Source organism: Methylocystis rosea, from assembly GCF_003855495.1.
GTDB lineage: Bacteria > Pseudomonadota > Alphaproteobacteria > Rhizobiales > Beijerinckiaceae > Methylocystis > Methylocystis rosea_A.
The window spans coordinates 1346487-1572629 of record NZ_CP034086.1 but is presented as its reverse complement, the minus strand read 5'-3'; the positions used below and the strand labels follow the sequence as shown (position 1 = coordinate 1572629).

Here is a 226143-nt window from a genome sequence, read left to right as displayed (position 1 = left end):
GGCAAACCGGAAGTCACGCGACAAGGACGAGCGAGAACGCTGATAGGCGGCTCGCACGCGTTCGCGCGGTTCTGTTCGGCTTTGTCGCGTTTGTCATGGCGCTTCAGGGTCTTGCCCTGACCTCGCCCGGGGGGCGAAGCGATTCACAAGAGGAAGTTGTCGCAGCGGTCGCCGTAGATTGCGCGCAAGGTGACACGCGCTCGCCAGCGAGCGACGGGCGACCGCACCAGTGCTCTCTGGCTGGGCTCTGTTGCTTGGCGAGTTGTGACGGACACGCGTCGTTTGGTCTCCCGGGAGCGGCATTTAGCCTGGCGCCCTGGCGCCGATTGGCGGCTGACGCTGTTAAGCCGCGCGCTCCCGCACGGAGCCGACTCGCGCTTGCCGGTTGGGCGAGCGCCTGGTCCTCGCGCGCCCCGCCGCGGCAGGCCTGATTCGCGACTCGCGTCCTAAGCTCAACCTGCTTTTTCTTCTCGTCTGCTCGAGCGCCGTGACCGTCGCTCTGGAGTTTCTCAATGAACTCGTCCGTTCTCCTGCGCGGCGTTTCCGCCGGCGCGCTGTTGCTCGCCTTCGCCTCTGAATGCGCCCGCGCTCAGCAAGCCTTGCCTACGATCAGCATCGGAGGGCGGCAGCGCCCGCCATCGGTTCACGTGTCGGGACCGCCAACGGGAGAGCCCGCCACATCCGATTCCGGTCCGTCCAATTTTCCGAGCGAGCCGAAGACGCCCGCTGAAGGCTATGTCGTAAACGACGCCATTACCGCCACCAAGACCGACATCCCAATCAGGGAAACGCCTGTGTCGGTGAACGTGGTCCCCAAGCAAGTGATGATCGACCAAAACAATACAACGGTCCAGGAAGCGCTAGAGAACGTGCCGGGCGTGCGGTCCAACAACAACGAGGTCGAAGGATACAACTTCAAGATTCGCGGCTTTCAGAGCCTCAACATCTATCGCAACAATCTGTCGTTCGGCAATGTCAACCCCGGTATCCTCGACACCGCCAATCTGGAGCGCATTGAGGTGCTTAAGGGGCCAGCGTCGGTACTTTTCGGACGGGCCGAGCCCGGCGGATTGATCAATCTGGTGACCAAGCAGCCGCTCGATCGCGCCCGCTACGTTGTCGATCAACAGTTCGGATCGTTCAGCTGGTATCGCACGCAGTGGGATTTCACCTCTCCAGTCGCTGAAGTTCCAGGGCTCGCCTACCGTCTTTCAGGCGCCTATCAGAACAATGGCTCATTTCGCGGATATTCAGGGGGCGGAGAGCGCGTGATCGTCGCGCCGGTGGTGAGCTACCGCCCGAGCGCCTGGACCGAACTCACTCTCGAAGGACAATATTCAGGTCAGAAGGCGCAAAGCGACGTCGGGATCCCGACAATCGGGCCGAGACCCGCGCCAGTCCCGTTGAGCCGCTCGTTCCAGGAGGCTAATGATCCGCGCGACCGCTTCGAGAACTATCTAATCAGTTATAAATTCCGTCAGAATCTCAATGAGGATTGGAAGGTCACCAACCGCTTTCTTTACGCCGCCGCCCCCATTTTCGATAAGCCCAATATCACGCCGCTCTGCGTCACGCCAATGTGTATCGACACGGATGGGCGAACGCTGCAACGCATCGGGCAATACCAGTTCGCGTCCGCTCGTACCTTCTCGACCAATATCGACCTAGAAGGAAAGTTTGAGGCGCTTGGCGGCAAACACACATTTCTGATGGGGCTCGATTATCTGAACACCTATTACGACTACTACTTCGCCAATGGCGCCGCCCTGTATCCGATAGACATTTTTTCCCCGATCTATGGAACGGTCCCGTCCTTTGCCTATTTCGATTCACAAATCGGATCTGGATTCAAATTTCATTCGTCTGTGCTCGCCAGACAAAAAGGGCTTTATGTCCAGGATTATGTCACATGGTTTGACCGTCTGCATGTGCTTGTCGGCGTCCGCTACGATGTAGCGGACCAAACGATAGGAACGTCTTCGAGCTTTGAGAACGGCGGCGGCGTTTACGATGCGAGCAAGGACTTGGCGATCGCCAGTCGACTGCGATCGCCGACGGCCATCGACAGGGGTTGGAGTCCGCGCGCTGGCGTCGTCTACGACATCCTTCCCCAGGTCAGCGTTTATGGCAGCTACTCAAGATCCTTCGGTCAGAACAACGGCTTTACCGCCGACAGACAGCCTTTGGGGCCGCAGCGTGGCCTGCAATGGGAAGTCGGTCTGAAGGCCGAGCCTCTGCCGGGTCTGAGCGCCACGCTCGCCATCTTCCAAATCACCAAATCCGGTGTCCCGACACGAGATCTCGCGTCATTGGCCTCGATGGCGCAGAAGCTTGCCGGATTGCAGCGCAGCCGCGGCATCGAGTTTGACGTAATCGGCCGCATTACCGATCGCATGACGATCGTGGGCAACTACGCATTGATCGACGCGAAGGTTATCGCCGACAATCCGGTGAATCGGTTGAACCCTTTTGGCTTTTACGATTCCACGATCTTCGGCGAAGGGGGCGGCCTTCTCGGCAACCATCTCGATAATGTGCCGCGCCATTCGGGCAAAATCTTTCTGACCTACGCTTTTGGCGACAACGGCCTCGGGTTGCGCGTCGGCGGCGGCGTAACGGCCTCGACGCGGGCGTGGGGCGATATCCAAAACACATTTGTGCTGCCGGGATGGGCGCGTCTCGACGCCTTCGCGAGCTACGCGACGCTGGTCGAAGGCTATAAGGTGACCGCTCAGCTCAATCTCAAGAACATCAATAACGCGCAGTATTTCACCGGTGTGGACGATTTCTTCAACTACAATGTTCCACCGCTGAATGCCATTCCCGCTAATCCCTTCACCGCGACTGGGCAGATCAGAGTGGAGTTCTAGCGATGCCGCGCGCGCTGTTCGTATGGCTGCATCGCTGGGCGGGACTGGCGATGGCGGGCTTCCTGATCGTGGTCGGCCTAACGGGAAGCCTGCTCGCGTTCTGGGGCGAGTTGAACCACTGGCTGACGCCGGAACTTTATCCCGCTCAACGCGCTGGGATAGAACTCGACGCGGCGACGCTGGCGCGCCGCGCTGAATCCATCGTCCCGCAGGCGCGCGCAGCAACTGTCTACATGGGCCATCCAGGCTCGGTCTCGATCGGCATGGAGGCGCGCGACGGCGCGTCGCCGCTCGATTTCGAATTTCTGCACCTCGATCCGGTCGACGGCCATGAACTCGGGCGCGTCACGTGGCATGGATTGCCGACACGCAAGAACGACATCCTGCCGTTCGTCTATGGCCTTCACATGTATCTCGCGATGAGCGGCATCGGCGACTGGATTCTCGGCGCGGTGGCGCTTGTCTGGACGCTCGACTGTTTCGTCGGCTTCTACCTGACGTTGCCGGCGGGCGGCGAGCGCTCGCGCAAAGGATTCTTCGCACGCTGGAAGCCGTCTTGGCTCATCAAGCTCAAGAGCTCTGTCTATCGCGCCAACTTCGATCTGCATCGCGCGAGCGGCCTGTGGCTCTGGGCGCTGCTCCTCGTCTACGCCTGGTCGAGCGTGTTTTTCACACTGCCGAATTTCTATACGCGCGCGACGCAAATCGTCCTCGATTACGAGGCGCCCGTCTGGGCGCAGGACGGAACGCCGCAAAATGATGCGCGCGCGCCGATGGAATGGGAAGCTGCGCAAGCGACCGGCGAGCGGCTGATGGCGGAGCAGGGGCGCCGACACGACTTTACGATCGAACACCCGCTGGCGCTCTACAATCTGCGCGACAAGGGCCTTTACGAATATCGCGTGCGTTCTTCGCGCGACATCGGCGACAAGGCGGGTTCGACCTCGATCCTGTTCGATTCACGCTCGGGCGAACTGAAGACACTCAGTCTGCCGACAGGGCATCGCAGCGGAACGACGCTGACCACCTGGCTCGTCGAACTGCATATGGCCAATCTCTTCGGCCTTCCCTATCGCATCTTCGTTTGCCTCCTTGGCCTCGTGATCGTGATGCTTTCCGCCACGGGCGTTTACATCTGGTGGAAGAAGCGTTCGGCGCGCCTCGCGCATGTGCGGCGCAGGATTGCGCGGCCGGCGCCGGCGGAGTGACGGCCTGCGGTTTTGATGCGGATGTGTTGTTTATTGCGATGGAGCGACAATTGGATTTCGATTGCGCCAAGAGGGGAAGTCTTGTCCAGAATCTGCGCCGCGCGCTGCCGCTGTCGGCCCACCCACGGGCGGCGCTCATCGGCTTTCTGCGCGAACGCGGCGTCGTCACGCGCGGAAAGCCGCGGCTCGTCGTCCTCGATATTTTCGACGCCGGAGCGGCGGGCGGCCTGATGTGCCGCTTCGCCATCACTGAGGATGGCGACGTTGCAAGCTTCATCGCGCCGCTGGCGCAAGTCGCGCTCCAGCGCAAACATCCCGCCGCCCGTTTGCGCGTCGGGCGGCAGCGACAGCCGCCGCCTGTCGCCCCATGAGGGCGACGCTCGTCGCTTTGCTTTTCCTATGCGTCGGCGCCGCGCAAGCGCGCGCCGAGGAAGTGCTGGAGGACGCGCGCAAGGAGAACGTGCAAAGCGCGGGCAAGAGGCGCGTCAAGGAGGAGACCGGCGCTAAAGAGCAACACCAAGAGCCGGGCAAGGAACGGTCCAACGAGCAAAATGGGGCGCGCAGCCAGGTCGAACCACGCGGCGCCGACGCGCCCAACGCCCAGACGCTGGGGCGCGACCAGAGCGGCGTCTATGTCAACGCGCCGGCGACCAATAGCGCCTATTCGCCAAGCTTCGTCATGCGCGGCTTTCCGAGCGGACTGACGCTGTTCGACGGCGCCTCGCATGGATTCACCGCCCAGGACGTCGATCTCTCCACCGTCGATCACGTCGAATTCTACAAAGGCCCAAGCGCCATGCTGTTCGGCAAGGCGTTAGGGGGCTACGGCGGCGCCGCCAATTACATCCGCAAGGCGCCGACGCAAGAGACCTTCGCCCATGCCGTCGCCACCAAGGCGAGTTTCGACGTCACAAGGTTCACCGCCGACGTCAATACGCCGCTCAATGACGAGAAGAGTCTGTTGTTTCGCTTCACCGGCTCGGCGCAGACGCTAGGCAGTTTCGTCAATTTCACGCGCACCCGCAGCTTCGATATTGCGCCGATGATCGCCTTTGCCGCCGATAACGGCGACCGCATCAGCCTGCGCGCCGAGCACAATGGCGCAAGGCTCGTCTGGCGCGACGGCTTGCCTGCCGATCCGGTGTTTCTGCATGTCCCCAAGGAGTTCTACGCCGGACTTCCGGCGAATGAACATGAAACCCCGTTCTTCGACGATCTCACTTTGCGCTATGAGCACGCCTTCAACGCCGACTGGAAGGTCGCCGCGGTCGTCGACTATTTCCTCTACGCCAGCCGCTGGGGCTGGTTCACCGGCTGGGGCTATGACGGCTTTCAGTCGGTCGTCTTCGGCAATCCGGTGCGCGCCCGCACCGCCAACCGCAGCTTCGATGCGCAATTGCGCCTCAACGGGCGTTTCGACACCGGCTTCCTCGCCCACAGCGTCTTTCTCGGCCTCGAACATTGGGACTTCTATTTCGGCTACAACAATGACATCGCCCGCTATCAGGCGGCGCCGCTCAACATTTTCGTGCCCATCTATTCGCCGGGCGTCAGTTACGCGGGAGCCTTCTGGTCGAACGGCGTCGCCCGGGCGATCAGCCGTTCGGTCTATGGCCAGGACCTGATCGATCTCAACGAGAACTGGCGCATTCTGATCGGCGGGCGCTACGATCTTCTCGCCCAGCGCGAACGCGTCTTCGATCCCTTCGGCGCGCTGACCGGAGAGCCGACATCGAGTCTGAGCAAAGGGACCAGGGGCTATTTTTCCCCACGCGCCGGCATTCTCTATCGGCCCAATGAGGAGACGCAGTTCTTCGCCGCTTACGGCAAGTCGCTGATCCCGAACACCGGCGTGCGCATTCAAAGCGGCGAAGCGCCGCCGCCGCAGCAGGACACCCAGTTTGAGCTGGGCTTGCGGCGCGAGTTTCTGGATCGCAAGATGAGTTTCGAAGTCGGGCTCTTCGACATCACCCGCGACAATGTCGCGATCCCCAATCCAGCCAATCCGAGCGGTTTCTATTCGGTCGTCACCGGCCAGCAACACAGCCATGGCGTTGAGGTCAATCTCGGCGGCGAAATCCTGCCGAACCTCAAAATCAACGCCGTCGCCACCTTCCTGCATGCGCTCGTCTCGAAGGACGATAATGTCCCGTCGCAGCAGGGCAGCGATCTCCTCGGCGCGCCAAGGCGCGTCTATAGTTTTTCCGCCAGTTACGCCTTCGACACGGGCGAGCTGAAAGGGCTCGAATTCGGCGCAAGCTACTATTACGCGAGCCGCCTCGAGGCGACGCTGCCCAACACCTACGGCTTCACCCTGGCGCCCCAGCAGATGCTCGGCGCCTCGCTCGCTTACAGCTTCAGCGACAATCTCAAAATCGAACTCAACGCGGCAAATCTCACCAACCGCCCGAACTGGACCTCAAACGGCGCTCTCTTCCATGGCGAGCCAACGACCATCGCCGCCACCCTCATCTGTAAATATTGAGGTAGGGACGGGCCGCATCCGTGGAGCGCGACATGCCCGCCAAAAGCGGATCGATCGCGCCTCGACGCGGATCGGGCGGCGGCGGAAATCGAATAGGCCGGGCCGATGCTCACCCCGCCCGCGCTCGCCACATTCGCCCGACAGGCGCGAAAGCGGATGCGTGACGCCAAAGGCGGCTACCGTCGTCCGAATTGGCGCGCCCAAGGGGCTTGCGCATCCGCGTCGCGGATCCGTCGCCGCGGAACGCTTGATTCCCCGGGGAACCAATGGCCGATCCCAGCGGTTAGGCGCAGGGGCCTGCCGGGTGAGATTTTCCATGTTCTTTCATAGCCTCTATGACCTCGAGCGCATCGCCGTGATCGGCGTCCTCGCTTATATTACGTTGATCGTCATGCTCAGATTCACGGGCAAGCGCACGCTTTCAAAAATGAATGCATTCGATCTGATCGTTACTGTCGCGCTCGGTTCAACCTTGTCGGCCGCCATCCTCAACAATCAGGTGTCGCTTGTCGAATGCGCGCTCGCTCTGGCGCTGCTGTGCGCGCTTCAATATGTCGTGACCTTCACTTCGGTGCGCTCGAAGATATTCGCCAAATTGGTGAAATCGGAGCCGGCGCTGCTTTATTTTGAAGGGCGCTTTCTTCCGGAGGCGTTACGGCGCGAGCGCGTCACCGAGAAGGAGGCGTTTGCGGCGATGCGTAGCCAGGGCGTCGCCGACTTTGATCGCGTGAAAGCGGTCGTGCTCGAAACCGACGGCAGTCTCAGCGTCGTGCAGGATAAGGGCGGGGGTCTCGATACGCTACGGGACGTGCGCGGAGTTGCCGAGAGCAAATAGCGTTTCCCTTATAGCGTTCCGCTTGCGGTCCGGGCGCCCTAGGCGATACAGCCAACGCGAAATGACCGACATCACAATGCTGATGAGGACGGCAGCGCGCGAATGTTGTATCGCGCGCCTTCCGCTGTGCGCCGCGAGACGCTCGTAATTCAAAGGGAGGCGCCATGTCCGAGTGGCTCGACAATCTCATTCCCATCAAGGCGCCGGAACTGACGCACGAACAGCTCGCGGGCTGGCGGCCGACGCGCGCCGCAGCCGAGGGGCTCGGCTGTCGCCTTCTCGCCGACCAGCGCATAGAGGCGGCCGGCGGCGTCACCCTGTCGGCCGATGTTTATACCCCGAGCGCGCCGGGCCGCTATCCGGCGATCGTCCAGTTCGCCGCCTATACGCGCGAGCTGCACACCGCCGGCGCGCCAACCGGCAGCAATGAGATCGGTTCGCCGCCCGTCTTCACTTCCCGCGGCTATGTCCAGGTCGTGGTGGAGCGGCGGGGCATGGGCCGCTCAGGCGGGATGCAAAATGTCTTCCTGTCTCCTGAGGACGTCGACGACCATGAACAGGCGATCGCCTGGGCCGCCGCCCAGCCCTGGTGCGACGGGCGTGTGGCGCTGTTCGGCACGTCGTACTACGGCATGACGCAGCCACTCGTCGCCATACGCCGTCCGCCGGCGCTGAAGGCCTTTTTTTGCAACGAGATCTGCACGGATTATTTCCGGCATCTCGTGCAGTTTGGCGGCGTCTTCAACCTCTATTTCTGCAATCTCTGGATGGGCGCCAACTTCACGCCAGCAATGTATGGCCTGCGCGTGCCGCCGATCGTCCGGGCGCTCCTCAGCCATGTCTTCAACTCGCCGCTCAAGCGCTTGTGGCGACCTTTGCTGATGAAGCGGATGGACGCCATCTACCGCGCCTTCATGTCCAAAACGCCGGTCAAGCCGGTGCGCGAATGGTACGCGAACTGGATGCTCGACGGAAAATCGCGAGAGACTTGCCTGCTCCAGTCCGGCCCTTCGGGAGACCTCGGCAAGATCGAGATCCCTTTCGTCGTCGTGCAGAATCTCGGCTATTTCAACCTACACCAGTTCGGGACCTATGATCTGTTCCAGAACGCCGCGACGCCGGTGGACCGCAAATGGATGATCCTCGCGCCGCCGCGCTACGAGCTTCCGGTCTATGCCTGGCAATTGGAAGCGCTCGCCTTTTTCGATCATATTCTCTACGGCGTGGACAATGGCTACGCCAGCCAACCGGCCGTCCGCTACTGGCTTGACGGCGAGGAGCGGTACGTCGGCGCCGCCGATTTTCCGGCGCCGGGAACGGCGCAGCGGCGCTTCTATCTCGCCTCGGGCGGCGCGGACGACGCGCGACATAGATTGGCGGAGACGCCGGGGGAGGGCGAAAACCGCTGGGCCGCCGTTCCGCTGGGCCTGCCGGTGCTCGGCGGGTTCGATGAAGTGGCGAATCAGACGCTCACATTCGAAATGATCGCAGCGCGGCCGATGACGCTCGCCGGCCCCGTATCGCTCAATCTCGTCTTCAGCTCCAATGAGATCGATTCCCATCTCGTGGCGCGGCTCAGCCGCCTCGCCAAGGACGGCGCCTACAGCCTTCTCTCGCTTGGAGCCATGAGTCCGGCGCGGCGGCGGCGTGATCCGGCGCGCGATACGGCCTGTGAGATCGTGCATGACACATCCGTGCGCGAGCACTTAGAGCCGGGTAAGCCGGTGACGCTCTCCTTCAGCCTTACGCCTGGACCGAGCCGGCTTCAGCCCGGCGACCGGTTGCGACTCGACGTGGCGAGCCGCCTCGATCTACTACGGAGCGACGTCAGCCACGGCTATGTGCATTTCGACATGCCGGGGCCGCCCTATTTCGCGCGCAATACATTGCATTACGGGCCGGATACTTATCTTACCGTGTCCGAGGCGCCGGCGGCGTGAGAGCCTATTACAACGCGAATCTATGAATTCGGCTTCCTGGACAGCAGCCATAGCGCCGAGATGAAAAATCCCTTCGTAAGCGGGAGCAGGAGCAACACGAGCGCGATCGTTAGCGGCACAACGATCAACATCTCGACGGCGTAGGAGAAACGGCTGCTGCTCTCCAATATGAAGAGAAGCGGCACGACTGTAATCGTCACGGCGCCGACGGTCAGCCATGCTGGGCCATCATCCGCATCGAGGCCCGCAAAACTTTCCCGGCAATGCGCGCAAGACTCGCGCGGCTTCAGGTAGCTCGCGAACAGCTTGCCCTTGCCGCAGTTTGGGCATTTTCGCGTCAGTCCGCGAAACAAGGATCTGCCCGGCGATGGATCGCTGTTCATTGACGCCAAACCGATTGAGAGCGATCGCCGCGCCGCTGCGCGCTGATCGCATTGCAAGTCCATCTCAAGCGTGGATCTCGCTTCTGATTTAAGGGGATAGGTTTTTATGGCGCCTCAGGCAACCGGGAATGGGAGCGGTGGTTTAGGGACGGCGCAAGACAAGGGACGCGGTCGGCGCTAGTCTCTTTCCCGTATTTGTGCGGGGCCGGTCATTCTTGAACGACATTTCACGCACGGCTGAACGGGAGGAGCGCGGCCGCGATCTTTCATCGCGCGTCTTTCCGCTGCGGGTGCGAGGATTGGCCGAGGCCTTGCGCACGGCGCTGGAGCAGGAGCGGGCGCTACGCCGTCCGTTTCTCTGGCTGGTCGTCGCGTCAGGCGGCGGCGTCGTGCTCTATTTCTCGGCCGAGCGTGAACCTTCGCTGGCGCTTTGCCTTTGCGCGCTCGCCGCCTTTGCAATCTTGGCCGCGCTTACGCGCCGGCACGCCCGCGCCCATGCGCTTTTCCTGACGCTCGCTTTCATCGCCCTTGGCTTTGCGTCGGGCGCCTGGCGGACGGCGCGCGTCGCGGCGCCGATCGTTCCACGCGTCGGCATCGGTGAGCTGACCGGCTTCGTCGAGGAGGTGGATCTACGCCGGGCCGGCGCGCGCTTTATCCTGCGCGTCGCGAGCGCCGAAGGCTTTCCAGACGACATCGTTCCCTCCCGCGTGCGTCTGACGACGCGCGGCGAGCCGAATTTTTCGGCCGGCGACTTCATCGCCTTCAAGGCGCGGCTGATGCCGCCGGCGCGGGCGGCGCTCCCCGGGGGCTATGATTTCGCGCGGGACGCATTTTTTGCGCGCATCGGCGCGGTCGGCAACGCGCTTGGACGAATCGAGACGATGTCACCGCCCGAACCGGCGCCATTTTCGCTGCGTTTCTTCGCGCACGTCGACCATATGCGCAACGCCCTGGCGATGCGCGTCTATCGAATCATCGAAGGCGACGCCGGCGCGATCGCCGCCGCGATGGTGACGGGCAAGCGCGACCTGCTGTCGGAAGACGCCAAGAGCCTCATCCGCCGGGCCGGAATTTTTCACATCATCACCATTTCCGGCGTTCAGATGACGCTCGTCGCCGGCATCTTCTTCGTCGGCTTTCGGCGCCTGTTGGCGACGTCGCAAACGCTCGCTCTGAATTATCCGATCAAGAAATGGGCGGCGGCGCTCGCCATGCTCGGCGCCATTCTCTACGACATCGGCACGGGCTCGCGCGTCGGCACCGAGCGCGCGCTAGTGATGACTCTCATCATGCTTGCGGCGGTTCTCTTCGATCGGCCGTCGCTGTCGATGCGCAATCTGGCGCTTGCCGCGCTCTTCATCATCGCTTTCGAGCCGGAGGCGTTGCTCGGCGCAAGCTTTCAGCTCTCCTTCGCGGCGGTGGCGGCCTTGATCGCGGTGTACGAATGGCGCGGCGAATATCTCGCGAAGCGCCGCATCGACGATCGCGCGCCGCAAGGGCGATGGGGCGCGCTCCGTGAAAGCGTCGCCGAGCGCCTGCTGCACGGACCGGGCGCGGCGATCTTCGCAACGCTATGTGCGACCTCGGCGACCGCTTCCTTCATGGCGAATGATTTTCATGAGCTCAGCCCCTATGTGCTGATAGGCAATCCGCTGACGTTGGCGATCATCGAATTCTTCGCCGTTCCCTGCGCGCTCGTCGGCGCCGCGCTTTACCCCCTGGGCCTCGACGGCTTCATCTGGCGCTATCTCAAGCTCGGCATCGACCTCGTGACCTATCTCGCCGGGCTGATCGCCAGCGCGCCCGGCGCGAGCCTGCCGGTCAAAGCCTTTGCGCCCTGGGCGATCCTGTTCCTTTCGCTTGCGGTCCTGTCGCTCGTGCTATGGCGCACTTGGGCGTGGCGCGCGCTCGCCATTCCTCTCGCCTTGATCGGACTGATGGGCGCGAGGAGCGGCGCGCCGTTTGATCTGGCCGTGCCGGCGACCGGAGAATCGGCGGCGCTGCGCCTGCCGTCCGGACAGCTCGCCGTCCTGGGGCAAAAACCGAGCGCTTTCGCCGCGGAACAATGGTTGCGCGCGGACGGCGACGCGCGCCAGTCCGCGGATGCGAGGAGCGGCGTCGCCTGCGACGACACGGGTTGCGTGGCGAAGGCCGTCAACGGCCGCTTTGTCGCGCTCGTCGCCGGGCGCGGCGGCTTCTTCGAAGACTGCGCGCGCGCCGCCGTCATCGTGACGCCGCTCTACGCGCCGTTAGGCTGTGCGGCGGAAATCGTGATCGATCGCCGCAGACTGTCCGAAACAGGGGCAGTGGCTTTGAGGTTCAAGGCGGAGGGCGTCGAATGGACGACGGCGCGCGCGATCGACGAGGATCGGCCCTGGTCGCCGGCGCCCCGCAATCGCCGCGCATCCGGATTTACCGCGCCGCTGAGCGATGAAGAGCGCAGCGCGGAAGATGCGCGCGCAATGGAGCCGCTTGAGTAGGGCGGAGCAATTCACGCGTCATTGCGAGGAGCGTAGCGACGAAGCAATCCAGGGGGAGGCCTCAAAGCGCTGGATTGCTTCGCTTCGCTCGCAATGACGGCGTTGCCAGAAACTAATATTTCCGCAGAAGGCTCACGAGCCTGCCCTGAATGCGCACGCGATCGGGGCCGAAGATCCGCGTCTCATAGGCGGGATTGGCGGCCTCCAACGCGATCGAGGCGCCGCGCTTGCGCAGGCGTTTCAGCGTCGCTTCCTCATCGTCGATCAGCGCCACGACGATGTCGCCGGTGTCGGCGCTGTCCTGCTTGCGGATCACGACCGTATCGCCGTCGAGAATTCCGGCTTCGATCATCGAATCGCCGCGCACTTCGAGCGCGAAGTGCTCGCCGCTCGAGAGCAGGTCGGGCGGCAGGCTGATGGTGTGGCTACGATTCTGGATGGCGGAGATCGGCGTGCCGGCGGCGATGCGCCCCATGACCGGAATGGCGACCTGACGTTCGCTTTCGTCCTCAAAACGTTCGCTGAGCGGCCGGACGCGCCCGAGATTCCCCTCGATGACGGACGGCGAGAACTTGCCGTTGCGCCCGCCCGCGGTGCGCGGCGTGGCCGATTCAGGTAGACGCAGAACTTCGAGCGCGCGGGCGCGATTGGGCAGGCGGCGGATGAATCCGCGTTCCTCAAGTGCGAGAATCAGCCGATGAATCCCCGACTTTGACCGCAGGTCGAGTGCGTCCTTCATCTCGTCGAAGGACGGCGGCACGCCCGACTCCTTCAGACGTTCATGAATGAAGCGCAATAGATCGTTTTGTTTTTTGGTCAGCATCGCCGCACCGCCCCGCAAGCCGAATCGTTGATTTTGGCTGAGCCGCAGCTTCTGGCTCGATAACCTAAACAAATCATGAACAGAACGATATCGGTTCTTACTGCGTTCCGCAAGCCATATGTTCACGCTTTGGTTAAACCATCATCGTGACGATCTATGTTCGCTTCGCGTGCGCCGTGTTAGACGGGCCGACCCAAATCGAGGAATTCGCCGCGCTCATGTCACAGGTCGTCACCCGCTTCGCTCCGTCGCCCACCGGCTTTCTGCACATCGGCGGGGCGCGCACGGCGCTGTTCAACTGGCTTTACGCTAAGAAGCACGGCGGCCGGATGATGCTGCGTATCGAAGACACCGACCGCGAGCGCTCCACGCAAGCGGCGATCGGCGCCATCATCGATGGCCTGCAGTGGCTCGGCCTCGAATGGGACGGCGACATCGTCTACCAGTCCGCGCGCGCCACGCGCCATGCCGAGGTCGCCGAAGAGCTGCTGGCGCAGGGACACGCCTATCGCTGCTACGCCACGGCGCAGGAGCTCGAGGAGATGCGCGAGAAGGCCAAGGCGGAAAAGCGCCCTTGGCGCTACGACGGCCGCTGGCGCGATCGCGATCCCTCGGAGGCGCCCGCCGGCGCGCCCTATGTCGTGCGCATCAAGGCGCCCCAGGACGGCGAGACGATCGTCGACGACGCCGTGCAGGGACGCGTCGTCTTCCAGAACAAGGATCTTGACGATTTCATTCTGCTGCGATCGGACGGCGCGCCGACCTACATGCTCGCGGTCGTCGTCGACGATCACGACATGGGCGTCACGCAGATCATTCGCGGCGACGATCATCTCACCAATGCTGGGCGACAGACGCATATCTATCAGGCGATGGGTTGGACGATTCCGGCCTTCGCGCATATTCCGCTGATTCACGGACCGGACGGCGCCAAGCTTTCGAAGCGCCATGGCGCGCTCGGCGTCGACGCCTACCGCGCGATGGGCTATTTGCCGGCGGCGCTGCGCAACTATCTCGTTCGATTGGGGTGGTCGCAGGGCGACAAGGAGTTCTTCACGACGCCGGAGATGGTCGAGTCGTTCGATCTTTCGCAGGTGCACCGTTCGCCGGCGCGTTTCGATTTCGCCAAGCTTGAAAATATGAACGGCCATTATCTGCGCGATAGCGATGATGACGAGCTGTTGGACTTGCTCATCGCGACGCTTCCCTATCTCGAAGGCGGCGGCGCGGTCGCGCAGGCGCTCGACGAGGGGACGCGCGCGCAGTTGCGCGCCGCCTTGCCGGGCCTGAAGGCGCGTGCGAAGACTTTGAACGAACTTCTCGACGGCGCGGGCTTTCTCTTCGCGCAGCGTCCGCTGTCGCTCGACGCAAAGGCGGCGCAGCTGCTTTCGGCGGAAGCGCGCGCGCGGCTTGCGCAGCTTGTCGAGAAACTTGCAGGGCTTCCAAACTGGACGGCCGCAACGACGGAAGCGGTCGTGCGCGATCTCGCGACAGCACTTGGCGTCAAACTCGGCGATCTCGCACAGCCTTTGCGCGCCGCGCTCACCGGCCGCGCGACGTCGCCCGGCATTTTCGACGTTCTGGAAATTTTGGGGCGCGAGGAAAGTCTTGCGCGAATTTCCGATCAGGCTGTCGTCGGGTAACCCGTCGCGTCGCTGCGGCCTTGGCGCGCGTAAAAATCGCTGACGCGATTTTCGGCGCCGCGCCGTTTTCCGCGCCACTGCGAAACACATAGCCCTTATTCGCGAGGCATACGCGAAACGGGTGGCGCACGCTTGACAGCCCTTGCGGTTGATATAGCTTTTTGCACCGCACAACAAACCGAATGCAACGCATCGGCGTGCGCGTGAAAGCGACGACATCGCGAATGTGACGCAATTCATGCATAGCGTTCGCGCGCGTCGCGCCGCGATCCGGCTCGTTGCGAGCGCGGGGCGGTTGAGAGGGGAGTGGGTATGCCGGAGAAGAATGCTATCTTCACAGTCGGCGACGGATCGGTCGATTTGCCGATCAAGGATGGCACGCTGGGGCCGTCCGTTGCGGACATCCGCAATCTCTACGCCGAAACCGGCATGTTCACCTTCGATCCGGGATTCACCGCGACCGCGTCATGCGAATCGAAGATCACCTTTATCGACGGCGAAGCCGGCGTTCTGCTCTATCGCGGCTATCCGATTGAACAGCTCGCCGAACACGGCGACTTTCTCGAAACCTGCTACCTGCTGCTTTATGGAGAATTGCCGTCCGCCGCCGAGAAGGCGAATTTCGACTATCGGATCACGCGCCACACAATGGTGCATGAGCAGATGGCGCGATTCTTCCAGGGGTTCCGCCGCGACGCGCATCCGATGGCGGTGATGGTCGCCTCCGTGGGCGCGCTCTCGGCCTTCTATCACGACTCAACGAACATCGCCGATCCCACCCAGCGCATGGTGGCGTCGACGCGCATGATCGCGAAGATCCCGACGCTCGCGGCGATGGCCTATAAATATTCGGTCGGCCAGCCGTTCGTTTATCCAAAGAACGACCTCGACTACACGTCGAACTTTCTGCGCATGTGCTTCGCGGTTCCCTGCGAGGAATATAAAGTCAATCCGGTGCTGTCGCGCGCGCTCGACCGGATTTTCATCCTGCACGCCGATCACGAACAGAACGCGTCGACCTCGACCGTTCGACTGTCCGGCTCGTCTGGGGCGAATCCTTTCGCCTGCATTGCGGCGGGCATCGCCTCGCTGTGGGGACCGGCGCATGGCGGCGCCAATGAAGCGGTGCTGAAAATGCTCGCGGAAATCGGCACGCCGGACCGCATTCCGCAGTTCATCGCGCGCGCCAAGGACAAGAACGATCCGTTCCGCCTCATGGGCTTTGGCCATCGCGTCTATAAGAATTACGATCCGCGCGCCAAGATTATGCAGCGCACGACGCGCGAAGTGTTGAACGAACTCGGCGTCAAGGACGATCTGCTCGACGTCGCGCTGGAGCTCGAGCGCATCGCGCTGCACGACGATTATTTCATCGAGAAACAACTCTATCCCAACATCGACTTCTATTCCGGCATCACGCTCAAGGCGATGAATTTCCCGACGGCGATGTTCACCGTGTTGTTCGCGGTCGCGCGCACCGTCGGCTGGATCGCCCAGTGGAAGGAGATGATCGAGGATCAGGGTTCGCGCATCGGCCGTCCGCGTCAGCTCTATACGGGCGAGAAGCAGCGCGACTACGTGCCGATGTCGAAGCGGTGATGATGTGCGCCGCGCCGCGGTAGGAGCTCGTCTCCACTCCCATCCGGCGCGGAATCGTTCTGGCCAGCCTTCACCTTGGTTTGCAGCGCGACATGTTCTCACCAGCGTCTCTTGTGGGGACGCGACGTGATGCTATAGGTCGGCGGACCCGGAGCGCCCTTGTCGCAATTATCCGATCTGCTGTTCGAAACACGCATCGCCACCGAGAGCGTCGCCGACTTTCTCGCTGGCGGCCGCCTGCGGCTTGGCGTCACCGGCCTGTCGCGCTCCGGCAAGACCGTCTTCATCACCGCGCTCGTGCACCATTTGACGCGGGCGATAGCGGCGCGGCCGGAAAGGGGCGGCGAGAGCAAGACTCAGCTCCCGGTGTTTCGCGCGCTCGCCGAAGGCCGCATTACGTCGGCGCATCTCGATCCGCAGCCAGATTACAGCGTCCCGCGCTTCGCTTACGAGGAGCATCTCGCGGCGCTAACCGGGCTAGACCGGCATTGGCCGCAATCGACGCGGCGGATTTCTGAACTGCGGGTGACGCTGGAATATCGCTCGAAGGGCTGGTCGCTGCGCAAAGGCTTCGGCCAGGGCCCGACGCGACTCGACATCGACATCGTCGATTATCCCGGCGAATGGCTGCTCGATTTGCCGCTCCTTGGCAAATCCTACGCGCAATGGTCTCACGAGACGCTCGAGGCCGCGAGCGCCTCCGCGCGGGCGATGATCGCAAGCGAGTGGCGGGGCCTGACCGCGAATACGGACGTCAAGGCGCGCTACGACGAAGAAACCGCCCAGAAGCTGGCGCAGACCTTCACCCAATATCTGCGTCTGGCGCGCTCCGAGCGTTTCGCGCTCTCAAGCCTGCCGCCGGGCCGGTTTCTGATGCCGGGCGATCTCGAAGGGTCGCCGGCGCTGACCTTCGCGCCGCTTCCCGTGTCGGAGGGCGAAGAGTTGCCCTATCGCAGCCTCGGGCGCGAAATGGAGCGACGATACGAGGCCTACAAGTCGCAGGTCGTGCGGCCGTTCTTTCGGGATCATTTCGCCCGGCTCGATCGGCAGATCGTGCTCGTCGACACGCTTGCGGCGCTCAACTCCGGTCCAGAGGCGGTGCGCGATCTGGAGACGGCGCTGACCGGCGTCCTGACGGCTTTTCGCACCGGCCGCGCCAATCTGTTCTCCACGATCTTTCGCCCGAAGATCGACCGCATTCTCTTCGCGGCCACAAAGGCCGACCATCTGCATCACACGAGCCATGACCGGCTCGAAGCGATCCTGCGTCACCTGACCGCCCGCGCCATAGAGCGCGCGGAGGGCGTGGGCGCCTCGATCGACGTGATCGCGCTCGCCGCCGTGCGCGCCACCCGTGAAGCGATGGTGCGGCATGAGGGCGATAAGCTCTCGGCCATTGTCGGCACGCCTGTTGCTGGGGAGCGCATTGGCCACGAGACTTTCGACGGCGTGGCGGAAGGCGCCATTTTCCCCGGCGAGTTGCCGGCGGATCCGCGCGACGTGTTTAAAGGCGAGGCGCTGGCCGTTTCCGATGAAGAGGCTGACTTCCGCTTTCTCAAATTCAGGCCGCCGGCCGCGGCGCTGGGCGCCGACCAGAAGCCGCTGCCATTGCCGCACATCAGGCTCGATCGCGCGATGGAGTTTCTTTTCGGCGACCGATTGAAGTAACGCCGCTGTCGGCGGCGAAGTCCGCGCTACCTATCGAAGGCAAAGCCGTTAGACATCTGAATTGAGGGAGCTTCATATGGAAGGTCATGTCTATAAGGTCGTCGAACTCGTAGGGTCCTCGCCGGACAGCGTCGAGGACGCCGTGGCCGCGGCGCTCAAGCGCGCCGGCGAAACCTTGCGTAACTTGCGATGGTTCGAAGTCGCGCAGATTCGCGGCAACATCAATAAGGGCGCGGTCAGCGACTATCAGGTGGTGCTGAAAGTCGGCTTCACGCTCGACCGCGAAGACGAGAGCATGGGATAGCGGAAGCCGCTGAGGCTTCCGCTACGCGGTCTCTAGGACGAAAATCGTCCGGCGGCTTCTGGACTAGGCGCTTGCGCGGAGTTCGACCAGAAGCGCGTGCTTGCACTGAGCATTTGCTGCGCGTCGGAGAACAGGCGGCGCGTGTCCTCCGTCGTCATCTCGATATGTTTGCTCGTCCAATGCTGAAGAACCGACGCGGTCTCCGTGAACGAGCGCGATGCTGTGAGCTTTGAGGCAAGTTCCGCCGTCAACGCCGCTTCCTGCTGCATGCGCTCCATCAAGACGCGGTTGGCGTCCTGCAGACAGTCCCAGATCTCGGTTCGCGCTTCGCTGAAATCTTCCAGCCGCTGCCGTCCTTCCGCAGCAACTTCGGCCGCCGCTTCGGCGGGCTGCGCATTTTCGCTGCGCCGCTCTTCCTGATGGGTCATGTCGCGTCTCTCCCTCGTCTGAAACGCCAGCTCCCCGGGGCCAGTATATAAGACCACTTGAGGGAATGTCTGTGACGATCGCTCCTCCGCGCATTGCCGAAGCTTGACAATGTGGAGCGACCCAGGCGGCTCGACAAAGCCCCGCCGTTCGGTTATGGACCGGGACTCAACTAGAACAGCGTTCCGAAACGCTCGTCGGCCCCAAGGCTAAGACGAAACGGCAGGAGTTTTCGTTATGAACATTATCGAGCAGCTCGAGGCGGAACATGCCGCCAAGCTTATCGAGGGCAAGAAAATCCCCGAGTTTCGGCCGGGAGATACAGTGATCGTCAACGTCAAGGTGAAAGAAGGCGAGCGCGCGCGCATTCAGGCCTATGAAGGCGTCGTCATCTCCCGCCAGGGCGGCGGGCTGAACGAGAGCTTCACCGTCCGCAAGATTTCCTATGGCGAGGGCGTCGAGCGCGTCTTCCCGATCCATGGGCCGCTGATTGACTCGATCAAGCTCGTGCGCCGCGGCAAGGTGCGCCGCGCCAAGCTCTATTATCTGCGCGATCGCCGCGGCAAATCCGCCCGCATCGCCGAGCGCATCGACACCAAGCCGAAGGCGGCCGCAGGCAAATAACGACAGTTTTCGGAGAATGCCGCCGTCCGCAGCCGCCCGGTTTCGGGCGGCTTTTTTTTCAGGTCTCCAGCGGCGCGTTGAGGATCCAACGGTGGCCGAACGGGTCGCGCAAAGAGGCGTAGCGCGTCCCCCAGAAAGAATTGGTCGGGGCCGTCTCGACCTTGCCGCCAAGCTTGGTGGCGCGCGCGCAGATGTCGTCGACGTCCTGCGCCTTGTCGTATTCGAGGCTGATCGAAACGGTCACATGCTCGCCGGGCAGCGGCACGCGCGTCTGGCCAAATTCGGGAAAGATGTCGGCGAGCATCACCGAGCCGCCGTTGATTAGCAGTTCGCAGTGGGCGATGCGCAGCCCGTCTACCGACGGCATGAGGGCCCGCTGCTGGGCGCCGAAGGCGCCGGTGTAAAATGCGATGGCTGCGGCGGCGGGGCTGACGGTCAGATAGGGCGCGACCCTCGGACGTGGCTGTTTCATCAAATTTCCTCCGCCGGGGCGCGCAGCGGATCGCCCCAGTCTTTTTTCCTGATCTTTTCGTAGCGCGCCTTGTCGCGCTTGGGAATGAATGTCTCTTCGAATGCTTTATCGGCGCAGAGCGTTAGGGAAATTCCCACCTTGCTGACGCGCGGCGGGGCGATCACCCGCGCCCATGGCGGCGTTCCGGCCGACCGCCCTGCGGCGAGATAAGCGAACTTCTCGTCCTCGAAGGGCGCGTCGGCGCCTTTGACCAATTTGTGCGCGCGCCGCCGTGGCAGCCTGACCGAGAAATGACACCAGTCGTTCGCCGGCAAAGGGCAGGGCGCCTGGTGCGGACAGGGCGCGAGAATAGTCGCCCCGAGCGCGATCAGTCGGCTGCGGACGATCATGAGCCGGGCATGGTCGCGAGGCGTGCCCGGCTCGACGATGACAAGCGCGCCGCTTGTGCGCGACCAAAGCCGATCGACGACGGCGGCGAGGTCGGCTTCCGCGATTTCAGTAAGCGCGTAGCCGACGACGACGAGGTCGAACGAGGCGGCGTCCTCGCCCGCCCCTGGCGTGGCCATATCGGCGTGCGTCGCCTCGATCGTCGCGCGAAGTCCGCTCTCCTGCGCCAGCGCCGCCGCGAGGTTCAGGAACAGCGCGCTACGGTCAAGGAGCGTGATCTCGGCGATGCTCGGCCACACGGTAGCGGCGGCGCAGGAGGCCGCGCCAAGGCCGCACCCGACGTCGAGCATCCGCTTCGGGGCGAATTCGGGGCTCTGCTCGTCCAGCCGTCCGAGCGCCGTCACGATTGCGGCGTAGGTCGCGGGCATGCGCGTCGCCGCATAGGCCAGGGCGTCCGTCTCGTCACGAATGGTTTCGCTGGTCGGCCTATGGGCTCGATAGCGCTCCGACAGCTGTCGGGCCCTGTCGCGCAGCGCCCTATGCGAGAGGCCCTCAAGCCGCGCCTCGATGGCCGCCGAAAGCGGCGCAGGAAGCTCTGGGGAGGGCAGGCTCATCGCGTATCGGCTCGGGCAGGGCCGCGTATTGAACTCTCTTCCATGCAGCTTGCGTTACGGGTAGAAGAGCCTCAATTCAAGGGAGACGAGTTAAGAGGCGGCCAATTGCAGTCGGCCTCATGCCGAGGAAGAGCGGAGATCTGTCTCCAAGCACGACCTCCAAGCACGAGGGCGCCGCCCGTGATGTCCTTGTCCTTCGAGACGCGGCCTGTGGCCGCTCCTCAGGATGAGGAAATCAGTCAGCGAGCCGGATCGCGAGAAGCCAGCAAGAGGAAGAGATAAATGTCCAAAGCCGCGCCCCGCACCGTTTACGACAAGATCTGGGACGACCATGTCGTCGACCACAAGGATGATGGCGCGTCTTTGCTCTATATCGATCGCCACCTCGTGCATGAGGTGACGAGTCCGCAGGCGTTCGAAGGCTTGCGCATGACGGGCCGGTCGGTGCGCGCCCCGCAACGGACGCTCGCCGTCGTCGATCATAATGTGCCGACGACCGATCGCTCTTTGCCGATTGAAGACGCCGAGAGCAGGGCGCAGGTGGAACAGCTTGCGCTCAACGCGCGCGAGTTCGGCGTCGAATATTACGACGAGCACGACCTACGCCAGGGCGTCGTGCATATCGTCGGCCCGGAGCAAGGCTTCACGCTCCCCGGCATGACGATCGTCTGCGGCGACAGTCATACCTCGACTCACGGGGCCTTTGGCGCGCTCGCGCATGGCATCGGCACGTCGGAAGTCGAGCATGTGCTCGCAACGCAAACGCTGATCCAGAATAAGGCGGCCAATATGCTGGTGCAGGTCGACGGCAAGCTCGCCGACGGCGCCACCGCGAAAGACATCATCCTCGCGATCATCGGCAAGATCGGCACGGCTGGCGGCACCGGACACGTCATCGAATATGCTGGCGAGGCGATCCGCGATCTCTCGATGGAAGGCCGTATGACGGTCTGCAACATGTCCATCGAAGGCGGCGCCCGCGCTGGGCTCATTGCGCCGGACGAGAAGACTTTCGCCTATCTGAAGGATCGCCCAAAAGGTCCAAAGGGCGAAGCGTTCGACATGGCCCGCAAATATTGGGAGACGCTGTACACGGACGAAGGCGCGCATTTCGATAAGATCGTCAGGCTCGACGCCAGCAATCTGCCGCCGATTGTGACCTGGGGCACCTCGCCTGAAGACGTCGCGACGATCGACGGATTCGTGCCTACCCCCGACAGCGCGAAGACGCCGCAAAAGCGCGCCGCCATCGAACGTGCGCTCGACTATATGGGTCTGAGGGGCGGCGAACGCATCACCGACATCGAGATCGACCGTGTGTTCATCGGCTCTTGCACCAACGGCCGTATCGAAGATTTGCGTGCGGCGGCGAAGATGGTGGAGGGAAAGAGCGTCGCCGAACGCATCAACGCGATGGTTGTGCCGGGATCGGGTCTCGTAAAGGCGCAGGCGGAAGCGGAGGGTCTCGACAAGATCTTTACCGCCGCCGGCTTCGAATGGCGGGAGCCGGGCTGCTCCATGTGTTTGGCGATGAATCCCGACCGTTTAGCGCCGGGCGAGCGCTGCGCCTCGACGTCCAATCGCAATTTCGAGGGGCGACAGGGCTTCAAGGGCCGAACCCACCTCGTCTCTCCGGCGATGGCGGCCGCAGCCGCGGTCGCTGGACGCCTGGTTGACGTGCGCAACTGGCGATAACTACGAAGGCGCCGGCAACTTGGCTGCTGGCGCCTTGGTTCCAACTGCGCAACAACGTCATTCGTTGTCGGTGTCGTCCGGAATGTTATTGTCCAAGTTCGGGTCGCTCAAGTTCGGATCGCTACGCCATTCGTCGTCGCTCCAGGGACGCGTGTCGCGCCACATGCGATCGCCGCCGCCACGACCCCAATAGTCGCCCCGCTGGTCTCGCGCGTCCTGATCACGGTCTTCGGCTATCTGCATAAGACCATGGTCGGCCTGGGTGAGGCGCACAGGAGATAACGCGCAAGCTAAAACTTCGGACTGCGTTAGTCCAAAAGCGCCAATTGCAAACGCCGCGATCAACAGCCTGTTCATGAGTTCTCCTCCTCATATGTCTTGCCTGAACATTGCAGGGCGCTGAATGTTCCTGTATCGCCGCGCGGGCCCGCGGTGGCGCCGCGGCTGACGATGATGGGACAGCGAGGAACGGCTGGCGCAACAGTTGGATGCTTGCGCAATAAAAAGAGCGCCCGGGATTGCGGGCGCCCTAATTCATGGGGTTCTACCTCGCGACGCTATCGCTTAGTCCCGGTCGCGCCCGCGATGATCGTTGTCCCAGTCGCGCTTGGGCCCGCCGCGCCATTTATCGTTGCGCCAAGAACGGTTTTCACGGCCCCAAAAGCCGCGACGATTGTTATCCCAGCCGCGATGATAACCGCGGTTCTCCTTCCAATTTCCGTCACGATCGCGCGCGTTCTGCACGAGGCCGTCATCGGTCTGGATCACGCCCGTCGCATTAGAAGCGGCGGGCGCCGACACGGCGGATTGCGCAAACCCGAAAGCGCCAAGCGCAAGCGCCGCTATCAACAGCTTATTCATGAGTGAGCTCCTATGATGGTGATCCTGCCTAACACCGCGTGGCGCCGATTGTTCCTAGCGGTCGCGGCATACGCCTGCGATGATCTGACGATGACTGAACAGGATTGGACTCGGTTAAGAGCGCCGACGCTTGGCGACATGGAAGCGCTGGCGGATGCGGCATACGCTGCTCTGCCGACAAGCTTCACGCGCCTGTGCGAAGGTCTCGTCATCCGCGTCGAGGATTTTCCTGACGAGGAAACACTCGACGACATGCAGTGCGAAAGCGAATTCGATCTTCTGGGCCTGTTTCGCGGGCGCGGCCTCACGCAGGGGGCGCATCTCTCAGAGACGGGCGAACAGCCGAATATGATCTGGCTCTATCGACGACCGATGCTCGACTATTGGGCCGATAGCGAAGACACGCTTGGAGCGATCGTCACCCATGTGCTCGTGCATGAGATCGGCCATCATTTCGGATTGACCGACGCCGATATGGAGGAGATTGAACGGCGCGCCGAATAAGATTCAGGGCGCGCGTTCCGCGAGCAGCGTTCCGATGATGGCGCCAAGCGCCATGTCGTCTTCCTGTCCAAAGCCATGATGGCGAATGCGCCCGTCGCGGCCGATCAGGATCGCGGTCGGCGTTCCGCGCATTTCATAGCGCGCCATGGTGACGGGAATCGGCCCGCTCTCTGCCGCTTGGTCGACGCCGATCGGAAATGTCAGCCGATATTCATGGATGAAGGCTTCGAGCGACACGGGCGTCATCGCCGCGTGATGTTCGAACACCGTGTGCAGGCCGATGACGGCGAGGCCGGAGTCGCGGAACAGCACATGCGCGCGCTGCGCTTGCGGCGTGCCATGCGCCACGCAACCGGGACACAGTATTTGAAAGGCGTGCAGCATGACCACGCGCCCGCGGAGCGCCGCGAGTGTGATCGGCGTCGGCGTATTGAACCAGCGCGACACGGCAAGTTCCGGCGCCTGCATTCATGCCTCCTTTGCGCGCTCGCTTTTCAAATAGAGCGCTTCTCGCGAAGTGATATGACAATCACGTCCGCCGATCGTCATCCAGGTCTCTTCCGATTTCGCTTTGGCGTTCGAAAGCTTCTTTTTCGAACGGAATATTGCGGTAGGCGGCGTCGTGATTGCGTAAGCGCCAAAGGTTCGAAAGATAGTCGCGGAAATAGATCAGATAGAAACGCGCGATTCCGTGCCGATCGATCTGCTCTTGGTGAATCAGTTCATGCCGAAAGAGCGTCTGTGAAACCTCAGACTCGTCGCCCTTAAAGAGGATCGTGCGTCCAACCACCATCCCACGATAATTGCGCACGAAGGGGAGTCTGAAAACCCAATGACGATAGCGCACGCGGAGCGGCCGACGCGGCCAGCGTTTTTCGGATGAAATTTCGCGCGATCGCATGAGCGCGCTCTCCTCAATTCGGGCATCAATCTCGGCTGGCGAGTTGATGTCAGTCTCGTCCTTTCGGGTCAAGCGTTCGGCCTTATTCGCCGAGTCGCCCGCCCGCGCGATCGTCCGACACCTGAATACGCAACCCTACAAGCGCGCGGCATGATCGCTCAGGACACGGCGGCAGGGTCGCCGTCCGCGCTTTAGCTCGCACGCCGTGGATATTCCGTTTGCGCATTGCCGCGATTGCCGAGGCGCATAGATATTTGCTTTCAAGGCCCCCGCCATGGGGTTCTCGACAGAGAGATCAGAGCGTTCCTCAATGAGTCCCACAAGCGTCCTTAGGGTCGCGCTCAGCAGCGTCGCGTTGGCGTTCTCCTGCTGCGTCCTTCCTGCAGTCAGCCAAGAAAGGATCGTCAATGTTTTGGGCTGGGGCGACTACGTCGATCCTCGTGTGCTGACAGATTTCACCAGGACGACCGGCATCGAGGTGACATACGAAAGCTACAGTTCGGACGAGAGCTTAGAAACAGCGCTTCAGCCTGGGAGCCGCGCTTTTGACGTCGTGATCGTTTCGAGCAGTGTGTTGCGAAAGCAGATCGCCAGGGGCCTCTATCAGAAGCTCGACAAGAGCAAGATTCCAAACGCCGTCAATCTTTGGCCAGAGATTATGGAGCGCCTTGCCACCTATGACCCCGGGAACGAACACGCCGTCAATTATGCCTGGTTTGCGATGGGGATCGCCTACGACGTAGTCAAGGCCAGGGAACTCATGGGCAAGGCCTCGCCGTCGGCGGATTTCTCGTTTGACTCATGGGGCTTACTTTTCCAGCAGAAAAATTTGAAGAAATTGTCGTCCTGCGGGGTCGGAATCTTGGACAGTCCTGAGGATTTATCGTCAGCTGCGCTGCAATATCTGTGGTCGAACTGGCGACTTTCGCCGGGTTTGGATCGACGCACGGACGGCATGCGCGCCGCCGAGCTTTTGACCGCCGTAAGGCGCGACAGTAAACGCCTCGACTCTCGCGACTATGTCAACGCGCTGGTCAACGGCGACGTCTGCGTCGCGGTCGGCTTTTCCCTGGATAGTCTGCGCGCCCGCTACACAGCCGGCATGGTGGAGGAATTCGTCGAGATCGAGTTTTTCATCCCCCAGGAGGGCGCGCCTATTCGGCTAGACAATCTCGTCATACCGAAGGACGCTCCTCATGTCGAAGAAGCATACAAATTCATCGACTTTCTTCTGCAGCCCGAAATCGCAGCCCGCAATACGAATTTCATTGGCGTCGCCAACGGCGTCCTCGCCTCGAAATCCTTGGTCGATGGGAGCATCTCAAGGAACAAGTCGATATACCCGGACGCCGCCATGATGAAGCGTCTGGTCGCTCCTCCACTCGACGACGGCGCGCCAACGACCGGACAGACGATCAGTCGCGAAGGAACGCCGATCGGAAGAGCTACGTGGTGGGGACTAGGCCGGCGTGTCCCCAAGCCGGCCAAGTCGTCTAACTTCTAAAAGCCAACTGCGGGGCGTGGTTGCCTATTGGCCTCCACTGATAGGTTTTTCAGCGCGCTCGGCGGTTGCCGGAACCGATGTCGTGAGACACATCGTTGGACGAAGCTTTTCGATCGTTACGATGGCCTTCTGCGAGGCCTGCATTTTCTCGTTGAGATCGAAAATCTGTTGTCTTGTGGCGGCGACATCCTTCAAGTCAGCCTCAAGCGTGTCGTTCATCGACTTCAATATGTCCGCCGAGTGGGGCATGTCGCCCAGATTCACCTGTTTCAGGTTCTGTTCGACTTTCATGGCGCAGCTGATGCGCCGGTCGTATTCGATCCTCAAGTCCTTAAATCTCGCGGCGAAAGTGCCCGCCTTTGTCAAATCAGCCGAAAGCGCGTCGGGCCTGATGCGACAGATCGCATCGACATTGCCGACCGCGAGATATTTGGCCTCAACGATGTGTCCGTACTCGTTGTTGAGCTTTTTGGCTTCATCCAAGAGCGTATTAAGGCTGCAAACGAATTGCTCGCGCCCGCGATAGCAGCTGTCCAATCTGATCGCGCCCTTGGCGCCTGGCAACGTTAAGCTTGCCGTTCCATTCGAGTCGCAGGCGGCCAGCGCCGCCGCCAGAGCCCCGCTGTTGCTTGCGGAGTTCAATTCTTCCGGAGCTTCATCCTGAAGTCGATCTTCCGAACGGCGGCCGCCGTGATGGCGATATTCGCGCCGAGCGATCTGTTGCGGCTCATAGGCCGGTTCCAAAGCCCAAGCGGCGCTTGGCCCGCGTCCGACGGACGAGGGGCCGATCAGCACAAGGAGCGCGGTTCCTGCGACGAGCTGCGCCGCCCCTAGAGTTTTTCTGTTCAGAATGGCCATCATCGGGCCCTCTCGGATTTTCCATGCCCGACGAACGCAGGCTCAATACTGCAAACATCGTCTTGCTCCAGCAAATGGCAACACTTCGCGCTTGCGCGAACAAATTGATGCGCCGTCAAAGGATGTGCTTGCTGTCCGACCACCGCATCCAAAACAGTTGCCGCCGCCAACTCCCGATGGACGAAAGCGCGAGGGGCTCGCTGAAATTAGCCCGCGCGGCTCGATCGCTTGGGAAGAGCGCGAAGCCACGACGCCGGGCAGGCGTTCGCCTTCGAAAATTGAAGTTTTGAAAGCGGCTCTGCTGTCCGCCGGGCGCCAGGCCTGCGCATCAGGACCGAGTCCTACGGATGCGCAGGGCAGAGCCTAGGGCGGGGACGCCATTCGCGTCACGCCGCGCCTAACCGCCGAGGCGGATTTCCTGCATCGAACAGGCGGAGCTGAGAACCCCGCCGCCCGATTCAAAAGTGATGGTGATGATGATGGTGAAGATTATGATGATGGTGGTGATGATGATGGACGACAGCAGCCGATCTCGCCATCGCGGGAGCCGGTGAAGGGGCGACAGGCATAGCCGTAGTCTTTCCGGTCACGTTGTTGAGCACATTCGTAACTGCCAGTCCCGCCTCGGCTCCCACGCGATTCACTCCAGAGGCAAGCTCTGAAATAGGATTTTGGGCTCTCGCTGCTTGAGCAGTGAAAGCAAAGCCGACCATCAGGCCAAATACCAACCCCGCGTTCTTAAAGCACGCCATGCGAACCTCCCTGTTTCTCTCTGCAAAAGGGTCCTCATCAATAGTTGGCGGCCGCGGCCGAGCCAATGCCTTTGCGCCGGCGACGACCGAGTTTTTTTAGGGTCCGGCGTCATTCGCCGACCGCCGGCGAGCGGATTCAGGAAGCGGAAGCACGGCGACGCATGAGAGAGGTGAGAATCCCTACCTTCTCACGCTAGCTCACGCTTCCGCCGAACGTGATGGCACAAGCTGACAGGGGACCGAAATGACCCGCCGGACGCCCTCGCCCTCGCCATGAATTTTTCCGCTGGCGGGGACAGGCGCCTCCGCGGAAGGAGCCTTGTTTCCGTCATCACTCGACCAGGCCTCGATCAGGTTCTCTCCGTCGTAAAGTTCGACCCGGTGATTGTCAGTGGAATTTTTATAGCGCGCCACAACGCCGCCGAAATTGCTGAGCGCCCGGCTGGCGTCGCGATCTCGTAGCGTTCCGAGTTGCTTCTCGCCCTTCCAGATGACGATGTTGAAACGTGGTTCGCTCAATCGATTGGCATTCATTTTTGCAGCCCCGATTTCGAATCGCCTGTGTTCATGCTTGCATAATTCGCGCAGCTTAAATTCACTCGATCGTGTTCAAAAACCCCTCCGAAGGCAGAGGCAAGCTCTTTTTTGCGGAACTCAGGTGCTAAATAATTTTAGTGAAACCAATGTCTTGGCAAAACTCGGCCTAAACGAGTGACATGATTTCGGTAGCGACTGCTTGCGGGATCAGCAGAAATTTCCGGGTTGGCGTCATCGACGGTTTCGGTCACTTGTGCGCTATCTGCCGGGAAGATCGGAACGTATGTCAGAGACGAGGGCCGCCGGAATGACGGCGCCGGCTTGCAGCACATAGCGGGAGGCGGGGCTCTGGAGCCGATCGGAGTTCACCGTTCGACGGTCGGCCGCAGCATTTTACGCACGGCGTTCGCAGTTTCGTTCCGAGATGGCTCCCCGAGTAGGACTCGAACCTACGACCTAGCGATTAACAGTCGCGTGCTCTACCAGCTGAGCTATCGGGGAATGCGGTCCCGCGTATACAAGGCGGGCGGCGATTTGCCAAGCCCGCCGAGGCCAACGCGTCGTGCATAAGTGTCGGCGTCGTTCGGGCGGCTTTGGGTCGCCGCGACGGATGTGCTCAAACCGGGCTGAGCGCGTCCGCCGGCGCAAAGGCCGCGAGCGCCGCCGCGACGTCGTCGGGCGAGGGCAGCCCCGCCTCATTGCCGAGATGCTGAATTTTATGCGCCGACGCCGCGCGGGCGAATTCAAAGTGTTCTCGCCAGGGGGCGTCCGGCCGCTCGAGATAGGAGGCGCAATAGGCGCCGTGAAAGACGTCGCCGGCGCCGGACGTGTCGACGATGAGTTCGTGCGGCACGGCGAGCGAGGCCATCTGCGAAATCTCGCCGTCCTCGTCATACCACAACATGCCCTTTTCGCCGGTCGTCACCCCGCCGATCCGGCAGCCCTTGGATTTCAGCCAGCCAAGCATGTCGAGCTCCGACAAGGACATTTGCTCGCAGAGTTTTTCGGCCACCACCGCGACGTCGACGTAACCGGTCAGCTCCTCGATGCAGGGTCGCAGCGCGCCGCCGTCAAGCGAGACGAGAGCGCCGCGCGCCCGAGCCCCCTTCGCGTAATGGAGCGCGGCGTCGGCCATATGCCCATCGATATGGAGAAGTCGCGTCTCCGAAATGTCGAGGCGCGGAACGCCCTGCAGATAAGTGTCGTCGCGCGCGCGCAAAATCGCCCGCTTGCCGTCATTGGGCCAGACGAACGACAGCGACGAGCGCGCCACCCGTCGCGGATGGACATCGATCCCGTAAGTATGGGCCATGTCCATGAACATGTGGCCGAGCCAGTCGGGCGCGAGCGTGGTCAAGAGATCGACGGGATGGCCGAGCTTGGCGCAGGCGAAGCCGGCCGTAACGGCGTTGCCGCCGAAACTCACCGCATAGTCGCGCGCTAACGCCTTCTGGTCGCCCGAGGGCATGCGCTCGGCGCGCATGGTGACGTCGATATAGGCGTGGCCAATGAAGAGAGCGTCCAAGGCTGAAACTCCCAAGGTGGCGCCGAGCGGTCGCCGCAAAATGATCCCGCAGCAGCGTGACGCACGCTTGCAACGGGTCTGTGGCGTCAGACTGAAAAGCTGGTGCCGCAGCCGCAGGAGGAGACGGCGTTGGGATTAACGACACGGAAGGACTGTCCCATCAGATCGTCGACAAAGTCGATGCTGGCGCCAGCGAGAAAGCCAATGGACGCGGGGTCGATCGCGACCCGGGCGCCGGCGTGCTCAAGGAGCGCGTCCTCCGCGCCCGGGGCGGAGTCCACCGCGAAATGATACTGGAAGCCGGAGCAGCCGCCGCCCTCGACTGAAACGCGAAACACCGCGCCGGGCGATTCATTGGCGAGAATCGCGTGTATGCGCCGCGCCGCTTGATCGGTGAGCGCGATATCGCTTGCCGCCGTCGTCATCCGTTTCTCCGTCACTTGCCTGCGCGGGCCGTCGCGAGTTACTGCGGGCGGACGCCCGATCGAAAGAAACTCGCCCGAAATTTTAATTTCGGCATATCCCATTCTACGGCGGCCCGGCCGTTTGCGGGATATGCTCTCTGCTGCAAGATAGGTCCAAACCTGAGGCGTTTCAATGAAAGGCGCGCATATGGCGGTTCGTGGCCCTCTTGCGGCATACGCCAGCGACGCCGCGCGCTCGCGCGGCCGGCTCTATGCAGAGGCGCCATCGCCCACGCGGAGCGAATTTCAGCGCGATCGCGACCGAATCATCCACTGCACCGCCTTTCGCCGGCTCGCGCACAAGACGCAGGTCTTCGTGCCGCTCGACGGCGATCATTTTCGCACCCGCCTCACCCATACGATCGAGGTCGGGCAGATCGCGCGCGCGCTCGCCCGGGCCCTGCGCTGCGACGAGGATCTGGCGGAGGCCGTGGCGCTCGCCCATGACCTCGGCCATACGCCGTTCGGCCACGCGGGCGAGGGCGCGCTCGAGGCCTGCATGGCGCCCTTTGGCGGGTTTGATCACAACGCTCAGGCGCTGCGCGTCGTGACGCTGCTCGAGCGCCGTTACGCGCGCTACGACGGTCTCGATCTGACCTGGGAGACGCTGGAAGGCATCGTCAAGCACAATGGGCCGCTCTTGAAGCGCGATGCAGATCCCGATCTGCTTCTCCCTCATCCTGAGGAGCGGGCGAAGCCCGCGTCTCGAAGGACGAGGGAAAGTAGCCATTCAGGCGCTCCTCAGGATGAGGAGGCGATTGCCGGCGCGGCAAAAGATCGTCCACTGTCGCGCTATATCGCGGCCTTCGACGCCATCTTTCCGCTCGATCTCGCGACCTTCGCCAGCGTCGAGGCGCAGGCCGCGGCTCAGGCCGACGATATCGCCTATATCGGCCATGACATCGACGACGGCCTGCGCGCCGAACTGTTTTCGCTCGATGACATCGCCCGCACGCCCTTCATTGCAGGGGTGCTCGCGCATGTCCGCGACGAACATCCCGGCCTCGAGCGGCCGCGCGTCATTCATGAGCTGGTGCGCCGCGTCATCACCGCCTTCGTCGAGGACGCGATCGGCGAATCGCTGCGGCGTCTGGCGCGCGTTTCGCCGGCGAGCGCCGATGAAGCGCGGCGGGCGGGCGAAGCCGTCGTCCGTCTCTCGCCGCCGATGGCCGAAGCCGAGCGCGACATCAAAGCCTTCCTCTTCGCCAACATGTATCGGCACGAGAAGGTCTTGGGCGTCTGGGAGCGCGCGCGCGATGCGATTTCTCGGCTCTTTCCGGCTTTTTTTGAGAACCCGGAGCTGATGCCGGCCGAATGGGCGGCGCAGGCGCTGGAGGACGCCGACCGTGCTGTGGTGGTGGCCGATTATATCGCCGGCATGACCGACCGCTACGCGCTGAACGAAGTGAAGCGGGTGTTTGGCGGTGAAGCCGCTGGTCGATCGTAAGACCTGCCGCAGGACGGCATGTCGTCTGTCGAGCCTGCGGAAGGGGTGATTTCCCTGGCCCAAGCTGTTAAACGGGCGGCCGACCTTGCCCACGGACCTCCATGAACATTTTCGACGACTTTCACGCCCGCATCGCCGCCATTCTCGATCGCATCGCCGCCGACGGCCGTTTGCCGAAGCTCGATCACGCGCGCTTCGTCGTCGAGCCGCCCAAGGACGCGACGCTGGGCGATCTCGCGTCGAACGCCGCCATGGTCTTCGCCAAGGAGGCGAAGCCGCATTTCGCCTCGCCGCGCGAATTGGCGGTCGAAATCGGCTACGCCCTTGCGCAATCGCAGGACGTCGCCGCGACCGAGGTCGCCGGGCCGGGTTTCATCAATATCCGCTTGAAGCCCGAGATGTTCACTCAGGTTCTTCGCGCCGTGTTGCGCGATCCGCAGAATTTCGGTCGCGTCGCCAAGAGCCGGTCAAGCGCTCTGCAGGGCAAGGTGAATGTCGAATATGTCTCGGCCAACCCGACGGGGCCGATGCATGTCGGCCACGGCCGGGGCGCCGTCTTCGGCGACGCGCTCGCAAATCTCCTAGCCTTTTCGGGCTGCGCGGTGACGCGCGAATATTACATCAATGACGCCGGCGCCCAGGTCGACGTCCTGGCGCGCTCCGTTTTTCTGCGCTACCGCGAGGCCCTGGGCGAGGCGATCACGATCCCCGAGGGGCTCTACCCGGGCGACTATCTGAAACCCGTCGGCGAGGCGCTCGCCAAAGCGCATGGCGACTCGCTCGCCGGCGCGGCGGAGAGCGAGTGGCTGCCAGTCCTTCGCGCCGCCGCCATCGACGCGATGATGGAGTTGATCCGCGGCGATCTCGCCGCCTTGAACATCACGCATGAGACGTTCTTCTCCGAACGGTCCTTGCATGCGAAAAAGGACGGCGTCTCGGCGATCGACGCCGCCATCGACTGGCTTCGAGCCAAAGGCCTCGTCTATGAAGGCCGCTTGCCCCCGCCGAAAGGGCAATTGCCCGACGACTGGGAGGATCGCGAGCAGACGCTGTTCAGATCGATGCTCTTTGGCGACGATGTCGACCGCGCCTTGAAGAAATCCGACGGCTCTCCGACCTATTTCGCGGCCGATATCGCCTATCACAAGGACAAGATCGATCGCGGATTCGACACGCTTGTCGACGTCTGGGGCGCCGATCACGGCGGCTATGTCAAACGCATGTCGGCGGCCGTCGCCGCGCTCTCCGACAAGCGGGTTACGCTCGACGTCAAGCTTTGCCAGCTCGTCAAGCTGATGCGCGCCGGCGAACCGGTCAAAATGTCGAAGCGGGCCGGGGACTTCGTCACTTTGCGGGAGGTCGTCGACGAGGTCGGCGTCGACGCCGTGCGATTCATGATGCTCTATCGCAAGAATGACGCGCCGCTCGACTTCGACCTCGCCAAGGTCATCGAGCAATCGAAGGACAATCCGGTCTTTTACGTCCAATACGCCCATGCGCGGGGAAAGTCGGCGCTGCGCCAGGCGCTCGCCGCTTTTCCCGATATTGACGTCTCGGCCGAAAGCCTAGCCGAGGCGGATCTGGCGCTTTTGGCGGACGAGGGCGAACTTGCTTTGGCCAAGATGATCGCTCAGTATCCGCGGGTGATTGAGGCGGCGGCGGCGGCGCATGAGCCCCACCGGGTGGCCTTTTATCTGCACGAACTGTCGAGCGTGTTCCATTCGCATTGGAATCGCGGCAAAGATCAGCCGCAATTACGGTTTGTTAAGTCTGAAGAGAGAGAGTTAACCATCGCTCGGGTTGCGTTGGTTAGCTCTTTAACGATCGTCCTGGGGTCAGGCTTGAGGCTGCTCGGCGTGAGCGCCCCCGACGAGATGCGCTAATCGACGCCTTGAGCGACAACGGCCAGGCGTAGGACGCGCTTATCAATTTGCTTCGCGCCCCCCAGGAATCAACGAGCGAGGTGCATCATGCGCGAGACATCCGTTAGAGGCCCGGCGATCGATCTCGGCGAATTCGAGCGGCGGCTGCGCGGGCCCGAACGCGCCCCGCAAGTCGAAGATCCGCTCAGCGAACTCGCGCGGTTGGTCCAGGGACAGGACCATGCCGCCGCTGATCCTTACAGCCAAATTCTGGCAGAGGCGCGCGACGCTCGCGTTCAAGCCGCCGAACTGCGCGGTTCCTATGACGCCGCGCCGCCAGTGGCCGCTGAGCCGCCCTATTATCCAGAGCCGTCGATGGAGCAGGCTCTGGAGCCCGCCTATCCGGTGGATCCCGACTATCGCGATTTGCCGCCGGGCTATAGCGCCCAGCAGGCCGGATACGACCCCGCCCATTACGGCGCAGAGGCCGGCTGGAGCGATGATTCGCAATATCTCGATTATGGCCAGAGCGATGAGGACTATGAGGACCCCCACGGCGGGTGGCGCTCCTGGTTCCGGCCCTGGCACGCCGTCGTCGCGATATCGCTCGTCGCCGTTCTGAGCATCGGCTTCGCTTTCTGGCATCGGAGCGGCTCCAACGCCTCACGCGAAATTGCGACCATCGTCGCTCCGGAAGGACCGGTGAAGGTCAAGCCAAGCGCCGAGGCCGAAACGACGACGCCAGACGCCAGCGCCGCTGTCGTTCTGGACCGCAGGGAGCAGGCGCCGGTTCAGAAAGTCGTCACCAATCAGGAACAGGCGGTGGATCCTTCGGTCACGCCGAGCGCGGCGCTGCTCGGCGACGGACCTGTCAATCTGCCGCATGAGCCTCCGGCTCCCGCCACAGCCGCGCCAAAGAAGGTCAAAACCGTCACCGTGCGGCCTGACGGCAGCCGGGTGGAAGATGGCGCTCTGCCGCCCGCCGTCGCCATGGCGAGCCGGCCCGCGGAGACGGCTGCGCATACAGCCGTGGCCGGCGCCATCGGCGCCGCGACTGCGACGCCGCCGGCGCAGGCGAAACCAACGGCGACGCCCCCGCGAATCGCCAAGCCGAAAGTGGCCGCGGTGGAAGAGTCTTCGCCGGATGCGGATTCCGGTCAGTCCGCGCCTCCGAGCAAAGGCGGCTTCGCCGTGCAGTTCGGCGCAGCCGACAGCGAGGCCGACGCCCGCGAATTGCTGAAGACCGTCGTGAGCAAATATCGCTCACAGCTTGGCGGCCTGAAGCCGACTTTCAAAATGGCGACCGTGAATGACAAGACCGTCTATCGCGTGCGCGTCGGGGCGGTGAGCAAGGAGTCCGCGAACGCGATCTGCAGCAAAGTGAAGGCGTCCGGCGGCTCCTGCTTCGTCGCGGGCAACTGACGGGACGACATGCGCGCCTTTATCTGTGGATTAAAGGGCTTCACGCTCGAGGCCGACGAGCGCGCGTTCCTGCGCGACGCCGCGCCCTGGGGCGTGATCCTCTTTCGTCGCAATGTGGATGCGCCCGAGCAGATCGCGCGGCTGACCGCCGACATTCGGGACGCGCTCGGCCGCCATGCGCCTGTTCTTGTCGATCAGGAAGGCGGCCGCGTGCAGCGTCTGGGCCCGCCCCACTGGCGCGCCTATCCGGCCGCTGCGCGCTATGAGCTGGCGGCCGCCAACGCCGCGCAGGCCGAGCGATTGGCTTGGCTTGGCGCCCGGGTCATCGCCCATGATCTGCGGTCAGTCGGCGTCGACGTCGACTGCCTGCCGGTGCTCGATGCGCCGGCGGCGGATTCCCACAGCATCATCGGCGATCGCGCCTATAGCCGCGATCCCGCGCGCGTCGCGGCTATCGGCCGCGCCGCCGCCGAAGGGTTGATGGCGGGCGGCGTCGCGCCGGTGATGAAGCACATTCCCGGCCATGGGCGCGCCCGCGCCGACAGCCATTTGGAGCTGCCGGTGGTCAACGCGCGCCGCGAGGACCTGGAGCTTACTGATTTTGCGCCGTTCAAGGCGAATGCCGATCTGCCGATGGCGATGAGCGCCCATGTCGTCTACACGGCGATCGATCCGACCGCGCCCGGCACGCTGTCGAAGGCGGTGATCGGCGACATCGTTCGCGGCTATATTGGCTTTGACGGTCTCCTCATGACCGACGACCTTTCGATGAAGGCGCTTTCGGGGAGCTTTCGCCAGCGCGCCGAGAACGCGATCGGCGCCGGATGCGACATCGTGCTCCACTGCAACGGCGACCTTGCGGAAGCTTGGCCGGTAGCCGAAGGCGCGCCGCCGCTTGAGGGCGCGGCGCTCGCGCGCGCCGAAAAGGCGCTGGAATGCGTGCGGCGGCCTATCGAACCCTTCGATGTCGCGGAGGCGACGCGCGAGTTCGACGCGGCGATGCGAGCCGTGGCGTGAACTCTTGCGTGCAGGCGCATCCGAGCCTAACTGTGAAATTATGAAAAATATCACAGTTTCACTAGACGACGAACTGTATCGCCGGGCGCGGATCAGAGCGGCGCAGGACGATACTTCGGTGTCGGCCGTGGTTCGCCGTTTCCTGACTGAATTTGCTTCGGAAGGCACGGAGTTTGAACGGCTGAAGCGCCAGGAGCAGGATCTCCGCGCGCAAATCCAGGAATTTCGCGCTGCGGATCGGCTCTCGCGCGAGAGCGTTCATGAGAGGCCGATCGGGCATCCAAAGAGGTGACCGGCTTTCTGGACACCAATATTCTGCTTTACTCGATCAGTCGCGATCCGTCTGAGGCGGAAAAACGCGAGCGGTCCATCGCGTTGCTGGATCAGGATGACTGGAGCCTGTCGACGCAGGTTTTGCAGGAGTTCTATGTGCAGGCGACGCGAGCCTCGCGGCCGGACGCCTTACCGCACGACATCGCCGCTGGTCTCGTGCGCGCATGGCAGAGGTTTCAGGTTCAGGACATCACGCTGGCGATCGTCAACGCCGCGCTGGACATTAAATCGCGCTATGGATTTTCTTATTGGGACGCCGCAATCGTCGCCGCTGCGCAAGCGCAGGGGTGCTCGCGGCTTTATTCCGAAGATCTCTCGCACGGGCAGGTCATAGACAATCTGCAGATTATCGACCCCTTTCGATAGCAGTTCTCTCCTGTGGACCGGCGCTCCCAAAGCGCCGGCTGCGCTTGCGATAGCGGGCCATCGGGGCCAATCTCGGGCCGAAGTCATCGGCGACGCCGATTCGCAAACGGAAACAGGCGCAAAGCCAGAATGGCGCAGGAACTGAGCTTCGAGCTGGACGAGCCCCGCGGCGACGCCGAAGAGGCCTTTCTCGTCGACGTTGACGGGTTCGAAGGGCCGCTCGATTTGCTGCTCGAGCTTGCGCGCCGGCAGAAGGTCGACCTCGCCCGCATTTCCATTCTCGCGCTCGCCGAGCAATATCTCGCCTTCATCGAGGCGGCGCGGCGCGTGCGCCTCGAACTCGCCGCCGACTATCTGGTGATGGCGGCCTGGCTCGCCTTCCTGAAGTCGCGGCTGCTGCTGCCGGAGCCGCCAAAGGGCGACGAACCCTCCGCCTCCGATCTCGCCGCCGCGCTGGCTGATCGCCTGCGCAGGCTGGAGCTCATTCGGCGCGCCGCCGACAGGCTCACCGAGCGCGCGCGGCTCGGGCGCGATATGTTTTTGCGCGGCGGCCCGGAAGGCGTCGAGACGATCTCGCACCCCAAATTTCAGGCGAGCCTTTACGATCTTCTCTCGGCTTACGCCCGGCAGCGCCAGAAAACCGCGACCTCGCGGGTGGTGATGCGGCAGCGCGCGGTCTGGTCTCTGGCCGAGGCGCGCGAAGCCCTTGAGCGGCTCATGGGCGTCGCGACGGAATGGACCGTGCTCGACGATTTTTTGCTGCATTACTGTGTCGACATGCAGACGGCGCGCACTGTGCGCGCCTCGGCGTTTACCGCCTCGCTTGAAATGGTGCGCGAGGGGCGATTCGACATCCGTCAGGACCGGCACTTCGCCCCGCTTTGGGTGCGGCGCCGGGCGCCGGAGCAAGCGGAAGAGACTGCGGGCGCGTCTTAGCCCCGAACTTCAGGAGGACGCGTGGTGGCGCAGGCTGCGGAGAAGATCGAACTTTTTGACGTGAACAGCGACGACGAGCTTGCGCGTCACGAAGCCCGGCTGCGCGAAGCGGAGCGCATCATCGAGGCGCTGCTCTTCGCCTCCGCCGAACCGCTTGATGAAGCCGAAATGGCGCGCCGTATCGAGGAGGGCGTCGATCTCGAGCGCGTCCTTGAGCGGCTGCGCGCCCATTACACGGGCCGCGGCGTCAACCTCACCCGCGTCGGCAAGAAGTGGTTTTTCCGCACCGCCGCCGACCTCAACTGGATTCTCGCCCGCGAGCAGGTCGAGGAGAAGAAGCTCTCCCGCGCGGCGCTGGAGACGCTCGCGATCATCGCCTATCACCAGCCGACGACCCGCGCCGAGATCGAAGAGATTCGCGGCGTCGCCATTTCCAAGGGCACGCTCGACGTGCTGCTCGACACCGGCTGGATCAGGCTGCGCGGCCGCCGCAAGGCGCCGGGCAGGCCGATCACCTATGGCACGACCGACGCCTTCCTGATGCATTTCGGGCTTGAGCAGATCGGCGATCTGCCGGGGCTCGACGAACTCAAGGGCGCTGGCCTGTTCGACGGCCGGCTGCCGAAGGGCTTCGGCGTGCCGCAACCTTCGGACGACGCCGCGTTGCGCGAGGATGAAGAGCCGCTTGAAGACGACGCGCCGGAACTGCTCGAAATGGAGTTCCCGGACGAGCCCGAGGCGCTAGAGCCGCCCGAACTCGGCGACGATGAAGAGCATTGACGGCGCCGCCGAGCAGCGCAGTTAAGCGACAGCAAGTTTCCACGTCCCCTTAAGGCCGTCGCGGCGTGCGTCTGTGCGCCGCGTCCTTGTTTTTATGGCGAGGGGCGCATAGTTTCCCGGCAAACGCCGGTCGTCCCGGTTTTCTCGTTAGGAAGGATGCGCGCCATGGGCGGTCTGTCGATCTGGCACTGGATCATTGTCGGCGCGGTCGTCTTCATTCTCTTCGGCGGCAAGTTCAAGATTTCCGACGTGATGGGCGACATGGCCAAGGGCATCAAGGCCTTCAAGAAGGGCATGTCGGAAGACGATGTCGCGGCCGATGACGCAAAAAAGCCGCTCGAAGGCCAGGCCAGCGAGCGCCGCGCGCTGGAGAGCGACAAGGCGGACAGCAAGAAGGTCTAGCGTCGACACCCTCCCTTGAGGGGGAGGGTCGCGCTGAAAGCGCGCGGGGTGGGTAAGAGAACCCCTGGAACCTCGCCATCGTCACCCCATCCCGAAGCGCTTCGCGCTTCGACCCTCCCCGTCAAGGGGAGGGAGCAAGGCGCCCGAGCAACACGCATGTTCGATCTCGAACCCGGCAAGCTCATCGTCATCGCCATCGTCGCGCTTATTGCGATTCCCTCGAAGGATTTGCCGCGCGTTTTGCGCTCGCTCGGGCAGTTTTCCGGAAAAATGCGCCGCATGGCCGCGGAATTTCAGGGACAATTCATGGAGGCGATGCGCGAGGCGGAGCTCGATGATTTGCGTAAGGAGGTCGGCGAGATGCGGGACGCCGTCAAGGAGAGCGTGAAGCTCGACGGCGCTTTCGATCCGATGGCCGAGGCGCGCAAGCAGATCACCGGCGCAATCAAAGGCGACGCAAAGCCGTCGAAGGATGAGGGCGCGCCAGTCGCATCCTTCGAGACGCGGCCTTTGGCCGCTCCTCAGGATGAGGATTCTGGTCTTCCTGTCGGCGAGCAGGCCGATTCGCCAAAGAAGACCGCCACATGAACGAGGCCGATGAAGCTGAAATCGAGGCCAGCAAGGCGCCGCTCATTGAACATCTGATGGAGTTGCGCGAGCGCCTGATCAAGGCGCTGCTCGCCTTTCTCGCGATGTTCGTGCTCTCCTTCTTCTTCGCCAAGGATATCTACAATCTGCTTCTCATTCCCTACACGCAGGTCGCTGGCCCTGAGGCGCGGCTGATCTACACCGCGCCGCAGGAATATTTCTTCACCCAGATCAAGGTCGCGCTGTTTATGGCGGCGTTTTTGTCCTGTCCGATCGTTCTGTCGCAAATCTACGCCTTCGTCGCGCCCGGGCTCTACAAGCACGAGCGCACGGCCTTCCGCCCCTATCTTTTCGCCACGCCGATCTTCTTCGCCTTCGGCGCGCTCGTCGTCTATTTTCTGGTGATGCCAAATCTGCTGCGTTTCTTCATGGGGATGCAGCAAGCGAATGAGCCAGGGAAGGCGCAGATCGAACTGCTGCCGCGCGTCTCCGAATATCTTTCGCTGATCATGACGCTCGTGCTCGCCTTCGGCATCGTGTTTCAATTGCCGGTGGTTTTGACGCTGCTCGGACAGGTCGGCATCGTGACCTCGGAGTTTCTGAAAGAGAAGCGGCGCTATGCCGTTGTGCTCGTCTTCATCGTCGCGGCGGTTTTGACGCCGCCGGATGTCTTTTCGCAGCTCGCGCTCGCTGTCCCTGGCGTGCTGCTCTACGAGGCGTCGATTTACGCCGTGCGCATGATCGAGAAGAAGCGGGCCGCGGCGCAGCAGCCCTCCGCTTGACCCCTTCTCCCGCTTGCGGGAGAAGGTGGCGCGCGGAACGCGCGACGGATGAGGGCGGTTCGTCACGCGCTTTCTGTCTTTTCCCTCATCCGACCCCGCTTCGCGGGGCCACCTTCTCCCGCAAGCGGGAGAAGGGAGCGGCGGATAGTTCACTCATGTACGACATCAAATGGATTCGCGAGAACGCTGAAATTTTCGACCGCGGCCGCGTGCGGCGCGGGCTGGAGCCCCTGTCGACGCAGCTTCTCGCCTTTGACGATGCACGGCGTGCGGCGATCGGCGAATTGCAGCGCGCGCAGGAGCGCCGCAACGCGGCCTCGAAAGAGATCGGGGCGGCGATGAAGGCGGGCGACGCCGCCAGGGCCGAAGCGCTCAAGGCTGAAGTCGCGACGATCAAGGAAAACTGGCCGGCGCTCGAAGAGACCGAGCGCTATGCGATCGCCGAACTCGACGCTGCGCTCGCCGCCATTCCCAACACGCCGCTCGAAGAAGTGCCGGACGGCGCCGACGAGCATGACAATGTCGAAGTGGCGCGCTGGGGCGAACCGCGCGTATTCGACTTCACGCCGAAAGAGCATTTCGAAATCGGCGAAGGCCTCGGGCTGATGGATTTCGAAACGGCGGCGAAAATTTCCGGCGCGCGTTTTGTCGTCAACAAGGGCGGTCTGGCGCGGCTCGAGCGCGCGCTGGCGCAATTCATGCTCGATCTGCATACGAATGAGCACGGCTATATGGAAGTGAGCCCGCCGCTGCTGGTGCGCGACGACGCGATGTTCGGCACGGCGCAATTGCCGAAGTTTCGCGAGGATCAGTTCTTGGCGACAAATGAGCTCTTCGTCAGCGAGGCTTTCAATCAAGCTGTCGACGAGTTTGATAAAGGAACTCTTCCCGAGGACCGCGATGTGCAAACTCGGACCGGCCAATTAATGCAGGGCAAGAATTACTGGCTCATCCCCACCGCGGAAGTGCCGCTCACCAATCTCGTGCGCGAATCCATCCTCGACGAAGCGCAATTGCCGATGCGCATGACCGCCGGCACCTATTGCTTCCGCGCCGAAGCGGGCGCCGCCGGCAAGGACACGCGCGGCATGATCCGCCAGCATCAGTTCTACAAGGTCGAACTCGTGTCGATCACGACGCCGGAAGATTCGCTCGAAGAACATGAGCGCATGACGGGGTGCGCCGAGAAGGTGTTGCAGCTTCTGGAGCTGCCCTATCGCAAGGTCGTGCTCTGCACCGGCGACATGGGCTTCGCGAGCCAAAAAACCTACGACCTCGAAGTCTGGCTGCCAGGGCAGGAGAAATATCGCGAGATTTCCTCATGCTCGGTCTGCGGCGACTTTCAGGCGCGGCGCATGAACGCCCGTTATAGACCCGCTGACGGGAAGCCACGCTTCGTCCATACGCTGAACGGCTCCGGCGTCGCGGTCGGCCGCACCATGGTCGCGGTGCTGGAGAACTATCAGCAGGCCGACGGCTCAGTCGACGTTCCGCGCGTCCTTCGGCCTTACATGGGCGGGCTCACGCGCATCCCGAGCTGAATGTCGGTGGACGCAGCGCCCGCGTCTCGCGGGCTCTTCGCAGTAGGGCTCGGGCGACGTCCCAAAAAACGGCGTCCAGCCATAGCCGTAATCGGCGCGCGGCGCATAGCCGTCGCTGAGCAGGCCCGGCGCCGCGACGGGCAGCACCACGGGGGCCGCCAGAAACCCCAATAGGCCAGAGCCGGGCGCGGTCGGCGGCGCGCCGGGGATGACCAGCGGCGCTGGGACATAACCCATCGTCCCGCCATATTGCACCTGGCACCAGCGGCCGCAGCCCAGGACATTGAAGGGAATATTCGCCGCCATCGTCGTGACCGGCCTCGCGTCCGAGCTCGGGCTCACGCGCAGCGGCATCACCGCCGCCACATAGGCCTCAAAAGCGGCGCCGCCGCCGGGAGCGGCGCTCATCGCCGCCGCGAGCAAAAGCGCAAGTCGTAAGCGCATCAAATTTCCTCCAGAGAATGAGGCGAGCCGATATAGGGTCATTGTGGACGTTCGGCGTCGAATCGTCCAAAGAAACTCGGGCTCCTCAGGCGCCCGCCAGGCGAGGCGAAACCGCTGTAAGCATGCGCATTCTCATCACCAATGACGACGGCATTCACGCGCGCGGCCTCGCCATCGCGGAGGCGATCGCGCGCGAATTCACCGACGATATTTTCGTCATCGCGCCGGAATTCGAGCAATCGGGCGTTTCGCATTCGCTCTCGCTCAACGATCCGCTGCGATTGCGGGAGATTTCGCCGCGACACTTCGCGCTCAAGGGAACGCCGACCGATTGCGTCATCATGGGCCTGCGCAAGCTGATGCTCGATCATCCGCCCGATCTTCTCATTTCCGGCGTCAACTGCGGCCAGAATGTCGCCGAGGACGTCTCCTATTCCGGCACCATCGCCGGAGCGATGGAGGGCACGATTCTGGGCATTCCGTCGATTGCGCTTTCCCAGGTCTATGATTTTTTTGCAGACCGCCGGACGGTCCACTGGGAATGCGCGGCGACGCATGGCGTTGAGGTCGTGCGCCGCCTGCTCGCGGCGGGCATCCCGAAGAACGTGTTGATGAACGTGAATTTTCCGCATTGTGCGCCCCAGGACGTCGCGGGCGTCGCGATTACGATGCAGGGCAGGCGCAGCAGCGACATCATGCGGATCGAGGACCGCAAGGACGGCCGCGGCAATCCCTATCACTGGATCACTTTCCAGCGCGGCGACTTCAAGCCGGGGCAGGGCACCGATCTGCTGGCGCTCGAAGAAAAGAAAATCTCGATCACACCGCTGCAGCTGGATTTCACCGATCACCCGACGGTGACGCGGCTCGCGGCGGCGTTTGAGGGCAAGGAATGACCGAGGAGGCCGGCGCGCGCCAGGCCAGCCAATTCGAGGAGCGCGCGGCGCTGCTGCTGACCTTGCGTCAGGCGGGGCTGCGCGATCTTTCGGTCTTGCGCGCGATCGAGGCGACCCCGCGGGAGGCGTTCGCGCCCTACCGATTTCGCGATCTCGCGAACCGCAATCTCTCGCTGCCGATCGGCTGCGGGCAGACCATGTCGCGTCCGGTCGAACTTGCCAGAAGGCTCGAGGCGCTCAAGATCGGCCGCGGCCATCGGGTGCTGGAGGTCGGCGCGGGGTCGGGCTATGGCGCGGCGGCGCTCGCGCAGCTCGCAAGCGAGGTCATAAGCCTCGAGCGGTTCGAGACGCTCGCGATCGAAGCCTCGCGCCGTTTGACGGCCCACGGCGCCGAAAACGCCAAGGCGATTTTCGCCGACGGCCTCGATCCGCCTCGCGAGCTTGGACGCTTCGATAGAATCCTCGTCCAGGCCTCGGTCGGCGCCGCGCCTGCAGCGCTGATCCAGATGCTCACCCCCGGCGGCGCATTGCTCTTCGCCCGAAGGGAGCACGCGCCGGCTGGCGCGCGGGCGAAGGAACGATTGATTAAGCTTGATCGCAATGAGGACGGCGAACTGCGTGAGACCGATCTTGGCCCGTGTCGCTTAGGGCCGGCCATCCCAGGACTGGCGCAGGCGCTCTAAACATCATGCTGAAAATTTCAGTCGCGCACGCTTTGCGTTCATCTTAAACGCCTCCTTAACCGCGCGCTGTTACCCATAAGACCGTTCAATGTTGCGTTCGGGTGGGTCGCGTCATGGTTACCAAGCATCATATTGCTTATTCCCGCGCCGCTGTGCGGTTCATGGCGGCCGTTGGCGTCGCCGCCCTTGTCGCCGGCTGCTCGGACGCCTCGCGCTTCGGAGCCGATCCCTTTGCCGACCCCTTCTCAGGCTCGGCCAAGACCGCCTCGCTCGGCGTCGATCGGGCGCCAGTCGGCGCGATCACTGACGCGCCTGCGCAGAGGGCGCCGTCATCGACGGTGGAAACCCGTCCATTGCCGGCTCCCGCCGCCGCTAGCGCGACCGCTGCTCCAAGCGGCGGCGCTTCGATGGCGCGAACCGCTACGTCAGCGACGCAGTCGTCGCCAAAGAGCGTTGCAGTCGCCGGCGCCGCAGGCCACTGGAGCGCCGAAGGCGGCACCCCGGTCGTTGTCGCGCAGGGCGAGACGGCGGCATTGCTCTCCACCCGCTACGGCGTGCCCACCGACGCGCTGCTGCGCGCCAACGGCTTCAACGTCGCATCCCAGGTTCAGCCGGGCTCTCGTCTGGTGATACCGGTCTATCGCGCCGGCGGCGCTCCGGTCATGGCCGCGCGCGTCCCCGCCGCTCCGGCCAAAGCCGCCGCCGCCCCAGCCGAGATCAAGCCGGTCGCCGCGAAGTCCGCGGCGCTGGCGAAGCCTGTGGCCGCCGCCAAGCCGGCGGAGCAGGCGAAGCCGGTGCGCAAGGCCGAAGTAGAACCGGCGAAGGCCAAGCCGGCTGAGAAGACGAAGACCGTCGCCAAAGCGGCGCCGGAGAAGACGCTTGTCAAAGCGGAGGCGCGCATCGCCGCCGCAACGCCGGGGCGCCCGGTCAAAACCGAGCGGATCGCGCGTGGGTCGGCTTCTGTCGAAGCGCCGGAAGCTGAACCCAAGATCGCCGAAGCGCGCAGCAAGCCCGTTGTCGCTGAAACGCCGCCGGAAACGCCGAGCGCTCGCAAAGTAGATACGACCGCGACCGCCTCCATTCCCCCGGCGACCGACACGAAAGCGGTGGCGTCCGACGAAGGTCGGCCCGAGTTCCGCTGGCCCGCGCGCGGGCGCATCATTCAGGGCTTCACGACGGGCGGCAACGACGGGATCAACATCGCGGTGCCTGAGGGTACGCAAGTCAAGGCTGCCGAAGGCGGCGTCGTCGCTTACGCCGGCAGTGAGCTCAAGGGCTACGGCAATCTAGTGCTCATTCGCCATCCCAACGGCTTCGTTTCGGCCTACGCCCACAATGGCGAACTCGACGTCAAGCGTGGCGATCAGGTCAAGCGCGGTCAGACGATCGCCAAATCCGGCCAATCGGGCAATGTCGGCTCGCCGCAGCTTCACTTCGAACTGCGCAAGGGTTCGACGCCCGTCGATCCTACGCGCTATCTGGCGGGGCTGTAGCCAAGGCGCAAGGAACGCTCCGGCGTCCGCGAGACACGAAGGCGCTGGAGACTTCGGGGCGGCGGGTCCAAAGAAAGGCCCGCCGCTCTCGTCTTTTGATGCCTCACGGCCGACCAAAATGCTATATGGCGCGGGTCATAACCGGAGGATCCCGCGCCAGTGAAGCATCGTCTCGCTTTCGTTTTCCTGCTTGCCGCCACGCCGGCTTTCGCGGTTGATCCAACCGGCGTCCCGCAGTGTGACGCGCTGCTCAAGCGCTATGAGGCCTGCTCGGGACAACTGCCGCCTTCTCAGGTCCATGCTGCGCAAAAAGAACTGCTCGATGGCGCTGTCGGCATTCGCTCCGCGGCGACCGATCCCGCGAAACGGCCGGATCTCGAACGCTATTGCGCCGATCGGTTCGAGCTGATGAAGCGCGCCAGCGACATCAAGGACTGCATGTCGAAGCCATGAGCGCGGCGCGGGCGTCGATGTAATCTTTGCCGCGCATTTCCATCAGGCGAGAGGCCGCGCGCTCGAATTCGCGCGCCTCGGCGCCAAAGCCCACGCGGTAAAGTTCGGAAGGTTCCGCCGCAGCGGAAACGACCAGGAGGACGCGCGCCTCGTAAAGGACATCGATCAGCGTGATGAAGCGGCGCGCTTCATTCCGCTGTTCAGGCGCCATTGTTGGAACGTCTTCGACAATCACTGCGTCGAACCTCTCCGTGATCGCCATATAGTCCGCCGCCGACAATGGTTGACCGCAGAGCGCCGTGAAGCTCAGACGCGCGACGCGGCCCGCCGTCTGTGGAATGTCGATGCGGCGTCGCTTGACCTCAATTGTCGCGGGCGTTTCCGCCGCGCCGCCTGCGAGCGTCGCATAGAGCGCGTCAATCGCTGATCTGGCGCAAGAGTCGGCGGGCGTGAAATAGACCTGCCCGAGATCTTCGCGCCGCTGCCGATAATCGTTCGGCGCTTCGAGACGCAGGATGTCCATTCGCTCCTGCAACATGGCGATAAAGGGCAGGAACAGATCGCGATTGCGGCCGCCTTCGTAAAGCCGCGAAGGCTCGACGTTGGACGTCGCGACAATGACGACGCCCGACTCGAGCAGCGACGAAAACAGCCGTGCGACGATTGAGGCGTCCGCGATATCGTGCACGGCGAACTCATCGAAGCAGAGCACACGGGTTTCCTGCGCGATTTGCTGCGCCACGCAGCTCACCGGATCGGCGTCCTTATTATGGGGCTTCTGACGCAGCCGATGCAGCCGATCGTGCACATCCGCCATGAAGGCGTGAAAATGCGCGCGCCGCTTCTTTTCGACCGGAAGCGCGCCGAAGAACAGGTTCATCAAAAAAGTTTTGCCGCGCCCGACCGATCCCCAGAGGTAGAGGCCGCGCGCCGGCCGCGCTCGAGGGCGAAAGGTCGCGAGGAGCGCTTGCGTCACACTGGCGCTTTTCGGCCTGCGGCCTGAGAGAGCGTCGGCGAGCGCTTGCAGCCTCTCGATCGCTGCGCGCTGCGACGCGTCGCGTTCCAGCGCGCCTTGCGCGACGAGCTCGTCATATTTCTCGATGATGGTCTGCGCGCGCGACGTCATGCGCGCCGCATCCTGCCGTTCGCCTCAGCGAGCGCGCCAGGGCGGAGTTCGCAATAGAGCAGGCGCTCCGGGTTCACGGGACCGGGCATCGTAATTTTGCCCCGCGGCACAGGCGCGAATCCCAGCCGCGCATAATAGTCCTCGTCGCCGACGAGCAGGACGAGCCCATGTCCGGCGCCGCGCGCGGCGTCCAGCGAATATTTAACGAGCGTCTCGCCGACGCGCTGCTGACGAAACGCCGGCTCCACCGTCAGCGGTCCAAGCAAAAGCGCTGGCGATGACCCGACGAGGATAGGCGTCATGCGGTTCGCGCCGACAAGCAGCGTCCCGATCCGCGCGACAAAGGACAGCGAACGGTCGGGCTCGACGCCTTCGCGCAAGCGATAGGCCGTACGCGCATACCGGCCCGGACCGAACGCGCGTTCGTCGAGCTTTTCAATATGCGCGTCGTCTGCGGCCGTCAGCGGCGCGAATTTTACGGCGAGATCGATCATGTGGCGGCTTGACCCTGAGCGCAGGCCATATCACGCGCCGTCTGCGCGGCAAAACCTCTCGTTGCGCCGCGACATGCCGCTATGCGACGCTATAGGCGGAGAGAGGCCAATGGCGGAGTATCGCTTGCGCCGGGCAAGCATTGAGGACGCCCGATCCATCGCCGAAATTCACGCCAAGGCCTGGCGGGAGACCTACCTCGGGGTAATGCGCGCCGAGGCGCTGGCGTCGATCGATCTCGACGATTGGACGCGGCGCTGGGGGGAGCGGATCGGCTCTAGCGAAGGCGCTCAGGCGGTGTTCATCGCCTGCGAGGGCGAGTCTCCGGTGGGGTTCGCCCGCTGCAGTCGCCAGTCCAATCCAAAGCTCGTTCCACTTGGCTTCGAGGGCGAAATCGCGTCGATTTACCTGCTGCAGCGGACCCAGCGCCGGGGATTGGGCAGGCGCCTGGTGGAGCGCCTCGCGGAGCATCTGATGTCAGCCGGCTGTGCGAGCGCCGCCGTTTGGGTTTTGCGCGACTCGCCGAAGGCCCGCGGCTTTTATGAAGCGCTTGGCGCGGAGCCTGTCGGCGTCGAGGGCGTGTGGGACATCGAGGGCGTGGTCCTCCCCGATATCGCGTATGGCTGGCGCGATCTGCGCGCCTTGTGCGCTGGAGCCGGCGCCGTCACGCGTTCACCAATAAGGTGAGACAGGCGTGTTCTCGAGCGCCTCGGACAGCCGCGCCCGCGTCCCTGCGGTCGTATCCGCTGGCAGAGCGTCGAGCGCGAAGAAGTCCGCCTCTGCGATCTCGCGGTCCGGCGCGCGCGGCGCAGTGAGGCGGAACGCGCGCACAACGTAAAGCGCGACGTGGTCTCGCATCGAGAACCGCCGATTGAAATACATGCCGAACAGTTCAGGCGGCGCATCGAGCAGGACATTCGCCTCCTCGCTCAGCTCGCGCTCGAGCGCCTCGACAAGCGTTTCGCCGCTTTCGACGCCGCCGCCCGGCAAGTAAAAGCCCTCCACATAAGTATGCCGGACAAGCAGCACGCGGTTTCTTTCATCAACGACGAGGCCGCGCACGCCCAGGGTCATGGGACGCTGAAAGCGAGCGCCAAAAGAGATGAGTCGCGACGCAAAGCGGGTGCGCCTCGATGGCGCCGCGCGTCCTTCTTCAGGCTTCGTCAAAACCGCCTCCGATCGCCCGAAACTATGGCAAATGACACGCGAAAGCTCTAGTGTCGCTGACCCATCTCGATGAGGAAAGCGCCGCGCGCGCAACAGGCAGTTAGCGAGGATTCTTGAACTTCCGGATCGCTCATCTTTCCGACGCGCATATCGGCCCAATTCCTCGGCCCAATCTTGCGGAGCTGCTTGGCAAGCGCGTCACGGGCTATGTGAACTGGCTTTATAAGCGCGGCGATCAGCACGATATGGGCGTGCTCGGCAAAATCGTCGCCGATATTAAGGCGCAGGCGCCTGACCATGTCGTCATGACCGGCGATATCGTCAACATCGGACTTCCCGGCGAAATCGCACTCGCCAAAGACTGGCTCGCCTCTTTGGGCGCCCCAGGCGACGTGAGCTTCACGCCCGGAAATCACGACGCTTATGTGGCGAGCGTGACCGATCTCGTTCGCGAAGTTTTCGCGCCTTGGACGAGCAGCGAGAGCGAAGTCGCGGGCTTTCCCTATTTGCGCCGGCGCGGCGGCGTCGCGCTGATCGGTCTCGACACCGGCGTGCCGACGGCGCCATTCGTCGCTTCCGGGCGGCTCGGGGCGACTCAGCTGGCGGCGCTCGCGGATCTGCTGGAACGCGCTAAGGCGCAGGGGCTTGCGCGCGTCGTTTGCCTTCATCACCCGCCGCATGTCGGCGGCGCCAGGCGGCTGCGTGGGCTCGAAGACGCCGCGGCATTCGAAAGCGTCATCGCGCGTCATGGCGCTGAACTCGTTCTGCATGGGCACAATCACAAGCCCAGTCTGCATCGTCTGTCTGGATCCGGCGCCGGGACGCCGGTCGTCGGCGTCGCCTCGGCGTCGGCGCGGCCCGGCGGGCACTATCCGGGCGCCGCCTATAATCTTTACCAGATCGAGCGCGAAGCTGACGGCGTCAGGATTTCGCTGCGTAGGCGTGGACTGAACGACGCTGGGGAGGTCGTTGAGCTCGAGTCCGTTCAGCTATGAAAGCCTAGCCTGCGAAATAGGCGCGATAGATCCATGCCGCCAAGACTGCCAGGAATGCGAAGAAAGCGGTCGCGCCAAAAAACTCGGCGATGAACGCGGCTGCGCGAGTCGTTTTTCCGGTGAGAGATTTGTCGTTTTCGCGCGCGTTCGCCCTCTCGCGCGCCGCGGCGATCTTCACGCCAAGCGCCTGCGCCGCGCCGCCGCTCGCATAATCGACCGCCAGCGCCTTTTCGCGCTCGATCAGGCGATGCGCGATGTAGCTGGTGATCGCTTCGACGAGGTCGTCGATGCTGTCGCTCTCACGAAGCGTCACCCGGCCGTGGCGCGTATCCTGGAGAAAGCGATAGGTCCGCCTGTCGCGATCCATCTCGACGAAGCCGATCTGGTCAATGAACAGACGCGGGCGTTCCGCCGGCGCAACGCCAACGTCGAAAATATCGCAGTCGCGCGGCACCTGCGCCAAAACCGGCGACAGAGCCTCGCCGAGCATTTCCAGCCGGGCGATTTCCGCGGCGCGTAAATCGGAAATGGCGGCGGAGCGCTCCGCGTTCTCGAGGCGCGCGCGGCGCAGCGCGCCGGACAGACTGGCCATACGCTCGTCAAGCGAACCCGCCGGGCCTTTGCGGGCGACGCGCTCGCGCTCGACGAGAAGCGATAGACGCTCGGCGGGCGTGGCGGCGGACGCGTGCGGTTGGTCTGCGACGCGCGTGTCGGTTGGCGGCGCGGGCAGGGGCTCTTCCATGTCGTCCACTCGCTGTGGCCCTCGCTGCGCGGCCGGGGCATTAAAGCATTATGGACTATAGCGGCTCTCGGCGGCGGTGCGAAGCGCAAGCGCGACGAAGGGAGGCGGGAGTCGACTTTTTCCCCCGCCTCCGGCAAGGGGTTCCATACGATCGCCGCTGATTCCGGCCATTAACGCTAAAAAACGCCGGATCCAACAAAAGGCGCGGAGGAAATCCATGGCCGTCAATCGCGGCGAATCGGACGTCAACAGCGCATTGTTCGAGCGCATTATGATCGGCATGGGCTTTGCGGTCTTCGCTGCGCTGGAGGCGGCGGGCGGCGGCGAGCATGCGATCGTGGCCGGGTTTTTCGCCGGCGCGACGATTTTCGTGCTGCGCCGTTCCTCGGAAAGCGCGCGCCAGGCGGCAGATTTCGCCGTGGATTTCCTTGCTGTCGCGACGTTTACGCTGCTGTGCGACCGCGCCGGTCTGTTGTGGCGAGCGCCGGAAACCTTCGCCGAACTGTTCCGGCTCTCGCCGGTCGGCGCGGCGACCGCCACCCTTCTCTATCTCGCCGGGGTCGTCACGCTGAGAGCGCGTTCGCGCATGGCGGTGCGCGCCGCCCTCTTCGTTTTGCCGCTGCAGTTCAGCCTGTTGATCGCTCTCGGCTCGCCGCCCGTCGCCCAGATCGGCGGCGCGCTGCTCCTTGGCCTCGACGTTCCGGAGGCCTTCAGAAAAATCGTCGGGCATACGCTGGTCCTGTTTCTGCTCAACGAATCGATTGTCGTCGGCATCCCCCTCGCGCTCGGTCGTTTCTTGCCCCGCCAATGGCGTCCGCATAGCATTCTGCTCGCCTCGGCCTTCGTCGCTTCGCTGACGCCCTACATCGCGACCTCGGTCTCGTATTTCGTCGCACCTTATTTGCCCTATCCGGTGACGGCGCTGGTCGCGACGGTGGCGGCGGCGCTCGCGCAAGCGGGATTATGGGGCCAAACCTATCTCGTGACCCAGGCGATGGCTGGCCTTTTGCGCGCGACGCCGTCGCTGCAGGTCGTCGTGTTCCATGATTGGCGGACGGGCGCCGAAAAGGGCGCCGTCTATGGCTTTGTGTTCATGGCGCTGCTGCTCGCGGTCGGTCTGGTCGTGTCTTTTGCGCCCGCCGTCGCCGTCATTTCAGCCTCCGGCCCGATCGGCGGCGCGCTGATCGGCGCCGCGCTTTTTCCGCTCGCGCGCGCCATCGTGGAGAGCACCGATTCGACTCCGCCCTTCTTTGCGCGCGTCGAAGAACTCTATCTGCATCCGTCCAACTATTTTCGCGGCGCGGTCGCCGGTGCGGCCATCGGATTAGCCCTGATGATTGGGCTTCCCGAGGCGAGCGGGAGCGGGCGGTTTCTGTTCGGCGCGGCCGCGGGAGCGCTCGCCTATGCCGGCGTCGATGCGGCGTTTGATTTCGCGGCGCTGACGCAAGGGCGCCGGCAGCATCTGCGCAGTTGGCGCGTCTATTCGCTGGGCGCGCTTCTCGGCGCGCTCGTCGCCGGCGCCGTCGCCTGGTATCTCGACGCGGGGCAGGTCGAGAACATCACGGCGAAATTCTTCGCCTACACGTCGCTCGACTATGGCGCGGACGGACGCCCCATCACCGAATATGTCATTCGACCGCTCTTCTCGAAGTGGGGCGCGACGGATCTCGGCAGGGTCGACGGCGGCGTGAGGCTGCTGTTCGACGAGTCGCTCTCGGGCGTCATCCAATGGGTGTTCGCCGCGCCGCTCTTTTCGATCAATCTTTTCTTTCTTACAGCGCTCGTTCAGCGCAGCCTGCAGCCGCTTCGCCAACTCGCGAGCTGGCAAGGCCTCGACATGCTCATCGAAAACGCCGTGCGCGTTTTGCGCTGGGGCCTGTGGATGGCGCCGGTGATCTATTCCTTCCTGAAAGCGTCGCCCGACCCCGCCTGGTACAATCAGGACGGACTCATCCGCACCGGCGTCGCGAGCTGGATGAGCTACATCCTGCCGGACTCCGATTTTCGCGCCTGGAGCCTCGATATTTTCACGGCGCTTCTCGCCTATGACGCCCTGCGGGTGCTGATCTGGTTCGACCACATGGGCCTGCGCGTCGCGACGCTCGTTAATCTGTCCTTCGTCGGCGGCGACGTCGCTGATGAGAAAGCCGCGCGCTTCCTTGGAAAGGCGCAAACAAGCCGCGCGATCCCCGAAGGCATCCGCCGCTTTGGCACCTGGGCGCCGCTGCTGTTGCCCTTCTATATCCCGCGCGGGGCCGAATGGGACAAGGCGTGGAGCGCCGCCGAGCAGATGTCGCAGACGCGGCCGCCGTCCTATGCCTATCTTGTCAGCGGATATCTGATCTACGCCGGCATTGTCGCCTTCGGCCTTGTCCTCTTCCTTCTGGGACGGCTTGCACGCGCGCAGAAAGTGACGATTGAAGGCATTACCGGCGCTGGCGGCGTGCCGGGCTCGCGGCCGCTAAAACTGACCAACGGGCTGATGATCAGCGAGTGGTTTCAGGACGGGCAGGGCGCCATGCGCATTGAAGGCGTGGCGCGCGGCGGCCCTCCAATCGACTTGACGCGACGCCCGGACGATCACGCCCACCCGCGCGGACGTTTCCTTTTTCTGCGTGAAGACGGCGGCGAGCTATGGTCGATCGGCGAGGCGCCGACGCGCTGCAGAGCCACTCAGGCGTCGCTCACCGACGCCGGCGAGAACTGCCTGTTCTTCATGGCGGAGCGCAACGGATTCGCGATCGAAGCGAGCGTTTCGCTCGCCGCCGACGAGGCGGTCGAGATCACCCGACTGAAGATCGTCAATCTCGAGCAGCGTCATCGTAAATTGATGCTGGCGTCGCTGCGTGAATGGGTGCTCAACGAGACCGGCGTCGAGCTTCGCGACGCCGCGTATAACGCGATTCACATCGGCACTTGGTACGTTCGATCGCTGAACGCGATTTTCGCCCAGAACCGTTTGCTCAAGGGCGGGGCGCGGCGCCAGTCCGATCGCAGGCTGTCCCCGGAAATCGGCTTTCACGCCATCGGCGCAGGCGCTGACGCGAAGATCTCCGTCGTCGGCTATGAGGATGTGAAGTCGCGTTTCTATGGAATGGGATCGACCTATGCGCCGGACAGCCTGCTTGGACTGGCGGCGCCCCGTGATCCGAAGGACGAAGGTCTGCTCTATGGCTTCGAGCCCTGCGCCAGTCTGCGCGTCGAAGTCGAACTCGCGGCCGCCGGCGCGACGGAACTGATCATGGTCGACGGCTGGGCGCGCGACATGGGACGCGCGACGGATTCCATTGCACGGCATCTGGGGATCGCCCCCGTCGCGCCTGAGACGCTGAACAGGGCGTTGTCGCGCCGCCGTGGGCTCATCCTGCCGCCCCCGCCCAAGAAGCCGCGCTACGCCTTTTCGCCAGACGGCCGGAGCGTCGCGCTTGCGCCCGGAACGCCGCGTCCTTTCGGCCACGTCATCGCCAACGCTTTCGGACAGGGCGCAGTGCTCACGAATGACGGCGAAATTTTTTCCTTTCACGGCAATTCGCGACTGAACAGCTTCACCCCGTTTCGCATGGGCGAGGGCCGCATGGCGCCGGCTGGGCAAAGGATCTACGTCTATGATCTCGCCCGAACCGACGCGCATAGTCCAACCTTCGTTCCGCTGCGCCGTCGCGACGCGGAATATCAGGTGACGTTTTCGCCGGGCGCCGCGGTTTTTCACGCCGAGCGCGATCATCTTGAACTCGAGATGACCGTATTCGTCAGCCCCACGCAGCCGATCGAGTTCAAGATCCTGAAGATACGCAACAAGACCGACCATGAGCGTCTGCTGCAGATCACGCCGTCAATGGAAATCGTATTGGCGGAAACGCCGAACGAAAGTCTCGGCGTTCTTGAATCGATCATCGACGAAAATGTGCATTCGATCTACTTCCGCAATCCTCGCAATAATTTCGTGCAGGGCTGGGCCTTTGTGACGACGTCGATACCGGCGGAATTCGCCGAGACGTCGCGTCGCCGCTTCCTGGGGCATGAGAGCCGCGATCCCTACCTGCCTTACATGGTCGAGCACGGCCATCCGGACGCGGGCGCGCCCGCGCATGAACGGAAAGTCGCCGCGTTCAGCGGCGCGATCGACGTGCCTGCCGGAGAAGAAGCCGTCGTCGTCGTGGCGCTTGGACAGACGACCACGATCGAAGACGCGAAGCGGCTCGCCGATTATGCGCGCGATCCCGACCACGCCTATGCCGAACTCGAGGCGAATGCGCGCGCATGGGACGACCAATTGTCCGTGTTGCGCATCAAGACCAATCGTCCCGATTTCGACCGCCTCGTCAACGACTGGCTGCCCTATCAATTGCTCGCCGCGCGCTTGTGGGGACGCACGGGACCCTCGCAGCGTTCCGGCGCCACGGGTTATCGCGACCAGCTGCAGGACGTGATCCCCCTCATCCATCTCGCGCCCGAACGCGCGCGCGCTCAAATTCTGCTGCACGCCGCGCATCAATATATCGAGGGCGACGCCTGCAAATGGTGGCATCGCGCGCCCAATGGCGGCACGGGCCTCGCGGACCGCACGCATGCGTCGGATCCGCACTTGTGGTTGCCGTATGTGACGGTTCGCTATGTCCGCGGGAGCGGAGACTACGCCATCCTCGACGAAGTCGAGACCTTCCTCGAGGCAAGTCCCGTCCCCAAGGATCAGGAAGGCGAAGCCACCGTGCCGTTGACGTCGCGCGACAAGGATACGCTGCTCGGCCACTGCGCGCGCGGCATCGACTGGACGCTCGACCGGTTCGGCGCGCATGGCCTGCCGCTGATGGGATCGGGCGACTGGGACGACGGCATGAATCTCGTCGGCGAGGAAGGCCGCGGCGAGAGCGTTTGGCTTGGCTTCTTCCTGCACGGGATCCTCCTCGACATCGCGCCGCTGTTCGAGGCGAAGGGCGACGCCGACCGCGCCGAGCGCTATCGTGAACGCGCCGCGAAGCTTCGGACCGCGCTCGAGAACTGCTGGCGCGGCGATCGCTACATCCGCGCCTATGCCGATGATGGCGAGGAAGTCGCGCCGATGAGCGCGATGACGTCCTCATGGCCGACTCTGGCGCGCGCCGTCGACGCCGCGCGTGGACGCGAGGCGATCGAGAACGCCCTTCAGGTTCTTGGTCTCGGCGATCGCATATTGCTCGTCCATCCGCCATACGATGAACACTCGCAGCCCTATCCCGGGCGCAGCGCCGAATATCCGCCAGGCGTGCGGGAGAACGGCGGCCAATATTCGCATGGCGTGTCCTGGTTCGTCGACGCGCTGGCGAAGCTCGCCGCGCAGGCGCAACAAGACGGCGACTCGCGCGCCGCCGACGAACTGTTTCGCCAGGCCTTTGAGACATGGATAGCGATCTCGCCGATCTCCAAGCTCGCGACGTCCGCCGCCGCCGACATCTATGGCCTGCCGCCGCATCAGCAGCCGGCGGACGTCTATAGTGGCGAGGGTTATGAAGGGCGAGGCGGGTGGAGCTGGTACACCGGCGCGGCGGCGCGCATGTTGTCGGCCGCTTATGCGATGCTTGGCCTTGAATTCGAGAACGGCGAGTTGCAGCCGCGCCCCGACGCCTTTCATCCCAAGGGCGACCTGCGGCTGGAGCGCGTCGTCTACCTTGGAAAGACGTTCGAAGCGGAGAAGCGTCGCCGCGTTTGGTAGCGGCCTGGAGGCGTGAGGGGATATGGCCGATCGCGTCGTCACGCTTAACGCCGGGTCGTCTTCGGTGAAATTCGCCCTGTTTGCGGCGGACGCCGACTGGCCGCGGCTGATCGTTTCTGGCGCGGTCGAAGGGCTCGGCGCAAAACCGCGCTTTCGCGCCGCCATTGTCAATGGAGAGATAAGCGACAGGCCGCTCGCCGGCAAGCTCACGCACAGGCAGGCGATTGCAGCGATCTTCGAATGGATCGAAGACGCTTACCCGGCGGCGGCGGTAAGCGCGATCGGCCATCGCGTCGTGCATGGCGGGCTACGCTTCGCCGCGCCGGTCATCGTGGATACGGAAGCGCTCGCGGAGTTGCGCCAACTCATTCCGCTCGCGCCGCTGCACCAGCCGCATAACCTTGCGGGAATCGAAGGCGCCAAGGAAGCCTTTCCGCATGTGCCGCAGGTCGCGTGTTTCGATACGGCCTTCCACCGCGGACACGCCTTCGTCGACGACGCCTATGCGCTTCCCTATTCCTACTACGAGCGTGGCCTGCGCCGTTTCGGCTTTCACGGACTGTCCTACGAATATATCTCCCGGCGCCTGCGCATGATTGATCCAATTCACGCCGAAGGCGGCGTCATCGTCGCGCATCTCGGCAATGGCGCGTCGCTTTGCGCAATGAAAGGCGGGCGTTCGATCGCCGCCAGCATGGGCTTCTCGGCGCTGGAAGGCCTGCCCATGGGCACCCGCTGCGGTCAGATCGATCCAGGGCTACTGCTTTATCTGCTCCGGAGCGACGGCATGACTCCCGAGGAGCTGTCGCATCTCCTTTATGAACGCTCGGGCTTGCTCGGCCTTTCCGGCGTCTCACATGACATGCGCACGCTCGAGGCTTCCGAAGAACCCCGCGCCCGAGCCGCGATCGCCTATTTTATTCATCGCATCAAAATGGAGATCGCGGCGCTCGCGGCGGCGATCGGCGGATTCGACGCGCTCGTATTTACCGCCGGAATTGGAGAGAATTCGCCGCGCGTGCGCGCCGGCGTGGTCGAAGGCCTCGGCTGGCTAGGGCTGACGCTCGACGGCGCAGCCAATTCCCGCAATGACCTTGTCATCTCGGCGCCCCAGTCGCGCATCCCTGTGTTCGTGACGCCGACCGACGAGGAATCGATGATTGCGCGCCACACGATTGAAACGGCAGGACTGACGGCTGTGGCGAGGTGATTGCGACTCTGCGCGCGGCAGCGCTGCGGCAGGAGCAAAATTGAATCGCTCTGGCGAACTCCAACCGAATCTGACAGCCGTCGCCCTTCATCGATCGGGGGACAGCCCAACAAAAGCAATTGACCCGCCGGGCGCAACCGTCCAAAATATTTAAATTATTGCTGATATATAGCGTGATGGTCCCGCTGCGGCGCGGGACCAATCAATCGCAAATTCGCCGTCACGTCGATTGGCGCATTGACCGAGGTCGTATGCCCATCCTCAGGGAAAAAGAACGCCAGTCGTCTGACGGCGGGGGCCTCACAGCCCTCGTCGCGCGGTATATTCCGGACGCCATATCGCCTGATCACCTGACGTACGCGGGACTCGTCGGCGCCATCCTTGTCGCCATCGGGTTTATCGCCAGTCGGTGGTCGAACTGGTTCCTCGCGCTGGTCGCGCTGGGGCTGACTCTCAATTGGCTGAGCGAGAATCTGGTGCGCGCTGTTTCAGAACGCCGTGGCGCCGCGCGTCCGCTTTATGGATATTTCATCGACAACTCGGCCGACCTCGTCGCTCAAACGCTGATCATCATGGCGCTTGGCTTCTCGCCGTATTTCACCATTCCCTCGGCGTTGCTCGTCCTCTCTCTCTATTTGTTGCTGAGCTCATACAAATATTTGCTTGTCGTGATCCATAGCGGAAAGCAGCCAAGCGGCGGATTCGAACCGAAGGGGCTTAGGCTGCTCGTGTTGGGTTGGTCGCTCTCTGCGGCGTTGATGGGACATGAGCTCGCGTCGCAACGCGTGCTCTCATTCGCGGCGCTCGACGTCGTCGTCGCCGCTCTGTCGATTTGCGCCTTTGTGATATTCGTCTTCATCGTTCGCAGAGATCTGGGGCGGGTTCGGCTTCAAGAGAATAGAGCCGGCGACGATAGCGATGACGAAACATCGGACGACGGCCAAGTCATCTCACTTGTCCCCCAATTGGCGCCTGTCGGTCGTCGCTCCGCGGCTCGAACCGACAAGACGATTTCAGCCGGATAGAGCCTAAGTCGGAAAAACTACGCTTTAGCAGGTTCGGTTGCGGCATGCGCAAATTGCGGCAGGGCGGTCTGCTGGTCGTCAACGCCTTGATCGACGCCAGCGCCTATCCGCGCAACAGCCTGATCATTCCCGGGGACGGACATCCCACAGGCCTCGCCAATCGCATCTGGGCCCAACAGATCAAGGCGTATATCGATTCCCAAGTAGCGGACCTGACGCCTAACTGAGTGGGGGAAGGCGCGGCGTCAAAGAATTGCTGTTGCAGAAAAGGCACATCCGTCGCGAAACGGCGTAAAGCGCGGTCGAAGCTGAAGGTTCGAATTGCGAAACGCCTCTCGCCTTGCTCATTTGCCCTCATTCGGGAGTTCTTCACGGCGAGGACAATGATGGCCCATAAATTCTTGACAGGCGCTGTTCTGGCGCTGGCGTTCGCAACAGGATCGGCGCTCGCCGCGGATTTGCCCTCCCTCAAGGCGCCGCCGGCCTATCTTCCGCCTCCGCCGCCGATGTGGACCGGCTTCCACGCCGGTCTGAATGCGGGCGGCGCATGGAACGCCAGCACGGGGACCAACTTCGCTTCGGCGCCCTTTCTCATCAATGGCGCCGACAATGTCCCGTGGGCGGCGGCTGCAGCCATCTCAGGAACGGGCAGCGTCTCGACGAATAGCGCCGGTTTCATCGGCGGCGGCCAACTTGGCTATGATTTGCAGTTTAACGGCGGGTTTCTCGCTGGAATAGAAACGGACATTCAGGGCCTCGCCGGCTCGAACGGCAACGCCGCCGTCGTGACGCTTGCGCCCGCGCCCGCGCCCGGGCTCAACCTGCTGACGAGCGTTGCGAGCGGCAAGACGCTCGATTTTCTCGGCACGGTGCGCGGTCGCCTCGGCTATCTCATAACGCCGACATTGCTTGCTTATGCGACCGGCGGACTCGCTTACGGCCAGGCGACGTCCACCACGAGTCTTTTTCAACACGTGCCGAATGATTTCTCCGGCTTTTTGTTGCTCGGCGCCAATCAGGGACGATTTTCGCAGACGCGGGTCGGCTGGACGGCCGGCGGCGGACTGGAATGGATGTTCTGGCCGCAATGGAGCGCCAAGATCGAATATCTCTTTTACGATCTCGGCGCCGCCGCCTATCCTGTCGCAATCACCACCGATTGGCAGCTCACGAACCTGTTGTTCGCCAACGCCACTCAAGCGCGCACGCGCTTCGACGGTCATGTCGTCCGCGTCGGCCTGAATTATCATTTCAACTGGGGCGCCGCTCCGGTCGTCGCGAAATATTGATTCGCCCGAAGGGGGCGCCAGCAGAGGGGCCGCGTTAAAATGCTCACCTCCATCGCCGATCGGTCGGTCATCGTCACCGGCGGCAGCCGAGGCATCGGCCGTGGCGTCGCGCGTGTTTTCGCAGCCAAGGGCGCCCAGGTGCTGGTGGTTAGCCGTGACCTCGCGCAGGCCGAGGCTGCGGCGGCGGCGATCCGAGCGGAAGGGGGACGCGCCAGCGGTTTTGCCGCCGATGTCGGCAATCCGGGCGATGTCGAGCGGATGGCGGCCGCGGCGCTCGAGCGGCACGGCGGCGTCGACATTCTCTGCGCCAACGCCGGCGTCTTTCCGGCCGCGCGTATGATGGACATGACGCTGGCGCAATGGAACGAGGTGTTGTCCACAAATCTTGCCGGCGCCTTTCTGAGCGTGCAGGCCTGCACGCCCGCGCTGGCGCGCAGCGGTCGGGGCCGGATCGTGCTGACCTCCTCCATCACCGGCCCGATCACCGGCTATCCCGGCTGGACGCATTACGCGGCGAGCAAGGCGGGACAACTCGGCTTCATGCGCACGGCGGCGCTGGAACTGACGCCGTACGGCATCACCATCAACGCCGTTCTGCCGGGCAATGTGCGCACCGAAGGACTGGACGAACTCGGCGAAGAATATTTAGCGAGCATGACGGCCTCGATCCCCCAACGCCGGCTCGGGAGCGTCGAGGACATCGCCTACGCCGCGCTGTTTTTCGCGAGCGACGAAGCCGGCTACATCACCGGCCAAACGCTGGTGATCGACGGCGGGCAGGTGTTGCCTGAGTCGCTGACGGCGCTGCAGGAGATGGATCGCTGAGGGGAGGTTGGGACGCGCAGAAATGGCGCAGTCTTGCGGTTCACGGTACCATCTGCACACCATAGCCGCCGCCGAGCTGACCCGCTGCGCCGCGTGCCGTTCGATCGCAGTTCAAGAGAGCGCTTAAGATACACGACACGCCTCGGCAGCGGCGGATGGCGTCTGCATCGGCGCCTCGGACGATCCACTCTTAGCCCTTGCTCACAACGCGATGAGCGCGCCGCTCCACCTTTCAGTCAAAGAAACGAGGTCGTTGTCGGCGGACGCTTGCGGATATTTGAATGGCTTGTAAGCCACCATAAACCCTAATATATTTTCGTCTTATGATGTTTGCTGTGACCCTAGCCGCGTGAACAAGTCGCCAAAGATGCGCCTTGGACATTGGCAGTTCGTTCGTTGGGGAAACAGGGCGCGGATCAGGTGCGCAACGCATCCTCTCAATCTTAGGCGTGGCCCGATCGACATTGGCGAGAGTTCGTGAGTGCATTTAACGCGGTGGTCTAAGTGAAAAAAATAGCCCGACTATTGGCGAGCGCCGGCTTCTTTTCGCGCAATAATAAGACGCATTCGCTTGACCAAGATATGTACGTAAAAAGTGGCTTGTTTGATGCAAATTGGTATTTGTCCGTCAACGAGGACGTCCGAGCCCGAGGCTTAGATCCGCTACAGCATTATCAGCAATTCGGTTGGCGCGAAATGCGGGATCCTAGCCCGCATTTTTCAATATGGACGTATCTTACGCTTTATCCACGAGTGCGTGAACAGGGGATCGATCCTCTAAAGCACTTCATACTTTTTGGTGCGAGAGAATACCGGATTCCGAACCCCGCCTTCGATCCAACTTGGTACGCACAAGAATACATGCGCACGAGCGTTTCGTCGCTAACACCGCTCGAGCACTTCCTCGCCGTTGGAGGCGAAAATGGCTATTGGCCGCATCCGCTATTCGATCCCAAGTGGTATGCGGCGAGCATTGGCCGACCGGCCATAACAGCGAAAGAGGCCTATCTCCATTTCCTTCGCAGAGGCTGCCTAGCAAATCCAAACGGCTTTTTCGACAACAACTACTATCTGAGCGAAAACGCCGACGTTACGAAGAGCGGTCTTAGCCCAATAACGCACTATTATCTTTTTGGCGGGTTCGAAGGACGAAACCCCAGCGAAAGTTTTCAGTCGCAGTGGTATCTGAAGACAAATCCCGACGTCGCGAGCTGCGGCATCAACCCGCTCAGGCACTACCTTCATAAAGGTCGAAGCGGCTCAAACCTGGCGGAGCCGTCTACCTCGAATGGCCGCATCCTTTCTCAAAGAACATGCCGTCACTTACTGTGCTACGTGATGTTGGCGTCGACGTGATGACCACCAACTTCTACGACGCCTCACGCACAAGGAGGCGTGGGAGATGGATTATATTGCGTCGGGAATTGAATCGGCCGGTTTACGTATCAGCGCATGTGGCCGCGTGTGGTTTGATTTCGTCGCAGAGAGAGCGAGCAACGGACTATTTTCTTCTGCGCGACAATAGCACGGGCGTGCTCATGTCGGGCGGCCGAAGAATGTCGCGCTGGACGATTAAGCCCGTCACCTCGACGCAGACGGACATTTCATGGTCGAACCCCGACCCGCAAAAAGGCAGCCCCCCAGAGCCGCCGAAAGTCGAAGAGTGGTCCATCCGGCGAAACTGCATGGATGGCAGAAGCTTCCTATGGTTGGATGCCTACCGCAGCGATATCGGGATTGCTGATAAAAGCCCGCGATTCCGGATCGGAGCGAGGCGTACAGAATTTCGGGGTGTTGATGGCGAATGGGTCAAACTAGACACCAGCGGCTGTGGAGCCGGCGGTCATCTCTATGCGCTCTACGACGTAACGACCGACGCCTATGGAATTAGGGTCTGGGGCGACATCTATATGGCCGACGGCGTCACCGTCGGTCGCCGCTTTTTCTGGCAGGCAGACTTAGCGTACGCGCCGAGTGTGGAAAATCCCTGCCGGCATTCGCCCGACAGCGCGCGACCGGGGCTCCGACTGGATGAAGCGTGGTGGGATAACGTGAATGGCTGGTCGATTGGCTCCGGCGACATGTTGGACGCAGAACCGAGCGGCGCAAACGTCATTTATGGTCGCTGGGGCGTCATCGCCAAAGGTGGCGGACCTGGCTGGGTCGGCGGCTGGGGCAATCGGCCAAAGGAAAGTTTCTGCCTCATAGAGGAATAGCAAGCGCTGGCTATTCAGTGAATGGCGCGGATTTCAGACGCGCGGCCATGGTGATTAATTTGATGAAGGAACACCATCGCCGATCGGTCTGCCATCGTCACCACTGATCGGCACTCTGCCGTCACCATCGGGTCGCCAAAGAAGGCAAAGCATTTTAAGAAATGCAGATGGTGCCGCTTGAGGGATTCGAACCCCCGACCCCCTCATTACGAATGAGGTGCTCTACCAGCTGAGCTAAAGCGGCGATTGGCGGACGCCCAAAGGCGCGCGGCGGGTCACTCATATCGGCGCGCGGCGGGTTTTTCAAGCAGCCTCGCGCCTTGGTGGGGCAGCGCCGCTCAGAAAAGCGGAGGGCGCTCAGAATTAACGACGCGGCCCGGCAAAGGCCGAATAGGCTTGCGCAACGGCGCGGGCGATGTCGGGCGTCGCATTAAGCGGCGCGCGGCGCCAGTCCGCGAGCGCGCCGCTCCAGATGCGGATGGCGCCGGCGTCGGCGAGCGCCGTGAGATAGGCGTCGATCTTGATTCGGCGCCCCGGCGGCGGAACGACATAGACCGGCGCGGCGGTCGCGACCGCCTCTCCCACCATATTGACGCTGTCGCCGGTGACGATGATCGCGTCGGCGTTCGCCAGCATCGAAAGATAGGGGTTCTCTCCCTCTCCATCCCAGAAGCAGCCGCTCGGGGCGACGAGAATGCGCTGAAGCCTCTCCCGCAGGGCTGTAGGCGTGCGCCGGGAGGCCGTCGCCATGACCGAGCGCCCGGCGGCGAGGAGCGACGCCGCGTTGTGCTCCAGTTCGGCGATGTGCGCCGCGCCATAGGCGCCATGCCGGCTGTCGCCGCCGACGATGAGCGCAATGCGCGGGCGGGGCAGGACGGCGATGCTGGGATCGGGCGCGGCGCGCCCCGCCGCGAGCCGCTCCGGCGTAATCCGGTTCGCCGGCGTGAGCGGCGAGAAGACATTTGCGCCGCGAAGGCCGTCATGGCGCGGCGCGACGATGAGATCGGCGGCGCTTAGTCCGTTCGCGGGCTTGTTCAGATAGATCGTGAATGTCCGCCCGCCGGAGTCGCGCTTCAGTCGCCTGAGCGCCGGGATCGTTCGCCGTCCCGCGGCGATCGCGATATCGGGGTAGGGCGGGGCGTGTGCGAAGCCGTCCCGGGGGTCGGCTGGCGCAAAAGGCGCGAGCGCTGCGTAGACGTGGCGGGAGACGACGCAGCGAATGTCGGGAGTCACGCCTAACGCTTGCGCGACGCCGAGCGTCTGCGCCTCGTGCCCTGCGCGGCCGTCGGAGAGAACGCGGATTGTCGTGAGCGGCGGTAGCAGGCTGCTCGAAGCGCCCCCTCCCTGTCCCTCCCCCGCTAAAGCGGGAGAAGGAACCCTAATCACGAAGGTTGCGCGGTGCGTCGCATCGTCCTGAATCTGACCCCCTCTCCCGCGAAGCGGGGGAGGGTTGGGGAGGGGGTCGGCGCCGCCCCGCGCGTCACCCAAACGCGACCTTCAAAATCTCGTAGCTCTTGCCGCCGCCCGGGGTCGTCACCTCCACGGTGTCGCCGACCGTCTTGCCGATCAGGGCGCGCGCGATGGGGCTCGTGATCGAGACCCGGCCGCTCTTCACATCGGCCTCAGTCTCGCCGACGATCTGATAGGCCTTCTCCTCTTCGGTGTCCTCGTCGACGACCGTGACCGTCGCGCCGAATTTGATCGTCGAGCCGTTGAGCTTCGAGACGTCAATGACTTCGGCGCGCGACAGCTTGTCCTCAAGCTCGGCGATGCGGCCTTCGTTCAGCGACTGCGCCTCTTTCGCCGCGTGATATTCAGCGTTCTCCGAAAGATCGCCATGCGCGCGGGCTTCAGCGATCTGCTGAATGATGCGCGGACGGTTCTCCTGCTGTCGGCGGCGCAATTCTTCGGTGAGCGCGGCGTAGCCGCCGGCGGTCATGGGTACCTTGTCCACCATTGCTTTCGCTTTCTAGTCTTTTCTTGGTTTCGCCAATCACGCGGCGCATCGGCGGAGGTTGCGCCCGCCGAACCGCGGCCATGCGCTAAATCTTAGGCCGCCAAGTGGTGGTCAAATGTTACCGCACCGCCGCTTGCGTCGCAGAACTCCCAAATTTCACTTGGTCGCGTTGGGCGGAAAATAGTCCTGCAGCGCCCGGACCCTAAGGTCTCCAGACACATAGGCGCGTATTCCCTGGGCCGCCGCGACCGCCCCCGCCAGGGTCGTATAATAGGGAACCTTATGCAGAAGCGCGGCGCGGCGCAAGGAGCGGGAGTCCGCAAGCGCCTGCGCCCCTTCGGTGGTGTTGAAGACGAGCGCGATCGAGCCGTTCTTGATGGCGTCGACGATATGCGGCCGTCCTTCCGACACCTTGTTTAATTTCTGGGCGGGAATACCCCGCTCGACGAGATAGCGCGCCGTGCCGCCCGTGGCGACAATGGAGAAGCCGACCTCCTTCAACAGGCGGACCGCCGGAATGATTCGGCCTTTATCCGCATCCCTGACCGAGACGAAAACAACGCCCTCGCGCGGAGCCTTGGTGCCGCCGCCGAGCTGGCTCTTGACGAAAGCGGCGTCAAATGAGGTGTCGAGACCCATGACTTCGCCCGTTGAGCGCATTTCGGGGCCAAGGACGGTGTCCACGCCTGGAAACCGCGCAAAGGGGAAGACGGACTCCTTCACGCCGACATGCGCCGGCTTCGTGTTGAGCGGATCGAAGTCGACGAGCTTCGCGCCGGCCATCACCCGAGCCGCGATCTTGGCGATGGGGCTGCCGATCACCTTGGCGACGAAAGGCACGGTGCGCGAGGCGCGCGGGTTCACTTCGAGCACATAGATCTCGCCGTCCTTGAGCGCGAATTGCACATTCATCAAGCCGACGACTCCAAGCGACATCGCGAGGCTTTTGGTCTGCGCCTCGAGCGCGGCGATCGTCTCTGGCGCGAGCGAGCGCGGGGGCAGGGAGCAGGCCGAATCGCCTGAATGAATGCCCGCCTCTTCGATATGTTCCATGACGCCGGCGATGACGGCCTCGTCGCCGTCAGCGAGACAATCCACGTCGATTTCGATGGCGTCGGTCAGATAGCGATCGAAGAGCAGCGGATTCTTGCCGAGCACCGTGTTGATCTGACCGGTCTTGTCGTTCGGGTAGCGCGCCTTGATCTCGGAGGGCACGAGGCTTGGCAGCGTGCCGAGGAGATAATCGTCGAGATCGCTTTGATCGCGGATGATCGCCATGGCGCGGCCGCCCAGCACATAGCTTGGGCGCACGACGAGCGGCAGCCCAAGCTCCTGCACGACGATCCGCGACTGCTCCACGGAATAGGCGATGCCGTTCTTGGGCTGCTTTAGCCCCAACTTGTCGAGGAGCCGCTTGAAGCGATCTCGGTCTTCGGCGAGGTCGATCGAATCGACCGGCGTGCCCAGAATAGGCGCGCCCGCCTGCTCGAGGCCATGCGCAAGCTTCAGCGGCGTCTGCCCGCCATATTGCACGATGACGCCGACAAGCACGCCGTTAGACTTCTCGACATCGAGAATTTCGGCGACGTCTTCATTCGTCAGCGGTTCGAAATAGAGCCGGTCTGAAGTGTCGTAATCCGTCGAAACCGTCTCCGGATTGCAATTGATCATGATCGTCTCGAAACCGGCTTCGGCGAGCGCGAAGCAGGCGTGACAGCAGCAATAGTCGAATTCGATGCCTTGCCCGATGCGGTTCGGCCCGCCGCCCAGAATGACGATCTTGTTCTTGTCCGAGGGCCGCGCCTCACTCGCGGGGCTCCCGATGAACGGCGTCTCATAGGTCGAATACATATAGGCTGTGGGCGAGGCGAATTCGGCCGCGCAGGTATCGATGCGCTTGTAGACGGGCCGCACGTCGAGACGGTGGCGCAGCTCGCGCACGTCTGCCTCATCCTGGCCGGTAAGCGTCGCGAGGCGCGAATCGGAGAAGCCGGCGAATTTGAGCTTGCGAAGATTTTCGGCGTCCTCCGGCAGGCCGTAGTTCTTGACCTTATTTTCGAGCGCGACGATTTCCGCGATGCGCTCGATAAACCAGATGTCGATCTTGCTGGCCTCGTGAATGGCTTCGGCCGTCATGCCGAGCCGCAGCGCCTGGCCGACGATGAGCAGCCGGTCCGGCGTCGGCGTGCCGAGCGCGCCGCGCAGCACATTCATATCGTCGCCTTTTCCGAAGCCTTCGATCTCGATCTCGTCGAGGCCGCAGAGGCCGGTCTCCAGTGAGCGCAACGCCTTTTGCAGCGACTCGGCGAAATTGCGGCCGATCGCCATCGCTTCGCCGACCGACTTCATGGCCGTAGTCAATGTCGGTTCGGCGCCCGGAAATTTTTCGAAGGCGAAGCGCGGAATTTTGGTGACGATGTAGTCGATCGTCGGCTCGAAGGAGGCTGGCGTCGCCCCGCCGGTAATGTCGTTGGCGATCTCGTCAAGCGTGTAGCCGACCGCCAACCGCGCGGCGACCTTGGCGATCGGGAAGCCGGTGGCTTTCGACGCCAGCGCCGACGAACGCGATACGCGCGGGTTCATCTCGATGACGATCATGCGCCCGTTAGAGGGATCGACCGCGAATTGCACGTTCGAGCCGCCGGTTTCGACGCCGATCTCGCGCAACACCGCGATCGAGGCGTCGCGCATGATCTGGTATTCTTTGTCGGTCAGAGTCAGCGCCGGCGCGACGGTGATGCTGTCGCCTGTGTGCACGCCCATCGGATCGATGTTTTCGATGGAGCAGACGATGATGCAATTGTCCGCCTTGTCGCGGACGACTTCCATCTCGTATTCTTTCCAGCCAAGAACGCTTTCTTCGACCAGCACTTCATTCGTCGGCGAGGCGTCGATGCCGCGCTCGACGATCTCGATGAACTCCACCTTGTTGTAGGCGATGCCGCCGCCGGTGCCGCCGAGCGTGAAGGACGGACGGATGATCGCCGGTAGACCGATATCGTCGAGCGCCTCGAGCGCGGCCGCCAATGTCTTGACGTGATGCGAGCGCGGCGTGTCGAGGCCGATTTTCGTCATCGCCTCGCGGAACAGTTCGCGGTCTTCGGCTTTGTCGATCGCATGGGCGGTCGCGCCGATCATCTCGACGTCGAATTCGTTCAGCACGCCCATTTTTTCGAGACTGAGCGCGCAATTGAGCGCGGTCTGTCCGCCCATCGTCGGCAGCAGCGCGAAGCCGCCGGGCGCGGCATAGCGCTCTTTCTCGATGATCTTGGCGACGATTTCGGGCGTTATCGGCTCGATATAGGTGCGGTCGGCCATGTCCGGGTCGGTCATGATCGTCGCCGGATTGGAGTTGACGAGAACGATCCGATAGCCTTCCGCCTTGAGCGCCTTGCAGGCCTGGGTGCCTGAATAGTCGAATTCGCACGCCTGGCCGATGACGATTGGTCCGGCGCCGATGATCATGATCGTGGAAATGTCGGTTCTTTTCGGCATGCCGCCTCAGTTGTCATCCGCTCGTCAGCGCTCTTTCGCCCTCATGCTGAGGAGCGCCGTAAGGCGCGTCTCGGAGCAGGAGGGCGAGATTTGTCCAGTGGCTTCCTCGTCCGAGACGGCGGCTGCGCCGCCTCCTCAGGATGAGGAAACCTTTCGTCTTTTGCCCGGCGCACGCCGCGCGGGAGGCGAGCGCGCACAAAAAAGGGCCGCGATTCCGGCCCTTGGACCAGAACGCGTCCCGAACTTGCCCGTCATTGTCGGCGAACCGGTGATGCGGGCGGCGAGCGGGGCGCGCCCGGCTCGAAAGTCGCCGACTGTCTAGACGAGAATGACGGTCATGTGAAGGGGCGGCAAGGGCGGGAGAGGGGTCTGAAAGGGGAGGGACGGAGCCTCGGGCCGGCGAATCGCGCTATCATTGCCGTTCCTCGTCCCTTCAACATGGCAGCCATGCGGATTACGAGCTGTTTCTTTTTTCCGATGTTGCTTGTCCTCGCCGGCGCGGGACGGGCCCAGGCCGGCGACCTTTCAGCCGTCTTTGCGCAATGCGCGGCATGTCATGGCGCGGACGGGATCGCCAAAAGCGCCGACGTACCGCATCTTGCCGGCCAGCACGAACTTTATCTCTTCAATCAAATTAAGGCGTTCAAAACCGGCAGGCGGGCGCATAAGGAGATGCGCTACATGAGCCGCCAAATGTCGGAAGCCGAGATGCGCGACATCGCGCGCCACTACGCAACGTTGCCGCGCTGAACATGTCGACGACGCGTCAGCTTGCGACTTACGCGTCGGTCGGCGTCGGCGCGACGCTCGCGCATTACGCCATTCTCATCGCATTGGTCGAAGGCGCGGGCTGGCGCGCGGTGCCGGCGACGCTGTGCGGCTATGTGGTCGGCGGGCTTATCGCCTATCTCCTGAACCGGCGTCACACCTTCGCAAGCGATCGGCCGCACACTGAGGCGACGTGGCGCTTTGCGCTGGTCGCCTTCGTCGGCTTTTGCGTCACTTATGTCTTGATGAGCCTCTTCGTCGATCGCTGGAGCGCGCCTTATCTGCCGGCGCAGATCGTCACCACTGTGCTGGCGATGTTCGTCACCTTCGCGCTCAACCGGCGATGGACGTTTGGGTGACGAACGCTCGGGACGTCATGGCCGGGCTTGTCCCGACTCGGCCATCCACGTCACGGCGTGGGGTGCCCGCGACGCATGACGGGCGGCTACTTGAGCAGCCGCTCGATTGTTTCGAAATGCCATTCGGTGCCGTCGCGACGCATCTCGACGCCATCCTTCCCGTCCATGAACACGATCTGCTCGGTATAGGACACACCAGTCCGGTCGCCGTCCGGTTGAATGTTAAGGCTGGACAGAGTGACGGAGTGGAGTGCGCCAGCAAGATGGAGATCATAGACGTAGATGAGACGGCAGTTCGGATCGATGACGTGATAGCGAGCTTCAAAAAGAGTCGTAACTCCATTATCGAAACGGCCTTCCGCCACTTCGACGCCCCCCACGCGAAAATCCATCGAACGGCGCGTTTCACGCCATTGCTCCGGCGGACCCCGAAACCATTGCTCCTTCACCGCGGGATCAGACCATGCGCTGAAGATGCGTTCCGGCGTCGCCGACCAAGAACGCTTTATCGTGAATGTTCCGTGAAACAAGGGTAGGGCAGTCATTTCTTGCCTTTCGGGGTTGAGGATTTGGAATGCTTGGGATGGACGGGTTTTTTTTCGCTTTCGAGCAATCTTTCGAGCTGATCGAAACGGTGTTCCCACAATTGACGGCGTTCGCTGAGCCAATTTTCGACGCGCAGGATGGCGTCGCTGGAAATGCGGCACTCGCGGGTGCGTCCGCGCTTCTGCGTGACGACTAAGCCGCTCGCTTCGAGCACTTGGACATGCTGCTGGATAGCTGCGAGCGATGACGCGTAGGGTTTCGCCAGTTCGCTGACAGACGCAGTTCCGCGCGACAGACGCTCAAGAATTCCGCGTCGTGTCGCATCAGCAAGCGCGTGGAACGCGCGATCCAGCTCTTTCGAATACTCAACCATACACTTGAGTATCAGCGGCATCGGCTGAAAGTCAAGTGCACGCTTAAGTGTTCAGAAAAAGGCCCGGACGAATAGGGTGGTCCTGGAAGGAAGGCCGGGCTTTCTGCGCGTCATGCCGGCGCTTGTCGCGGGCATCCACCCCAAGACATCGCAGTGACATTGAAGGATCGCGAGCGCACGGATCGCGTGGATGGCCGGGACAAGCCCGGCCATGACGTGGCGGTTATTCGCTATGCCCTACGGCCACTTCACCAGAGGCGGCATCGAGGAGAGAATCGAGTCGACATTGCCGCCGGTCTTTAGCCCGAAGATCGTGCCGCGATCGTAGAGCAGATTATATTCGACATAGCGGCCGCGCCGAACGAGCTGCTCGTCGCGCTGCGCCTCGCTCCATGGCTTGGCGAAGTTGCGCCGCACGAGTTCCGGATAGATGTCGACAAAGCTTTCGCCGACGTCGCGGGTGAAGGCGAAATCTGCATCCCAGGCGGAGTTTGCAGCGTCCCCGGCGCTGTTGAAGTAATCATAGAAAATGCCGCCGATACCGCGCGGCTCGTTGCGATGGGCGAGGAAGAAATATTCATCGCACCATTGCTTGAAGCGCGCATAGTCGGCGACGGAATGGCGCTCGCAGGCGCCGCGCATCGCGGCGTGAAAGGCGATCGTGTCGGGATCGTCCTGCGTGCGGCGCGCATCAAGCACCGGCGTCAGGTCGGCGCCGCCGCCAAACCACGCCTTGCTCGTCACGACGAAGCGCGTGTTCATATGCACGGCGGGAACATTGGGGTTCCACGGGTGGGCGATCAGCGAGATCCCTGTCGCAAAAAAGCGGGGGTCCTCCGCCGCGCCCGGGATCTGCTTGGCGAATTCAGGCGCGAAGGTTCCAAAGACGGTGGAGCAATGCACGCCGGCCTTTTCGAACACCCGGCCATGGATCATCCCCATGCGGCCGCCGCCCCCAGGCGCGCCGCCGATGTTTCGAGCGGCGCTTCCTAAAGTCGCGCCGTTGCGGTCCGTCCGGCTCCAGGCGGTGAGAACGAAGCGGCCCGGCGCGTTGACATCGGGCGCGAATGGCCCCGGCGCTTCATCCTCCAGCGCTTCGAAGGCGGCGATGATGCGCAGCTGCAACGACTCGAACCATGTGCGGGCGGCGTCTTTGCGAGCTTCGAGCTGATCGGGCGCGGCGTTCATCGACGTCTCCTCTTCTCGCCGCTTCATCCCGCCGGCGCCATGCCTTGTCAATTCAGCAGGACGACTATTGCGTCATCTCCGCGACTTTCGTCTTGGGGTCACGCGTCGCGGCCGGCGTCGCCGTCGCCGCCGCGAAGCCGGCGCGCAGAAACTGCGCCAGCGCCGTCTTGACGTTTCTGCCGCGCTCGGTCAGCTCGGTGACATAGCAGGAGCGGGGCTCGCCGTTCGGCCACCCACGGTTCCTCGCTTTCGCCTGGCGCATGTCTTCAAGCACCTGCGCCTTCACCTCGCGCGAGTCCCTCATCGTAATCAGCCCGTCAGCCGACAAATGCCGGTCCGCATTATGGTCTTCGACCATTTTCTGACTCGGCGACTCAAACTCGCACAGCTTGCCCTGGTCGCCCACATAAAGAAGTCGCTCCACCCAGCTGGCGCGAAGCGATCGAATGTCGTCGGGCAGCATGTCCTTCATGTCCGCCGGCAGAGCCTGATAGATGGGCGTCGCCTGCGCGATCTGATCCACGCGGAACGCCGCCTTCACATTAAAGCCTTCGATGCTCTCAATCTGCGTGAACTTTACCAACAGCTTGCCGATAGCGCCGCGCGCCTCTGACAGATTGGTCACAAGCGCATAAAGGGCCACGCAGAGAAGCGCGGTCAGCAGAGCCGCATTGAGAGATTTCAATAGCCGCTCCCAAACCATGAGCGAGATGCGAATCGTCTGGTGGGTCATAACGCCCTCCTGAAATCAATGAATATCGCCTTAATACGCCATGACGATCGCAGACTAAAAGGTCATTTCGCCATTGCGCTGTGCGCCGCCGCACCCAGTCAGCGGGCGCGCAACTGCCGAAGCGCCTCGCTCATGACGATCGCCGCGGCGACGGCGACGTTCAGCGAGCGCATGCCGCCGCACATGGGAATGCGGAGCGTCAGATCGGCGGCGGCATGCACCTCTTCCGGCGCGCCTGCGGACTCCCGGCCGACGAGCAGAATGTCGCCTTGGCGATAGTCGCAGTCGAGATAGGACGCCGACGCCCGCGTCGACAGCAGCAGCAGCCGGCGGCTCTCGGCCGCCTGGCCGGACGCAGCCCGCCACGCTTGAAAGGCCGTGAAGGACGAATGTCGGTCAATCGTCACGTGATCGAGATAGTCCATGCCGGCGCGGCGAAAGTCGCGATCGCTTGTGGGGAATCCGGCCGGTCCGATGATCGCCGCCGAAACGCCGAGGCACGCGCATGTGCGCAGCATGGCGCCGGCGTTCTGAGGAATGTCCGGCTGATACAAGGCTAGCGTAAGAGAAGTCATGGTCCGTTCGAGTGGGAGGAGATGGTGAATTTGCGGCATATCGCCGCGAATATCGGCAACGGTCTTGTGTGGCAGGGTGAATGCCCAAATTTCCCTATGTCGACTTGTGGACAGCGGCGGGGATTCGCGTCACATATCACCTCCGCCCCGCCGCAGCCTTGGCATTGCCTTGGCGTGGCGCACCGCAGCGATTGGCCGGAAGCGGCAAAACGTGGAACGATCGCCTTGGGCGCAGCCGCAGCCTCGGCCGCGAAGACTTGAGAGCGTTGGGAGAGGTTCGAGCGTGACAAGCAAAGACACCGCCGCAAAACCGGCGGAGCCAAGCCGGCGGGACATTCTCTATATCGCAACGGGCGCCGCCGCAGCAGGCGCAGCGGCCGGCATGGTCTGGCCGCTGATCGCCCAGATGAACCCGGACGCGTCCACCCTCGCGTTGGCCTCGACGGAAGTCGATCTTTCTTCGGTCCCCGAAGGCCAGATTGTCACCGTGAAATGGCGCGGCAAGCCGGTTTTCGTGCGCCATCGGACGCCGGCCGAAATCAAGGCGGCGGAGGACACGCCGCTGTCGGTTCTGCCGGATCCGGAGGCCGATTCGAAACGCGTCCAAAAACCCGAATGGCTCGTGATCATCGGAGTCTGCACGCATCTCGGCTGCATTCCGACCGGCAAGGAAGGCGAATACAACGGCTGGTTCTGTCCCTGCCACGGCTCGGTCTACGACCTTTCGGGCAGGATTCGCAGCGGCCCGGCGCCGACCAATCTGGAGGTGCCGCCTTACGCCTTCATCGCCGAGAGCAAAATTAAGATCGGCTAGCCAAGGCCAAGCGCCTTTCATTTTTCCCGCGCGAGATTCCGAGAGCACCAAGCCCATGGAAGGACATTCCCAATACACGCCCAAGAGCGGCTTCGCTCGCTGGTTGGAGCGCCGTCTGCCGATTTTGAGCTTCATGCATGATTCTTTCGTCTCCTATCCGACGCCAAAAAACCTGAACTACATGTGGGTGTTTGGCGCGATCTTGAGTTTCATGCTCGTCGCGCAGATCGTAACGGGCGTCGTCCTGGCGATGCATTACACCCCGGAAACGACGCTCGCTTTCGATTCCGTCGAGAAGATCATGCGCGACGTGAATTGGGGCACTGTGCTGCGCTACGCGCACGCCAATGGCGCGTCGATGTTCTTCCTCGCCGTCTACCTCCACATCTTCCGCGGCATGTATTACGGGTCCTACAAGGACCCGCGCGAGGTCTTGTGGATTCTCGGCGTGGTGATCTTCATGCTGATGATGGCCACGGGATTCCTGGGCTATGTCTTACCGTGGGGACAGATGTCCTTCTGGGCGGCGACCGTCATCACCAATCTCTTTTCCGCCATTCCCGTCGTCGGAACCGCCATCACGACCTGGCTGCTCGGCGGCTATTCCGTCGACAATCCGACGCTCAATCGCTTTTATGCTTTGCACTATCTGGTGCCGTTCATCATCGTCGCCATCGTCGCGCTTCATGTTTGGGCGCTGCATGTGACGGGCCAGAACAATCCGTCCGGCGTCGAGGTGAAGGACGTGAAGAAGGAAACTGTTCCTTTCACGCCCTATGCGACCATGAAGGACGCGGTCGGCATCGCGGCTTTTCTCGTCGTCTACGCCTGGCTGACGTTTTTCGTGCCGAATTACCTCGGCCATCCAGACAATTACATCGAAGCCAATCCGCTCGTCACGCCGCCGCATATCGTGCCGGAGTGGTACTTCCTGCCGTTCTACGCGATCCTTCGCGCGATCCCGAACAAGCTGCTCGGCGTCACTGCTCTCTTTGCATCGATTTTGATCACCGCGGCGCTGCCGTGGCTCGATACGTCGAAGGTGAAATCGGCCGTGTATCGGCCGCTGTTTCGCAAGGAGTTCTGGATTTTTGTCGCGGTGTGCATCGGGCTTGGCTATCTGGGGGCGCAGCCCGCCGAAGGCGCTTATCTTTGGTTCGCCCGGCTATTGTCGGCTTATTATTTCCTGCACTTCCTCGTCATTTTGCCGGTCATCGGCAAAGTGGAGAAGCCGGAGCCGGTGCCAGAATCCATCGACGCTTCGATGATGCGGGGGGAAACCTCCCATGTCTGACATGATCGTAGGATCTTCCCAGCGACAGCCCTCGATGCGTCGGATGAAGCGCCTCTCGCTCGTTCCCCTCACGATTGCTGCGGCGATGACGCTGGTCAGCCCCGCCTGGAGCCAGCAGGAAGCGCCGCCATCCGCGACCGATCAGGTCGCTGCGCCTCAGGCCACGGAAAAGGAAGCGCGGCACGAGAGCGAGCGACATGAGCGGACGCCAAAGCGCTTTGACTGGAGCTTCGCTGGCGCCTTCGGCCGCTACGACAGGGCGCAGTTGCGCAGAGGTTTCAAGGTCTACAAGGAGGTCTGCTCCTCCTGCCATTCGATCAAAATGCTCGCCTTCCGCAATCTTTCGCAGCCCGGCGGGCCGGAGTTTCCTGAGAAAGAGGTCGAAGCGCTCGCCGCGAGCTACAAGATCAAGGACGGCCCAAACCAGGCGGGCGAATATTTCGATCGGCCGGGCCGCCCCAGCGATCGATTCCCCCCGCCTTTCGCCAATGAACAGGCGGCGCGCGCCGCGCTGGCCGGCAATTATCCGCCGGACATGTCGGTTCTGGCCAAAGCGCGCGGCTATTCGCGCGGCTTTCCACTCTTCCTGTTCGACGCTTTGCCGGGCTTTTCCTATCAGGAACACGGCGTCGACTACATCACCTCGCTGATGGAGGGCTACGAAGACCCGCCGCCAGACGTGAAACTGCCGGAAGGACAGTTCTACGATCCCTATATGCCCGGCCGGCGCATCGGCATGCCGCCGCCACTCTCGGAGGGCGTGGTGACCTATGAGGACGGCGCGCCGCAAACAATCGACCAATACGCCAAGGACGTCGCGGCCTTCATGATGTGGGTCGCAGAGCCGCATCTTGAGTCGCGCAAGCGAGTCGGGCTTGGCGTCGTGGCCTTCCTGCTCGTCTTCGTCGGGCTGCTCTATTTCACCAAGCGCAAGATCTGGTCGGGCGTGCCGCATTAGCGGGACGCTCGCCGACGAGCCGCGCGCGAGGGCGCATTACGCCGCGAGAGAGCGGCGAGCAGAATGCCGAGCTATCTGGCGACGACCATGCCGCCGCTATGAGTCCTTGCCCGCGTCCTCGCCGCGTCGCGCGCCGCCGTCACTTGATCTTCTTCAGTTCGGCGAGCGCGCTGGTCGCGTGCTTGACGGCGCGCACGGGGTCGCCAAACCGTGCGCGCATTTCGGCCAGGCGCAGATGCCTGATCGCGCGATGCAGCAGCTTGTTGGCGGCGCGGTCCCGTTCGATGGCCTTTTCGTGCAGCGCCTCGCGCGCATGGCCGAGCGCGCTCATCACATGCGTAACGATCTCCTTGGAGTCGCCCTTCGCGCCGTCGTCTATCGCTTCTTGAGTATGCTCAATAGCCGCCTCCACATGCACGCCAATGCCGGCCAGCGCATAAGTGCCGGAAAAGGCCAGCGCCAAAGCGGTCAGAATCGCGAATACGCTCATTCGTGGCGTCATTGTCATCTCCCTTTCGCCGCCAGTAGGCTTGGCTTCAGCTTGTCCAAGAGTTAGGGCGTCAATTGCAACGGCTCAATCCCCCTCGCGGCGTCGGCGGTTTCTTGATTGAAGGCGCCAAATCGGGCACAAGGCGCTAGCGTCTCTGGGCTTTCGTCGCCCGCTCATTTTCCCGGAAAGGTTGCAATGTCGGAGATCTTGCGCGTCGGCATCGCGGGGCTCGGCACCGTCGGCGCGGCGGTGGCGCGCCTGCTCCGCCGCCAAGCCGAGGCGCTCACGGCCCGCACCGGACGGCAGATCGTCCTGGCGGGCGTTTCGGCTCGCGACGCAACCAAAGAGCGGGGCGCCGACCTTTCCGGCGCGGAGTTCTTTCCTGATCCGGTCAAGCTCGCGTCCTCGCCGGCGATCGATCTTTTCGTCGAATTGATCGGCGGCTCCGAAGGGCCAGCGAGGGCCAGCGTTGAAACCGCGCTCGCACATGGTAAGGCGGTCGTCACCGCTAACAAGGCCTTGCTCGCCGCGCATGGTTTGCATCTCGCAGCGCTCGCCGAGGAGAACCATGCCGCGCTCGCCTTCGAGGCGTCCGTCGCCGGCGGCATTCCGATCGTCAAGACGCTGCGCGAGGGGCTCGCCGGCAATTCGATTGAGCGCGTCTACGGCATTCTCAACGGCACCTGCAATTACATCCTGTCGCGCATGGAGCGGGAGCAGCTCTCCTTCGAGGAATGCTTGACGGAGGCGCAGAGGCTCGGCTACGCCGAGGCCGATCCGACCTTCGACATCGGCGGTTTCGACACCGCTCACAAGCTTGCGATCCTCACCTCGCTGGCCTTCGGCGCGCGCATCGCCGCCGGCGCCATCGATATCGAAGGCATTGAGCGCGTGACGCTTGCCGACATCGACGCTGCGGCCGAGCTTGGCTACCGCATCAAGCTGCTTGGCGTCGCGCAGCGCACCGCTGATGGAGTCGAGCAGCGCGTCCATCCGACGATGGTCAGCAAGAATTCCGCCATCGCCCAGGTGATGGGCGTGTTGAACGCCGTCACCATCGACGCCGACGCGGTGCATGAGCTGACGCTCGTGGGGCCCGGCGCCGGCGGCGACGCGACGGCCTCGGCCGTCGTCGCCGATATCGCCGACATCGCCAAGGGCGTGCGTTCGGCGCCGTTCGGTCTGCCGACCGCGAAGCTCGCCGAGCTCAAGCGTACGCCGATGCAGCGCCACGAAGGCGGCTATTACATCCGCATGTCGGCGCGCGACGTCGCCGGCGCCTTCGCCAAGATCGCGACGCGCATGGCGGAGCGCCGCATATCGCTTGAAAGCATCGTGCAACGCGGCGCGCGGGGCGCGCCGGGGGATTGCGTCGATGTTATCCTCATCACCCATGCGACGAGCGAACACCTCGTGCGCGAGGCGCTGGACCTGATCTATCAGGATGGCGTCATCGTTTCACGTGCGCAGGTCATCCGCATCGAGCGCGAGTAGCGAGACATGACGCAGCAGCCTGAAACCGACGCGTCGAAGATCGACCGCTACCTGACCTTGGAGCTGGCGCGCGCCTCGGAGCGCGCCGCGGTCGCCGCCGCCAAATTCCGGGGACGCGGCGACGAGATGGCCGCCGACCTCGCGGCGGCGGAGGCGATGCGCGAGGAGCTGTCGCAGCTTCCCGTGCGCGGCCGCATCGTGATCGGCGAGGGCGACGAGGACGCCGCGCCGATGCTCTACATTGGCGAAGAAATCGGCGCGGGCGTCGGTCCCCGCGTCGATCTCGGCGTCGCTGCGCTCGAAGGCTCGACGCTTTGCGCCAAGGACATGCCGGGCTCGATGGCCGTCGTCGCCATGGCGCCGGCAGGATCGCTCCTTCATGCGCCCAATGTTTACATGGACAAGATCGCCATCGGTCCGGGATACCCCGAGGGCACAATCGATCTCGATCGCGACCCCGGCGACAACATCAGAGCGCTTGCGATCGCCAAGGGCGTGCGGGCGAGCGAAATCACGGTCAGCATTCTCGATCGGCCGCGCCACGCCGAAATCATCCGCAATTGCCGCATTGCCGGCGCCTGCGTGCGCCTCATCACCGACGGCGACGTAGCGGCGATCATTCTCACCACCCACCCTTTTGAAACCGGCGTCGACATGTATCTTGGCCGCGGCGGCGCTTCGGAAGGCGTGCTCGCCGCCTGCGTCCTGCGTTGCGCGGGCGGCCAGATGCAGGGACGGCTGGCGCTCGAATCGCGCGATCAGATCGCGCAGGCGCAGCGTCTGGGCCTTCTTGATCCGCGCCGCAAATATTCGGTCGGCGACATGGCGGCCGGCGACGTCGTCGTTTGCGTGACCGGGGTCACCGCGGGGCCGCTCGTCGGCGGCGTTTCGCTCGGCAAAACGACGATCGACACCGAGACGATCGTCTATCGCTCGGCGACCGGCACGATCCGCCGCATCCATGCGACGCACCGGGCCATCGGAAAGTTCGATTGACGTCGGTCCTAATACGTCCTGCCGGTCTCGAGCTGAGTCTTGGCGTCGAGCTTGCGCCTCGGCGGCGGCGGATAATCCGGCGGCGGCGGGGGCTGTGTCGCGCAGGCGGCGAGCGACAAAGCGATAAGCGAAGCAAGGATCAGATGAAGGCGTCGCATCAGTTTCGTCCGCATTTCTCATGGCGCGCATCTTCGCGCCTGTTGCGTAAGAGCGTGGCTTTGGCGACGGAATTATGTCCATCGCGCGCTGGCGGGACGGCGCGCCGATGACTCCCGCCGCCCACATCTCCGCCGCGATCGAGGTGCTGGACGATGTTGCAAAGCGCCGCCGGCCCGCCGCCGAGGCGCTGAAGGACTGGGGCCTTGCGCACCGCTTCGCAGGCTCGAAGGATCGCGCCGCCATCGCCAGTCTCGTCTTCGATGCGTTGCGGAAGCGCGCTTCGGCCATCTACGTCATGGGCGCGGACGATCCGCGCGCGATCATGCTGGGCGCGCTGCGCGAGGCGCGCGGCCAGGACGCCGAGGCGATCGCGGCGCTCTGCTCGGGCGCCGGTCATGCGCCGGCCCCGCTTTCGGACGAAGAGCGCCATCGGTTGGAGACGGCCTCGCTCGCTGACGCGCCGGATCATGTGCGCGGCGACTATCCGGAATGGCTGGCGTCGCATTTCGAGGCGGCGTTCGGCGCGCGCGCTGCCGAAGAAGGCGCGGCGCTCGCCGCCCGCGCGCCTGTCGATCTGCGCGTCAATATTCTGAAATGCTCGCGCGAGCAGGCGCTCGAGAAGCTCGCGCATCTCTCTCCCGCGCCGACGCCGCTTTCGCCGATCGGCCTGCGCATCGAGGCGGGGCAGGGGCGGGGTCCGGCGCTGACGGCGGAGACCGCCTATGTGAAGGGGCTCGTCGAGCCGCAGGACGAGGCCTCGCAGCTTGCGGCGCTGCTCTGCGCCGCCGGGCCGGGCGAGCAAGTTCTCGATCTTTGCGCCGGCGGCGGCGGCAAGGCGCTGGCGCTCGCGGGGCAGATGCATAACCGCGGGCAGGTCTACGCTTATGACGCGGACGGGCGGCGCCTCATGCCGATCCATGAGCGGCTGGAGCGCGCCGGCGCCCGCAACATTCAGGTGCGCGCGCCGCGCGGCAAGGCCGACGTGCTGGCCGATCTCGAAGCGCGCTGCGACCTCGTGCTGATCGATGCGCCCTGCACGGGGACCGGCGCGTGGCGGCGCCACCCTGACGCCAAATGGCGGCTCGCGCCCGGCGCGCTGGACCGAAGATTGAAGGAGCAGCGCGAACTCTTGGCGATGGCCGTCCGCTTCGTGAAGCCCGGCGGTCGGCTCGTTTACGTCACCTGTTCGGCGCTGTGCGAGGAAAACGAGGACCAGATCGCGGCCTTTCTCGCCGCCAATCCTGATTTTGCGGCGCGTTCGGGCGCCGAAATCGCGGAAAGCGCAGGCCTGCCCGACCTCGCTGGCTTCGCCTCGCCGCATGGACCTGGCATTCGCCTGTCGCCCGCAACGAGCGGCACGGACGGGTTTTACATTTGTGTCTTGAGGCGAAAGTGAATTCGTCTGAGCTTGCGCAAATGTCGAGCGTTGGCGTCCCCTCTCCCGCGAAGCGGGGGAGGGACAGGGAGGGGGCATGACGCACGGAAAACTGCCCAAGGTCGCCTTCGCCCGCAATCTTCGCCGCGACATGTCGAATGCCGAGCGGAAGCTATGGGCGGCGCTGCGCGGCCACCGGTTTCATGGGCTGCAATTCCGCCGCCAAGCGCCTTGCGGCCCCTATATCGCGGATTTTCTCTGTCACGCCGCCCAGCTCGTGATCGAGGTCGATGGGGCGACGCATTCCACCGATGCTGAGCTTGCGCGCGACAATCGACGCGACGCATGGTTCGAGGACAACGGCTTTTCGGTCTTGCGCGTGACCAATGCAGCGGTCTACGCAGAATTTGACGGCGTGCTCGAAACCATCCGATTGCGCGCCGAGGATAGACTGCCCCCACCCCAACCCTCCCCCGCTTCGCGGGAGAGGGAGTCCGACTCGGGTCTCGCCAACACATCGCGCGCTCTGCGTCGTTAGGGTCCTCTCCCCTTTGAGAGAGGGTGGGGCCGACAAAAAAGAGAATCCATGACCACCGCGCCCGACGCCTTCCATCACGATATCGCCGATCGCCACGATAAGGTGCTGATCGTCGATTTCGGCTCGCAGGTGACGCAGCTCATCGCCCGGCGCGTGCGCGAGGCGGGCGTCTATTGCGAAATCGCGCCGTTCCAGAACGCTGAGCGCGCCTTCGCCGAGATCCGCCCCAAGGCGGTGATCCTCTCGGGCGGGCCGTGCTCGGTGACGGACGAGGGCTCACCGCGCGCGCCGCAGAGCATTTTCGACTCCGGCGTGCCGGTGCTCGGCATCTGCTACGGCGAGCAGACGATGGCGACTCAGCTCGGCGGCACCGTCGAAGGCGGGCATCATCGCGAGTTCGGCCGCGCCGATGTGACGGCGCTGGAGCAGAGCGCGCTGCTCGACGGCGTGTGGGAGAAGGGCGGCAGCTTTCCGGTCTGGATGAGCCATGGCGACCGCGTGACGAAGCTGCCCGAAGGCTTTCGCGTCATCGCCGCCTCGGAGAACGCGCCCTTCGCCGCGATCGCCGATGAACGGCGCCGCTACTACGGCGTGCAGTTTCATCTCGAAGTCGTGCATACGCCCGACGGCGCCAGGCTCTTATCGAATTTCGTGCATAAGGTCGCGGGGCTGAAGTCCGACTGGACGATGGCGGCGTTTCGCGGCGAGGCGATCGCGGCCATCCGGCGCCAGGTCGGCGACGGGCGGGTGCTCTGCGGCTTGTCGGGCGGCGTCGACAGCGCCGTCGCGGCGGTGCTGATCCATGAAGCGATCGGCGAGCGTTTGACCTGCGTCTTCGTCGATCACGGCCTGTTGCGGCAGGGCGAGGCGGAAGAGGTCGTGCGGCTCTTTCGCGATCACTACAACATTCCGCTGCATCACGTCGAAGCGGAGGAGCTGTTCCTCGGCGCGTTAGAGGGCGTCGACGATCCGGAGGTGAAGCGCAAGACCATCGGCCGGCTGTTCATCGAGACGTTCGAAGCCGAGGCGAAGAAGATTGCGCAGGACGGGCGCGGCGCGCCGCAGTTTCTCGCGCAAGGCACGCTCTATCCCGATGTCATCGAGAGCGTGTCCTTCACCGGCGGCCCGTCGGTGACGATCAAGTCGCACCATAATGTCGGCGGATTGCCGGAGCGCATGAATATGCGGCTCGTGGAGCCGCTACGCGAACTCTTTAAGGACGAAGTGCGCGCGCTCGGGCGCGAACTCGGACTGCCGGAAGCGTTCGTCGGGCGCCATCCGTTTCCGGGGCCTGGGCTCGCCATCCGTTGCCCGGGCCTCATCACCCGCGAGAAGCTGGCGATTTTGCGCAAGGCCGACGCCGTCTATCTCGACGAGATCCGCAAGGCGGGATTGTACGACGACATCTGGCAGGCCTTCGCGGCGCTCTTGCCGGTGCGCAGCGTCGGCGTGATGGGCGACGGGCGCACTTATGATTACGTCGTCGCGCTGCGCGCGGTGACGTCGAGCGACGGCATGACCGCGGATTTCTATCCGTTCGACATGAGTTTTCTGGGCCGCGCCGCGACGCGCATCATCAATGAGGTGAAGGGCGTCAACCGCGTGGTGTATGACGTGACGAGCAAGCCGCCGGGGACGATTGAGTGGGAGTGACCGGATACCCTCGGCGGCAAATAGCGTAGACTCGGCCGCGCACCACGAGGTGGCCCGGCAATGTCGCAACAAGATTGCTCTCGGCCAACTGCGCGAGCGCCAATGTGAAATTCGGCACTGTAAGCGCGACGCGGCGTGCGATTGAGATAGGGTTCATCGCGCGCACCTGCGCGCTCCAACACTTCCTCTACTACGAAGCGCGCCTGGTCGGCTTCATCGCGCGCCGTAACGAGGCGCGGGCGCTCGGCCGATTCTCATTAGGACAATCAGCAGGGGCGCCGCGCAACCAGTAGCAATCCGGAACCTTCGTCATCGGTCGACGGAACGCCACGGATCCAGTGCGCAACGGCGCCGCTGGCTAGCCCCACTGCAGCAGAAGCATGCCAGGACCACGCTTCACTGTAATGATGGCTGGCGCTTTTGAAAGGCGTACAATGTTCTATCCAATAGATCAGGGCGTCGTGTTTACCCCAGGGAACGTTCTCTATGCTGTCGATGACGACGTTGACGTCTTTCGCCAGGTGGATCAGCGCAGACTTCGTCCACCACGTTAGATGGTGGGGTGGCGCGTTCATTAAGAAATTTGGTATGCGGGTCATTGCGGAAGGGACATGCGGCACGCCGACCATAATTAGCCCCCCCGGTTTGACTGCCTGCACCATCTCAGCGAAGAGGTTGACGGGCGCCTTGACATGCTCAAGGACCTGAAAGGCGCACACGGCGTCATAAGCTCCCGTGTGGTTTACGAGGTGCTGAGCCAGCGTCTCGCTGCACACCGAGCCGTCCGCGTCGCCCTCGGCGACATGCGGGTCAAGCCCAGTGTAAGTCGCCTGTGGCACGCACGTTCGGAAGTTCGCAAGTCCGCACCCGATATCGAGCACGCGCGCGCCGGGCTTGACGTGTCGGGCGGCCATCACAAACTCCGGGCGGGCGGTTTGTTTAGAATAGAGACCTAAAGCGCGAAGTCTTGAATAGAAAGCCGCGTAAAATGCGTCGTCGCCTTCAACAGGTGGGTCAAAGAAATAGAGACCTGTGGGCGACTCCCACAAGCCAAATCGATCGACCCCGTCGAAGCTCGGCCGGGGATCCGTCTTGAACTCAATTCGCCATAAGCGAGTGAGGAGAAGTGCTGGCACCCACTGAATATGGCGGACTGCGGGAAGGCCGGTGATCGGGCAAGCCGGAACGCGTCCCTGATCCAAGGTCATTGAGGTCTGCCTCCAATTTCGTGCTTGCTACCGGTTGGCGATTTTGTGGCCGGCATTGAGGCGCATGCAAGCAAAATCAGCATGGACGCTCGGATCAAGTGTCAGAGTCATGACCGTGGAACGCGAGGCGAGCCGTTGAGCGACTACGGCCACCGCAGCGGAGATCGGCTCTTGTCGGGGATGCAAGACCCTAAATCTCGCCATCACAGCAGGCAGAGAACTGTATGAGAAAATTTGGATTCGCCAATCGTCGGCGCAGCTCTTTGCTTTGCATGTTCCCCGGGCTTCGTCGCGTTGCGCGCGCTATGCGGATTCGAGAATCTTTCGCAGCAAAGACATGAAGCGACTCGACCGCCGGGAATTTACGTGAGTCGTCGCGTGGCCGGCTGAGCAACCTCAATCGGCTCCCCGTCCACGCTCATTGCAGGAGCGGCCGGTCATAGACTAACATCCTCTAGCCCCGACCACGGGCAGTCTCGCGATGGGCTAAGTAGCGTGCGCAAAAGGACAACCCCATGACGAATGCGGTCATTCATGCGTCGGTGCCGATGAAGCAATTCCGCTGCCCAAATGGACTGCGTGTTTGGAATGCTCCGAAGTCTCGCCATGATACGCACTTTCTCTTCAAGGAGATTTTCGAACGGCATTGTTACGAGCAGCATGGAATTTCGGTCAATAACGGCGATGTTGTTCTCGATATAGGCGCAAATGTCGGGATGTTTGCGCTTTCACTGATGGAGCGCTTTCGTGATCTCAAGATCGTATGCGCGGAGCCGGTGCCCAACACATATGCCTGCCTCGAACGGAACCTGAGTGGATCACCACGTTGGAGTTTGCACGACATAACGCTTCTTGATTGCGCGATTGGATCAACGAACGCAGACGCGACGATCGCGTTTTTTCCGCAAATGCCAAGTAACTCGACACTGCATTTGCAAGAAAAGCGACGCCACTGGGAGAGATTTTCCGCGGAAGTAACCTCGTCTGAGCTCTCGAACCTGCATCGCGCTTTTGCGTTTCTTCCTCGCCGCGTGTTTGCTCTAATCGTGAAGCCGATGCTCAAAGACGCGCAGACTATAAAGTGCAAGCTACAGACCTTGAGCGACACAATTCGTCAACAGGCGCTAGGAAGCGTTGATCTGTTGAAGATCGACATCGAAGGCGCCGAGATCGAAGCTCTGAATGGTTTGGAAGAACAACACTGGCCTCTAATCCGGCAACTTGTGCTCGAGGTAGAACCTTCAAACAAGCGCGTATTGTCGTCACTTGTCGCGAAACTCGGGGACTTGGGATTCAGCAAAGTGACGGTCGAGAGTTTCGCGGGCGGAACGGTCGACATCGAAGACTCAAAGCCTTGCACCGTCTACGCTTTGCGCATGACAGGATAGCAGTAGGCAAAAGCGGCGCATTCGCTTTATTGAAGGAGGCTGACGAAAATGCAGATCTCCGATTCATGAATTCGCCTTCGATAAATCAGGAAACCGCTTGCGTTATGAAATTGCGCGCCGCTTGGGCGAGGGAAGGATCGAAAAGCGCCGACCTTTTTTGACTGGTCGAGCGAGAGTTTGATCGCCCTGACGTCGACCTCTCGAAAGATTGGCTCGGCGCGCGCACTTACCGGACGGTACGGCGCGCCACTTTGCCAAAGACAAACTAGGCGGCGCGCCATGCTTAAATGCCTGTCGGCCTCGCCGATAAAGCGCGTGGTATTTGAGCCGACTGGTTCTTGCCACCGCGCCCTCCAACGCACTCAATACGAAAGGTCTGCCGGTCGCCAAGGTCACGACGGGCGCGTCGCTTCGTCGAGGCCATTGAGAGACTAGTCAAAACCGATCATGTTGATGCCGCCACTCTCGCATGCATGGGCGAGCTTCTCGATTTGCCGGAGCCAATGCCAGCCAAAATCATCTTCTCCGTCACGCTCGCGGGAAGAGCGGGCGGTGGAACCCGTGTCCCGAAATGAAGGGGCGACAACAAGAACTCAGCCAAGACCGCAATCACCCGATGGCTTTCAATCTGCCAATTTCTTTAGGCAATCACCGGCAGCCTCGGCGGTCGTCTTTGCGGTTAAAGGGCTTAATCTGCCAGAGCTTACCTTGCTTAGGGTGATTGCTGTTACGACCGCCTCGTTGTCAGCTCCTCGACGCATTTTCCCGACTGCTGCCGCATAGATAGCTTTAGAGTCAGGTGAAAGACCCGCTGCACATGCGTCCGCCTTTTTTCTGTCGGCGTAAGCTGGCGAAGCGAGAAGGGCGGCAACTATCCCGACTTTTAGCGCCCTCATGTGTATCTCCTTCGTCGACTTGTGGTGCTTGCTATATCGGAAAATCTCGACATCGAGTTAAGCTCACATTCGGCTGCGCTAGGCGGTCGAGCCAGCGCGAAAGGCGCGGCAGCGAATGCGGCATGCGTCGCGCTCTGATGTACGAGGAGCGTGCACAGCTTCTGCGTCGAGGTCGTGCCGCAGTTGAGCGGTGTGCAGACGATGGCGTCGCCCGTGCGTCGCATGAGGCCGTTCCAGCGCGCGCTATCATAGACGATTCTGGAGTAGGTGTGATGCGCTCCGGCGCGCTCATCTGAGATCCCCCCGCGTGGCGAAGACATCGGAGAAAACTTCTCCGATCAACAAGCAAAAAATGTTCCTGGCGTCATTGCGATTGGGAGTCAGCCAGAGAGATGGTCGACGGCAGTTGCGCCATCTCTTTAAACACGCTTCAGGAATGGATCGTCTTCCGATTGGATCACGGCGCAATTTTCGCTTTTTCAAAAATTTCTAAATCAAGGAAGTCGCTGACAACTCGAAATAAATTTACGCATTTGCTCGGTGTGTGACGCAAAAATTCAGGAAAAAATGTGCGCCCGATGCAACGAATTTCGGAATGAAGCGTTGACAGATCAGCGATTGCTGCAGTGCATCTAGCTATTAGGCGCAATGCTCATAATTTGGCCAGGGCGCGGTGGCGATTTCTTTTGGAGGGACATTGATGGAAGCCATCAATGCAGTCACGCTCAATACATGCTTTGAATCGGATAAATCCATTCGTGGACGCCGTTCGGAAGAGGTCGGCGTAATTGTCTTAAACCGGCAATTCGTGGCCGCCGAAGATCAATCTCTCGATCACGAAGTGAATGTGTTGCGCGCTAAAGCGCGTTCGGCGCTGCAACTGGCGCAGCGTGAGCGGGATTTAGTCAAGGCGACGAGAGACCGCATCCAGGAAGCCGTCGAACGCGCCAACAATTTTTCTGCTGCGATCCAGAGAAGGCTTTCCAGATTCGCCAATCTTGACAAGCGGATCGCTGAAGAGTGCGCGGCATCGATACTTCGTTCGACAGGACAAGAGGCGGGCCGCGCGCTCGAGCTGTCGCCGAAAACGAAGAGGCTCGCTGAAAGGATTTTCTCTCTTAAAAATCAATCAGCCTCGTTTCGACGCGCTTCAGATTGCCTTCGTCAAGAACTCGCGAACGCCGAAAGCAGTCTGAAGTTAGCCGAGGGCGAAGTTATAAAGGCGGCTGTCGCTGTCGCCGCTGCTGAAATGGAGCCGATCGCGGCTGAACTGGCGCGCGTTGAAAGTCGGGCGGCGACGCTTCGGCGTCTTCTTCTGGGATACGGCGCTCTCCGCCATGACGGTGGATTTCTGCCGATGAGCAGCGCGACCGCGCAGCTTCTCAGGGCGCCGCCGAAGAATGCGATGGTGGGCGGAAGCGTGCATTGCTTCGAGGCCACCGCGCAATGGGCATCCTATTTGCAACAGCTCAGTATCGATAGCGAAGCGACGCTCGATGCGAAAGTGCGTTGTTGAGTGTGTTGCAGCACAGATTTTTTCATGCGCAGGCGCGATACAGCGCAAGCGAACAAGCTGACGAAGTGAACATTAAAGCGCAAATAAGCATAGCTGAAATAAGCTTTTAGCCGTGTTTTTTGGACACAAGCTCAACTCGAGGAGATATAGATGGAAACGGTGATTGCGATCACTCCGAGCCATTGCCTCGACCCGCAAATCGCCATTGCCGCCTGCAAGGCGGGCGAGACTGGCGTCCTCGATTTGGGTTGGCGTGCAGACGCCTCCGTCATCACTGACGCGATAAACGCTCTGCGAAAGTCGGTGGGCGTCCGCGGAACATGGGGTGTCAGATGGGACGCCGCCGCAGGTCCTTACCGGGATCTGAACGAACTTTCGCAGCTCACGCAAGGCAAAGTTCCGCTTCTTATTTTTGCGGGCGTTAAGGCGCGAGAGGCGACCGGTCTACTAAAATCTACGAAAGAGTTCGCACAACGAGTCCTGCTCGAAGTCCATGATCTCGACTCTGCGCTGCTCGCAGAGGCGGAAGGCTTCGACGGGTTAATCGTGAAAGGCCACGAGGCCGGGGGATGGATTGGCTCCGCCACCTCATTCATCCTGCTGCAGGAATTGAGCGGGAAGGTCCAGATTCCTTACTGGATACAAGGCGGCGTCAACATGCGCAGCGCCGCGGCAGCCGTTCTTTCGGGCGCGCGCGGTGTCGTTCTCGCCGAGCAGCTTTGGTTGACGGAAGAGGGGCCGAGCGCGTCCGCAGAGCAAAAAAAGCTCTGGAGCCAATTCGACGGCAGCGAAACGATCGTCGCCGGGCGAGGCGCTGATCTGTTTCGTCTTTCCGCTCGACACGGTCGAGGCAAGCTCCGCGAGCTGGAAGTCGGCGTCGCCAAGGGCGACGACCTGCGGGATCTCTTGCGACGACTGTTGGTGGAAGACGCGCTCACTCCGCTCGCACAGGACATCGCCTTCGCCGCCTCGCTCGGGCGTCGCTACGGCACAACAGGACGCGTGATCACCGCGCTGCGCGACGCAATAGCGCCCGCGATCGGCGAGGCCCGTGCGCAAAATTTGCTGCGACCCGACTCGGCGCTCGCCAAACTGCACGGCGCCCGTTTTCCAATTGTGCAGGGTCCGATGACGCGCGTCAGCGACGTCGCGCCCTTTGCCGACGCGGTGTCTCGGGCGGGAGGCTTGCCGTTTCTGGCGCTCGCCGTGATGCGCGGTGTGGAAGTGCGTTCGCTGCTGACGAAGACCAAAGAGCTGATGGGCGCGCGGCCCTGGGGCGTCGGCATCTTGGGCTTCATGCCGCTCGACTTGAGACAGGAGCAGATGGAGGCCATCCGCGACGTCAAGCCGCCCTTCGCGATTGTCGCCGGGGGCAGGCCGAGCCAGGCCAAGGAACTCGAAGCGCTGGGCATTTCCGCCTATCTGCATGTGCCGTCGCCTGGTCTGCTGCATGGCTTCATCAAGGAAGGCGCGCGCAAATTCATTTTCGAGGGAAGCGAGTGCGGCGGGCACACCGGACCGCGCACAAGTTTCGTGCTGTGGGAGTCGGCCATCGAGACGCTTCTCAGCGCGAAGATTGATGATCCCGAGACGGTGCAGATCCTCTTCGCCGGCGGCATTCATAACGGGCTTTCCGCCGCGATTGTTTCGGTGTTGGCGGCGCCGCTGGCCGCGAAGGGGATGAAAGTCGGCGTGCTGATGGGCACCGCCTATCTCTTCACCGAAGAAGCGGTGCGAACCGGCGCCATCGTCAACGAATTTCAGGATCAAGCCATCGATTGCCGTGAGACTGCGCTGCTGCAGTCGGGAGTCGGCTCATTCACACGCTGCGCCAACACCAGCTTTTGCGATGAGTTCGATAAGACGCGGCGCGACCTGATTTTGCAGGGCAAGTCGGAAGAAGAAATTCTCATGGCGCTCGAGCTGCTCAACATCGGGCGGCTGCGCATCGCCTCAAAGGGCGTCGCACGCAACGAGAATCCTGCGGCCGAGGATAACAACGAGAAATACGTCAGCCTCGACGCCGAGGCGCAGCGCCGTGAAGGCATGTATATGATGGGCGAAGTCGCGCGCTTGCGCGACTCGCGGTTGAGCATGGCCGAACTGCACCAGGCCGTCTCCTCCGGCTCCCAGGCGGCGCTGGCCCGCGGCGACAACCGTAAGAGTTCGCCGAAGCGAGAACCGCGCGAAGAAATCGCCGTCGTCGGCATGGCCTGTCTGTTGCCGGGCGCGAACGACGTGCGCAGCTACTGGCGCAACATCATGCTGGCCGTCGATTCAGTTCGCGAGGTAACTGAGGATCGCTGGCGCGCGTCCGACTTCTACGACTCAAAACGCGGCGTAAAGGACAAGGTCTATTCGAAGTGGGGCGGCTTCCTCGACGACGTCGCTTTTGACCCGACGCGTTACGGCATTCCGCCCGCCAGTCTGCGCTCCATCGAACCCGTGCAGCTCCTCGCGCTGCTGGTGTCGAGCATGGCGCTGGAAGACGCCGGCCTGGATCGCCGGCCGTTCCCGCGTGAGCGCACCGCGACAATTTTTGCCTCTGGCGGCATGAATGATCTCGGAACGATCTACATCTTCCGGACGTTGCTCGCGCATTATCTGCCAAAAGCCGAAGGCGTCTCCGAGGAAGCGCGCAAGCAGATCCTGGAGTCGCTCTATCAGGATGAGTTGCCGAAGTGGACGGAAGACTCCTTTCCGGGATTCCTCGGCAATGTCGTCGCCGGGCGCGTCGCCAATCGACTCGATCTGCGCGGCGCGAATTTCACCGTCGACGCCGCCTGCGCGTCCTCGCTCGCCGCGCTCGACGTCGGCATCAGACAGTTGCGCAGCGGCGACGCCGACATTTCACTTGTCGGCGCGGTGGACGGCACCAACGGTCCCGTCAGCTTCATGTCCTTCGCGCAGACCCACGCGCTGTCGCCGCGCGGTCGCTGTCGCCCCTTCGATGACAGCGCGGACGGCATCGCCATTGGCGAAGGCGTCTGCGCCGTTGTGTTGAAGCGGCTCGCCGACGCCGAACGCGATGGCGACAGGATCTATTCCGTCATCAAGGGCATTGGCAGCTCAAGCGACGGCCACAATCGCAGCCTCACGGCGCCGCATCCCGAAGGGCAGGTTCTGGCGCTCGAACGCGCCTATGCCGACGCCGGCGTCGATCCATCGAGCGTGACGCTGATCGAGGCGCATGGCACCGGCACGTCGGTCGGCGACAAATCCGAGATCGGCGCGCTGAACATGGTCTTCGGTTCCGCATCGGGAACGCCGCAGCGCTGCGCCGTCGGCTCGGTGAAGTCGATGATCGGCCACACGAAAGTCGCGGCGGGACTCGCGGCGCTCATCAAGGCGAGCCTCGCGCTCAAGCACCGCGTGCTGCCGCCGACCATCGGCGTCGAAAAACCGGTGTCAGGCGTCGATTTCGCCAAATCGCCTTTCTACATCAATACCGAAATTCGCCCCTGGCTGGGCGCCGGCGACAGCGCGCCGCGCCGTTGCGGCGTCAGCGCCTTCGGGTTTGGCGGCACCAACTTTCATACCGTGCTCGAAGAATATCGCGGCGACTTCCGGGCGTCAGACGCGCAGGATCTGAACCCGCGCGCGGCCGAAATCTTCGCCTTCAGCCGTTCGAGCGTCGAGGCGGTCGAAGACGCGGCGCGGACTCTGCTGCAAGGCGTCGAGCAGACGCAGGAGCTCGATCTCGCGCAGCTTGCATACTCGGCGTCCCTGGACGACGCCAGGCTGCGGCCGAAGAACGGCGGTCAGATCGTGCAGCTCGCCATCGTGGCGAACTCGGTCGCCGACCTGAAGGGCAAGCTGGAATTCTTCCTGCGCAGCCATCAAGGGAAGGCGACGCTCAGCGCGCCGAGCGGGATCTACTATCGGAACCTGCAACATCGCGCCGACAGCGGCGCCGTCTGCTTCCTGTTCCCGGGCCAGGGATCGCAGCAGATCAACATGCTTCGCGATCTCGTCCTCGCGCGTCCGTCCGCTTACGCCTTGTTCGAAAAGGCCGACGCGATGCTCAAGGGCGCGCTGCCGAAGCCGCTGTCGCAATATGTCTATCCCGTGCCTGTCTTCGGCAAGGAGGAGCGGGAGCGCCAGCAGGCCGCATTGAACGACACGCGCGTCGCGCAGCCGGCGCTCGGATTGGCGGGCCTCGCGGCCTATGACGCGCTGTCGGCCTTCGGCGTGAAGCCCAACTTCGTCGCCGGCCACAGCTACGGTGAATATGTAGCGCTCTGCGTCGCCGGGGTTCTGTCGCGCGAGGATCTTATCCGCATCTCCGATGCGCGCGGCCGTATCTCCAAGGAGATATCCGTCGCGCAACCGGCGACGATGGCTGCGGTTAACGCCAACGAGGCATGGACGCTAGAGGCGATCGCGCGTCTCGAACTGGCGGTAAGCGTCGCGAATTTGAACGCGCCTGACCAGACGATCATCGCAGGGCCAATCGCCGCAATCGACGCTGCGGTGAAGGCGCTCAGCGGGGAGGACGTGCGCGTCAAGCGGCTGCCAGTGACGGCGGCGTTCCACTGTAACGCGATGGCGGGGGCGCAAGCGGCGCTCGCCGCGGAGCTCGGCTCGGTGACGTTCCGAGCGCCGACGACCAAAGTGTTCAGCAACACGACGGGCGACCGCTATCCCGAGGAGCCTTCTGAAATCCGCGCGCTGTTGGCGCGCCACATCGTCGAGCCCTTGCGCTTCGTCGATGAGATCGAGCGCCTCTACGCGGCCGGGGCAAGAGTCTTCATCGAGGCGGGTCCCGGGCAGGTGCTGAGCGGGCTCGTCGGCCGCATTCTCGGCGACCGGCCGCACACGACGCTGTCAATCGACGCGCCGGAGCGTTCGGGCTGGCTGCAGCTCGCGCAGCTGCTCGCGCGGGCGTTTGCGCTCGGCCTTCCGGTCGATCTCGCGCCATGGTTTGCGCGCCGCGGACTTGCGGAAATGAGCCTCGCGCAAGTCTTCGAACAGGCGCGCGCCAAAGCCAATCCAGGGCCTATGGCTTGGCGAGTGAATGGCGGGCGCGCCGAGCCCTGGCGCGGCGAAGCAAAGCCGCCAAAGCGCGCCGCCGGCGCCGCCGCGCAGGCGCCTGTGAAAGCGCCCGCGGCGCCCCTCCAAACCAGACCCCATGGGAACGCAGCACCCCATCCACCATCGGCGCCATTATTCGGCGTCGAACGCGAGAGGAGCAGAGCCTTGTCTACTCACGTACCATCGCCAGCGCTTGGCGCGGTCAGCGCGTTAGGCGCTGAATCGCGGTTCGCCCAAGTGCAGAACAGTTTGGCGCAACTCATCGATCTACAGCGCGAACAGCAGGACGTATTGCGTCGTTTCTTCGAGTTCCAAGGACAGCTGCTCGGCGCCAACGGCAATGGCGCCGCTGAACGAACCGGGTTTGGCGCAGAGCCGATCCCGTTTCTGCTCGCCGAACAGCCGACGGCGGCTCCGACGATGGCCGGCGTCTTCGTTCCGCCGGCCCCTGTGCTGCCGAAGCTTGCAGCCACGCAGAACGGCAAGGCTCCGCAACCGGCGCCGCGCCCCGCGAGCGCGCCGGTCGCCGCCGCGCCGCTCGCCGCGAAACCGGCGGCGAATGGCGTTGGCGCTGCAAAGACGACGGACCAGAAGGGCCCAAAGCAGCTTGCATCGACCGAGGCGTTCAAGGCCGATCTGTTGCAGGCGGTCGTCGAGCGCACCGGCTACACCGAGGACATGCTCGATCTCGACGCGCATATGGAGGCGGATCTCGGCATCGACTCCATCAAGCGGATCGAAATCTTGAGCAAGCTCAAGGACGATCACTCCTTCATGGAGAACCAGGACGAAGAAAAGGTCTTCGAGGAACTGTCGGGCCTCAAGACCCTGAATGGGATCGTCGATTGGTACGATCAATTTCGGAAGTCGCAGGCCGAGCCGGGAGGCTCCGATTCAATAAAAAAAGCTCAGACTCCGCTGTCGCTCTCCTTGCCTGAGACAGCGGAGTCTGACGCCCCGAAGGCAAATCCCGCGGACGTGCAGCGCTATGCGGTCACCCCGGTGGCCGCGCCGCGGGACGCTTCAAGGCAAGTTAAGGACTTCCCGGCCGACCGCCTGATCCTCGTGGTCGGCGGCGCGGGGGAGTTGAGCGTCGCTTTCAGCGACGCTCTGAGGGCTAAGGGCCATAAGGTCTGGCGGGTTTCGCCCGGCGGCGAGACTCGCCTCGTCGATAATGAGCGCATCGAAGCCAATTTGTCTTCGCTTGACGCGGTGACCGCGCTTCGCGAGATGCTCGCCGACGAGGGCGCCAAGGTAGGCGCGATTTTCAATTTGTCCGGCTTGCAGTCGATCGGCGGCGTCGCGCATGACGCCCGTCTGGACCACGCGAGGCAATTGTTTATGCTCCTCAAGGCCTTCGAAAAGGATTTGAGGGAAAGCGGCAAGAGCGGCGGCGGCGTCCTTTTCAATCTGACCGATTTCGATGGACAATTTGGTCTTCGCCGGGCGCGCCCGTTCGCCGCGGCTCCCGCGGGCACGCTCGGCGTCGCCAAATCGGCGGCGCGGGAGTGGCCGGAGCTGCGAGTCAAATGTATCGACGTCGATCCGGAGATGGGTCTGGAGCGGCTGGTCAATGAAGTCCTGCTGGAGTGTTGCGGCGGCGATCCGACGATCGAAGTAGGCTTCACCCGGAGCGAACGGTTCAAGCTCGATCTAGCCGAGCAGAGCGTTCCCACCGCAGATCTGTCGGGACTTCGGCTGGAGAAGGATGGCGTGCTGCTCGTCACCGGCGGCGCTTACGGGATCACCGCGGACATCACGCGCGCGATGGCTGAAAAATTCCGCTCCCGGCTCATCCTCGTCGGACGCAGCGCAATGCCTGGCGAAGAGCCCGACGCGACACGAGGATTGAATGATCGCGCCGAGTTGCGGCAGTTCCTCATCGGCGAAGCGCGGGCGCGCAACGCCAAGATCAAACCCGCGGAAATCGAAAGTGCGATCAAACGCATCCTCAAAGACCGTCAGATCCGCGACAACATCGCGGCGATGCGTTTGGCCGGGGCGCAGGTCGAGTATCACGCGCTCGACATACGCGACGGCGACGCCTTCGGGCGTCTGATAGATTCGATCTACGATCGCTATGGCCGCATTGACGGCGTGCTGCATGGCGCCGGCGTCATCGACGACAGGATGATGAGAGAGAAGTCGCCCGAGTCCTTCGACATGGTGTTCGAGACGAAGGTGATCCCGGCCATGGTTCTATCCGAGAAACTGCGGCCGGAAACTCTCAAATTCCTGGTGTTCTTCTCCTCGATCGCGGGTCGTTTCGGCAACGCCGGCCAGAGCGACTACAGCGCGGCGAACGAGGTCGTCAACAAGCTGGCCGATGGCCTAAGCCACAAATGGCCGCATGTTCACGCCGTCGCGATCAATTGGGGACCGTGGGACGGCGGCATGGTGAACGACGATCTGCGCAAGCTCTACGCCTCCAAGCAGATCTATCCGATCGCCGTCGATCAAGGAATGCGGCGCTGCCTTGAAGAGCTCGAGCGCGGGAACACCGGCGCGCCAGAAATCGTCGTCGCCGCCAGTCTCGAACAGATCGCCCGACAGGGCATGCGGCAACAATAGCAGGCGTTCGCCAATTACCGACGCCGAAGTCGACAGATCGAGGAGTAGGCGATGTCGTTTTGCCTGACTAACTTTGTTCCCGTCCGCATGATCGAGCCTGTGCCGCAGGCTTTGACTCTCGAACTTTCAGCCTATGGATTCGCCAAGTCCTATTGCCGCAGTCACGGGATCACCGATGCGGAGAGCTTTGGAACGATCATTCACGAAACGCGGCAAAAGTTTGAAAAGTTCGCGCTGTCTCCCTCAGTGATCAAGCGGCGCCAATTGGTGTTCTTTCCGCGTCTCAGCGACATCAGCTTCAGCAATGGCGAGTTCACGGTCGCAGAGCCCGAACACGAGTATATGCAGCTCTTCGACAACTATGAGAACCTCCAGGCGAAGGACATCAAGACGCGCCATTCGAGCTATGCGAAAGTCGCCGACGGCTGCCTCAAGGAGATGTATGGCGACGCCGAGGAGGCGCCGGACGATCTCATCCATGTGACCTGTTCCGGCTATCTGGCGCCCAGTCCCGTGGAGCGGATGGTGGCCGGCAAGGAATGGTTCAACACCACCGTCACGCATAGTTACCACATGGGCTGCTACGGCGCGTTTCCGGCGATCAAGATGGCGCACGGCTTTCTCTCGTCGTCGCAATTTGCCATGACCAAGCCCAAGGATCGCGTCGACATCGTGCACACTGAGGTGCTCTCCGTTCACCGCGGCATCGAAGAGCTCAAGGCCGAGAACATCATCACGATGACGCTGTTTGCCGACGGCTTCATAAAATATTCGATGGTGACGGAAGATTACCTGCGGGAACGAGGGCTTCGCGGCTTGAGGATCCTCGCCTTCAACGAGCATCTGCTGCCGAACTCGGCCGACGACATGACCTGGGTGCCTGGCTCAACGCGCTTCCACATGACGCTCTCCGTCATGGTGCCCGTCGTCATCAAGCAATCGGTTCGCCCATTCGTCGAGCAGTTGCTGCAACGCGTCGGCGTCGATTTCGAGCATGACAAGCACAGGCTGATTTTCGCCATTCATCCTGGCGGCCCGAAGATCGTCGAACATATTCAGGAGGCGCTCGGGCTTGAGCCCGATCAGGTGGCGATCAGCAATTCGGTGTTTACCGAGAACGGCAACATGTCCTCGGCGACTGTCCCCCACATCTTGAAGGAAATTTTGGAGGAGCCCTCGATTCCTGCGGGGGTCCGCATCGTCTCTCTCGCCTTTGGACCGGGTTTGACGATCACCGGCTTGGTGGCGGAAAAGATATGAGCTTCGAGCGCGCTAAGAGAGTCAACGGCGGAGACGCTCCATCCTGGCCAGCGACGGGCGAGGGCGGAGCGCCTCTCATCGCGCGCATGTTCGAGGTTCAAGACGCGAAGGAGCTGGCGCTCGCCGTCGAGCAGCCGGAAGAAGAGGCTCATCTTTCCGAGCGGCCCAGCCCGATGGCAAGAGCGGGCGCGGGAAGCTCTGATCAGATCCAAGAGGCGGATACAAGCGAACCGCGCATGCCGTTCATCGGTTCCGTGCTCGATTACGTGCCCGGCGAGCGCATCACGATCGAGCGCAAACTCAGCGTCGACGAAGATCTCTACCTCGCCGATCACGCTTTCGTTCATGCGCCTGGCATAAAGCCGACGTCGGCCTGTCTGCCGGTCGTGCCGATGACGATGAGCCTCGAAATCATGGCCGAGGCGGCGGCGTGTCTCGCGCCGGGCTGCGGTCTGATCGGATTTGAAGACGTACGCTCGGTGACCTGGATCGATCTCGCTGACGTTGACGAAGTCGCGCTAAACATTGTGACGCAGATCGTTCGTCACGATGCGGAGCGCGGAGCCTTCAGCATCTCCGCCGCCATTTACGTCGAAGGTAAAAGCTCTCCCGCGATCACTGCGACTGTTCTTCTCGGAGATCGCTACTTGGTCGAATTGTCGCCGACCTTTAGCGATTTGAGCAACGCGCGTGCTCACTCGCTCACAGCCGATGAAATCTATGCCGAGCGGCATATGTTTCACGGACCGAGCTTTCAATGTCTCGTTGGAGAGTTCGTTCTCGGAGACGAAGGAATCGTCGGCGAGCTTTGTGTGCGGTCTCCCGAAAAGCTTTTTGGATCGACGCGTTCTCCGCAACTTCTGACGGACCCCTGCTTACTCGACGCGGTGGGTCAGATCGTCGGCCTTTGGGCGATGGAGCAAGAGCGCTACGTTTTTCCAATCGGTCTCTCGAAGCTTGAAATATATCGGCCGACGCCGCCGGTCGGAACGCGCGCGCCTGTTCGCGTTGAGATCTTGCAGTCGGAAGGCAAGACGCTCGTCGCCGACGTCGAGGTGCAGGATGGCGAAGGCGGCGTTTGGATGCGAATCTCAGGCTGGCGGACATGGAAGTTTCGCTGGGAAAAGCGCCTGGTGGATTTCCGTCGTCAGCCCGACAGACACTTGTTAGCGACGCCAGCGCCCGCGCCGCGTTTCGATGGCGCCATTTCATTGATGCTTTCTAGCGCCGAGCTGAAGCAATTCGATCCTGCCTTGCTCGCGCGCTATTGTATGAGCGCCGACGAAATGCTGACCTACAAAGAACTGGAACGCTTTCCCAAGCGCCAGCGGCAGTGGCTCTATGGCCGCGTCACGGCCAAGGACGCAGTCCGCCTGTGGGTGGCGAAGCGACAGCAAGCGGAGATGTTGCATCCGGCGGCGTTCGCCGTCTCTTCGGATGAACGCGGACGACCGTTCGTCAAGCCCGCGCCGAGCTGGGGATCCGCGCCGTCGGTGAGCATTTCTCATTGCGAAGAACGAGCGATAGCGGTCGCTCACGAACATGACATCGGCGTCGATATAGAGCGTATCGCCACTCGCGACGTCGGCGTTGTCGAAGCCTTCGCCTCAGCGAAGGAACGCGAGATGATCGGTAGTTTTCCCGTCCAAGAACGCGACGCTTGGTTGACCCGGCTGTGGTGCGCGAAGGAGGCGGTCGGCAAGCTCTTGGGCGTCGGTCTTGAGGGGAAACCGCTCGCGATGGAGGCTGCCGAAATGACCGGTGACGGACAGATCGTCCTTTCGCACAAGGACAGGAACGCGCGCGCGCGCGTCTCGACTATCGAAAATGACGGATTCATTATCGCCTACGCAGACTTGGAGCAGTCAGTCGCGTAATCGGAAACCATTTGGCGGCATTCGCCGAGGAGGGATCATGCTGCAGACGATGCTTCCCAATGAACAGCGGGTGTACTGTGTGAATCCCTTGGAGGCCCCGATCATTTTTGGACAGATTGCGCCCTACTTCAAACATGGGATCGAAATTGAGGAGGGAGACACCATCGTCGACGTCGGCGCGAACATCGGACTCTTTACCTTGACCGCGTGCGATTGGGGCAAACGGGCCGTAAAAATTCTCGCCTTTGAGCCGATTCCAGACCTGTTCAAGTGCCTCACGGCCAACGCCAAGAAGTACAAGCTCGATAGCCTCGTCACCTCGCCCTACGCCCTCTCACGAGAGCGCGGCGCGATCGAATTCACTCACTATCGGCTGCTGACCTCCATGTCGACAGCCTATCCCTATGATTCGAACGCAGCGTCGGTTCGACTTGGCTTTCGAGACATACTGCCTCAGTTCCCGCCATTTCTGCGATGGATACAGCGACTGCCGCCCAAGCCCCAGGAAATTGCGCTGCGCATTCTTCTTAAAGTTTTGCTACGCGGCCGACGCGTTTCGTGTCAGGCGTTGTCGCTTTCAGACGCAATTCGCGACCATGAACTCACACGCATCGATCTCGTGAAGATCGATGCTGAAATGGCCGAACTCGACATCCTGCAAGGCGTCACAGCCGACGACTGGGGAAAGATCAAGAAGATCGTCGTCGAAGTGCACGACGTTGAAGGCCGATTGAACAAGGTGCGGAGCCTGCTTCAGGCCGCCGGCTTCCGGCGCATCGACGATGAGCAGGATCCGCATATGAGGGAGTTTCGCGTGCACACCGTTTACGCGACCAAGTGAGGAGAATGGTGGCGTCGATTTCCGCTCAGGCCTGGTTGGCTGATGCTAATCCGAGGAGCAGAATATGCTTTACCCGCTGATTATCGCTTTCCTGGGGCTGCAGCTGCTCGTGGTGCTCGCGCCGATGCTACGCTTCGCAAAGTGTTTCCGCCGGTCGCCGTCCTTGCAAACAGACCAGCCTAGAGCAGCTGTCATCTTGCCGTGTAAGGGGATAGATGGCGCTCTGGTCGAAACCGTTCGGCGGTTGTTGCGCCAAGACTACAATAACTACGGGCTGCTGTTTGTGACCGAGAGCGAGGAAGATCCGGCGCATAAGTTGATTAAAGGCCTGATCGAGGGCGCTTCGCCTCCGGCGCGACTGATCACTGCTGGCCCCGCCGCGGCCTGCGGACAAAAGGTTCATAATCTCACCACCGCGGTCGACGCTCTCGATGAGTTCTTTCCCGACATTGAGATCATCGCCTTTTGTGATTCTGACGCACAGCCGCAAACGGATTGGCTGACCAATCTGGTCGCGGGGCTCGCGGACCCCGAAGTGGGCGTCGCCACCGGCTATCGCTGGTATCTCCCGGCCGGCGGCGGCCTCGGGTCTCTGCTGTTGAGCGCCTGGAACGCGCAATCGCTGTTCTTGTTTGGCGATGAGTCGAGCTTCGCCTGGGGAGGGACTATGGCGATGCGCCGCGTTGATTTCGAAAACTTGGAAATCCGGCAACGCTGGCGGGGAGGGGTGAGCGACGACGGCAGCGTGACGACCGCGGTCCGTTCGCATGGGCGGCGCATTCAATTCGTGCCCAGCTGTCTGGTCGCCTCGCGGGGCGACGCGAGCTTGAGTGACGTTCTGGAATTCACGAACCGCCAGATCATCCTGACGCGAGTTTATATGCCACGCGCATGGCGCGAGATCGCGGCGCTGACATTGTATTTCTGCGCTCTTTTTGTGCTTGTCGCGTCGCTGCTCTACAGAGCCTTCGCCCAACAAGTTCTGCCCGATGGCGTCGTCAGTCTGCTGCTGCCGGGCATGGCGTTTGCAATGGTCTTACAGTGCTGGCTGCAGACCACCTTTGCGATGCGCATTCTGCCGCAGCATCGCGACGAGTTGAGACGGCTTCGATGGGCCTATCTTGGAGTAATGCCTCTCGTGGCGCCTCTGGCGCTCTGGAACGTGATCGTATCGTGCTTCTCTCGACGCATCGTTTGGCGCGGGATCGGTTATGAGCTGCTCGGCCCTAATCAGACCGTCATCTGGAAACGCGATCTTCCCGATCCGCGCGCGATTTAGGGCGACTGCGTTGTGTCAAAGGAATCATGATGTCCGGCCTGCAGAGCAAGCGTACTGATGTTTTCGTCCTCCGGAGCGTTGTGTGGTGGCGTCATCCGATGAGACGATGCGCGTTTAGCGGAAATTCGCTGGAATCGAGGGAACGGTTTTGGACGAATGTTGTTACTCCTCTAGCGGAGGGACTGCGATGTATTTCCTTCCTGATCAAGATCTAAAAATCGAATGGGTTCGCAAGGACGAAAGTTGTCCGCACGAGGGCCATTCCTGGTACGGAAGTCGATACTGCTACTTCGAGATCGATCGTAGCGAGTGCGACTCGGCGATAGACGTTTGCCCTGTCTACGTTCTCTATTCAATGACCGGCGAAACGCTGATCAACGAGCTTGCACGGCGCAAGGCGTCTGAACTGAGAGTGGCGCCGGCAACCGACGCCGTCAGTGAAATCGAGCGCTTGACGAGCGGCGAAGTCAGACATCGCTCGGACGAGATGCAGTTTATCGGACGCTTCATCATGCGCTCGATCGAGGACGCCTGGGACGATCGTACGAATGACCAAGCTATGTCGACATGGACAAGATTGGCGTCAATGGCGCCATCGTGGAGATTCGGCTTCAGGCGAAGAAAGATCCAAGTCAATCGTGACGCCATACGGCTGACGAAGGACGCCGCTGAAGTCTTAGAGACCAGAGAATCGGCGAGCCGGCTGCGGTAGGTTCAGGCGTGATTGAGGCGCTAGGACGCAGTCCGTCGGCTGCGCCATCAGATGTTGTGAGCGGAGAGAATATGTCGCCTGGCGCTGTGCGCAGTCACCGGCAAGGTGAGCTTGAAGAGCTAGAATAGCTGCGGGAGCCTTTCGAAATGTCGCTAGGAAAAGAGATTGGCCTCGCCACGAGACAATTTGGCGGACGCAGCGGCGTTGCATGGACGCGTCCGAGTCTTACGCTTCTCATCGCTTGGCGAAACCTCGTCCACGATCGAGTCCGTTTCGCCGTGACGCTCGTCGGAATTGCCTTCTCGACAATCCTCGTCGGCATTCAGTTGGGCATGCTCCTCAATTTTCTCCACACGACGTCGACCGTCGTGGACCATGCCGGCGCGGATCTTTGGGTCGCCGCGCATGGCGTTCCCAGCGTCGATCTTGCAACGCCTATCGACGGCAGACGCAGATTCCAGTCGCTGGCGGTGGAAGGCGTCGCCGTCGCCGAGCCTTATCTTCTGCATTTCGGCTTTTGGAAGCGCGCCGACGGGATACGGCAGATTGTCATCCTCATTGGCGTCGAACCGGGCGCCGAGATGGGGTTGCCGCTGACTTTGCCAGCCGGGCAAAGCTTCCGAGAGGCGCTATCCAGCCCCGACGGGATTATCATCGATCGACTCTACGCCGAAAAGCTTGGTGTTACCGGCCTCAATCAACTCGTTGAAATTAATGATCGCCGGGCGCGGGTCGTCGGCTTTACGGACGGGATAAGAACATTCACGCAATCGCCCTATGTCTTCACCTCGCTACGTAACGCGCGATCGCTGCTGGGTCGAACAGACAATCTCATCACTTACGTGTTGATCCGGCTCTCCCCCGGTCAGGATCCGGCTACGGTGATCGAGAGACTGTCCGCCCGAATGCCAGACGTCGACGTAATGACCTCGCGCGAATTTGCGGCCAATAGCCAGAAATACTGGCTTCTGACCACGGGCGCGGGCATTTCAATCATCTGCTCTTCGCTGCTTGCGCTTTTTGTTGGCGTGGTGATCGTCGCACAAACGCTCTACGCTAGCACCATGGATCGTCTTCCCGAATACGCGGTCATTCGTGCTATGGGCGGGCCGCGATGGTATCTCTACAAGATCGTCATTGAACAGGCGGTGATCGGCGGTCTGATCGGAAGCGTCGTCGGGATCGGCGCCGTGGCGGTGCTTGTATATCTCGGCCGGAACATGAGTTCGCCGCCGCTTTTCCCAGCTTGGCTTGCTGTTGGCATCGGCGCCGTCACCGTGCTGATGTGCGTCGGCGCCTCGCTGGTGTCGATCAGCAAGATCACATCAATTGATCCAGTGAAGGTGTTCAGATGAAACACGCCGTCATCAGCGCCTCTGGCGTCAGTCATTCCTTCGACACCGGACCGACGCCGGTCACCGTGCTGCGGGACATCGACGTTGAGGTTTACGCCGGCGAGTTGCTGATGCTTGTGGGACCGTCGGGCAGCGGTAAGACGACGCTGCTCCATATTCTGGGTCGGCTGCTCAGCCCTTCGAGCGGAGTCGTGACGCTTTATGGAAAAAGCACGCAGGCGCTCGGCGAAGAGGAGCTCGCAGCGCTGCGGCTGAAATATTTTGGTTTCATTTTTCAAGCCTACAATCTGTTCCCCGTGCTGACCGCCACGGAAAACGTGATGGTGATGCTCGATCTTCTCGGAGTGTCGCGGGAGATTGCTCGGGAGCGCGCGCGCGAGCTCCTGAAATCGGTGGGCTTAGGTCAGCGGCTCGATTCCTTTCCCTCTCAGTTGAGTAGCGGCCAGAGACAGCGCGTCGCGATCGCGCGCGCTCTGGCCGGCGATCCCAAGATCGTGATGGCCGACGAACCGACTGCCGCGCTGGACGCAGAAAGCGGACTTCGCGCCATTGAGCTTTTGCAGATGCTTGCGCATCAGCAGGAGCGAGCGGTGGTCATCGTCACCCATGATCCGCGCATCCTTCAATTCGGGGATCGGGTGATACATCTCGAAGATGGACAAATCGCCGAGCGTTTGGCGACGCCGCGCGGTCCATCTCCATCTCCCCTACACGCAATGGGAGCCTTGTGATGAAAATGTCGTCACGCGTCGTCGCAATTCTGACTTTCCTCGGCCTGGCCGCGCTGGGCCTCTTTCTCTTTCAGTCGATCGAGAGCACGCAGTCAACCGCTCGCGCCACAACGTCGCTCGCTAGTCTTGCGCAGCATGTCGCCGCCGCGCCGGGAATGGTGGAGCCTGAAGGCGAGGAGCGAGAAATCTCCGCGCAAGCGACAGGCGTCATCCGCGAGATGCGGGTCGAGGAGAACGATGAAGTGGCGGCCGGTCAGATCATCGCGGCGCTCGATAATACCGAGCAGGTTGCTCGACTGGAGTCCGCGCGCGCCGCGCTTGCGCTGCGGCAGGCCGAACTTGAGCGCCTCACCAATGGCGCGCGCGCCGAGGAGCGCCGAGAGGCGAAGGATGCTCTGATGGAGGCAGACGCGGCGCTCGACTTGGCGCGACGCGAACATGAGCGACGTCTGCCGCTCACTAAGAGCGGCGTTTCGCCCCAAGCGGCGCTTGATCAGGCCACGTCCCACTGGAACGTCAACAAGGCGCGGCGCGCCGCGATCGCGGAAAGGCTCGCGATGCTCGAGGCTCCGCCGCGCGCTGAAGATCTCGCGGCGGCGCGCGCGCGGGTGCGGCTCGCGGAGGCGGATGTGGCTCTGTCGGAAGCGCTTTTGGAAAAGACGCTGGTGCGGTCGCCGATCGCGGGTACGATCCTGCGTCGCTCTCGCGTCGCCGGCGAAGCCGTGACGCATGTGCCGCCGACGCCGATCGCCATCGTCGGCAATGTTCGCGGTCTGCGGGTGCGCGCGGACGTCGATGAGACCGACGTCGGTAAAATCGTCGCCGGGCAGCGCGTCGAGGTCACTGCGGACGCCTTCCCAAATCAGAAATTCGGCGGAAGAGTTTTCCGCGTATCGTCCAGAATGGGCTCCAAGATGGTTCAGACCGGTCGGCCGACCGATCGCGTCGACGCCAAGGCGCTGCAGGTGCTTATAGATCTCGACCCCGGCGTGAAATTGCCCGTCGGGCTGCGCGTTGACGCTTATTTTTTGGTCCACCCGCTCTCGGCGCAGACAGGTTGGCTCCAACCAATGAAGGCGCAAAAATCCGCGGGACGATTCGCCATAGCGCGCGACTGACGGAGCGCGAGGAAGTCGCGCGAATTGATTGGCTAATTCTAGATGACGTCCAGGCGGGCGCCGGAATTATCCTAACAGGGGCTATCAGAAGGAGAGCGCCAAAATGGCTAAGCTCGCTCGCGCAGTATATCCTGAACTTTTGGATTCTCTTCCATGCGACGATCCCCGAGCCATGCAGTCGCGCCGCGACCTGCAGCGCGTCAACAGCTGGATGTTGCAGACCAAGATTATGGCGACGATGCTTTCCCGCCATTTCGACAGGACGCCGAAAACCATTCTCGATCTCGGCTCCGGCGACGGGGCGTTGATGCTCGGCGTCGCAAATCGCCTGGCGCCGAAGTGGCAAGGCGTGACGGTGCGCCTGCTCGACCAACAGGACATTCTATCGGACGAGACGCGCCAAGCCTTTGAAGCGATCGGATGGCGGGTGGAGAGCGTCGTCGCAGACGTCTTCGATTACCTTTCGCATGACGCCGCGACGACGGACATCATCTCAGCAAATCTGTTTCTGCATCATTTTGAAAACCCAGACCTCGCCCGCTTGCTTGAATTGGCGGCGGCGCGCACGACGCTGTTCGTCGCATGCGAACCCCGTCGCGATCATTTTTCGCTCATGGCGAGCAGCCTGGTCTGGGTCATCGGCTGCAACGACATCACGCAATGGGATGCGAAGACGAGTGTGCGCGCCGGCTTCAACAACCGTGATCTATCGAAGCTGTGGCCAAATCAGAACGACTGGGTTCTCGACGAGAGCCCCGCAAGGCCATTCACGCACTGCTTCGCGGCGCGGCAGTCGAATTCCGCCTCAGGCGCCACGCCTTCGTAAGCCGTCTCTCTCGCGAGCGGCTGGCCTGGGCCATTCGACGCAACAATCGCTTTAACAGACGGGAGGAGCCCCCAAAGGACTAACCAGTCACTCCGGAAGTGCTTCGCGAAGAGGTGGATGAGGAGTCGTATCGTGACGGAAGCAAGCGTGATCATCGGCGGCGGCGTCGCGGGAGCTACGGCGGCCCTTGCTTTATCCCGCGCGGGTCGGCGCGTCGACCTCTATGAGCGCTCGTCGTCGGCGAATCATAAGATTTGCGGCGAGTTCATGAGCCGTGAAGTCAGCGCGAATTTGCGATCTCTTGGCGTAGACACGGTGGATCTGGGCGCTCGACCGATCAACCGTGTCCGATTGGTTCGGGGGAACCGCAGCGTGGACCAACCGCTGCCATTTCCGGCTCTAGCGCTATCAAGAAAAGTCCTCGACGAGGCTCTGCTCGAGCATGCAACGTCTTGCGGCGTGAACGTCATTCGCGGCAAGGCGGCGCGGTTCATCGTGCAATCGGAAGACGGCGGCTTCGAAGTGTCCTTCGGATCCGGAGACAGCGCGCCTGCTCGCGCGATTTTTCTTGCGAGTGGCAAGCACGATTTGCGTGGCGTCAAACGCGCTTCGCCTGGGCGCCAAAGCGATTATCTCGCTTTGAAAATGTATTACCGATTCAACAGGAAAAAAACTGAGCATCTGCGATCGGTGGTCGAGCTCATTCTCCTGAAGGAATGCTATCTCGGGCTAATGCTCGTCGAAGACGATTGCGTCAATTTCTGTCCTGTGCTCAGCCAAGACCGCTTCATGAAGGCGGGAGGAACCTGGCAAGGCGTTCTGCAGCAATTCAGCAGCGAGTCGGACTACGTAGCGGCTTACTTGGAGGGCGCCGAGCCTTTGCTGGATCGCCCGCTTGCGATCAGCCGCGTGCCTTATGGCTTTGTGCATAATCCCTCCCCCGAGGACCCGCCGGGACTATGGCGGCTTGGCGATCAGATTGCGGTGATCCCTTCTTTCACCGGCGACGGCATGGGCATGGCGAGCTGCAGCGCAGTTCTGGCGGCCAACATGTTTCTCGAAGGCGGGACCTCGCATGAGTTTCATCGCCGCTTCAGTAGTATCGTCAGAAAACAAATGCGCGTTTCAAAGCCCTTAAACAGCATGTTCTTCAGACATTCGGTTGGCCAGAACGCTCTTATATGGCTCGCCTCGCAGTTTCCGAGCGGCGTGCGCGCGATGGCGCGCGCGACGCGCGTTCCCGAACAGGCGATGCCGCGTATCGACTGAGTCCTGACCGGGCCATGTTTATGGCCGCTAACGCCCTATCTCCAAATCAGCCGATCAGACTCGCCGCGCATCATGCGTTTGAAGGTGGGCCATTAACGGCGTTTACAGATCAAGTATCAACTTGTACAAATAAACGTATGAGCCAAGAAGCCAGATGCGATGGTCTCTGGCTAGGCGCGTCATATCAACAACGGAACTCTCGAACGTTACGGCGGTCTGCCCCAGCGAGATGAATGTGAGATGGCCCAACGATAACGTTTTAGGCGCGGGGCTTGACTGAGCCAACTTTTTCCTGGTCTCCCTAGAATCGACAGCTTCTTTCAGCGAGGAGATCGATAATGATACTCTCGAGCCGGATTATCGATCAGGGAACCCAGCTGAACTCGAGCCGCTCGATACAACAGACGCGGTTCATGCTTCTTCTGCTGTCTGGTTTGACCTTCTCTGGCGTGCAGGACGCCCAGGCTCAATCCCTCAAACGCGATCTGCGGGGCTTTTCGCTCGGCATGTCCAAGGATGAAGCGGCGAGACTCGCGCGATCGCAATGCAACAATTTCGGAAAGGTCTCGTTTCATGGCGGCATGCGCGCCGAGGAGTTCTTCGCATCGTCATCTGAATATGGGAAACAGTTCTCCTGCAGATTTGAAGACGGCTCCATCGTCAACTATGCGCTCACCCCGCGGACCGGCAAGGTCTACAGGCTGAACGGCGTGTTCCTTTCACAGATGACCTGTCCGGAGCTTCTCGATTTCATCATCGAGGAATTCAAAGTGAGCGAGAAATATTCGAAATACCATCCAAAGCCCAAAGCTGAGCGCGACTGCCAGGGATGGTCCTGGCAATCCGGTCCGAGCTACGATTTAAAAGTTTGGCTCAACGAGCCCGACGCCACGCGATTCAACGTGAGTTTGATGGATAGCGAAGTTGTCCGGCAGAACGAGGCCTCGGCCGAGGATCCCGAAAAACAGTCGGGTGTCAAACCTCGCTTGTAGGTTCAGGGGTTGCTCGTCGCGGCGCCGCGCCGCGCAGGTTTATCGATCAGGCGTATCGGTCCCGTACCATTTGTATTTGACCTGCTCGAAATGAACGACAGGGTCGTAACGCACGACATTGAGATTGAGCGTCTCGGCCGTCAGTCTGCCGATCGCGGCCAAAATCGCGTATGAGGCGACGACGCGGTCCCTTTGGGAAATGACCAGATTGGCGCGCGCATTGAGCAAAGTCTGCTGAGCGTTCAACACGTCGAGCGTCGTGCGCTGCCCCACCTGCGCCTCGTCCCGAACGCCTTTCAGAGCAAGTTCGGCCGCCTTCACCGTCGCCTCATCCGATCTGATCTGCGATCTGGCCGTGTCCAGCAGACCATAGCTCGAGACCACGTTAGCGCGAACGCGGTCGCGCTGCGCGTCGGCGTTGAGGCGCGCCTTGCCGAGCACCTCTTTCGCCTTACGGATCGAGGAATACTCCCCTCCGCCCTGGTAGAGGGGGACATTGAGCGCGCCGTTGACGCCCGCCGAAAATTGCCGCGAGCCGGGCAGTCCAAGGAAAGAGTCATACTGCTGGGATACTTGCGCATTGACCGACAGCGTGGGTAAAAGCGCGCCTTCGGCGACTTTCACCGCCGACTCCGCAGTGTCCACCCGATGTAAGGCGGCGACGATGGCGGGATGTTCGACAAGCGCGACGTCAATCGCATCCTTCACTGATTTGGGCAACATCCGCTCAACCGATGAAGCCGGCTCGAGACGTTTCGGCTCCACACCGATGATCTGCCGGTAAATGGCGGCGCTGCTTTTCAATTGCGCCTCGGCGGCAAAATATTCTGAGCGCGCATGGGAGACGGAGGCCTCGCTCTGCGAGACGTCGGTATTCGTCACGTCACCCGATTGATAGCGCTTCTCCGTATCGTGCAACTGTAGATCGAGCACGGCGATGTTGCTCTTGCGCAGCGATAGGATCGCCGCGTCGCGCATCACGTCCATGAAAGCGGTCGCGCCGCTACGCAATATCTCCTGCTCAGAAAGCCGCATCAGGGCGCGCGACTCGAATACGCTCGACTCGGCGCGACGCACCGAATTCTCCGTGCGACCGCCATCAAAGACATTTTGCGAGACGTTCAGCGTGGCCCCACGCGGATATCCCGTATATTCATCGGTAAGCGGGATGCGCTGATTGATCACCGGCAGTCGCACTGGAATCCTGAGGTTCGAGCGCTGCGCGCCAACGCTTGCCTGAATATTAGCGTTGGGACGCAGTCCGGACCAGGCGCTCGAGACGTCTTCGTCACGCGCACGCACGTCGGCGCGTTGCTCGTTTAGGTCCGGGTTACCCGCATAAGCCCGAGCGAGCGCAGAGGAAATTGTTTCGGCAGAGACATCGCTTGCGCATGCCAACGCGAGGCCTGCCCCTGCCGCTATGACTGTAAGCGCGCCGAACGATTTCATGGAATCCCACTCTCTCGCTCCAGCGCGAAGCGCACCGCTCAACGCCGGAATGAGCCTTCCGGGCTCTTACGCCGCTTTGAAAATTGGGAGCGAATGCGTGGGTGCAGCAGATCTGATCCCGTTCATTCGTCCAATCATGATATCTTTGCGTATATCGATGATAGTACCAGCAGCGACGCGTCACAGGAAGGTGACCAAAGCTGATCAGCCGACATTTATTGTTGAAGTGGCAAAAATGACACAGCGCTTGCTCCAGACTTGAGCTCTTTTCATAAAAAACTGGTTTGGTTAATTTGAAACGGCGTTCAATGACAAACTTTATTGGAGAGAATTATTTGGGCGGCGATGCCTATTCTTTGAGCAGCGACCGCAATCCGATGCAAAGCCTCCGCAAGCAGATCGGCGCCGAGCACCTTGCCGGCATGTTCGCGTCTCACGGCAAGACGCCTGATTATAGAAACGGGGATGGCGTCGGGGGCGTTGCGGCGGAGCTTGCCGGGCGCGGCGACGCGCTTGATCGAGCCGGCCGAGAGGCAATCGATCCAGTCAGATAGCCAGGCTCTTGGCGGTCGCGCGTCAGTGTCCGGAAGGGCGATACGCGTCGCCCACGCTGTTTGCTTGAGCGGCCGATAGGCGAAAAAATTTCGGACGGAAAGGCACGAATGGAGGATCACGGCTCGAGAGAAATATGTTTGCTTTCCCAGATTGCGGGCCGCGCTCATTAACGAGGCGTTCGAACTTTTCTCAATTTAAAGGAGTCCGTTATGCGAAATCTCCTCATCCTCGCGATCTCCGCCTGCATTGGCGGCGGCATTATCACCTCCGCGGCCAGCGCACGCCCCGTGACGACGGACGAGTGCCTCGCGCGCGGGCTTTGCGCTTACGTTAGCCCGAAAGGTCGCGTGACATGCGGGAAATGCCCTGGCCAGCTAAAGTCATCAGTCTGGTTCGCGACGCGCGCCCAGGCGTCCTCGAAGCGCAGCAAATAAGTTGGTCGTCGCCGTTGGTCCTGCGCGCGGATCATTAGTGATAGACAGGGGCGGGAGCACGACTTGATGTCGCATCCGCTACTGATCCGCGCTCTGGCCGTGGCGCTGTCCATCGGCCTTTATCTCGCGCTGGCGATTATCGGCGCCGGCGGTCTCGACGCTTACTTCGCCAATTCGGCGCGGACGGCGCTCGTCGTCGTCACGCTCGCGCTCGGCGTCGCGTCGCTCTTCGTCGGCGGCAACCTCAGTTCCGGCCTGCGCGAGGACCGCGGCAATCGATGGGTGATCCCGGCCTTTCTCGTCATCGGACTTCTCGGCGCCTATCTGCCCGCCTGGGCGGATCGGGAAGGGCTGTGGAGATTGGACGGCGACGCCATCCGATGGTTCGGCGTCGCGCTGCTTGCGGCGGGCGGGGCGTTGCGGCTGTGGCCGGTCGCCGTGCTCGGGCGCCGCTTCAGCGGCCTTGTCGCCATTCAGCCGGGACACGAACTCGTCACCACGGGACTTTACAGCCGCATCAGACATCCGAGCTATCTCGGCCTGTTGATCTCGGCGCTTGGCTGGGGGCTGGCGTTCAATACGGCGGTGGGCGTCCTCTTGGCGCTTCTGAATATCCCGCCGCTCGTCGCGCGGATGAACGCCGAGGAACGCCTGTTGAGCTCGGAGTTCGGCGCGGCCTATGAGGCCTATCGCGCACGTACGGCGCGGCTCATTCCGGGCGTATATTAGCTTGCGAGACTTGGAAGCGGACGGCGCCCGCAGCATCACGACGGTTCGCCAACGCGGCAAAAGGAAACTCATGAAGCGTCTGCTGTCGCGCCTGTTGCTGCTCAGTGTTTTCGTCGCATTTTCCGCGCAAGCCGGCGACGTCATCAGGCTCGCGCCGGGCGGCAGCGCGATCTTTTCGCTGCAGGAGAATATGACGACCGGCTATTCCTGGCGCATCGATCCCGCGAGCCGTGATCTCGATATTCTGTCGATATCGGAGGGCGGCCGCAGCGGCGGTCGGCGACGCATGGTCGGCAGCCCCAGCGTGCGCCATTGGAAAATCCGCGCGCTCAAACCCGGACATGCCGAAATCGTCTTCGCCTATCAGCGCCCTTGGGAGCCTGCGCCCGTTAAAACCCGCAGCGTCGAGGTGGAGGTCGCGCCTTAGAGCAGGTTCCGAAAAAGTTTACAGACTTTTTCGATGAGAACCTGCTCCACCATTTTGATGTTGAGCGTTTCCTTATCGATCACATGATTCCATGTGATCGGGAAGCGCTCGAGTTCAAGCGTCGCTCTCGCGCGGGAATTTCATCGCGTCTTCGAGACTCATCCTGGCCGAGCCGGGCTTCGCCGGCTTTTGCTGGCTCTCATGCGGCGCCCAGCCCGACGCCCAGACGATTTCGAAGCTCGCGCGCACGCGTCCATCGGGGTCCGAAAAGCGCTCGGCGTAGATTTGCGCCGCGCGCGCAACCACATCGCGCCGCAGGGGTTTGCGAGACCGTTTGACAAGGACGTTGGCGGCGCCCATCGCGCGCAAATCCTTCATCAGCCCGAAGACTGACTCATAGCGCAGCGTGAAGCTGTCGACGTCGGCGACCGGCAGAGCGAAGCCGGCGCGCTGCAGCAGTCCGCCCATGTCGCGCACGTCGACGAAAGGCGATACGCGGGGACTCGCGCCGCCGGTGATTTCTTCTTCGGCCTGCGCCAAGGCGGCGCGAAGCTCGACAAGACTGGCGCCGCCGGCGAGGCAGGCGAGGAAGAGTCCGTCCGGCGCAATCATGCGTCGCGCTTGCGCCAGCGCGCCCGGCAGATCGTTGACCCACTGCAGCGACAGGCCCGAGACGATCAAATCAAATGAGCCCGGCGCGAAGGGCGGAGCTTCTTCGTCAGTGATGACGTCGCCGGTATGGCCGCTTGCGCGCAACGGCCGCGCACGGCCGCTCGCGACGACGGCTTGCGCGAAATGTCCGCTTGGCGAACCGAGATCGAGCGCGCGCGGAAATTCGCGCTTCACCGTCAGCAGGCGATCGAGCAGATCATCGGCGGCGCGCGTCATCAGGAAATCCGGCGCGCCTTTTGCCATCGCGCGGCGCAAGCGCCGCAGCAGCAGCGCGCGATCAAAAATCTTCGGCGGTCCGGCTGTCTCGCTCATGCCTTACTACCGCGCCCGCGCCAGTTACCCTGCAAGTGCGCAATGCGCATGAATTTCGACGAAAGGATGGCGCAATCTTGATGCGATGATCTGAAGCGAAGCGGTCGCGACGATAGAACATCCCAAATTATCTTAACGTTAAGCCATAACCTGAAAACGCGAAACGTTTCGACAAGATCATGGCCAAAGTTAGACTGCCGCCATTCGAGAAGTCGCTGTCGAGGCTTCAACACGTAGGGTGTAGCGTCATGCGTAATCTATTTGCTTTTTTGCGTCGATCCCACACCGCCAAGTCAACCGGAACGTCAGCTGGAACGTCAACCGGAACGCTTCAGGCAGTTTTGATGGCGACAGTTGTCGGCCTTGGCGTCGCCGCGCTTCCGCAGGATGCGAACGCGCGCAACATCGTCTCTTTCTCTCCCCATGTCGCTCCCGGCACGGTCGTGATCAGCGCCAGCCAGCGAAGGCTGTTCTATGTCGTCGATACAGGAGTCGCCATCAGCTATCCCGTGGCCGTTCCCAAGCGTGGAAAGGAATGGTCTGGCGCGACGTCCATCGAGGGAAAATATGTCAATCCCGACTGGGTTCCGCCAGCGGTGGTGAAAGCCGACCACCCGGAACTGCCGAATTTCATTCGTGGCGGTTCGCCGCGTAACCCGATGGGCGTGCGCGCTTTGACGCTCAGCAGCGGCGAAGTGGCGATTCACGGCACGACCCAGAGGATGCGCGCGTCAATCGGCACGGCCGCCTCCTATGGCTGCATCCGAATGTTGAACGAGGACGTTTCCGACCTTTACGATCGCGTCGACGTCGGATCGCCGGTCATGATGACGCGCTAGCCCAAGCGACCCAGAAAAAAAAAAGCGCAAGCCTCGCCCGCGAACGTGCGGACGAGGCTTTTTTTCTCCGCAGGCGTTCGCGTCTCCTCGGCGATTTCGTCCTTTATCCAGAGCTTTTTTTTAGCGCGCGTGGCTGTGGACGAGAGCGGCTGCGCCATGGACGCAGACACGCGAATCCCGCAGTCTCCGCCTCGAACACGGTCTGACGATCCTTTTTTGGCGTCATAGTTCCTGTGTGGAGTATAGTGATCGCAAGAGATGATTCGACTTTGAATCAATCGCTTGAAAAGGAGGCGCCCTCACGCAAAGCTCCACGACGCATCGTCGCCTGTCTTTTAGTCGCCGCGTTATGCTGACATTGAGAAAAAGGTTGGCACATGCTGATCGCAACGGAAAAAGAAACGGAACGCGCTGAACATCCGGTGGATGTTGTGGAGCAACTGGCGGCCACCAATGATTGGTCCTTCGATCGAGACGATGAAGACGAGATTTCCATTTCCGTCGCCGGAGCTTGGACGGAATATCACGTCGCTTTTACTTGGCTTCCGCAGCTCGAAACGCTGCACGTCAGTTGCGCTTTCGACCTCAAGGCACCCGAGCGCAGGCGCGGCGAACTGATGTCGCTCGTCAATGCGATCAACGAGCAGATGTGGATCGGGCATTTCGACTTCTGGCCGAAGGAGGGCGTCGCGATGCACCGACATGGCCTCATCCTGACGGGAGGGGCGCAGCCTTCGGCGACGCAGTGCGCGGCCTTGCTGGACAACGCGCTTCAGGCGTGTGAGCGGCATTATCAAGCCTTTCAATTCGTGCTCTGGGCCGGAAAGAACGCCAAGGAAGCGCTCGCCACCGCCAATTTCGAGACGAAAGGCGAGGCGTGACCGACGCGGGCGGGCTGCGCGGAAAGTCGGTCGCTCTGATCGGCGCCGGAAACATGGGTCTGGCGCTACTAGAAGGCTGGGCCGCGCAGGATCTGCTGTCCGTGTCAGTCCTGGAGCCGCAGCCGTCGCAGCGGCTCCAGGAGCTGTGCGCCGCGAAGGGCTACGCGCTGAACGGCGCCGCTGCTCCATGCGACGCCGTGGTTCTCGCCGTTAAGCCGCAGGCGCTTGAGTCGGGCGCCGCGGCGGCGGCCCCTTTCATGGCGCGCGGCGTCGTTGTCGTGTCGATCCTCGCGGGCAAGCGCACCGCGGACGTCGCCGCGCGCCTGCCGACGCAAGCCGTCGTGCGCGCGATGCCAAATACGCCGGCGGCGATCGGGCGCGGCGTGACCGGCGCTTACGCCAGCGCATCGACGAGCGCCGCTCAGCGCGCGCTCTCCGACGCATTGCTGAGCGCCGTCGGCGGCGTTGAGTGGGTCGATGACGAGGCGCTCATCGACGTCGTGACGGCGGTTTCCGGCTCGGGTCCCGCTTACGTCTTCTATTTCGCCGAGTGCCTCGCCGCCGCCGGCGCCGAAGCCGGTCTGCCGGCCGCCCTCGCGGCGCGGCTCGCCCGCGCGACGGTCGAAGGCGCCGGCGAGCTGATGCGCCGACAGCCTGAGACAGGCCCTGACGAATTGCGCCGGCGCGTGACGTCGCCAGGCGGCACGACGGCGGCGGCGCTCGAGGTTCTTGAAGCGCCGGACGGCCTCGCCGCGCTGATGCGCCGCGCCGTAGCTGCGGCGAAGCGCCGGGCAGGGGAACTTTCCGGTTGAGACGGCGCGCGCCTTGTCCCGCCGCCCGGCGACAATAGAATACTGACTAGAAAATTCCTTCGGACCTGGAGACAGACATGACCAGCGGCGGCTCCCGCGACCGAGTGATCGATGCGACGCTTCGGCTCGCCACGCGGCGAGAGTTCAGCGACGTGACGCTCACCGATATCGCCCATGAGGCCGGCATCTCGCTTGCCGATCTACGCGAACTTTTTCCATCGAAGGGCGCGATCATGGGGGCGTTCTCTCGGCGCATCGACCGGGAGGTTCTCGACGCGGCGCCCAAGGAAGCCTCGCACGAACCCGCGCGCGAGCGGCTCTACGACATATTGCGCCGCCGGCTCGATTCGCTCGAACCGCATCGTGAGGCGCTGGCGAGCGTCGGGCGCTGGGCGGCGCGCGATCCGCTCACCGCCGCGGCGCTCAACCGCGAAACCGTGAACTCGATGCGCTTTATGCTGGAGGCGGCGGACATCGACAGCGAGGGCCCGGTCGGCTCGCTCAAACTGCAGGGGTTGGCGTTGGCCTGGGGCCGCGTGCTCGAGGATTGGTTCGCAGGCGACATTCACGACGCCCTGTCGACGCTCGATCGCGAACTCACGCGCGGCGAGCGCTACGTCGATCGGGCGGAGGATTTCGCAAGACTGACGCGGCCCTTCTATTCCTTCGCGCAAAGCCTGTTAGGCTGGCGGACGCGACGTGGTGGGCGCGATTACCACGACGACGACAGCGGCTATCCCCACGCGCGCGCGTGATCGGCGGCCCCCGGAGCAGGTTCCTCGATGAGAACCTGCTCCACCGTTTTGGTTTTGAGCGATTCCTTGCTCTAAAGCGGGAGACTGGCGGTCGCCCGCAAGCCGCCGAGCGGGCTGCGGTCGAGCGTAATGTCCCCGCCATGGCCGCGCGCGATGTCACGTGCGATGGCGAGCCCCAGCCCTGAGTTTCCGTCGTTCTGGTTGCGGGATTCGTCGAGCCGGTAGAACGGCCGGAAAGCGTCTTCGCGACGCTCGACGGGAATGCCGGGACCGTCGTCATCAATATGCACGGTCATCATCGCGCCGTCATTGATCGCTGAGAGTTCGATCCGCTTGCCGTAGCGCTGCGCATTGCCGACGAGGTTGGCGAGCAGCCGCTTGATCGCCGCCGGCCGCGCGACAATGTTTGGATCGCCCTCAATCTTCACGGACGCCGCGAGACCGCGCTTCACAGTGTCCGCCCTCAGTTCGTCGAGGATGGCCGCAAGATCGGTGGGGGAGGATTTTTCGTCGCCGTCGCCGCGCGCAAAGGCGAGATAGGCCTCGACCATGCGCTCCATCTCGTCGACATCCTTGCGCATTTCGGCGGCTTCATGCGAGTCGCGCATCAGCGCCAGCGAAAGCTTGAAACGCGTGATGATGGTTCGCAGATCGTGCGAAACGCCATTGAGCATCGTAGTGCGTTGCTCGATCGCGCGTTCGAAACGGCGTTTCATGTCGAGAAAGGCGGCTCCCGCCTGACGCACCTCGCGTGCGCCGCGCGGACTGAATACGACATTGCGGCCTTTGCCGAACTCCTCGGCGGCGCGGGCCAGCCGCAGGATCGGCCTGATCTGATTGCGCAAGAAGGACGTGGCGATGGCGAGGATGATGACTGAGGCGATCGCCATCCACATGAAGAAAATATAAGAGTTCGAGGCGTAGGCGTGCGTGCGCGTGGCGAGCATTCTCAGCGTCGCGTCGTTGAGCGCGACGCGGATTTCGATCAGGCTGCCGGGAAGCGCGGTGTTGATCCAGAAGGGCTCCTTAAGTTTGCGCGTGAGCTCCTTCGTGAGCGCCTTGTCCAGCAGCGAGAACAAAGACGACTTTGGCGCCGGCCCAGGCAGATCCTGCTTGGGGAGAACCGCAATCTCCATATTGAGATCGAAGGCGGCGATGCGGCGCAGTTGCGAGTGATCCGGGTCGTCCGGGAACGTCTGGTAGATATCGACCAGCGCCGCCACTTGCCGGGCCACCCCCGCGGAAAGACGGTAGGTTACGACCTCCCAATGCCGCTCCATGAAGACATAGGCGACCGCGGACTGGAGGAGCACGACCGGCAAGATCACGATCAGCAGCGCGCGGGCGTAAAGCCCCTTCGGCATGCGGTCATGCAGCCAGTTGGCGAAGCGCCGCCACAGATTGCGGGGCGCGGCGAGAACTTCCGGTAAGACGACTGTCATCGTGACGACTCTATCATTTTCAGCCGTTGGCGCGTAGCGGGTCGACGAGCAGACGATACCCGTGTCCGCGCACCGTCTGAAGATAGCGCGGCGCATTCGGGTCGGTCTCGATCTTTCGCCTCAATCGGGCGATCTCAACATCGACGCTGCGCTCGCTTGCGCTTCGTGCGGGGTCACGTTGCGCCAAAGTTTGGCGGGAGACAATCGCGCCGTCGCTTTCGGCCAGCGCCCGCAACAGATCCCGCTCGCGCGTCGTGAGGCGGACCGGCGCGCCGTCGTGCAGCAATTCGCCTCGCGACGAATCGAAGACGAATTCGCCAAAGCGTTTTGGTCCCGCGGAATCTGCGCGCCGCGCGCGGCGCAAGATGCTGGCGATGCGCAGCGACAATTCCCTCGGATCGAAAGGCTTGGCGAGATAGTCGTCCACGCCGGCTTCAAGCCCTTCGACGCGGTCCGCCGTCTCGGTAAGCGCCGTCAGCATCAGAATGGGCGCGGAGCGCAGCGGTTCAGCGCTCTTGCGCAGCCGCGCCGCGAAAGCCGTGCCGCTTTCGCCAGGCATCATGACATCCAGGACAATGAGATCGAAGGCGATGTCGCGCATTCTGGCGCTCGCCTCCCTCGTATCGGCTGCAGCGCTAACGAAATAGCCCTCCTTCATCAGGTAGCGCGACAGCAAGGTGCGAATGCGCTGATCGTCGTCAACGACGAGGATATGGGCCGCTTTCGCGTGCGGCGCGGCGCGTTGCGGAAAAACCGTCATGTCGCGGCGCCGGCTGTTTTCGCGCATGCAAGATGCGCTCGTACGCGCTCGCGCTCGCCGGAGTCGATCATCGCGAACAGGAATTTTGAGGCGGCGCCGCGCGCCGCCGGCGGGAGCTCGTCCATGACTTTCAGGAAACGCGCCGATTGCAGCGCCGCGAGATCGCGCGCGAGCGTCGCGCCCTTGGGGGTCGGATAGAGCAGGCGCTGGCGGCGGTCGACGACGCCGGCGCGCGCCTCGACGAAGCCCGCCTCAAGAAGTTGTTTCAGCACGCGGTTGAGGCTCTGCTTGGTGATTTTCAAAATGTCCAGCAGCGCGGCGATGGTGAGGCCAGGGCGACGGTTGACGAAATGGAGCACACGGTGATGCGCCCGTCCGAACCCATAGTTTTCGAGCAGCCGGTCGGCATCCCCCACGAAATCACGATAGGCGAAAAAAAATAATTCCACGAGCTCGAGAGCGTCGCCATCGCCCGCGGCGGCGGCCGCTTCTGCGGCCGTATTCGGCCAGGCGGCGACGCTGGGCGGCTCGGGGATTTTTCTCGCTACGAGTTCATCCACGCTAGTTATTGCCTGACGTTTTGGCGCGAGCTATTTACGTCAACTATATTGACATAAATCTGACCGATGGCTAGTGCTGACCAAGCGTCGCAGCGCCTTGTTTGGCCTCTCGATCGCGTCTTCCCGGAGTTCGCCATGTCGCTTCCGCCCTTCGATCAGCGCGACGGATTCATTTGGTATAATGGTGCGCTCGTTCCGTGGCGCGAAGCGAAGCTTCACGTTCTCTCGCATGGGCTGCATTACGCGTCTTGCGTCTTCGAAGGCGAGCGCGCCTACGGCGGGACGATCTTCAAATCGCGGGAACATTCCGAGCGGTTTCAGACGTCCGCTCGAATCCTCGATTTCGAGATTCCTTACAGCGTCGAAGAGATCGACGCCGCTAAGCATGAGACCGTCAAGGCCAATGGCCTCTCGAACTGCTATGTGCGTCCGGTGGCTTGGCGCGGCAGCGAAATGATGGCGGTCGCGGCGCAGAATTCGACGATCAACGTCGCCATCGCCGTTTGGGATTGGCCGAGCATGTTTGACGTCGAGACCAAGATGAAAGGCATCAAGCTCGACATCGCCGAATACCGACGCCCCGATCCGCTGACCGCGCCCTCGATGGCGAAGGCCGCTGGCCTTTATATGATTTGCACCATTTCGAAGCACCGCGCGGAGCGGCGCGGCTTTGCCGACGCGCTGATGTACGATTGGCTCGGCCGAGTCGCCGAATGCACCGGCGCAAACGTCTTTTTTGTTCAGGACGGCGCGCTGCATACGCCGATCGCCGATTGTTTCCTCGACGGCATCACCAGGCGCACGGTGATTGACCTTGCGAAAAGACGCGGCGTTGAAGTCGTCGAACGCCGGATCATGCCTGAGGAGCTGGCGTCATTTTCGGAGTGCCTCATCTGCGGCACCGGCGCCGAAGTGACGCCCGTCTCGGAAATCGGCGTCTATCGCTTCACGCCGGGCGAGCTTTCGCGCGCGCTGATCGAAGACTATTCGCGCGAGGTGGAAAAGCAGCCTTCGCCGGCGGCTTGAGCGCGACTCTGCGCGCGAGGGCGCTTCAAAAGCGATCAGCCGCTCATTCGCGCCTTAATCGCGTGTTCCGCCAGAGTCTTGCCAAGCGACCAGACGGCGGAGGGCGCCTTATGCGCGTCTGCAATGACCGCGTCGAAGGATTGCTCGATCCAATCGCAATCTTCATCGGAAATCGTGAGAGGCGGCAGCAGCTTGATCGTGTGATTGCCGTGCCCGGCCACTTGCGTCAGCACTTTATGATCGCGAAACAGCGGGATGGAGATGAGCTGGCAGAACAGGCCTGAATTCACCGTCTCCAGAAGATTCCAAGCGGCCTTCAGTTTGAACGACTTCGGCGGCCCGAATTCGATTCCGATCATGAGGCCCTTGCCGCGCACATCGGCGACGAGCTCGTAACCGCCAGCCATTCGTTCGAAGGATGCGAGCAGACGGTCGCCCGTCTTGGCCGCGTTCTCGATGACCCGCTCGTTCTTCAGCACGTCGAGCGTCGCGACGCCGGCCGCCATGGCGAGATCGTTCTTGCTGAAGGTCGAGCCGTGCACGACGGCGCGATCCATGCGGTCGAAGACCTTATCGAAGATCGCTTTACGCGTGAGCACCGCTCCGACCGGCACATGGCCGCCGGACAGCGCCTTTGCGACGACGATCATATCGGGTTCGACGCCCGGGTAGTGATCGATGGCGAAGAACCGGCCCGTCCGGCCCACGCCCGTCTGAATTTCGTCGGCGACGAACAGCGTTCCGTATTTGCGGCAGAGCGCCTGCGCGCCAAGAAGATAGCCCTCTTGCGGAATGTTGACGCCCTTGCCCTGGATCGGCTCGACGAAGAAGGCGGCGATGTCGCGCCCCGCCAAAGCGCGTTCGAGCGCGTCGAGATCGTCGAAGGCGACCTCGCGCGCATTCGGCAGCAGCGGTCCAAAACCCTTCTTGAAGATTTCGTCGCCGTTCATCGACAGCGAACCATAGGTCAGGCCGTGAAAGGAATGCGCGCAGTGCAAGATTCCGGGCCGACCCGTCGCCGCGCGCGCGAATTTGATCGCCGCTTCTACCGACTCCGCGCCCGAATTGGCAAAAAAGACCTTTTCCAGCCAAGGCGCGTAGGCGAGCAGTTTTTCCGCGAGAACGCCGGCCAGCACTGAAACGTCAAGTTGCACGAGATTGGCGAACTCGCCGTCAAGCACGCTTACGAGCGCATCGCGCACGGCCGGATGGTTGCGTCCGAGCGCGAAGACTCCCCAGCCGCTGAGAAGATCGAGGTAGCGGTCGCCCTTGCGGTCCCAGAGATGGGGCCCAAGGCCCCGGGTGAAGCCAACGTCATAGCCGATCGTCTTGAGAACGCGCACCCACATTTCATTGAGGTGTTTTGTATGCAGCGAAAAGCGCTCGCTCTCCCGGGCCGCCACAAGCGCGGCGAGATCATAGCGAGGATCGCCTTGCGCTGGGGCGCTTCCCGCAGCGCAGACAGTCTTGGGCGCGTTCGCTGGCGCGGTCGACGAGTTGGTCATTGGCGGCGCTCCAACCGAGGAAATGGCGGGCAGGCGACAGGGCGCACGGGGCTCGCCGGGTTCCGATTGCGCGCCCGGGGCGCGTTTGTCAAATCCCCGTCGATGTGGCGCATGGGCCACAGGTTCAAAGATTTTGGACGTCTCCGCCGTTTTTATCCGCGACAGCAACTGCGTTTATTGCGCAATATCGCTGCACGCGTCGTGGCGCGCGCGCGCATGTTTCAGTTTCTGCGACAATGGCTTCAACAATTCGCGCAGCGCGGCGCGCGTATCCACAGACATTCGTTGGTGGACGAAATTTGCCGGTTGGATGGCGCGCCGTGGGTGTTATCTTGTTAAGAGTGATTCATGAGCGACGCGGGGTGATTCGCGCTACAGGATAATTGCCAGCGCGCGCCAGTCGAATGCTCTGGATCAGCACGGGGAGTTGGTCGGTGAGCGCTAAAGTGACTTTTCAAGATGATTTGACAGCAAGCGCGACAGAATCCGATGAGACCGGTCTCGAATTGGTCGAAGTCGCGGGACGGATTAAATGGTTCGATGTCGCCAAGGGCTATGGTTTCGTGGTGCCCGACGACGGCTCCGACGATATTCTCCTGCATGTCACCATTCTCCGCCGCAGCGGTCTGCAGACGGCCTTTGAAGGCGCGCGAGTCGTTTGCGAGGCGCAGAAACGCGGCAAGGGCATGCAGGTCTTTCGCGTCATCGCGATGGACGAAACCACTGCGGTGCATCCGTCACAATCCTGCGCCGGGCGCACCCATGTTCAGGTTGTCCCGACAAGCGGCTATGAGATCGCCATCGTCAAATGGTTCAACCGCATGAAGGGATTCGGCTTCCTCACGCGCGGCGAAGGCACCGAAGACATTTTTCTGCACATGGAGACGGTGCGCCGCTACGGCATGACCGAACTCAAGCCCGGCGATAGCGTCCTCGTGCGCTACGGCGACGGCCCCAAGGGTTTGATGGCGGCCGAAGTGCGGCCGCTCGACGCCAAAAGCGTCCCATCGCACTGAAGACATCCATGCTTGCGCAAGGCTCTTTGGAGCCCACCCGAATGAGAGCTGCGCAAATCTTCCGCACGATGATCATGTCGCTCTTTCTGGCGCTGATCGCCTCGACAGTCGCGCGGGCCGAACCCGCCGTTGAAATCATGCGTATCGTGACGGCGACGGCCGAGCATGACTTCAAAGTTGAAGTCGCCGACACGCCCAAGGCGCGCGCCCGCGGCCTCATGTTCCGCAAGTCGATGCCGGCCGATCACGGCATGTTGTTCGAATTCAAGGCCGAGGGCCCTGTTTCGATGTGGATGAGAAATACTTACATTCCGCTCGATATGGTTTTCATCGGGCGCGACGGGCGGGTGGTGGGCGTGGCCGCCGACACGGAGCCCATGTCGGAACGAATCATAACTTCTCCTCAGCCAGCTTATGCGGTGCTGGAGCTGAACGCCGGCGCCGCGCGGAAAATGTCGCTCGCGCCCGGAGACCAGGTGCGGCACCGCATATTCAAGCGATAGTCGCATTCCCTTGTGAGGGGCGGCCGTGCGTGGTAGCGAAATTCGAGCGAGGGCAGAGCCGCCGTAGGCGCGGCTTGGTCCGGCGGGGTATAGCGCAGCCTGGTAGCGCGGAAGTTTTGGGTACTTCAGGTCGCAGGTTCGAATCCTGCTGCCCCGACCAGCGCGAAGACCGCCGCGCGCCGCTCTCATGACGCGTCTACGAGCGCAGCCAACGACGAGGCCCTATGACCGCACGCATTTATCTTCCAGCGCCGAGCGCCACTCAATCCGGTCCGGGATCGGACATGTGGCGGCTTGACTTCGAGCCGGAGCTTCCGCGCAGCATCGAGCCGCTCATGGGCTGGACCAGCTCCGGCGACATGCGCCAGCAGGTCAGGCTCAATTTTTCCACCAAGGAGGAGGCGATCGCCTACGCCGAGCGCAGCGGCCTCGCCTACCGGGTCGAGGAGCCGAAGCCAAATCTGGCGGCCCGGCGCGGCGCATCCTATTCAGATAATTTCAAGACCAGCCGCATCGGTCTCTGGACCCACTGAGGCTGTCTCGACCCCGTAGCTCAGCCGGATAGAGCAACTGCCTTCTAAGCAGTAGGTCGCAGGTTCGAATCCTGCCGGGGTCGCCATATATGACTACCCTGTCGAGCGTTGCTGGCGCCGCGTTGGCCGAACTGATACGGTCCGCGGCGAAAGTTGCGCCGTCGACGGCTCCGTAGCTCAGCTGGATAGAGCAACTGCCTTCGAAGCAGTAGGTCGCAGGTTCGAATCCTGCCGGGGTCGCCAGTCGAAGTTTAGTAGACGGGGACGGCGAATGCGGCTCAACCGCCCGGGTGCGACAGGGATCGCCGGCGCTCTGGCTTTCGCCTTGGCGGTCATCTCACCCCTCGACGTTTTAGCTCAAGGCGAATTTTTCGATTTCCTGTTCGGACCCGATCAACCTCCGGCGTTCTCGCCCCACCGCTCCTGGCGGGTCATGCGTGCGCGCCCGCGGCAGCCGCGGCGCCCGCCGAAGACTTCGGTTCATTACGCCAAACCCGAACCAGCAAACACTGCTGAAACGGACTCAATGTCCGGCGACGGCTATTGCGTGCGCGCCTGCGACGGCTATTATTTCCCCCTAATCAAATTGTCGCGAATTTCCGACCAGCACTCCTGCGAACTCGCCTGTCCGTCAGCGCAGGTGCAGCTCTACGAGGGCGCAACCATCGAGCAGGCGCACAACGCCAAAGGGCAACGCTATTCGGCGCTTCCGGCGGCGTTCAGCTTTCGCGACAAGCTGACGGCGGGATGCGCGTGCAACGATCCGGCCGCCTCTCATGACTATTACCTTGGGCTGTCCCGCCGGGATCCGACATTGCAAACCGGCGATATCGTTGTCGGCGAGAAAGGCGCATTCATTTACAGCCGCTCAAGCTTGGTGAGCGTCAGCCATGCCTCGCGCCAGATCAGGGCGCGGCTACGAGGCGTGTTGTCGCGCAACGTCGCGCCGGACGAGGCGCGCGCCTCCCAGAACGGATCCGTCGCGCTGAATAAGACACAGCGCCCGCCAAAATAGTCGCGGCCGCGGCGTCTCGCGCTTTACACTCGAAGCCGCGCCGGCTATGTGCCGCGAGCTCGTTTGTGACGCTTTTGTGACAGATTCGCGGGAGGCGAGAGCGCCATGCTGTCTTGGTTTCAGGCGCTCATGCCGAGAGAGGAACGCTTCTTCGATCTTTTCGAGCGACATGCCGAGACGCTCGTCGCGGGATCCCACGCCTTGCGCGACTTGCTGAACGGGGGGGACCGCGTGCTCGTCTGCAGCCAAGAAATCCGCCGCCAGGAACATGAGGCCGACGCCATCGTCCGCGAGGCCCATCTGGCGGTTCGCCGCACGTTCATCACCCCGTTTGATCGCAGCGACATCCGTGACCTGGTCACCGCGATGGACGACGCGATCGACCAAATGCATCAGACGGCGAAGGCGACGCTGCTCTACGAGACGCGAGATTTCGAGCCTGGCATGCGTCGCATGGGCGACATTATCGTCCAATCGGCGGAGCTCACGCGCAGCGCCATACCTTTGTTGCGCTTGATGCGCCAGAATGCGGGCAGGCTCAACGCGTTCAGCGAGGAGATCACCCGCATTGAGGACGAGGCCGACGCCATCCACGATCAGGGCCTGAAGGAGCTGTTTCTGGCGCACCGCCACAAAGACCCGATGGCGTTCATCGTCGGCGCTGAAATCTACGGCCATCTTGAAAGAGTCGTCGACGGCTTCGAAGATGTCGCCGACCGCGTCGCCGGCATCGTCATCGAGCATACTTAGGGACGACGCTTGCAGAACTTTTCAATCTATCTGATTGGGCTCGTCGCGGTCGCTCTGATCTTCGATTTCCTGAACGGTCTGCACGACGCCGCCAATTCCATCGCGACGATCGTCTCAACCCGCGTTCTGCGTCCGCAGTTCGCAGTAGCGTGGGCCGCCTTCTTCAACTTCATCGCCTTCCTGTTTTTTGGGCTTCACGTGGCGCAAACTGTAGGCGCTGGCATCGTCTCGCCCGACATCGTGGATGATTTCGTGGTGTTCGGCGCGCTGATGGGGGCGATCGTCTGGAATCTGATCACATGGGGATTGGGCATTCCTTCCTCGAGTTCACATGCCCTTGTCGGCGGTCTCGTGGGCGCCGGCGTGGCCAAAGTCGGCGCTTCCGCGATCGTCTGGAATGGGCTGCTCAAGACCGGCGCAGCGATCGTATTGTCGCCGGCGCTCGGATTCGTCCTGGCGCTCGCGCTGATCCTGCTCGTGTCCTGGATCTTCGTGCGCCGGACGCCGGGCGGCGTCGATTCGCTGTTTCGCATCCTGCAATTCGCCTCCGCCTCGCTTTATTCGCTGGGCCATGGCGGCAATGACGCGCAAAAAACCATGGGCGTGATCGCGGTGCTCCTCTATTCGCACGGGGCGCTCGGCGGCGAATTCTACGTGCCATTTTGGGTTGTCATCGCCTGTCAGGCGGCCATGGGCCTTGGAACCTTGTTCGGCGGATGGCGGATCGTGCGCACGATGGGATCCAGGATCACCCGCCTGACGCCGGTGCAAGGGTTCTGCGCCGAGACGGGCGGCGCGATCACTCTGTTCCTCGCGACGGCGCTGGGCGTTCCTGTGTCGACAACGCATACGATCACCGGCGCGATCATTGGCGTGGGCGCGTCGAGGCGCGTGGCGGCGGTCCGCTGGAATGTCGCGAAGGACATTGTTGTCGCGTGGGTCATCACCATGCCGATGGCCGCCTTTTTCGCCGCGGCGTTCTACGTGCTCGCGAGGTTCGCGGCATGAAGACGCCCAAAGCGAAGAAGAAGCGCGTCGGCGCGGGTTCTGTCCTCCGCACGCAATACGCGGCTTTACCTTGGCGAATCAACAATGGCCGCCTGGAGATCATGCTGGTCACCTCCCGCGACACAAAGCGCTGGGTGATTCCGAAGGGCTGGCCGATGAAAGGCCGCAAACCGCATATCGTCGCGGCGATCGAAGCGGTGCAGGAGGCGGGCCTCGTCGGCAAGACGGACAAAGTGAAGCTCGGCGATTTCCGCTATGAAAAACGCCTCGACAGCGGCGCGGCCGTCGACTGCTGCGTCGAGGTGTTTTCTCTGCGCGTGCAAAGGCAGCGCAAGAATTGGCGCGAGAAGAAGCAGCGCGCCACCCGATGGTTCGAGTGCGTCGTCGCCGCCGGACTCGTCGAGGAGCCAGAACTGCGCGACCTGATGCTGGCGTTCTGCGACGCGTCGACTCCGCCAAAAGTCTAGCGCGCTCTAGCGCGTCTTGACCGGCGGAGGATCGGCGCGCATCCAGCCTTTCGGGAGCTTCATGCGGGCGGCCTTGCAAAACACCGTAGGTTCGGAAACTTTGACGGCCTTGTCTTTTCTGCCCGAGTGGCTCTTGGCTGCTGCTGCGGGAGCATCCTTGTCGCCTTTGTCATAGACCGTCTTGTCCTTGCAGACGTCGGGGCATTTGCCGATGACGTCCGACTTGTTCTGGCCGCATGACTTGCAGGCGCATGTGGAGTTCGGAAAGTCTTGACCACTGTCCGCTCGCGCCGGCGCGACGCCCGCAATCAAAAAACCGCAGACGGCCACATAGGCAGCAACCCGGGAAACGGCCACCATATTGCTTCTCCTGTTCAAGACATCTTTTCAAGATAGGAATGCGAAAACCTGGAATGCGCCGCGGCGCGCCTTCACGAGCCGTTGAGCCGAGCGAGCCCCGCCTCGAGATCCGACTTCAGATCCGCGACATCCTCCAGTCCGATCGAGAAGCGCAGCGCCGGTCCTTCCGGAGTCCAGCGCGTCGCCGTCCTGTAAGAAGCGCAGTCGAAGGGCAGGACAAGGCTTTCATAGCCGCCCCATGAGAATCCGATACCGAACAATTCCAATCCGTCGACAAAAGCGGCGACCGCCTTTTTTGAAGTCTCTTTGAGGATAACCGAAAAAACGCCAGAGGCGCCGGTAAAGTCTCGTTTCCACAGCGCGTGGCCGGGATGCGTCGCAAGGGCGGGATGCAGCACGCGCGAAACTTCCGGTCGGTCCTCCAGCCATTGCGCGATGTCGAGGGCCGCGCGCTCCTGTTCGCGCAGCCGTAGCGCCATGGTGCGCAGCCCGCGTAAGGCGAGCGCAGCGTCGTCGGGACTGGACCCCATGCTGAAAGCGTTGAAGGTGGCGCGCAGGCGCTTCGCCCATTCAGAATTGGCGGAAACGAGCCCCATGAGGAGGTCGGCGTGGCCAGCCAGATATTTGGTGCCGGCTTCGACGGCAAGGTCGCAGCCGCGCTCATGCGGTGGGAAGAATAGAGGGGTCGCCCAGGTGTTGTCCGCGATCACGCAGGCGCCATGGGCGTGGGCGGCCGCGGCGATTGCAGGAATGTCTTGAACTTCCATGCTCTGTGACCCCGGCGACTCGACGAGCACCGCGGTCGTCTCGGGCTTCATCATCGCGGCGATGCCGCCGCCGATCAAAGGGTCATAATAATCGACCTTGACTCCGAAGCGCGCCAGGAGACCGTCGCAGAAGATCCTCGTCGGCTGATAGGCGGAATCCACGATGAGCGCGTGCGCGCCCGCATGCGTGGCGGTGAGAAGCGCCAGCCCGATCGCGGCAAGGCCGGAGGGCGTCAACACCGTATCAGCGGCGCCGGCGATCTCGCTCCAGCCCTGCTCGAGCGCGCGAGTCGTGGGCGTTCCCTTGGTGCCGTAGGTGTAAGGCTGCCGTAACGCCTCGAGAGCGGCGATCGTCGGGAAGAGCACCGTCGAACCGCGGTAAATGGGTGGATTGACGAAGCCGAAATGATCGAATGGCGTGCGGCCGGCTTGCGTCACCAGAGTGGCGGGCTTTAACTTGCGCTTTGCTTTTCGCTTTTCTTCGGACATCCCGCCTCTGACGACTCGCTTTTGCGTGAACGCCGCGCGACCGTAGTATATCCTCCGCCGGATGCCGAGCCCGCCATGATCCGCCGCACAGCTTTCGCCTTCTTTGCGGCCTTCGCCGGCGCGCTTTTCGCCCTCAGCGCCGGGGCGCAAACGGACGTCGGTCCGACGCTTGCGCAAATCATGAAGCGCGGCTTTTTGACCTGCGGCGTCACCGACGCGCCCGGCTTTGCTCAACGCGACGGCGCGGGCGAATGGCGTGGCTTCGACGTCGATTTCTGCCGGGCCGTCGCGAGCGCCGTCCTCGACGACCCGGCCAAGGCGCGATTCGTTGAGCTTTCGCAGAAAGAGCGCGCCGGCGCGCTGCAGGCCGGCGCCGTCGATCTGCTCGTCAGCGCGTCGCCGTGGACCCAGTCCCGCGACGCCGGCCAAAAGCTGATCTACGCCGCGATTTTCCTGCACGATGGACAAGGGTTTTTGGTCCGGCGGCAGCGCAAATCAGCTTCGGTTCAGGACTTGGACGGCGCATCGATCTGCATAGAGCAGGGCACCCCCTACGAACTCGCGGTCGCCGACTTTTTCCGGGCCAGCAAGGCGAAATATGAGCCAAAGCTGTTCCCGAGCCTTGAAGACGCGGCCAAGGCCTATGACGAGGAGAAATGCGAGGCGCTCACCGCGGACGTTTCCATGCTGCATGGCGTCCGCATCGGCTTGACCGCGCCTGCGGATCACGCGGTTCTGCCGGACCTTCTTTCGAAGTCGCCGCGCGGCCCGCTTGTGCGCCAAGGCGACGATCAGTGGCTGAACATCGTTCGCTGGACGCTTTTCGCGATGATCGACGCAGAGGAGCTGGAGGTGTCGAAGGCGAACGCCGACTCCGCTTTGTCTTCGGAAAATCCGCAAATACGGCGGCTGCTCGGCGTTGACGGCGCCCATGGCGACGATCTCGGCCTCTCGCAGGATTGGGCCTACCGCATCGTTAAACATGTCGGCAATTACGCCGACGTTTTTGAGCGCAATCTCGGGCAGGGCGCGCCCTACGCCATGGAGCGCAGGCTGAATGCTTTGTGGAACAAGGGCGGCCTGATGTATGCGCCGCCGGTCAGATAGACGTTCGATCCGGCGACGGCGCGCGTAGCTTCGCCCACCAATCCGCCAACGCTTGGCGCTCGGGCGCGATGTCTTCCGCCAGCGGCCCGGCGAAGGCGCGCCATTCGTCGCGATAATGCGGAGAAACCGCCGCGATTACCGGAATGCGCGCGGTCATCGCCGCTCGGAAGGCGTCGCAGAGACCGCCGCGCGAGGCCTCCTGTTTGGAGAATTTGCTGACCACGATCAGTTGCGCGCCGTCGCGCGCCGCGCGCTCAATCGCCGCGCAGGCGAGCGCCAGTTCGCTCGTATCGAGATTGCAGGCGACCGAACCGGGGCCGAGGTCCTGCGAGATCGGATAAAATGCGCCGGTGGCGACGTCGCGCAACATGATCGCCGACCGGCCCGAGGGCTCGGCGACGCGCGTCTGCGTCACACCGCCGACTCGCACCCCATCTTGCATCAGCTCTTCGGCGAAGGCTTGCATGAGAGACTGGACCCGAACGCTATCTTCCGCGGGCAGGGCCGCGATGCGCGTCCATCCGATCGCGGCCGACAGCGGCGACTCGCTCAAGGCATGAGATTCTTCGCTGGGGATCGACATCGAATCCTCGCCGGGCGCGCTGAAAGAGCCTATGTTTCAGGTTGCGCGCCAAGCCTCTTGTTTATCAGAGAGCGCGGCCGATTTGATAGAGAGCGTCCGATAAAACGACGTGAACCGCAGTGGGCGAACATTCACCTAAACCGCCGGCAGCTCAAGGCTCTGCGCAATCGGGGCCGATAGACGCCTTCCTGGACAAGGCCAAGAACGTCGCGGCGAGCGCGTCGCGCGGACGCCTGATCTTCGCGCTGGACGCCACAATGAGCAGACAGCCGACCTGGGACATGGCCCAGTCGATTCAGGGCGAAATGTTCCGCACGACCGCCGCGCAGGGCGGACTGGACGTTCAACTCGTCTACTTCCGCGGCTTCGGGGAATGCCGCGCTTCGCGCTTCGTCTCAGGAGGCGAGGGGCTCGGCGCGCTCATGTCGCGCATCGCCTGTCGCGGCGGCCGCACGCAGATCGGCAAGGTTTTGCGTCACGCGCTCGATGAATCGCGTGCGGGACGCGTGGGCGCGCTTATCTACGTTGGCGACGCCATGGAGGAGCGGCTCGACGCCCTCGCGGCGACGGCAGGCGAACTCGGGTTGCTCGGCGTCAAGGCCTTCATGTTCCAGGAGGGCCAGGACTCAGCCGCACAGCAGGCCTATCGTGAGATAGCGCGCCTGACGGGCGGCGCCTATGCGGCGTTTGACGCCACTGCTCCGCAGCGTTTGGCGGAGCTTCTGGCCGCCGCGGCTGCGTATGCGGTGGGGGGCAGACGCGAATTGGAGCGGCGCGCCGACGAAGGCGAGGGCGCGGCGCGCCTGCTTCTGTCTCAGATCGGTTGAGGACAAAAGGATGCCCATTCTGATCGGAATCATCGCCCTGCTCCTGACGATTATGGCGTTGAACGCCTATACGAAGACGTCGCCGGCGCTATTGGCGGTGATTTTCAAACGCGGGGGCGGCTTCCTTGCTCTCGCCGTGGGCGCCTTGCTTCTGATGCGGGGACGCCTCGACCTCGGCATGGCGCTCTTGGGCATTGGCGTTTGGCTCATGGGCCTCGGCGGGGGCGCGCTGAGCGGCTTTCGCAAAACGGGGGCAGGCGCCGGCGGCGTATCGCGGGTTCGATCAGCGATGATCGAAATGGAGCTCGACCACTCCACGGGCGCTATAAGGGGCGTGGTTCTGGCCGGGCAGCACGAAGGCGCGCATCTCGATTCATTGGCGCGGCCTGCGCTCCTGGAACTCTATGGCGTTTGCCGCCGTGACGATCCTGACGGGGCAAGGCTCTTAGAGGCTTATCTGGACCGCCGATTTTCCGGCTGGCGTTCGGCAAGCGATACGCACGCAAACGCGGGGGGTTTTCGTCCGGGCGAGGGCGGCGTGCGTCGTTCGGGCGCGATTTCGGAAGACGAGGCTTACGAAATCCTCGGCCTCAAGCGCGGCGCGGCGGCGACGGATATTGCGCGCGCCCATCGTGATCTGATGAAGAAGCTTCATCCAGATCTTGGCGGAACGACGGATCTTGCGGCCAGGGTAAACGAGGCCAAGGACGTCCTGATGCGGCGTCACCAGCACTGACGCACGTCGCGAACTGTAGTCGTGGTCCCAAGTCGCGGACATGATCAGTTCTTTGTGGTGAAGCAGGAGAAGCCGGAGCGCTTGAGCGCCTTGCACGCCGACTGAGCCGTGTCTTCCTCGAGTCCGGCGAAACGCGCGCGATAGAGCGTTTCGCTTCCCCTCTGAACCTTCTCGGTGAAGGCCTTGGCGGTAGCCGGAAAGCCTTGCAGCTGGCTCCGAGCGCGCACGAGCAACTGGTTGGCTTTGTCCTGATCGTCGGTCGCGCCGATCTGAATCATCCAACCCGGGCGCCCCGGACGCGCGGCGTCCGCCTTGGCCTGTGATTTTGGGCTGCTGCCGCGAATGGCGGAAGGCGTCGTCGACACGGGCGTAACGTCGATTTTACGCGCGCCGCTCGTCGTCGAGCCGTCGCGTGCGGCGACCGGCGTTGCGCCGGCGCGGCTTTTCGCGCCCGGAGACGCGCCCTTGCGCTCCGCATCCCTGTCGTCGCTCGCTCGCTTCTGACCGCCGGAAACGAAGGCAGGACGAACCGCTGGCCGCTCAGCGCTCTCCTGCGGCGGAATGGCCGCCGCCGGAACCGGAGCGTTCAGCTGGCGGCCGAACGGTTCGGGCTCTACAGCCGAGTTTTCCTGAGGCTCTGCATAAGCCAAGCGCTCGGCGGCGATCTGGTGGGCGCGCTCCGCGGCGCGCTCGGCGCGCTGCGTGCGCTCAGAAGCGAGTCGCTCTTGCGCCTCGATGGCGCGCGGATCTTCGCTCACCGCCGCCGCAGTTCTTACGGAAGAGCCGCCGTCAATGTTCTCCTCGATCAGCCCCGCCATGATGCGATCCCGCCCGTAGGCGGTCTTGCCGCCCATCACCACCGCGACGATGTGATGCCCGCGACGACGCACGGAGGTCAGAAGATTGAAGCCGGACGCGCGCGTATAGCCGGTCTTGATGCCGTCCATGCCCTCGACCTGGCCGAGGAGATGATTGTGATTTCGATGCAGCGCGCCGTTGTAGGCGAAGCTCGGCGTCGAGAAATAGCGATAGTAGCGCGGGAAGCGCTCCTGGATGGCGCGTCCGAGCAGCGCCAGATCATAGGCCGTCGTGACCTGATTTGGATCGGGAAGTCCCGACGCGTTCTCATAATTGGTGTTGCGCATCCCGAGCGCATGGGCTTTGCGCGTCATCATCTGCGCGAAACTATGCTCGTCGCCCGCGACGTTCTCGGCGATCGCGCAGGCGATGTCATTGGCCGATTTGGTGACGACCGCCTTGATCGCGTTGTCGACGCTGATCGTCTGTCCGGGACGCAGGCCTAGCTTGGACGGCGCCTGCGCCGCCGCGTGCTGCGAAATCATCAGAGGCGAGTCGAGGCGCAGCCGCCCTTGTTCGAGCTGCTCGAACAGAAGATAGAGCGTCATCACCTTTGTGACCGAGGCGGGATGGCGCAACTCGTGCTCGGAGCGGGAATAGAGCGCACGGCCGCTATTGGCGTCGACGACAATGGCCGAAAAGCCGCGATGCTCGCCGATGACAGCGTCGTTATTGGCGTTGGCGCGCGCCCGAACGGCCGAATTGCGGTCGTCAGAAGCGCTGCGGTGATGAAAATGATGTCTGCCGCGCGCCTCCGCGTGGATCGCCGACATTGTGACGAGAACCGTGATCGTGGCAAAGCTTGCCGCGAGGGAGCGGGGCCGCGGCAGGCGGTCCGACAAACTCGATCTCAGCATAAACGCGCCCCTTGACTTCACTGTTGTTCGCGCAACCGCCCAGCCGCGCCAAAAGTGACGATTTGGCAGATTAAGGGCTTGCAGTTACCCGCGGGTTAAGCGCTAGCCTCGCGCAACGTTTATTGCGCCGCAACATTTTTATTGACTTTATTTTGTGCATTGCATATAAATAAGTCGTGAGCGGGCGCATAGCGCCGCATAGGGCGCCTTTGCGCCAAAATCATGAGGACGAACCCATGGCAGCTAATTTCGACAGCGTTCAGAAGCTCGGCAAAGAGCAGTTTGAAGCCGTATCCGCCGCTGCGGCCGCGGTGACCAAGGGCTGGCAGAGCATCGCCGCCGAGACCACCGATTATTCCAAGAAATCCTTCGAAAAGAGCCGCGTCCTGGCCGAAAAGCTGATCGCGGTCAAGAAGATCGACGAAGCGTTTCAGCTTCAGTCCGATTTCGCCAAGAGCGCCTACGAGGATTTCATGGCCGAAGCGACCAAGCTCGGAGAGCTCTACACCTCGCTCGCCAAGGAAGCGTTCAAGCCGATCGAGTCTGCGGCGAAAGTCTATAGCCCTGCAGAGTAATAGGCGCTAAACACGTTCGTCCAAAACGCGGCTAGGACTCATGAGCCCCGGGGAGGCGTATCGCCTCCGCCGGGCTTTAGACCGAGCGCCGTTCGTGCTGCTACGCCGAGACCTGTGGTCAGGCAAAGTTCGAACGGCCGTCTTTAGCCAAGGAGCACCGAATGAGTCATGGAAACCCGGCCCTCGCCGCCGTCGCCCTGTTTGGCGCGTTTCTTCTGAGCGCCGCAATGCCCGCGACTGCGCAGGATGTGCGCATCGGCTGTTCCCTCGTCCAGCAATATGGCGGCGCGGAAGTGAACGCCGTGCTTGAGCAGGTCCGGTCAACCGTTGGCGAAGGGGAGGCGAACGCCCTTCACGAAAAATACGTCGGCCTCAAGAACGACTGCAGCTCGAATCTGAGCGCGTCTCGTGTGGTTCGCCTCTCTCCCGCGACGCACCGGCTCCTCACCGAATATGGCGTGAACGTTCACCGCTTCGCGGTTTTGCAGCGATAGACTGCTTTCCGCCCCAGACCTGAAACTGTCGGGGCGGGCGCAGCTTTTCACGCTATCTGGGGACGGCGGCGCGCGGAGAGTTCCGGGACGGGGCGCCAAACTGTAGACTTCGACCCGATCCGCCCCGCGTTCCCCAAGGCCTGCGACCATGCCTGCCGCCGAAGCCGGCTTTGTGCATCTTCACCTCCACACCGCCTATTCGCTGCGCGAGGGCGCGCTTTCGCTTGACAAGCTGATTGATCTCGCGGTGCGCGACCTCCAGCCCGCGCTGGCTGTCACTGACACCAATAATCTCTTCGCGGCCCTGGAATTTTCGGAGAAGGCGGCCAAGGCTGGCCTCCAACCGATCGCAGGCGCACAGCTCCGGGTCGATTTCGCCGACGGCAAGGGTGGCGCAGTCTCGGCGCGAGACGACCGTTTCGCCAATATCGTGCTGCTGGCCAAGACCGAGGCGGGCTATCGCAATTTGATGCGACTCGCCTCGCGCGCCTTTCTCGAAGTCGAGCAGGGCGACGAGCCGCATCTGACGCTGGACGCGCTCGCCGCCGACGCCGAGGAGTTGATCGCGCTGACCGGCGGACCCGACGGCGCCTTGGACCGCGCCCTGGCGCAGGGCAGGCCGGAGCAGGCGGGCGCGCGCCTGGCGACGCTCGAGCGTCTCTACGGCGACAGGCTGTATATCGAGCTCCAGCGCCACAATTTGCGCTCTGAACGCGACGTCGAGCCGCAGCTGCTGGACCTTGCCTATCGCCGCGGCTTGCCGCTCGTCGCCACCAATGAGCCCTATTTCGCTCAGCCCAGTGATTTCGAAGCGCATGATGCGCTGCTCTGCATCGCCGAAGGCGCCGTGACGAGCCTGGATCAGCGGCGTCGCCTCTCGCCGGAGCACTACTTCAAGACGCGCGCGCAAATGCGCACGCTGTTCGCCGATCTTCCAGAGGCGACCGCCAACACGCTGGAGATCGCCCGTCGAGTCAGCTTCCGGCCGCAGACGCGCAAGCCGATCATGCCGCGATTCGTGCAGGAGGCGCGCGATGCTCAGTCTCTCGACGAGATCGAGGCGCAGGAGCTGCGCCGTGAAGCGATCGAAGGGCTGGAGCAGCGCCTCGCCGCGCATGGGCCGGCGCCGGGCCGAACGCGGGAAGAATACGCAGCGCGACTCGATTTCGAACTTTCCGTCATCGAGAAGATGCGCTTCCCGGGCTACTTCCTCATCGTCTCCGACTTCATCAAATTCGCCAAATCCCAGGGAATTCCCGTCGGGCCGGGGCGCGGCTCCGGGGCGGGCTCGCTCGTCGCCTATGCGCTGACCATCACCGACCTGGATCCGGTTCGCTTCGGACTTTTCTTCGAACGCTTCCTCAACCCTGAGCGCAACTCGATGCCGGATTTCGACATCGACTTCTGCCAGACGCGGCGCGGCGAGGTGATCGACTATGTCAGACGCCGCTATGGCGCCGACCGAGTCGCGCAGATCATCACCTTCGGCTCCTTCCTGGCGCGCGGCGTTTTGCGCAGCGTCGGTCGCGTTCTCGAAATGCCGCTCGGACAGGTCGACAAGCTCGCCAAGCTGGTGCCGCAGAATCCCGCCAAGCCCGTCACGCTCGCCGAAGCGCTGGCGAGCGAGCAGAAGTTGCGCGAAGCCGTGGAGGAGGACGAGCGCGTCAGGCGGCTCTTTAAGATCGCCGGCTCGCTCGAAGGGCTTTTTTCCAACGCATCCACCCACGCCGCCGGCGTCGTCATCGGCGACCGGCCGCTGCACGAGGTGACTCCGCTTTACCGCGATCCAAAGTCCGACATGCCGGCGACCCAGTTCAATATGAAGTGGGTCGAGCCGGCGGGATTGATCAAATTCGACTTTCTCGGTCTGAAGACGCTCACCGTGCTGGCGACGGCAAGCCGCCTGGCGCGTCGCCGAGATCCCCATTTCGATCTCGCCAAGGTTCCGCTCGATGATCCGGCGACCTATGCGCTACTCGGCCGCGGCGAGACCGTCGGGATATTCCAGCTGGAAAGCGCCGGCATGCGCAAGGCGCTGGTCGAAATGCACGCCGATCGGTTTGAGGACATCATTGCGCTGGTGGCGCTGTATCGCCCCGGACCGATGGCGAATATCCCAACCTATTGCGCGGTGAAGCTCGGCGACGAAGAGGCCGACTATATTCACCCGGCGATCGAGCCCATTCTGAAGGAGACCTTCGGCGTCATCATCTATCAGGAGCAGGTGATGCAGATCGCTCAGCTCCTCTCCGGCTATTCGCTCGGCGAGGCCGACAATCTGCGTCGCGCCATGGGCAAGAAGATCAAGTCCGAGATGGACGCGCAGCGCGACCGTTTTGTCAGCGGCGCGATGGAGCGGGGGCTCAGCAAGCAGAAGGCCAACGAAATCTTCGATTTGCTGGCGAAATTCGCCGATTACGGCTTCAACAAGAGCCATGCGGCGGCCTATGCGCTGATCGCCTATCAGACCGCCTGGTTCAAGACGCATTATTCGGCGGAGTTCCTCGCCGCCTCGATGACCTTCGACAAGAGCCAGACCGACAAGCTTGCCGAGTTCCGCGACGAGGCGCGGCGCATGGGCATCGCGGTCGAACCGCCGTCGATCAATGAGTCGGGCGTCGACTTCGACGTCGCGCCGGGCGCCGAAGGCCGGCTCGCGATCCGCTACGCATTTTCGGCGCTCAAGGGCGTCGGCGAAGCGCAGGCCGAATCTCTCGTGCGTTCGCGGGCTGAGCGCCGATTTGCGAGTCTCGCCGACGTCGCGAGACGGCTGAACCCGCGCGAAGTGAACAAGAAGACGCTGGAGAGCCTCGCGGCCTGCGGCGCCTTCGACGAAATAGAACCTAATCGCGCCAGGGCTTTCGCGGCGATCGAGGCGATGCTCGCCGCCGCGAACAGGCACGCCGAGGACAGCAAGGCCGGACAAAATGCGCTCTTTGGCGAAGCCGAGGCTGCGGACCTCGCGGTTCCAAAGACGCCGCCATGGCCCGCAGCCGAGACGCTGCGACGCGAATATGAAGCCGCCGGCTTTTTCCTCTCGGGCCATCCGCTCGACGCTTACGCCGGCCTCTTGCCGAAAATCCGTGTGTCGCGCTGGAGCGAATTCGCCGCCTCGGTCAAGCGCGGCGCGACCGCGGGCCGGCTCGCCGCCGTGGTTCTGGACCGGACCGAGAGGCGCACCAAGTCCGGGTCCAAGATGGGCATCCTGCAGCTCTCGGACGTCAGCGGACAATATGAGGCGATCCTCTTCCAGGAGGGGCTGACGCAATATCGCGACCTTCTGGAGAAGGGCGCGGCGGTGCTCGTGACCCTCTCCGCGGCGGTCGAGGGCGAGGACGTCCGGGCGCGCATCGTCACTGTAGAACCTTTGGCGGCGGCGGCCGCGCGCGCGCAGAAGGGACTGCGCGTCGTGGTCAGCGACGAGGGGCCGCTCGACGGGATCAAGACGCGGCTTACCGGCCGCGGCGACGGCGAGGTGTCGATTCTTTTGAAGCGCGATTCGGGACGGGAGGAGATCGAAATCCGACTGCCCGGAAGCTATCCGATCACGCCAGACGTCGCTGGCGCGCTGCGCGCCATACCGGGCGTTCTGGAAGTCGAATATCTGTAGAGCACTATTAAACTTAAAGCATAAGTTTAACATTCAAAACTCTTATTTAAATGCTTTTAAGCCTGTTATCGTGAAGCAGCTTGGTGACCGCGACATAGGGGCGCACCGCGCGGTTCCGTAGGTACGCTTGGGAACAAAGGCTCGTCAAAATCGTTAAAGGGCCGTTAGCTCTAGCTACAACCTTTCCTCACCCTGCCGGGAGGCCCTCATGGACGCGTTGCTCTCCGCCGCAGCCGCGATCGTTGGCGCGCCCAACGCGCAATTCCTCGCCCTTCTGCTCATCGGCGGGCTTGTTGGCTGGAGCACGACAAAGCTCTCACATGTTCTGCACGCCGATGTGCGAGCAGGGGCTTTACTGCTCTCGGCGGTCACGGGGGCATGGGTGGCGGCCGAACTCGCGGTTCGGGCAGGAGTGGGCCAGCGCTGCGCAGACGCGGTCTTGATCGCCGGCGTGATCGGCGCGGCGCTGTTCTGCATCGGATGCCAGGCGGTGCTGCCTCACGCCGATAGATCTCCCGAGGACATTGCCGTCCGCCATTGATATGCCTAGCTTGGTGAGAGAGGAGACTCTCCGCCCTTGACCGTGCTTGATCTCTTGAACGACGACCCCCGCAAGAAACGGGGGGAGCCGCCTCTGCGTCATCCTGAAAAGGCGGGCCGTCCTGACGCGCCCATTCTGCGCAAGCCGCCGTGGATCCGCGTCAAAGCGCCGGGTTCGAAGGCCTGGGCGGAAACCAGCGACCTGTTAAAGGACGCCGGGCTCACGACCGTGTGCCAGGAAGCTTCCTGTCCCAACATCGGCGAATGCTGGGAGAAAAAGCACGCCACCTTCATGATCATGGGCGAGATCTGCACGCGCGCCTGCGCGTTCTGCAATGTCGCCACCGGGCTGCCGACGCGGCTCGATCCGACCGAGCCGGGCAGGGTCGGTGAAGCCACGCGCGCGCTCGGCCTGTCACATGTCGTCGTGACGTCTGTCGATCGCGACGATCTCGATGACGGCGGCGCCGGTCATTTCGCCGAGACCATCGCTGCCATCCGGTCGGCCTGTCCGGAAACCACGATCGAGGTGCTCACGCCGGACTTCCTCAGGAAGCCTGGCGCGCTGGAGCGGGTGGTGGCGGCAGGCCCGGACGTCTTCAATCACAATCTCGAGACCGTGCCGTCGCTCTATGTCACCGTGCGGCCGGGCGCGCGCTATTTCCACTCGCTGCGATTGCTTCAGCGCGCCAAGGAGCTGAACCCCTCGCTTTTCACCAAATCCGGAATCATGGTGGGGCTCGGCGAGAGCCGTCTCGAAGTGATGCAGGTGATGGACGACATGCGCTCGGCGGACATCGACTTCATCACCATCGGCCAATATCTGCAGCCGACGCGCAAGCACCACGCGATCGAGCGCTTCGTGACGCCGGAGGAATTCGAGTCCTATAAGACGCTCGCCTATGCGAAGGGCTTTCTCTACGTCGCCGCCTCGCCGCTCACCCGCTCGTCGCATCATGCGGGGGAGGATTTCGCCAAGCTGCGTGCGGCGCGCCAACAGCGGAGCGCGGAACGGTAAACGTGCCGGGTGGACGCGGACATGCAGAATTAACATGTGGGCGCGGCTTAGCCCCCACCCCAACCTTCCCCCGCTTCGCGGGAGAGGGAATTAGACTCGGCGCTTCATCGAGCTTTCCGCAATGCGGCTCATTGGCGTCCCCTCTCCCATTCGAAGTCGGCTGTTGCCGACTTCGGCGTCGATGCGCAAACCGGGAACACCCGGTTTGCGAAGCGGGGGAGGGACAGGGAGGGGGCTCGTCCTCCCCGATTTTGCAAATTTCCCCCGAAAAGCGGAGGTAGATTAGGCGCTAAGCGCGGTGGAGATTTCCGCCAGCGTCGCGCGTTCGGCGTCGGTGACCTTCACCCCGCCAAAGCCCAGAAAGCCCCCTTCGACGCCCGCTTCCGCCACCAGATTGGCGATATGGTTGAGCCAATCCTTGAACGCCTTCGACTCATTGGGCGCCTTCGAATCGAGGATTGAGGCGGTGCGGCGCAACTCGACGAGCGCCCGATCTTTGAACTCCTCCACTTTGGCACCGTCCACCACGCCCTTCACCCCATCGCGGGCCGCAGTGCGTCCGTCGGGCGTGAGCAGGTCCTCGACAACCGCCTTGATCAGCGCGTCGGCGTTTGGATCGGATTTCGCGGCGGCCAAAGCCTTGGCGCTCGCGAAACCCTCCTGCAGCGTTCCGATAAAGCCGCTCGGGTCGCCAGCGCTGACGGCGAAGCCGGCCAGCAGCGGCGATTCAAGCAGTTTTTTCCATTCATCAGCTGTGAAATCTGATTTGTTGGCCATTGTTCCCTCCGTAGAATATCTCAGAGCCAGCGAGAGCTCGTCGATAGAACTGCGATGCGACGCAAATGTTCCAGCCGCGTGACGGCGCCGACTTTTGCCGCTCTCGTCAATGATCTAGAAGCTTGGCTCATGAAGAGTTTCCGCAACCGTCGCTACGTGCCGCACAGCGCAGGAGAAATGTTCGCGCTGGTGCGCGACGTTGAATCCTATCCGCAATTCGTGCCCCTCTGCGAGGCCGTTCGCATTCGCCGACGGTCGGAGATCTCGCCTGGGGTCGAGGTGTCGCTGATCGAGATGCAGGTTGGCTTCAAAGCGATCTGCGAGCGCTATGTGAGCCGCGTCTGCTGCGACTCCAACAAACTGGACATCCGAGTCGAGTGCGCCGAGGGGCCGTTTCGAAAGCTCGACAATCGCTGGACGTTCCGCGACGAGCCGGCGGCGACCGGCGGCGCGCCCCGGTCGATGGTCGAGTTCTTCATCGCCTATGAATTCAAGAGCCCGGCGCTTGGTTTTGTCATGGGCGCGATGTTTGATCGCGCGTTTCACAAATATGCGGACGCCTTCGCCGCACGCGCCGACGCGGTTTACGGCCGCCGCTGAGCCGCGTCGAGCGCGTCTATCATCATATCCAGCGCTTGCATGACGGAGGCGGCGCGGATCTCGGCGCGCGACAGCGGTCCATAGCGCCGCTCGACATGGTCGACGCCGCCGCCGCGCCGGGCGCAGGCGAAATGAACGAGCCCCACAGGCTTTTCGAGCGAACCGCCGCCGGGTCCGGCGACGCCCGTCACCGCGACGGCGACATCGGCCTGCGAGTGATCAATGGCGCCCAGCGCCATGGCGCGCGCGACCTCGGCGCTGACGGCGCCATGCGCGTTGAGCAATGCGTCCGCGACGCCCAGCATGTCGCACTTCGCCTCGTTCGAATAGGTGACAAACCCGCGGTCGAACACGTCGGACGAGCCTGGGATTTCGGTGAGCGCCGCCGCGACGAGCCCACCGGTGCAGGATTCGGCGCTCGCAAGACGCAGGGCTTTAACGCGGGCTTTGTCGACAAGTTCTTTAGCTTTAATGTAAGTCGTAAGTTCACTCATTACGTATCTCATAAATGCGCATTACGTATGTCATAACTCGTGGGTCGGCTTGCCGCGCAGCGCCTTCACGTCGCCGCGCTGCTTCTTGCCGTCGAGACGCCTCAGCTTCGAGCCGAGCGTCGGCCTGGTCTTCTTTCGGGGCGGGGGCGGCGGAGCCGCCGCGATGCGGATAAGGTCAATGAGACGATCGAGCGCATCCGCCCGGTTGCGTTCCTGCGTGCGATGGCGGCGCGCTTCGATGAGGATGACGCCGTCCTTCGTCAGACGCCGGCCGGCGAGTCGCGCGAGCCGCGCCTTCACGTCATCCACGAGGCTGGGCGAATTGCGGATATCGAAGCGCAGCCGCACGGCGGTTTCGACCTTCTGCACATTCTGGCCGCCGGGCCCCGACGCACGCGCGAACTCCTCCACGATTTCCCATTCGTGGAGCGCGATTCTATCGGTCACGCGGATCATGGTGGGCCTCGGCTTTGCGAACCGGCCTTATAGCAGGTCATGCGCCAATTCAGATGAGTGGCGGCGAGCTGGCAAGTAGGGTTAAAAAAGGGGGAACTCGATTTCGTACCTCGTTTGTTGAGGCGAACTCAAAAAGAATCAATTTGGGGCGACTATATGAAGCTCAATTTGAAGAGTTGGTCGCCGTCTCCCACAGACAGCGCAATCATTATATTTTTGTCCCTCTTGAGTGTCCTTGTTGGATGGCTCGGCTGGCGGCTCATTCCTTGGCTCCAGATTGCTTTGGAAGATGGAAATGTCGACGATATCAACAAGCTTCTTCTCGCCGTGGCTGGCGTTATCGGCGTGTATTTCCTTGTCTGGCGAACATGGATCGCCGACCGCCAACGCCATGTCGCGCAAGAGGAGCTTTATACGAGCCTGCTGACCAAAGCGGTCGAGCAATTGGGCGCGACGCGGGAGGAGAAGAGCTATCGTCAACCGCCTGTAGGATTGGAAGATGATACGATTTTAACAGCCGCAGACGTCACGTTTCCCCTTCCAAGAGCGGGGTCTGTTACCAAGACCGCGCCCAATCTCGAGGTTCGTCTGGGCGCCATTTATGCGCTAGAAAAGCTCGCCCGCGACTATCTGCCGCTGCATTGGCAGATCATGGAAATTCTATGCGCCTATGTGCGCACCAATGCAGGACCGCCGAAAGCTCGTCCTGAACAAATAGATACGATCATTACAAGGGATGGAAACAGTTGGACACTTTCTGAGAGAGAAGCCTGGCGCAAACACTGGTCCGGACTAAAGCCATTCGTGGACATTCAGGCTGCTTTAACTGTTATTGGGCGTCGCTCCGAAAAACAAAAAAAATATGAAGAGAAACTGACGCAATCCCAAAATCATCAAGCGCGTGTGTTGGACCTTTCGAATTGTCATCTCGCGAGGATCGATTTGCGTGGAATGTACTTCCGAAGGGCAAACATTGATGGCTCTTGCCTTGAAGCGGCATATTTAGAGGGAGCGGACCTGAGAGAGGCTTCCTTTCGCGAAGCGCAGTTGAACAGCGCACACTTCTTTGAAGCTTTGTTGGACGGCGCTGTACTCACCGAGGCTCAACTCTCCGGTGCTTCGCTGCAACACGCTTCTCTAGAGCGTGCTTATGCCGTTTCGGCAAAGATAGAGAGCACCAATCTTGTGGGGACAAATCTCAAAGGGGCGCGACTCGATGGAGCATCTTTCGTTGGCTCGAACTTAGAGTCGGCGAACATGGAAGAAACTTTCATTGAACGCACAGATTTCACTGGAGTGAAAAGCTTGAACCAAGAGCAACTTAACGGAGCATTTGGCGACGCATATACAATCTTGCCCGATAAACTCACTAGACCCGCACGCTGGCTTGAAAGTTACGAGGGAGACATCCCTGATTGAGAATTAGCTTTTCTCCTAACTCCGCTTTGCTCGTTCACTTGTCCTGTAGGTCCTTAGCGCGTCATTCACTATCCCGGCAAGCGCACCGTCGCGATCGCCAGCGCCGCCATGCCTTCCTGCCGGCCGGTAAATCCGAGCCTCTCGGTGGTCGTCGCCTTGATCGCGACGCGGCCGATCTCGACGCCCATCGTCGCCGCGAGGCTTTCGCGAATACGCTCGCGGTGCGGGCCGATCTTTGGCGCTTCGCAGATGATCGTGGCGTCGACATTAGCGATGGCGCCGCCGCGCGCCCGGACAAGTTCGCAGGCGCGCGCCAGAAAGATCGACGACGCCGCGCCCTTCCACTGCGGATCAGACGGCGGGAAATGCGCGCCGATATCGCCCTCGGCGATGGCGCCGAGAATGGCGTCGGTGATGGCATGGGACAGCACGTCGGCGTCCGAATGGCCGGCGAGACCATGCGTATGCGGGACCGCGACGCCGCCGAGCCAGACGGAATCGCCTGGCCCGAAGGCGTGGACGTCATACCCCTGACCCATGCGGATGTCGGGCAGATCGGCGAATGCGGGTTGCTTCAACTGCTCCATGGCGCGGGCGAAGTCCTGTTGCGTCGTGAGTTTGAAATTGGCGGCATCGCCTTCGAAAATATGCACCTTCACGCCGGCGGCTTCGGCGATCATGGCGTCGTCGGTATAGTCGCGCCCTCCAGCGGCCGCAGCGCGATGGGCCTTCATGATGAGATCGAAGCGAAACGACTGCGGCGTCTGCACGGCGCGGAGCCTCGCGCGGTCGGGCGTCGCGACGACGACGCCGGCGCCGTCGATCTCCTTTATCGTATCGGCGAGCGGCACGCCGGGGGCGGCGGCCCCATGAATCTCAGCGGCTTCGATCGCGCGCGCGACGAGCGCGGCGTCCGCGAAAGGACGCGCCGCGTCATGGATCAGCACGATATCCGGCGCGCCCTCGCTCGCGAGCGCCTCGAGGCCGTTCCTGACGCTTTCCTGCCGGCTTGCCCCGCCGAAGGCCGGCGGCAGCAGCCGCGCCCGATCGGCAGGGGAGAGCTCGGCGACGCTCGCGGCGTATTGGTCAAGGTCGTCTTTATGGATGACGACCTTGAGCGCAGCCTGGGGCATGGCCATATGCAGCCCATGCAGCGTTCGGGCGAGCAGCGTCATGCCGGCGATTGGTCGGTATTGTTTGGGCAGGCCGTCGCCCGCCCGCGCGCCGCGGCCTCCGGCGACGACAAGGATGGCGATGGAAGGAATGTGGTGAGCGGCGCCCATGGCCGCTCTCTGTCGGTTTTCGCCAACGCCGTCAAATGCCGACGGGCTGGAGAAATGCTATGTTGCAACTGCGAAGAGAACTGCTTATGATGTGGGCAAGATGGCTACTGCCAAAAAACTAGGCGTTGGCTTCCCTTCGCCTTTGAGCATTGGCGGGATCACGCTCACCGGTCGCGCGCTGCTCGCGCCGATGGCCGGCGTGACCGACCCGACCATGCGCCGCATCGCGTCGCGTCTGGGGGCGTCGGCGACGGTGAGCGAGATGGTGACCGCCGCTGGCGTCGCCCGCGGCGATCGCGAAACGGCGATGCGGCTGGAATGCGCCGGCGAGCGGCCCCGGGTCATTCAGATCGCCGCGCGCGAGCCGGCGGAAATGGCTGCCGCCGCGCGAAGCGCCGAATCTTCTGGAGCTGACTGGATCGACATCAACATGGGTTGTCCTTGCAAGCGTGTCACCGGAGGCCTCGCGGGCGCCGCGCTGATGCGCGATCTCGATCAAGCGGCGCGGCTGATCTCTGCAGCACGCGAGGCAATATGCGTGCCGCTCTCCGTCAAGATGCGGCTTGGATGGGATGAAGCGACCCGAAACGTCGCGGAGCTTGCGCGCCGCGCGGAAGCCGAAGGCGCCGCGATGATCACCGTGCATGGGCGCACGCGCCAGCAGTTTTACGCAGGCAAGGCCGATTGGCGCGCCATCGCGGCGGCGAAAGCGGCCGTGCAAATTCCGGTGGTCGCCAATGGCGACTGCGCCGGCGAAGACGACGCTTTGGAGATGCTCGCGCATTCGCGCGCCGACGGGGTCATGATCGGACGGGCGGCCCTGGGGCAACCCTGGATCGTCGGCGATATCGCGCATTTTCTGCAGACCGGCGAGAGGCGCGCGCCGCCCACGCTGGCGCAGCGCGCCGAAATCGCGCGCGAACACCTCGAAGGTCTGCTGGCGTCGATGGGCGCGTCCGCCGGGTTGAGGCATGCGCGCAAACATCTCGCCGCATATGTCGATCGTTTGGCGGGACATGCCGCAGCCGATGCGCGCCACGCGCTGGTCACGACACAGTCGCCTGATGAGGCGGCGCGGCTGATTGAGCTGATTTTTCTGAAGGCGCAGCCTGCAGAGCAGGGGATCGCGGCATGAGCGTTTTCGACCGCCCTCGACGCAATAGCGCGCATTGCGGCGGCTACGAGCCGCTCAAGATCATCAATGACGCCGGCCGATCATGCATGCTTGAGGCTCTGCCCAACGCGATTCTGACCGTCGCCCGCGACGGCGTCATTGAGGACGCCAACGCCGCCGCGGAGGCTTTCTTTGAACTCGGCAAGCCTCTGCTCATCGGTCAGTCGCTCGATCGGCTGCTGCCGTTCGGATCGCCGCTCACCGCGCTCATCGAGCAGGTTCGCGAACGCGGCGCGACGATCAACGAATACAAGGTCGATCTCGGCCGTCCCGGCCAGGAGGCCGACCGACGCGTCGACGTTCATTGCGCGCCGCTGCCAGAAGGCGACGGGCTCGTGCTTGTCATGCTGCAAGAGCGGACAATTGCCGATAAAATAGACAGGCAGTTGACGCATCGTGGCGCCGTTCGCTCGGTTTCTGGGCTGGCCTCAATGCTGGCGCATGAAATCAAGAATCCGCTGTCCGGCATTCGCGGCGCCGCACAACTGCTAGAATCCGCGCTGGGCGATCAGGACCGCGCGCTGACGCGGCTGATTTGCGATGAGACCGATCGGATTGTGCGTCTTGTCGACCGGATGGAGGTGTTTTCCGACGCGCGTCCATTGCAGCGAGAGCAGGTGAACATCCATTCGGTGCTGGATCACGTGAAGCGCGTCGCACAGAGCGGATTCGCCCGCAACGTTCGCTTCGTCGAGAACTACGACCCATCGCTGCCGCCGGTTTACGCCAACCGCGATCAATTGGTGCAGGCCTTCCTCAATCTCGTGAAGAACGCGGCGGAAGCCGTGGGCGAAGCCGTCGATGGGGAGATTGAACTCTCGACCGCTTTCCGGCCCGGCGTCAGCCTGCGCGCGCTTGGCGAGAAAAGTCCCATTGGACTGCCGCTCGAATTCTGTGTGCGCGACAATGGCCCCGGCGTTCCGGAAGACATCGCCGCGCATCTCTTTGATCCCTTTGTCACCACCAAATCGACAGGAACTGGCCTCGGACTTGCACTGGTTGCGAAGATCGTCAACGACCACGGCGGCATCGTGGAGTGCGAGTCCCTCCCCAGACGGACAACGTTTCGGGTTTTGATGCCGATGTACAGGGCAAAGCGGCCCGATCAACGCGAGGAACGGCGTGCATGACATCTCGCAAAGGCGGGAGACCGAAGCAATGACGCGAGGAGAAATTCTGGTCGCTGACGACGATGCTTCCATACGCACGGTCGTCGCGCAGGCGCTTTCGCGCGCAGGCTATGAAGTGCGCACCACCGGCGCGGCCGCGACCTTGTGGCGGTGGGTGCAGTCGGGCGAGGGCGATCTCGTCGTCACCGATGTCGTCATGCCCGACGAGAACGCTTTCGAGCTTCTGCCGCGCATCAAAAAGCTTCGTCCTGAGCTTCCGATCATCGTCATGAGCGCGCAAAACACGTTCATGACCGCCATTCGGGCGTCAGAGCGCGGCGCATACGACTATCTGCCCAAACCTTTCGACCTCAAGGAGCTCGTGGGCATCGTCGGCCGCGCCATGGCCGAGCCCCGCAAGCAGCCCGAAGATGATCGCCACGATGAGATCGAGGGAATGCCGCTCGTCGGCCGCTCCCCAGCGATGCAGGAAATCTATCGCTCGCTCGCGCGATTGATGCAGACCGACCTCACGGTCATGATCAATGGCGAGTCGGGAACCGGCAAGGAGCTGGTCGCCCGCGCCCTGCACGATTACGGAAAGCGCAAGAAGGGTCCCTTCGTCGCCGTCAACATGGCGGCGATTCCGCGCGATCTGATCGAAAGCGAACTCTTCGGCCATGAGAAGGGCGCCTTCACCGGCGCCAACCAGCGATCGGCCGGGCGCTTCGAGCAGGCCGAGGGCGGCACGCTGTTTCTCGACGAGATCGGCGACATGCCGATGGAGGCGCAGACCAGGCTGCTTCGCGTGCTGCAGCAGGGCGAATACACGACCGTGGGCGGACGCACGCCGATCAAGACCAATGTCCGAATCATCGCCGCCACCAACAAGGATCTGCGGATCCTGATCCAGCAGGGCCTGTTTCGCGAGGATCTCTACTTCCGCCTCAACGTCGTGCCGCTTCGGCTGCCCCCGCTGCGCGAGCGCGCCGAGGACATCCCCGACCTCGTGCATCACTTCTTCAAGGTGGCGGCGAGCGAAGGACTGCCGCAGAAATACATCGATCAGGCCGCGCTCGACCGGATGAAGAGATATCGCTGGCCGGGCAACATCCGCGAACTCGAAAACCTCATCCGCAGGCTTGCCGCGCTGCACCCGCAGGAAGTCATTTCCGATCAGCTCGTCGAGACCGAACTTGAACATGAGATTCGGCAGGCTGACCCGGGCGACAAAGGCTCAGCCGCAGCCGCGCCGTCGCAAGAATTGTCTGATGGACAAACGCTTTCGAGCTCCGTCGAGCTTCATCTCGCCAAGCTCTTCCGCGACTATGGGGATCAGTTGCCGCCGCCCGGTCTCTATCACCGGATCATTCGCGAGATCGAAATCCCGCTTGTCTCGGCGGCGCTTGCGGCGACGCGCGGCAATCAGATCAAGGCGGCGGAATTGCTCGGATTGAACCGCAACACGCTGCGCAAAAAAGTAAACGATCTCGACATCCGCCTGATGCGTTCACCGCGATAGCGACTCTTCGGGCCGTTCAATTGCCACCGGCGCGGGCGGAGCCTATACAGGCGCCATGGCCCTGACCGGAGACTCGGCTTCTCCGCCAAAGGCGAAAGGCAGAACGCCGTTTCGCAGCTGGTTCGGTCCGATCATCGTGATCGGCGCCGTCGGCTGCGCGTTGGCTACATTCCTGGTCGTGGCCGAATTCGGCGCGATATCGCCGACAGACGACCGCCTATTGCCGTTGCTCCTCATCAACGGCGTCTTTGTCGCCGTTCTGCTCGCGATGGTGATCGTCAAGGCCTGGCGCCTTTACCGCGTCTGGCGGCGCGGCGAAGCGGCGGCGCGCCTTCACGTGCGCACGGTCGGCTTTTTCTCGGTTATTGCTCTGATTCCAGCGATTCTGCTCGCCGTAGCGGGATCGCTGACGCTGGAGCGCGTGCTCAATCCCGCCTTCATGTCGAGCGTCAAGGTCTTCGTCCACAATACAGCGGAAGCCGCGGCCGTGTTCCGCGAGAGTCAGTGCCGGGCGCTACTGCAGGAGGCGCAGCTCACGGCTTCGGACCTCGATCGCGCGGCCATTCTCTACAACTCGGACCGTCCGTATTTTCATCAAATATTTCAGTCACGAGCGTATTTCCTGGGCTTCTCCGTCGCGGCGCTGGTGAAATCCAACGGCGAAATTCTCGACCGCGTCGACGTGGCGCAGAACGCCGCCTCCATCATCATCGCCCCGCCGCAATCCGAGTTCGACGACGCGCGGCGCGGGGAGCCTCTGTGCCTTGTCATCGATGACGGCAAGAGCTTCGTCGCTTTGCGTGCGCTCAGCGCCTTTCAGGACACGTTCCTTTACGTCACTCGGCCAATTGACCCGATCGCCGTGGAATTTCCCAAACAGGCTCAGAACCTGATCAGCAGTTATGACGTCTTCGACGCCTATCGCGCCGCCGTCCAGCGGGCCTTCGTGCTGATGTACGCCTTCCTGACGACGATCATGCTGCTGTCGTCCATCTGGTTCGGACTGGATTTCGCCGATCGGCTGGTGACGCCGATCCGCGACCTGATCGCCGCAACCGACGAGGTGTCGGCCGGCAATCTCGACGTTCGCGTCAACGTCGACAAACAGCATGGCGAATTGGCGCGCCTCGGCGACGTCTTCAATAATATGACCACCGAGCTCAATCTTCAGCAAAACCGGCTGATCGAAGCCAATCGGATCAATGACGAACGTCGCGAATTCACCGAGGCCGTGCTCTCCGGCGTGCCGGTCGCGGTTATGGGCGTGGACTCGGCAAGCGTCGTCACCATTCTCAACCGCTCAGCCGAGGAACTGTCGCTCGCAGATGCGACCGGGCAGGCGACCGTCGGCGCCTCGGTCGCGTCGGTCTTGCCGGAGATCGTCCCGATCCTGAAGGACGCGGCGGAAGTCTTTCCGCGCGCCGTTCAAAGCCAGATTATTATCAAGCGCGGCGTCGCAGAGCGCACCTTGAATGTGCGAGTGACCTCGGCGCGCGCCGATGCGGGGCATCATAACTATGTGGTGACGCTCGACGACATCACCGACCTCGTGATGGCGCAGCGCACTTCCGCCTGGGCGGACGTCGCACGGCGCATTGCCCACGAGATTAAAAATCCGTTGACGCCGATTCAGCTTTCGGCCGAGCGGCTGCGCCGCAAATACGGCAAGGTCATCCAGGAAGATCGCGACATTTTCGACCAATGCACAGACACGATTGTGCGCCAAGTTGACGACATCAAGCGTATGGTCGACGAGTTTTCCTCCTTTGCGCGTATGCCGAAGGCGCGCCCGGCGCGCGACGATCTCAACGAATGCATTCGGCAGGTCGCGTTCCTCATGCGGGTCGGCAACGCCGATCTCGACATCGTCGAAGAGTTGCCGGAAACGCCCGTCATCGCGCAGTTCGATCGTCGCTTGCTGTCGCAGGCGCTCACCAATATCGTGAAGAACGCCGTCGAAGGCATCGCCGCACGCGAAGAAAAAGACGCTCTGGAAAAGGGGAGAGTCGAAATCAGATTGAATGTGCGCGATCGCATGGCTGAAATCGACGTGATCGATAATGGTAAGGGCTTCCCGGCGATGAACCGGCAGCGCTTGCTCGAGCCTTACATGACGACGCGATCGGACGGCACCGGACTGGGCCTGCCGATCGTCGCCAAAATCGTCGAGGATCACGGAGGCCGGTTGGAGCTGCTGGACGCGCCGTCGGGTCGGGGGGCCTGCGTCAGGCTTATCGTGCCCCTTGCCGCGGAGACGTCCTCGAAGGAGGAGCCAGGCGCGGCTGGCGCACAGGCTGAAAAAGCGCCGGCGCATGCAAGTGAGCCGGGACAGGGCGGGGTATAATGGCCAGCGATATTTTGATCGTCGACGATGAAGAGGACATCAGAGAGCTTGTCGCCGGAATTCTGAGCGACGAAGGGCACGGGGTCCGCACCGCCAAAGACTCCGACGAAGCGCTTGCGGCGATCGCGAGCCGGCGTCCGCATCTCGTTTTTCTCGACATCTGGCTGCAAGGGTCTCGGCTGGACGGCCTCCAGGTGCTCGAACTCGTGCAGAAGCAGCACAAGGGCTTGCCCGTGGTCATGATCTCGGGCCACGGCAATATCGAAACCGCGGTCAGCGCGATCAAGATCGGCGCATACGACTTTATCGAAAAGCCCTTCAAGGCGGATCGGCTGGTGCTCGTCGCCGAGCGGGCGCTTGAAGCCTATCAGCTGCGGCGCGAACTTTCCGCGCTGCGCCAGCGGGCAGGAGCCTTCGACCGCATCGTCGGCGATTCGCCGGCGGCCCATCAGCTGCAGCAGCTAATTGGCCGCGTCGCCCCTGTGAATTCGCGCGTGCTGATCACCGGCGCCCCCGGCACAGGCAAGGAACTCGCCGCCCGCTGCATCCACGAGGCGTCGAGTCGCGCCGGCGGACCGTTCGTCGTCATCAATTCGGCCACGATCACGCCGGAGAACATGGAAATCGAGCTGTTCGGTCGCGAAGGCGCCGACGGCGAGCGCAAGATCGGCGCGCTTGAGGAGGCGCACGGCGGGACGCTGTTCCTCGACGAAATCGCCGACATGCCAAAGGATAGCCAGGCGAAAATCCTGCGCGTGCTGGTCGATCAGACGTTTCAGCGGGTCGGCGGATCGAACAAGGTCGAGGTCGACGTGCGCATTATCTCGTCCTCGGCGCGAGATCTCGCGTCGGCGATCGAAGAGGGAACGCTGCGCGAGGATCTATTTCATCGCCTCGCGGTGGTGCCGATCCGGATTCCCTCGCTGGCGGAGCGGCGCGAGGACATCCCGGCGCTCATCGACTATTTCATGGAGAACATGTCGCTCGCTTCCGGCATGCCGCGCCGACGGATCTCGGAAGACGCCCTCGCTATCCTGCAGTTGCACGACTGGCCCGGCAACATCCGCCAGTTGAGGAATAATGTAGAGCGCTTAATGATCCTCACGTCTGGCGATTCCGGCGCGACGATCACGGCCGAAATGCTTCCGGCCGATGTCGGCGAACTCGTGCCGGCGACTCCCGCCGGCGTTCGCGGCGAGAAACTGATGAGCCTGCCACTCAGAGAGGCGCGGGAAGTTTTCGAGCGCGAATACCTCGTCGCTCAGCTCAATCGCTTCTCCGGGAATATCTCCCGAACGGCGGAGTTCATCGGCATGGAGCGCTCGGCCTTACACCGAAAACTTAAGTCGCTCTCTGTCGAGTCATAGAAACATTAACTTAGATGAGCTAGTTAAAGCGTTGCATTATGCTTGCGGCGAGAGCTGGCGCGGAGTTGAAGCCGAACGCCTCCCATAAACTGGCGGCGGAAAGCGCGCGACTTGCGCCTTGCGCTTCGCCATTTGAAAGGTTCTAATGACCACGGCGGCGAAAAAAGAAGAACGATCCCCTGGGGGCGGCGTCATTCCGCTCGGCTCAAAAAACAGAACAGGACAGCCGATGTCGTCAGAGCGTTCGCAGAATCTGCAAGATACATTTTTGAATTTCGTCAGGAAGAATAAAGTCCCGCTCACCATCTTCCTCGTCAATGGCGTCAAGCTCCAGGGAATCGTCACCTGGTTCGATAATTTTTGCCTGTTGCTGCGACGAGACGGGCATTCTCAGCTCGTCTACAAGCACGCCATCTCGACGATCATGCCCGGACACCCCATACAAATGTTTGAGCCGGGCGACGACGAGAGCCAGGCCGACAAACAGCGGTAGGCGATTGAAGGCTGACAGCGGAGAAGTTAACGGGACGGCGCCGAACGGCGCCGGCGCCCGCGCATTGGTCATTGGGCCCTATGTGACTCAAGGCGGCGCGGCGCGTGCGCGCGACACGGCGGCGCGTCTCATCGAGGCGGTGGGGCTTGCCGAGGCGATCGACCTCGATGTCGTCGGTCAGCTTCCCATATCGTTGAACGAAGTTCGACCCGCGACTTACCTAGGGAAGGGCAAGGTCGAAGAGATCGGCGAACTCGTCAAGGCGAAGGACGCCGCGCTGGTCAGCATGGACTGCCAACTCTCGCCCGTGCAGCAGCGCAATCTTGAAAGGGCGTGGGACGCCAAGGTCATCGACAGGACCGGGCTCATTCTCGAAATCTTCGGCGAGCGCGCCCGAACCAAGGAAGGCGCGCTACAGGTGGAGTTCGCGCATCTCTCCTATCAGAAGTCGCGGCTCGTCCGCTCCTGGACCCACCTTGAACGCCAGCGCGGCGGTTTCGGTTTTCTTGGCGGCCCCGGCGAGACGCAGATCGAGACGGACCGGCGCCTGATCGAGGAGCGGATGCGGCGCATCGAGCACGATCTTGACAAGGTGAAGCGCACGCGCGCGCTGCATCGCAAGACGCGGCGTGACGTTCCCTATCCGGTGGTCGCGCTGGTCGGTTACACGAATGCCGGAAAGTCCACGCTTTTCAATCGTCTGACCAAGGCCGAGGTGCTGGCGCAGGACATGCTGTTCGCCACCCTCGATCCCACCCTTCGCCAGATCAAACTGCCGCATGGCGCGCGCATTCTGCTCTCCGACACGGTGGGATTCATCTCCGACCTGCCCACCATGCTCGTCTCCGCCTTCCGGGCGACGCTCGAAGAAGTGACGCTGGCCGACGTGGTTCTCCATATTCGCGACGTCTCGCACGAAGATTGGGAAGCGCAGGCGAAGGACGTCGAGTCGATCCTGAGCGAACTCGGTCTGAAAGGCGAGGCCGAGGGGCGGATTTTGGAAGTTTGGAACAAGATCGACGCGCTCGATCCCGATCGGCTTTCGGCGCTGCAGCTCGCCGTGAGCGGGATCGAGCCTCAGCGGCGGCCGACGCTCGTGTCAGCCTTGACCGGGCAGGGGCTCGATGAGTTGCTGGCAAGGATCGAATCCACGCTGGCGGCGGGACGGGTTCGATTTGAAATGAACCTCGACGTCGCCGACGGCGAGGGCCTCGCCTGGCTTCATGCCCATACCGAAGTGCTCGAACGCGAAGCGTTGCCGGAGGGCGGCGTCCATCTCGTCGTGCGTATCGATCCTGAACGTTCGGAGGGCCTCGCGAGGCGGTTCCCTCAGGCCGAAATGATCCGCGAAGCCGGCGCGGGGCGCTAACGGACGGGGGCGCGTACTTGTCAGCGCGGCTTGCGTTCCGCGCCTTTCGCCTCGACCCATAGCGCTTCCATCTCATCGAGAGACGCCGCTTCAGGCGAATGGCCCATCTCTGCGAGGCGCCGCTCGATATGGTGGAACCGCCGCTCGAACTTGGTGTTGGCGCCACGAAGCGCCTGCTCGGGATCGACCTTGGCGTGACGCGCAAGATTGGCGACGACAAACAGCAGATCGCCGATCTCCTCTTCAAGCGCCGGCGAAGCCTGCGCGCCGGGAAGCGCGAGTTCCGCGGCGACTTCCTCGGTTTCCTCGCGAATCTTGCCAAGAACCTGCTGCGCGTCGTCCCAGTCGAAGCCGACCGCGGACGCCTTCTGTTGCAGCTTGAGGGCGCGCGTCAGCGCGGGCAGGGCGAGGGGCACGCCGTCAAGCAGACTGGCCGGCGGCGCGCCCTGCTTCGCCATCTTCTCGCGCGCTTTGATTGCGCTCCATTGTGTGGTCACGCCGTCGGCGTCGAGAGCCTGGGCGTCGCCGAACACGTGCGGATGCCGGCGAATGAGCTTGTCGCAGATGGCGTCGACGACGTCCTCGAAGGCGAAGGCGGCCTGCTCCTGCGCCATTCGGGCATGGAACACGACCTGCAGGAGGAGATCGCCTAACTCGTCTTTGAGATCGGTAAGATCGTTGCGCTCGATGGCGTCAGCGACCTCATAGGCTTCCTCGATCGTGTAGGGCGCGATCGAGCGGAAATTCTGAACGAGATCCCAGGGACAACCGCTTCCGGGCGTGCGCAGCGCCGCCATGATTTCGATCAGTCTGGCGACGTCGCCGGGCGGTCGACCGGACATGAGGGTTCCCAAAAGAAAAGCGCCGCGGCCCTCAAGGAGGAACGCGGCGCACGGATCTACGGAGCGCGGCTCAATCCAGGATGATCGACAGCGCTTCTCTGCCTTTCGCCGTATCGACGACCTGCATAGTGACCGGCTGCCCCTCGGCGAGCCGGTTCACGCCGGATGGGCCCAGAATCGAAATATGGACGAACACGTCCTTGCCGCCGTCGTCCGACTGCACGAAGCCGAAGCCTTTTGTCTCGTCGAACCATTTGACCTTGCCGGCGACCGGAACGGCGGTCGACGGATCGGGCGCCTGACGACGGGGCCGGGGGCTGTCAAAACCGCCGCCTGCGCGCGGCGGCGGCGGAGGCGCCCGCTCAGCGGCGCCAGCCAAATCGACCTCGAGAATGCGCGCCACTTGCTGGCCCTTCACCGAGCTCGTGACCTGCACCTGCAATTTCGCGCCGGGCGGCAGCGTGTCATATCCCGCCGCCTGAACGGCGCCGATATGGAGGAACGCGTCGCCGGTGCCATTGGCAAGCTCAACGAAGCCGAACCCCTTGTCAGTCTTAAACCACTTCACGATGGCGTCGACTGCTGGCTCGTTCGACATCGGAGGCGGCGAATCTGGAAATCCGCCGCCAAAGGGAGATCGCGGCGCCCGGCTCGTGCGCGGCGAATCATAGCTATACGGAGCGTCGTCATCAAATCCGCGCTTGCGGGGGCCCCGAAAATCTCTACCTTTGCTCATGTCTACCTGCTCGTCTCCGCCAAAAACGGCAAGACCGCTATGCCAACCTTGTGCGCCCAACCGCTCCAGTTGGCGCGTCTCAAAAAACGCGCCCGCCCGGAAACGACGATGATGTGCCTCTTGAATGCCATATAGTCCCGCGCAGCGAGCCTTTTACCAGAGTTTGGCCCCCTAAGGCCAGCAAATTCCGTGGGGTGATCCAAAAATCCAAACAGTCGCCACGGTTTGACAACTAGGTCAAATTCCTGCGTCGGCGGGAATGTTCGCGATTGCAGGAGTTTAGGTGCGTTGCGCGGTTGGGATTGACGCGCCATGCGCTGAACACGCGCCGCCTTGTCAACATAATGCGTCATCCGAGGACGCCGGCGGCGGCGTTCCGCCGGACATGACATCGACGCAAAATCTCAGGCGAGCGAAAGGCAAGAGCAGACGGCGCCAGCCGCATCCATCCTCATCCACGATTCGCATAATCCATATTATGGAACCAAAATATATCATTTTTGGCGATAGCTGCGACGTCAGACTTCGAGCGCCATTCCGTCAAAAGCCGGCGTGACATTTTCCGGCAGCGTCGCGGCGAGCGCGTCGTAATCCAAATCAACGTGCAGATCCGTCAGAACGGCGCGCTTTGGCTTGAAATGCGCGATGAAGTCCAGCGCCTGACTGACGGACAGATGCGTGCCGTGCCGCTGATGGCGCAGCGCGTCGATAATCCAGAGATCGAGCCCTTCCAGATACTGAACGCTCTCTGGCGGAACCGCGTGAAGATCCGGCGTGTAGGCCACGTTGTCGAAGCGAAAGCCGAGTGCGTCCATGTCGCCATGGTCCAGGCGAAAAGGCGTGGCGACGATGGCGCCGCCCGGTCCCTCGACCGTCTCGGCGCGCCCCAGATGCAGCCGATGCTCGGTCATCAGCGGCGGATAAAAGCTCCCCGGCGGCGTCTTGAAGATGTAGTCGAACTTCGTGGCGAAAGACCGCGAAGTCGGTTCGTCCATATAGGCCGGGATGCGCCGACCGCTCAGAATGACCAGGCCGCGCACATCGTCGACGCCGTGGGTGTGGTCGGCGTGGGGATGGGTATAGAAGACCGCGTCGAGCCGCTTGACGTCGGCGTCGATGAGTTGCTCGCGTAGATCCGGTCCGGTGTCCACGAGCACTTGCGTCGCTGCGTCAGCAGGACCTCGAGCGACGAGAATCGAACAGCGCCGGCGCCGATTTTTCGGATTGTCCGGATCGCACTTTCCCCAGCCCTGCCCGACGCGCGGCACGCCGCCCGACGAGCCGCACCCAAGGATGCTGATTCTCAAGCTCACGCGACGGCGTCCAGAGGCGGCATTTTGGAAAACAGCCGCAACGCATTTTCGGTTGTGGCGATCGCGAGTTCAGCGGCGCTGATTCCCTTGAGTTCGGCGAGCACGCGCGCGGTGTCGACGACGAAGGCCGGCTCGTTGCGCTTGCCGCGATGAGGCGTCGGCGCAAGGAAGGGCGCGTCGGTTTCGACCAGCAGGCGCTCCAGCGGCACGTCGCGGGCGATCTCGCGCAGATATTCGGCGTTCTTGAATGTTACGACGCCGGAAAAGGAAATATAGAGGCCGAGCTGCAGCGCGGTCTGGGCGAGCGCGGGCCCGCTCGTGAAGCAATGGAGCAGGGCGGGGAAAGCCCCCTTCCCCATTTCGTCCTTCAGAATCGCGGCGCAGTCGTCGTCGGCGTCGCGCGTATGAATGACGAGCGGCAGGCCGGTTTCGCGGGCGGCCTGGACGTGAATGCGGAAGATGCGCTGCGCCACGTCGCGCGGCGCGTGGTCATAGTGATAGTCAAGGCCCGCTTCGCCCAATCCGACGCATTTTGGATGTTGCGACAGCGTCACCAGCGCCTCGACGGTCGGCTCGGCCTCTTCGTGCGAATGGTGCGGATGCGTCCCGACCGTGCAGAAGACCTCCGGATAGGTTTCGGCGACCGCCTTTACACGCTCGAAGCGCGACAGATGCGTCGAGATCGTGATCATTCTCGCGACGCCGCGCGCCTTGGCGCGGGCGATCGTCTCCGCGAGCTCTGGCGCGAAATCGGGAAAGTCGAGGTGACAATGGGTATCGATGAGCATCAGACTCGGTCAGGAAAGAGCAAAACGGGATGGCCCCGGGCGCGCGCGCCGGGTGCTTGATGACGCGCTTTGGCCAATGCGGCAATATGGCTCGGACGGCGGAAAACACAAATATTTAGCCTCGGGCTCCTTCGCGGCTCAGATGGGCGGCGCTATATCTTCTTGGCTATGCAACGCGCCTTTCTCCTCGCCGGCATCATGCGAGACCGTCACAGGTCAAGCTCGGGCGGGACGTTGCAAGCGCGAGGAGCAGAAACTTGACGCAGTCTTCCGCGCCGGACGGCGACGGCCGCCCGCTGGCGACGATCAAGGACGTGACGGACGTCCTCGGCGACATCGACGACGCGACGCTGTCGGCGATCATGGATCTGCGGCCAACGATCGCTGACGTCGAGGAGGCGGCCATGTGGATGTCCGGCGATCGGGACATCTTTGGCGCCGGCGCGCCGCTCAAGGACGTGGCGGGAGAAATCGTCTCGCTGGTCGCCGGCGACGACGAAGAGAATCTTCCGCCCACGATATGAACGAAGCCGCGCCGCCGGGTGACGGGGCGCCGTCCGTCCGACTTTTCCTGTGCGGCGACGTGATGATCGGCCGAGGCGTCGATCAGATCCTTCCGTCGCCCTGCCCGCCGAACCTCTATGAGGAATATGTTTCCTCGGCGCAAGAATATGTTCGCCTGGCGGAAGCGGCGTCCGGGCCGATTCCGCGGCCGGTTGATCCTTCCTATATCTGGGGCGACGCGCTCGCCGAGCTTGAAGCACACGCGCCCGACGCCCGCATCATCAATCTCGAAACAAGCGTGACGCGCAGCGAGACGGCCGAACACAAGGCGATCAATTATCGCGTCAGTCCGCAGAATGCGGAATGTCTGCGCGCCGCCGGAATCGATTGCTGCGCGCTGGCCAATAATCACGTTCTCGATTGGGGCCGCTCCGGCCTCCTTGAGACGCTCGGCGCGCTCGAGCGTCTGAAGATCGCCGTCGCCGGCGCCGGACGCTCCGCCGGCCAAGCGCAGCGGCCGGCGATTATTGAGATCCCGAGCAAGGGACGGGTGGTCGTGCTGTCCTTCGCCCTGCCCGACAGCGGAACGCCCTTGGAGTGGGCGGCGACGCCGTCTTCGCCCGGCGTCAATCTTCTGCCTGACCTTTCTGCGGAAAGCGCCGCCTTCGCCTGCGATCTGGCGCGAAACGCGGCGCGCCGCGAAGATATTCTAGTGATGTCGATCCACTGGGGCTCGAACTGGGGCTATGACGTTTCGAACGCCAAAAGACAATTCGCGCATCGGCTGATCGAAGACGCCGGCGCTTCCGTCCTCCATGGACATTCGTCACATCATGCGAGGGGATTTGAGGTTCATCGCAACCGCTTGGCGCTTTATGGCTGCGGCGATTTCCTCAACGACTATGAGGGCATCGATGGCCAAGAGCGCTATCGCGGCGATTTATCCCTGATGTATTTTGCAGACATCGATACGAGCGGCGATCTCGTGCAACTTCGATTGGTCCCGCTGCATATGCGGCGCTTTCGCCTCGAACGGGCCTCGGCCGCCGACGCCGAATGGCTCGCGCAAACGCTCGATCGCGAAAGCGCGCCATTCGGCGTTCGCGTCCGGCGCCAACCAGATGGCGCGCTGTCGGCTTCCTGGTCCGGCGGCCAATGAGCGCCGCGACGCTCGTGACGGGGACGCGAGGACTCCCCATCTGAGATTCAATCGAGAGACAGGCGGAGTTTGATCGATGGCCATCATTCTCAATCACACCATCGTGCCGGCGCGCGACAATGAGGCGGCGGCGCGCTGGTTCGCACGGATTTTTGGTCTGCGCTACGAGGGCGCCAAGGGCCATTTCGCGCCGGTGAAGGTCAACAGCGAACTCACCCTGCTGTTCGACAAGGATGAGGGCTTCGGCGCCAGCCACTATGCCTTCCACGTCGGCGATAATGAGTTCGATGAGATCTTCCGGCGCGTGAAGGACGAAGGCGTCGCCTTTGGAAGCGCGCCGGGTCGATTCACGGACGGCCAGCTGAACGACTGGAACGGCGGCCGAGGAGTCTATTTTAAAAGCCCTGACGGCCATGTGCTCGAGCTGATGACGCAGCCGCAGTAGCGCGGGCGTTACTCCGCCCTGGCCTCATAGAAAATCGCCTGCATCGGCAGGCGCAAGGGGTTCTCGCCGAGTTCTTTGCGTGAGCCGCTCGGCCAAGCTTCGACAAGCGATTCCGGGCGCACGCCGCCGCGCTCGCGGAGCTGTTCGAAGAGCGGACTGCCGAAAACGAATCCTCGACAGTCGCCTGCCGCGACCCCGCCCCTGCTCGTAGAGTTCGAAACAGGGACGGGTCGCGGAGACTGGCTTTACTGCGCCGGCTGTTCAGCCGGCTCCTCGACCGGAGCTGCGGGCTTCGGCTTGGGCTTAGCCTTGGGCTTCGGCTTCACCTTGGGCTTCACCGGCTGTTCGACCACTGCCTCTGGGGCCGGAGGCGCCTCCGGCATCGCCATGGGCGCGGGCTGGGGCGGCGGCGGCGCTTCGGTCAACGGCGCCGGAGCGGGCGCAGGCGCGCTCTCCATTGGAGCCTCTACGGCCGCCGGCTGCTCAGCCGGAGGCGTCTCAGGCGCAGGCGCGGCCGAGGCGTCGGGTTGGGCGGTCGCATCCGACTCGGCGGGAGTCGCCGGGGTTTCGGCCGGCGCAGCGTCCTCGGCGGGCGCCGGTTTGAACCGGCCCTCGATCGCGGCTTTCAGATTGGCGACGCCTTCGGTCGGCGCAGCGTAGATGCCGAGCCCAAAACCGATCGCGCCGAAGATAACCGCCGTCAGAATTGTTGAAATGCCACGCGCCATTCCATGAGTTCCTCTGTAAGAAAAGAGCCGTCCGAGATACGACACAACGAAGGCGGATATTGTTGCGCGGGCGCTCGACCGAGCGGCGCGAGTTCCTTCACCAGGAGCCCGGGCGTTCATAATTGCACGCCCGCGCTTTGGCCGACAAGCCCGCAATGACCAAGGTCATTTGCGCGCCGCTGCGCCGCCGCCATTTGAAACGGCTGATTATGGTCAGCGCATGGCGAGCGCGGCCGGCGGCTCTCCGCGCCTGCTGGAGCGGGACTAACTCGCTTCCTCCTCCACAAATCTCGGAAAGATCGGCGTTGGCGGCGGCAGCGGCGCGCCCTCCTGCAGGGCGTTCGCCTCGTCGGCATGCGCCAAATCCCGTTCGTCCGGGCCGACGCCCAGGAGATCGAGAAGCTTGCCGGCTGAGTCGGGCATAAACGGCTGCAGGGGAATCGCCAGCCGGCGCAGCGTCTCGGCGGTGACGTAGAGAATCGTCTCCATCCGCGCAGGGTCGCTCTTCTTCTTCGCCCAGGGCTCTTCACCGGCGAAATAGCGATTGGCCTCGGCGACGATACGGAAAATTTCCGCCAGCGCGTGGTGCGGCGCGTAATCGTCCATGGCGGCGCGCGCTTTCGCGAGAACGTCGGCCGCCTGCGCGAGAATGTCTTTATCGGCGTCCGTAAGCGCGTGTTTACGTGGTACGGCGCCCATACAATTCTTGGCGATCATCGACAGCGACCGCTGCGCGAGATTGCCGAGGTCATTGGCGAGATCGGCGTTGATGCGGTTGACGATCGCCTCGTGCGAATAGTTGCCGTCCTGGCCAAAGGGGATCTCGCGCAAAAAGAAGTAGCGCAGCTGGTCGACGCCATAGCGCTCGGCCAAATCGATGGGATCGACGACATTGCCGACCGACTTCGACATCTTCTCGCCTTTGGAAAACAGGAAGCCGTGCACGACGACCTGCTTGGGCAGAGGCGCGCCTGCGGACATCAGGAACGCCGGCCAGTAGATGGCGTGAAAACGGGTGATGTCCTTGCCGATGACATGCGCGTCGGCCGGCCAGAAACGTGCTCTATTTCCGCCTTCCGTAAGATATCCTGTAGCTGTTACGTAATTCGTAAGTGCGTCGACCCAGACATACATCACATGCTTCGCGGCGGTCTGCGCGCTCGGCGGAATCTCGATGCCCCAGTCGAAGGTCGTGCGCGACACCGAGAGGTCCGTGAGCCCGCGCTTCACGAAGGCGACGATCTCGTTCTTATAGTGTTCGGGCGTGATGAAGTGCGGATAAGCCGCGTAATGCGCGAGCAATTTCTCCGCATAGGCCGACAATTTGAAGAACCAGCTCTCCTCCTCCACCCACTCGACCGGCGTGCCCGTCGGCGCGAATTTCTTGCCATCCCGCTCGGTGAGTTCGTCCTCGTCGTAATAGGCCTCGTCGCGCACCGAATACCAGCCGGCGTATTTGGAAAGATAGAGGTCGCCGTTCGCCTCCATCCGCCGCCACATTTCGAGCACGGTCTCTTTGTGGCGCGCCTGCGTCGTGCGCACGATGTCGTCGGCGCGGGCGTTCAGCGCTTCGCCCATCCGGGCGAATTGCGCGGCCGTGCGGTCGGCGAGCGCCCCCGGCGTCAGCCCTTCCTTTTCGGCGGTGCGCTGCATCTTCTGCCCGTGCTCGTCCATGCCGGTGACAAACAGCACGTCATAGCCGTCGAGCCGCTTCCATCGCGCGAAGGCGTCGGTGGCGATGCGCTCATAGGCGTGACCAATATGCGGCGCGCCATTCGCATAGGGAATGGCCGTCGAGATCATGTAAGGGGGACGTTCAGGCATGGCTCGGGTCTAGCGCGGTTTTTGGGCGCGGGGAAGCGCCCTAGAGCTAATCGAGAAATGGGGCGAGTGCGGATCGCCATTTTTCGTGCTTTTGGGCGAATGTCATCGATGCATGCGCGGGACTCGTCGAGGGCAATCGGCGTGAAGCAATCGCCGCGGCGCGAACCGACAGTCTGGGCAGAACCAGCCGTTGATAAAGGCTGGCCGCTGTAGCGCCATTGAAGCAAATCAGCGTGATATCTGGATGCTCTTCGAAAAAGCGCTCAAAATCATTGGATCGGACAGTCGAGAGGTCGATCCGCTGGTCGAGGCTGCCAGGCCGATGGGCGCTTGCGCAGACATCCCAGAGGGCGACGCCGCGCGCGTTCAGGCTCTGGAGACGATCGACGTAACAAGTGCCCGCGTCGAGGCCGAACAGACTGCCCATCAGCGTCCAGAACGCGTTGCGCGGCTGCGCGTAATACTGCTGGCGCTCCAGAGAACGCTGGCCGGGAAGCGACCCGAGAATCAAGAGCTTTGCGTCGCGTGTCGCCGCGGGCGGGAAGCCGACGGAATAGGTCATGACGGATCTGCGACTCCCCTTCCCGCCTGCGATGCGCTAAATTGATCGCTCGGAGCATGAGTATGAGCGTAACCAAAAACGCGCCGAGGGATCTTGCGAGGCGCTTCGCCGAGAAGCGGAGCGGTCACACAAATGGCTGGCGGCGTGAGACCTTCTCGCTGGAGCGTCTTGAGGCGCGCGCGAAGGCGCGCGAGTGGTTCGAGCGCTTCCCCAAGGCCGCCTATATGACCGAGATCGAGTTCTGGCGCGAGCTGGAGGATGGGCGGATCGAGTTCACGATGCGCCGCCTCCCGAGCGCAGATTGACGTCAGCCCTGGCCTATTCCGGCCCGACGTCGGGCGTACGCCAGCCCAGATGCTGGCCGCTGTCGACGGCGATCATCTGACCGGTCACGCTTTTCGCCCGGCTGAGGTAAACGACAGCGTCGACCACGCCGGAGACGTCGGCGGCTCGCTGCAGCGGCACGCCGCGGGCCTCCATCTCAAACTCCCGCTCGCCGAGCGCGGCATTTGCAAAGACCGGCCCCGGTCCGACGGCATTGACGCGAATTCGCGGCGCGTAGGCCTGCGCCATGGTGCGCGTCGCCGCCCACAGCGCCGATTTCGATAGCGTGTAGGAGAAGTAGCGTGGCGTGAGACGCAAAACCCGCTGATCCAGGATATTGACGATGGCGCCATCGACGCTCGCCGGCAGCGCCGCCGCAAAGTCGCGCGACAGCAGCAGCGGCGCGCGCAGATTGACCTGCATCTGCCGCTCATAAAGCTCGAGCGAAAAGTCCTGCGCCGCGTCAACTTCAAAAATCGAGGCGTTGTTGACGAGGAGCCGTAGCGGTCCGAAGGCTTCGCCGGCCTGCTCAATAAGGCGCTGCGTCGACTCCGCATCGGCAAGATCGGCGATGGCCGTCGCCGCGCGCCCCCCGCGTATCCGGATCGCGTGCGCTGCAAGCTCGGCCTCCTCGGCCGAACGCGGAGAGGCGTGTAGCACGAGGGGCCGCCCCTCGCGTGCGAAGCGCTCGGCGATGGCGAGGCCGATGCGACGCGGCGCGCCGGTGACCAGCACGGGGCCGTCTGCGTCGTCGCCGCCCTCGCTCATGCGCCTACCCTATCGTTGAGCGTCCAGATTAGGCTTCGGCGTCCTCGCCCTCGCCGACATCGCCGATATGTTCGACGGAAACGACGCGCTCGTCTTCAGCCGTGTCGAAGACAATGACGCCCTGAGCGCCGCGCCCGGCGATGCGGATGCCGTCGACGGAGCAGCGGATCAGCTGACCGCCGTCCGTCACCAGCATGATTTCATCGCCATGGCCGACGGGGAAAGAGGCGACGAGCTTGCCGTTTCTGGCGTTCACCGCCATCGCGACGATGCCTTTGCCGCCGCGACCTGTCGTACGATATTCATAAGAGCTCGTACGTTTACCGTAACCGTTTTCGGACACGGTCAGAATGATCTGCTCGGCCGCCTGCATCTCGTAAAAGCGCGTATCCGACAGCTCCACGGCGATCGCGGCCTCTTCCGTCTCGGTCCCCGCCTCGGGCGAAACATCTTCGCCCATGCGCCGGCGCAGCGCGTTGGCGCGCTTTAGATAGGCGGCCCGTTCCTCGCCGGCGGCGTCGAAATGATTGAGGATGGACAGCGAGATCACCCGATCGTCCTGCCCGAGCGCGACGCCGCGCACGCCCATCGAGGTGCGGCCCTGGAAGACGCGGACCTCCGGCACGGCGAAGCGGATGCATTGGCCGTCGCGTGTGGTCAGCAGCACGTCGTCGCGCTCGGTCGCGGTCGCGACGTCGACGATGGCTTCGCCGTCGTCGAGCTTCATGGCGATGAGGCCGTTGCGGCGAACGTCGACGAAATCGGAAAGTTTATTGCGCCTCACCGTGCCGCGCGTCGTCGCGAAAATGACGTCGAGCGTCGCCCAGCTTTCCTCATCTTCGGGTAGCGGCATGATCGAGGTGATGCGCTCGTTCTGTTCGAGCGGCAGCAGATTGACGAGCGCCTTGCCGCGCGCCTGCGGCGCCGAGAGCGGCAATCTCCAGACCTTCTCCTTATAGGCCTTGCCGAGCGAGGAAAAGAACAGCACCGGCGTATGCGTATTGGCGACGAACAGACGATGGACGAAATCCTCCTCCTTCGTCTGCATGCCGGAACGGCCTTTGCCGCCGCGCCTTTGCGCGCGATAGGTCGAGAGCGGCACACGCTTGATATAGCCGGCGTGCGAGACGGTGACGACCATGTCTTCGCGCGCGATCAGGTCCTCGTCCTCGACCTCGCCGTCGGATTCAAGAATTTGCGTGCGGCGCGGCGTGGCGTGAGCTTCCTTCACCGCCAGGAGTTCGTCCTTGACGATGCCGAACAGGCGTTCGCGCGAGCGCAGAATGTCGAGGTAATCGGCGATCTCGACGGCAAGCTTGTTCAAAGCTTCGGAGATTTCCTCGCGTCCGAGCGCCGTGAGCCGTTGCAGACGCAATTCGAGGATGGCGCGCGCCTGCGCCTCCGAAAGCCGGATGGCGCCATCATCGCTGAGCCTGTGGCGCGGGTCGGCGATCAGCTCAACGAGCGGCGCCATGTCCTTGGCCGGCCAGTCGCGCGCCATGAGCGCTTCGCGCGCCGCGGTGGCGTCGGGCGACGTGCGGATGAGATGAATGACCTCGTCGATATTCGCGACCGCAATGGCGAGGCCGACCTGCAGATGGGCATTGTCGCGCGCCTTGTTGAGGCGGAATTTCGTGCGGCGGGTGACGACCGTCTCGCGGAAATCAACGAAGGCGCGCAGCACGTCATGGAGCGTCATCAGCTCCGGGCGGCCGCCGTTCAACGCGATCATATTGACGGGAAAGCTTGTCTGCAGCGTCGTATGACGCCAAAGCTGGTTGAGCACGACGTCGGCGACAGCGTCGCGCTTCAGTTCGACGACGATGCGCATGCCGTCACGATCGGACTCATCGCGCAGATCGGCGACGCCCTCGATCTTCTTCTCCCGCACCAGATCGGCGATGCGCTCGATCAGCGTCGCCTTGTTCACCTGATAGGGAATTTCGGTGAAGATGATCGCCTCGCGATCCTTGCGCAGAGTTTCGATCTCTGACTTGGCGCGCATGATGATCGAACCGCGGCCAGTCGTGAAGGCGTTGCGAATGCCGCCACGCCCAAGAATGCTCGCCGCGGTCGGAAAGTCCGGTCCCGGCACGATGTCCATCAGCTCGGCGATGGTGATGTCGGGCCGATCGATCATGGCGATGCAGGCGTCGATGACCTCGCCGAGATTATGCGGCGGAATGTTCGTCGCCATGCCGACGGCGATGCCGCCGGCGCCGTTGACCAGCAGATTTGGGAAACGCGCCGGCAGAACCGTCGGCTCGTGCTCCTTGCCGTCGTAATTGGCTTGAAAGTCGACGGTGCCTTCATCAAGATCTTCGAGCAGCGCGAGCGCAGGCTTTGCGAGCCGGGACTCGGTGTAGCGCATCGCCGCCGGCGGATCGTTGTCGACCGATCCGAAATTGCCCTGCCCGTCGATGAGCGGCAGCCGCATCGAAAAGGGCTGCGCCATGCGCACAAGCGCGTCGTAGATCGCCGCGTCGCCGTGCGGATGATATTTACCCATCACGTCGCCGACGATGCGCGCCGACTTAACATATGACTTATCGGGCGTATGGCCGTTCTCGTGCATCGAAAACAGAATGCGCCGATGCACGGGCTTCAGGCCGTCGCGCACGTCCGGCAGCGCGCGCGACACGATCACGCTCATCGCGTAATCGAGATAGCTGCGCTTCATCTCGTCGGCGATCGAAACCGGCCTTATGTCAGAGCCGGGCTTGTCGGGATCGTTTTTCTTGGTGTCGTCGTCGGCCAAGTGAGCGCCAGTTCAAGGATAGCGTCGAGTTCACATGTCTATAGGCGATTCGAGCGGGCGACGCCAGCCTCAACGTCTTAAGAAGATCAATGTATTTCAAATGCTTATCGGCTTGTTAGCAGTCTCTTTCAGCGGAATGTGACGCCTTGCGCCTCTCCGCGGCCGGAATCCGCCGTTTCGGGCCTGCCCGGCGCGCGGCTTCAACCGCAAACTTCGCCCATCGAACCAGTTCGTCGGCGTCTTCGAGCGCCTGGTCCGGAAGGCTCCAATAGGAGATCTTGATCGGTCGGTCCTTGCCTTGGTAAACGAAAGGCCGGGAGCCCGCCTCTTGAAACCGCGCGGCGCTATGCCGATCGGCCTTCAGGTAGATTTCGCCGCCGGCCTCAATGGCGAAGAAGAGGCCATCGGCGTAAACGCCGTGGCCGCCGAACATGCGCTTGACGGACACAGCGGCAAATGGCGCGAAAACCTCCTCGATACGCGCGCGGTCCATGGCGGCCTCGACGCGATCAGGAACTCCCCATCTGCGACGCGGCGCCGACCTTTTCCGGGTCGGCCGGCGTCAGCTCGACGCTCTCGCCGCAGCCGCAGGCCGACGTCTGATTGGGGTTTTCAAACACAAAGGTCGAGGAGAACTGCGTCGTCTTCACGTCCATCGTCGTGCCGAGCAGGTAGAGCACCGCCGCAGCGTCGACGATCACCCGACCGCCCTCGATGTCGATGACCTCGTCGCCCCGCTTGGGTTCAGCGATCTCCATTTTGTAGGACATGCCGGCGCACCCGCCCTTCTCCACGGAGACCCGCAGCCCCTTCCCTTCCGCGCCGCTCGCAAGCAGGCCACGGACCCGCTCCGCCGCGGCGGGGCTGACGTTCATCACGCTCATCTTCTGCATGGATGTCATCGCAAAATCGTTCCCCTAGGCGTGTCCGCTCACCACATGTCGAGCGCGACGCGCGCTTCGTCCGACATTCGGCTTTGATCCCAAGGCGGATCGAACACCATGTTCACCTTCACCTCGCTGACGCCAGGCACTGCGCTCACCGCATTTTTAACCCACACCGGCATTTCGCCGGCGACCGGGCAGCCTGGCGCAGTCAGCGTCATGTCGATCTCGACGAAGCCTTCTTCCGCGATGTCGACCCGGTAGATGAGGCCAAGCTCATAAATGTCAGCGGGAATTTCAGGATCGTAGACGGTCTTGAGCGCCTTAACGATGTCGTTCGTCAGCCGCTCATTTTCAATGGCCTGAGACGTCCGGTCCGCAGTCGCGGAGCGCTGGGCTTCGCTCGTATTGGGAGCATCGTTCATGAACACGAAATTCTCCTCAGGCGAAAAGAGAGCGGGCCTTTTCGAGCGCTTCCGCCAGCCGGTCGATCTCCTCGCGCGTGTTGTAGAGCGCGAAGGATGCGCGACAGGTGGAGGTGACGCCCAAACGCGAAAGAAGCGGCATGGCGCAATGCGTCCCGGCGCGCACAGCTATGCCGGAACGATCGATCACCGTGGCGATGTCGTGCGCATGCGCCGCCGCCATGTCGAAAGACAGGATCGGCCCCTTATCCGGCGCCCGCCCATAAATTCTGAGCCCCTCGATCTGCGACAGTCTTTGATGCGCGTAAGCGGTCAGTCCCGCTTCATACTCGCGGATCGCGTCCCGGCCGATGCGCTCCATATAGTCGAGCGCCGCGCCGAGCCCGACCGCCTGCGCGATCGGCGGCGTGCCCGCCTCGAACCGGTGCGGCGGAGTGTTATAGGTGACGCTCTCGAGCGTCACCGTTTCGATCATCTCGCCGCCGCCGCAGAACGGCGGCAACGCTTCCAACCATTTACGCTTGCCATAAAGCGCGCCGATGCCGGTCGGGGCATAAAGTTTGTGGCCGGTCACCACATAAAAGTCGACGTCGAGCGCACGCACGTCGACATCGAGATGCACAGCGCCTTGCGAGCCGTCGACGACCAGCGGCACGCCATGCGCGTGGGCGATGCGGGCGACCTCGGCGATCGGGGTCGGTGCGCCGAGCACATTCGACATATGCGTGAGCGCGACGATCTTCGTGCGCTTGGTGAACAGTTTCTCGAAAGCTTCGAGGTCGAAGCGGCCGTCGTCATCGACCTCCAGCCATTTCAACACGGCGCCCTTGCGCTCGCGCAGCAAATGCCAGGGAACGATGTTGGAGTGGTGCTCCATCATCGACAGAATAATCTCGTCGCCTTCGCCGATATGCGCTTGGCCGAAGGAAGCCGCGACCAGATTCAAGGCTTCGGTCGCGCCGCGGGTGAAAATGATCTCGTCCGTCGATTCGGCGTTGAGGAAGCGGCGCAGCGTCTCGCGCGCGCCCTCATAGCCTTCGGTTGCGGCGTTGGCGAGATAATGCAGTCCACGATGCACATTGGCGTATTCATGCTCGTAGAAATGCGTCAGCCGATCGATCACGGCGCGCGGCTTTTGCGCCGAGGCGGCGTTGTCGAGATAGGCAAGCGGCTTCCCATAAGGGCGCTCGGAAAGAATGGGAAAATCCGCCCGAACCGCTTCAATGTCATAAGCCGTCTGAATGCGGGTAATCTCGTTCATCGGCTGATCCTTCTAGAAAGCCACGCGCTGACGCGATCGCTGAGAAACGCCCTCAACTGCTCATCCTCGATTGCGTCCATCGCCTCATTGGCGAAGCCCTCGATAAGCAAGGCTTCGGCCTCGCGGCGCGGCAGTCCGCGCGCGGTGAGATAGAACAACTGATCCTTGTCGAGCCTGCCGCACGTCGCGCCATGGCCGCATTGCACGTCGTCGGCGAAGATTTCGAGCTCCGGCTTGTTGTTCATCGCCGCCTGCTCGGAGAGTAACAGCGCCTTCGACTGCATGACGCCGTCCGTCTTCTGCGCGCCCGGACGCACGATAACCTTGCCCTGAAACACGCCGACGCTCTGGTCATCGAGGATATTACGAAAAACCTCCCGGCTTTCGCCGCATGGTTTTGCGTGATCCATGATGAGGGTCGTGTCGGCGTGCAAGCGGCCGCGTCCCAAGGTCGCGCCGTTAAAGACCGCCTTCGCGTTCTCGCCGTCGAGGCGCGCGAAGATCTGCCTTCGGTTCAACCCTTCGCCTTCGATCAGCGCGAAGGAATTGATCATGGCCCCCGCGTCGAGATGCGCGAGCAGCGACGCGACGCGGATCGCCTGATCGACGCCGCCCGAGAAATGAGTGACGAGGTCGAGGCGCGCGCCTGGCGCCAAGCGAAGCACGAGGGCGCTATTGTCCTGCGCCGGCGCCGACGAAAGCGCTCCTAGAGTTTCGATCACTGTCGCTCGCGCGCCCGCGCCCAGCATGACGAGCGCGCGCGTATAGGTCGATTGCGCGGCTTCCGCCGACGCCAACGTCGTGAGTTCGATCGCGCGGTCGATCGCAGCGCCCGGCGCGATCTGAATGACGACGCCGTCCTGCATCAGCGCCGCATTGAGCGCGAGGATCGGGTCCTGCGCGCCGATATCGGCGCTGGCGAGCGCTGACAGGACATGCGGCTCGCCCTGCGCCAGCGCGTCGCGCAGCGATTGCGCGACGACGCCATCGGGGAGCCGCGCGATGTCCGAAAGATCTGGCCGGAAAACGCCATCGAGCGTGACGAGCCGCAGAGAATCATGCGCGCGCGGCAGCGACAATGCGGCGCGGGAGGCGGTGGCGAGCGGCGCCGGCCGGCCCATCGCGGTTTTCAGGTCCGTGTAATGCCATGACTCCACGCGCCGGTTCGGCACGCCAGACTCGGAGAATGACGCCCAGCCGGCCGCGCGCAGACGCGGCGCGCCCTTGTCGCGCATCTCTTCATAAAAGGAGGAAAGCGTCGCTTCCGCTTCGCTCGCCAGCTTGATCATCGCTTATGCCGCCTCTTGCGCGATGTAATCCTGATAGCCGCGCTCCTCGAGCTCCAGAGCAAGTTCCGGACCGCCCGACCGCATGATGCGCCCCTGCGCCATCACATGCACAGAATCTGGCCTGATATATTCAAGCAGGCGCTGATAATGGGTAATGACGATGACGGCGCGCTCGGGCGAGCGCAGCGCGTTGACGCCGTCCGCCACGACGCGCAGCGCGTCGATGTCGAGCCCCGAATCCGTCTCATCGAGGATCGCGAGACGCGGCTGCAGGAGCGCCATCTGCAGGATTTCCATCCGTTTCTTCTCGCCGCCCGAAAAACCGGCGTTCAGCGGCCGGCGCAGCATATCCTGTGCGATGCCGAGCGACGCCGCGGCCTCCTTGACGCGCTTCATGAACTCCGGCGTCTGCAATTCCGGCTCGCCGCGGGCGCGGCGCTGCGCGTTGAGCGCCGCCTTGAGGAACGTCATGGTCGCGACGCCGGGGATCTCGACGGGATATTGAAAGGCGAGAAAGACGCCCTTGGCGGCCCGCTCCGCGGGATCGAGTTCGAGAATATTCTCTCCGTTGAGCCGCACGTCGCCCGTCGTCGCCTCATAGCCTTCGCGCCCGGCGATGACGTAGGAGAGCGTCGATTTGCCCGTCCCGTTCGGCCCCATGATCGCCGCGACTTCTCCGGCCTTAACGCTGAGCGTCAGGCCTTTGAGGATTTCCCGCTCGCCGACGGAGACGTGGAGGTCCTTGATTTCGAGCATCAATTCAGCCCCTCGAGCCGTCGTCTCATATGCACATAGCGAACCACTTCCACGCGGTCCTCGAGTAACCGGTACAGGATGAGATAGGCGCCGCTTATCGCGCTTCTCACGCCTTTGCCGATGTCCGGTCGCTCTCGTCCGATTTGCGGATGTAAGCCCAACAATCTCGTTTTCCTTTCCAGCGCATCCAACGTCCAATCCGCCGCGGTCTCATTCTCATTTGCGATATAAGACCAGATCTCGATTAGGTCCTGTTCCGCGCGCGCCGTTCGAACGATGCGCATGGAGAATTAGCTCTGTGAATGACGACGGCGCGCCTCGGCTTTGATTTCATCGATCTCGCCGAAACGCCCGGAGCCGCTTTCGACGCCTTCACGCCATAGTCTTCGCAATTCATCCACGCTCATCCGCTCGACAAGGCGTTCAGCGCGCCACTGTGCGACTGCGGCGCGAATGGCGTCATTCTCGGACTCGAACTCGCCGGAATCGACCGCAGCAGCAAGCTCGGACTCCAATTCCTCTGGAAGAGAAATGTGCAACGTGCGCATCACCCCACGCTTCCTTCAAGCGAGATCGAAATCAGCTTCTGCGCCTCGACCGCGAACTCCATCGGCAGCTGCTGCAGCACGTCGCGCACGAAGCCGTTGACGATCAGCGCCGTCGCCTCTTCCGCCGAAAGCCCGCGCTGCATGGCGTAGAACAGCTGGTCTTCGGAAATCTTCGACGTGGTCGCTTCATGCTCGAACTGCGCGCTCGGATTCTTCGATTCGATATAGGGAACCGTATGCGCCCCGCAGTTGGGCCCGATCAGCAGACTGTCGCACTGCGTGAAATTGCGCGCGCCATCGGCCTTACGATGCGCGGAAACCTGGCCCCGATAAGTGTTCTGCGAACGTCCGGCCGAGATGCCTTTGGAGATGATGCGGCTTTTGGTGTTCTTGCCGAGATGCAGCATCTTGGTGCCGCTGTCGACCTGCTGATAGCCGTTCGACACCGCGATCGAGTAGAACTCGCCTTGCGAGCCGTCGCCGCGCAGGATGCATGACGGATATTTCCAGGTGATCGCCGAACCCGTCTCGACCTGCGTCCAGGAAATATGCGAGTTGCGGCCGCGACAATCGCCGCGCTTGGTGACGAAATTGTAAATTCCGCCCCTGCCCTCGCTGTCGCCGGGATACCAGTTCTGCACCGTCGAATATTTGATTTCGGCGTCGTCGAGCGCGACGAGCTCCACCACGGCCGCATGAAGCTGGTTTTCGTCGCGCTTGGGCGCCGTGCAGCCTTCGAGGTAGCTCACATACGAGCCTTCGTCGGCGATGATCAGCGTGCGCTCGAACTGTCCCGTATTCTGCTCATTGATGCGGAAGTAGGTCGAAAGCTCCATCGGGCAGCGCACGCCCTTTGGCACATAGACGAAGGAGCCGTCGGAGAAGACCGCGCTGTTCAGCGTCGCGTAGAAATTGTCGGTCACCGGCACGACCGAGCCAAGATATTTGCGCACGAGCTCCGGGTGCGTTTGCACCGCCTCGGAAATCGGACAGAAGATCACGCCGGCTTTGGCCAGTTCCGCCTTGAAGGTGGTCGCGACGGATACGCTGTCGAAAACCGCGTCGACGGCGACGCGGCGCGTTTCGACGCCGGCGAGAATCTCCTGCTCGCGCAGCGGAATGCCCAGCTTCTCATATGTGCGCAGCAGCTCGGGATCGACCTCGTCGAGCGACTTCGGGCCCGGCGTCGATTTCGGCGCCGAGTAATAATAGAGGTCCTGGAAGTCGATGCGGGGATAGTGAACACGCGCCCAGCGCGGCTCAGGCATCGTCAGCCAGCGCCGGTAAGCGTCGAGGCGCCAGTCGGTAAGCCATTGCGGCTCGCCCTTCTTGGCCGAGATGAAACGAACGATGTCTTCATTCAGCCCTTTGGGGGCCTTTTCCGATTCGATATCGGTCGAAAACCCGTACTTATAGGCGTCGACGTCGATTGACTCGACGCGCGCAACGGTCTCCTGACGAGCCGCCATCTGTCCTTCTCCTCGTCACGACGGGTTCAAGGCCCGCCGGCCGATCGTTCCGCCGCCGCCTGCGCGTTGGCGCCCTCTTAGGCGTCGACTAGGCGGCGAAATGCCGGGACCGCATGCGATCCACGACACGTGCAAGAACCTTTCCGAACTGTTCTACATCCTCTTGCGTCGAAGACCAACCGAAACTGGCCCTCAGCGCCTCCCTTTCAGCCGCGCCCATTGCCGCAAGCACGTGCGACGCCGTCATTTTGCCTGAAGAACAGGCTGAGCCTGCTGAAAGCGCGACATTCTCTAGGTCAAGCGCCATCAACATTGTGCGTGGGGCGAGGCCGGGAAGCGAGAAAGCGCTGGCGTTTGGCGCGCGCGGCGCCCTTGAACCGTAGAATCGGGCGTCTGGCGCGACTTTCAAGACTTGCCGCTCCAACGCGTCGCGCAAATCTGCGAGTCGAGACGCCTCTCCTGCCAAATCGGCGGTCGCCGCCGTCAGCGCCGCTGCAAAGCCGGCGATTCCGGCGACATTCTCCGTCCCCGCGCGGCGGCCGAATTCCTGGCCGCCGCCGCGCAGCGCCGGCGCCTCCAGATGCAGGCTCTCATCACGAAAGGCGAGCGCGCCGACGCCCATGGGCCCGCCCAGCTTATGTGAGGAAAAGAACATTATATCCGCGCCGGTCGTCGCGAATGTCGTCTTCAGTCGGCCGACGGATTGCACGGCGTCGCAGACAAGGACGCCTTTCGCCGCATGGATCAGCGCGGCCGCCTCGGCGACGGGCTGGATGACGCCGGTTTCATTGTTGACGGCCTGCAGCGCGAGCATCACGCGACTGCCGGAGCGCCGCACGAGCGCCTCTTCCAGCGCGTCGAGCGAAATGACGCCTTCCGGGGTCAACGGAAGGGTTTCAACCGCGTCGGGCGGAAAGCGATGCCCCTGCAAGACGCAGTGGTGCTCGCCGGCGCCGATCAGCAATGCCTCTATTGGCGCTTCGTCGCCCTCTCGGCGAAGCGCCGGCGTAAGCGCGAGATTCGCCGCCTCTGTCGCGCCGCTGGTGAAGACGACGCTGCGCCGCTCCGCGCCGATCGCTTGCGCGACCGCGGCCCGCGCGTCTTCGAGCAGCGCCTTGGCCGCCCTGCCCTCGGCATGGACGGAGGAAGGATTGCCGAGCGTCTCCAGCGCATCGAGCATCGCCGCCCGCGCTTCCGGGCGCAGCGGCGATGTCGCGTTGTGGTCGAGATAGACGCGGGCGGACATGGGCCTCGATTTCGGTTGCCGCATTATAGCAGAGCGCGGCGGCGCAGGCGCGTTCTCGTGCCTGCGCCGCTCCTTTCGGAAAGGCGTCACGCGCCGGCTTACGGCCGCGCCGACTTCGCCAGCCGCGCGAGATTGACGAATTCCGCGCGGTAGCCGAACGGATCGTCGCCCTTGGCGCTCTGCGCCAGCGCGATCACATCGTCGTAGCTGTAATCGCCAAGATAGGGCGCGCCTTTCAGCAGCTGCGCGAAGGCCGCGACGGCGACGGAGAATCGCACGTCCTGCGACGCGCGCGCGATACTTTCAATGCTTGGCGATTCGGCGATCGGCTGCGTGATAAGCCGTGAGGCCTCCTCCTTCGGCAGCTTGTAGCGCAGCTTGAGGAAGCCGAGTTCGCTTTCCGCACCCTGCGCCGAGACCGGCGCCGGCGTCTTCTTGCCGTAACGCAGATCGTCGACCAGCTTCTTTTCGGCGCCGACCTGTGTGATCTCGTAAATCGCGGTGACGCGGTGACCGGAGCCGACATCGCCTGCGTCCACCTTGTCGTTGTTGAAATCCTCGCGGCGCAGCGCGCGGGTTTCATAACCGATCAGGCGATATTCTGAGACGCGAGCCGGATTCCACTCCACCTGGATTTTAACGTCCTTGGCGATAGGAAAGAGCGTCGACGACGCTTCCTCAACCAGCGCTTTGCGCGCTTCGTTGAGGTTATCGACATAGACCGCCGCGCCATTGCCGTTCTGCGCCAACGCTTGCATCAGCGCGTCGTTGTAATTGCCTTGGCCGACGCCGAGTATCGACAGGAAAACGCCCTTCTCGCGCTTTCTTTCGATCAGCCCCTTCAATTCGCGCTGATCCGTGACGCCGACATTGAAATCGCCGTCGGTGGCGAGGATCACGCGATTGACCGCCGACCTGTCAAAGTTGCTCTCCGCCAGGCGGTAGGCGTCCTGAATGCCTTGCGCGCCGGCGGTCGAGCCGCCCGCGCCGAGGGCGTCGATCGCCCCGAGAATTTTGGCCTTGTCGGCGACCTTCGTCGGCTCGAGCGCGACGCCCGAGCCCGAAGCGTAGGTGACGACCGCGACCGTGTCTTCAGGCTTCAACTCGTCGACCAGCATCCGCAGCGCGTTCTTGACGAGCGGCAGCCGATCCTGCGGCGACATGGAGCCCGACACGTCGATCAGAAACACGAGATTGGCGCGCGGGCGCTCGGCGCTTTGCAGCGCATAGCCCTGTATCGCCACATGCACGAGGCGATTGCCGGCGTTCCACGGGCTTGGCGTCACCGTGATCGTCGGCTTGAATGGCGTCTGCGCGCTTTCGGGCTTCGGATAGTCGTAGGGAAAGTAATTGACGAACTCCTCGACCCGCACCGAATCTTTCGGCGGCAGGCGCCCGGCGTTGAGCGCGCGGCGCGCGAAGGCGTAGGAGGCGGCATCGACGTCGATCGAGAAGGTCGAGACGGGGTCCGTCGCCGCTAACTTGACGGGGTTCGTCTCCTTTGACTCGAACCTGTCGCGAAATTCGCTCTCAGGCGCGACATTCGTATCAACCGACATCGGCGGCCGGACGCCTTCTGCGTTCATCACGGCGACCGGTTTCGCGGGCTGAATAGATCGCGACAGCCGCTGCGCGGCGCCGTCTCGACCGGCGAGGCGCGGAGGCGGCGGCGCAACAAGGCCGTCGCGTCGACCTCCGAGCGCGCCCGCCGTCTTCGCTCTCTCTTCTCCTGCGACAGAGGCCGAGGGCGCGGGAGCGGGCTGGATTGCCGCCGGAGCCTCCATGCGCGGCGCTACGGCGACCTCGGCCGCCGGCGAGATGGGGCCAACAGGATTGGATATGCTCCCGCCGCCCGGCGCATAGTTGCGCGAGAGCATGAAGGCGGCGGGCGCGCCGATCATCAGCGCGGCGATCGAGGCCGCGAGCGCGCGGTTGAAATAGAACGTCTGACGCATCTTTCTTTTCCCTTCCGTTGGAGAGGATGCGTGACTGAGACGTTGCGGCGCGGCCGATCCTTGGGTCTCGGCCGCGCCTTTCTCAAAAGCGGCCATCGCCGCTGCGAGCGCTAGGCGCTTCGCCTCGCCATCGGGCGGCGGGATCGGCGCGTCTTTGAGCTTTGAGAGATGGTCGTGTTCGGCCACTACGCCGTCTCCCCTTGCGCCAACAGCCAGCCCGTGACCAACCCTCCCCCCACGTAGCGGCGGGGAGGGTGGTTCGCTAAGCGAACCGGGTGGGGGGCAAAAGGACGTCCGCACGGGACGGAGTCGCCCCCCACCCCTAGCCCCTCCCCGCCGCTAAAGCGTGGGGAGGGGAATGCCCGGATCGTCACACTCGCGCGAGTTTTCGAAAAGCGCAGCGTCACAAAACCTCCAGCATGTTCCTGAGGCGCTTGCGCGCCTCATGCAGATGCCACGACACGGTCTTCTCCGAACAACCCATCAGCGCCGCCGCCTCGCCATGCGACAGGTCCTGCGCATAGACGAGCAGCACGGCGTCGCGTTGTTGATCCGGCAGGGCGCGCACCACGCGCCAGAGTTCCTGCCCCATCATCTCATCCTCTGGGGTGTCGCCGTCGGCGCCGTCCACGAGCGCCGACATGCGCGCCGGTTCCAGCGCCACAATTTTGCGCCGCGCCCGGATGTGATCGATCGCGGTCGTATAGGCGATGCGATAGGCCCAGGTCGTAAAGGCGCAGTCGTTGCGAAAGGCGCTCATCCCCATCGCCATCTTCACCATTGCGTCCTGAGCGATGTCCTGCGCTTCAGCGCGCGCGCCGCAACAGCGCCACGCGAGCGCATAGACCCGGTCGTAATGGCGCTCGGCCAACACGGCGAAAGCGGCAGCCTCGCCGGCGGCCGCCCGTCGCGCCAATTCGCCGTCGGTGTCTTCGCCCGGCAAGTCGCCCCCGTTATTCGATCCCGTCGAGACTATTGACGGGTGTGAGCGCAAATTCCTTTGGTCGGCGCGGCGAAATTTCGCCGCGGCCCGGGATCTGCCGAATTTCCTTGCATTTTACAGTAGCCCGCGTGGTAGAAGGCGCGCCTGCCAGTTTCGCAAGGGATTCCGAATGCCCGAGGTTATCTTCACCGGTCCGGCCGGCAGGCTCGAGGGCCGGTTCCATCAGTCCGCCACGCGCGGCGCGCCGATCGCGATCATTCTGCATCCGCATCCGCAGTTCGGCGGCACGATGAACAATCAGATTGTTTATCACCTTTACTACGCCTTCGCGGAGCGTGGTTTTTCCGTGCTGCGCTTCAATTTCCGCGGCGTCGGCCGTTCGCAGGGCGCCTTCGACCATGGCTCGGGCGAACTTTCCGACGCGGCGGCTGCGCTCGACTGGGCGCAGGCGGTCAATCCGGAAGCGCGCGCCTGCTGGATCGCGGGCGTCTCCTTCGGCTCCTGGATCGGCATGCAGCTGCTGATGCGCCGTCCTGAGATCGAAGGGTTTATCTCGATCGCGCCGCCGGCAAATCGTTTTGACTTCTCCTTCCTGGCGCCCTGCCCCTCTTCGGGCCTCTTCATTCATGGCGACCAGGACCGCGTCGCGCCGCTCAAGGAAGTGACGGGGCTCATCGAGAAGCTCAAGACGCAGAAGGGCATTCTTATCGAACATGCCGTGGTCGAGGGCGCGAACCATTTCTTCGAGAACAGGATCGAGCCGCTGATCGCGCATGTCGACGCCTATCTCGACAGGCGTCTCGGCAATCCGCCGAGGATCGCCATTCCCGCGCGGGGCGACTGACGCTTCATTGTCATCCCCGACGCGCGAAGCGCGATCGGGAATCCATAGGGGAATGACGCTGCGATCTATGACGCTTACGCGGCCGCTCGCGCCAGCACGCCGCCGCACATGGCTTGAGGCGCGCCGGTCGTCGTCGGGAAGGTGAGCGGCAGTCCTTCCAGCACGCGCGCGGCGAGATAGGCGAAGGCCTGCGCCTCCATCGAATCCGCTGACCATCCGACCGCGTCGGCCGTCGTCACCTTGCACGGCAGGCGCATGACGAGTTCGCGCACGAGGATCGGATTGCGCGCGCCGCCGCCGCAGACGATCAGCAGTTGCGGCTGAGTCGGCAGATGCGGAAAAAGCCGCAGCACGGAAGACGCCGTAAAGGCGGTCAGCGTCGCGGCGGCGTCCTCGGTCGAGAGCTTGGCGACCGCATCAAGCGCGAAGGCGTTGCGGTCGAGCGATTTCGGCGGCGGCTGATCGAAGAAGGGATGCGCCAGCATCTTCAGCAGCGTCGCTTCATTGACGCGGCCGCGCGCCGCCATATGGCCGTGCCGGTCGATCGGCGCGCCGGTGCGCTGAAGCATCAGATCGTCGATGAGCGCATTGCCGGGCCCCGTGTCGCAGGCGATCGGCTCCTCGCCGTCCGCGACATAAGTGACGTTGGCGACGCCGCCGATATTGAGCAGCGCGACCTCACCCTTCATGCCGCCGGCGAGGACAAGTGCGCGATGGAACACGGGCACAATCGGCGCGCCTTCGCCGCCGGCGGCGATGTCGGCGGCGCGGAAATCATAAGCCACGTCGAGTCCGAGACGCGCGGCGAGCGCCGGCCCGTCGCCGATCTGGATCGTGAGCCTTTGCTTGGGACGGTGCAGCACCGTCTGGCCATGAAAACCGACGATATTGACGCTTGCCGGGTCGATCTCATGATCCCGCAACAACGCCTCGACCGCCTCGGCGTGGCGGTCGGTCACCATGCGCTCCGCGAAGGCGAGAACGCCGGGCCGCGCGTCGCGATCTTCAAGCGTCGCGGCTTCGGCGAGCGCGTTGCGCAGCAGCGCGCGGTCGGCGTCGCTATAGGGGTAGTGCCCCGTCGGTCCGAAGACGACGGCGGCGTCGCCATCGGTTTCGATCAACGCGACATCGACGCCGTCCATGGACGTGCCGGACATGAGGCCTATTGAGCGGTAGGTGGGCAAGCGAATCGCTCCGAGAGTAACAATGGGAGCCTTATTAGATCACGCGCTGTTGCATCCCCACGTGTCATTTCGTGCGTTCAGGAGAAGAACTTGCTCCGCATCGTTCGTTTTTGAAAGGCTTATTCATAAGCAGGACGACGGGTTCCTGTGGGAAACACAGCAGCCTTGATTAAGATTGCGGTGCTGCTAAACTCATCAAAAATCAGGATAATTAGCAAAATAAGCGGTCATATTTTCATTTTGGAGCGCTCACATGACTGATAGCGACGATCAATTATTTTCAAGTTTTTTGAAGTATTTCCGACGGGTTGACGCCGCTGCGTCGGAAGAGTCCGTGAGAGCGCTGTTCGACGCCATCGACGACAAGGCATGGCTGAAAACATGTCTCTCGAAATTCACTGACAACACGCTGGGAGCGCGCCGCACGGAGACGCCAAATGTCGCTGCTTTCAAATACAGTACTCCTGCTACCCTCGTCCCGACCGCCATTCTAGTGCATATCTATGTTAAATTGGATTTGCCACTTCTTGGATTGGAGTACAAAGGCTCTGGCTGGGGTGCGTTCGGTGGTTTTCTTTCGGTAGCAGGAGGAACATTTTACTATAACAACCTTTCAGATTTGTCAGGTCAAAGCGATTTTGAATGCAATTTTGTTTCGGCATGGGCCAACTTAAATCTTATTCGCGGCGGTCAGACATATGGCATGTTCCAAGGCGGAGGAGTGCCATTTGCGGGCATCGGCGGGGGAAGCGGCCAGTGGGGTCCCATCACCTGAGCAGCTTGAGAGCCACGGGTGGTGGAGCCCAAATCTACCGCCGCCCCTCCCAGCCCCAGGCCGCGACGACGGCGCCGACCAGCGCCAGCATCGCCCAAAGCCCCAGACCAAGCGGCGCGATTTCGACGCCGACGAGCGTCGAGGCGCCGGTCTGTCTGATCCCGATCCAGTCCGAGCCGCCATAGCGGTTGGCGTCGCGCAATTCGACGACGCGCGGCATGGAGACCGTGTCGGCGCCGCCGTTCGATAAACGCCGCGCCGTGCCGCCGGTCGCTTCCACGAGCGGTTGCAGTTTCTCCGTCGTCGAGGCCACTTCGCGAAACTCGCGCGGATTGGGCGGGCCGACGTTCACAAGCGCGGTGAGGCCTTCGCTCTGGAAGCGCCACAGACCCATTTCCTTGGCGTCGAAACGCGCGCGCCACAGTCCCGGCTCGCCTTGCGCGACGGCGATCTCGTCGCGCGCGCCGGACGGCGCCGTCGCCATCACCGGCGCCGGTCGCTCCTTCATTGTCTGGCGCTCGACGCTGATCTCGCGGCCATGCGCGGAAGCGCGCAGCGCCTCTTCTTCGAGATCCGGCTCCTTCATCAGCCAATGCGCCAGGCGGCGCGTCAGATCGACATGCGGGCCGCCGCCTTCATAGCCGCGCGCCCAGAGCCAAATCTGGTCAGAGAGCAGCAGCGCCACCCTGCCCTTGCCTTCGTGCGAGAGCACCAGCAGCGGCTTGTCGTGCACGCCCGACATGATCGAGTCGCCCTTCACCACATTGGCGTCGACCTGCCTGAACCATTCGCCCCAATTCGGCGGCTCGGATTTGGCGCCGGCGAGGCCGCGCGTCACCGGATGCTTCTCGCCGTCCTTGCTGACGCGGGCGCGAAACGCCTGTTCAATGAGCGCGCCGTCAGGGCGCGCCGGCAGAATGTTTTCGAGCGGCGAGTAATAGAGGCCCCGCAAGGTCGCGTAATCCGGGCCGACAGCCGCGAGAAAGGCGCCGCCATTCTCGACGTAATTGGCGATGTTCTCGAAATAGATCGAGGGCAGCGTCGTTTGGCTCGAATAGCGATCGAAAATGATGAGATCGAATTCGTTGATTTTCTTCCCGAAGAGATCGGCGGTCGGAAAGGCGATCAGCGACAATTCGCTCGCCGGCGTGACGTCGAGCTTCTCCGGCGGCCGCAAAATGGTGAAATGCACCAGTTCGACATTGGCGTCGGCGCGCAAGAGATTGCGCCAGCTCCGCTCGCCCGGATGCGGCTCGCCCGACACAAGCAACACTTTGAGCCGGTCGCGCACGCCTTCGATCGTCAGCACGGCCTTATTGTCGAGCGGCGTCAGCTCGCCGGGCGCTGACGGAATTTCGAGTTCGACGACATTTTGTCCGCCATGTTCGATGCGCACCGGAATGCTGACGATGTCGCCAGGCACGGGGCTGAAGGTCGGCAGTGCTTCGCCGTCGCGGCGCACTGAAATCGGTATGCGGGCGCCGTCGCCGCCAAGATCGACGACGCGGGCGCGGATGATCTGATCCTTGCCGACGATGCCAAAACGCGGCGCCTCGACGAGTTCGATGCGGCGGTCGCGCTCGCCCTTATGCCCCGTCACGAGCGCTTGAACGGGCGCTTTGAAGCCGAGCGCTTCGGCCTTGGCGGGAATATCGTGAACGACGCCGTCGGTCAGAAGAATTGCGCCGCCGACGCGCTCCGACGGAACGTCCTTCAAAACTTCGGCGAGCGCGCCGAAGAGCTTGGTGCCGTCATTGCCGGAAGCGTCGTTCGACACCGTGATCGTGCGCGTCTCGACGTCGCCGAATTTGGCGAGCGCAGAGTCGAGCGCCTTGCGCGCCTCTTCCGTTTGCGCGTTTCTCGCGCCGAAATTCTGGCTGTCGCTCTTGTCGACAACCACCGCGACGACGCTCTTTTGCGGATCGCGTTTTTCGCGCACGAGCGACGGGTCGGCGAGCGCCGCAATCAGCAAGGCGAAAGCAAACGCCCGGAGCGGCGCGCCCCGCTGGCGTTTGGCCGCCATCAGCGCCAGCGCGCCGGCGCCAAGCAGGCCGAGAATGATCAGCGCCGACCAGGGAACGAGCGGCGAAAAGGCGAGCGTGAGGTCGCTCATTGGCCCAGCCTTTCCAGCAAGTCGCGCACATGCACCTGATCCGACTTATAGTTCCCGGTCAGCGTATACATCACCAAATTGATGCCGCCGCGGAGCGCGAATTCGCGCTGGCGCGCGCCGCCCGGCGTCAAGGGAAACAGCGGCTGGCCGCGTTTGTCATGCGCCCAGGCGCTGGCGAGGTCGTTCGAGGTGATGACGATCGCGGAGACGCTGTCCGTCGCGCGCACCGGACGCGCGGCCTGATCTTTCGGCTCCGGCGGCAGCGCCTCGACCCAGGTCTCGCCATTGGCGTAACGGCCGACGAATCCATCAAGCAAATAGAAGGTCTTGGTGATGACGTGATCGCGCGGCGTCACTTCCAAAGGCGGAATGTCCAAGCCTTTCGTCAGGTCGCGCAGCCATTGCGCCTCCGGACTCGGCGCGCCGCCGACACGTTGAGAGAGCGCGTCTCGCGTGTCGAAGATGATTGTGCCGCCCTGCTTCATATAGGCGGTGACTTTCGCCACCGTCTTCGCGGGCGGCTGCGGCGCGCTCGCGACGATCGGCCAGTAGAGCAAGGGATAAAAGGCGAGTTCGTCCTTCGCCGGATCGACGCCCACCGGATCGCCCGGTGCGAAAGAGGTGCGCGCATTCAGCGCCTGGGTGAGCGCCTCGAGGCCCAGCCGCGATATTTCATCAACGCGGGCGTCGCCCGAGATCACATAGGCGAGCCGCGCCGTCAGCGCGGCGTCCTTGTCGCGCTGGGTGGCGGTGGATTTCGGCGCCGTCTCCGCACGTGTTTCATCAATCGTCGCCGCTACGCAGGAGAGCGCCAGAAGCGCCGCGGTAGCGGCGCTCAGCGGCCGCAGCCGCAGCTTTCCGGCAAGCGCCAGAACGATCAGCGCGTCGGCGATGAAGGCGGCGAGAGCGAAGACGAGCAGCGGCCCGCGCAAATCGAGTTGGCCGCCGGCCCGCAACACGTCCGCGCTCAGTCCGGCGCCGGCGAAATCGAAAGCGCTGATCTCGTCAGTCGGGCGCAAGGTCTGCACCGCGACGAAAGCCTCCCCCGAGCCGTATAGCCCAGGCGGATGTTCGGCGCTTGCAGGCCCGTCGAAGCCAGGCGGAATGCTTTGCGCGCTGAGGCCCGGCGCGCCGAGCGCGCCAAATCCATCGAGTAGGCGCATCGGCGCGAAAGCCGCCGGATCGGCGCCAGATCGTTCGCTGCTCGCAGGCGTCGACTCTCCAGCCATGGCGCTGATCCGTTTCAGCATCTCAACGAAAAGTCCCGAGATTGGCAGATTCGACCAATTGGCGTCGGCGTTGACGTGAAACAGCACGATCAGCCCCTTCCCGCGTCGTTCCGCGGTCACGAGCGGCGTGCCGTCGGACAGGCGGGCCCAGGTCTTGTCGGCAAGTCCCGGATCGGGCTCGGCGAGCACCTGCCGCTGCACCGTGACGTCCTTCGAAGCCGGCAAGCCGAAGAAGGGGCTGGTGGCGTCAAACTCGGCGAGCGCTTTTGGCTCCTCCCAGGACATGGCCCCGCCGAGCACGCGGCCGTTCCGGCGCAGGCGCACGGGCAGCAGACCATCCTCGGCGTTGGCGAGACGCGGCCCGGCGAAACGAATGAGCGTCCCGCCTTCTTCAACGAAGCGCGACACCGCGTCGAATGTCTCGCCGGGCGCGAGCCCGACATCTGCGAGCCCCATGATATTGGGCTGTTCGGCGAGCAACGCCTGCACCGGATCCACGACGCCGGGACGCGCCGTGCGGATTTGGGCGAAGGGCGCAAGCGCTTTTTCCAGGTAGTAGAGCGGCGAGAGCAGCGGCTGCGCCTCATCGGCCGCGCCGCCTCCGATCAGCGCCACGCGCTTCACTTTCGAGCGCGCGTCAAGAAGCGCGACGGCGCCGGCGGAGTTTTCTCCTTCGATGCGCAGATGACTCACCTCGTTGCGAAGTTCGACCGGCAGTTCGATTTTCCCTCGAACGCGCCGCGCGCCGCCAAAATCCACTTCGGCTCGGCCGACCGTTCGACCTTTCGCGTCAAGCGCGTCGACGACCGCCGACGCGTCGTCGCCGATGCGCAGCACATCGACGCTCAGCGTGGCCGCATCATTTGTCGGCGCGGCGAGCGCGCGCGGCGCATGGTCTTCGACGTAAATCTCGACGGCGCTCGCGCCCGACTCTTTCAGCGCGCGCACGAAGCCTGCGGCGTCGCCCTGCGCGACGCCGTCGCTGATCCATACGATGCGCGCCTTACGGCCGTGGGCGAAGGCCGTGACCTGTTCGCCGATCGCCTTGCGGTCCGGCAGAAATGGCTTGGGCCGCGCCGAGCGCAATTTTTCCATCGCGCGCGGCCCGTCGCCTGGAACCGGCGCCGCGGATTCTGACGCAAGCGCGACCGCGACCGGTCCGCCGGCGCGCGCGACCGACTCGATGATCGACGCCGCCCCCGCAAGGCGTCGCTCCCATGTCGGCGCCGCCGTCCAGCCGTCGTCGAGGATGACAAGCGTCGGCGCGGTGGACGCGACGACGCCGCTCGGCGCCCAGACCGGTCCCGCCATCGCGAAAATCAACGCGGCGGCGAGCGCTAGCCGCAGCGCCATCAGCCACCAAGGGGTTTTTGCCGGCGTCTCTTCGTCGGGCTTGAGTTCGCGCAGAATTTTCGTCGGCGGAAAGACGATCTCGCGCGGACGCGGCGGCGTGACCCGCAACAGCCAATAGATCATCGGCAGGCTGATGAGACCAAACAGCGCGAGCGGCGCGGTGAAGGAAAACATCAGCGCCGCTCCTCGAAGCTGACTCCATCCGCTCCGAGCAATCCCATAGCGAGCGCCAGCGCCGCTTCGGAGGCTGGCCTGTCGGTGCGATGCTGCAGGAAGATGAAGCCGACGCGTTGCGCCGCGCGGCGCACGGCGTCGCGATGCGCCTCGAAGCGGCGCGCATAGGCCGCGCGCAAGCTGCGCGCGTCGCCTGCGTAGAAGGCCGGGCCGCCGTCGGTGTCTAGAAAAGTGGTTTCGCCGGAGAACGGCAAGGTTTCTTCGCTGGGATCGGTCACCATCAGCACCGCGCCGGAGGCGCCGGCGTCGGCGAAGCGCCGCAGGCGCGCGGCCAGCGCATCCGGATCGATGAGGAAGTCTGAGATCAGAATGACGCGGGCGCGGGGGCGGAGCGGCGCCTGCGGCGGAAGCTCGTCGCGCGCCGCCTCCGTTGCGTTGTCAGCCAGAGCGCGCGCCAGCCGGTCGATCACGTCGCGCGCCGAGATCGGCGCGGTCAGGCCCAGCGCCGCCGCCCGCTCGCCGCCGCGAACGAGCACGTCGGCGAGCGCCAGCCCCAGGGTCACGCCGCGGGACAGCTTGTCGTCGGAAGCGAGAGACGAGCCGAAGGCCATGGAGGGAGAACAATCCATCCAGAGGAAATAGTCGTGCGCGGCCTCCCATTCACGCTCGCGCACATAGAGCTGATCGCCGCGCGCCGAGCGGCGCCAGTCGATGCGATGCGCCGATTCGCCCGATGCAAATGGCCGGTATTGCCAAAACGTCTCGCCGACGCCCGCGCGCTTGCGGCCATGAACGCCATAGGCGAGGCTCGCCGCGATCTCATGCGCCCGCGCCACCAGCCTCGGCATCCGGCTCGCGAGATCGGCCGCCGTAGCGCCATCTGCGGGCTTGCGCTGTGCAGGATCGTAGGCGCGCGTGGCGACGTCAGCAAACATCGTCATCTTTCTCCGTCAGAGGAAAGAGCCGAGCGACGGCTCGTCACCCGATCCGCGCCACGAGCGTCTGAACCACGTCGGAAACGGTCATCTCGCGGCGCGCGGCGAAATTGAGCGCCATGCGGTGGCGCAACACCGGCGCGGCGAGTTTCGCGACGTCGTCGATCGAGGGCGCAAGCCGGCCGGTGACGAGCGCCCGGGCGCGCGTCGCCAACATCAGCGCCTGCGCGGCGCGCGGTCCCGGACCCCAGGCGACATGCGGCGCGATTTCCGCGTCGCCCTCGTCTGGACGGGCTGAACGAACGAGATCGAGAATCGCGTCGACGACCTTTTCGCCGATCGGAAGCCGGCGCACGAGCCGCTGGGTCGCCATCAGCTCTTCGGCGTCGAGCGCCTGGCTCGCCTCGGCCATCGTCTCGCCAGTGGTTTCCAGCAGGACCCGCCGCTCGCTGGCGCGGTCGGGATAATGCACGTCGATCTGCATCAGAAAACGGTCGAGCTGCGCCTCGGGCAGCGGATAGGTGCCCTCCTGCTCCAGGGGATTTTGCGTCGCGAGGACATGGAAGGGCCGCGGCAGGTCGTGGCGCTTTCCGGCGACGCTGACATGGTGCTCCTGCATCGCCTGCAGCAGCGCCGACTGCGTGCGCGGCGAGGCGCGATTGATCTCGTCGGCCATCAGCAGCTGGGTGAAGACCGGCCCCCGGATGAAGCGAAACGAACGCGAGCGGTCAGCCCCCTCTTCAAGCACCTCAGAGCCGAGAATATCGGCGGGCAGAAGGTCCGGCGTAAACTGCACGCGCTGCTCGGCCAGGCCGAGCACGCGGCCTAGCGTCTCAACAAGCTTGGTCTTGGCGAGGCCAGGCACGCCGACGAGGAGCCCATGGCCGCCCGCGAGGATCGTCACCAGCGCCTGTTCCACGACCTCGTCCTGGCCGAAAATGACGGCGCCGATCGCGGCGCGGGCGCGACCGATATGGTCGAGGGCCCGTTCGGCGGATTGAACGACGGCTGTTTCGAGCGAGGTTGTCCTGGTGTCGAATGAAGTCATTTCAGCGTGCTCAGGCAGCCTGTCTATGAAGAGGATCGGGCGCATCGTAGCGGCGCTGCCGTGTTTCGCCGCACGCGATTCAAAGCCCCCGCGCCATTCGGCTCCGCATATAAAGCGAAGCGGCGGGGATTAGGGCCAAGCGCAATCTTCGTCTCTCCGCCGCTGCAATTCAAGCGCAACCGGCGCGTTAAAGAGGCATTTTACCGCCAAAACCGTAATTTGGACGTGACAGTTTGTTCATGCATGCCGCATTAAACGCCCTCGACGGACGCCATGTATATTCATCGGAGTATATTCGTCGGACATCCTCATCACGAAAGGCGTTTCCGCCCATGTGGCGCGCAATCGTTGAAACCGCCCTGCTCTTCCTGACGCCCTTCGTGGCCTATGCGCTTTTCCATTCGTTGCAGCTTCGCTGGCCTTTCGTGCGCGAGCTCTGGCATGGCAGGGTCGTATCGCTGCTGACGATCGCGGGCCTCCTCATCGCCATCATCGGAGTCGTGACGCTCGGCTTCAGCCGGCTTAACCAGGGCGCTTATGTGCCGGCCCACATGGAGAACGGAAAATTGCAGCCGGGCCGCTTCCAATGAACGCGGCGCAGAGACTGCTTGACGATCCCCGGCTGGCGACGCTGTTTGCGGCGCTCTCGAAGACGGGCGCAGAAACGCGCGTGGTCGGCGGCGCCGTGCGCGACGCTCTGCTCGGTCTGCCGCCTCACGAGATCGACCTCGCGACGACGGCGCTGCCCGACGCCGTCCTTGCGGCCGCGCGCGACGCCGGACTGAAAGGCGTGCCGACCGGCATCGAACATGGCACGGTGACCATCGTCGTCGCGGGAACGCCGTTTGAAGTCACGACGCTGCGTGAGGACGTCGAGACCGACGGCCGCTTCGCCAAGGTGCGCTTTGGCGGCGACTTCGAGCAGGACGCGAAGCGGCGCGACTTCACTATCAACGCGCTGTCGCTCTCTTTCGATGGCGAGATTCACGATTATACGGACGCCCTCGCGGACATCGAGGCGCGGCGCATCCGCTTCATCGGCGACGCGGCGACGCGGATTCGCGAGGACTATCTGCGGATCCTGCGCTTCTTTCGTTTCAACGCCTCTCATGGCGAAGGGCCCTTCGATCGCGAGGGCCTGCATGAGTCGATCGTCGCGCGGGAGAATCTCTCGCGCCTGTCGCGCGAGCGCATCCGCGCCGAACTGATGAAGCTGCTGCTCGCGCGCCGAGCGCCGGACGTGCTGCGCGCCATGTCGCACGCCGGCGTTATCGAAGTCATTCTCGGCATCGGCTATCCCTCTCGGCTGCAGCGCCTCGCCGCACGCGAAGCGGCTTTGGGCAAATCGGCGGACGCGGTGCTGCGGCTTGCGGCCTTTTCGGTGCTGACCGCCGAAGACGCCGAGCGGCTGCGCGAGCGGCTGCGGCTCTCCAACGACGAATTCGCGCGGCTTGCGGCGGCGGCGCGAACGCTCGCGCCCTTGCATGGACGCGACGCGCCGCCGCCAGCGTCGCATCTGCGCGAGATGCTGTTCCTGTGCGGCGCGCGCGCGGCGGCCGATGCGCTGGCGCTGGCGCATGCGGAAAGCGCCGCGGCGGCGGACGATCCGGATTGGCGGGAGGCGGCGCGCTATCTCGAGGAAACGCCGACGCCCGCCTTCCCCATCAAGGGCGCAGATCTCATCGCGCGCGGCGTCGCGCCGGGCAAGCAATTGGGCGACGCGCTTAGAACGCTGCAAGCTGAATGGATACGCGCCGGCTTCCCGCGCGACCCCGCAGTCGTTCTGCAGCTTCTTGAAAACGCGATGGCGAACAGCGGCCGGGAGGCGCGCTAGCGCCCGCCACGAGAGCGCGCTGCGAAAAAGGTGGGAACCGGTTTTTCGCCTAGAGCGCGCTCTAAACTCTGGGAATCGATCAGGTTGTCTGCATTTGGGCGATTCCACCAAATGCAGCGTCATCTAGCCGGCTTCGGCTTTCGCGAGCCGATCGAAGATCCCCAGCACCAGCGCGCGCTTGTCGAAATTGAACACCTCGGTTTCCCTGGCGGCGTCGCGAATGGCGTCCCAGGCGCTCGCGTAGCGGGCAAGTCTCGAAGGGGCGGCGCCGATCTGCGCGAGCGCGCGGACGCGCGAGTCGAGATGGCGCTGCGTCGCGCGCATGAAGGTCTCATAGGCCGCTTCGTTTTCGCGGCCGGTGAGCTTGTCGGCCAGCATATGCGCGCCGAGCCAATCGACCTGCGGCAACCTGTCGAAAAGCCGGCGCACGGCGGCGTCGAAGGCGACGCCGTCATCGTCCAGCAGCCGCAGCGCCTCGCGCACGGAGCCCTCGGCGCGCGCCGCGGCGACGAGCAGGTCCGATTCAGGCGCCTGCGACCAGGGGGACCCAAGATTTTTCACGGCGGCGATCGTGTCTTCCGGCGACAATGCGCCGAGCATCAGTCTGCGACAGCGCGAACGGATCGTCGGCAGCATGCGGCCCGGCTGATGCGCGACGAGCAGAAACAGCGAGCGTTGCGGGGGCTCCTCAATGAGCTTTAAAAGCGCGTTGGCGCTGGCGCGATTGAGATCGTCGGCGCAGTCGACGATGGCGATCCGCCAGCCGCCGGTCCCCGACCCCTGATGGAAGGCCTGAATAACCTTCCGCACGTCCTCGATGCGGATTTCGGTGAAGTGCTTTTTGGTCTTGTCGTTCCAGGCGCGGCGCAGCAGAAAAATATCGGCGAGCGCCATTGAGGCGATCCGACGCGCCGCCGGATGGTCCGCGGGCACCGCAAGGCTCTCCGCGGACTGGACCGCCGCTGCGGCGGGTTCGGGATGCGCCAGGAGAAACCGCGCCAGGCGCCAGGCGAGCGTCGCCTTGCCGACGCCTTCCGGCCCGCCGATGATCCACGCCTGCGCCATCTTGTTGCGGCGGTAGGCGTCGAGAAATTCATGCTCCGCCTCGGCATGACCGAAAAGCCCCAGGGTCTCCCGCGGATGCGGGGCGTCGTCGTAGCGATCGCTTTCCGGGTTCCCCTCTTCGCGGCTCATTGCGCGGCTTGTGCGGCGTGCGCCAGGAAGCGGTCGTGAACGAGCCGCTGCACCGCGCGCGCGACGTCGTCGATGGACATGCCGGCGTCAATCACGCAGCAGCGTTCCGGCGCGCTCTCGGCGATGTCGAGGAAGGCCTGCCGCAGCTCCTCGTGAAAGGATGGCGCTTCGCGCTCGAAACGATCGACCACTTCGCCCTTCCGCCGCGACGCCGCCCGCGTGAGGCCTTCTTGCGCCGGCAGGTCGAGCATGATCGTCAGATCCGGCCGCGTTTCGCCGACCGCCGCTGCTTCGAGCAGCGCCAGAGTCTTGGCGTCGACCCCGCCCCGCGCGCCCTGATAGGCGCGGGTCGAATCGGCGAAGCGGTCGCACAGCACCCATGCGCCGCGCTTCAGGGCCGGCGCGATCAAGGTTTCGACATGATCGGCGCGCGCCGCAGAAAACAGCGCCGCCTCGGCGAGCGGACCAAGCGGCGCGGCGCGTCCCGAGAGCAGGAAAGCGCGCAGCTTCTCGGCCTTTGGCGTGCCGCCGGGCTCGCGCGTCGTCACCACCTCGAAACCGCAATCGCGCAAATGTTCGGCGAGCCTTGCAAGCTGCGTCGACTTGCCGACGCCCTCGCCGCCTTCGAAGGTGATGAAGCGGCCTTTTTCGGGCGTCGCCTGGAAGGTCATTTCTTGCCGGAGAGTTTCTGGTGAATGGCCGCGGCGGCGGATTCGTAAATAGCGTCGAAGGCGCGCCGCGGCAGCGATCCCTGCTCGACCGATTCCACAGTCTGCAACGGCTGTTCGAGCACGACGGAATTTCCGCGTTTCACTTCGAGGCGTCCAACCGTTGCGCCCGCCTCGACCGGCGCCAGCACAGGGCCTTCGTAAACGATCTTGCCCATCAGCCTCTCGTTCGCGCCGCGTGGCAGAAGCACCTTGATGTCCTCTTTCGCCGTCAGCTCGACGGACCCCTTCGTGCCGCCATAGACCTGCGCGGGCCCGATGGGTTCGCCGGCCTTGAAAAGCTCCTTCTCTTCGAAGTTGCGGAATCCCCATTGCAGCAATTTGCGCGCTTCTTCAGCCCGTTCCTTCGCGCTCTTCGCGCCGTAAACGGCGACGATCAGGCGTCGGCCGTCCTGCGTGGCGGAGCCCACCAAGCCGTAGCCGCTGTCCTTATCGATATTGCCGGTCTTCAACCCGTCAGCGCCGATGCTCATCGTCAACAAAGGATTGCGGTTCTGTTGGCGAATCTTATTCCAAGTATATTCTTTCTCGCCAAAATAGCGGTAATATTCGGGGTAGGTCTTGATCATGTGCGCCGCGAGCTTCGCCATTTCGCGCGCCGTCACCTTTTGGTCAGGCCCGTCCATGCCCCAGGGATTGCCGAAGCGCGATTTGACAAGGCCAAGCTCGGCGGCGCGCTTGTTCATCCGCGTCACGAAGGATTCTTCGGCCCCTGCGAGGCCTTCGGCGAGCGTAATCGCCGCGTCGTTGCCGGACTGGATCACCAAGCCCCGGATGAGATCCTCGACCCGCACTCGGCTGTTGAGCGCGAGGAACATCGCAGAGCCGCCAGCCGGCGCCCCGCCGGTGCGCCAGGCGTGCTCGGAAACCGTGAATTCATCGTCGAGCTTCAGTTTTCCTTCCGCCAAAGCCTGAAAGATCAGCTCCGCCGTCAGAATTTTGACGGTCGATGCGGGCTTGGCGTAGTCGTCGGCGCCTTTCTCGAACAGAACGGTGTTCGTGCCAGCGTCGATCAGGATGGCGTGCGGGACGCTCGTTTGAAAATTCTGGGCGCGCGACGGCGCTGCCCCAAGCGCCCCCAATGCGAAAAGCGTCAGAATAAGGTGAAGCCCGGGAAATTTCGGCAAGACGCGCTCCCGATTTACGCCGCAGCGCGGCAAGCCGGGAGAAGATGGCGCGCGACGCCGAAAATTGCAATCGCGGCGTGGGCCGCTCAGTTCGTTCGAACCGAGGAGTTCAGCGCCTGTCGGACGGCGTTGTGAGCGGAAGCTTGACGCGGGCCGCCGAGATGCGCGGGCCGCACTGGCGGCAGCGGCGCCACGACTTTCTTGGCCTTCTGGGTCGAAGCGACGGGTTCTACGTCGATGCTGGCTTGCTCTCGCGAGGGAGGCATGGGCGCGTCGCTCTCCTGCCTGACATAGGCCCGCATCTGGTCATCTGACGCCTGCCCATTCTCATAGGCGACGCGCGCCGCGAGTTCGGCGACTTCCGCCCTTTCATCATAGCGCGCCGCGCGCGCCGGGTCCTCATTCGCCGCCGTCATCACCGGGGCGTCGATCTGCGCGGGCTGGCCATCGTCGCGCAGGGTCGCAAGCAATTTTTCGTCGTCGTCGCCGGCAAGATCGGCTCGGCCGATCCATTCGACCTTGACGCGCGCGGTGCCGACGCCATGAAAATCAAGCGCATGCGCCACGCGCTGCGAAACGTCCATGACGCGTCCGCCATGATAGGGGCCACGGTCATTGACGCGCACGACCATGGAACGGTCATTGCGCAAATTAGTGACGCGCGCATAGCTGGGAAGCGGCATTGTCGGGTGGGCGGCGGAAATCGACGCCCTGTCGAATATTTCGCCGTTGGCGGTGCGACGTCCGTGGAAATCCGAACCATACCAGGAAGCGGTTCCGACCGAGGAATAGGGCCTCTCGCTCGGGTAATAGGTTCGGCCGGCGATCTTATAGGGCTTGCCGACCATATAGGCGCCGCCGCCCTTCGGCACTTCTTCGCCCTCGGCGATCACCCGCGGGCTGGGACGCACCCCGTAACGCGGGTCGATCTGCCCGAATCCGCCGAGGCCGGCGCTTCTATGCGATCCCGTGGTCGAAGAGCATCCGGCGAGCGCGCCGAGACAGACGAGAGGCAGCAGTTTGGAAAGGAGGATTGAGGAGCGAACGAGCGGACGCGGCGCATGAGCAGCGTTTTTAAAGACGACAAATCGCATCCAGACGGTCCTTGCCACCAACTTCGATCCGCCGCCGACTGCACTGAAGCCCGCCCCACAAGCGGCGGCGCTTCCTTCATTTTCGACGCGACCTAGAGCCGCCGCGCGGTACAACCTGCGGAGTGTCTCGTTGATGTGTGAAGTTGTCGTTAAACGCAGTTACGCTGGCGTCAGCAGGCGTCCCGAATGAGACCAAAATGCGACACACGCTCTCTAAAAGCGTGTGCTCATCGAGATTGAAAACAGATGTGGCCTTGGCGCCACAGTCTGTTCGGCTTCATTGAACGCGCGCGAGGTCGACGATTCGCGTCTCGACGCGCTCGATGCCGCGAAAGACATTGCGTGACAGTTTCGCCGCGACGTGAAGCTGCGCCCCGTCACCCCTCAACAGCGCCTCGCCCAGCGGCGACTGCACGGCGCGAAAGGCGATGGCGTCGACCGTAGCGCCGTCGCGCGAACGCAAGCGGGCGCGCACATGATCGGCCCCAACCGTCTGGGCGAATGTGACCTGCTGCTCGGGGAGAGCAAACAAGGGCTCGGGGTTGCCCTGCCCGAATGGACCGGCTCGCTCGACCCGTCGCAGCAGTTCAAGACAGACTCCTCGTCCGGCGACTGCCGCGTCGACAACCAGCGCATCGTCGAGATGCGCGGCTTCGACGGACGCCGCCAGCGCCTCATCGAGAAAGGCGCGAAACTCGTCGATCTTGCCCCGGGCCAAAGTCACGCCGGCGGCCATCGCATGCCCGCCCCCCTTGACCGCCAGGCCCATTTCGACCGCGCGCCGCACGCCGGCTCCAAGGTCGACGCCACTTAAACTCCTACCTGAACCTGTTCCATATTCTCCATTGAAAGCAATAACAAATGCTGGAGTGTTGAAGCGTTCCTTTAAGCGTGATGCGATTAGTCCGACAACGCCGGGATGCCAATCCTGTCCATGCACGACGAGACACGACAGTCGATTGGACCCTGCCAACTGCGCTTCCGCCTCGGCGACCGCCTGCTCCAAAATCATCCTTTCGACGACCTGTCGTTCGCCATTCAGCCGGTCCAGCTCGAGAGCGATGCGACGCGCTTCCATGCCGTCAGCGAGTGTGAGAAGCCTTGCGCCGAGGCCGGCGTCGCCGATCCGACCGCCGGCGTTAATCCGCGGCCCGAGCGCGAAACCAAGATGATAGGCGCGCGGTGGCCCATCTAAACGGGCGGCGTCCATCAGCGCGGCGAGCCCCGGACGCGATCGCGCCCCCATCACCATCAGACCCTTGGCTACGAGCGCCCTGTTGAGCCGCGCCAGCGGCGAGACGTCGGCGACCGTCGCCAGCGCGACGAGATCGAGCGCGGCGAGAAGATCCGGCTCTGGTCGATCGTCGCTCCACCAGCCGCGCGCACGCAGCGTCCTCGACAATCCGATGAGGACAAGAAAAACCACCCCCGCGGCGCAGAGCGCTCCCTGCCCCGATAGATCATCGAGCCTGTTGGGATTGACGACGAGCGCATCCGGCAGGATTTCCGGCGCCTGATGATGGTCGAGGACGATCACATCGAGGCCAAGCGCCCGCGCGACGGCGAACGCGTCGTGACTTGAAGTCCCGCAGTCGACGGTCGCCAGCAGAGTTGCGCCTCGCGCCGCGAGATCGCGGATCGCCTCGACATTCGGCCCATAGCCCTCGATGATCCGGTCGGGAATATGGAGCAAGGGCTCCGGCGCGCCGGACGCGCGCCAAAAGTCGATAAGCAGCGCCGAGGAACAGGCGCCGTCGACGTCATAGTCGCCAAAAACGGCGATCTGCTCGGACTTTTCAATCGCGTCCGCAAGCCGGGTGGTCGCCGCGTCCATGTCGCGCAGCGACGAGGGGTCCGGCAGGAGGTCGCGCAGCTTGGGATCGAGATAGCCAGCGGCGTCGGCGACCGTGACGCCGCGCCCGGCGATCACCCGCGCAAGAAAATCGTCGATGCCATGCGCCTGGGTCAGCGCAAGCGCCTGCGCCTCGCCTCTGGCGTCCAGACGCCCGCGCCAACGTCGACCGAGCACGGAGCGCTCGACCCCCAGAAAGGCGGGAACCATCGAATCGGACATTGATGCCTCGATCGAGTCGCTAAGCCTCGCCGACAAGCCACGCAAGTTCTTCCGATCGCGATGAGGGCCGGAGCGTCCGAGTGGCGCAAATAATTTCGCAATTCTAACGCCTTGGGATTCACTTGACATCACTGTCCATTGGCCGCGTCATAATGCTAGAGGAAAATTTTCGATCCCATCCGTTTTGATGAGGCGAACGTTCGGCTGAAGTCTTTAGATTTTTCGAGCACTTAGCGAGCGCCTTCGCGCCACGGCTGCAGCAGATTGCATAAAAGGAATTGTGCGGAGCGCTTATGGAGACCAAGAAGCTCGCGCAGGGGGCCGCCCCTCGCAAACTTAGCGACTATCTCACGCGCGCGCGTGACAAAGCGCCAGCGCACGCCGGTCATGGCGCGGGCGGCGCGCAGTCCGTCCGCAATGACCACTATCGCGGCCACGAGATCGAAATCGTCACGACGTACAAGATCTTGGTGGATGGAAAGAAGGTTCGCGCGCCGCTCGGCGTCGACGCCTCCGGCCAGGTTCATTGTCATTCATTGCCGAACTACCAGACCGCGTCGGCGGTCGACATGGTGCGGGCGCTGATCGACGGCTTTCCCGAGGAGTTCGAGCGAAAGCCGGCCCCGAGCAAGAGCCGCCCCCCAGCAAGCCACAAGCGCCGGCCCGCTCCTGCTCGCAAAAGCAAGCCCGCAGCGAAGAAAGGTTCAAAACACGAGCATTGATTTTCAGGCGAACATTGATTTTCAGGAGAGAGACGATGGCCGTCGTCCGAAGCAATATCTCAACGAATGCAGGGGTTCGCGATCAATATATTGAGGGCGTCAAACTATTGAAAAAAGAGGCGTCCGGCCGAACGACCGATGAATTCGGCATTCCCGGCGCGGCGCGCTCAGTGAGCACCTACGATCTTTTCGTCATCTGGCACGTCACCGCCATGATGATCGAGACGCCGCCGGGAAATCCCGCGCAGCGGAACGCGGCGCACCGCGGGCCAATTTTCGCGCCATGGCATCGTGTGATGCTGATGGTCTTCGAGCAAAACCTCCAGCGGGTTTTGAACGACGCGAATTTTGGTCTGCCCTACTGGGATTGGGCCGAAGACGGCGACCTGCCGCCGCAGGAGCAGAGTTCGGCCGCCATCTGGGGGGCGAACTGCATGGGCGGCGAGGGAAATCCGGTCGCTAGCGGCCCTTTTGCGTTTCACGCAAACGATCCATCCGCGTTCAGAGTGCGCATCTCCACGAATATTTCCGGAGAGTTGCGTTCCGTGAACCGCGGCCTCCGACGCGCCTTCGGCGTCAGCACGGATGCGCTGCCGAGAACGGCGCATGTGACGAATGCGCTGGCGCTGTCGCCCTATGATTCGCCCGACTGGGACGCCGACGCGAACACCTTCCGTAATCGCATCGAAGGGTGGATGAACGACGACGGCGTTTCCGCGACCTCCATGCACAATCTCGTCCACGTCTGGATTGGCGGAGAGATGTTGCTTGGCTCCTCGCCCAATGATCCGGTTTTCTTTCTCAATCATTGCAACATTGATCGCCTCTGGGAGAGTTGGATGTCCCGAAATGGGCGCGTCTACGTTCCCGACATGACGGCTGGCGCGGACCTCAAAGGTCATCGCATAGACGATCCGATCGGCTCGCCGCTCGGCCGCAGTGCGACGCCGCGGGAGACGCTCGACGTGAGCGCGATCTACGAATACGACGCGCTCATTTGAGCGCCGAACACTGATTTCTATCGAATTTCGGACCAGCGATGGCGCTTAAATCCACTCATATTATTTTCGTGCATGATTTCTTCGGCTGGGGTCCTCAGGAATTCGGACTTCCCTATTGGGGCGATGCGCTCGATCAGATCGGCGAACCTTTCGCGGTCCATGAAGCGAAGGTGGGACCAGTCAGCTCGTTCCACGACCGCGCCTGCGAGCTTTTCGCGCAAATCGGCGGCGGAAGGGTCGATTACGGCGCGCAGCACAGCAGCGAGGCGCGCCACGCCCGCTATTCGCGGGAATATACAGAGCCTTTTGCGCCCGAATGGTCGGCGGAAAACCCAGTGATCCTTATCGGCCATGGCGCAGGCGCCCAGACCGCCATGCAGTTGCAGGCGTTGCTCGCCAGCGATTTCTGGGGGCAAGGGACAAACGCTGGCTGGGTCGAAGGTGTGGTCAGCGTCGCCGGCGCCATCAACGGCTCATTGCTGCCCTACGGCTTCGGCTGCGATCGTGAAGACGGACGGCTCAAGCGCAGGCCGAGCCGGTTCATTGCGGAGTCATTCAATTTTCTCGGAATGGCCGCCGGCGTGCCGAGCGCCATGCGCAAGCCCTTCGATCTCCATCTTGACCAATGGACCAACGGCGAAGCCGATGCGAAAGCGGCGATGGCGCGTCTGGACGCCGGCGCCTTCGTCGCGGGCGAGGACAATCTCGCCTTCGACATGACGCTGCAGGGCTGCCGCAACGCCAACGCGCGGTTCAGATCCCATCCGGGGACCTATTATCTGTCGCTCGTAACCAACGCCACGCATGTTCGGGCTTCCGGCTTTTTTAGCAAAACCTGGCGGCCCGACCCGACGATCCATCCTATTCTCTGGCAGCCGGCGCTCTACCAGGCGCGCGAGGCCAACTTCGCCAAGGCGCCGATCGTCGGTTGGGGCGGCGGCGACCTTTCGCTGCCGCAGTGGCGGCCCAATGATGGCGCGGTGAGCGTCATCTCGCAAAGATATCCCTTTACGGCGCGGGAAGAGCCGGTGGGAGGCGAAGGCGTCTTTAAACGCCAAAGACTTAAGCCGGGGCGCTGGTATTACGAATATCTCGACAAGGCTATCGGCCAGCGGTTCGACCATTTCGACGCGGTCGTCGGCGCGCAGCTCAAACCATGGGTGCCCGGACTGCGCGACGCGCATCGGGAGATCTATCTGAGGCTCGGCGAAACCTTGCGCAGCCTTTAGCCTTGTCTCCCAGAGCGGCTAATGCAAGCCGCCAAAGCCTGCCGACCGAAGCGCGTCCATGACGCCGTTGAAGATCAACGATACGCCCATCGCCGAGACGAAGAAGCCGACGATCCTGGTCGCGGCGTCAATCCCCAGCGGCCCCAGCGTTGTGGTCAACCGCGTCGCGAAGGCGAGGCAGGCGTAGGTGACGCCCACGGCGAGAAAGATTGCGCCGAGGATGACGCCGAACGCCAGCGCCTCGTGGGACGAGTGCTCAACGGTGGCCATCATCCCGAGCACGGTGGCGATCGGGCCCGGGCCGATCATGAGCGGCATCGCAAGCGGCATGAAGGCGATATTGCCCGTCGATCGGGCGAACGCCGGCGTTCCGTCGCCGTCCGACGAGGGTAAAAAAAGCTCAAAGCCGATCTTCATCAGCACGATCCCGCCGGCGATGCGCACCATGCTGAGCGAGACGCCGAAGATTTTTAAGATCACCGCGCCAAAGAACAGGAAGAAGAGGATCAGCAGCAGCGCATAGAGACAGGCCATGAACGCCACGCGACCGCGCTCCTGGTTGCTTTTCTCGCGCAGGAGCAGAAGGAAGACCGGGAGCACCTCAAAAGGATTGATGACCGCCAGCAGCGTCGTGAACGTCGAGAAAAAGAGCGTCAGCTCGGTTCTGAAAACTCCGGCGCCGATGTCCGAGACGAGACTATTCATAAGGCCTTCTCATTGGCGTTGCGCGGCGCCAACATGCGTGGCGGGCGTGGCGGCGCGACCTTATTGCGGCGGGCGCCGCCGCTCAAGCGGCGCACTGGAGGATCGCGTTGATTTTCGAAGCATTCGCCTGGACTTGTGTCCGACGATGGAATTGACCCATGACCGACGCGATTCAGCTCACTCATTCCTCCGGCGACGGCGCGGAGATCCTGGCTTTCGGCGCTGAGCTTTCTTCCTGGCGCGCGCGGGGGGTCGACATGATCTGGGCGAAGGATCCTAAGGTCTGGGACCAGACCGCGCCCGTGCTGTTTCCCGTTGTCGGCTGGACGCGCGACGGCCGCGTGCGCGTCGACGGCGAGACCTATCCGCTTGCGCTCCATGGCTTCGCCTGGAAAAAGCGCTTCGACGTCGCCGAGCGGCGCAACGACTATTTGCGCCTCGCGCTCGTCGACGACGCCGAGACCCGCGCGCTCTACCCCTTCGCCTTCCGGTTCGAAGTGGAGTTCCAGCTTCGCGCCGGCGCGCTCGAAAACAATCTGATTGTCACGAATGCCGACTCCCGGCCCCTGCCCTACGCTTGCGGCTTGCATCCCGCCTTTCGCTGGCCGCTCGCCGGCTCTTCCTCGTCGCATGCGATCATATTCGAGAGGGCTGAGCGCGCCGAAGTTCCCATCATTGGACCGGGCGGGCTTTTCTCGAAACCCATCCGCAAGACGCCGCTTGTCGGCCGGCGAATGCCGCTCGAATCAGAAATGTTCACGCGCGACGCGTTGTGCTTTCTCGATCTTGCGAGCCACAGCCTCGTTTTCGACAATGGCGAAGGCGCGCGTCTTTCGGTCACGCTCGACGATTTCCCGCATGTCGGATTTTGGACGCTGCCGCCCGCCCCTTATCTGTGCGTAGAGCCATGGACAGGCCACGGCGATCCGGACGACTTTTACGGCGATCTCTATGAAAAGCCCTCGATTCGAATTCTGGCCCCGGGCGCACAGGCGCGGCATGGCGCGATTTTCGCCTTTGAGCGGGAGCCGCCGGTCGGCTAGGAACGATCCGCCACTCGCCAGGAATCATCAATGACCGTCGCCTCCAGCGTCATCGAAGCCATCGGGCGCACGCCGCTCATTGAATTGCACGGCGCCTCGAAGGCGACCGGCTGCCGCATTCTCGGCAAGGCCGAATTCATGAACCCGGGCGGTTCCGTGAAGGACCGCGCGGCGCTGTCCATCGTCGAAGACGCCCGCGCGAAAGGATTGCTGAAGCCGGGCGGGGTCATCGTCGAAGGCACTGCCGGCAACACCGGCATCGGGCTCGCGCTCGTCGCGAACGCGCTCGGCTTTCGCACGGTGATCGTGATTCCCGAGACTCAGAGCCAGGAAAAGAAGGACATGCTGCGCCTGCAAGGCGCGCAGCTCGTGGAAGTGCCGGCGGTTCCCTACGCCAATCCCAATAATTATGTGAAGCTTTCCGGACGGCTCGCCGAGCGCCTCGCCAGGGAAGAGCCGAACGGCGCCGTCTGGGCCAACCAGTTCGACAATGTCGCCAACCGCGTCGCGCATCTCACCACCACCGGGCCCGAGATCTACGAAGCGCTGGAGGGCGCTGTGGACGCCTTCATTTGCGCCTGCGGCACCGGCGGCACGCTCGCAGGCGTCGGCATGGCGCTCAAGGAGAGAAATCCGGACGTGAAGATCGGGCTGGCCGATCCGTACGGGGCGGCGCTCTATTCCTATTACACGACCGGCGAGTTGAAGGGTGAAGGCTCATCCATCACGGAAGGGATTGGCCAAGGTCGGATCACCGCCAATCTCGAGGGGGCGCCGGTCGACGTCGCCTACCGCATCCCCGATGACGAGGCGCTGCGCATCGTTTTCGATCTCGCCGAGCAGGAGGGCCTGTTGCTGGGCGGCTCTTCCGGAATCAACATCGCCGGCGCCATCAGGCTAGCGCGCGATCTGGGCCCCGGGAATACGATCGTGACCGTGCTGTGCGACGGCGGCGCAAGATACGCTTCGAAGCTCTTCAACGCCGACTTCCTGCGCAGCCAAAACCTGCCGACGCCGCCCTGGCTCGAAGGCGCCGTCGCGATGGATCCGGGCTTCGTTTAGCTCTCAAGGGGTTCCGCGGGCGCGGGCGACGCCGCGGGCTCGGCTTCGCGCTGCGGAACGAAATTCTCGCGACGCACGAAGAGCACCTTTCGTAGCTCCGCCTCCCCGATCAGCTTGGCGAATTCGCGGAAGCCAAAGAACGGGATCAGCGCGGCGAAGGTGACCAGTCCGACCGACAGTAGCGTGCGCAGATTGTGGAGGTCCACGGGATCATGGTCGGCATGGGCCGGCCAAAAATGCTCCAGCAGCGCCTGTTCGATGACGTCCATGCCGATGAGCAGCAGACCGAACAGCAGCGACTTGGCCAGGATCGGCACGATCAGCGGCCTTTTGTCGAAGACGCGCCAGATGCCAAACTTGTTGGCGACGAACAGCACCTTTGCGAACGCAAGCGCCTTGGCGGCGGCGAAGCCCTGATGCTGCACGATATGCGCCTGCGACAGCACAACCGATTTGTGCACGCCGAGCACGGCGAGCAGGAACCACACGTAGAGGAACACCGGGTAAAAGGCCTTGGCTTCCTCCTTCACCTTGCTCGTCAATCCCTCTTTTTTTGTCTGCTCGCTCATGTCCTGTCCTGCGCCGGTCTCTTCAGCCTTGGCTGCGCGTCGATTTTAGCTGCGCGACTCTTCCTTGGCTATCGCCTCGGCGCGCGCCAGATCCTCCGGTCGGTTGACGTTGAAGAAAGGGTCGTAGGGCTCGATCGGCCAATCGACGATCGTATTCGCATAACGCCCGATGAAGGCCGACACTTTGCGCTCGTCTTCCTCAACGAGCGCGCGCCGCAAATCCTCGCGCAGCGCGACCGGCCACAGCGCCACGGCGTGATGGGTTCGCCCATTCGACGCGGCGACGGCGATCGTCGCGCCTGCACTGGCCCGAGCGGCTTGAAGTCGCGAGCGGAGATCGGCGGGCAGGAACGGGGTGTCGCCCGGCGCGCTCAGCACATGCGCCGCGCCTTTCGCGGCGCCAAAGTCCATGCCGGCGAGGATGCCGGCGAGCGGCCCCGCGAAACCTTCAACGCTGTCGCAGATGACGGGCAGTCCGAAAGCGGAAAAGCGTACAGGGTCGCCGTTGGCGTTGATCGCGAGAAGGCCGCACTGCGGCTTCAGGCGGTCGATCACATGCTGAAGAATCGGCCGGCCGGCGATCTCGACGAGCGGCTTGTCGCCCCCGCCCATGCGCCGCGCCAACCCGCCGGCGAGGATGACGCCGATGCAGTCGTTCATGCGCTGTCCGGTTTGGTTTCAAAGAGGGGCGCCATTATGTTCGTTCATAACCCTGAGCGCCGCTCGCGCAAGGGGCAGCCTTTCGAGGGAAGCACATGATTTCGCGCCGCCGACTCGCCGTTTTCGCCTTTCTTTTCGCTTCCGCGATCTTTTCTTCGGCCGCGCCCGCCGGCGCCGCAGAGCAGAGTTTTACGCCGCAGGCCTTCGCCGCCGCACAGACCGCCGGCAAGTCGATCATCGTGCATGTTTACGCGCCGTGGTGTCCGACCTGCCGCGCGCAGGAGCCGGCGATGCAGCGCGTCGAAGCCGATCCGAAATATGCCGACGTCGCCATGTTCCGCGTCGATTTCGACAGCCAGAAGAGCGCTCTCCGCACGCTGAAGGCCAACCGGCAAAGCACGATCATCGTCTTCAAAGGCGATAAGGAAGTCGGGCGCTCCGTCGGGGTGACCGATCCGGGCGAAATTTCAGCGCTTCTCTCGAAGGCTCTGTAAATCGATGGACGCGAGCGCGCTTGGCGCCTTCGGCGTCGCCCTTGTCGCCGGCCTGCTCTCGATTTTGTCGCCCTGCGTCCTCCCGCTTTTACCTTTGGTGCTCGGCGCCGCGGCGGCGGAGCATCGCTACGCGCCGGCGCTTCTGGCGCTGGGCGTCGCCCTATCCTTCGTCGCGATCGGCCTTTTCATGGCGACGATCGGCTTCGCCGTCGGCCTCGATGGAGATTCGCTGCGGCTCATCGCGGCGGCTTTGCTGATCGCACTGGGCGTGATCCTGCTTGCGCCTGAGCTGCAGGCGCGCGTCGCCGCCGCCGGCGGGCCGATCAGCGACAGGTTGAGCGCGGCCTTTGGCGACGCGGCTCGCGGCGGAATGTTCGGTCAGTTTGGCGTCGGCTTACTGCTTGGCGCCGTCTGGAGCCCTTGTGTGGGTCCGACGCTCGGCGCCGCATCGGTGCTCGCGGCACGCGGCGAAGACCTGAGCGCCGTCGCGGCGACGATGGCCGCGTTCGGTCTCGGCGCGGCCGCGCCGCTGATGTTGCTTGGAGCCCTCTCGCGGCAGGCGATGGCGCGTTGGCGCGACCGGCTGCTGACCGTTGGAAAACAGGCGAAGCAAGCGCTCGGCGCGTCGCTCGTCCTGATTGGCGTGTTGATCGTGTCAGGCTATGACAAGACGTTGGAGACGGCGCTTGTCACGGCTTCGCCAGAATGGTTGACGCAGTTAACGACGCGTTTTTAGCGCTTCGACAAATCAATACGGTCGATGCTCGAGACGCTAACCTTGCCGAGCAGGCGTAAGACGCTCGATGCAAGCAAATCCAGGCAAAAGCGTAAGCGGCTCTGGTATTGGCGGGCGAGCGGGCGGCGCGCCAAGTCTCCGAACGCCGCATATTCCTAAAATTTAGTTTATTTTCCATTGCTTATAGAGGCTATCCGTTTAGGCAATTCTTAAAGCGGCGCCTTTATAAAGACGCTACAACGTGGCTGTTTGAGTAGCGAGTGAGTGAGATGACCGAGACGCACCGTCCCCGTGTCAAATATGTCATCGGTCCCGATGGCAGTCCGCTGACCATTGCGGATTTACCTCCCGCTTCGACCAAACGCTGGGTGATACGGCGTAAGGCGGAAGTGGTGGCGGCGGTGCGCGGCGGCCTGCTCTCGCTCGACGAAGCCTGCAGTCGCTACACGCTGACGGTGGACGAATTCCTGAGCTGGCAGATGTCGATTGACCAGCACGGCCTCGCCGGACTACGGACCACGCGCCTTCAGCAATATCGCATGTGAACGCGGCGACAGACGCCGAGACGTTCGAAACGCCGGTCCGCGATGGCCGGCGTTTTATTTTTGGGGCTGTTCCTCTATCCGGCGCCAGCGCTCGACGAGTTTCTTGCGTTCAAAAAGCGCGACGACGACGAGCGCGATCAGCAGCGGGACGATGAGGTAGAAGAGGCGCCAGACGAGCAGCGCAGCCAAGACCTTCAGCCGCGGCACATCCGGCATGACATTGATGAACAGCAGCTCGAAGACGCCGAGTCCGCCCGGCGCATGGGACACCAAAGCCGCCGAAAAGGACAAGAGAAACGCGCCGAGCACGACGAGAAAGCCAGGATTGCCCTGCTCCGGCAGCGCGAAATAGATGATGCCGGCGGCGCCAATGAGCTCCAAGGGAGCCGCGAAGAGCTGGCGCAGCATGATGCCGGGGCGCGGATAGAGAATCTCGAACCGCCCGAACAGCCGGATCGCGCGAAAATGCATGAGCGATCCGAGAATGTAGATAACGACGAAGGCCAGGCACGACAGACCGACGACGAGCGCTGTGTTCGGGTTTGTAATGATGTCCGGTAGGAAGCCCGACAGTCTTTGCATGATCGCGGGGTCATAGGTCAGCAAAAGGCCAGCGAGCAGCACATTGCCGAAGCCGAAGGTGTAGGAGCACAACACCACCAGCGTGGCGACCTGCGTCGCCGTCAGTCCCTTGGTGGAATAGGCGCGATAGCGCACCATTGCGCCCGAGAAAACGCTTGCGCCGATGTTGTGAGACAAGGCGTAGGTCGTAAACGAACAAACCGAGATAAACAGCCAATTGATGTGTTTGACGCCCAGGTGCAGGAGCGCGATGCGATCGTACCAGGCGAGCGCCGCATAGGCGACAAGCGTCGACAGGCCAGCGAACAGATAGCGGCTCGTCGGAATGGCCTGGAGATTGGCCCAAACCTCGGCGCCGACCGATTCTCCCTTGAATTCGTGATAGAGAAGGAAAAAAGAGGCGACGACCGCGACAAGGCCGACGAACGGCCAAAAATATTCCAGTAGTTTTCTCATGCGGCCCGTCGCGTTAGATTTCACCGTGGATCATCAAACCGGCCGCAGCTGGCCGCACTCTCCCTCGCATGGAGGACCCGGCGCCCGCAAGCCCGGCTCCATGACCGCCTCGGTAATTAGCGCTTGCGGCAAATCAATGGAGGCCGGAATGCAGTTGCTATCGCGGATCAAGGGCTTAATCCTCGCGCCGCAGAGCGAATGGGCAAAAATCTCCGAAGAGGAAACGTCCATCTTCGATCTCTATCGCAATTATATTGCGATATTGGCGCTTCTTCCGCCCTTCGCGAGCTTCTTCAGCTCATGGCTTTTCGGCTTCTCCCACGGCCCGCAGGGAATCATGCACCCGACGTTCACGGGCGGGCTTTATCGCGCCTTCGTTCAGTATCTGCTGAGCCTGCCGGCGTTTTTTATCGTCGCCTTCGTCATATCGGCCATTGCGCCGCATTTTGATGGGAAGACCGACGACCGCCGCGCTCTGATGCTGACCGCCTATTCGTACACGCCGGTCTGGCTCGCCTCGCTGTTTGGCCTGATTCCGGGCCTGCGATGGCTGGACGTGCTCGGCTTCTATGGAATCTATGTTTTTTCCGTCGGGCTGCCGACGATGATGCGCGTGCCACGGGAAAACCTCGACGTTTTCACGCTCGCGACGCTCTTTCTGGTCGTCGCGACCGTCGCGCTCCACGGGTGGGTCGTGCATCTGATCGCGCCGCAACAGCTGATCTAGCGCCAACGGTCCGCGGCCGCATCGTCCTCGGATTTCGCGCTGACCCAGTCGCCGGGCGCGCCATCCGCGCGCCGTTCCTTTTTCCAAAAGGGCGCGCGGGTTTTAAGAAAATCCATCAAAAACGCCGCGGCGGCGAAAGCGTCCGCGCGGTGGCGCGCCGCCGCGAGCACCAGAACGATCTGTTCGCCCGGTTGGATGCGGCCGAAGCGGTGTATGACGGTCAACCCCTGCAAAGGCCATCGTTCGAGCGCTTCGTCGGCGACGCGGCGAATCTCGGCCTCAGCCATTCCGGGATAATGTTCGAGCTCCAAAGCCTCGAGCGCGCCGTCCTCGTCCCTGCAGAGGCCCACGAAGCTGACGAGCGCGCCGATGTCACGCCGCCCGCGCGTCAGCAGCGCCTGTTCCCGCCCAAGATCGAAATCTTCCGCTTGCACGCGCACCGCCGGAGTCGGCCGCGGCGCCATCTCAGCCGCCCGTCATCGGCGGGAAGAAGGCGATCTCCCTTGCTGCGCCGATTGGCGCGTCAGGCGCCGCATGCGTCTTGTCGAGGGCCGCGCGGATCGTCGCCGGATTGGCGAAAGCGGCCGCATATCCCTCGTCCCGCGCCGACAGCCAGTCGATCAGCTCACGGACCGTGACGACTTCACGCGGCGGCGCGATCTCCTCTTCCGCCAGACCGATGCGCTCGCGCACCCAAGCGAAATACAGCGCCTTCATGTCGCCTCGTCTTCTCCGAAGTGGTTCCACGCCGACTGCAGATAGTCGAACCCGGTGTAAAGCGTCAAAATCGCCGCGGCCCACAAGAGCGCCGCGCCGATCTTGACCGTGCCGGGGAGAACGACTTCGCCGGCCGGTCCGGCGATCAGAAAGCCCAGCGCCACGAGCTGCGCCGCCGTCTTCCATTTGGCGATGGCGGAGACAGGCAAGCGCACCTTGAGCTCGGCCAGGTGCTCCCGCAGGCCGGACACGAGGATTTCGCGGCACAGGATGATGATCGCCGCCCAGATCGTCCAGCCCGCGACAGTTCGATCGGCGACGAGCGCCATCAGGGTCGTCGCGACGAGCAACTTGTCCGCAATGGGGTCCAGCATCCGCCCGAGCGGCGAGTGCTGCTGCCAGATTCTCGCGAAATAGCCGTCGAGAAAGTCCGTCACCCCGGCGGCGATGAAAATGCCGAGCGCGGCCCACCGCGCCCAGTGCTCCGTAAAGCCAAGGAGCAGCCCCGCCACCACCGGGACGGCGGCCATGCGGCCATAGGTCAGCAGATTAGGCAGCGCCAAGGCTTGAGACCGACGCTTGGCGGTGAAGGCCGTCTGGGACATACCGCAAGGGAATATGTCCCCCGTCCCCAATGTCAATAGAAAGGGCGTCGCCGCCGGGATTCGCTTGCGAAGGGCTAAGTCACTCGCGGTCGATCGCGAAAGCGCCGGGCCCGGCCGCTGCAAAGAACAGAAATACGAAGCAGTAGAGCGCGGCGAGCTCTCCCTTGTTGAGGAGCGGCCACAAATCCTGGCCGGCGTGGAAAAAGAAATAAGCGACCGCCATCTGGCCCGAAAGAATAAAGGCGACAGGCCGGGTGAAGAGGCCGAGCAGCAGCAGCAGGCCGCCGAAAAGCTCTATGATTCCGGCCGCGCCCAAGAGGGAGAACAGCTTCAGGTCCTCGAACATCGCGACATGCGGAACGCCGAAGAGCTTGGCCGCGCCGTGCTGCATGAACAGCAGAGCGGCTGCGATGCGCAGCAGCCCTTGGGCGTGCGGGGCGAAGCGCTGGGGAATGATTCGTAGAGTCATAAGTTGGCCTCCTAAAGAATACTGGCGATCTCCTCACAAGCGAGCCGCGGGCCGCGAGGATAGAGCTTTGCGGGATCACCGTAGCCGATGTTGATCAGAAAATTCGACTTTATCCGCGTTCCCTGGAAGAATTCCGCGTCGACCTTCGCCCTGTCGAAACCGCTCATCGGTCCGCAATCGAGACCCACCGCGCGCAGCGCGAGCAGGAGATAGGCGCCCTGCAACGAGCCGTTGCGAAAGGCCGTCTCCTCGATCAGCGTCTCATTGCCGATGAACCAGGAACGCGCGTCCGTCGCCGGATAAAGGTGAGGGAGAGTCTCCGTGAAATCGAGATCATAGCCGACGATTGCAGTGGCGGGCGCGGCCAGGGTCTTCGGACGATTGGCGTCCGACATCGCCGGGGCGAGCCGGGCCTTCGCCTCGGGCGAGCGCACGAAAATGATGCGCATCGGCGAACAGTTGGCGCTTGTCGGCCCCCATTTCGCGTAGTCCACGGCGAGTTCGAGCAGGCTGTCCGGCACGTCTTTGGGAAGCCAGCCATTGTGGGTCCGCGCTCCCGTAAAGAGCTGCTCCAGCGCTTCGGGCGCAACCACGCCCGCGGCCTGCCTGTCGGTCGTCGTCATCGCATTCCCCGCAGCGTTCAGATGTCGCGCCCCTCGACTTCAATATGCAGGCGCTCCTCGATCTTTTGAAGCGACTCCTGCTGGGGCGCGATCGCCAGCGACTTTCGATAGGCGGCGAGCGCCCCTTTCTTGTCGCCGGTCTTCGCCTTGAGCGCGCCAAGAGCGGCGAGCGCGTCAAAACGCTTCGGCTCAAGCGTCGCTGCGGTCTCGAGGTCGGCGATCGCGCCGCTGTCGTCCCCCTGCTCCGCCCGCACCTTGGCGCGCTGAACATAGCCCTCCGTCCATTGCGGCGAGAGGGCGACCACATAGTCGAGAAGCTTCAGGGCGAGAGGCGGTGCGCCGGCCGCGTCCGCCGCAAGGGCGCGCGCCGCAAGCAGATTGATCGTGTCCGACTCCGAATGCGCCCAGCGGCTGAGGATCGCCGCCGAAACGCCCTTCGCCTCCCGCTCGTCTTCGGCCTGCTCCAGGCGAAGATAAAGCCGCGCCATCTCTTCGGCGCGCTGCTGGGCGGGGTCCTTGGGCGGGGGCGGCGCTGCGGCGGCCGGCGCGCGCCGCTCGGGATCAACATCGCGACCGCCTTGTCCCGGGCCGAGCGCGCGGGTCCCAGGCGGCAGCGGAATCCTTCCAATCCCTGGGATGAAAAGGAAATCGCCCTCCTCCTCGCCCAATGATTCGATCGAAGGCGTCTCCGACGCCGCCGCCAGCGCGATTCCGGCCGGCAGGGCTCCAAGAAAGACCACGATCGTCAGCGGAAGAAGCAGCGGCGTTCGCATGGCCGCTAACATAGCGCAGGTCAAAAGAAACGGCCACATCACCGCGCGCGGCGGTGAATTAGATTAACCATTTGTAAGCCACGACTCGGCGTATGCGCGGCGAATTCATCCTGCGTTCAGGCGAGGCGCGCGAATCCTTGGCGCGCTAGTTAAGGTTGTTAGGAAACCCTCGCGCTTATCGCGACAACAACGCTGCAGCCCGCCTCAACGGCGGCGCTCCTGGAGTTGGATCAATGATTGATACGATACGCCGTTTGCTGCAAGAGCACGGCCGTCTGCATACCCCCGTGGAGCATCTGTCGGATTCGGACGATCTCTACAGCGCAGGGCTGACGCCCTTTGCCGCCATCCGCACCATGCTCGCGCTGGAAGAAGCCTTCGACGTCGAGTTCCCGGTCTCCATGCTTCGGCGACAAAGCTTCGCTTCGATTGCCGCCATTCGAGACTGCGTCAGCAAATTGGCGCCGTCAGCGGAGCGCCGCGCCGCTTAAGCGGCGCGCGTTTAGGTAAAGCCTGGCGCCAAAGCTCGCGCCCACGCTGACCCTGTCCTGCCCGGCGCGCGCGCAGGGCTAAACGGTGCGAACGCCGCGGCTTCGTCTGCTCCAACCGCAGTTGCAGCGGTGCGTTCGCTGCGATAGTCGTCTTTGGAAAGGCTCGAACGACGAGCCTTGCGACGGCGAGAGTTCAATGCCTCCTTATCGTTCACGCACGACGACCCACGGCCGCAACATGGCGGGCGCGCGCGGCCTCTGGCGCGCGACAGGCATGAAGGAGGAGGACTTCGGCAAACCGATCATCGCGGTCGCCAATTCCTTCACCCAATTCGTTCCAGGCCATGTGCATTTGAAGGATCTCGGCCAGCTCGTCGCCGCCGAAATCGAAAAGGCCGGCGGCGTCGCGAAGGAGTTCAACACCATCGCGATCGATGACGGCATCGCTATGGGCCACGACGGGATGCTCTATTCGCTGCCCTCGCGCGATCTCATCGCCGACAGCGTCGAATTCATGGTCAACGCGCATTGCGCCGACGCGCTGGTCTGCATTTCGAATTGCGACAAGATCACGCCCGGCATGCTGATGGCGGCGCTGCGCCTCAACATTCCGGCGGTGTTCGTTTCCGGCGGCCCGATGGAGGCCGGCAAGGTCGTGCTCGCTGGCAAGGAGCACGCACTCGATCTTGTCGATGCGATCGTCGCCAGCGTGGATGACACGGTCAGCGAAGCGGACGTCGCCACGATCGAGCGCTCCGCCTGTCCGACCTGCGGATCATGCTCCGGCATGTTCACGGCGAACAGCATGAACTGCCTGACCGAGGCCCTGGGACTGTCGCTTCCCGGCAATGGTTCGACCCTCGCGACCCATGCGGATCGCCGGCGGCTGTTTGTTGAAGCCGGCCATCTCATCGTCGATCTCGCGCGCCGCTACTATGAGCAGGACGACGAAAGCGTGCTGCCGCGTTCGATCGCGAGTTTTGAAGCTTTCGAAAACGCCATCACGCTCGACATCGCCATGGGCGGCTCGACGAACACCGTGCTGCATCTTCTCGCGGCGGCGCACGAGGCGCAGGTCGATTTCACCATGGCCGACATCGACCGCCTGTCGCGGCGGGTGCCGGTGCTGTGCAAGGTCGCGCCCTCCGCGCCCGACGTTCACCTTGAAGACGTGCATCGCGCCGGCGGCGTCATCGCCATTCTCGGAGAATTGCTGCGCGCCGGTCTGCTGCACGGCGAGCTTCCGACCGTCCACAGTCCTTCCGTCAGCGACGCCGTGGCGCGCTGGGACATCGCCGTCACGCAGAGCGAAACCGCGCGCACGTTCTTTCGCGCCGCGCCGGGCGGCGTGGCGACGCAAGTCGCGTTCAGCCAGGACCGCCGCTATAAGGAGCTCGACGCCGACCGCGAAAAAGGCGCGATACGCGACGCGGCGCACGCCTTCTCCAAGGATGGCGGCCTCGCCGTGCTTACTGGCAATCTCGCCATCGACGGCTGCATCGTGAAAACGGCCGGCGTCGACGATTCGATCCTGAAATTCGCCGGCCCCGCCAAGGTCTATGAGAGTCAGGACGCGGCGGTGTCGGCCATTCTGACAGGCGAGGTAAAGGCTGGCGAGGTGGTCGTCATCCGCTACGAAGGCCCGCGCGGCGGACCCGGCATGCAGGAAATGCTCTATCCGACGAGCTATCTGAAATCGAAGGGGCTCGGCAAGGTCTGCGCGCTGGTGACGGACGGAAGATTTTCCGGCGGCACGGCCGGGCTTTCGATCGGCCATGTCTCTCCCGAAGCGGCCGAGGGCGGCGCGATCGCCTTGGTCCGGGACGGCGACAGAATAGAAATCGACATTCCGGCGCGAAGCATTACGCTCGCCGTTAGCGAAGACGAACTGGCGACGCGGCGCGCCGAACAGTCCGCGAAAGGCTTCGCGCCGGCCAAGGCGCGGCCTCGAAAAATCACCACGGCGCTGCGCGCCTACGCCTCAATGACGACGAGCGCGGCCAAAGGCGCAGTGCGACAGGTCCCCTGAACTTTCGCATTCAGGAGGTGCGTCGTAGAGTGGCGCGCGTCCATCCAGTCGCCGGAACAAAATGTCTCCGACACGTAAATTCGTCGCTTCTGGACTGTTTGGCATAGCGCTCGGATTCGCGGTGCTTGCGCTTGCCGGCTATGTGGCCGTGCGCGCTGAATCCCAGCGCCGCGCAGCTGGCGCATGGCTGCGCCACACTATTCAGGTGCAAAGCGATCTTTATCAGCTTTATGGACTGCTGCAGGCCGCCGAGAGCGGTCAGCGCGGTTTTATCATCACCCAAGACGAACGCTATCTGGACGCCTGCTTCGAAGCGACGCGCAAACTGCCCGTCGTTGTCGACCGGCTTTCGGAGCGCGTAAGAGACAATCCCAAGCAGCTCGAGGCTGTCGCGGAAATGCGGCCGCTGCTTGGCGAAAGGGTCGCGATTATCGATGAGGCGATCGCCGATATGCGCGCGCTGCAAGTCGACAAGGCCGTTCAGCTCGTCAAGTCCGGGCGCGGAAAGGCGCTGATGGACCGGCTCCACGCCATCATCGACACGATGACTGAAAATGAGAAAAATCTCAGCGAGAAGCGCGAGCGCGAACTCAACGCCGCCGGCGGCGAGTTTGACGCGGCCGTTTGGGCGCTCGGCGGCATCATCTTCGCGCTTGCCGCCTTTTCGTTTCTCAATGCGCAAAAGCAGATGAACGCGCTGCAAACGTCACGCGACTCGTTGAAGACCGCCTACGATCAGCTGATCGGGGAAACGACGCGCCGCGAAGCGCTCGAGTCGCAGTTGCGGCAGTCGCAAAAACTCGAATCGCTCGGCCACCTGACCGGCGGCATCGCGCATGACTTCAACAATATGCTCGGCGTCATCGTCGCGAGTCTGCATCTGTTGCGGCGAAAGATTGCGGATTCTAACGACGATTATATTCAGCTGATCGATTCTGCGATGGACGGCGCCGATCGCGCCGCCGCCATGGTTCGCAGGCTTCTCGCCTTCTCACGCCGTCAGCCTTTGTCGCCGCGTCCGCTCGACCCCAACAAGTTCGTCTCCAGCGTCTCCGACATGGTGCGCCGCGCCCTCGGCGAAAAGATCGAACTCGAAACCGTTCTCGCCGGCGGCCTGTGGGCCACAAAAATCGATCAGCACGAACTGGAAAGCGCCATCGTCAATCTCGCGGTCAATGCGCGCGACGCCATGCCGGACGGCGGCAAGCTGACGATCGAGACGGCCAACTGCTATCTCGATGACGCCTACGCCAGTGAAAATATGGAAGTGACCCCTGGCCAATATGTGATGATCGCCGTGACCGACACCGGACAAGGCATGCCGCCCGAGGTCTTGTCGCAAGCGTTCGATCCGTTCTTCACCACCAAGCCCGCAGGCAAGGGCACCGGACTTGGCCTTTCGCAGGTCCATGGATTCGTCAAGCAGTCTGGCGGCCAGGTCAAAATCTATTCCGAACCCGGACGCGGAACCTGCATCAAGCTCTATCTGCCGCGCTTCAATAACGTCGAAGCGCCCGCCGAACTGCCGCTTCGGCCGCCTCGACCTCTCGAACTTCCGCTTGGGAGGCCGGAAGAACTTGTGCTGATCGTCGAAGACGACGACACGGCGCGCCGGGTCACCGCGCAAGGCGTGCGGGAATTGGGTTATTCGGTTCTGGAGGCCGAGAACGGACGCGCGGCGATCGACATCATTCGCCGTCGCGCCGACATCGCGCTGATGGTCACGGATGTGGTTATGCCCGACATGGATGGCGCGCGTCTCGCACGCGAGGCGGTGTTTCGCAGACACAGCCTGCGCGTTCTGTTCATCACCGGCTATACGCGCAACGCGATCGTGCACAACGGCGTGCTTGACAAGGACGTCAAGCTGCTCACCAAACCGTTCACTTTGGAGCAGCTGGCGGTGAAGATGCGCGACATCCTGGACTCGAAGTAGCGAGCGTTCGTTGCGGCGCTGATGATCAGTCTTCGGCTTTGAGGGGGCGCATCAGCAGCGCGTCGATGGCGCCGTCAACGCTCAGCCGCGCGGAGAGAATCGAGTCGACGGCTTCAGCGATCGGCAACTCGACGTCATGCGCGCGCGCCATTTCAACCAGAACGCGCGCCGTAAAGGCGCCTTCCGCAAGCTTGCCATGCGTGGCGTCTTCCACCGACTTTCCCTGCCCCAGCGCTTCGCCGAGCGCAAAGTTGCGCGACTGCGCCGATCCGCAGGTGAGCACCAGATCGCCCAATCCCGAAAGACCCATCAACGTCTCTTGACGCGCGCCCAACACGCGTCCGAGACGCATCAGCTCGGCGAACCCGCGTGCGATCAGCGCCGCCTGCGCGCTCGCGCCGAGCCCGCGGCCGTGGCTCATTCCAGCGGCGATGGCGAGAACGTTTTTCGCGGCCCCGCCGATCTCGGCGCCGCGCACGTCGGTCGAGCGATAAAGCCGAAACGTCTTCGTCGAAAGCTCTTCACTCAAGCGCCGCGCCAGCGTTTCGTCATGCGCCGCGAGAGTCACCGCCGTCGGCAATCCTCTGCATACATCCGCCGCGAAGCTTGGGCCCGAGAGCACGGCGACATCGACGTGGGGCAGTTCTTCCTTTGCGACTTCGCTCAGGAACTTGCGCCGGTCGCGTTCAATGCCCTTGGCGCAAATCACAAAGGCGGCGCGCTCGCGCATATGCGGCCGCGCGGCGCGCGCGGTCATGCGGATTGCTTGTGCGGGCGTGACGGCGAGCACGATGTCCGCCTCACGTAAAACGGAAATGTCGCTCGTCGGGGCGACGGCGGCGGCAAGCGGCAAGCCCGGCAATCGGCGCGTATTCTCGCGGTCGCGCGCCAGGGCTTCGGCGGCCTGAGGGTCATGCGCCCATAAGGGCACCCGCGCGCGGCCTTGCGCGGCGACATTGGCGAGGGCGACGCCCCAGGCGCCGGCGCCGAGAACTGCGACAGTCGCGCGCGTCATCGCACGCCGATCCGCTGATTGTCGGGACGCGACCATAGCCTTTCAAAAGTTTGATGAAACCGCGCGGCGGCCTGTGGGCTCTCGATCACGATCAAATCATTGTCCTGATAGATTTCGCCGGAGACGCTGAAATTCGCGGAGCCGCTGCGCAAGACGCGACCGTCCACCTGGTATGATTTCAGATGCATCAGATCACGCGAGCGGCCCTTGCGGCGCACTTCGACGTTCGGGGCGTCGGCGATTTCCTCGACCACAGACGCGCCGCGCCCCATTTCCTCGCCGTCGAGATAGATCCGCACCTTGACGCCGCGCATGGCCGCGCGGCCGAGCGCCGTCGTCAGAGAGCGGTCGGTCAGCACATAGGCGGCCATGTCTATCGAGCGGCGCGCGTCGTTGATCAGCCGCCCGTCGACCGCGCCGAAACCGTCGCCGGGTCCGTAGAACACGCGCACGCCCGCGAAGGTCGGCTCCTCCGCGAGCAGTCCGGCCGGCTGCGGCGTTGGCGCAAGCGTCATGGCTGCAAGCGCCGCAGAAAAAAGGAGCCGCATGGAACCGCCCTAGGCCTTGCCGTGGTGTGATCGGCTCGGCGCGGCGTCGAGCGGCCATCGCGGCCGCGGCGCAAAGTCGAGGTCATCGGTCAATCCGCGTTTTAAGCGTTCGAGACCGGTCCAGGCGATGATCGCGCCATTGTCGGCGCACAGCGCCGCCGGCGGCGAAATGAACCGCAGCCCGCTTTCGGCGCAAAGCCGCATAAGAGCGCGGCGAATGGCGCCATTTGCCGCGACCCCGCCGCCGATCACAAGGCCTTGCGGGGCTCGCCCCTCGCCTGCCGTAAAGATACGCACGCCGGAGCGCACCCGGTCCACGATCACGTCGACGATCGCAGCTTGGAAAGAGGCTGCAAGATCCCTGACGTCCTTTTCGCTCAGAGTCGGCAGTCTGAGGATTTCCTGCCGCACCGCGGTCTTGAGGCCAGAGAGGGAAAAGTCGGCCCCTTCCCGGCCAAGCATCGGGCGCGGAAAATCGAATCGTCGCGCGTCGCCTTCGAGCGCGAGCTTTTCGATTTGCGGCCCCCCGGGATATGGCAGCTCTAGCATTTTAGCGACCTTGTCGAAGGCCTCGCCGGCGGCGTCGTCGACGGTGGACCCCAGCCGGCGGTAGTCGCCGATGGCCTTCACCGCGACGATCTGCGTGTGCCCGCCGGAGATGAGGAGCGCCAGAAAAGGAAAGTCCAGGCGGTCCGTCAGACGCGCGGTTAGCGCGTGGGCTTCCAGGTGATTGACGGCGATGAATGGTTTGCCCAAGGCGAGCGCCATGGCCTTGCCGGCCGTGAGCCCGACGAGAACGCCGCCGATCAGTCCCGGACCAGCCGCGGCGGCGATCCCATCAAGATCTTTCGCCTCGGTCTTGGCGCGCTCCAGCGCGCGTCTGATCAGCCTGTCAAGGACATCGATATGCGCCCGCGCCGCGATTTCCGGAACGACGCCGCCATAGGCGGCGTGGCGGGCGATTTGGCTCATCACCTCATTGGAAAGGATCTCTCCGCCTTCGCCGCCCAGCCGCTCCGAAACGACCGCGACCGCCGTCTCATCGCAAGTGGTTTCAATGCCCAAAACGCGCATGCGAACTCCCTGCGCAAAAAAGCCGCGCCGTTGAACTTCTCAGCGGCGGAGCGGAGCTTATACCGCCGTACGGCGGGAGTTGGAAAATTGTGTTTGGAAAAGGGTTTACAGCAATCATTCTTAGCTGTTTCGTCAACTTCACGTATAATAATGCAGCGCTAAAGATAGTTCCATTAAATTTCCAAGATTTCGTTGGCGTCCCTCTTGACACGATCTCGATAGATACAAGTTGGCACTGCAGATCGTTGCTTCCCCGAAGGCGCCATATCTTGAGCTGAGTAGAATTATGGCTAAGGCGAAGAGGTAACTAGCGTCCCGGTTGAGGTTGCTGTCGGTCTAAACTGTATGGAGGTGAAAATGGCGTCGAACAAAATTAAGGCCTTGGCGTTTACGTCCGCGATTGCAATGACGGCCGTGATCGGCTCCACGAGCATCGCCGAGGCGAGGCATTATTGCCGCGCCCATTACGGCTGGCATCGGCACTGCGGAACCACCTGGGGTTACGCGCGTCCGGTGCGCACCTATTGGGGTTCGGCGTATCGTCCGATGCGCTACTCCCGCTGCTACCGTCCGGGCTATTATGGCTATGGCGGCGCCAGCTATTATGGCTCCGCTTGGCCGACCTATGGCAGCTCGTATGGTTGGGGCGGAAGCCCGGGCTATTACGGCTATGGCGGCGGTGGCCTGCTTGGCGCGGGATTGGGCGGTCTCGGCGCCGGCGTTGGCGCGGGCATTGGCCTCGGCGCAGGTCTCGGAAGCGGCCTGTTTGGTGGTTGGTGGTGATCAGTTTAGCAATCCGCCGGGCCGCGTAGAGTTCGCCCGCGGAGCTAAAAAAGAGCGTCCGCTCCGACGAGCGGACGCTCGCTTTTTGAGGCGTTCCGTCGCCGCGTTCGTTCCGCTTGCGCCTCGCGCGTTCCCGCCTATAGTCGCGCGGATAACAGCGGCGGATAATGACTTCTTCCCCTCCCCTTCGCATTGGAACGCGCGGCAGTCCGCTTGCCCTCGCCCAGACCCATATGGTCCGCGATGCGCTGATGCGCGCCCATGGCGGAAGCGAAGCGGATTTCCCGATCGAGATCATCCGCACGACGGGCGACCAGATCCAGGATCGGCCTCTGTCTGAATCAGGAGGCAAGGGGCTTTTCACCAAAGAGCTCGATTCAGCGCTCATCGCGGGCGCGATCGACCTCGCCGTGCATTCCTCGAAGGACCTGCCGACGCATTTGCCGAGCGAAATCATGATCGCCGGCTATCTGCCGCGAGAGGATGCGCGCGACGCCTTTATATCGCGCGGTCTCGCGCTCGATGCGCTTCCCGCAGGCGCCGTCGTTGGAACCGCCTCGCTGCGCCGCGCCGCGCAGGTGAAGCGCCGGCGTCCAGATCTGGTGACGACTCTACTTCGCGGCAATGTCGAGACGCGTCTGAAGAAAGTCGAGAATGGGGAGATCGACGCGACCCTCCTCGCGCTCGCGGGCTTGAAGCGGCTGGGTCTCGCCGACCGCGCGACGGCGCTGCTGCCCTTGGAAGAGTTTCCCCCCGCTTGCGGACAGGGAGCAATTGGCCTCACGCGGCGGGCCGGCGACGACGCCACGCGCGATCTGCTCGCGCCGCTCTTCGACGAAGCCACCGGCTTCGCGCTCGCCGCGGAACGCGCCTTCCTTGCGGCGCTCGATGGGTCCTGCCGCACGCCGATCGCCGGCCATGCGCAGGTTCACGGCGCCGAACTTTCATTCTTGGGCGAAGTGCTCAGAGCCGACGGCGCGGAAGCCTATGTCGTGCGCCGCCACGGCCTCGCCATCGACGCCGCGCTGATCGGCGCGGACGCCGGCAAGGAAATCCTGCTGCGCCTGCCGCATGGCGTCGCGGGGCTTATGTGAATCTTGTCCTGGTGCTGCGCGCGGCTGAAGACGCCGCGCGCACCGCGGGAAAGCTGCAGGCGCTGGATTGCGTCGCCGTAATCTCGCCGGTGCTTGAGTTCGCGGCCACGGACGTTGTCATTCCCCATGGGGATTATGACGCCGTCATCGTGACGAGCGCGAAAGGCGTCGAGTTCGCCGGCGATGCGCGCCAGTTTAGAGCCGCGCCGCTGCACGCCGTCGGCGAGAAAACCGCCGAAGCGGCGCGCGCGCTTGGCTTCCACCCAGATATCGTGGCCGGGAACGCCGAAGCCATTCTTCCGCATCTTCTCGAACGCTATCGGCGTCCGACGCATTTCCTTTATCTGGCCGGGCGCGACCGACAGCCGATTTTGGAGGCGGGCTTGCGCGCCGCCGGCCATGAGGTCCACACGGTCGAAGTTTACGAAGCGCGGGCGGCTCGGGCGCTGACCGCAGAGGCCTTAGCCGCCATCGCCGCGCGGCGCGTCGCCGCCGTCCTGCACTATTCCCGGCGTAGCGCGGAAATCTTCCTGCAGCTCGTACAATCCGCCGGCGTCGCTGAGGCATTGCACGACATGACGCATGTCGCGCTGTCGGAACATGTCGCGGCGCCGCTTCGAATACTCGGCTTGCAGACGCTTGTCGCCGCAAAGCCGGACGAAGAACATCTTCTGTCGCTCCTATCGACTCAGCTGCGCACGAAAACGCCCTGACCGTTCGCGTTGAAATAGTCGATGACGACAGAGATCGCCTTTTCGCCGCTACGGGAAAACCTTACCGGACTGACCCCGCTGGCGTTTTCTCCCGGAGGCTGAAAGGTGAAAATGTCGCCTGAATAGTGACGCAGCGGATAGGGCGTGGGCGTCGGCCCCAGCGTCAGCGAAAGCCCGTCGGCCGTTTCCACGACCCCGATGGGTCCGTAAAGCTCATTGCGGTATGCGCCGACATATGCAGCGCGCGACGCGCGCGACGGCGCGCTGGCGAGCGGCTTCGCGTAATCGGCGTCCCGACCGTATGTGGGGACCGCCATCTTCGCGAAAGCTTCGCCAAAGAGCGCGAGCCAGTCCCGTTCGATCTTCCCCGTCAGCACGATGTCGAGAAAGCTGCGGCAGATGGTTTCTGGCGCGCCGACCGGCGCGGAATTGCTGAGCACGACAATGCCGAACCGCTCCGCCGGCATGACATAGACGCAGGTCGAAGCGCCAAGAGAGAATGCGCCTGAATGGCTCCAGCGCACCCGCGCCGGACCGCCGTAGTCAATGTCCCAGCCGAGGCCGTAAAAGGTCGGTCCGCGCATCGGGTCATGGGCGGGTCCCGTGGCGATCTGCGGGAAATGCGTTTCGCCAAGCGCCTCCGGCTTGATGATCTCGCGGCCGTCGAGGGCGCCGCGTCCGAGCTGCATCCTTACCCATGTCGCCATGTCGCGCGCCGACGCCGACGCGCCGCCCGCCGGCGCCTGGGCGTCGGGATTTCGCTGTTCGCCGACCACCCATCTGTCGCCGCGACGCACATGGCCGAATGCGCGGTTCCTACGCGCGGCGAAATCGGCGTGGCGCGAACTGGCGTTCGCCATGCCAAGCGGCCTGTAGAGATGTTCGTCGCAAATATCTTCCCAGGACTTGCCTGCAGCTTTCGCCGCCGCGAAACCCGCCGCCGAAAACCCCATATTGTTGTACGCGTAATGCGTGCGAAAGCTGGTGTCCGGTTTGATGTAGCGCAGCCGGCGAATGATTTCGTCGCGGTCGTAACCGATATCTTCGACAAGGTCGCCGGCATGGTCGGGAAGTCCACTGCGATGGCAGAACATGTCGCGCAGCGTGATCTCGCGCGTGACCCACGGATCGCTCATCGCGAAATCCGGCAGGCTCCGCACGATCGGATGATCCCACGAAACGACGCCGTCTCCGACAAGGCTCGCGACAGCCGTCGTGGAGAGTGGTTTGGAAAGCGAAGCGAGCTGGAAGACCGTGTCGGCGTCGACGCGTTCGGCCGCGCCGGCGCGACGAACGCCGAATCCTTTCAAATAGAGCACGCGATCAGGCGAAACGACGGCGACCGACATCCCCGGCACGCCGGTTTTTCTCATGACGTCGATGACGAGCCCATTGAGTGCGTTCAGATGTTTTTGGGTTGGCTCGCGAACGGGCGACGGTTTGGGCTTCTCCTTGGCGAGCGCTGTAGGGGACAGCAAGCCGAGCCCCGACGCGAGCAGAGCGGATCGTCTCGTGAAGGCCATATCGCTTCTCCGCGCGCGTCTGTTCGCCAACAATAGCGCTGAATCAGTTCTCCGCCAGCGCCCAGCCGATCAGCACCATCACCGGCCCGACAATGGTCTGTTCAGCCGCTTTTGACGGCAAATCCGCGATCGTGCCCTTGACCACCCGCTCTTGCGGCGTGGAAGCGCGTTCAATGAGGAAGGCGGGCGTATCGTGCGACATGCCCTCCTGCAGCAGACGACGCGACAATGCGGGGAGCGTGCGGTTGCCCATATAGACGGCCGTCGTAGCGCGTTCGTCGGCGAGCGCGCCCCAATCGAAGTCTTCGGGAAATTCGCCGTCCTTCGTGTGCGCGGTGATGAATTGCAGACGCCGGGCCGTCTCCCGGCTCGTCAGCGATGCGCCGATCGCAGCGCCGCCGGCGCAGGCGGCGGTCACGCCGGGCACGATCTCTATGGAGAAGCCTGCTTCGCGCAGCGCGGCGATTTCCTCGTTAGCGCGGCCGAAGATGAGCGGATCGCCGCCTTTCAGCCGCACGACGTTCTTTCCCTCCCGCGCGAGTTCGACGAGCAGAGCGCTGATTTCCTCCTGGCGCACCGACGGCGCATAGCCGCGCTTGCCGACATTGATCCGCGTCGCTTCGCGGCGGGCGAGATCGAGAATGCTCGCCGGAACCAGGTCGTCGAAGAGCACGACGTCGGCGCCGGCGAGCGCGCGCATGCCCTTCAGCGTCAGCAGCTCCGGATCGCCGGGCCCTGCCCCGACGAGCGTGACTCGTCCGCGCGCCGTGGCCTCGGCGCCGGCGCGCGCCTCTTCGACCAGCGCCGCGCGGTCGTCCTCTTGCGGCGCGCGCTCGATGTCGCGGAACGCGAGCCGCGTGAAGCGGCGCCAGAAATCGCGCCGCGCCAGAAAGTCGAGTCCGGACGCACGCACGAACGGCCGCCAGGCCTGCGCCGCGCGCGCCCAGGCCTGGAATGTCGCGGGCACCAGCGTCTCGATCCGGCCGCGCACCGCCTGGGCGAAAACTGGCGATGCGCCGCCCGTCGAGACCCCGATCACGAGCGGAGAGCGGTTGACGATGGCGCCCATAATGAAATCGCTGAGCGCAGGCCGATCGGCGAGATTGATCGGCACGCCGGCCGCGCGCGCCCACTGATGGGCCTGACGCGCGAGCGAGTCATCCTCCACCGCGCCAAGCGCCATCGCCGCGCCGGCGAAATCATCCGGCGCGACGGCGCGCGGATGGAGGGAGACATTGTCGCGCGCCTCGCCGATCTCGCGAAGCTTGTCACAGGGCGCAGGCGCAAAAACGTCTACCCGCGCTCCGGTCGCGGCCGCCAAATCGACCTTCCAGGCCGCCGCTTCGCCGCCGCCAATGACCAGCACGCGCCGCCCCGCAAGGGCGTAGAACACAGGCAGAGTCGCCAGCGGCTGCATCAGATCGGCGGATATTTCGTCGGGTTTGCGGGTCACGGCGCCCTAGGTGCAGGACCAGCGGGCGCGGCGCAAGAGCTTTTAGCCGGCGCCGCACGCGTGTGCGGCTTCGAGCGCGCGGACTTTCACAGGCGCCAAGGGAGGCCATGCAAGCCAATCCGCGGGCCGGCAATGTTTCGCAGGCTAGAACCTCGCATTGACTGTGACATAGGCCGAGCGCGGGGCGCCGGGCATGATGTTGTTGTTGTTGTGCGCCGAGGCGTAGTAGTAGGCGCCGGTGAGGTTCTCGATGTTGAGCTGGCCGGAGATGTTTTCCGTCACCTTCACAAAAAGCGCGCCGTCAACGCGCGCGTAACCGGGCACGATCACCCTGTTGTCGAGAGACGGGTAGAAGCTCGAAGCATAGATCACGCCGGCGCCGACTCCGAGAACGCCGGGACCCCCGCCAACGAACGACGACAAATCGTAACGGTTCCAGTACGAGAACGTGTTTCTCGGGACCGACGGATTGACCTTGCCGACATCCGTCAGGAAGGGCTGCCGCGGATTGAAGGCGGCATCGGTCGACACCACGCGCGCGTCCTGGTGTCCGTATCCAAGCGAGACCTGCCATTCGTCGGTCACATTGCCGGTGAGTCCCAGTTCGGCGCCTTGCGTGCGCGTATTGGCGAGAACGGAGGTCAGCGCAGTCAGCGTCAACGCCTGGTTCGAACGGTTCAGTTGATAGATCGCGCCAGTGAACAGCAGCGTCGGCAGGAGCTGCGCCTTGAAGCCGAACTCGATATTCTCGAAGCCCTGCGGCGCCAGACTCGCGGCCGACCTTGGCAGCTGATTGAACTGATCGCCCGACTGCGGCAGGAACGAGCGCGAATAGGTTCCGTATAAGGAGACGATCTCCACGGGTTTGAAAATCAGACCGAATCTCGGCGACCACTTGTTATCGAGGCGGCTCTGGTTTTCGAAGGTGATCCCGTCGTTGAACCTCATATGGAAGCTGTCGAATCGTACGCCTGCGAGAACATCGAAATATTTGGTCACCTCGATCTGGTCCTGGACATAGCCGGAGCCAATGTCGAGGTTCGTGTTCCAGCGCCGCGTCGCCGTATCAAAGTAGTTGTCGAAGAAGACCGGCGCGTAAACCGTCGGAGCCCAGAACGGAGTCGTCAGCCTTCGCGGTCCGTTGAACGGATTGTTGAACCGCGAGATGTCTCTTCCCGTAAAAGACCATTGATTGCCGAACTCCGCGCCCACGAGCAGCAAGTGGCGGATCTCGGGCGCCATCTCAAATTTATAGGTCAAGTCAGTCTGGTTGAAGATATTGCGTCGCGGCGTCGGCGCGAGGTAGCCGTCGAGTCGCGCGACGCCCACCGGCGTGATCGTGATCGGGCTTAGCCCGTTCAGCGCCGGATTGAGTTGTTGCGACAACTGTCCCAACGTCTGATCGGGGAATGTGTTCTGATATAGCTTGTCGTAATTCGCCCAGGCCAGCTGATTACGGATATTCAACCCGAACTCGGTCGTATGATCAATCACGAGAGCGGCGCGGTCCATGTTGATTCTGGCGTAGTTCACGTCACGCACGGATGGATTGCCGACGCCGAAGAAAGCCGAACGCGGGGTTAGCAGCGGATAGCCCGGATAAATGTTCTCGCCGAGGAACTGGAACCCACCGAATGACGGCACGCCGCGATCCACCGTGCGGCGATCGCGAAAATGCTCGTAATTGAACAGCACGAAGGTGTTCTCGAAAGGCTTCCATGACAGCGCCGGATTGACGCCCCAGCGCTCGAGCTTGTCGAAGTCGCGATAGCCGTAGGAATGTTCGTAAAGGGCGTTTAGACGCACGGCGATCGTGTCGGTGATCGCCCGCCCGAAGTCGGCGGTGACGCGCTTGCGACCGAAGCTGCCGGTGACGAACCGAAGATCGTTTATCGTCTCGCCGTCGGCCTTCTTGGTCACTCGGTTGACGACGCCGCCGCCGCCGCCGCGGCCGAAGATCAGCGCGCTGGGGCCTTTGAGCACTTCGACCGCCTGAATGTTGTAGAGATCGCGATAATATTCCGCGTCGTCGCGCACGCCGTCGATGTAGAAATCCGCTGTGGTATTTTGCCCGCGAATGGTGATCTGGTCGCGGTTACGCTCGCCCTGCGCCACCGTTACGCCGGGGACGTAGGCCAAGGCGTTTTCCAGCGCGAGACTGTTGCGATCGTCGAGCTGCTGTCGTGTCAGAACTGTAACCGACTGAGGTATGTTGAGTATCGGCGTGTTGGTCTTCGTCGCGGTTGAAATTCTGCCGGCGAAGTAGCCATGAACGTCGGTCGGGTTACGACCGACGTTGGCGACGGCCGCAGCGAAGGCCGCGCTGCCCGCGCCGGTCGAGGCCGCTCCGACAGTCCCGCTCGAAACGGTAGCCCCTGTGACCAAGGCGGAGCGCACGGGCGCGACCCGAGCGCTGCGTCGTGCGCCTCCAACGTCGATGGGCGGCAACTTTTGGGCGCCGCTCGCGGAGCGCGCCTGCGAAGCGACAGGTTTCGGCTTTACCTGCGCGGCCGCACGGGGTTTCTCTGGCGGCGCCTCGACTCGTATCGGTGGCAGGGGCCCGGACTGGGATTGCGCAAAAGCGGGAGCCGTGGGCGTCAGCGCGATGGCAAGAGTCAGGGCGCCGACCGAAGCCGCGCCTGTCATCCGGTCAAACGCCCCAGCAAGGGAGGAGAGCGTCTGTACTGACAGGGATTGCTTCATAATCATGTCTGCCCCTTCCGCGCGGTTCAAGCTCGCGACTAGGCAATGGTTAAGGTTTGACTTTAAAAACTGTCAATTACGACAAGGGGCTAGCATGGAAGGCTTCCAAGTAATGTTTCCGATTGTAACTGAGTGTTGCTGAATTACGACATAAAAGCGATTTTTAGCTGGAACTCTTTCAAAGATTAAATCATCACTTTTATTGACTGTTGTATTTTCGACACGCTCTGAGCCTCGAGGCTCACCGCCCTGATTCTTCTCCTCATGCAAGAGCGCAAAAAAAATGGCGGCCCTGAGAACAGGACCGCCAGAAACGTCACGTCAGGATGATGCGTTACTTCTTCTTGCCGTCGGGGCCGAACTGAACGAGATAGGCCCACACGTTCTCCTGGTCCGCATCATTGGGCAGGCCCTGGAAGATCATCTTGGTGCCAGGGATCTTGGCCTTGGGATTCTTGATGAACTCCTTGAAGCTGGCCTCGTCCCAGACGATGCCGGAATTCTTGTCAGCCTCGGAATAGTTGTAGCCCTCGACGGAGCCCGCCTTGCGGCCGTCGAGGCCGTTGAGCTGAGGCGCGACGGCGTTCTTGGCGGTTTCACCGACCTGATGGCAGGCTTTGCACTTCGCGAAGATCTTTTCGCCCGCAGCTGGATCGCCAGCGGCGAGAGCCTGGCCGGCGGATGCGGCGAAAGCGACGCTCGCGGCGAACGTCAGCAGGGAAATTGTCTTCATCCTTGTTCCTTTCCTCTTCCCGGCGTTCGCGTCGCGCCCGCCCTTTTTGAAATGCGCCCGGCCAAATATGGCGCCTCGCCGGCGCTCTTTAGACGGGTTGGAAACTACAACGAAGCCGGCGTTCAAGACAACTACGCCGGCGTTTACGTTCGCTGCTCGGGACATTATCCCGGAAGCGGTGAACGCCCGCTGAACCCGAAACTTAAGTAACGCGCCGAAGCGTCAGATTGACGCGCGCGCCAAGCGCGGCAAGCGCCGGCGGCAGTGGCGCCCCAATCGTCGGCAATAACCTGTCGACGCCGTGGTAGCGCATCCTGGCGGGTCCGGAGAGGACGAGCGCGTCTCCGGACGATAGCGTCAGGGCGATCGCGCGATCGCCGCGCCGCGTTCCGCCAAGCTTAAAGCGGCAGTCGGCGCCAAGCGACAAAGAGAGTATCGGCGCTTCGAAATCGGATTCATCCTTATCCTGATGGAGGCCCATGCGCGCCGTTGCGTCATAGACATTCACCAGACAGGCTTCAGGCGGATTGTGGTAATGCGCGAGTTCGTTCCACAATTCGAGAAGCCTTTGCGGCATCGCCGGCCAGGGATTCCCGGTCTGAGGATGGCGCGGCTCGTAGCGGTAGCCCCGTTCCTTATCGCTGACCCAGCCGAGCGCGCCGCAATTCGTCATATGCACCGACATTGGGGCGCCTGTCTTCGGCATGGTCGAGACATAGAGCGGCGCGGCGGCGATGACCTCGGCGATCTCTTCAGCCAGGGTCGTCTGCGCCGCTGCGTCGAGAAAGCTCGGATAATGGAACGCGCCGGGCGCGATTTCAGACATGAAGCGAGATGTGGCGCCGAACGGGCGTTTCGTCTATCCGGCGCTATGGCTGAAACGCGTCGCGCACGGCTGAACCAATCTGCAGCGCATTGTGGGTGAGCTAGCATTTCGACCGAAATGTTGCTGGGCGCCGCCGCGACAACGATCGTGCTAGAAGATTAAAGCGAGATCTTTCATGTGAGGCAAAGGCACAGGCGACACTAAAGCGTTCGCGCAAAGTATCGCTGAAGGCTTCGTCCGTCCCGCGCCCAGCTCTCAATGCTTCTGCAATTCTTCTCTGGAGCTGGGTACATGCTGTCTGCACTGAGCGAGTGGCTTTTTGACACCTCTGGCCTGTCGCCGCATGGATACTGCTTGCTATGGGAACCGGGACTGATCTGGCTCTATGCGGTTTCCGACGCCATTATCGCGCTGGCGTATTTCTCCATCCCTCTGACGCTCGTGATTGTGGGAAAGCGGAGGAGCGATCTCATATTTCGGCCGCTGTTATGGCTATTTGCCGCGTTCATCCTGCTGTGCGGCATGACGCATTTGTTCGATCTTTTCACCCTCTGGGCTCCGCTCTACGGCTTGCAGGGGCTCGTCAAAGCGGCAACTGCGATCGCCTCCGTAGCGACGGCGGTCGCATTATGGTGGGCTATGCCGAATTTCCTCGCCCTTCCTTCGATGGAGCAGCTACGTCACGCTAACGCTGCGCTGCTCGCGAGCGAGGAGCAGCTGGCCCACGCGCAAAAAATGGAAGCGCTCGGCCAATTGACCGGCGGCATCGCGCACGACTTCAATAATGTGCTTCAAGTCATCGTCGCTTCCCTTGATGTGATCGAACGCCAGATTGCGCTTGGGCGCGCGAACGCGATAGACGGCCCCCTGGCGGCGATACGGAAAGCGTCGACGACCGCCTCCAGCCTCACCAACCGCATGCTGGCCTTCTCGCGTCGACAGACGTTATTGCCGCGGGAGATCGACTCCAACAAGCTCGTGGCAGGCATAGAGGAAATGCTGCGCCGAACGTTGGGGCCCGAAATCCATCTGGATCTACGCTTGGGCTGCCGCTGGAGCGTGAGCTGCGACCCCTCCCAACTCGAGAGCGTCTTGTTGAATCTCGCAATCAACGCTCGGGACGCCATGCCGCAAGGCGGCTCGCTCAGGATCGCGACCGCCGATCGGACGTTAGCGAGCGATTCTTCCGATCCCGATGTGGAGCCAGGAGACTATGTTGAGATCGAGGTGACGGATAGCGGCGTGGGGATGAGTCATGATCTGCTCAGCCGCGTTTTCGAACCGTTTTTTTCAACAAAGCCCACGGGACAGGGGACGGGTTTGGGCCTGTCGCAGGTTTACGGCTTCGTCAAACAATCTGGCGGGCACGTGC

214 protein-coding genes, 5 tRNA genes and 1 pseudogene (1 of these 220 cut by a window edge) are annotated in these 226143 nt (G+C 63.0%); 124 read left to right on the top strand and 96 right to left on the bottom strand.

All coding sequences use genetic code 11. The features are described from left to right. The first annotated feature begins 512 nt into the window (after positions 1-512). From EHO51_RS07620 to EHO51_RS07595, 6 genes are all read left to right on the top strand, one after another. A complete protein-coding gene (locus EHO51_RS07620; RefSeq protein ID WP_124738383.1) occupies positions 513-2870 on the top strand; it encodes a TonB-dependent siderophore receptor in 2358 nt (785 codons plus the stop codon). A gap of 2 nt (positions 2871-2872) precedes the next feature. Next, positions 2873-4078 carry a PepSY-associated TM helix domain-containing protein gene (locus EHO51_RS07615; protein ID WP_124738382.1) on the top strand — a complete coding sequence of 402 codons (1206 nt, stop codon included), beginning with the start codon at positions 2873-2875 and terminating at the stop codon, positions 4076-4078. Positions 4079-4128: 50 nt separating this feature from the next. After that, on the top strand, positions 4129-4449 hold the full coding sequence (locus EHO51_RS07610; RefSeq protein ID WP_245434798.1) for a hypothetical protein: 321 nt from the start codon (positions 4129-4131) through the stop codon (positions 4447-4449). Then, positions 4446-6563: a TonB-dependent siderophore receptor gene (locus tag EHO51_RS07605; RefSeq protein WP_124738381.1), complete on the top strand. Its 2118-nt coding sequence runs from the start codon at positions 4446-4448 to the stop codon at positions 6561-6563. Before EHO51_RS07610 ends, EHO51_RS07605 begins: the two co-directional genes overlap by 4 nt. A gap of 316 nt (positions 6564-6879) precedes the next feature. Next, on the top strand, positions 6880-7398 hold the full coding sequence (locus tag EHO51_RS07600; RefSeq protein WP_124738380.1) for a DUF421 domain-containing protein: 519 nt from the start codon (positions 6880-6882) through the stop codon (positions 7396-7398). Positions 7399-7562: 164 nt separating this feature from the next. Beyond that, the gene (locus tag EHO51_RS07595) at positions 7563-9338 is read left to right on the top strand and encodes a CocE/NonD family hydrolase (protein WP_124738379.1); all 1776 of its coding nucleotides are present in this window, start codon (positions 7563-7565) and stop codon (positions 9336-9338) included. Between the two features lie 20 nt (positions 9339-9358). Here EHO51_RS07595 and EHO51_RS07590 read toward each other — a convergent pair whose 3' ends face one another. Then, the gene (locus EHO51_RS07590) at positions 9359-9721 is read right to left on the bottom strand and encodes a DUF983 domain-containing protein (protein WP_124738378.1); all 363 of its coding nucleotides are present in this window, start codon (positions 9719-9721) and stop codon (positions 9359-9361) included. A 215-nt stretch (positions 9722-9936) separates the two neighbouring features. Between EHO51_RS07590 and EHO51_RS07585 the strand changes: the two genes are divergently transcribed. Continuing rightward, a complete protein-coding gene (locus tag EHO51_RS07585) occupies positions 9937-12201 on the top strand; it encodes a ComEC/Rec2 family competence protein (protein WP_124738377.1) in 2265 nt (754 codons plus the stop codon). A 112-nt stretch (positions 12202-12313) separates the two neighbouring features. On the opposite strand, the gene lexA is transcribed toward EHO51_RS07585, so the two are convergent. Continuing rightward, positions 12314-13024, bottom strand: coding sequence for a transcriptional repressor LexA (lexA, locus tag EHO51_RS07580; RefSeq protein ID WP_124738376.1), 711 nt, complete (start codon positions 13022-13024; stop codon positions 12314-12316). Between the two features lie 218 nt (positions 13025-13242). On the opposite strand from lexA, the gene gltX reads away from it, so the two are divergent. From gltX to EHO51_RS07560, 4 genes are all read left to right on the top strand, one after another. Beyond that, entirely contained in the window at positions 13243-14667 is a 1425-nt protein-coding gene (gltX, locus tag EHO51_RS07575) for a glutamate--tRNA ligase (protein WP_124740081.1), read from the top strand. A gap of 312 nt (positions 14668-14979) precedes the next feature. Further along, positions 14980-16266, top strand: coding sequence for a citrate synthase (locus EHO51_RS07570; protein WP_124738375.1), 1287 nt, complete (start codon positions 14980-14982; stop codon positions 16264-16266). Between the two features lie 159 nt (positions 16267-16425). Beyond that, on the top strand, positions 16426-17934 hold the full coding sequence (locus tag EHO51_RS07565) for a YcjX family protein (protein ID WP_124738374.1): 1509 nt from the start codon (positions 16426-16428) through the stop codon (positions 17932-17934). A gap of 76 nt (positions 17935-18010) precedes the next feature. Then, a complete protein-coding gene (locus EHO51_RS07560) occupies positions 18011-18238 on the top strand; it encodes a dodecin (RefSeq protein ID WP_018408140.1) in 228 nt (75 codons plus the stop codon). Between the two features lie 32 nt (positions 18239-18270). Here the strand turns inward: EHO51_RS07560 and EHO51_RS07555 are convergent, their stop codons facing one another. Further along, entirely contained in the window at positions 18271-18666 is a 396-nt protein-coding gene (locus EHO51_RS07555) for a hypothetical protein (RefSeq protein ID WP_124738373.1), read from the bottom strand. Positions 18667-18901: 235 nt separating this feature from the next. Here EHO51_RS07555 and rplS point away from each other — a divergent pair, with 235 nt between their 5' ends. After that, positions 18902-19288, top strand: a complete 387-nt coding sequence (rplS, locus tag EHO51_RS07550) for a 50S ribosomal protein L19 (protein ID WP_014889526.1) — start codon at positions 18902-18904, stop codon at positions 19286-19288. Positions 19289-19346: 58 nt separating this feature from the next. On the opposite strand, the gene EHO51_RS07545 is transcribed toward rplS, so the two are convergent. Together EHO51_RS07545 and EHO51_RS07540 are read right to left on the bottom strand one after the other, a co-directional pair. Continuing rightward, entirely contained in the window at positions 19347-19760 is a 414-nt protein-coding gene (locus tag EHO51_RS07545; protein WP_018408142.1) for a VOC family protein, read from the bottom strand. After that, the gene (locus tag EHO51_RS07540) at positions 19760-20761 is read right to left on the bottom strand and encodes a small ribosomal subunit Rsm22 family protein (RefSeq protein ID WP_124738372.1); all 1002 of its coding nucleotides are present in this window, start codon (positions 20759-20761) and stop codon (positions 19760-19762) included. Before EHO51_RS07540 ends, EHO51_RS07545 begins: the two co-directional genes overlap by 1 nt. 282 nt (positions 20762-21043) lie before the next feature. Between EHO51_RS07540 and leuC the strand changes: the two genes are divergently transcribed. Then, the gene (leuC, locus tag EHO51_RS07535; RefSeq protein WP_124738371.1) at positions 21044-22456 is read left to right on the top strand and encodes a 3-isopropylmalate dehydratase large subunit; all 1413 of its coding nucleotides are present in this window, start codon (positions 21044-21046) and stop codon (positions 22454-22456) included. Positions 22457-22513: 57 nt separating this feature from the next. Here the strand turns inward: leuC and EHO51_RS20680 are convergent, their stop codons facing one another. After that, positions 22514-22699, bottom strand: a complete 186-nt coding sequence (locus EHO51_RS20680) for a hypothetical protein (protein ID WP_205789001.1) — start codon at positions 22697-22699, stop codon at positions 22514-22516. 321 nt (positions 22700-23020) lie between these two features. Continuing rightward, the gene (locus EHO51_RS07525) at positions 23021-23317 is read right to left on the bottom strand and encodes a hypothetical protein (protein WP_124738370.1); all 297 of its coding nucleotides are present in this window, start codon (positions 23315-23317) and stop codon (positions 23021-23023) included. 90 nt (positions 23318-23407) lie between these two features. Between EHO51_RS07525 and EHO51_RS07520 the strand changes: the two genes are divergently transcribed. Then, entirely contained in the window at positions 23408-23821 is a 414-nt protein-coding gene (locus tag EHO51_RS07520; protein WP_124738369.1) for a metallopeptidase family protein, read from the top strand. A gap of 3 nt (positions 23822-23824) precedes the next feature. Here the strand turns inward: EHO51_RS07520 and EHO51_RS07515 are convergent, their stop codons facing one another. Both EHO51_RS07515 and EHO51_RS07510 read right to left on the bottom strand, forming a co-directional pair. Continuing rightward, on the bottom strand, positions 23825-24289 hold the full coding sequence (locus tag EHO51_RS07515) for a peroxiredoxin family protein (RefSeq protein WP_124738368.1): 465 nt from the start codon (positions 24287-24289) through the stop codon (positions 23825-23827). A gap of 61 nt (positions 24290-24350) precedes the next feature. Continuing rightward, entirely contained in the window at positions 24351-24722 is a 372-nt protein-coding gene (locus EHO51_RS07510; protein WP_245434797.1) for a hypothetical protein, read from the bottom strand. Between the two features lie 310 nt (positions 24723-25032). On the opposite strand from EHO51_RS07510, the gene EHO51_RS07505 reads away from it, so the two are divergent. Beyond that, entirely contained in the window at positions 25033-26226 is a 1194-nt protein-coding gene (locus EHO51_RS07505) for an extracellular solute-binding protein (RefSeq protein WP_124738366.1), read from the top strand. Positions 26227-26250: 24 nt separating this feature from the next. Here the strand turns inward: EHO51_RS07505 and EHO51_RS07500 are convergent, their stop codons facing one another. The 7 genes and pseudogenes from EHO51_RS07500 to EHO51_RS07470 all read right to left on the bottom strand — a co-directional run bounded on the left by EHO51_RS07500 (position 26251) and on the right by EHO51_RS07470 (position 30323). Then, positions 26251-27087 carry a hypothetical protein gene (locus EHO51_RS07500; protein WP_124738365.1) on the bottom strand — a complete coding sequence of 279 codons (837 nt, stop codon included), beginning with the start codon at positions 27085-27087 and terminating at the stop codon, positions 26251-26253. Between the two features lie 455 nt (positions 27088-27542). Continuing rightward, positions 27543-27836, bottom strand: coding sequence for a hypothetical protein (locus tag EHO51_RS07495; protein ID WP_124738364.1), 294 nt, complete (start codon positions 27834-27836; stop codon positions 27543-27545). Between the two features lie 198 nt (positions 27837-28034). Further along, complete coding sequence (locus EHO51_RS07490; RefSeq protein ID WP_124738363.1) at positions 28035-28370, bottom strand: hypothetical protein; 336 nt, start codon at positions 28368-28370, stop codon at positions 28035-28037. A gap of 202 nt (positions 28371-28572) precedes the next feature. Beyond that, positions 28573-28766, bottom strand: a pseudogene (locus EHO51_RS20835) (TrbI/VirB10 family protein); the annotation flags it as partial. 32 nt (positions 28767-28798) lie between these two features. Next, positions 28799-28874: transfer RNA gene (locus tag EHO51_RS07480), tRNA-Asn, on the bottom strand. Positions 28875-28989: 115 nt separating this feature from the next. Further along, positions 28990-29898 carry a sugar kinase gene (locus EHO51_RS07475; protein ID WP_018408155.1) on the bottom strand — a complete coding sequence of 303 codons (909 nt, stop codon included), beginning with the start codon at positions 29896-29898 and terminating at the stop codon, positions 28990-28992. 86 nt (positions 29899-29984) lie between these two features. Further along, the gene (locus EHO51_RS07470; protein WP_026222934.1) at positions 29985-30323 is read right to left on the bottom strand and encodes a HesB/IscA family protein; all 339 of its coding nucleotides are present in this window, start codon (positions 30321-30323) and stop codon (positions 29985-29987) included. Between the two features lie 187 nt (positions 30324-30510). Between EHO51_RS07470 and dgt the strand changes: the two genes are divergently transcribed. The 12 genes from dgt to serS all read left to right on the top strand — a co-directional run bounded on the left by dgt (position 30511) and on the right by serS (position 41838). Next, complete coding sequence (gene dgt / locus EHO51_RS07465; RefSeq protein WP_124740080.1) at positions 30511-31809, top strand: dGTP triphosphohydrolase; 1299 nt, start codon at positions 30511-30513, stop codon at positions 31807-31809. A 101-nt stretch (positions 31810-31910) separates the two neighbouring features. Next, complete coding sequence (gene argS, locus EHO51_RS07460; RefSeq protein WP_124738362.1) at positions 31911-33692, top strand: arginine--tRNA ligase; 1782 nt, start codon at positions 31911-31913, stop codon at positions 33690-33692. An 87-nt stretch (positions 33693-33779) separates the two neighbouring features. After that, a complete protein-coding gene (locus EHO51_RS07455) occupies positions 33780-35093 on the top strand; it encodes an SPOR domain-containing protein (RefSeq protein WP_124738361.1) in 1314 nt (437 codons plus the stop codon). Between the two features lie 9 nt (positions 35094-35102). Continuing rightward, complete coding sequence (gene nagZ / locus EHO51_RS07450; RefSeq protein WP_124738360.1) at positions 35103-36110, top strand: beta-N-acetylhexosaminidase; 1008 nt, start codon at positions 35103-35105, stop codon at positions 36108-36110. Between the two features lie 4 nt (positions 36111-36114). Next, entirely contained in the window at positions 36115-36402 is a 288-nt protein-coding gene (locus EHO51_RS07445; RefSeq protein ID WP_245434796.1) for a hypothetical protein, read from the top strand. After that, on the top strand, positions 36399-36809 hold the full coding sequence (locus tag EHO51_RS07440; RefSeq protein WP_124738358.1) for a PIN domain-containing protein: 411 nt from the start codon (positions 36399-36401) through the stop codon (positions 36807-36809). Before EHO51_RS07445 ends, EHO51_RS07440 begins: the two co-directional genes overlap by 4 nt. Before the next feature lie 129 nt (positions 36810-36938). Then, entirely contained in the window at positions 36939-37745 is an 807-nt protein-coding gene (locus EHO51_RS07435; RefSeq protein ID WP_124738357.1) for a segregation and condensation protein A, read from the top strand. A 24-nt stretch (positions 37746-37769) separates the two neighbouring features. Continuing rightward, complete coding sequence (gene scpB, locus EHO51_RS07430; RefSeq protein WP_124738356.1) at positions 37770-38525, top strand: SMC-Scp complex subunit ScpB; 756 nt, start codon at positions 37770-37772, stop codon at positions 38523-38525. Between the two features lie 165 nt (positions 38526-38690). After that, the gene (locus EHO51_RS07425) at positions 38691-38927 is read left to right on the top strand and encodes a twin-arginine translocase TatA/TatE family subunit (protein ID WP_018408165.1); all 237 of its coding nucleotides are present in this window, start codon (positions 38691-38693) and stop codon (positions 38925-38927) included. Between the two features lie 156 nt (positions 38928-39083). Next, entirely contained in the window at positions 39084-39515 is a 432-nt protein-coding gene (locus EHO51_RS07420; RefSeq protein WP_124738355.1) for a preprotein translocase subunit TatA, read from the top strand. After that, on the top strand, positions 39512-40297 hold the full coding sequence (gene tatC / locus EHO51_RS07415) for a twin-arginine translocase subunit TatC (protein ID WP_124738354.1): 786 nt from the start codon (positions 39512-39514) through the stop codon (positions 40295-40297). The genes EHO51_RS07420 and tatC overlap by 4 nt, the downstream gene beginning before the upstream one ends. A gap of 155 nt (positions 40298-40452) precedes the next feature. Beyond that, complete coding sequence (serS, locus tag EHO51_RS07410; protein WP_124738353.1) at positions 40453-41838, top strand: serine--tRNA ligase; 1386 nt, start codon at positions 40453-40455, stop codon at positions 41836-41838. Here the strand turns inward: serS and EHO51_RS07405 are convergent. Continuing rightward, a complete protein-coding gene (locus tag EHO51_RS07405; RefSeq protein WP_164479367.1) occupies positions 41776-42282 on the bottom strand; it encodes an SH3 domain-containing protein in 507 nt (168 codons plus the stop codon). The genes serS and EHO51_RS07405 overlap by 63 nt on opposite strands. 122 nt (positions 42283-42404) lie before the next feature. Here EHO51_RS07405 and surE point away from each other — a divergent pair, with 122 nt between their 5' ends. The 4 genes from surE (at position 42405) to EHO51_RS07385 (ending at position 45807) form a co-directional block, all read left to right on the top strand. Continuing rightward, the gene (gene surE / locus EHO51_RS07400; RefSeq protein WP_029649977.1) at positions 42405-43178 is read left to right on the top strand and encodes a 5'/3'-nucleotidase SurE; all 774 of its coding nucleotides are present in this window, start codon (positions 42405-42407) and stop codon (positions 43176-43178) included. Further along, a complete protein-coding gene (locus tag EHO51_RS07395) occupies positions 43175-43861 on the top strand; it encodes a protein-L-isoaspartate O-methyltransferase family protein (protein ID WP_124738351.1) in 687 nt (228 codons plus the stop codon). The genes surE and EHO51_RS07395 overlap by 4 nt, the downstream gene beginning before the upstream one ends. Positions 43862-43974: 113 nt before the next feature. Beyond that, entirely contained in the window at positions 43975-45354 is a 1380-nt protein-coding gene (locus tag EHO51_RS07390) for a peptidoglycan DD-metalloendopeptidase family protein (protein ID WP_124738350.1), read from the top strand. Positions 45355-45513: 159 nt separating this feature from the next. After that, positions 45514-45807, top strand: coding sequence for a hypothetical protein (locus EHO51_RS07385; protein WP_041926724.1), 294 nt, complete (start codon positions 45514-45516; stop codon positions 45805-45807). Here EHO51_RS07385 and zapE read toward each other — a convergent pair. Together zapE and EHO51_RS07375 are read right to left on the bottom strand one after the other, a co-directional pair. Then, positions 45782-46933, bottom strand: coding sequence for a cell division protein ZapE (zapE, locus tag EHO51_RS07380; RefSeq protein ID WP_124738349.1), 1152 nt, complete (start codon positions 46931-46933; stop codon positions 45782-45784). The two genes, EHO51_RS07385 and zapE, sit on opposite strands and share 26 nt — an antisense overlap. After that, positions 46930-47427: a GNAT family N-acetyltransferase gene (locus EHO51_RS07375; protein ID WP_124738348.1), complete on the bottom strand. Its 498-nt coding sequence runs from the start codon at positions 47425-47427 to the stop codon at positions 46930-46932. The genes zapE and EHO51_RS07375 overlap by 4 nt, the downstream gene beginning before the upstream one ends. Positions 47428-47536: 109 nt before the next feature. Between EHO51_RS07375 and EHO51_RS07370 the strand changes: the two genes are divergently transcribed. Then, on the top strand, positions 47537-48112 hold the full coding sequence (locus EHO51_RS07370; protein WP_124738347.1) for a GNAT family N-acetyltransferase: 576 nt from the start codon (positions 47537-47539) through the stop codon (positions 48110-48112). On the opposite strand, the gene EHO51_RS07365 is transcribed toward EHO51_RS07370, so the two are convergent. After that, on the bottom strand, positions 48098-48499 hold the full coding sequence (locus EHO51_RS07365) for an NUDIX domain-containing protein (RefSeq protein WP_124738346.1): 402 nt from the start codon (positions 48497-48499) through the stop codon (positions 48098-48100). The two genes, EHO51_RS07370 and EHO51_RS07365, sit on opposite strands and share 15 nt — an antisense overlap. 206 nt (positions 48500-48705) lie before the next feature. On the opposite strand from EHO51_RS07365, the gene EHO51_RS07360 reads away from it, so the two are divergent. Further along, positions 48706-49587: a metallophosphoesterase family protein gene (locus tag EHO51_RS07360; RefSeq protein ID WP_124738345.1), complete on the top strand. Its 882-nt coding sequence runs from the start codon at positions 48706-48708 to the stop codon at positions 49585-49587. A 4-nt stretch (positions 49588-49591) separates the two neighbouring features. Here EHO51_RS07360 and EHO51_RS07355 read toward each other — a convergent pair whose 3' ends face one another. Next, positions 49592-50329 carry a hypothetical protein gene (locus EHO51_RS07355; RefSeq protein WP_124738344.1) on the bottom strand — a complete coding sequence of 246 codons (738 nt, stop codon included), beginning with the start codon at positions 50327-50329 and terminating at the stop codon, positions 49592-49594. Between the two features lie 217 nt (positions 50330-50546). Between EHO51_RS07355 and EHO51_RS07350 the strand changes: the two genes are divergently transcribed. The 8 genes from EHO51_RS07350 (at position 50547) to EHO51_RS07315 (ending at position 62583) form a co-directional block, all read left to right on the top strand. After that, a complete protein-coding gene (locus EHO51_RS07350; protein ID WP_124738343.1) occupies positions 50547-56018 on the top strand; it encodes a GH36-type glycosyl hydrolase domain-containing protein in 5472 nt (1823 codons plus the stop codon). A 22-nt stretch (positions 56019-56040) separates the two neighbouring features. Then, on the top strand, positions 56041-57228 hold the full coding sequence (locus EHO51_RS07345) for an acetate/propionate family kinase (protein WP_124738342.1): 1188 nt from the start codon (positions 56041-56043) through the stop codon (positions 57226-57228). 251 nt (positions 57229-57479) lie between these two features. After that, positions 57480-58253 carry a hypothetical protein gene (locus EHO51_RS07340; RefSeq protein WP_124738341.1) on the top strand — a complete coding sequence of 258 codons (774 nt, stop codon included), beginning with the start codon at positions 57480-57482 and terminating at the stop codon, positions 58251-58253. A gap of 44 nt (positions 58254-58297) precedes the next feature. Next, the gene (locus EHO51_RS07335; protein WP_124738340.1) at positions 58298-58480 is read left to right on the top strand and encodes a hypothetical protein; all 183 of its coding nucleotides are present in this window, start codon (positions 58298-58300) and stop codon (positions 58478-58480) included. A gap of 156 nt (positions 58481-58636) precedes the next feature. Continuing rightward, entirely contained in the window at positions 58637-59542 is a 906-nt protein-coding gene (locus EHO51_RS07330) for an outer membrane protein (RefSeq protein WP_124738339.1), read from the top strand. Positions 59543-59581: 39 nt separating this feature from the next. After that, positions 59582-60367, top strand: a complete 786-nt coding sequence (gene fabG, locus EHO51_RS07325; protein WP_124738338.1) for a 3-oxoacyl-ACP reductase FabG — start codon at positions 59582-59584, stop codon at positions 60365-60367. Between the two features lie 504 nt (positions 60368-60871). Beyond that, positions 60872-61723, top strand: coding sequence for a hypothetical protein (locus tag EHO51_RS07320; RefSeq protein ID WP_124738337.1), 852 nt, complete (start codon positions 60872-60874; stop codon positions 61721-61723). Continuing rightward, positions 61723-62583 (top strand): hypothetical protein, encoded by an 861-nt coding sequence (locus EHO51_RS07315; RefSeq protein ID WP_164479366.1) that lies wholly within the window; start codon positions 61723-61725, stop codon positions 62581-62583. Before EHO51_RS07320 ends, EHO51_RS07315 begins: the two co-directional genes overlap by 1 nt. A 168-nt stretch (positions 62584-62751) precedes the next feature. Here EHO51_RS07315 and EHO51_RS07310 read toward each other — a convergent pair. The 4 genes from EHO51_RS07310 to carB all read right to left on the bottom strand — a co-directional run bounded on the left by EHO51_RS07310 (position 62752) and on the right by carB (position 68035). Beyond that, a tRNA-Thr gene (locus EHO51_RS07310) sits at positions 62752-62827 on the bottom strand. Between the two features lie 119 nt (positions 62828-62946). Then, positions 62947-63816 (bottom strand): mitochondrial fission ELM1 family protein, encoded by an 870-nt coding sequence (locus tag EHO51_RS07305; RefSeq protein ID WP_245434795.1) that lies wholly within the window; start codon positions 63814-63816, stop codon positions 62947-62949. Between the two features lie 247 nt (positions 63817-64063). After that, positions 64064-64540: a transcription elongation factor GreA gene (greA, locus tag EHO51_RS07300; protein ID WP_124738334.1), complete on the bottom strand. Its 477-nt coding sequence runs from the start codon at positions 64538-64540 to the stop codon at positions 64064-64066. A gap of 156 nt (positions 64541-64696) precedes the next feature. After that, positions 64697-68035 (bottom strand): carbamoyl-phosphate synthase large subunit, encoded by a 3339-nt coding sequence (gene carB / locus EHO51_RS07295; protein WP_124738333.1) that lies wholly within the window; start codon positions 68033-68035, stop codon positions 64697-64699. A gap of 447 nt (positions 68036-68482) precedes the next feature. Between carB and EHO51_RS07290 the strand changes: the two genes are divergently transcribed. Next, positions 68483-68785, top strand: coding sequence for a c-type cytochrome (locus EHO51_RS07290; RefSeq protein WP_245434793.1), 303 nt, complete (start codon positions 68483-68485; stop codon positions 68783-68785). A gap of 2 nt (positions 68786-68787) precedes the next feature. Continuing rightward, on the top strand, positions 68788-69162 hold the full coding sequence (locus tag EHO51_RS07285) for a GtrA family protein (protein ID WP_124738331.1): 375 nt from the start codon (positions 68788-68790) through the stop codon (positions 69160-69162). Between the two features lie 86 nt (positions 69163-69248). On the opposite strand, the gene EHO51_RS07280 is transcribed toward EHO51_RS07285, so the two are convergent. The 5 genes from EHO51_RS07280 to EHO51_RS07260 all read right to left on the bottom strand — a co-directional run bounded on the left by EHO51_RS07280 (position 69249) and on the right by EHO51_RS07260 (position 72577). Beyond that, entirely contained in the window at positions 69249-69707 is a 459-nt protein-coding gene (locus EHO51_RS07280; RefSeq protein ID WP_124738330.1) for an SRPBCC family protein, read from the bottom strand. After that, positions 69704-70081, bottom strand: coding sequence for an ArsR/SmtB family transcription factor (locus EHO51_RS07275; RefSeq protein ID WP_164479365.1), 378 nt, complete (start codon positions 70079-70081; stop codon positions 69704-69706). Before EHO51_RS07275 ends, EHO51_RS07280 begins: the two co-directional genes overlap by 4 nt. A gap of 237 nt (positions 70082-70318) precedes the next feature. Continuing rightward, positions 70319-71296, bottom strand: coding sequence for an oxygen-dependent coproporphyrinogen oxidase (hemF, locus tag EHO51_RS07270; RefSeq protein WP_124738328.1), 978 nt, complete (start codon positions 71294-71296; stop codon positions 70319-70321). 37 nt (positions 71297-71333) lie between these two features. Further along, on the bottom strand, positions 71334-72002 hold the full coding sequence (locus tag EHO51_RS07265) for an rRNA methylase (protein WP_124738327.1): 669 nt from the start codon (positions 72000-72002) through the stop codon (positions 71334-71336). Between the two features lie 98 nt (positions 72003-72100). Next, positions 72101-72577: a tRNA (cytidine(34)-2'-O)-methyltransferase gene (locus tag EHO51_RS07260; protein WP_124738326.1), complete on the bottom strand. Its 477-nt coding sequence runs from the start codon at positions 72575-72577 to the stop codon at positions 72101-72103. Positions 72578-72860: 283 nt separating this feature from the next. Here EHO51_RS07260 and petA point away from each other — a divergent pair, with 283 nt between their 5' ends. Genes petA through EHO51_RS07245 form a run of 3 tightly spaced genes read left to right on the top strand, consistent with a single transcriptional unit; the run spans position 72861 to position 75643 of the window. After that, positions 72861-73391 (top strand): ubiquinol-cytochrome c reductase iron-sulfur subunit, encoded by a 531-nt coding sequence (petA, locus tag EHO51_RS07255; protein WP_018408200.1) that lies wholly within the window; start codon positions 72861-72863, stop codon positions 73389-73391. Between the two features lie 55 nt (positions 73392-73446). Then, on the top strand, positions 73447-74685 hold the full coding sequence (locus EHO51_RS07250; RefSeq protein WP_124738325.1) for a cytochrome b: 1239 nt from the start codon (positions 73447-73449) through the stop codon (positions 74683-74685). Beyond that, positions 74678-75643 (top strand): cytochrome c1, encoded by a 966-nt coding sequence (locus tag EHO51_RS07245; protein ID WP_245434790.1) that lies wholly within the window; start codon positions 74678-74680, stop codon positions 75641-75643. Before EHO51_RS07250 ends, EHO51_RS07245 begins: the two co-directional genes overlap by 8 nt. Before the next feature lie 139 nt (positions 75644-75782). On the opposite strand, the gene smbP is transcribed toward EHO51_RS07245, so the two are convergent. After that, positions 75783-76145 (bottom strand): small metal-binding protein SmbP, encoded by a 363-nt coding sequence (smbP, locus tag EHO51_RS07240; RefSeq protein ID WP_245434788.1) that lies wholly within the window; start codon positions 76143-76145, stop codon positions 75783-75785. 183 nt (positions 76146-76328) lie between these two features. On the opposite strand from smbP, the gene EHO51_RS07235 reads away from it, so the two are divergent. Both EHO51_RS07235 and glpX read left to right on the top strand, forming a co-directional pair. Continuing rightward, positions 76329-77627: a homoserine dehydrogenase gene (locus tag EHO51_RS07235; protein WP_124738324.1), complete on the top strand. Its 1299-nt coding sequence runs from the start codon at positions 76329-76331 to the stop codon at positions 77625-77627. A gap of 6 nt (positions 77628-77633) precedes the next feature. Beyond that, complete coding sequence (gene glpX, locus EHO51_RS07230) at positions 77634-78623, top strand: class II fructose-bisphosphatase (RefSeq protein ID WP_124738323.1); 990 nt, start codon at positions 77634-77636, stop codon at positions 78621-78623. A gap of 8 nt (positions 78624-78631) precedes the next feature. Here the strand turns inward: glpX and EHO51_RS20500 are convergent, their stop codons facing one another. Further along, entirely contained in the window at positions 78632-78781 is a 150-nt protein-coding gene (locus tag EHO51_RS20500; RefSeq protein WP_164479364.1) for a hypothetical protein, read from the bottom strand. Positions 78782-78888: 107 nt separating this feature from the next. On the opposite strand from EHO51_RS20500, the gene EHO51_RS07225 reads away from it, so the two are divergent. The 3 genes from EHO51_RS07225 to guaA all read left to right on the top strand — a co-directional run bounded on the left by EHO51_RS07225 (position 78889) and on the right by guaA (position 82348). Next, a complete protein-coding gene (locus EHO51_RS07225; RefSeq protein ID WP_124740077.1) occupies positions 78889-80178 on the top strand; it encodes an RsmB/NOP family class I SAM-dependent RNA methyltransferase in 1290 nt (429 codons plus the stop codon). A gap of 76 nt (positions 80179-80254) precedes the next feature. Then, positions 80255-80695, top strand: a complete 441-nt coding sequence (locus EHO51_RS07220) for an endonuclease domain-containing protein (RefSeq protein ID WP_124738322.1) — start codon at positions 80255-80257, stop codon at positions 80693-80695. Positions 80696-80743: 48 nt separating this feature from the next. Then, entirely contained in the window at positions 80744-82348 is a 1605-nt protein-coding gene (gene guaA, locus EHO51_RS07215) for a glutamine-hydrolyzing GMP synthase (RefSeq protein ID WP_124738321.1), read from the top strand. 266 nt (positions 82349-82614) lie between these two features. On the opposite strand, the gene EHO51_RS07205 is transcribed toward guaA, so the two are convergent. Next, positions 82615-83556 carry a class I SAM-dependent methyltransferase gene (locus EHO51_RS07205; protein WP_124738319.1) on the bottom strand — a complete coding sequence of 314 codons (942 nt, stop codon included), beginning with the start codon at positions 83554-83556 and terminating at the stop codon, positions 82615-82617. 515 nt (positions 83557-84071) lie between these two features. Here EHO51_RS07205 and EHO51_RS07200 point away from each other — a divergent pair. From EHO51_RS07200 to EHO51_RS07130, 14 genes are all read left to right on the top strand, one after another. Next, positions 84072-84944, top strand: a complete 873-nt coding sequence (locus EHO51_RS07200; RefSeq protein ID WP_124738318.1) for an FkbM family methyltransferase — start codon at positions 84072-84074, stop codon at positions 84942-84944. Between the two features lie 1596 nt (positions 84945-86540). Next, a complete protein-coding gene (locus EHO51_RS07190; RefSeq protein ID WP_124738317.1) occupies positions 86541-87356 on the top strand; it encodes a hypothetical protein in 816 nt (271 codons plus the stop codon). Positions 87357-87506: 150 nt separating this feature from the next. Next, complete coding sequence (locus tag EHO51_RS07185) at positions 87507-94961, top strand: type I polyketide synthase (RefSeq protein ID WP_124738316.1); 7455 nt, start codon at positions 87507-87509, stop codon at positions 94959-94961. A 51-nt stretch (positions 94962-95012) separates the two neighbouring features. Further along, positions 95013-96221 (top strand): 3-oxoacyl-[acyl-carrier-protein] synthase III C-terminal domain-containing protein, encoded by a 1209-nt coding sequence (locus EHO51_RS07180; RefSeq protein ID WP_018408219.1) that lies wholly within the window; start codon positions 95013-95015, stop codon positions 96219-96221. After that, a complete protein-coding gene (locus EHO51_RS07175; RefSeq protein WP_124738315.1) occupies positions 96218-98098 on the top strand; it encodes a 4'-phosphopantetheinyl transferase superfamily protein in 1881 nt (626 codons plus the stop codon). Before EHO51_RS07180 ends, EHO51_RS07175 begins: the two co-directional genes overlap by 4 nt. A gap of 37 nt (positions 98099-98135) precedes the next feature. After that, positions 98136-98939 carry an FkbM family methyltransferase gene (locus EHO51_RS07170; RefSeq protein ID WP_164479363.1) on the top strand — a complete coding sequence of 268 codons (804 nt, stop codon included), beginning with the start codon at positions 98136-98138 and terminating at the stop codon, positions 98937-98939. A gap of 64 nt (positions 98940-99003) precedes the next feature. After that, entirely contained in the window at positions 99004-100218 is a 1215-nt protein-coding gene (locus EHO51_RS07165) for a glycosyltransferase (protein WP_124738313.1), read from the top strand. Between the two features lie 187 nt (positions 100219-100405). Further along, the gene (locus EHO51_RS07160) at positions 100406-100930 is read left to right on the top strand and encodes a hypothetical protein (protein ID WP_124738312.1); all 525 of its coding nucleotides are present in this window, start codon (positions 100406-100408) and stop codon (positions 100928-100930) included. A gap of 146 nt (positions 100931-101076) precedes the next feature. Then, positions 101077-102285: an ABC transporter permease gene (locus EHO51_RS07155; RefSeq protein ID WP_124738311.1), complete on the top strand. Its 1209-nt coding sequence runs from the start codon at positions 101077-101079 to the stop codon at positions 102283-102285. Beyond that, positions 102282-103016 carry an ABC transporter ATP-binding protein gene (locus EHO51_RS07150; RefSeq protein WP_124738310.1) on the top strand — a complete coding sequence of 245 codons (735 nt, stop codon included), beginning with the start codon at positions 102282-102284 and terminating at the stop codon, positions 103014-103016. Before EHO51_RS07155 ends, EHO51_RS07150 begins: the two co-directional genes overlap by 4 nt. After that, a complete protein-coding gene (locus EHO51_RS07145; protein ID WP_018408226.1) occupies positions 103016-104134 on the top strand; it encodes an HlyD family secretion protein in 1119 nt (372 codons plus the stop codon). Before EHO51_RS07150 ends, EHO51_RS07145 begins: the two co-directional genes overlap by 1 nt. A gap of 103 nt (positions 104135-104237) precedes the next feature. After that, positions 104238-104960, top strand: a complete 723-nt coding sequence (locus EHO51_RS07140) for a class I SAM-dependent methyltransferase (protein WP_029651504.1) — start codon at positions 104238-104240, stop codon at positions 104958-104960. Between the two features lie 132 nt (positions 104961-105092). Then, entirely contained in the window at positions 105093-106229 is a 1137-nt protein-coding gene (locus EHO51_RS07135; protein WP_164479362.1) for an NAD(P)/FAD-dependent oxidoreductase, read from the top strand. Between the two features lie 338 nt (positions 106230-106567). Beyond that, positions 106568-107221 carry a hypothetical protein gene (locus EHO51_RS07130; RefSeq protein ID WP_124738308.1) on the top strand — a complete coding sequence of 218 codons (654 nt, stop codon included), beginning with the start codon at positions 106568-106570 and terminating at the stop codon, positions 107219-107221. Positions 107222-107260: 39 nt separating this feature from the next. Here the strand turns inward: EHO51_RS07130 and EHO51_RS07125 are convergent, their stop codons facing one another. Then, positions 107261-108670 (bottom strand): TolC family outer membrane protein, encoded by a 1410-nt coding sequence (locus tag EHO51_RS07125; protein WP_245434786.1) that lies wholly within the window; start codon positions 108668-108670, stop codon positions 107261-107263. A 308-nt stretch (positions 108671-108978) separates the two neighbouring features. Between EHO51_RS07125 and EHO51_RS21305 the strand changes: the two genes are divergently transcribed. The 3 genes from EHO51_RS21305 to EHO51_RS07110 all read left to right on the top strand — a co-directional run bounded on the left by EHO51_RS21305 (position 108979) and on the right by EHO51_RS07110 (position 110815). Continuing rightward, the gene (locus EHO51_RS21305; RefSeq protein ID WP_164479361.1) at positions 108979-109224 is read left to right on the top strand and encodes a hypothetical protein; all 246 of its coding nucleotides are present in this window, start codon (positions 108979-108981) and stop codon (positions 109222-109224) included. Positions 109225-109725: 501 nt separating this feature from the next. Continuing rightward, positions 109726-110388 (top strand): methyltransferase family protein, encoded by a 663-nt coding sequence (locus EHO51_RS07115; protein WP_124738307.1) that lies wholly within the window; start codon positions 109726-109728, stop codon positions 110386-110388. A gap of 70 nt (positions 110389-110458) precedes the next feature. Further along, positions 110459-110815 (top strand): protease inhibitor I42 family protein, encoded by a 357-nt coding sequence (locus EHO51_RS07110; RefSeq protein ID WP_124738306.1) that lies wholly within the window; start codon positions 110459-110461, stop codon positions 110813-110815. Positions 110816-110929: 114 nt separating this feature from the next. On the opposite strand, the gene EHO51_RS07105 is transcribed toward EHO51_RS07110, so the two are convergent. Beyond that, positions 110930-111799, bottom strand: a complete 870-nt coding sequence (locus EHO51_RS07105) for a methyltransferase domain-containing protein (protein WP_124738305.1) — start codon at positions 111797-111799, stop codon at positions 110930-110932. 344 nt (positions 111800-112143) lie between these two features. Here EHO51_RS07105 and EHO51_RS07100 point away from each other — a divergent pair, with 344 nt between their 5' ends. The 4 genes from EHO51_RS07100 to EHO51_RS07085 all read left to right on the top strand — a co-directional run bounded on the left by EHO51_RS07100 (position 112144) and on the right by EHO51_RS07085 (position 115086). Beyond that, on the top strand, positions 112144-112638 hold the full coding sequence (locus EHO51_RS07100) for a L,D-transpeptidase (RefSeq protein ID WP_018408235.1): 495 nt from the start codon (positions 112144-112146) through the stop codon (positions 112636-112638). Positions 112639-113015: 377 nt separating this feature from the next. Continuing rightward, complete coding sequence (locus tag EHO51_RS07095) at positions 113016-113519, top strand: YbjN domain-containing protein (protein ID WP_029651514.1); 504 nt, start codon at positions 113016-113018, stop codon at positions 113517-113519. Further along, complete coding sequence (gene proC, locus EHO51_RS07090; RefSeq protein ID WP_124738304.1) at positions 113516-114331, top strand: pyrroline-5-carboxylate reductase; 816 nt, start codon at positions 113516-113518, stop codon at positions 114329-114331. Before EHO51_RS07095 ends, proC begins: the two co-directional genes overlap by 4 nt. 77 nt (positions 114332-114408) lie before the next feature. Further along, positions 114409-115086, top strand: coding sequence for a TetR family transcriptional regulator (locus EHO51_RS07085; RefSeq protein ID WP_124738303.1), 678 nt, complete (start codon positions 114409-114411; stop codon positions 115084-115086). Between the two features lie 71 nt (positions 115087-115157). On the opposite strand, the gene EHO51_RS07080 is transcribed toward EHO51_RS07085, so the two are convergent. Genes EHO51_RS07080 through EHO51_RS07070 form a run of 3 tightly spaced genes read right to left on the bottom strand, consistent with a single transcriptional unit; the run spans position 115158 to position 117848 of the window. Then, positions 115158-116528, bottom strand: a complete 1371-nt coding sequence (locus tag EHO51_RS07080; protein WP_124738302.1) for an ATP-binding protein — start codon at positions 116526-116528, stop codon at positions 115158-115160. A 19-nt stretch (positions 116529-116547) separates the two neighbouring features. Further along, the gene (locus tag EHO51_RS07075) at positions 116548-117315 is read right to left on the bottom strand and encodes a response regulator (RefSeq protein ID WP_245434784.1); all 768 of its coding nucleotides are present in this window, start codon (positions 117313-117315) and stop codon (positions 116548-116550) included. Continuing rightward, a complete protein-coding gene (locus EHO51_RS07070) occupies positions 117285-117848 on the bottom strand; it encodes a MarR family winged helix-turn-helix transcriptional regulator (RefSeq protein WP_029649044.1) in 564 nt (187 codons plus the stop codon). Before EHO51_RS07070 ends, EHO51_RS07075 begins: the two co-directional genes overlap by 31 nt. 135 nt (positions 117849-117983) lie before the next feature. Between EHO51_RS07070 and EHO51_RS07065 the strand changes: the two genes are divergently transcribed. Continuing rightward, positions 117984-118874, top strand: a complete 891-nt coding sequence (locus EHO51_RS07065; protein ID WP_018408243.1) for a branched-chain amino acid aminotransferase — start codon at positions 117984-117986, stop codon at positions 118872-118874. A 35-nt stretch (positions 118875-118909) separates the two neighbouring features. On the opposite strand, the gene EHO51_RS07060 is transcribed toward EHO51_RS07065, so the two are convergent. Beyond that, the gene (locus EHO51_RS07060) at positions 118910-120379 is read right to left on the bottom strand and encodes an aspartate aminotransferase family protein (protein ID WP_245434783.1); all 1470 of its coding nucleotides are present in this window, start codon (positions 120377-120379) and stop codon (positions 118910-118912) included. Between the two features lie 404 nt (positions 120380-120783). Here EHO51_RS07060 and EHO51_RS07055 point away from each other — a divergent pair, with 404 nt between their 5' ends. The 10 genes from EHO51_RS07055 (at position 120784) to EHO51_RS07010 (ending at position 125671) form a co-directional block, all read left to right on the top strand. Further along, positions 120784-121395: a cold-shock protein gene (locus EHO51_RS07055; RefSeq protein WP_124738301.1), complete on the top strand. Its 612-nt coding sequence runs from the start codon at positions 120784-120786 to the stop codon at positions 121393-121395. A 41-nt stretch (positions 121396-121436) separates the two neighbouring features. Then, on the top strand, positions 121437-121898 hold the full coding sequence (locus EHO51_RS07050; RefSeq protein WP_164479360.1) for a DUF192 domain-containing protein: 462 nt from the start codon (positions 121437-121439) through the stop codon (positions 121896-121898). 83 nt (positions 121899-121981) lie between these two features. Next, positions 121982-122058, top strand: a tRNA-Pro gene (locus tag EHO51_RS07045). 64 nt (positions 122059-122122) lie between these two features. Next, entirely contained in the window at positions 122123-122431 is a 309-nt protein-coding gene (locus tag EHO51_RS07040; RefSeq protein WP_026222953.1) for an ETC complex I subunit, read from the top strand. Positions 122432-122440: 9 nt separating this feature from the next. Further along, positions 122441-122517: transfer RNA gene (locus tag EHO51_RS07035), tRNA-Arg, on the top strand. Positions 122518-122597: 80 nt separating this feature from the next. After that, positions 122598-122674, top strand: a tRNA-Arg gene (locus EHO51_RS07030). Between the two features lie 283 nt (positions 122675-122957). Further along, a complete protein-coding gene (locus EHO51_RS07025) occupies positions 122958-123446 on the top strand; it encodes a DUF2865 domain-containing protein (protein WP_164479359.1) in 489 nt (162 codons plus the stop codon). Between the two features lie 105 nt (positions 123447-123551). Then, positions 123552-124196, top strand: coding sequence for a DUF47 domain-containing protein (locus EHO51_RS07020; protein WP_018408250.1), 645 nt, complete (start codon positions 123552-123554; stop codon positions 124194-124196). A gap of 9 nt (positions 124197-124205) precedes the next feature. Continuing rightward, positions 124206-125204: an inorganic phosphate transporter gene (locus EHO51_RS07015; protein WP_124738299.1), complete on the top strand. Its 999-nt coding sequence runs from the start codon at positions 124206-124208 to the stop codon at positions 125202-125204. Then, on the top strand, positions 125201-125671 hold the full coding sequence (locus EHO51_RS07010; protein WP_124738298.1) for an NUDIX hydrolase: 471 nt from the start codon (positions 125201-125203) through the stop codon (positions 125669-125671). The genes EHO51_RS07015 and EHO51_RS07010 overlap by 4 nt, the downstream gene beginning before the upstream one ends. A 6-nt stretch (positions 125672-125677) precedes the next feature. Here EHO51_RS07010 and EHO51_RS07005 read toward each other — a convergent pair whose 3' ends face one another. Next, positions 125678-126031, bottom strand: coding sequence for a hypothetical protein (locus tag EHO51_RS07005; RefSeq protein ID WP_124738297.1), 354 nt, complete (start codon positions 126029-126031; stop codon positions 125678-125680). Positions 126032-126102: 71 nt separating this feature from the next. Next, positions 126103-127287, bottom strand: a complete 1185-nt coding sequence (metC, locus tag EHO51_RS07000) for a cystathionine beta-lyase (RefSeq protein ID WP_124738296.1) — start codon at positions 127285-127287, stop codon at positions 126103-126105. Between the two features lie 75 nt (positions 127288-127362). Here metC and EHO51_RS06995 point away from each other — a divergent pair, with 75 nt between their 5' ends. Beyond that, on the top strand, positions 127363-128394 hold the full coding sequence (locus tag EHO51_RS06995) for an amino acid ABC transporter substrate-binding protein (protein WP_124740072.1): 1032 nt from the start codon (positions 127363-127365) through the stop codon (positions 128392-128394). Here EHO51_RS06995 and EHO51_RS06990 read toward each other — a convergent pair. Then, positions 128387-128977: a DUF2478 domain-containing protein gene (locus tag EHO51_RS06990; RefSeq protein WP_124738295.1), complete on the bottom strand. Its 591-nt coding sequence runs from the start codon at positions 128975-128977 to the stop codon at positions 128387-128389. The two genes, EHO51_RS06995 and EHO51_RS06990, sit on opposite strands and share 8 nt — an antisense overlap. A 119-nt stretch (positions 128978-129096) precedes the next feature. On the opposite strand from EHO51_RS06990, the gene EHO51_RS06985 reads away from it, so the two are divergent. Next, complete coding sequence (locus EHO51_RS06985) at positions 129097-129804, top strand: VWA domain-containing protein (protein WP_124738294.1); 708 nt, start codon at positions 129097-129099, stop codon at positions 129802-129804. Between the two features lie 10 nt (positions 129805-129814). Next, entirely contained in the window at positions 129815-130540 is a 726-nt protein-coding gene (locus tag EHO51_RS06980) for a J domain-containing protein (protein WP_124738293.1), read from the top strand. Between the two features lie 44 nt (positions 130541-130584). On the opposite strand, the gene EHO51_RS06975 is transcribed toward EHO51_RS06980, so the two are convergent. After that, positions 130585-132255, bottom strand: coding sequence for a serine hydrolase (locus EHO51_RS06975; RefSeq protein ID WP_124738292.1), 1671 nt, complete (start codon positions 132253-132255; stop codon positions 130585-130587). Positions 132256-132491: 236 nt separating this feature from the next. On the opposite strand from EHO51_RS06975, the gene EHO51_RS06970 reads away from it, so the two are divergent. The 5 genes from EHO51_RS06970 to lipA all read left to right on the top strand — a co-directional run bounded on the left by EHO51_RS06970 (position 132492) and on the right by lipA (position 138492). Continuing rightward, positions 132492-132830: a phasin family protein gene (locus EHO51_RS06970; RefSeq protein WP_124738291.1), complete on the top strand. Its 339-nt coding sequence runs from the start codon at positions 132492-132494 to the stop codon at positions 132828-132830. A gap of 161 nt (positions 132831-132991) precedes the next feature. Next, complete coding sequence (locus EHO51_RS06965) at positions 132992-133324, top strand: hypothetical protein (RefSeq protein ID WP_124738290.1); 333 nt, start codon at positions 132992-132994, stop codon at positions 133322-133324. 148 nt (positions 133325-133472) lie between these two features. Then, positions 133473-136934, top strand: coding sequence for a DNA polymerase III subunit alpha (gene dnaE / locus EHO51_RS06960; RefSeq protein WP_124738289.1), 3462 nt, complete (start codon positions 133473-133475; stop codon positions 136932-136934). 208 nt (positions 136935-137142) lie between these two features. Next, the gene (locus EHO51_RS06955; protein WP_124738288.1) at positions 137143-137475 is read left to right on the top strand and encodes a hypothetical protein; all 333 of its coding nucleotides are present in this window, start codon (positions 137143-137145) and stop codon (positions 137473-137475) included. Between the two features lie 36 nt (positions 137476-137511). Next, complete coding sequence (gene lipA / locus EHO51_RS06950) at positions 137512-138492, top strand: lipoyl synthase (RefSeq protein WP_124738287.1); 981 nt, start codon at positions 137512-137514, stop codon at positions 138490-138492. Positions 138493-138774: 282 nt separating this feature from the next. Here the strand turns inward: lipA and EHO51_RS06945 are convergent, their stop codons facing one another. Then, entirely contained in the window at positions 138775-139269 is a 495-nt protein-coding gene (locus EHO51_RS06945; RefSeq protein WP_124738286.1) for a hypothetical protein, read from the bottom strand. 129 nt (positions 139270-139398) lie between these two features. Between EHO51_RS06945 and EHO51_RS06940 the strand changes: the two genes are divergently transcribed. Continuing rightward, positions 139399-139869, top strand: a complete 471-nt coding sequence (locus EHO51_RS06940) for a type II toxin-antitoxin system RatA family toxin (RefSeq protein WP_124738285.1) — start codon at positions 139399-139401, stop codon at positions 139867-139869. Here the strand turns inward: EHO51_RS06940 and EHO51_RS06935 are convergent. Then, positions 139854-140363, bottom strand: coding sequence for a CinA family protein (locus EHO51_RS06935; protein WP_124738284.1), 510 nt, complete (start codon positions 140361-140363; stop codon positions 139854-139856). The genes EHO51_RS06940 and EHO51_RS06935 overlap by 16 nt on opposite strands. A gap of 30 nt (positions 140364-140393) precedes the next feature. Beyond that, positions 140394-140819: an alternative ribosome rescue aminoacyl-tRNA hydrolase ArfB gene (gene arfB / locus EHO51_RS06930; RefSeq protein WP_018408267.1), complete on the bottom strand. Its 426-nt coding sequence runs from the start codon at positions 140817-140819 to the stop codon at positions 140394-140396. 156 nt (positions 140820-140975) lie between these two features. Between arfB and EHO51_RS06925 the strand changes: the two genes are divergently transcribed. Then, complete coding sequence (locus EHO51_RS06925; RefSeq protein ID WP_124738283.1) at positions 140976-142238, top strand: pentapeptide repeat-containing protein; 1263 nt, start codon at positions 140976-140978, stop codon at positions 142236-142238. A 68-nt stretch (positions 142239-142306) separates the two neighbouring features. Here EHO51_RS06925 and EHO51_RS06920 read toward each other — a convergent pair whose 3' ends face one another. Beyond that, on the bottom strand, positions 142307-143521 hold the full coding sequence (locus EHO51_RS06920) for a bifunctional 2-C-methyl-D-erythritol 4-phosphate cytidylyltransferase/2-C-methyl-D-erythritol 2,4-cyclodiphosphate synthase (protein ID WP_124738282.1): 1215 nt from the start codon (positions 143519-143521) through the stop codon (positions 142307-142309). 100 nt (positions 143522-143621) lie between these two features. Between EHO51_RS06920 and dusB the strand changes: the two genes are divergently transcribed. From dusB to hflX, 7 genes are all read left to right on the top strand, one after another. Further along, complete coding sequence (dusB, locus tag EHO51_RS06915; protein ID WP_124738281.1) at positions 143622-144656, top strand: tRNA dihydrouridine synthase DusB; 1035 nt, start codon at positions 143622-143624, stop codon at positions 144654-144656. After that, complete coding sequence (locus EHO51_RS06910; protein WP_018408271.1) at positions 144653-145825, top strand: two-component system sensor histidine kinase NtrB; 1173 nt, start codon at positions 144653-144655, stop codon at positions 145823-145825. The genes dusB and EHO51_RS06910 overlap by 4 nt, the downstream gene beginning before the upstream one ends. Before the next feature lie 28 nt (positions 145826-145853). Then, entirely contained in the window at positions 145854-147326 is a 1473-nt protein-coding gene (gene ntrC / locus EHO51_RS06905) for a nitrogen regulation protein NR(I) (protein WP_026222956.1), read from the top strand. A 55-nt stretch (positions 147327-147381) separates the two neighbouring features. Beyond that, entirely contained in the window at positions 147382-149670 is a 2289-nt protein-coding gene (locus EHO51_RS06900) for a sensor histidine kinase NtrY-like (protein WP_124738280.1), read from the top strand. After that, positions 149670-151037 carry a sigma-54-dependent transcriptional regulator gene (locus EHO51_RS06895; RefSeq protein ID WP_124738279.1) on the top strand — a complete coding sequence of 456 codons (1368 nt, stop codon included), beginning with the start codon at positions 149670-149672 and terminating at the stop codon, positions 151035-151037. The genes EHO51_RS06900 and EHO51_RS06895 overlap by 1 nt, the downstream gene beginning before the upstream one ends. A gap of 229 nt (positions 151038-151266) precedes the next feature. Further along, positions 151267-151530 carry an RNA chaperone Hfq gene (hfq, locus tag EHO51_RS06890; RefSeq protein ID WP_124740071.1) on the top strand — a complete coding sequence of 88 codons (264 nt, stop codon included), beginning with the start codon at positions 151267-151269 and terminating at the stop codon, positions 151528-151530. A gap of 4 nt (positions 151531-151534) precedes the next feature. After that, positions 151535-152899 carry a GTPase HflX gene (gene hflX / locus EHO51_RS06885; protein WP_124738278.1) on the top strand — a complete coding sequence of 455 codons (1365 nt, stop codon included), beginning with the start codon at positions 151535-151537 and terminating at the stop codon, positions 152897-152899. A gap of 20 nt (positions 152900-152919) precedes the next feature. Here hflX and mazG read toward each other — a convergent pair whose 3' ends face one another. The 4 genes from mazG to EHO51_RS06865 form a co-directional block, all read right to left on the bottom strand. Further along, positions 152920-153741 carry a nucleoside triphosphate pyrophosphohydrolase gene (mazG, locus tag EHO51_RS06880; RefSeq protein WP_124738277.1) on the bottom strand — a complete coding sequence of 274 codons (822 nt, stop codon included), beginning with the start codon at positions 153739-153741 and terminating at the stop codon, positions 152920-152922. 70 nt (positions 153742-153811) lie between these two features. Continuing rightward, the gene (locus EHO51_RS06875; RefSeq protein WP_026222959.1) at positions 153812-154477 is read right to left on the bottom strand and encodes a cold-shock protein; all 666 of its coding nucleotides are present in this window, start codon (positions 154475-154477) and stop codon (positions 153812-153814) included. A 518-nt stretch (positions 154478-154995) separates the two neighbouring features. Continuing rightward, positions 154996-155790: an MBL fold metallo-hydrolase gene (locus EHO51_RS06870; protein WP_124738276.1), complete on the bottom strand. Its 795-nt coding sequence runs from the start codon at positions 155788-155790 to the stop codon at positions 154996-154998. Further along, the gene (locus EHO51_RS06865) at positions 155787-156578 is read right to left on the bottom strand and encodes a TatD family hydrolase (protein ID WP_124738275.1); all 792 of its coding nucleotides are present in this window, start codon (positions 156576-156578) and stop codon (positions 155787-155789) included. The genes EHO51_RS06870 and EHO51_RS06865 overlap by 4 nt, the downstream gene beginning before the upstream one ends. A gap of 257 nt (positions 156579-156835) precedes the next feature. On the opposite strand from EHO51_RS06865, the gene EHO51_RS06860 reads away from it, so the two are divergent. From EHO51_RS06860 to EHO51_RS06850, 3 genes are all read left to right on the top strand, one after another. Next, entirely contained in the window at positions 156836-157102 is a 267-nt protein-coding gene (locus EHO51_RS06860) for a hypothetical protein (RefSeq protein WP_124738274.1), read from the top strand. After that, positions 157099-158241, top strand: coding sequence for a CapA family protein (locus tag EHO51_RS06855; RefSeq protein WP_124738273.1), 1143 nt, complete (start codon positions 157099-157101; stop codon positions 158239-158241). The genes EHO51_RS06860 and EHO51_RS06855 overlap by 4 nt, the downstream gene beginning before the upstream one ends. Before the next feature lie 76 nt (positions 158242-158317). After that, on the top strand, positions 158318-158686 hold the full coding sequence (locus EHO51_RS06850; RefSeq protein ID WP_124738272.1) for a VOC family protein: 369 nt from the start codon (positions 158318-158320) through the stop codon (positions 158684-158686). Between the two features lie 245 nt (positions 158687-158931). On the opposite strand, the gene EHO51_RS06840 is transcribed toward EHO51_RS06850, so the two are convergent. The 3 genes from EHO51_RS06840 to EHO51_RS06830 all read right to left on the bottom strand — a co-directional run bounded on the left by EHO51_RS06840 (position 158932) and on the right by EHO51_RS06830 (position 161800). Then, on the bottom strand, positions 158932-159414 hold the full coding sequence (locus EHO51_RS06840) for a hypothetical protein (protein WP_245434781.1): 483 nt from the start codon (positions 159412-159414) through the stop codon (positions 158932-158934). Between the two features lie 264 nt (positions 159415-159678). Then, positions 159679-161217 carry a methionine--tRNA ligase gene (gene metG, locus EHO51_RS06835; protein ID WP_124740070.1) on the bottom strand — a complete coding sequence of 513 codons (1539 nt, stop codon included), beginning with the start codon at positions 161215-161217 and terminating at the stop codon, positions 159679-159681. A gap of 67 nt (positions 161218-161284) precedes the next feature. Next, positions 161285-161800, bottom strand: a complete 516-nt coding sequence (locus EHO51_RS06830; RefSeq protein ID WP_124738270.1) for a DNA-deoxyinosine glycosylase — start codon at positions 161798-161800, stop codon at positions 161285-161287. Positions 161801-161862: 62 nt separating this feature from the next. On the opposite strand from EHO51_RS06830, the gene EHO51_RS06825 reads away from it, so the two are divergent. Then, positions 161863-162105 (top strand): hypothetical protein, encoded by a 243-nt coding sequence (locus tag EHO51_RS06825; protein ID WP_014889725.1) that lies wholly within the window; start codon positions 161863-161865, stop codon positions 162103-162105. 13 nt (positions 162106-162118) lie between these two features. On the opposite strand, the gene EHO51_RS06820 is transcribed toward EHO51_RS06825, so the two are convergent. The 14 genes from EHO51_RS06820 to EHO51_RS06755 form a co-directional block, all read right to left on the bottom strand. Beyond that, a complete protein-coding gene (locus EHO51_RS06820) occupies positions 162119-162892 on the bottom strand; it encodes an SDR family oxidoreductase (RefSeq protein ID WP_018408292.1) in 774 nt (257 codons plus the stop codon). A 28-nt stretch (positions 162893-162920) separates the two neighbouring features. Beyond that, positions 162921-165650: a DNA gyrase subunit A gene (gene gyrA / locus EHO51_RS06815; RefSeq protein WP_124738269.1), complete on the bottom strand. Its 2730-nt coding sequence runs from the start codon at positions 165648-165650 to the stop codon at positions 162921-162923. A gap of 115 nt (positions 165651-165765) precedes the next feature. After that, a complete protein-coding gene (locus EHO51_RS06810) occupies positions 165766-166143 on the bottom strand; it encodes a TfoX/Sxy family protein (protein WP_124738268.1) in 378 nt (125 codons plus the stop codon). Positions 166144-166159: 16 nt separating this feature from the next. Further along, a complete protein-coding gene (locus tag EHO51_RS06805) occupies positions 166160-166552 on the bottom strand; it encodes a HesB/IscA family protein (RefSeq protein WP_124738267.1) in 393 nt (130 codons plus the stop codon). A gap of 29 nt (positions 166553-166581) precedes the next feature. Beyond that, positions 166582-166959 carry an SUF system Fe-S cluster assembly protein gene (locus EHO51_RS06800; RefSeq protein WP_124738266.1) on the bottom strand — a complete coding sequence of 126 codons (378 nt, stop codon included), beginning with the start codon at positions 166957-166959 and terminating at the stop codon, positions 166582-166584. 16 nt (positions 166960-166975) lie between these two features. Beyond that, positions 166976-168220, bottom strand: a complete 1245-nt coding sequence (locus EHO51_RS06795; protein WP_018408297.1) for a cysteine desulfurase — start codon at positions 168218-168220, stop codon at positions 166976-166978. Continuing rightward, positions 168217-169509: a Fe-S cluster assembly protein SufD gene (gene sufD / locus EHO51_RS06790; RefSeq protein WP_124738265.1), complete on the bottom strand. Its 1293-nt coding sequence runs from the start codon at positions 169507-169509 to the stop codon at positions 168217-168219. Before sufD ends, EHO51_RS06795 begins: the two co-directional genes overlap by 4 nt. A 3-nt stretch (positions 169510-169512) precedes the next feature. Then, positions 169513-170265 (bottom strand): Fe-S cluster assembly ATPase SufC, encoded by a 753-nt coding sequence (sufC, locus tag EHO51_RS06785; RefSeq protein WP_124738264.1) that lies wholly within the window; start codon positions 170263-170265, stop codon positions 169513-169515. Beyond that, complete coding sequence (locus EHO51_RS06780) at positions 170265-170549, bottom strand: type II toxin-antitoxin system RelE/ParE family toxin (RefSeq protein ID WP_124738263.1); 285 nt, start codon at positions 170547-170549, stop codon at positions 170265-170267. The genes sufC and EHO51_RS06780 overlap by 1 nt, the downstream gene beginning before the upstream one ends. A 6-nt stretch (positions 170550-170555) precedes the next feature. Next, complete coding sequence (locus tag EHO51_RS06775; RefSeq protein WP_124738262.1) at positions 170556-170813, bottom strand: ribbon-helix-helix domain-containing protein; 258 nt, start codon at positions 170811-170813, stop codon at positions 170556-170558. Beyond that, complete coding sequence (sufB, locus tag EHO51_RS06770; RefSeq protein ID WP_124738261.1) at positions 170813-172282, bottom strand: Fe-S cluster assembly protein SufB; 1470 nt, start codon at positions 172280-172282, stop codon at positions 170813-170815. Before sufB ends, EHO51_RS06775 begins: the two co-directional genes overlap by 1 nt. Before the next feature lie 88 nt (positions 172283-172370). Next, positions 172371-173528 (bottom strand): cysteine desulfurase family protein, encoded by a 1158-nt coding sequence (locus EHO51_RS06765; RefSeq protein ID WP_164479358.1) that lies wholly within the window; start codon positions 173526-173528, stop codon positions 172371-172373. Positions 173529-173626: 98 nt separating this feature from the next. Then, entirely contained in the window at positions 173627-175669 is a 2043-nt protein-coding gene (locus EHO51_RS06760) for a vWA domain-containing protein (RefSeq protein ID WP_124738259.1), read from the bottom strand. A gap of 217 nt (positions 175670-175886) precedes the next feature. After that, complete coding sequence (locus EHO51_RS06755) at positions 175887-176426, bottom strand: RNA polymerase sigma factor (protein ID WP_124738258.1); 540 nt, start codon at positions 176424-176426, stop codon at positions 175887-175889. 169 nt (positions 176427-176595) lie between these two features. Here EHO51_RS06755 and EHO51_RS06750 point away from each other — a divergent pair, with 169 nt between their 5' ends. Then, positions 176596-177270 (top strand): alpha/beta hydrolase, encoded by a 675-nt coding sequence (locus EHO51_RS06750; RefSeq protein WP_014889742.1) that lies wholly within the window; start codon positions 176596-176598, stop codon positions 177268-177270. 74 nt (positions 177271-177344) lie between these two features. Here EHO51_RS06750 and EHO51_RS06745 read toward each other — a convergent pair whose 3' ends face one another. After that, positions 177345-178454 carry an anhydro-N-acetylmuramic acid kinase gene (locus EHO51_RS06745; RefSeq protein WP_124738257.1) on the bottom strand — a complete coding sequence of 370 codons (1110 nt, stop codon included), beginning with the start codon at positions 178452-178454 and terminating at the stop codon, positions 177345-177347. 253 nt (positions 178455-178707) lie between these two features. On the opposite strand from EHO51_RS06745, the gene EHO51_RS06740 reads away from it, so the two are divergent. After that, a complete protein-coding gene (locus tag EHO51_RS06740; protein WP_124738256.1) occupies positions 178708-179229 on the top strand; it encodes a hypothetical protein in 522 nt (173 codons plus the stop codon). 34 nt (positions 179230-179263) lie between these two features. Here the strand turns inward: EHO51_RS06740 and EHO51_RS06735 are convergent, their stop codons facing one another. From EHO51_RS06735 to EHO51_RS06720, 4 genes are read right to left on the bottom strand one after another with little or no spacing between them, the layout of a single operon-like run. Beyond that, positions 179264-181342, bottom strand: a complete 2079-nt coding sequence (locus tag EHO51_RS06735) for a hypothetical protein (protein ID WP_124738255.1) — start codon at positions 181340-181342, stop codon at positions 179264-179266. Beyond that, a complete protein-coding gene (locus tag EHO51_RS06730; RefSeq protein ID WP_124738254.1) occupies positions 181339-184098 on the bottom strand; it encodes a DUF4159 domain-containing protein in 2760 nt (919 codons plus the stop codon). The genes EHO51_RS06735 and EHO51_RS06730 overlap by 4 nt, the downstream gene beginning before the upstream one ends. Then, a complete protein-coding gene (locus tag EHO51_RS06725) occupies positions 184098-185033 on the bottom strand; it encodes a DUF58 domain-containing protein (protein WP_124740069.1) in 936 nt (311 codons plus the stop codon). Before EHO51_RS06725 ends, EHO51_RS06730 begins: the two co-directional genes overlap by 1 nt. Positions 185034-185076: 43 nt before the next feature. Beyond that, positions 185077-186081, bottom strand: a complete 1005-nt coding sequence (locus EHO51_RS06720; RefSeq protein WP_124738253.1) for an AAA family ATPase — start codon at positions 186079-186081, stop codon at positions 185077-185079. A gap of 332 nt (positions 186082-186413) precedes the next feature. Here EHO51_RS06720 and EHO51_RS06715 point away from each other — a divergent pair, with 332 nt between their 5' ends. Together EHO51_RS06715 and EHO51_RS06710 are read left to right on the top strand one after the other, a co-directional pair. After that, on the top strand, positions 186414-186671 hold the full coding sequence (locus EHO51_RS06715) for a DUF6111 family protein (RefSeq protein ID WP_124738252.1): 258 nt from the start codon (positions 186414-186416) through the stop codon (positions 186669-186671). Further along, positions 186668-187915 carry a CCA tRNA nucleotidyltransferase gene (locus EHO51_RS06710; protein ID WP_124738251.1) on the top strand — a complete coding sequence of 416 codons (1248 nt, stop codon included), beginning with the start codon at positions 186668-186670 and terminating at the stop codon, positions 187913-187915. The genes EHO51_RS06715 and EHO51_RS06710 overlap by 4 nt, the downstream gene beginning before the upstream one ends. Before the next feature lie 123 nt (positions 187916-188038). Here EHO51_RS06710 and EHO51_RS06705 read toward each other — a convergent pair whose 3' ends face one another. The 5 genes from EHO51_RS06705 to recJ form a co-directional block, all read right to left on the bottom strand. Then, on the bottom strand, positions 188039-189109 hold the full coding sequence (locus EHO51_RS06705) for a DNA polymerase III subunit delta' (RefSeq protein WP_124738250.1): 1071 nt from the start codon (positions 189107-189109) through the stop codon (positions 188039-188041). Next, a complete protein-coding gene (gene tmk / locus EHO51_RS06700; protein WP_124738249.1) occupies positions 189106-189780 on the bottom strand; it encodes a dTMP kinase in 675 nt (224 codons plus the stop codon). The genes EHO51_RS06705 and tmk overlap by 4 nt, the downstream gene beginning before the upstream one ends. Beyond that, positions 189777-190964 carry a D-alanyl-D-alanine carboxypeptidase family protein gene (locus tag EHO51_RS06695; RefSeq protein ID WP_124738248.1) on the bottom strand — a complete coding sequence of 396 codons (1188 nt, stop codon included), beginning with the start codon at positions 190962-190964 and terminating at the stop codon, positions 189777-189779. The genes tmk and EHO51_RS06695 overlap by 4 nt, the downstream gene beginning before the upstream one ends. A gap of 86 nt (positions 190965-191050) precedes the next feature. After that, entirely contained in the window at positions 191051-192058 is a 1008-nt protein-coding gene (locus tag EHO51_RS06690; RefSeq protein WP_124738247.1) for a septal ring lytic transglycosylase RlpA family protein, read from the bottom strand. Positions 192059-192335: 277 nt separating this feature from the next. Continuing rightward, positions 192336-194132: a single-stranded-DNA-specific exonuclease RecJ gene (recJ, locus tag EHO51_RS06685; RefSeq protein ID WP_124738246.1), complete on the bottom strand. Its 1797-nt coding sequence runs from the start codon at positions 194130-194132 to the stop codon at positions 192336-192338. Between the two features lie 293 nt (positions 194133-194425). On the opposite strand from recJ, the gene EHO51_RS06680 reads away from it, so the two are divergent. The 3 genes from EHO51_RS06680 to EHO51_RS06670 are packed head-to-tail and all read left to right on the top strand — an operon-like array spanning position 194426 to position 197084. After that, positions 194426-194854 (top strand): hypothetical protein, encoded by a 429-nt coding sequence (locus EHO51_RS06680; protein WP_124738245.1) that lies wholly within the window; start codon positions 194426-194428, stop codon positions 194852-194854. Between the two features lie 35 nt (positions 194855-194889). Continuing rightward, the gene (locus EHO51_RS06675) at positions 194890-195855 is read left to right on the top strand and encodes a tyrosinase family protein (RefSeq protein ID WP_124738244.1); all 966 of its coding nucleotides are present in this window, start codon (positions 194890-194892) and stop codon (positions 195853-195855) included. 38 nt (positions 195856-195893) lie between these two features. Continuing rightward, positions 195894-197084 carry a lipase gene (locus EHO51_RS06670; protein ID WP_124738243.1) on the top strand — a complete coding sequence of 397 codons (1191 nt, stop codon included), beginning with the start codon at positions 195894-195896 and terminating at the stop codon, positions 197082-197084. Between the two features lie 18 nt (positions 197085-197102). Here EHO51_RS06670 and EHO51_RS06665 read toward each other — a convergent pair whose 3' ends face one another. Beyond that, positions 197103-197789, bottom strand: a complete 687-nt coding sequence (locus tag EHO51_RS06665) for a MarC family protein (protein WP_124738242.1) — start codon at positions 197787-197789, stop codon at positions 197103-197105. A gap of 158 nt (positions 197790-197947) precedes the next feature. Here EHO51_RS06665 and EHO51_RS06660 point away from each other — a divergent pair, with 158 nt between their 5' ends. Continuing rightward, positions 197948-198832 carry an aldose 1-epimerase family protein gene (locus tag EHO51_RS06660; RefSeq protein ID WP_124738241.1) on the top strand — a complete coding sequence of 295 codons (885 nt, stop codon included), beginning with the start codon at positions 197948-197950 and terminating at the stop codon, positions 198830-198832. Between the two features lie 30 nt (positions 198833-198862). After that, positions 198863-199894: a cysteine synthase A gene (locus EHO51_RS06655; RefSeq protein WP_124738240.1), complete on the top strand. Its 1032-nt coding sequence runs from the start codon at positions 198863-198865 to the stop codon at positions 199892-199894. On the opposite strand, the gene EHO51_RS06650 is transcribed toward EHO51_RS06655, so the two are convergent. Next, positions 199891-200463, bottom strand: a complete 573-nt coding sequence (locus tag EHO51_RS06650; protein WP_124738239.1) for a hypothetical protein — start codon at positions 200461-200463, stop codon at positions 199891-199893. The two genes, EHO51_RS06655 and EHO51_RS06650, sit on opposite strands and share 4 nt — an antisense overlap. 45 nt (positions 200464-200508) lie before the next feature. After that, entirely contained in the window at positions 200509-201123 is a 615-nt protein-coding gene (gene mobA / locus EHO51_RS06645; RefSeq protein ID WP_124738238.1) for a molybdenum cofactor guanylyltransferase MobA, read from the bottom strand. Between the two features lie 95 nt (positions 201124-201218). Between mobA and EHO51_RS06640 the strand changes: the two genes are divergently transcribed. The 3 genes from EHO51_RS06640 to EHO51_RS06630 all read left to right on the top strand — a co-directional run bounded on the left by EHO51_RS06640 (position 201219) and on the right by EHO51_RS06630 (position 202898). Beyond that, positions 201219-201617 (top strand): thioredoxin family protein, encoded by a 399-nt coding sequence (locus tag EHO51_RS06640; RefSeq protein WP_124738237.1) that lies wholly within the window; start codon positions 201219-201221, stop codon positions 201615-201617. A 4-nt stretch (positions 201618-201621) separates the two neighbouring features. Continuing rightward, on the top strand, positions 201622-202353 hold the full coding sequence (locus tag EHO51_RS06635) for a cytochrome c biogenesis CcdA family protein (protein ID WP_124738236.1): 732 nt from the start codon (positions 201622-201624) through the stop codon (positions 202351-202353). 269 nt (positions 202354-202622) lie between these two features. Next, on the top strand, positions 202623-202898 hold the full coding sequence (locus tag EHO51_RS06630; protein ID WP_014889772.1) for a DUF1153 domain-containing protein: 276 nt from the start codon (positions 202623-202625) through the stop codon (positions 202896-202898). A gap of 54 nt (positions 202899-202952) precedes the next feature. Here the strand turns inward: EHO51_RS06630 and EHO51_RS06625 are convergent, their stop codons facing one another. Further along, a complete protein-coding gene (locus EHO51_RS06625; RefSeq protein ID WP_124738235.1) occupies positions 202953-203936 on the bottom strand; it encodes a lysylphosphatidylglycerol synthase domain-containing protein in 984 nt (327 codons plus the stop codon). A gap of 148 nt (positions 203937-204084) precedes the next feature. Here EHO51_RS06625 and EHO51_RS06620 point away from each other — a divergent pair, with 148 nt between their 5' ends. After that, a complete protein-coding gene (locus EHO51_RS06620) occupies positions 204085-204663 on the top strand; it encodes a Yip1 family protein (RefSeq protein ID WP_245434779.1) in 579 nt (192 codons plus the stop codon). Here EHO51_RS06620 and EHO51_RS06615 read toward each other — a convergent pair. The 6 genes from EHO51_RS06615 to EHO51_RS06590 all read right to left on the bottom strand — a co-directional run bounded on the left by EHO51_RS06615 (position 204660) and on the right by EHO51_RS06590 (position 207862). Next, positions 204660-205127, bottom strand: a complete 468-nt coding sequence (locus EHO51_RS06615) for a molybdenum cofactor biosynthesis protein MoaE (RefSeq protein ID WP_124738234.1) — start codon at positions 205125-205127, stop codon at positions 204660-204662. The genes EHO51_RS06620 and EHO51_RS06615 overlap by 4 nt on opposite strands. Position 205128: 1 nt before the next feature. Then, a complete protein-coding gene (gene moaD / locus EHO51_RS06610; RefSeq protein ID WP_029648862.1) occupies positions 205129-205380 on the bottom strand; it encodes a molybdopterin converting factor subunit 1 in 252 nt (83 codons plus the stop codon). Then, on the bottom strand, positions 205377-205985 hold the full coding sequence (pgsA, locus tag EHO51_RS06605; RefSeq protein ID WP_124738233.1) for a CDP-diacylglycerol--glycerol-3-phosphate 3-phosphatidyltransferase: 609 nt from the start codon (positions 205983-205985) through the stop codon (positions 205377-205379). Before pgsA ends, moaD begins: the two co-directional genes overlap by 4 nt. A gap of 79 nt (positions 205986-206064) precedes the next feature. After that, entirely contained in the window at positions 206065-206454 is a 390-nt protein-coding gene (locus EHO51_RS06600; RefSeq protein WP_124738232.1) for a DoxX family protein, read from the bottom strand. A gap of 11 nt (positions 206455-206465) precedes the next feature. After that, entirely contained in the window at positions 206466-207077 is a 612-nt protein-coding gene (locus EHO51_RS06595) for a malonic semialdehyde reductase (protein ID WP_124738231.1), read from the bottom strand. Positions 207078-207094: 17 nt separating this feature from the next. Then, entirely contained in the window at positions 207095-207862 is a 768-nt protein-coding gene (locus tag EHO51_RS06590) for a tetratricopeptide repeat protein (protein WP_245434778.1), read from the bottom strand. Between the two features lie 221 nt (positions 207863-208083). Here EHO51_RS06590 and EHO51_RS06585 point away from each other — a divergent pair, with 221 nt between their 5' ends. The 3 genes from EHO51_RS06585 to EHO51_RS06575 all read left to right on the top strand — a co-directional run bounded on the left by EHO51_RS06585 (position 208084) and on the right by EHO51_RS06575 (position 212306). Further along, complete coding sequence (locus tag EHO51_RS06585; protein ID WP_124738230.1) at positions 208084-208341, top strand: acyl carrier protein; 258 nt, start codon at positions 208084-208086, stop codon at positions 208339-208341. 196 nt (positions 208342-208537) lie between these two features. Further along, on the top strand, positions 208538-210370 hold the full coding sequence (ilvD, locus tag EHO51_RS06580) for a dihydroxy-acid dehydratase (RefSeq protein WP_124738229.1): 1833 nt from the start codon (positions 208538-208540) through the stop codon (positions 210368-210370). A 61-nt stretch (positions 210371-210431) separates the two neighbouring features. Beyond that, positions 210432-212306 carry a CHASE3 domain-containing protein gene (locus tag EHO51_RS06575; RefSeq protein WP_124738228.1) on the top strand — a complete coding sequence of 625 codons (1875 nt, stop codon included), beginning with the start codon at positions 210432-210434 and terminating at the stop codon, positions 212304-212306. Between the two features lie 25 nt (positions 212307-212331). Here the strand turns inward: EHO51_RS06575 and EHO51_RS06570 are convergent, their stop codons facing one another. The 3 genes from EHO51_RS06570 to tsaD are packed head-to-tail and all read right to left on the bottom strand — an operon-like array spanning position 212332 to position 214943. Continuing rightward, entirely contained in the window at positions 212332-213321 is a 990-nt protein-coding gene (locus tag EHO51_RS06570) for an NAD(P)H-dependent glycerol-3-phosphate dehydrogenase (RefSeq protein WP_124738227.1), read from the bottom strand. Beyond that, positions 213318-213869, bottom strand: a complete 552-nt coding sequence (locus EHO51_RS06565; RefSeq protein WP_124738226.1) for a phospholipase D-like domain-containing protein — start codon at positions 213867-213869, stop codon at positions 213318-213320. Before EHO51_RS06565 ends, EHO51_RS06570 begins: the two co-directional genes overlap by 4 nt. A gap of 9 nt (positions 213870-213878) precedes the next feature. After that, complete coding sequence (gene tsaD / locus EHO51_RS06560; protein ID WP_124738225.1) at positions 213879-214943, bottom strand: tRNA (adenosine(37)-N6)-threonylcarbamoyltransferase complex transferase subunit TsaD; 1065 nt, start codon at positions 214941-214943, stop codon at positions 213879-213881. 357 nt (positions 214944-215300) lie between these two features. Between tsaD and EHO51_RS06555 the strand changes: the two genes are divergently transcribed. The 3 genes from EHO51_RS06555 to EHO51_RS06545 all read left to right on the top strand — a co-directional run bounded on the left by EHO51_RS06555 (position 215301) and on the right by EHO51_RS06545 (position 217533). Continuing rightward, a complete protein-coding gene (locus EHO51_RS06555; RefSeq protein WP_164479357.1) occupies positions 215301-215726 on the top strand; it encodes a hypothetical protein in 426 nt (141 codons plus the stop codon). Positions 215727-215893: 167 nt separating this feature from the next. Beyond that, a complete protein-coding gene (gene hemC / locus EHO51_RS06550) occupies positions 215894-216820 on the top strand; it encodes a hydroxymethylbilane synthase (protein WP_124738223.1) in 927 nt (308 codons plus the stop codon). Beyond that, a complete protein-coding gene (locus EHO51_RS06545; RefSeq protein WP_124738222.1) occupies positions 216817-217533 on the top strand; it encodes a uroporphyrinogen-III synthase in 717 nt (238 codons plus the stop codon). The genes hemC and EHO51_RS06545 overlap by 4 nt, the downstream gene beginning before the upstream one ends. On the opposite strand, the gene EHO51_RS06540 is transcribed toward EHO51_RS06545, so the two are convergent. From EHO51_RS06540 to EHO51_RS06520, 5 genes are all read right to left on the bottom strand, one after another. Continuing rightward, on the bottom strand, positions 217509-219056 hold the full coding sequence (locus EHO51_RS06540; RefSeq protein ID WP_124738221.1) for a serine hydrolase: 1548 nt from the start codon (positions 219054-219056) through the stop codon (positions 217509-217511). The genes EHO51_RS06545 and EHO51_RS06540 overlap by 25 nt on opposite strands. A gap of 43 nt (positions 219057-219099) precedes the next feature. Beyond that, positions 219100-220509 carry a siroheme synthase CysG gene (gene cysG / locus EHO51_RS06535; RefSeq protein ID WP_124738220.1) on the bottom strand — a complete coding sequence of 470 codons (1410 nt, stop codon included), beginning with the start codon at positions 220507-220509 and terminating at the stop codon, positions 219100-219102. A gap of 144 nt (positions 220510-220653) precedes the next feature. Next, on the bottom strand, positions 220654-223155 hold the full coding sequence (locus EHO51_RS06530) for a TonB-dependent receptor (RefSeq protein WP_124738219.1): 2502 nt from the start codon (positions 223153-223155) through the stop codon (positions 220654-220656). Positions 223156-223546: 391 nt separating this feature from the next. Continuing rightward, on the bottom strand, positions 223547-223945 hold the full coding sequence (locus EHO51_RS06525) for a cytochrome c-554 (RefSeq protein ID WP_018408347.1): 399 nt from the start codon (positions 223943-223945) through the stop codon (positions 223547-223549). A 202-nt stretch (positions 223946-224147) separates the two neighbouring features. Continuing rightward, positions 224148-224771 (bottom strand): alpha-ketoglutarate-dependent dioxygenase AlkB family protein, encoded by a 624-nt coding sequence (locus tag EHO51_RS06520; RefSeq protein WP_124738218.1) that lies wholly within the window; start codon positions 224769-224771, stop codon positions 224148-224150. 291 nt (positions 224772-225062) lie between these two features. Here EHO51_RS06520 and EHO51_RS06515 point away from each other — a divergent pair, with 291 nt between their 5' ends. Continuing rightward, positions 225063-226143, top strand: the 5' portion of a protein-coding gene (locus EHO51_RS06515) for an ATP-binding protein (protein ID WP_124738217.1). The gene runs 506 nt beyond the window's last position; 1081 of the gene's 1587 nt are visible here — the first part of the coding sequence; its start codon is at positions 225063-225065; its stop codon lies off the right edge, out of view.

Bases quoted from the DNA above. Each gene is read 5' to 3' on its own strand.
- EHO51_RS07620 (WP_124738383.1), top strand. From the start codon at position 513: ATGAACTCGTCCGTTCTCCTGCGCGGCGTTTCCGCCGGCGCGCTGTTG.
- EHO51_RS07615 (WP_124738382.1), top strand. From the start codon at position 2,873: ATGCCGCGCGCGCTGTTCGTATGGCTGCATCGCTGGGCGGGACTGGCG.
- EHO51_RS07605 (WP_124738381.1), top strand. From the start codon at position 4,446: ATGAGGGCGACGCTCGTCGCTTTGCTTTTCCTATGCGTCGGCGCCGCG.
- EHO51_RS07600 (WP_124738380.1), top strand. From the start codon at position 6,880: ATGTTCTTTCATAGCCTCTATGACCTCGAGCGCATCGCCGTGATCGGC.
- EHO51_RS07595 (WP_124738379.1), top strand. From the start codon at position 7,563: ATGTCCGAGTGGCTCGACAATCTCATTCCCATCAAGGCGCCGGAACTG.
- EHO51_RS07590 (WP_124738378.1), bottom strand. From the start codon at position 9,721: ATGAACAGCGATCCATCGCCGGGCAGATCCTTGTTTCGCGGACTGACG.
- lexA (WP_124738376.1), bottom strand. From the start codon at position 13,024: ATGCTGACCAAAAAACAAAACGATCTATTGCGCTTCATTCATGAACGT.
- gltX (WP_124740081.1), top strand. From the start codon at position 13,243: ATGTCACAGGTCGTCACCCGCTTCGCTCCGTCGCCCACCGGCTTTCTG.
- EHO51_RS07570 (WP_124738375.1), top strand. From the start codon at position 14,980: ATGCCGGAGAAGAATGCTATCTTCACAGTCGGCGACGGATCGGTCGAT.
- EHO51_RS07560 (WP_018408140.1), top strand. From the start codon at position 18,011: ATGGAAGGTCATGTCTATAAGGTCGTCGAACTCGTAGGGTCCTCGCCG.
- EHO51_RS07555 (WP_124738373.1), bottom strand. From the start codon at position 18,666: ATGACCCATCAGGAAGAGCGGCGCAGCGAAAATGCGCAGCCCGCCGAA.
- rplS (WP_014889526.1), top strand. From the start codon at position 18,902: ATGAACATTATCGAGCAGCTCGAGGCGGAACATGCCGCCAAGCTTATC.
- EHO51_RS07545 (WP_018408142.1), bottom strand. From the start codon at position 19,760: ATGAAACAGCCACGTCCGAGGGTCGCGCCCTATCTGACCGTCAGCCCC.
- EHO51_RS07540 (WP_124738372.1), bottom strand. From the start codon at position 20,761: ATGAGCCTGCCCTCCCCAGAGCTTCCTGCGCCGCTTTCGGCGGCCATC.
- leuC (WP_124738371.1), top strand. From the start codon at position 21,044: ATGTCCAAAGCCGCGCCCCGCACCGTTTACGACAAGATCTGGGACGAC.
- EHO51_RS20680 (WP_205789001.1), bottom strand. From the start codon at position 22,699: ATGCAGATAGCCGAAGACCGTGATCAGGACGCGCGAGACCAGCGGGGC.
- EHO51_RS07525 (WP_124738370.1), bottom strand. From the start codon at position 23,317: ATGAATAAGCTGTTGATAGCGGCGCTTGCGCTTGGCGCTTTCGGGTTT.
- EHO51_RS07520 (WP_124738369.1), top strand. From the start codon at position 23,408: ATGACTGAACAGGATTGGACTCGGTTAAGAGCGCCGACGCTTGGCGAC.
- EHO51_RS07515 (WP_124738368.1), bottom strand. From the start codon at position 24,289: ATGCAGGCGCCGGAACTTGCCGTGTCGCGCTGGTTCAATACGCCGACG.
- EHO51_RS07510 (WP_245434797.1), bottom strand. From the start codon at position 24,722: ATGCGATCGCGCGAAATTTCATCCGAAAAACGCTGGCCGCGTCGGCCG.
- EHO51_RS07505 (WP_124738366.1), top strand. From the start codon at position 25,033: ATGAGTCCCACAAGCGTCCTTAGGGTCGCGCTCAGCAGCGTCGCGTTG.
- EHO51_RS07500 (WP_124738365.1), bottom strand. From the start codon at position 27,087: ATGATGGCCATTCTGAACAGAAAAACTCTAGGGGCGGCGCAGCTCGTC.
- EHO51_RS07495 (WP_124738364.1), bottom strand. From the start codon at position 27,836: ATGGCGTGCTTTAAGAACGCGGGGTTGGTATTTGGCCTGATGGTCGGC.
- EHO51_RS07490 (WP_124738363.1), bottom strand. From the start codon at position 28,370: ATGAATGCCAATCGATTGAGCGAACCACGTTTCAACATCGTCATCTGG.
- EHO51_RS07470 (WP_026222934.1), bottom strand. From the start codon at position 30,323: ATGACGACGGCGGCAAGCGATATCGCGCTCACCGATCAAGCGGCGCGG.
- dgt (WP_124740080.1), top strand. From the start codon at position 30,511: ATGGCGGTTCGTGGCCCTCTTGCGGCATACGCCAGCGACGCCGCGCGC.
- argS (WP_124738362.1), top strand. From the start codon at position 31,911: ATGAACATTTTCGACGACTTTCACGCCCGCATCGCCGCCATTCTCGAT.
- EHO51_RS07455 (WP_124738361.1), top strand. From the start codon at position 33,780: ATGCGCGAGACATCCGTTAGAGGCCCGGCGATCGATCTCGGCGAATTC.
- nagZ (WP_124738360.1), top strand. From the start codon at position 35,103: ATGCGCGCCTTTATCTGTGGATTAAAGGGCTTCACGCTCGAGGCCGAC.
- EHO51_RS07435 (WP_124738357.1), top strand. From the start codon at position 36,939: ATGGCGCAGGAACTGAGCTTCGAGCTGGACGAGCCCCGCGGCGACGCC.
- EHO51_RS07425 (WP_018408165.1), top strand. From the start codon at position 38,691: ATGGGCGGTCTGTCGATCTGGCACTGGATCATTGTCGGCGCGGTCGTC.
- EHO51_RS07420 (WP_124738355.1), top strand. From the start codon at position 39,084: ATGTTCGATCTCGAACCCGGCAAGCTCATCGTCATCGCCATCGTCGCG.
- tatC (WP_124738354.1), top strand. From the start codon at position 39,512: ATGAACGAGGCCGATGAAGCTGAAATCGAGGCCAGCAAGGCGCCGCTC.
- serS (WP_124738353.1), top strand. From the start codon at position 40,453: ATGTACGACATCAAATGGATTCGCGAGAACGCTGAAATTTTCGACCGC.
- EHO51_RS07405 (WP_164479367.1), bottom strand. From the start codon at position 42,282: ATGCGCTTACGACTTGCGCTTTTGCTCGCGGCGGCGATGAGCGCCGCT.
- surE (WP_029649977.1), top strand. From the start codon at position 42,405: ATGCGCATTCTCATCACCAATGACGACGGCATTCACGCGCGCGGCCTC.
- EHO51_RS07395 (WP_124738351.1), top strand. From the start codon at position 43,175: ATGACCGAGGAGGCCGGCGCGCGCCAGGCCAGCCAATTCGAGGAGCGC.
- EHO51_RS07390 (WP_124738350.1), top strand. From the start codon at position 43,975: ATGGTTACCAAGCATCATATTGCTTATTCCCGCGCCGCTGTGCGGTTC.
- zapE (WP_124738349.1), bottom strand. From the start codon at position 46,933: ATGACGTCGCGCGCGCAGACCATCATCGAGAAATATGACGAGCTCGTC.
- EHO51_RS07375 (WP_124738348.1), bottom strand. From the start codon at position 47,427: ATGATCGATCTCGCCGTAAAATTCGCGCCGCTGACGGCCGCAGACGAC.
- EHO51_RS07370 (WP_124738347.1), top strand. From the start codon at position 47,537: ATGGCGGAGTATCGCTTGCGCCGGGCAAGCATTGAGGACGCCCGATCC.
- EHO51_RS07365 (WP_124738346.1), bottom strand. From the start codon at position 48,499: ATGACCCTGGGCGTGCGCGGCCTCGTCGTTGATGAAAGAAACCGCGTG.
- EHO51_RS07355 (WP_124738344.1), bottom strand. From the start codon at position 50,329: ATGGAAGAGCCCCTGCCCGCGCCGCCAACCGACACGCGCGTCGCAGAC.
- EHO51_RS07350 (WP_124738343.1), top strand. From the start codon at position 50,547: ATGGCCGTCAATCGCGGCGAATCGGACGTCAACAGCGCATTGTTCGAG.
- EHO51_RS07345 (WP_124738342.1), top strand. From the start codon at position 56,041: ATGGCCGATCGCGTCGTCACGCTTAACGCCGGGTCGTCTTCGGTGAAA.
- EHO51_RS07340 (WP_124738341.1), top strand. From the start codon at position 57,480: ATGCCCATCCTCAGGGAAAAAGAACGCCAGTCGTCTGACGGCGGGGGC.
- EHO51_RS07335 (WP_124738340.1), top strand. From the start codon at position 58,298: ATGCGCAAATTGCGGCAGGGCGGTCTGCTGGTCGTCAACGCCTTGATC.
- EHO51_RS07330 (WP_124738339.1), top strand. From the start codon at position 58,637: ATGATGGCCCATAAATTCTTGACAGGCGCTGTTCTGGCGCTGGCGTTC.
- fabG (WP_124738338.1), top strand. From the start codon at position 59,582: ATGCTCACCTCCATCGCCGATCGGTCGGTCATCGTCACCGGCGGCAGC.
- EHO51_RS07315 (WP_164479366.1), top strand. From the start codon at position 61,723: ATGACCACCAACTTCTACGACGCCTCACGCACAAGGAGGCGTGGGAGA.
- greA (WP_124738334.1), bottom strand. From the start codon at position 64,540: ATGGTGGACAAGGTACCCATGACCGCCGGCGGCTACGCCGCGCTCACC.
- carB (WP_124738333.1), bottom strand. From the start codon at position 68,035: ATGCCGAAAAGAACCGACATTTCCACGATCATGATCATCGGCGCCGGA.
- EHO51_RS07290 (WP_245434793.1), top strand. From the start codon at position 68,483: ATGCGGATTACGAGCTGTTTCTTTTTTCCGATGTTGCTTGTCCTCGCC.
- EHO51_RS07285 (WP_124738331.1), top strand. From the start codon at position 68,788: ATGTCGACGACGCGTCAGCTTGCGACTTACGCGTCGGTCGGCGTCGGC.
- EHO51_RS07280 (WP_124738330.1), bottom strand. From the start codon at position 69,707: ATGACTGCCCTACCCTTGTTTCACGGAACATTCACGATAAAGCGTTCT.
- EHO51_RS07275 (WP_164479365.1), bottom strand. From the start codon at position 70,081: ATGGTTGAGTATTCGAAAGAGCTGGATCGCGCGTTCCACGCGCTTGCT.
- hemF (WP_124738328.1), bottom strand. From the start codon at position 71,296: ATGAAGCGGCGAGAAGAGGAGACGTCGATGAACGCCGCGCCCGATCAG.
- EHO51_RS07265 (WP_124738327.1), bottom strand. From the start codon at position 72,002: ATGACCCACCAGACGATTCGCATCTCGCTCATGGTTTGGGAGCGGCTA.
- EHO51_RS07260 (WP_124738326.1), bottom strand. From the start codon at position 72,577: ATGACTTCTCTTACGCTAGCCTTGTATCAGCCGGACATTCCTCAGAAC.
- EHO51_RS07250 (WP_124738325.1), top strand. From the start codon at position 73,447: ATGGAAGGACATTCCCAATACACGCCCAAGAGCGGCTTCGCTCGCTGG.
- EHO51_RS07245 (WP_245434790.1), top strand. From the start codon at position 74,678: ATGTCTGACATGATCGTAGGATCTTCCCAGCGACAGCCCTCGATGCGT.
- smbP (WP_245434788.1), bottom strand. From the start codon at position 76,145: ATGACGCCACGAATGAGCGTATTCGCGATTCTGACCGCTTTGGCGCTG.
- EHO51_RS07235 (WP_124738324.1), top strand. From the start codon at position 76,329: ATGTCGGAGATCTTGCGCGTCGGCATCGCGGGGCTCGGCACCGTCGGC.
- glpX (WP_124738323.1), top strand. From the start codon at position 77,634: ATGACGCAGCAGCCTGAAACCGACGCGTCGAAGATCGACCGCTACCTG.
- EHO51_RS20500 (WP_164479364.1), bottom strand. From the start codon at position 78,781: ATGCGACGCCTTCATCTGATCCTTGCTTCGCTTATCGCTTTGTCGCTC.
- EHO51_RS07225 (WP_124740077.1), top strand. From the start codon at position 78,889: ATGACTCCCGCCGCCCACATCTCCGCCGCGATCGAGGTGCTGGACGAT.
- EHO51_RS07220 (WP_124738322.1), top strand. From the start codon at position 80,255: ATGACGCACGGAAAACTGCCCAAGGTCGCCTTCGCCCGCAATCTTCGC.
- guaA (WP_124738321.1), top strand. From the start codon at position 80,744: ATGACCACCGCGCCCGACGCCTTCCATCACGATATCGCCGATCGCCAC.
- EHO51_RS07205 (WP_124738319.1), bottom strand. From the start codon at position 83,556: ATGACCTTGGATCAGGGACGCGTTCCGGCTTGCCCGATCACCGGCCTT.
- EHO51_RS07200 (WP_124738318.1), top strand. From the start codon at position 84,072: ATGACGAATGCGGTCATTCATGCGTCGGTGCCGATGAAGCAATTCCGC.
- EHO51_RS07190 (WP_124738317.1), top strand. From the start codon at position 86,541: ATGGAAGCCATCAATGCAGTCACGCTCAATACATGCTTTGAATCGGAT.
- EHO51_RS07185 (WP_124738316.1), top strand. From the start codon at position 87,507: ATGGAAACGGTGATTGCGATCACTCCGAGCCATTGCCTCGACCCGCAA.
- EHO51_RS07180 (WP_018408219.1), top strand. From the start codon at position 95,013: ATGTCGTTTTGCCTGACTAACTTTGTTCCCGTCCGCATGATCGAGCCT.
- EHO51_RS07175 (WP_124738315.1), top strand. From the start codon at position 96,218: ATGAGCTTCGAGCGCGCTAAGAGAGTCAACGGCGGAGACGCTCCATCC.
- EHO51_RS07170 (WP_164479363.1), top strand. From the start codon at position 98,136: ATGCTGCAGACGATGCTTCCCAATGAACAGCGGGTGTACTGTGTGAAT.
- EHO51_RS07165 (WP_124738313.1), top strand. From the start codon at position 99,004: ATGCTTTACCCGCTGATTATCGCTTTCCTGGGGCTGCAGCTGCTCGTG.
- EHO51_RS07160 (WP_124738312.1), top strand. From the start codon at position 100,406: ATGTATTTCCTTCCTGATCAAGATCTAAAAATCGAATGGGTTCGCAAG.
- EHO51_RS07155 (WP_124738311.1), top strand. From the start codon at position 101,077: ATGTCGCTAGGAAAAGAGATTGGCCTCGCCACGAGACAATTTGGCGGA.
- EHO51_RS07150 (WP_124738310.1), top strand. From the start codon at position 102,282: ATGAAACACGCCGTCATCAGCGCCTCTGGCGTCAGTCATTCCTTCGAC.
- EHO51_RS07145 (WP_018408226.1), top strand. From the start codon at position 103,016: ATGAAAATGTCGTCACGCGTCGTCGCAATTCTGACTTTCCTCGGCCTG.
- EHO51_RS07140 (WP_029651504.1), top strand. From the start codon at position 104,238: ATGGCTAAGCTCGCTCGCGCAGTATATCCTGAACTTTTGGATTCTCTT.
- EHO51_RS07130 (WP_124738308.1), top strand. From the start codon at position 106,568: ATGATACTCTCGAGCCGGATTATCGATCAGGGAACCCAGCTGAACTCG.
- EHO51_RS07125 (WP_245434786.1), bottom strand. From the start codon at position 108,670: ATGAAATCGTTCGGCGCGCTTACAGTCATAGCGGCAGGGGCAGGCCTC.
- EHO51_RS21305 (WP_164479361.1), top strand. From the start codon at position 108,979: ATGACAAACTTTATTGGAGAGAATTATTTGGGCGGCGATGCCTATTCT.
- EHO51_RS07115 (WP_124738307.1), top strand. From the start codon at position 109,726: ATGTCGCATCCGCTACTGATCCGCGCTCTGGCCGTGGCGCTGTCCATC.
- EHO51_RS07110 (WP_124738306.1), top strand. From the start codon at position 110,459: ATGAAGCGTCTGCTGTCGCGCCTGTTGCTGCTCAGTGTTTTCGTCGCA.
- EHO51_RS07105 (WP_124738305.1), bottom strand. From the start codon at position 111,799: ATGAGCGAGACAGCCGGACCGCCGAAGATTTTTGATCGCGCGCTGCTG.
- EHO51_RS07100 (WP_018408235.1), top strand. From the start codon at position 112,144: ATGGCGACAGTTGTCGGCCTTGGCGTCGCCGCGCTTCCGCAGGATGCG.
- EHO51_RS07095 (WP_029651514.1), top strand. From the start codon at position 113,016: ATGCTGATCGCAACGGAAAAAGAAACGGAACGCGCTGAACATCCGGTG.
- EHO51_RS07085 (WP_124738303.1), top strand. From the start codon at position 114,409: ATGACCAGCGGCGGCTCCCGCGACCGAGTGATCGATGCGACGCTTCGG.
- EHO51_RS07080 (WP_124738302.1), bottom strand. From the start codon at position 116,528: ATGACAGTCGTCTTACCGGAAGTTCTCGCCGCGCCCCGCAATCTGTGG.
- EHO51_RS07075 (WP_245434784.1), bottom strand. From the start codon at position 117,315: ATGCGCGAAAACAGCCGGCGCCGCGACATGACGGTTTTTCCGCAACGC.
- EHO51_RS07065 (WP_018408243.1), top strand. From the start codon at position 117,984: ATGTCGCTTCCGCCCTTCGATCAGCGCGACGGATTCATTTGGTATAAT.
- EHO51_RS07060 (WP_245434783.1), bottom strand. From the start codon at position 120,379: ATGACCAACTCGTCGACCGCGCCAGCGAACGCGCCCAAGACTGTCTGC.
- EHO51_RS07055 (WP_124738301.1), top strand. From the start codon at position 120,784: ATGCTCTGGATCAGCACGGGGAGTTGGTCGGTGAGCGCTAAAGTGACT.
- EHO51_RS07050 (WP_164479360.1), top strand. From the start codon at position 121,437: ATGAGAGCTGCGCAAATCTTCCGCACGATGATCATGTCGCTCTTTCTG.
- EHO51_RS07040 (WP_026222953.1), top strand. From the start codon at position 122,123: ATGACCGCACGCATTTATCTTCCAGCGCCGAGCGCCACTCAATCCGGT.
- EHO51_RS07025 (WP_164479359.1), top strand. From the start codon at position 122,958: ATGTCCGGCGACGGCTATTGCGTGCGCGCCTGCGACGGCTATTATTTC.
- EHO51_RS07020 (WP_018408250.1), top strand. From the start codon at position 123,552: ATGCTGTCTTGGTTTCAGGCGCTCATGCCGAGAGAGGAACGCTTCTTC.
- EHO51_RS07010 (WP_124738298.1), top strand. From the start codon at position 125,201: ATGAAGACGCCCAAAGCGAAGAAGAAGCGCGTCGGCGCGGGTTCTGTC.
- EHO51_RS07005 (WP_124738297.1), bottom strand. From the start codon at position 126,031: ATGGTGGCCGTTTCCCGGGTTGCTGCCTATGTGGCCGTCTGCGGTTTT.
- metC (WP_124738296.1), bottom strand. From the start codon at position 127,287: ATGTCCGAAGAAAAGCGAAAAGCAAAGCGCAAGTTAAAGCCCGCCACT.
- EHO51_RS06995 (WP_124740072.1), top strand. From the start codon at position 127,363: ATGATCCGCCGCACAGCTTTCGCCTTCTTTGCGGCCTTCGCCGGCGCG.
- EHO51_RS06990 (WP_124738295.1), bottom strand. From the start codon at position 128,977: ATGTCGATCCCCAGCGAAGAATCTCATGCCTTGAGCGAGTCGCCGCTG.
- EHO51_RS06980 (WP_124738293.1), top strand. From the start codon at position 129,815: ATGCCCATTCTGATCGGAATCATCGCCCTGCTCCTGACGATTATGGCG.
- EHO51_RS06975 (WP_124738292.1), bottom strand. From the start codon at position 132,255: ATGCTGAGATCGAGTTTGTCGGACCGCCTGCCGCGGCCCCGCTCCCTC.
- EHO51_RS06970 (WP_124738291.1), top strand. From the start codon at position 132,492: ATGGCAGCTAATTTCGACAGCGTTCAGAAGCTCGGCAAAGAGCAGTTT.
- EHO51_RS06965 (WP_124738290.1), top strand. From the start codon at position 132,992: ATGAGTCATGGAAACCCGGCCCTCGCCGCCGTCGCCCTGTTTGGCGCG.
- dnaE (WP_124738289.1), top strand. From the start codon at position 133,473: ATGCCTGCCGCCGAAGCCGGCTTTGTGCATCTTCACCTCCACACCGCC.
- EHO51_RS06955 (WP_124738288.1), top strand. From the start codon at position 137,143: ATGGACGCGTTGCTCTCCGCCGCAGCCGCGATCGTTGGCGCGCCCAAC.
- EHO51_RS06945 (WP_124738286.1), bottom strand. From the start codon at position 139,269: ATGGCCAACAAATCAGATTTCACAGCTGATGAATGGAAAAAACTGCTT.
- EHO51_RS06940 (WP_124738285.1), top strand. From the start codon at position 139,399: ATGAAGAGTTTCCGCAACCGTCGCTACGTGCCGCACAGCGCAGGAGAA.
- EHO51_RS06935 (WP_124738284.1), bottom strand. From the start codon at position 140,363: ATGAGTGAACTTACGACTTACATTAAAGCTAAAGAACTTGTCGACAAA.
- arfB (WP_018408267.1), bottom strand. From the start codon at position 140,819: ATGATCCGCGTGACCGATAGAATCGCGCTCCACGAATGGGAAATCGTG.
- EHO51_RS06925 (WP_124738283.1), top strand. From the start codon at position 140,976: ATGAAGCTCAATTTGAAGAGTTGGTCGCCGTCTCCCACAGACAGCGCA.
- EHO51_RS06920 (WP_124738282.1), bottom strand. From the start codon at position 143,521: ATGGGCGCCGCTCACCACATTCCTTCCATCGCCATCCTTGTCGTCGCC.
- dusB (WP_124738281.1), top strand. From the start codon at position 143,622: ATGGCTACTGCCAAAAAACTAGGCGTTGGCTTCCCTTCGCCTTTGAGC.
- EHO51_RS06910 (WP_018408271.1), top strand. From the start codon at position 144,653: ATGAGCGTTTTCGACCGCCCTCGACGCAATAGCGCGCATTGCGGCGGC.
- ntrC (WP_026222956.1), top strand. From the start codon at position 145,854: ATGACGCGAGGAGAAATTCTGGTCGCTGACGACGATGCTTCCATACGC.
- EHO51_RS06900 (WP_124738280.1), top strand. From the start codon at position 147,382: ATGGCCCTGACCGGAGACTCGGCTTCTCCGCCAAAGGCGAAAGGCAGA.
- EHO51_RS06895 (WP_124738279.1), top strand. From the start codon at position 149,670: ATGGCCAGCGATATTTTGATCGTCGACGATGAAGAGGACATCAGAGAG.
- hfq (WP_124740071.1), top strand. From the start codon at position 151,267: ATGTCGTCAGAGCGTTCGCAGAATCTGCAAGATACATTTTTGAATTTC.
- mazG (WP_124738277.1), bottom strand. From the start codon at position 153,741: ATGTCCGGTCGACCGCCCGGCGACGTCGCCAGACTGATCGAAATCATG.
- EHO51_RS06875 (WP_026222959.1), bottom strand. From the start codon at position 154,477: ATGAGCAAAGGTAGAGATTTTCGGGGCCCCCGCAAGCGCGGATTTGAT.
- EHO51_RS06865 (WP_124738275.1), bottom strand. From the start codon at position 156,578: ATGCTCATCGATACCCATTGTCACCTCGACTTTCCCGATTTCGCGCCA.
- EHO51_RS06855 (WP_124738273.1), top strand. From the start codon at position 157,099: ATGAACGAAGCCGCGCCGCCGGGTGACGGGGCGCCGTCCGTCCGACTT.
- EHO51_RS06850 (WP_124738272.1), top strand. From the start codon at position 158,318: ATGGCCATCATTCTCAATCACACCATCGTGCCGGCGCGCGACAATGAG.
- EHO51_RS06840 (WP_245434781.1), bottom strand. From the start codon at position 159,414: ATGGCGCGTGGCATTTCAACAATTCTGACGGCGGTTATCTTCGGCGCG.
- metG (WP_124740070.1), bottom strand. From the start codon at position 161,217: ATGATCTCGACGGCCATTCCCTATGCGAATGGCGCGCCGCATATTGGT.
- EHO51_RS06830 (WP_124738270.1), bottom strand. From the start codon at position 161,800: ATGACCTATTCCGTCGGCTTCCCGCCCGCGGCGACACGCGACGCAAAG.
- EHO51_RS06825 (WP_014889725.1), top strand. From the start codon at position 161,863: ATGAGCGTAACCAAAAACGCGCCGAGGGATCTTGCGAGGCGCTTCGCC.
- EHO51_RS06820 (WP_018408292.1), bottom strand. From the start codon at position 162,892: ATGAGCGAGGGCGGCGACGACGCAGACGGCCCCGTGCTGGTCACCGGC.
- EHO51_RS06810 (WP_124738268.1), bottom strand. From the start codon at position 166,143: ATGGACCGCGCGCGTATCGAGGAGGTTTTCGCGCCATTTGCCGCTGTG.
- EHO51_RS06805 (WP_124738267.1), bottom strand. From the start codon at position 166,552: ATGACATCCATGCAGAAGATGAGCGTGATGAACGTCAGCCCCGCCGCG.
- EHO51_RS06800 (WP_124738266.1), bottom strand. From the start codon at position 166,959: ATGAACGATGCTCCCAATACGAGCGAAGCCCAGCGCTCCGCGACTGCG.
- EHO51_RS06795 (WP_018408297.1), bottom strand. From the start codon at position 168,220: ATGAACGAGATTACCCGCATTCAGACGGCTTATGACATTGAAGCGGTT.
- sufD (WP_124738265.1), bottom strand. From the start codon at position 169,509: ATGATCAAGCTGGCGAGCGAAGCGGAAGCGACGCTTTCCTCCTTTTAT.
- sufC (WP_124738264.1), bottom strand. From the start codon at position 170,265: ATGCTCGAAATCAAGGACCTCCACGTCTCCGTCGGCGAGCGGGAAATC.
- EHO51_RS06780 (WP_124738263.1), bottom strand. From the start codon at position 170,549: ATGCGCATCGTTCGAACGGCGCGCGCGGAACAGGACCTAATCGAGATC.
- EHO51_RS06775 (WP_124738262.1), bottom strand. From the start codon at position 170,813: ATGCGCACGTTGCACATTTCTCTTCCAGAGGAATTGGAGTCCGAGCTT.
- sufB (WP_124738261.1), bottom strand. From the start codon at position 172,282: ATGGCGGCTCGTCAGGAGACCGTTGCGCGCGTCGAGTCAATCGACGTC.
- EHO51_RS06765 (WP_164479358.1), bottom strand. From the start codon at position 173,528: ATGTCCGCCCGCGTCTATCTCGACCACAACGCGACATCGCCGCTGCGC.
- EHO51_RS06750 (WP_014889742.1), top strand. From the start codon at position 176,596: ATGCCCGAGGTTATCTTCACCGGTCCGGCCGGCAGGCTCGAGGGCCGG.
- EHO51_RS06740 (WP_124738256.1), top strand. From the start codon at position 178,708: ATGACTGATAGCGACGATCAATTATTTTCAAGTTTTTTGAAGTATTTC.
- EHO51_RS06735 (WP_124738255.1), bottom strand. From the start codon at position 181,342: ATGAGCGACCTCACGCTCGCCTTTTCGCCGCTCGTTCCCTGGTCGGCG.
- EHO51_RS06730 (WP_124738254.1), bottom strand. From the start codon at position 184,098: ATGTTTTCCTTCACCGCGCCGCTCGCGCTGTTTGGTCTCATCAGCCTG.
- EHO51_RS06725 (WP_124740069.1), bottom strand. From the start codon at position 185,033: ATGTTTGCTGACGTCGCCACGCGCGCCTACGATCCTGCACAGCGCAAG.
- EHO51_RS06720 (WP_124738253.1), bottom strand. From the start codon at position 186,081: ATGACTTCATTCGACACCAGGACAACCTCGCTCGAAACAGCCGTCGTT.
- EHO51_RS06715 (WP_124738252.1), top strand. From the start codon at position 186,414: ATGTGGCGCGCAATCGTTGAAACCGCCCTGCTCTTCCTGACGCCCTTC.
- EHO51_RS06710 (WP_124738251.1), top strand. From the start codon at position 186,668: ATGAACGCGGCGCAGAGACTGCTTGACGATCCCCGGCTGGCGACGCTG.
- EHO51_RS06705 (WP_124738250.1), bottom strand. From the start codon at position 189,109: ATGAGCCGCGAAGAGGGGAACCCGGAAAGCGATCGCTACGACGACGCC.
- tmk (WP_124738249.1), bottom strand. From the start codon at position 189,780: ATGACCTTCCAGGCGACGCCCGAAAAAGGCCGCTTCATCACCTTCGAA.
- EHO51_RS06690 (WP_124738247.1), bottom strand. From the start codon at position 192,058: ATGCGATTTGTCGTCTTTAAAAACGCTGCTCATGCGCCGCGTCCGCTC.
- recJ (WP_124738246.1), bottom strand. From the start codon at position 194,132: ATGTCCGATTCGATGGTTCCCGCCTTTCTGGGGGTCGAGCGCTCCGTG.
- EHO51_RS06680 (WP_124738245.1), top strand. From the start codon at position 194,426: ATGGAGACCAAGAAGCTCGCGCAGGGGGCCGCCCCTCGCAAACTTAGC.
- EHO51_RS06675 (WP_124738244.1), top strand. From the start codon at position 194,890: ATGGCCGTCGTCCGAAGCAATATCTCAACGAATGCAGGGGTTCGCGAT.
- EHO51_RS06670 (WP_124738243.1), top strand. From the start codon at position 195,894: ATGGCGCTTAAATCCACTCATATTATTTTCGTGCATGATTTCTTCGGC.
- EHO51_RS06665 (WP_124738242.1), bottom strand. From the start codon at position 197,789: ATGAATAGTCTCGTCTCGGACATCGGCGCCGGAGTTTTCAGAACCGAG.
- EHO51_RS06660 (WP_124738241.1), top strand. From the start codon at position 197,948: ATGACCGACGCGATTCAGCTCACTCATTCCTCCGGCGACGGCGCGGAG.
- EHO51_RS06655 (WP_124738240.1), top strand. From the start codon at position 198,863: ATGACCGTCGCCTCCAGCGTCATCGAAGCCATCGGGCGCACGCCGCTC.
- EHO51_RS06650 (WP_124738239.1), bottom strand. From the start codon at position 200,463: ATGAGCGAGCAGACAAAAAAAGAGGGATTGACGAGCAAGGTGAAGGAG.
- mobA (WP_124738238.1), bottom strand. From the start codon at position 201,123: ATGAACGACTGCATCGGCGTCATCCTCGCCGGCGGGTTGGCGCGGCGC.
- EHO51_RS06640 (WP_124738237.1), top strand. From the start codon at position 201,219: ATGATTTCGCGCCGCCGACTCGCCGTTTTCGCCTTTCTTTTCGCTTCC.
- EHO51_RS06635 (WP_124738236.1), top strand. From the start codon at position 201,622: ATGGACGCGAGCGCGCTTGGCGCCTTCGGCGTCGCCCTTGTCGCCGGC.
- EHO51_RS06630 (WP_014889772.1), top strand. From the start codon at position 202,623: ATGACCGAGACGCACCGTCCCCGTGTCAAATATGTCATCGGTCCCGAT.
- EHO51_RS06625 (WP_124738235.1), bottom strand. From the start codon at position 203,936: ATGAGAAAACTACTGGAATATTTTTGGCCGTTCGTCGGCCTTGTCGCG.
- EHO51_RS06620 (WP_245434779.1), top strand. From the start codon at position 204,085: ATGCAGTTGCTATCGCGGATCAAGGGCTTAATCCTCGCGCCGCAGAGC.
- EHO51_RS06615 (WP_124738234.1), bottom strand. From the start codon at position 205,127: ATGGCGCCGCGGCCGACTCCGGCGGTGCGCGTGCAAGCGGAAGATTTC.
- moaD (WP_029648862.1), bottom strand. From the start codon at position 205,380: ATGAAGGCGCTGTATTTCGCTTGGGTGCGCGAGCGCATCGGTCTGGCG.
- pgsA (WP_124738233.1), bottom strand. From the start codon at position 205,985: ATGTCCCAGACGGCCTTCACCGCCAAGCGTCGGTCTCAAGCCTTGGCG.
- EHO51_RS06600 (WP_124738232.1), bottom strand. From the start codon at position 206,454: ATGACTCTACGAATCATTCCCCAGCGCTTCGCCCCGCACGCCCAAGGG.
- EHO51_RS06595 (WP_124738231.1), bottom strand. From the start codon at position 207,077: ATGACGACGACCGACAGGCAGGCCGCGGGCGTGGTTGCGCCCGAAGCG.
- EHO51_RS06590 (WP_245434778.1), bottom strand. From the start codon at position 207,862: ATGTTAGCGGCCATGCGAACGCCGCTGCTTCTTCCGCTGACGATCGTG.
- EHO51_RS06585 (WP_124738230.1), top strand. From the start codon at position 208,084: ATGATTGATACGATACGCCGTTTGCTGCAAGAGCACGGCCGTCTGCAT.
- ilvD (WP_124738229.1), top strand. From the start codon at position 208,538: ATGCCTCCTTATCGTTCACGCACGACGACCCACGGCCGCAACATGGCG.
- EHO51_RS06575 (WP_124738228.1), top strand. From the start codon at position 210,432: ATGTCTCCGACACGTAAATTCGTCGCTTCTGGACTGTTTGGCATAGCG.
- EHO51_RS06570 (WP_124738227.1), bottom strand. From the start codon at position 213,321: ATGACGCGCGCGACTGTCGCAGTTCTCGGCGCCGGCGCCTGGGGCGTC.
- EHO51_RS06565 (WP_124738226.1), bottom strand. From the start codon at position 213,869: ATGCGGCTCCTTTTTTCTGCGGCGCTTGCAGCCATGACGCTTGCGCCA.
- tsaD (WP_124738225.1), bottom strand. From the start codon at position 214,943: ATGCGCGTTTTGGGCATTGAAACCACTTGCGATGAGACGGCGGTCGCG.
- EHO51_RS06555 (WP_164479357.1), top strand. From the start codon at position 215,301: ATGGCGTCGAACAAAATTAAGGCCTTGGCGTTTACGTCCGCGATTGCA.
- hemC (WP_124738223.1), top strand. From the start codon at position 215,894: ATGACTTCTTCCCCTCCCCTTCGCATTGGAACGCGCGGCAGTCCGCTT.
- EHO51_RS06540 (WP_124738221.1), bottom strand. From the start codon at position 219,056: ATGGCCTTCACGAGACGATCCGCTCTGCTCGCGTCGGGGCTCGGCTTG.
- EHO51_RS06530 (WP_124738219.1), bottom strand. From the start codon at position 223,155: ATGACAGGCGCGGCTTCGGTCGGCGCCCTGACTCTTGCCATCGCGCTG.
- EHO51_RS06525 (WP_018408347.1), bottom strand. From the start codon at position 223,945: ATGAAGACAATTTCCCTGCTGACGTTCGCCGCGAGCGTCGCTTTCGCC.
- EHO51_RS06520 (WP_124738218.1), bottom strand. From the start codon at position 224,771: ATGTCTGAAATCGCGCCCGGCGCGTTCCATTATCCGAGCTTTCTCGAC.